Annotated in this window: 224 protein-coding genes, 2 tRNA genes, 3 pseudogenes and 3 riboswitches (1 of these 232 running past the window's edge); of the genes and pseudogenes, 64 read left to right on the top strand and 165 right to left on the bottom strand. The window is 63.3% G+C overall.

Annotated elements, in window-relative coordinates:
- Window positions 1–662: the 3' portion of a carotenoid 1,2-hydratase gene (gene crtC, locus ROSMUC_RS01970; RefSeq protein ID WP_037269835.1), read on the top strand. Its footprint begins 220 nt before the window's first position; 662 of the gene's 882 nt are visible here — the last part of the coding sequence; its start codon lies off the left edge, out of view; the stop codon is at window positions 660–662.
- Between the two features lie 18 nt (window positions 663–680).
- On the opposite strand, the gene lpdA is transcribed toward crtC, so the two are convergent.
- The 5 genes from lpdA to ROSMUC_RS01945 all read right to left on the bottom strand — a co-directional run bounded on the left by lpdA (window position 681) and on the right by ROSMUC_RS01945 (window position 8,685).
- On the bottom strand, window positions 681–2,075 hold the full coding sequence (gene lpdA / locus ROSMUC_RS01965; protein WP_037268965.1) for a dihydrolipoyl dehydrogenase: 1,395 nt from the start codon (window positions 2,073–2,075) through the stop codon (window positions 681–683).
- Window positions 2,076–2,212: 137 nt separating this feature from the next.
- On the bottom strand, window positions 2,213–2,791 hold the full coding sequence (locus ROSMUC_RS01960) for a DUF924 family protein (RefSeq protein ID WP_037268963.1): 579 nt from the start codon (window positions 2,789–2,791) through the stop codon (window positions 2,213–2,215).
- A 102-nt stretch (window positions 2,792–2,893) separates the two neighbouring features.
- Window positions 2,894–4,147 carry an MFS transporter gene (locus ROSMUC_RS01955; protein ID WP_037268960.1) on the bottom strand — a complete coding sequence of 418 codons (1,254 nt, stop codon included), beginning with the start codon at window positions 4,145–4,147 and terminating at the stop codon, window positions 2,894–2,896.
- A 66-nt stretch (window positions 4,148–4,213) separates the two neighbouring features.
- Window positions 4,214–5,302 (bottom strand): tRNA preQ1(34) S-adenosylmethionine ribosyltransferase-isomerase QueA, encoded by a 1,089-nt coding sequence (queA, locus tag ROSMUC_RS01950; RefSeq protein ID WP_037268959.1) that lies wholly within the window; start codon window positions 5,300–5,302, stop codon window positions 4,214–4,216.
- Window positions 5,299–8,685, bottom strand: coding sequence for a YhdP family protein (locus ROSMUC_RS01945; RefSeq protein WP_037268957.1), 3,387 nt, complete (start codon window positions 8,683–8,685; stop codon window positions 5,299–5,301). The genes queA and ROSMUC_RS01945 overlap by 4 nt, the downstream gene beginning before the upstream one ends.
- A gap of 107 nt (window positions 8,686–8,792) precedes the next feature.
- On the opposite strand from ROSMUC_RS01945, the gene ROSMUC_RS01940 reads away from it, so the two are divergent.
- From ROSMUC_RS01940 to ROSMUC_RS01925, 4 genes are all read left to right on the top strand, one after another.
- Window positions 8,793–9,254 carry a peroxiredoxin gene (locus tag ROSMUC_RS01940; RefSeq protein ID WP_037269833.1) on the top strand — a complete coding sequence of 154 codons (462 nt, stop codon included), beginning with the start codon at window positions 8,793–8,795 and terminating at the stop codon, window positions 9,252–9,254.
- A 20-nt stretch (window positions 9,255–9,274) separates the two neighbouring features.
- Window positions 9,275–10,078: a ferritin-like domain-containing protein gene (locus ROSMUC_RS01935; protein WP_037268954.1), complete on the top strand. Its 804-nt coding sequence runs from the start codon at window positions 9,275–9,277 to the stop codon at window positions 10,076–10,078.
- Window positions 10,079–10,260: 182 nt separating this feature from the next.
- Entirely contained in the window at window positions 10,261–11,580 is a 1,320-nt protein-coding gene (locus tag ROSMUC_RS01930; protein WP_206018413.1) for a M23 family metallopeptidase, read from the top strand.
- Window positions 11,570–12,094 carry a bactofilin family protein gene (locus ROSMUC_RS01925; RefSeq protein WP_037268952.1) on the top strand — a complete coding sequence of 175 codons (525 nt, stop codon included), beginning with the start codon at window positions 11,570–11,572 and terminating at the stop codon, window positions 12,092–12,094. Before ROSMUC_RS01930 ends, ROSMUC_RS01925 begins: the two co-directional genes overlap by 11 nt.
- Before the next feature lie 198 nt (window positions 12,095–12,292).
- Here the strand turns inward: ROSMUC_RS01925 and ROSMUC_RS01920 are convergent, their stop codons facing one another.
- The 5 genes and pseudogenes from ROSMUC_RS01920 to ROSMUC_RS21715 form a co-directional block, all read right to left on the bottom strand.
- Window positions 12,293–13,492 carry an HlyD family type I secretion periplasmic adaptor subunit gene (locus ROSMUC_RS01920; protein WP_037268949.1) on the bottom strand — a complete coding sequence of 400 codons (1,200 nt, stop codon included), beginning with the start codon at window positions 13,490–13,492 and terminating at the stop codon, window positions 12,293–12,295.
- A 1-nt stretch (window position 13,493) separates the two neighbouring features.
- The gene (locus ROSMUC_RS01915; protein ID WP_037268947.1) at window positions 13,494–15,722 is read right to left on the bottom strand and encodes an ATP-binding cassette domain-containing protein; all 2,229 of its coding nucleotides are present in this window, start codon (window positions 15,720–15,722) and stop codon (window positions 13,494–13,496) included.
- Entirely contained in the window at window positions 15,719–17,026 is a 1,308-nt protein-coding gene (locus ROSMUC_RS01910; RefSeq protein WP_052115227.1) for a TolC family protein, read from the bottom strand. The genes ROSMUC_RS01915 and ROSMUC_RS01910 overlap by 4 nt, the downstream gene beginning before the upstream one ends.
- A 74-nt stretch (window positions 17,027–17,100) precedes the next feature.
- Window positions 17,101–20,694: an Ig-like domain-containing protein gene (locus ROSMUC_RS01905; RefSeq protein WP_425442761.1), complete on the bottom strand. Its 3,594-nt coding sequence runs from the start codon at window positions 20,692–20,694 to the stop codon at window positions 17,101–17,103.
- Between the two features lies 1 nt (window position 20,695).
- A pseudogene (locus ROSMUC_RS21715) lies at window positions 20,696–20,740 on the bottom strand (hypothetical protein); the annotation flags it as partial.
- 444 nt (window positions 20,741–21,184) lie between these two features.
- On the opposite strand from ROSMUC_RS21715, the gene argE reads away from it, so the two are divergent.
- Window positions 21,185–22,348, top strand: a complete 1,164-nt coding sequence (argE, locus tag ROSMUC_RS01900; protein WP_037268944.1) for an acetylornithine deacetylase — start codon at window positions 21,185–21,187, stop codon at window positions 22,346–22,348.
- 158 nt (window positions 22,349–22,506) lie between these two features.
- On the opposite strand, the gene trmB is transcribed toward argE, so the two are convergent.
- The 9 genes from trmB to miaB all read right to left on the bottom strand — a co-directional run bounded on the left by trmB (window position 22,507) and on the right by miaB (window position 31,018).
- Window positions 22,507–23,220 (bottom strand): tRNA (guanine(46)-N(7))-methyltransferase TrmB, encoded by a 714-nt coding sequence (trmB, locus tag ROSMUC_RS01895; RefSeq protein ID WP_037268941.1) that lies wholly within the window; start codon window positions 23,218–23,220, stop codon window positions 22,507–22,509.
- A gap of 44 nt (window positions 23,221–23,264) precedes the next feature.
- Window positions 23,265–24,431 carry a methionine adenosyltransferase gene (gene metK, locus ROSMUC_RS01890; RefSeq protein ID WP_037268938.1) on the bottom strand — a complete coding sequence of 389 codons (1,167 nt, stop codon included), beginning with the start codon at window positions 24,429–24,431 and terminating at the stop codon, window positions 23,265–23,267.
- 5 nt (window positions 24,432–24,436) lie between these two features.
- Window positions 24,437–24,484, bottom strand: a riboswitch (SAM-SAH riboswitch).
- 38 nt (window positions 24,485–24,522) lie between these two features.
- Window positions 24,523–26,040 carry an apolipoprotein N-acyltransferase gene (gene lnt / locus ROSMUC_RS01885; protein ID WP_037268936.1) on the bottom strand — a complete coding sequence of 506 codons (1,518 nt, stop codon included), beginning with the start codon at window positions 26,038–26,040 and terminating at the stop codon, window positions 24,523–24,525.
- On the bottom strand, window positions 26,033–26,920 hold the full coding sequence (locus tag ROSMUC_RS01880) for a transporter associated domain-containing protein (RefSeq protein WP_037268933.1): 888 nt from the start codon (window positions 26,918–26,920) through the stop codon (window positions 26,033–26,035). The genes lnt and ROSMUC_RS01880 overlap by 8 nt, the downstream gene beginning before the upstream one ends.
- A 42-nt stretch (window positions 26,921–26,962) precedes the next feature.
- The gene (gene ybeY, locus ROSMUC_RS01875; RefSeq protein WP_037268930.1) at window positions 26,963–27,451 is read right to left on the bottom strand and encodes an rRNA maturation RNase YbeY; all 489 of its coding nucleotides are present in this window, start codon (window positions 27,449–27,451) and stop codon (window positions 26,963–26,965) included.
- A gap of 5 nt (window positions 27,452–27,456) precedes the next feature.
- Complete coding sequence (locus ROSMUC_RS01870; RefSeq protein ID WP_245875104.1) at window positions 27,457–28,389, bottom strand: PhoH family protein; 933 nt, start codon at window positions 28,387–28,389, stop codon at window positions 27,457–27,459.
- A 226-nt stretch (window positions 28,390–28,615) separates the two neighbouring features.
- Complete coding sequence (locus tag ROSMUC_RS01865) at window positions 28,616–28,921, bottom strand: hypothetical protein (protein WP_037268928.1); 306 nt, start codon at window positions 28,919–28,921, stop codon at window positions 28,616–28,618.
- A 12-nt stretch (window positions 28,922–28,933) separates the two neighbouring features.
- Entirely contained in the window at window positions 28,934–29,473 is a 540-nt protein-coding gene (locus tag ROSMUC_RS01860) for an OmpA family protein (protein WP_037268926.1), read from the bottom strand.
- A gap of 222 nt (window positions 29,474–29,695) precedes the next feature.
- Complete coding sequence (gene miaB / locus ROSMUC_RS01855; RefSeq protein WP_037268923.1) at window positions 29,696–31,018, bottom strand: tRNA (N6-isopentenyl adenosine(37)-C2)-methylthiotransferase MiaB; 1,323 nt, start codon at window positions 31,016–31,018, stop codon at window positions 29,696–29,698.
- 114 nt (window positions 31,019–31,132) lie between these two features.
- On the opposite strand from miaB, the gene ROSMUC_RS01850 reads away from it, so the two are divergent.
- Entirely contained in the window at window positions 31,133–32,008 is an 876-nt protein-coding gene (locus ROSMUC_RS01850) for a glycosyltransferase family 2 protein (RefSeq protein ID WP_037268920.1), read from the top strand.
- Between the two features lie 7 nt (window positions 32,009–32,015).
- Here the strand turns inward: ROSMUC_RS01850 and ROSMUC_RS01845 are convergent, their stop codons facing one another.
- The 12 genes from ROSMUC_RS01845 to ROSMUC_RS01790 form a co-directional block, all read right to left on the bottom strand.
- Window positions 32,016–32,246 carry a hypothetical protein gene (locus ROSMUC_RS01845; RefSeq protein WP_245875092.1) on the bottom strand — a complete coding sequence of 77 codons (231 nt, stop codon included), beginning with the start codon at window positions 32,244–32,246 and terminating at the stop codon, window positions 32,016–32,018.
- Window positions 32,247–32,392: 146 nt separating this feature from the next.
- The gene (locus tag ROSMUC_RS01840; protein ID WP_037268917.1) at window positions 32,393–33,184 is read right to left on the bottom strand and encodes an enoyl-ACP reductase FabI; all 792 of its coding nucleotides are present in this window, start codon (window positions 33,182–33,184) and stop codon (window positions 32,393–32,395) included.
- Window positions 33,185–33,190: 6 nt separating this feature from the next.
- Window positions 33,191–34,420, bottom strand: coding sequence for a beta-ketoacyl-ACP synthase I (fabB, locus tag ROSMUC_RS01835; RefSeq protein ID WP_037268914.1), 1,230 nt, complete (start codon window positions 34,418–34,420; stop codon window positions 33,191–33,193).
- 316 nt (window positions 34,421–34,736) lie between these two features.
- Window positions 34,737–35,015 carry an HlyU family transcriptional regulator gene (locus tag ROSMUC_RS01830; protein WP_037268911.1) on the bottom strand — a complete coding sequence of 93 codons (279 nt, stop codon included), beginning with the start codon at window positions 35,013–35,015 and terminating at the stop codon, window positions 34,737–34,739.
- 85 nt (window positions 35,016–35,100) lie between these two features.
- The gene (rpoD, locus tag ROSMUC_RS01825; protein WP_037268909.1) at window positions 35,101–37,086 is read right to left on the bottom strand and encodes an RNA polymerase sigma factor RpoD; all 1,986 of its coding nucleotides are present in this window, start codon (window positions 37,084–37,086) and stop codon (window positions 35,101–35,103) included.
- A gap of 118 nt (window positions 37,087–37,204) precedes the next feature.
- Window positions 37,205–39,154 (bottom strand): DNA primase, encoded by a 1,950-nt coding sequence (gene dnaG, locus ROSMUC_RS01820; RefSeq protein ID WP_037268907.1) that lies wholly within the window; start codon window positions 39,152–39,154, stop codon window positions 37,205–37,207.
- Between the two features lie 39 nt (window positions 39,155–39,193).
- A complete protein-coding gene (locus tag ROSMUC_RS01815) occupies window positions 39,194–39,481 on the bottom strand; it encodes a hypothetical protein (protein ID WP_037268905.1) in 288 nt (95 codons plus the stop codon).
- 60 nt (window positions 39,482–39,541) lie between these two features.
- Complete coding sequence (locus ROSMUC_RS01810) at window positions 39,542–40,099, bottom strand: sarcosine oxidase subunit gamma (RefSeq protein WP_037268903.1); 558 nt, start codon at window positions 40,097–40,099, stop codon at window positions 39,542–39,544.
- Complete coding sequence (locus ROSMUC_RS01805; RefSeq protein ID WP_037268902.1) at window positions 40,092–43,022, bottom strand: sarcosine oxidase subunit alpha family protein; 2,931 nt, start codon at window positions 43,020–43,022, stop codon at window positions 40,092–40,094. Before ROSMUC_RS01805 ends, ROSMUC_RS01810 begins: the two co-directional genes overlap by 8 nt.
- On the bottom strand, window positions 43,019–43,276 hold the full coding sequence (locus ROSMUC_RS01800) for a sarcosine oxidase subunit delta (protein ID WP_037268900.1): 258 nt from the start codon (window positions 43,274–43,276) through the stop codon (window positions 43,019–43,021). The genes ROSMUC_RS01805 and ROSMUC_RS01800 overlap by 4 nt, the downstream gene beginning before the upstream one ends.
- A gap of 56 nt (window positions 43,277–43,332) precedes the next feature.
- A complete protein-coding gene (locus ROSMUC_RS01795; RefSeq protein ID WP_037268898.1) occupies window positions 43,333–44,586 on the bottom strand; it encodes a sarcosine oxidase subunit beta family protein in 1,254 nt (417 codons plus the stop codon).
- Between the two features lie 132 nt (window positions 44,587–44,718).
- The gene (locus ROSMUC_RS01790) at window positions 44,719–46,149 is read right to left on the bottom strand and encodes a Glu/Leu/Phe/Val family dehydrogenase (RefSeq protein WP_037268896.1); all 1,431 of its coding nucleotides are present in this window, start codon (window positions 46,147–46,149) and stop codon (window positions 44,719–44,721) included.
- A 362-nt stretch (window positions 46,150–46,511) separates the two neighbouring features.
- On the opposite strand from ROSMUC_RS01790, the gene ROSMUC_RS01785 reads away from it, so the two are divergent.
- The 3 genes from ROSMUC_RS01785 to ROSMUC_RS01775 are packed head-to-tail and all read left to right on the top strand — an operon-like array spanning window position 46,512 to window position 49,386.
- Window positions 46,512–48,266 carry a pilus assembly protein TadG-related protein gene (locus tag ROSMUC_RS01785; RefSeq protein ID WP_037269823.1) on the top strand — a complete coding sequence of 585 codons (1,755 nt, stop codon included), beginning with the start codon at window positions 46,512–46,514 and terminating at the stop codon, window positions 48,264–48,266.
- Entirely contained in the window at window positions 48,263–48,799 is a 537-nt protein-coding gene (locus tag ROSMUC_RS01780) for a TadE/TadG family type IV pilus assembly protein (RefSeq protein ID WP_037268894.1), read from the top strand. Before ROSMUC_RS01785 ends, ROSMUC_RS01780 begins: the two co-directional genes overlap by 4 nt.
- Complete coding sequence (locus ROSMUC_RS01775; RefSeq protein ID WP_037268892.1) at window positions 48,799–49,386, top strand: TadE/TadG family type IV pilus assembly protein; 588 nt, start codon at window positions 48,799–48,801, stop codon at window positions 49,384–49,386. The genes ROSMUC_RS01780 and ROSMUC_RS01775 overlap by 1 nt, the downstream gene beginning before the upstream one ends.
- Here the strand turns inward: ROSMUC_RS01775 and ROSMUC_RS01770 are convergent.
- Window positions 49,383–49,862, bottom strand: a complete 480-nt coding sequence (locus tag ROSMUC_RS01770; protein WP_037268889.1) for a hypothetical protein — start codon at window positions 49,860–49,862, stop codon at window positions 49,383–49,385. The genes ROSMUC_RS01775 and ROSMUC_RS01770 overlap by 4 nt on opposite strands.
- A gap of 155 nt (window positions 49,863–50,017) precedes the next feature.
- On the opposite strand from ROSMUC_RS01770, the gene ROSMUC_RS01765 reads away from it, so the two are divergent.
- Window positions 50,018–50,920 (top strand): pirin family protein, encoded by a 903-nt coding sequence (locus ROSMUC_RS01765; protein WP_037268886.1) that lies wholly within the window; start codon window positions 50,018–50,020, stop codon window positions 50,918–50,920.
- 76 nt (window positions 50,921–50,996) lie between these two features.
- Here ROSMUC_RS01765 and ROSMUC_RS01760 read toward each other — a convergent pair whose 3' ends face one another.
- Both ROSMUC_RS01760 and ROSMUC_RS01755 read right to left on the bottom strand, forming a co-directional pair.
- Complete coding sequence (locus ROSMUC_RS01760) at window positions 50,997–52,199, bottom strand: pyridoxal-phosphate-dependent aminotransferase family protein (RefSeq protein WP_037268884.1); 1,203 nt, start codon at window positions 52,197–52,199, stop codon at window positions 50,997–50,999.
- A 147-nt stretch (window positions 52,200–52,346) separates the two neighbouring features.
- On the bottom strand, window positions 52,347–53,039 hold the full coding sequence (locus ROSMUC_RS01755) for a TIGR04283 family arsenosugar biosynthesis glycosyltransferase (RefSeq protein WP_037268881.1): 693 nt from the start codon (window positions 53,037–53,039) through the stop codon (window positions 52,347–52,349).
- Between the two features lie 64 nt (window positions 53,040–53,103).
- Here ROSMUC_RS01755 and ygfZ point away from each other — a divergent pair, with 64 nt between their 5' ends.
- Window positions 53,104–53,850, top strand: a complete 747-nt coding sequence (gene ygfZ, locus ROSMUC_RS01750) for a CAF17-like 4Fe-4S cluster assembly/insertion protein YgfZ (RefSeq protein ID WP_037268878.1) — start codon at window positions 53,104–53,106, stop codon at window positions 53,848–53,850.
- A gap of 52 nt (window positions 53,851–53,902) precedes the next feature.
- Here ygfZ and ROSMUC_RS01745 read toward each other — a convergent pair.
- A tRNA-Val gene (locus tag ROSMUC_RS01745) sits at window positions 53,903–53,977 on the bottom strand.
- A 19-nt stretch (window positions 53,978–53,996) separates the two neighbouring features.
- Window positions 53,997–54,524 carry an HU family DNA-binding protein gene (locus ROSMUC_RS01740; protein ID WP_037268873.1) on the bottom strand — a complete coding sequence of 176 codons (528 nt, stop codon included), beginning with the start codon at window positions 54,522–54,524 and terminating at the stop codon, window positions 53,997–53,999.
- 280 nt (window positions 54,525–54,804) lie between these two features.
- On the opposite strand from ROSMUC_RS01740, the gene ROSMUC_RS01735 reads away from it, so the two are divergent.
- On the top strand, window positions 54,805–54,927 hold the full coding sequence (locus tag ROSMUC_RS01735) for an entericidin A/B family lipoprotein (protein WP_075571695.1): 123 nt from the start codon (window positions 54,805–54,807) through the stop codon (window positions 54,925–54,927).
- 54 nt (window positions 54,928–54,981) lie between these two features.
- Here ROSMUC_RS01735 and lepA read toward each other — a convergent pair whose 3' ends face one another.
- Window positions 54,982–56,781, bottom strand: a complete 1,800-nt coding sequence (lepA, locus tag ROSMUC_RS01730; RefSeq protein WP_037268870.1) for a translation elongation factor 4 — start codon at window positions 56,779–56,781, stop codon at window positions 54,982–54,984.
- A gap of 166 nt (window positions 56,782–56,947) precedes the next feature.
- On the opposite strand from lepA, the gene ROSMUC_RS01725 reads away from it, so the two are divergent.
- The gene (locus ROSMUC_RS01725; RefSeq protein ID WP_037268867.1) at window positions 56,948–57,457 is read left to right on the top strand and encodes a PhnA domain-containing protein; all 510 of its coding nucleotides are present in this window, start codon (window positions 56,948–56,950) and stop codon (window positions 57,455–57,457) included.
- 3 nt (window positions 57,458–57,460) lie between these two features.
- On the opposite strand, the gene ROSMUC_RS01720 is transcribed toward ROSMUC_RS01725, so the two are convergent.
- Window positions 57,461–58,249, bottom strand: a complete 789-nt coding sequence (locus ROSMUC_RS01720) for a crotonase/enoyl-CoA hydratase family protein (protein WP_037268865.1) — start codon at window positions 58,247–58,249, stop codon at window positions 57,461–57,463.
- Window positions 58,250–58,358: 109 nt separating this feature from the next.
- Here ROSMUC_RS01720 and ROSMUC_RS01715 point away from each other — a divergent pair, with 109 nt between their 5' ends.
- Window positions 58,359–59,471 carry a pyridoxal phosphate-dependent aminotransferase gene (locus tag ROSMUC_RS01715; protein ID WP_037268861.1) on the top strand — a complete coding sequence of 371 codons (1,113 nt, stop codon included), beginning with the start codon at window positions 58,359–58,361 and terminating at the stop codon, window positions 59,469–59,471.
- Between the two features lie 15 nt (window positions 59,472–59,486).
- Here the strand turns inward: ROSMUC_RS01715 and ROSMUC_RS01710 are convergent, their stop codons facing one another.
- From ROSMUC_RS01710 to ROSMUC_RS01695, 4 genes are read right to left on the bottom strand one after another with little or no spacing between them, the layout of a single operon-like run.
- Complete coding sequence (locus ROSMUC_RS01710; protein ID WP_037268857.1) at window positions 59,487–60,143, bottom strand: DUF3726 domain-containing protein; 657 nt, start codon at window positions 60,141–60,143, stop codon at window positions 59,487–59,489.
- Window positions 60,140–61,819, bottom strand: a complete 1,680-nt coding sequence (locus tag ROSMUC_RS01705; RefSeq protein ID WP_052115225.1) for a hypothetical protein — start codon at window positions 61,817–61,819, stop codon at window positions 60,140–60,142. The genes ROSMUC_RS01710 and ROSMUC_RS01705 overlap by 4 nt, the downstream gene beginning before the upstream one ends.
- On the bottom strand, window positions 61,816–62,805 hold the full coding sequence (locus ROSMUC_RS01700; RefSeq protein WP_037268846.1) for a membrane dipeptidase: 990 nt from the start codon (window positions 62,803–62,805) through the stop codon (window positions 61,816–61,818). Before ROSMUC_RS01700 ends, ROSMUC_RS01705 begins: the two co-directional genes overlap by 4 nt.
- Window positions 62,802–64,256 (bottom strand): aldehyde dehydrogenase family protein, encoded by a 1,455-nt coding sequence (locus ROSMUC_RS01695; RefSeq protein ID WP_037269819.1) that lies wholly within the window; start codon window positions 64,254–64,256, stop codon window positions 62,802–62,804. Before ROSMUC_RS01695 ends, ROSMUC_RS01700 begins: the two co-directional genes overlap by 4 nt.
- A 140-nt stretch (window positions 64,257–64,396) precedes the next feature.
- Here ROSMUC_RS01695 and ROSMUC_RS01690 point away from each other — a divergent pair, with 140 nt between their 5' ends.
- Window positions 64,397–65,302 carry a LysR family transcriptional regulator gene (locus tag ROSMUC_RS01690; protein WP_052115224.1) on the top strand — a complete coding sequence of 302 codons (906 nt, stop codon included), beginning with the start codon at window positions 64,397–64,399 and terminating at the stop codon, window positions 65,300–65,302.
- 10 nt (window positions 65,303–65,312) lie between these two features.
- On the opposite strand, the gene ROSMUC_RS01685 is transcribed toward ROSMUC_RS01690, so the two are convergent.
- Window positions 65,313–65,999, bottom strand: a complete 687-nt coding sequence (locus tag ROSMUC_RS01685) for an arylesterase (protein WP_052115223.1) — start codon at window positions 65,997–65,999, stop codon at window positions 65,313–65,315.
- On the opposite strand from ROSMUC_RS01685, the gene ROSMUC_RS01680 reads away from it, so the two are divergent.
- From ROSMUC_RS01680 to ROSMUC_RS01665, 4 genes are all read left to right on the top strand, one after another.
- Entirely contained in the window at window positions 65,998–66,675 is a 678-nt protein-coding gene (locus ROSMUC_RS01680; RefSeq protein WP_037268843.1) for an ABC transporter ATP-binding protein, read from the top strand. The genes ROSMUC_RS01685 and ROSMUC_RS01680 overlap by 2 nt on opposite strands.
- Complete coding sequence (locus tag ROSMUC_RS01675) at window positions 66,672–69,194, top strand: ABC transporter permease (protein ID WP_037268840.1); 2,523 nt, start codon at window positions 66,672–66,674, stop codon at window positions 69,192–69,194. Before ROSMUC_RS01680 ends, ROSMUC_RS01675 begins: the two co-directional genes overlap by 4 nt.
- Window positions 69,195–69,329: 135 nt before the next feature.
- Complete coding sequence (locus ROSMUC_RS01670) at window positions 69,330–70,196, top strand: inositol monophosphatase family protein (protein WP_037268838.1); 867 nt, start codon at window positions 69,330–69,332, stop codon at window positions 70,194–70,196.
- A gap of 94 nt (window positions 70,197–70,290) precedes the next feature.
- The gene (locus ROSMUC_RS01665) at window positions 70,291–72,078 is read left to right on the top strand and encodes a bifunctional helix-turn-helix transcriptional regulator/alpha/beta hydrolase (RefSeq protein WP_037268835.1); all 1,788 of its coding nucleotides are present in this window, start codon (window positions 70,291–70,293) and stop codon (window positions 72,076–72,078) included.
- A gap of 64 nt (window positions 72,079–72,142) precedes the next feature.
- Here the strand turns inward: ROSMUC_RS01665 and ROSMUC_RS01660 are convergent, their stop codons facing one another.
- From ROSMUC_RS01660 to ROSMUC_RS01640, 5 genes are all read right to left on the bottom strand, one after another.
- Window positions 72,143–72,688 (bottom strand): YaeQ family protein, encoded by a 546-nt coding sequence (locus tag ROSMUC_RS01660; protein WP_037269812.1) that lies wholly within the window; start codon window positions 72,686–72,688, stop codon window positions 72,143–72,145.
- Window positions 72,689–73,059: 371 nt separating this feature from the next.
- The gene (gene gcvP / locus ROSMUC_RS01655) at window positions 73,060–75,909 is read right to left on the bottom strand and encodes an aminomethyl-transferring glycine dehydrogenase (RefSeq protein WP_037269810.1); all 2,850 of its coding nucleotides are present in this window, start codon (window positions 75,907–75,909) and stop codon (window positions 73,060–73,062) included.
- Window positions 75,910–76,031: 122 nt separating this feature from the next.
- Window positions 76,032–76,391: a glycine cleavage system protein GcvH gene (gene gcvH / locus ROSMUC_RS01650; protein WP_037268829.1), complete on the bottom strand. Its 360-nt coding sequence runs from the start codon at window positions 76,389–76,391 to the stop codon at window positions 76,032–76,034.
- A 20-nt stretch (window positions 76,392–76,411) separates the two neighbouring features.
- Window positions 76,412–77,536 carry a glycine cleavage system aminomethyltransferase GcvT gene (gene gcvT, locus ROSMUC_RS01645; protein ID WP_037268826.1) on the bottom strand — a complete coding sequence of 375 codons (1,125 nt, stop codon included), beginning with the start codon at window positions 77,534–77,536 and terminating at the stop codon, window positions 76,412–76,414.
- A gap of 166 nt (window positions 77,537–77,702) precedes the next feature.
- Window positions 77,703–77,789, bottom strand: a riboswitch (glycine riboswitch).
- Window positions 77,790–77,820: 31 nt separating this feature from the next.
- Window positions 77,821–78,273: an RrF2 family transcriptional regulator gene (locus ROSMUC_RS01640; protein WP_037269808.1), complete on the bottom strand. Its 453-nt coding sequence runs from the start codon at window positions 78,271–78,273 to the stop codon at window positions 77,821–77,823.
- A gap of 87 nt (window positions 78,274–78,360) precedes the next feature.
- Here ROSMUC_RS01640 and ROSMUC_RS01635 point away from each other — a divergent pair, with 87 nt between their 5' ends.
- Window positions 78,361–78,936 (top strand): gamma-glutamylcyclotransferase family protein, encoded by a 576-nt coding sequence (locus ROSMUC_RS01635; protein ID WP_342748330.1) that lies wholly within the window; start codon window positions 78,361–78,363, stop codon window positions 78,934–78,936.
- 13 nt (window positions 78,937–78,949) lie between these two features.
- On the top strand, window positions 78,950–80,212 hold the full coding sequence (locus ROSMUC_RS01630) for a DUF2254 domain-containing protein (protein WP_052115222.1): 1,263 nt from the start codon (window positions 78,950–78,952) through the stop codon (window positions 80,210–80,212).
- On the opposite strand, the gene gltX is transcribed toward ROSMUC_RS01630, so the two are convergent.
- Together gltX and ROSMUC_RS01620 are read right to left on the bottom strand one after the other, a co-directional pair.
- Window positions 80,196–81,521 carry a glutamate--tRNA ligase gene (gltX, locus tag ROSMUC_RS01625; protein ID WP_037268822.1) on the bottom strand — a complete coding sequence of 442 codons (1,326 nt, stop codon included), beginning with the start codon at window positions 81,519–81,521 and terminating at the stop codon, window positions 80,196–80,198. The genes ROSMUC_RS01630 and gltX overlap by 17 nt on opposite strands.
- A 64-nt stretch (window positions 81,522–81,585) precedes the next feature.
- Window positions 81,586–82,918: pseudogene (locus ROSMUC_RS01620) on the bottom strand (MFS transporter).
- Between the two features lie 142 nt (window positions 82,919–83,060).
- Here ROSMUC_RS01620 and ROSMUC_RS01615 point away from each other — a divergent pair.
- Both ROSMUC_RS01615 and ROSMUC_RS01610 read left to right on the top strand, forming a co-directional pair.
- Entirely contained in the window at window positions 83,061–83,984 is a 924-nt protein-coding gene (locus tag ROSMUC_RS01615; RefSeq protein WP_037268819.1) for an MBL fold metallo-hydrolase, read from the top strand.
- A 55-nt stretch (window positions 83,985–84,039) separates the two neighbouring features.
- Window positions 84,040–84,435, top strand: coding sequence for a metallopeptidase family protein (locus ROSMUC_RS01610; RefSeq protein ID WP_037269802.1), 396 nt, complete (start codon window positions 84,040–84,042; stop codon window positions 84,433–84,435).
- Window positions 84,436–84,525: 90 nt separating this feature from the next.
- Here the strand turns inward: ROSMUC_RS01610 and ROSMUC_RS01605 are convergent.
- Together ROSMUC_RS01605 and ROSMUC_RS01600 are read right to left on the bottom strand one after the other, a co-directional pair.
- Window positions 84,526–84,612, bottom strand: a tRNA-Leu gene (locus ROSMUC_RS01605).
- A gap of 100 nt (window positions 84,613–84,712) precedes the next feature.
- Window positions 84,713–86,050: a peptidoglycan-binding domain-containing protein gene (locus ROSMUC_RS01600; RefSeq protein WP_037268816.1), complete on the bottom strand. Its 1,338-nt coding sequence runs from the start codon at window positions 86,048–86,050 to the stop codon at window positions 84,713–84,715.
- An 81-nt stretch (window positions 86,051–86,131) separates the two neighbouring features.
- Here ROSMUC_RS01600 and lipB point away from each other — a divergent pair, with 81 nt between their 5' ends.
- Together lipB and ROSMUC_RS01590 are read left to right on the top strand one after the other, a co-directional pair.
- Window positions 86,132–86,815 (top strand): lipoyl(octanoyl) transferase LipB, encoded by a 684-nt coding sequence (lipB, locus tag ROSMUC_RS01595; protein WP_075571694.1) that lies wholly within the window; start codon window positions 86,132–86,134, stop codon window positions 86,813–86,815.
- Between the two features lie 98 nt (window positions 86,816–86,913).
- Complete coding sequence (locus ROSMUC_RS01590) at window positions 86,914–87,303, top strand: c-type cytochrome (RefSeq protein WP_037268814.1); 390 nt, start codon at window positions 86,914–86,916, stop codon at window positions 87,301–87,303.
- Between the two features lie 64 nt (window positions 87,304–87,367).
- Here ROSMUC_RS01590 and arsB read toward each other — a convergent pair whose 3' ends face one another.
- The 4 genes from arsB to ROSMUC_RS01570 are packed head-to-tail and all read right to left on the bottom strand — an operon-like array spanning window position 87,368 to window position 91,465.
- Window positions 87,368–88,375: an ACR3 family arsenite efflux transporter gene (gene arsB, locus ROSMUC_RS01585; RefSeq protein WP_037268811.1), complete on the bottom strand. Its 1,008-nt coding sequence runs from the start codon at window positions 88,373–88,375 to the stop codon at window positions 87,368–87,370.
- On the bottom strand, window positions 88,372–89,634 hold the full coding sequence (gene arsJ / locus ROSMUC_RS01580; protein ID WP_037268809.1) for an organoarsenical effux MFS transporter ArsJ: 1,263 nt from the start codon (window positions 89,632–89,634) through the stop codon (window positions 88,372–88,374). Before arsJ ends, arsB begins: the two co-directional genes overlap by 4 nt.
- The gene (locus tag ROSMUC_RS01575; protein ID WP_037268805.1) at window positions 89,631–90,629 is read right to left on the bottom strand and encodes an ArsJ-associated glyceraldehyde-3-phosphate dehydrogenase; all 999 of its coding nucleotides are present in this window, start codon (window positions 90,627–90,629) and stop codon (window positions 89,631–89,633) included. The genes arsJ and ROSMUC_RS01575 overlap by 4 nt, the downstream gene beginning before the upstream one ends.
- Window positions 90,626–91,465, bottom strand: coding sequence for an arsenate reductase/protein-tyrosine-phosphatase family protein (locus ROSMUC_RS01570; RefSeq protein ID WP_037268802.1), 840 nt, complete (start codon window positions 91,463–91,465; stop codon window positions 90,626–90,628). The genes ROSMUC_RS01575 and ROSMUC_RS01570 overlap by 4 nt, the downstream gene beginning before the upstream one ends.
- Window positions 91,466–91,648: 183 nt before the next feature.
- On the opposite strand from ROSMUC_RS01570, the gene ROSMUC_RS01565 reads away from it, so the two are divergent.
- Complete coding sequence (locus ROSMUC_RS01565) at window positions 91,649–92,008, top strand: BrnA antitoxin family protein (protein WP_052115221.1); 360 nt, start codon at window positions 91,649–91,651, stop codon at window positions 92,006–92,008.
- A 249-nt stretch (window positions 92,009–92,257) separates the two neighbouring features.
- On the opposite strand, the gene ROSMUC_RS01560 is transcribed toward ROSMUC_RS01565, so the two are convergent.
- Both ROSMUC_RS01560 and ettA read right to left on the bottom strand, forming a co-directional pair.
- On the bottom strand, window positions 92,258–93,109 hold the full coding sequence (locus ROSMUC_RS01560; RefSeq protein WP_146005660.1) for a hypothetical protein: 852 nt from the start codon (window positions 93,107–93,109) through the stop codon (window positions 92,258–92,260).
- Between the two features lie 238 nt (window positions 93,110–93,347).
- Window positions 93,348–95,003, bottom strand: coding sequence for an energy-dependent translational throttle protein EttA (gene ettA, locus ROSMUC_RS01555; protein WP_037269794.1), 1,656 nt, complete (start codon window positions 95,001–95,003; stop codon window positions 93,348–93,350).
- Between the two features lie 151 nt (window positions 95,004–95,154).
- Here ettA and ROSMUC_RS01550 point away from each other — a divergent pair, with 151 nt between their 5' ends.
- Window positions 95,155–95,766 carry a nicotinate-nucleotide adenylyltransferase gene (locus ROSMUC_RS01550; RefSeq protein WP_037269792.1) on the top strand — a complete coding sequence of 204 codons (612 nt, stop codon included), beginning with the start codon at window positions 95,155–95,157 and terminating at the stop codon, window positions 95,764–95,766.
- A 58-nt stretch (window positions 95,767–95,824) separates the two neighbouring features.
- Window positions 95,825–97,325, top strand: a pseudogene (gene dacB, locus ROSMUC_RS01545) (D-alanyl-D-alanine carboxypeptidase/D-alanyl-D-alanine endopeptidase).
- Window positions 97,326–97,329: 4 nt separating this feature from the next.
- On the opposite strand, the gene ROSMUC_RS01540 reads toward dacB, so the two are convergent.
- Both ROSMUC_RS01540 and ROSMUC_RS01535 read right to left on the bottom strand, forming a co-directional pair.
- Window positions 97,330–97,989: a glutathione S-transferase N-terminal domain-containing protein gene (locus ROSMUC_RS01540; protein ID WP_037268799.1), complete on the bottom strand. Its 660-nt coding sequence runs from the start codon at window positions 97,987–97,989 to the stop codon at window positions 97,330–97,332.
- A 28-nt stretch (window positions 97,990–98,017) separates the two neighbouring features.
- Window positions 98,018–98,959 carry a DUF726 domain-containing protein gene (locus ROSMUC_RS01535; RefSeq protein WP_037268796.1) on the bottom strand — a complete coding sequence of 314 codons (942 nt, stop codon included), beginning with the start codon at window positions 98,957–98,959 and terminating at the stop codon, window positions 98,018–98,020.
- A 113-nt stretch (window positions 98,960–99,072) separates the two neighbouring features.
- Window positions 99,073–99,149: riboswitch (SAM riboswitch) on the top strand.
- Window positions 99,150–99,205: 56 nt separating this feature from the next.
- Here ROSMUC_RS01535 and metZ point away from each other — a divergent pair.
- The 4 genes from metZ to ROSMUC_RS01515 all read left to right on the top strand — a co-directional run bounded on the left by metZ (window position 99,206) and on the right by ROSMUC_RS01515 (window position 102,695).
- On the top strand, window positions 99,206–100,390 hold the full coding sequence (metZ, locus tag ROSMUC_RS01530) for an O-succinylhomoserine sulfhydrylase (RefSeq protein ID WP_037268793.1): 1,185 nt from the start codon (window positions 99,206–99,208) through the stop codon (window positions 100,388–100,390).
- Between the two features lie 138 nt (window positions 100,391–100,528).
- Entirely contained in the window at window positions 100,529–101,629 is a 1,101-nt protein-coding gene (folE2, locus tag ROSMUC_RS01525) for a GTP cyclohydrolase FolE2 (RefSeq protein WP_037268790.1), read from the top strand.
- A 167-nt stretch (window positions 101,630–101,796) separates the two neighbouring features.
- Complete coding sequence (locus ROSMUC_RS01520) at window positions 101,797–102,351, top strand: hypothetical protein (protein WP_102105829.1); 555 nt, start codon at window positions 101,797–101,799, stop codon at window positions 102,349–102,351.
- A 122-nt stretch (window positions 102,352–102,473) separates the two neighbouring features.
- Window positions 102,474–102,695 carry a hypothetical protein gene (locus ROSMUC_RS01515; RefSeq protein WP_037268783.1) on the top strand — a complete coding sequence of 74 codons (222 nt, stop codon included), beginning with the start codon at window positions 102,474–102,476 and terminating at the stop codon, window positions 102,693–102,695.
- 32 nt (window positions 102,696–102,727) lie between these two features.
- Here ROSMUC_RS01515 and ROSMUC_RS01510 read toward each other — a convergent pair whose 3' ends face one another.
- The 4 genes from ROSMUC_RS01510 to ROSMUC_RS01495 form a co-directional block, all read right to left on the bottom strand.
- A complete protein-coding gene (locus tag ROSMUC_RS01510) occupies window positions 102,728–103,339 on the bottom strand; it encodes an inner membrane-spanning protein YciB (RefSeq protein ID WP_037268780.1) in 612 nt (203 codons plus the stop codon).
- A gap of 41 nt (window positions 103,340–103,380) precedes the next feature.
- Window positions 103,381–104,283 (bottom strand): EamA family transporter, encoded by a 903-nt coding sequence (locus ROSMUC_RS01505; protein ID WP_037268777.1) that lies wholly within the window; start codon window positions 104,281–104,283, stop codon window positions 103,381–103,383.
- Between the two features lie 76 nt (window positions 104,284–104,359).
- On the bottom strand, window positions 104,360–105,403 hold the full coding sequence (gene ftsY, locus ROSMUC_RS01500; protein WP_425442747.1) for a signal recognition particle-docking protein FtsY: 1,044 nt from the start codon (window positions 105,401–105,403) through the stop codon (window positions 104,360–104,362).
- Window positions 105,404–105,581: 178 nt separating this feature from the next.
- Complete coding sequence (locus ROSMUC_RS01495) at window positions 105,582–107,279, bottom strand: NAD(P)H-dependent oxidoreductase subunit E (RefSeq protein ID WP_206018412.1); 1,698 nt, start codon at window positions 107,277–107,279, stop codon at window positions 105,582–105,584.
- A gap of 185 nt (window positions 107,280–107,464) precedes the next feature.
- Between ROSMUC_RS01495 and ROSMUC_RS01490 the strand changes: the two genes are divergently transcribed.
- The 10 genes from ROSMUC_RS01490 (at window position 107,465) to dtd (ending at window position 116,157) form a co-directional block, all read left to right on the top strand.
- Window positions 107,465–108,508, top strand: a complete 1,044-nt coding sequence (locus tag ROSMUC_RS01490) for an alkane 1-monooxygenase (protein WP_037268773.1) — start codon at window positions 107,465–107,467, stop codon at window positions 108,506–108,508.
- Window positions 108,509–108,512: 4 nt separating this feature from the next.
- Entirely contained in the window at window positions 108,513–108,905 is a 393-nt protein-coding gene (locus tag ROSMUC_RS01485) for a hypothetical protein (protein ID WP_037268771.1), read from the top strand.
- Between the two features lie 221 nt (window positions 108,906–109,126).
- Window positions 109,127–110,029, top strand: a complete 903-nt coding sequence (locus tag ROSMUC_RS01480; protein WP_037268770.1) for a 5-bromo-4-chloroindolyl phosphate hydrolysis family protein — start codon at window positions 109,127–109,129, stop codon at window positions 110,027–110,029.
- A 14-nt stretch (window positions 110,030–110,043) separates the two neighbouring features.
- Window positions 110,044–111,243 (top strand): toxic anion resistance protein, encoded by a 1,200-nt coding sequence (locus tag ROSMUC_RS01475; protein WP_037268768.1) that lies wholly within the window; start codon window positions 110,044–110,046, stop codon window positions 111,241–111,243.
- A gap of 7 nt (window positions 111,244–111,250) precedes the next feature.
- A complete protein-coding gene (locus ROSMUC_RS01470) occupies window positions 111,251–112,201 on the top strand; it encodes a DUF2927 domain-containing protein (protein WP_245875091.1) in 951 nt (316 codons plus the stop codon).
- 31 nt (window positions 112,202–112,232) lie between these two features.
- On the top strand, window positions 112,233–113,345 hold the full coding sequence (locus ROSMUC_RS01465) for an SPFH domain-containing protein (protein ID WP_037268766.1): 1,113 nt from the start codon (window positions 112,233–112,235) through the stop codon (window positions 113,343–113,345).
- A 3-nt stretch (window positions 113,346–113,348) separates the two neighbouring features.
- Window positions 113,349–113,771, top strand: coding sequence for a hypothetical protein (locus tag ROSMUC_RS01460; protein WP_037268764.1), 423 nt, complete (start codon window positions 113,349–113,351; stop codon window positions 113,769–113,771).
- A 35-nt stretch (window positions 113,772–113,806) separates the two neighbouring features.
- Complete coding sequence (locus ROSMUC_RS01455; protein WP_037268762.1) at window positions 113,807–114,904, top strand: TFIIB-type zinc ribbon-containing protein; 1,098 nt, start codon at window positions 113,807–113,809, stop codon at window positions 114,902–114,904.
- 116 nt (window positions 114,905–115,020) lie between these two features.
- Window positions 115,021–115,695 carry a nitroreductase gene (locus ROSMUC_RS01450; protein ID WP_037268760.1) on the top strand — a complete coding sequence of 225 codons (675 nt, stop codon included), beginning with the start codon at window positions 115,021–115,023 and terminating at the stop codon, window positions 115,693–115,695.
- A gap of 24 nt (window positions 115,696–115,719) precedes the next feature.
- The gene (dtd, locus tag ROSMUC_RS01445) at window positions 115,720–116,157 is read left to right on the top strand and encodes a D-aminoacyl-tRNA deacylase (RefSeq protein ID WP_037268757.1); all 438 of its coding nucleotides are present in this window, start codon (window positions 115,720–115,722) and stop codon (window positions 116,155–116,157) included.
- Between the two features lie 136 nt (window positions 116,158–116,293).
- On the opposite strand, the gene mraY is transcribed toward dtd, so the two are convergent.
- The 65 genes from mraY to ROSMUC_RS01125 form a co-directional block, all read right to left on the bottom strand.
- Entirely contained in the window at window positions 116,294–117,376 is a 1,083-nt protein-coding gene (gene mraY, locus ROSMUC_RS01440) for a phospho-N-acetylmuramoyl-pentapeptide-transferase (protein WP_037268754.1), read from the bottom strand.
- Entirely contained in the window at window positions 117,376–118,812 is a 1,437-nt protein-coding gene (locus ROSMUC_RS01435) for a UDP-N-acetylmuramoylalanyl-D-glutamyl-2,6-diaminopimelate--D-alanyl-D-alanine ligase (RefSeq protein WP_037268752.1), read from the bottom strand. Before ROSMUC_RS01435 ends, mraY begins: the two co-directional genes overlap by 1 nt.
- Window positions 118,809–120,290, bottom strand: a complete 1,482-nt coding sequence (locus tag ROSMUC_RS01430; protein WP_037268749.1) for a UDP-N-acetylmuramoyl-L-alanyl-D-glutamate--2,6-diaminopimelate ligase — start codon at window positions 120,288–120,290, stop codon at window positions 118,809–118,811. Before ROSMUC_RS01430 ends, ROSMUC_RS01435 begins: the two co-directional genes overlap by 4 nt.
- Window positions 120,291–120,309: 19 nt before the next feature.
- Complete coding sequence (locus tag ROSMUC_RS01425) at window positions 120,310–122,094, bottom strand: peptidoglycan D,D-transpeptidase FtsI family protein (protein ID WP_037268746.1); 1,785 nt, start codon at window positions 122,092–122,094, stop codon at window positions 120,310–120,312.
- The gene (gene ftsL / locus ROSMUC_RS01420; protein ID WP_206018411.1) at window positions 122,091–122,435 is read right to left on the bottom strand and encodes a cell division protein FtsL; all 345 of its coding nucleotides are present in this window, start codon (window positions 122,433–122,435) and stop codon (window positions 122,091–122,093) included. Before ftsL ends, ROSMUC_RS01425 begins: the two co-directional genes overlap by 4 nt.
- Complete coding sequence (gene rsmH / locus ROSMUC_RS01415; protein ID WP_037268741.1) at window positions 122,435–123,427, bottom strand: 16S rRNA (cytosine(1402)-N(4))-methyltransferase RsmH; 993 nt, start codon at window positions 123,425–123,427, stop codon at window positions 122,435–122,437. The genes ftsL and rsmH overlap by 1 nt, the downstream gene beginning before the upstream one ends.
- 3 nt (window positions 123,428–123,430) lie before the next feature.
- A complete protein-coding gene (mraZ, locus tag ROSMUC_RS01410) occupies window positions 123,431–123,934 on the bottom strand; it encodes a division/cell wall cluster transcriptional repressor MraZ (protein WP_037268738.1) in 504 nt (167 codons plus the stop codon).
- A 790-nt stretch (window positions 123,935–124,724) separates the two neighbouring features.
- A complete protein-coding gene (locus tag ROSMUC_RS01405; RefSeq protein ID WP_037268736.1) occupies window positions 124,725–125,834 on the bottom strand; it encodes an ABC transporter ATP-binding protein in 1,110 nt (369 codons plus the stop codon).
- Complete coding sequence (locus tag ROSMUC_RS01400; protein ID WP_037268732.1) at window positions 125,831–126,013, bottom strand: hypothetical protein; 183 nt, start codon at window positions 126,011–126,013, stop codon at window positions 125,831–125,833. The genes ROSMUC_RS01405 and ROSMUC_RS01400 overlap by 4 nt, the downstream gene beginning before the upstream one ends.
- Window positions 125,982–126,200 (bottom strand): Com family DNA-binding transcriptional regulator, encoded by a 219-nt coding sequence (locus tag ROSMUC_RS21710; protein WP_075571693.1) that lies wholly within the window; start codon window positions 126,198–126,200, stop codon window positions 125,982–125,984. The genes ROSMUC_RS01400 and ROSMUC_RS21710 overlap by 32 nt, the downstream gene beginning before the upstream one ends.
- Window positions 126,201–126,332: 132 nt before the next feature.
- A complete protein-coding gene (locus ROSMUC_RS01390) occupies window positions 126,333–126,794 on the bottom strand; it encodes a hypothetical protein (RefSeq protein WP_245875090.1) in 462 nt (153 codons plus the stop codon).
- Window positions 126,791–127,867, bottom strand: coding sequence for a pyocin knob domain-containing protein (locus ROSMUC_RS01385; protein WP_052115219.1), 1,077 nt, complete (start codon window positions 127,865–127,867; stop codon window positions 126,791–126,793). The genes ROSMUC_RS01390 and ROSMUC_RS01385 overlap by 4 nt, the downstream gene beginning before the upstream one ends.
- A 3-nt stretch (window positions 127,868–127,870) precedes the next feature.
- A complete protein-coding gene (locus ROSMUC_RS01380) occupies window positions 127,871–128,065 on the bottom strand; it encodes a tail fiber assembly protein (protein ID WP_052115218.1) in 195 nt (64 codons plus the stop codon).
- The gene (locus ROSMUC_RS01375; protein ID WP_037268730.1) at window positions 128,062–132,414 is read right to left on the bottom strand and encodes a phage tail protein; all 4,353 of its coding nucleotides are present in this window, start codon (window positions 132,412–132,414) and stop codon (window positions 128,062–128,064) included. Before ROSMUC_RS01375 ends, ROSMUC_RS01380 begins: the two co-directional genes overlap by 4 nt.
- The gene (locus ROSMUC_RS01370) at window positions 132,411–132,782 is read right to left on the bottom strand and encodes a DUF6950 family protein (RefSeq protein WP_052115217.1); all 372 of its coding nucleotides are present in this window, start codon (window positions 132,780–132,782) and stop codon (window positions 132,411–132,413) included. The genes ROSMUC_RS01375 and ROSMUC_RS01370 overlap by 4 nt, the downstream gene beginning before the upstream one ends.
- 8 nt (window positions 132,783–132,790) lie before the next feature.
- A complete protein-coding gene (locus tag ROSMUC_RS01365; protein WP_037268725.1) occupies window positions 132,791–133,492 on the bottom strand; it encodes a hypothetical protein in 702 nt (233 codons plus the stop codon).
- Between the two features lies 1 nt (window position 133,493).
- The gene (locus ROSMUC_RS01360; protein ID WP_037268721.1) at window positions 133,494–134,162 is read right to left on the bottom strand and encodes a hypothetical protein; all 669 of its coding nucleotides are present in this window, start codon (window positions 134,160–134,162) and stop codon (window positions 133,494–133,496) included.
- Entirely contained in the window at window positions 134,162–136,831 is a 2,670-nt protein-coding gene (locus ROSMUC_RS01355) for a phage tail length tape measure family protein (RefSeq protein ID WP_037268719.1), read from the bottom strand. The genes ROSMUC_RS01360 and ROSMUC_RS01355 overlap by 1 nt, the downstream gene beginning before the upstream one ends.
- 1 nt (window position 136,832) lies before the next feature.
- Window positions 136,833–137,063, bottom strand: coding sequence for a DUF1799 domain-containing protein (locus tag ROSMUC_RS01350; RefSeq protein ID WP_052115216.1), 231 nt, complete (start codon window positions 137,061–137,063; stop codon window positions 136,833–136,835).
- Between the two features lie 122 nt (window positions 137,064–137,185).
- Window positions 137,186–137,515, bottom strand: a complete 330-nt coding sequence (locus ROSMUC_RS01345) for a hypothetical protein (protein WP_037268715.1) — start codon at window positions 137,513–137,515, stop codon at window positions 137,186–137,188.
- Between the two features lie 49 nt (window positions 137,516–137,564).
- Window positions 137,565–138,500: a phage tail tube protein gene (locus ROSMUC_RS01340; protein ID WP_037268713.1), complete on the bottom strand. Its 936-nt coding sequence runs from the start codon at window positions 138,498–138,500 to the stop codon at window positions 137,565–137,567.
- A complete protein-coding gene (locus ROSMUC_RS21535; protein ID WP_281256568.1) occupies window positions 138,497–138,622 on the bottom strand; it encodes a hypothetical protein in 126 nt (41 codons plus the stop codon). The genes ROSMUC_RS01340 and ROSMUC_RS21535 overlap by 4 nt, the downstream gene beginning before the upstream one ends.
- The gene (locus ROSMUC_RS01335; RefSeq protein ID WP_037268711.1) at window positions 138,619–139,053 is read right to left on the bottom strand and encodes a phage tail terminator protein; all 435 of its coding nucleotides are present in this window, start codon (window positions 139,051–139,053) and stop codon (window positions 138,619–138,621) included. The genes ROSMUC_RS21535 and ROSMUC_RS01335 overlap by 4 nt, the downstream gene beginning before the upstream one ends.
- Window positions 139,050–139,553 (bottom strand): phage virion morphogenesis protein, encoded by a 504-nt coding sequence (locus ROSMUC_RS01330; RefSeq protein WP_037268708.1) that lies wholly within the window; start codon window positions 139,551–139,553, stop codon window positions 139,050–139,052. The genes ROSMUC_RS01335 and ROSMUC_RS01330 overlap by 4 nt, the downstream gene beginning before the upstream one ends.
- 1 nt (window position 139,554) lies before the next feature.
- On the bottom strand, window positions 139,555–139,980 hold the full coding sequence (locus tag ROSMUC_RS01325; RefSeq protein WP_037268705.1) for a gp436 family protein: 426 nt from the start codon (window positions 139,978–139,980) through the stop codon (window positions 139,555–139,557).
- Window positions 139,980–140,207, bottom strand: a complete 228-nt coding sequence (locus ROSMUC_RS01320) for an Acb2/Tad1 domain-containing protein (RefSeq protein ID WP_037268702.1) — start codon at window positions 140,205–140,207, stop codon at window positions 139,980–139,982. The genes ROSMUC_RS01325 and ROSMUC_RS01320 overlap by 1 nt, the downstream gene beginning before the upstream one ends.
- A gap of 179 nt (window positions 140,208–140,386) precedes the next feature.
- The gene (locus tag ROSMUC_RS01315; RefSeq protein ID WP_037268699.1) at window positions 140,387–140,743 is read right to left on the bottom strand and encodes a hypothetical protein; all 357 of its coding nucleotides are present in this window, start codon (window positions 140,741–140,743) and stop codon (window positions 140,387–140,389) included.
- Window positions 140,740–141,699, bottom strand: a complete 960-nt coding sequence (locus ROSMUC_RS01310) for a hypothetical protein (protein ID WP_037268696.1) — start codon at window positions 141,697–141,699, stop codon at window positions 140,740–140,742. The genes ROSMUC_RS01315 and ROSMUC_RS01310 overlap by 4 nt, the downstream gene beginning before the upstream one ends.
- Before the next feature lie 19 nt (window positions 141,700–141,718).
- Window positions 141,719–142,084: a capsid cement protein gene (locus ROSMUC_RS01305; RefSeq protein WP_037268693.1), complete on the bottom strand. Its 366-nt coding sequence runs from the start codon at window positions 142,082–142,084 to the stop codon at window positions 141,719–141,721.
- Window positions 142,077–143,261, bottom strand: coding sequence for a hypothetical protein (locus ROSMUC_RS01300; protein WP_037268691.1), 1,185 nt, complete (start codon window positions 143,259–143,261; stop codon window positions 142,077–142,079). The genes ROSMUC_RS01305 and ROSMUC_RS01300 overlap by 8 nt, the downstream gene beginning before the upstream one ends.
- 297 nt (window positions 143,262–143,558) lie before the next feature.
- Window positions 143,559–143,774 carry a hypothetical protein gene (locus ROSMUC_RS01295; protein ID WP_037268688.1) on the bottom strand — a complete coding sequence of 72 codons (216 nt, stop codon included), beginning with the start codon at window positions 143,772–143,774 and terminating at the stop codon, window positions 143,559–143,561.
- Entirely contained in the window at window positions 143,774–145,105 is a 1,332-nt protein-coding gene (locus ROSMUC_RS01290) for a phage head morphogenesis protein (protein WP_052115215.1), read from the bottom strand. The genes ROSMUC_RS01295 and ROSMUC_RS01290 overlap by 1 nt, the downstream gene beginning before the upstream one ends.
- Window positions 145,102–146,652, bottom strand: a complete 1,551-nt coding sequence (locus ROSMUC_RS01285; RefSeq protein ID WP_037269780.1) for a DUF935 domain-containing protein — start codon at window positions 146,650–146,652, stop codon at window positions 145,102–145,104. Before ROSMUC_RS01285 ends, ROSMUC_RS01290 begins: the two co-directional genes overlap by 4 nt.
- Window positions 146,645–148,294 carry a phage protein gene (locus tag ROSMUC_RS01280; protein WP_037268686.1) on the bottom strand — a complete coding sequence of 550 codons (1,650 nt, stop codon included), beginning with the start codon at window positions 148,292–148,294 and terminating at the stop codon, window positions 146,645–146,647. The genes ROSMUC_RS01285 and ROSMUC_RS01280 overlap by 8 nt, the downstream gene beginning before the upstream one ends.
- Before the next feature lie 143 nt (window positions 148,295–148,437).
- Window positions 148,438–148,653: a hypothetical protein gene (locus ROSMUC_RS01275; RefSeq protein ID WP_037268683.1), complete on the bottom strand. Its 216-nt coding sequence runs from the start codon at window positions 148,651–148,653 to the stop codon at window positions 148,438–148,440.
- Entirely contained in the window at window positions 148,653–148,943 is a 291-nt protein-coding gene (locus tag ROSMUC_RS01270) for a DUF5658 family protein (RefSeq protein WP_052115214.1), read from the bottom strand. The genes ROSMUC_RS01275 and ROSMUC_RS01270 overlap by 1 nt, the downstream gene beginning before the upstream one ends.
- Window positions 148,943–149,239 carry a ubiquitination-like system serine protease family protein gene (locus ROSMUC_RS01265; RefSeq protein ID WP_037268681.1) on the bottom strand — a complete coding sequence of 99 codons (297 nt, stop codon included), beginning with the start codon at window positions 149,237–149,239 and terminating at the stop codon, window positions 148,943–148,945. The genes ROSMUC_RS01270 and ROSMUC_RS01265 overlap by 1 nt, the downstream gene beginning before the upstream one ends.
- Complete coding sequence (locus ROSMUC_RS01260) at window positions 149,236–149,508, bottom strand: hypothetical protein (RefSeq protein ID WP_037268678.1); 273 nt, start codon at window positions 149,506–149,508, stop codon at window positions 149,236–149,238. Before ROSMUC_RS01260 ends, ROSMUC_RS01265 begins: the two co-directional genes overlap by 4 nt.
- Window positions 149,501–150,073, bottom strand: a complete 573-nt coding sequence (locus tag ROSMUC_RS01255) for a phage protein Gp27 family protein (protein ID WP_037268675.1) — start codon at window positions 150,071–150,073, stop codon at window positions 149,501–149,503. Before ROSMUC_RS01255 ends, ROSMUC_RS01260 begins: the two co-directional genes overlap by 8 nt.
- A 1-nt stretch (window position 150,074) precedes the next feature.
- Window positions 150,075–150,377, bottom strand: a complete 303-nt coding sequence (locus tag ROSMUC_RS01250; protein ID WP_009819464.1) for a VpaChn25_0724 family phage protein — start codon at window positions 150,375–150,377, stop codon at window positions 150,075–150,077.
- Entirely contained in the window at window positions 150,374–150,715 is a 342-nt protein-coding gene (locus ROSMUC_RS01245; protein WP_245875089.1) for a DUF2730 family protein, read from the bottom strand. The genes ROSMUC_RS01250 and ROSMUC_RS01245 overlap by 4 nt, the downstream gene beginning before the upstream one ends.
- On the bottom strand, window positions 150,715–151,287 hold the full coding sequence (locus ROSMUC_RS01240; protein WP_037268668.1) for a holin family protein: 573 nt from the start codon (window positions 151,285–151,287) through the stop codon (window positions 150,715–150,717). The genes ROSMUC_RS01245 and ROSMUC_RS01240 overlap by 1 nt, the downstream gene beginning before the upstream one ends.
- Window positions 151,278–151,889 carry a holin-associated N-acetylmuramidase gene (locus ROSMUC_RS01235; RefSeq protein ID WP_037268666.1) on the bottom strand — a complete coding sequence of 204 codons (612 nt, stop codon included), beginning with the start codon at window positions 151,887–151,889 and terminating at the stop codon, window positions 151,278–151,280. Before ROSMUC_RS01235 ends, ROSMUC_RS01240 begins: the two co-directional genes overlap by 10 nt.
- Before the next feature lie 42 nt (window positions 151,890–151,931).
- A complete protein-coding gene (locus ROSMUC_RS01230; protein ID WP_037268663.1) occupies window positions 151,932–152,321 on the bottom strand; it encodes a hypothetical protein in 390 nt (129 codons plus the stop codon).
- Entirely contained in the window at window positions 152,311–152,562 is a 252-nt protein-coding gene (locus ROSMUC_RS01225; protein ID WP_052115213.1) for a hypothetical protein, read from the bottom strand. Before ROSMUC_RS01225 ends, ROSMUC_RS01230 begins: the two co-directional genes overlap by 11 nt.
- Complete coding sequence (locus ROSMUC_RS01220; protein WP_037268661.1) at window positions 152,559–153,011, bottom strand: gp16 family protein; 453 nt, start codon at window positions 153,009–153,011, stop codon at window positions 152,559–152,561. The genes ROSMUC_RS01225 and ROSMUC_RS01220 overlap by 4 nt, the downstream gene beginning before the upstream one ends.
- Window positions 153,008–153,268: a DUF2312 domain-containing protein gene (locus ROSMUC_RS01215; protein ID WP_037268659.1), complete on the bottom strand. Its 261-nt coding sequence runs from the start codon at window positions 153,266–153,268 to the stop codon at window positions 153,008–153,010. Before ROSMUC_RS01215 ends, ROSMUC_RS01220 begins: the two co-directional genes overlap by 4 nt.
- 3 nt (window positions 153,269–153,271) lie before the next feature.
- Window positions 153,272–153,511 (bottom strand): hypothetical protein, encoded by a 240-nt coding sequence (locus tag ROSMUC_RS01210; protein WP_102105827.1) that lies wholly within the window; start codon window positions 153,509–153,511, stop codon window positions 153,272–153,274.
- A 62-nt stretch (window positions 153,512–153,573) separates the two neighbouring features.
- Window positions 153,574–153,813 carry a hypothetical protein gene (locus ROSMUC_RS01205; protein WP_037268656.1) on the bottom strand — a complete coding sequence of 80 codons (240 nt, stop codon included), beginning with the start codon at window positions 153,811–153,813 and terminating at the stop codon, window positions 153,574–153,576.
- Window positions 153,813–154,145, bottom strand: a complete 333-nt coding sequence (locus tag ROSMUC_RS01200) for a hypothetical protein (protein WP_037268654.1) — start codon at window positions 154,143–154,145, stop codon at window positions 153,813–153,815. The genes ROSMUC_RS01205 and ROSMUC_RS01200 overlap by 1 nt, the downstream gene beginning before the upstream one ends.
- 10 nt (window positions 154,146–154,155) lie before the next feature.
- A complete protein-coding gene (locus ROSMUC_RS01195; protein WP_037268651.1) occupies window positions 154,156–154,806 on the bottom strand; it encodes a DUF3164 family protein in 651 nt (216 codons plus the stop codon).
- Window position 154,807: 1 nt separating this feature from the next.
- Complete coding sequence (locus ROSMUC_RS01190) at window positions 154,808–155,008, bottom strand: hypothetical protein (RefSeq protein ID WP_037268649.1); 201 nt, start codon at window positions 155,006–155,008, stop codon at window positions 154,808–154,810.
- On the bottom strand, window positions 155,005–155,355 hold the full coding sequence (locus ROSMUC_RS01185) for a hypothetical protein (protein WP_037268646.1): 351 nt from the start codon (window positions 155,353–155,355) through the stop codon (window positions 155,005–155,007). The genes ROSMUC_RS01190 and ROSMUC_RS01185 overlap by 4 nt, the downstream gene beginning before the upstream one ends.
- Window positions 155,342–155,716 carry a hypothetical protein gene (locus ROSMUC_RS01180; protein WP_037268643.1) on the bottom strand — a complete coding sequence of 125 codons (375 nt, stop codon included), beginning with the start codon at window positions 155,714–155,716 and terminating at the stop codon, window positions 155,342–155,344. Before ROSMUC_RS01180 ends, ROSMUC_RS01185 begins: the two co-directional genes overlap by 14 nt.
- Window positions 155,713–156,261 (bottom strand): hypothetical protein, encoded by a 549-nt coding sequence (locus ROSMUC_RS01175; RefSeq protein ID WP_075571692.1) that lies wholly within the window; start codon window positions 156,259–156,261, stop codon window positions 155,713–155,715. Before ROSMUC_RS01175 ends, ROSMUC_RS01180 begins: the two co-directional genes overlap by 4 nt.
- Window positions 156,258–157,061 carry an AAA family ATPase gene (locus ROSMUC_RS01170; RefSeq protein ID WP_037268637.1) on the bottom strand — a complete coding sequence of 268 codons (804 nt, stop codon included), beginning with the start codon at window positions 157,059–157,061 and terminating at the stop codon, window positions 156,258–156,260. The genes ROSMUC_RS01175 and ROSMUC_RS01170 overlap by 4 nt, the downstream gene beginning before the upstream one ends.
- A gap of 18 nt (window positions 157,062–157,079) precedes the next feature.
- Window positions 157,080–159,203 carry a transposase domain-containing protein gene (locus ROSMUC_RS01165; RefSeq protein ID WP_037268634.1) on the bottom strand — a complete coding sequence of 708 codons (2,124 nt, stop codon included), beginning with the start codon at window positions 159,201–159,203 and terminating at the stop codon, window positions 157,080–157,082.
- Window positions 159,200–160,054: a ParB/RepB/Spo0J family partition protein gene (locus tag ROSMUC_RS01160; RefSeq protein ID WP_037268632.1), complete on the bottom strand. Its 855-nt coding sequence runs from the start codon at window positions 160,052–160,054 to the stop codon at window positions 159,200–159,202. Before ROSMUC_RS01160 ends, ROSMUC_RS01165 begins: the two co-directional genes overlap by 4 nt.
- Complete coding sequence (locus ROSMUC_RS01155; RefSeq protein WP_037268629.1) at window positions 160,051–160,257, bottom strand: hypothetical protein; 207 nt, start codon at window positions 160,255–160,257, stop codon at window positions 160,051–160,053. The genes ROSMUC_RS01160 and ROSMUC_RS01155 overlap by 4 nt, the downstream gene beginning before the upstream one ends.
- Window positions 160,254–160,478 carry a helix-turn-helix domain-containing protein gene (locus tag ROSMUC_RS01150; RefSeq protein WP_037268626.1) on the bottom strand — a complete coding sequence of 75 codons (225 nt, stop codon included), beginning with the start codon at window positions 160,476–160,478 and terminating at the stop codon, window positions 160,254–160,256. The genes ROSMUC_RS01155 and ROSMUC_RS01150 overlap by 4 nt, the downstream gene beginning before the upstream one ends.
- Entirely contained in the window at window positions 160,478–160,738 is a 261-nt protein-coding gene (locus ROSMUC_RS01145) for a hypothetical protein (RefSeq protein ID WP_037268623.1), read from the bottom strand. Before ROSMUC_RS01145 ends, ROSMUC_RS01150 begins: the two co-directional genes overlap by 1 nt.
- Before the next feature lie 190 nt (window positions 160,739–160,928).
- The gene (locus ROSMUC_RS01135) at window positions 160,929–161,141 is read right to left on the bottom strand and encodes a hypothetical protein (protein ID WP_037268621.1); all 213 of its coding nucleotides are present in this window, start codon (window positions 161,139–161,141) and stop codon (window positions 160,929–160,931) included.
- Window positions 161,141–161,293: a hypothetical protein gene (locus tag ROSMUC_RS20940; protein WP_170062542.1), complete on the bottom strand. Its 153-nt coding sequence runs from the start codon at window positions 161,291–161,293 to the stop codon at window positions 161,141–161,143. The genes ROSMUC_RS01135 and ROSMUC_RS20940 overlap by 1 nt, the downstream gene beginning before the upstream one ends.
- A gap of 217 nt (window positions 161,294–161,510) precedes the next feature.
- Window positions 161,511–161,936: a helix-turn-helix domain-containing protein gene (locus ROSMUC_RS01130; RefSeq protein WP_037268619.1), complete on the bottom strand. Its 426-nt coding sequence runs from the start codon at window positions 161,934–161,936 to the stop codon at window positions 161,511–161,513.
- Entirely contained in the window at window positions 161,933–162,178 is a 246-nt protein-coding gene (locus ROSMUC_RS01125; protein ID WP_146005659.1) for a hypothetical protein, read from the bottom strand. The genes ROSMUC_RS01130 and ROSMUC_RS01125 overlap by 4 nt, the downstream gene beginning before the upstream one ends.
- A gap of 85 nt (window positions 162,179–162,263) precedes the next feature.
- Between ROSMUC_RS01125 and ROSMUC_RS01120 the strand changes: the two genes are divergently transcribed.
- Both ROSMUC_RS01120 and ROSMUC_RS01115 read left to right on the top strand, forming a co-directional pair.
- On the top strand, window positions 162,264–162,932 hold the full coding sequence (locus ROSMUC_RS01120) for a S24 family peptidase (RefSeq protein ID WP_052115211.1): 669 nt from the start codon (window positions 162,264–162,266) through the stop codon (window positions 162,930–162,932).
- A gap of 37 nt (window positions 162,933–162,969) precedes the next feature.
- A complete protein-coding gene (locus ROSMUC_RS01115) occupies window positions 162,970–163,269 on the top strand; it encodes a hypothetical protein (RefSeq protein ID WP_037268615.1) in 300 nt (99 codons plus the stop codon).
- A 521-nt stretch (window positions 163,270–163,790) separates the two neighbouring features.
- Here ROSMUC_RS01115 and ROSMUC_RS01110 read toward each other — a convergent pair.
- The 6 genes from ROSMUC_RS01110 to ROSMUC_RS01085 all read right to left on the bottom strand — a co-directional run bounded on the left by ROSMUC_RS01110 (window position 163,791) and on the right by ROSMUC_RS01085 (window position 169,894).
- Complete coding sequence (locus ROSMUC_RS01110; RefSeq protein ID WP_037268613.1) at window positions 163,791–165,200, bottom strand: PepSY-associated TM helix domain-containing protein; 1,410 nt, start codon at window positions 165,198–165,200, stop codon at window positions 163,791–163,793.
- 65 nt (window positions 165,201–165,265) lie between these two features.
- Window positions 165,266–165,643, bottom strand: coding sequence for a hypothetical protein (locus ROSMUC_RS01105; protein ID WP_245875088.1), 378 nt, complete (start codon window positions 165,641–165,643; stop codon window positions 165,266–165,268).
- Between the two features lie 35 nt (window positions 165,644–165,678).
- Window positions 165,679–166,230, bottom strand: a complete 552-nt coding sequence (locus ROSMUC_RS01100; RefSeq protein WP_037269771.1) for a GNAT family N-acetyltransferase — start codon at window positions 166,228–166,230, stop codon at window positions 165,679–165,681.
- Window positions 166,231–166,333: 103 nt separating this feature from the next.
- Complete coding sequence (gene rpmG, locus ROSMUC_RS01095; RefSeq protein ID WP_007799108.1) at window positions 166,334–166,501, bottom strand: 50S ribosomal protein L33; 168 nt, start codon at window positions 166,499–166,501, stop codon at window positions 166,334–166,336.
- Window positions 166,502–166,626: 125 nt separating this feature from the next.
- A complete protein-coding gene (locus ROSMUC_RS01090; RefSeq protein WP_037268607.1) occupies window positions 166,627–167,238 on the bottom strand; it encodes a cell wall hydrolase in 612 nt (203 codons plus the stop codon).
- A 163-nt stretch (window positions 167,239–167,401) separates the two neighbouring features.
- On the bottom strand, window positions 167,402–169,894 hold the full coding sequence (locus tag ROSMUC_RS01085) for a putative PEP-binding protein (RefSeq protein ID WP_425442760.1): 2,493 nt from the start codon (window positions 169,892–169,894) through the stop codon (window positions 167,402–167,404).
- A gap of 295 nt (window positions 169,895–170,189) precedes the next feature.
- Here ROSMUC_RS01085 and ROSMUC_RS01080 point away from each other — a divergent pair, with 295 nt between their 5' ends.
- Window positions 170,190–170,477, top strand: a complete 288-nt coding sequence (locus ROSMUC_RS01080; protein WP_037268601.1) for a GIY-YIG nuclease family protein — start codon at window positions 170,190–170,192, stop codon at window positions 170,475–170,477.
- A gap of 72 nt (window positions 170,478–170,549) precedes the next feature.
- On the opposite strand, the gene glyS is transcribed toward ROSMUC_RS01080, so the two are convergent.
- From glyS to ROSMUC_RS01065, 3 genes are read right to left on the bottom strand one after another with little or no spacing between them, the layout of a single operon-like run.
- Window positions 170,550–172,658 (bottom strand): glycine--tRNA ligase subunit beta, encoded by a 2,109-nt coding sequence (gene glyS / locus ROSMUC_RS01075; protein WP_037268598.1) that lies wholly within the window; start codon window positions 172,656–172,658, stop codon window positions 170,550–170,552.
- A 3-nt stretch (window positions 172,659–172,661) separates the two neighbouring features.
- The gene (locus tag ROSMUC_RS01070; protein ID WP_037268595.1) at window positions 172,662–173,186 is read right to left on the bottom strand and encodes a DUF6446 family protein; all 525 of its coding nucleotides are present in this window, start codon (window positions 173,184–173,186) and stop codon (window positions 172,662–172,664) included.
- Entirely contained in the window at window positions 173,186–174,115 is a 930-nt protein-coding gene (locus tag ROSMUC_RS01065; protein WP_037268593.1) for a glycine--tRNA ligase subunit alpha, read from the bottom strand. The genes ROSMUC_RS01070 and ROSMUC_RS01065 overlap by 1 nt, the downstream gene beginning before the upstream one ends.
- Before the next feature lie 189 nt (window positions 174,116–174,304).
- On the opposite strand from ROSMUC_RS01065, the gene ROSMUC_RS01060 reads away from it, so the two are divergent.
- A complete protein-coding gene (locus tag ROSMUC_RS01060; protein ID WP_037268591.1) occupies window positions 174,305–176,050 on the top strand; it encodes a serine protease in 1,746 nt (581 codons plus the stop codon).
- 23 nt (window positions 176,051–176,073) lie between these two features.
- On the opposite strand, the gene ROSMUC_RS01055 is transcribed toward ROSMUC_RS01060, so the two are convergent.
- The 13 genes from ROSMUC_RS01055 to ROSMUC_RS00995 all read right to left on the bottom strand — a co-directional run bounded on the left by ROSMUC_RS01055 (window position 176,074) and on the right by ROSMUC_RS00995 (window position 186,674).
- The gene (locus ROSMUC_RS01055; protein ID WP_245875087.1) at window positions 176,074–176,946 is read right to left on the bottom strand and encodes a cell envelope integrity TolA family protein; all 873 of its coding nucleotides are present in this window, start codon (window positions 176,944–176,946) and stop codon (window positions 176,074–176,076) included.
- Window positions 176,943–177,323, bottom strand: a complete 381-nt coding sequence (locus ROSMUC_RS01050; protein ID WP_037268589.1) for an ExbD/TolR family protein — start codon at window positions 177,321–177,323, stop codon at window positions 176,943–176,945. The genes ROSMUC_RS01055 and ROSMUC_RS01050 overlap by 4 nt, the downstream gene beginning before the upstream one ends.
- Entirely contained in the window at window positions 177,320–177,697 is a 378-nt protein-coding gene (locus ROSMUC_RS01045; RefSeq protein ID WP_052115210.1) for an ExbD/TolR family protein, read from the bottom strand. Before ROSMUC_RS01045 ends, ROSMUC_RS01050 begins: the two co-directional genes overlap by 4 nt.
- Complete coding sequence (locus ROSMUC_RS01040; RefSeq protein ID WP_037269766.1) at window positions 177,690–178,349, bottom strand: MotA/TolQ/ExbB proton channel family protein; 660 nt, start codon at window positions 178,347–178,349, stop codon at window positions 177,690–177,692. The genes ROSMUC_RS01045 and ROSMUC_RS01040 overlap by 8 nt, the downstream gene beginning before the upstream one ends.
- A gap of 14 nt (window positions 178,350–178,363) precedes the next feature.
- On the bottom strand, window positions 178,364–178,801 hold the full coding sequence (locus tag ROSMUC_RS01035; protein ID WP_037268587.1) for a hypothetical protein: 438 nt from the start codon (window positions 178,799–178,801) through the stop codon (window positions 178,364–178,366).
- A 283-nt stretch (window positions 178,802–179,084) separates the two neighbouring features.
- On the bottom strand, window positions 179,085–179,324 hold the full coding sequence (locus tag ROSMUC_RS01030) for a hypothetical protein (RefSeq protein WP_037268584.1): 240 nt from the start codon (window positions 179,322–179,324) through the stop codon (window positions 179,085–179,087).
- Window positions 179,321–179,803 (bottom strand): hypothetical protein, encoded by a 483-nt coding sequence (locus tag ROSMUC_RS01025; RefSeq protein WP_037268581.1) that lies wholly within the window; start codon window positions 179,801–179,803, stop codon window positions 179,321–179,323. The genes ROSMUC_RS01030 and ROSMUC_RS01025 overlap by 4 nt, the downstream gene beginning before the upstream one ends.
- Window positions 179,800–181,887: an oxidoreductase gene (locus tag ROSMUC_RS01020; RefSeq protein ID WP_037268579.1), complete on the bottom strand. Its 2,088-nt coding sequence runs from the start codon at window positions 181,885–181,887 to the stop codon at window positions 179,800–179,802. Before ROSMUC_RS01020 ends, ROSMUC_RS01025 begins: the two co-directional genes overlap by 4 nt.
- Complete coding sequence (locus ROSMUC_RS01015) at window positions 181,884–182,612, bottom strand: TetR family transcriptional regulator C-terminal domain-containing protein (protein WP_245875086.1); 729 nt, start codon at window positions 182,610–182,612, stop codon at window positions 181,884–181,886. The genes ROSMUC_RS01020 and ROSMUC_RS01015 overlap by 4 nt, the downstream gene beginning before the upstream one ends.
- Window positions 182,613–182,627: 15 nt before the next feature.
- Entirely contained in the window at window positions 182,628–183,749 is a 1,122-nt protein-coding gene (locus ROSMUC_RS01010; protein ID WP_245875085.1) for an ABC transporter ATP-binding protein, read from the bottom strand.
- A complete protein-coding gene (locus ROSMUC_RS01005; protein ID WP_037268573.1) occupies window positions 183,746–184,546 on the bottom strand; it encodes an ABC transporter permease in 801 nt (266 codons plus the stop codon). The genes ROSMUC_RS01010 and ROSMUC_RS01005 overlap by 4 nt, the downstream gene beginning before the upstream one ends.
- Window positions 184,543–185,478, bottom strand: coding sequence for an ABC transporter permease (locus ROSMUC_RS01000; protein WP_037268570.1), 936 nt, complete (start codon window positions 185,476–185,478; stop codon window positions 184,543–184,545). Before ROSMUC_RS01000 ends, ROSMUC_RS01005 begins: the two co-directional genes overlap by 4 nt.
- A 71-nt stretch (window positions 185,479–185,549) precedes the next feature.
- On the bottom strand, window positions 185,550–186,674 hold the full coding sequence (locus tag ROSMUC_RS00995; protein WP_037268567.1) for an ABC transporter substrate-binding protein: 1,125 nt from the start codon (window positions 186,672–186,674) through the stop codon (window positions 185,550–185,552).
- Window positions 186,675–186,941: 267 nt separating this feature from the next.
- Here ROSMUC_RS00995 and ROSMUC_RS00990 point away from each other — a divergent pair, with 267 nt between their 5' ends.
- Window positions 186,942–187,694 (top strand): cupin domain-containing protein, encoded by a 753-nt coding sequence (locus ROSMUC_RS00990; RefSeq protein ID WP_037268564.1) that lies wholly within the window; start codon window positions 186,942–186,944, stop codon window positions 187,692–187,694.
- Window positions 187,695–187,704: 10 nt separating this feature from the next.
- On the opposite strand, the gene ROSMUC_RS00985 is transcribed toward ROSMUC_RS00990, so the two are convergent.
- Window positions 187,705–188,346 carry a TetR family transcriptional regulator C-terminal domain-containing protein gene (locus ROSMUC_RS00985; RefSeq protein ID WP_245875084.1) on the bottom strand — a complete coding sequence of 214 codons (642 nt, stop codon included), beginning with the start codon at window positions 188,344–188,346 and terminating at the stop codon, window positions 187,705–187,707.
- 137 nt (window positions 188,347–188,483) lie between these two features.
- Between ROSMUC_RS00985 and ROSMUC_RS21250 the strand changes: the two genes are divergently transcribed.
- Genes ROSMUC_RS21250 through ROSMUC_RS00965 form a run of 4 tightly spaced genes read left to right on the top strand, consistent with a single transcriptional unit; the run spans window position 188,484 to window position 195,049 of the window.
- The gene (locus ROSMUC_RS21250) at window positions 188,484–191,678 is read left to right on the top strand and encodes a phytoene desaturase family protein (protein ID WP_102105825.1); all 3,195 of its coding nucleotides are present in this window, start codon (window positions 188,484–188,486) and stop codon (window positions 191,676–191,678) included.
- Complete coding sequence (locus tag ROSMUC_RS00975; protein WP_037268556.1) at window positions 191,675–192,847, top strand: aminomethyl transferase family protein; 1,173 nt, start codon at window positions 191,675–191,677, stop codon at window positions 192,845–192,847. The genes ROSMUC_RS21250 and ROSMUC_RS00975 overlap by 4 nt, the downstream gene beginning before the upstream one ends.
- Window positions 192,848–192,879: 32 nt before the next feature.
- The gene (locus ROSMUC_RS00970; protein WP_102105849.1) at window positions 192,880–194,259 is read left to right on the top strand and encodes an aminotransferase; all 1,380 of its coding nucleotides are present in this window, start codon (window positions 192,880–192,882) and stop codon (window positions 194,257–194,259) included.
- Window positions 194,252–195,049 carry a phytanoyl-CoA dioxygenase family protein gene (locus ROSMUC_RS00965; protein ID WP_037268549.1) on the top strand — a complete coding sequence of 266 codons (798 nt, stop codon included), beginning with the start codon at window positions 194,252–194,254 and terminating at the stop codon, window positions 195,047–195,049. Before ROSMUC_RS00970 ends, ROSMUC_RS00965 begins: the two co-directional genes overlap by 8 nt.
- Here the strand turns inward: ROSMUC_RS00965 and ROSMUC_RS00960 are convergent.
- The 3 genes from ROSMUC_RS00960 to ROSMUC_RS00950 form a co-directional block, all read right to left on the bottom strand.
- Window positions 195,031–195,627, bottom strand: a complete 597-nt coding sequence (locus tag ROSMUC_RS00960) for a GNAT family N-acetyltransferase (protein ID WP_052115209.1) — start codon at window positions 195,625–195,627, stop codon at window positions 195,031–195,033. The genes ROSMUC_RS00965 and ROSMUC_RS00960 overlap by 19 nt on opposite strands.
- Window positions 195,624–196,403 (bottom strand): methyltransferase domain-containing protein, encoded by a 780-nt coding sequence (locus ROSMUC_RS00955; protein WP_037268547.1) that lies wholly within the window; start codon window positions 196,401–196,403, stop codon window positions 195,624–195,626. Before ROSMUC_RS00955 ends, ROSMUC_RS00960 begins: the two co-directional genes overlap by 4 nt.
- Before the next feature lie 70 nt (window positions 196,404–196,473).
- On the bottom strand, window positions 196,474–197,277 hold the full coding sequence (locus tag ROSMUC_RS00950; protein WP_037268545.1) for a CE1 family esterase: 804 nt from the start codon (window positions 197,275–197,277) through the stop codon (window positions 196,474–196,476).
- Between the two features lie 179 nt (window positions 197,278–197,456).
- Between ROSMUC_RS00950 and ROSMUC_RS00945 the strand changes: the two genes are divergently transcribed.
- Together ROSMUC_RS00945 and ROSMUC_RS00940 are read left to right on the top strand one after the other, a co-directional pair.
- On the top strand, window positions 197,457–197,852 hold the full coding sequence (locus ROSMUC_RS00945) for a hypothetical protein (RefSeq protein WP_037268543.1): 396 nt from the start codon (window positions 197,457–197,459) through the stop codon (window positions 197,850–197,852).
- Between the two features lie 5 nt (window positions 197,853–197,857).
- Entirely contained in the window at window positions 197,858–199,990 is a 2,133-nt protein-coding gene (locus tag ROSMUC_RS00940; protein ID WP_052115208.1) for an ATP-binding protein, read from the top strand.
- A 5-nt stretch (window positions 199,991–199,995) separates the two neighbouring features.
- Here the strand turns inward: ROSMUC_RS00940 and ROSMUC_RS00935 are convergent, their stop codons facing one another.
- Window positions 199,996–201,663, bottom strand: a complete 1,668-nt coding sequence (locus ROSMUC_RS00935; protein WP_037268541.1) for an NAD+ synthase — start codon at window positions 201,661–201,663, stop codon at window positions 199,996–199,998.
- 153 nt (window positions 201,664–201,816) lie between these two features.
- On the opposite strand from ROSMUC_RS00935, the gene ROSMUC_RS00930 reads away from it, so the two are divergent.
- Window positions 201,817–203,229, top strand: coding sequence for an MORN repeat-containing protein (locus tag ROSMUC_RS00930; protein ID WP_037268539.1), 1,413 nt, complete (start codon window positions 201,817–201,819; stop codon window positions 203,227–203,229).
- Here ROSMUC_RS00930 and ROSMUC_RS00925 read toward each other — a convergent pair whose 3' ends face one another.
- Window positions 203,230–204,759, bottom strand: coding sequence for a cryptochrome/photolyase family protein (locus tag ROSMUC_RS00925; RefSeq protein WP_037268535.1), 1,530 nt, complete (start codon window positions 204,757–204,759; stop codon window positions 203,230–203,232).
- Window positions 204,753–205,418, bottom strand: coding sequence for an SDR family NAD(P)-dependent oxidoreductase (locus ROSMUC_RS00920; RefSeq protein ID WP_037268533.1), 666 nt, complete (start codon window positions 205,416–205,418; stop codon window positions 204,753–204,755). The genes ROSMUC_RS00925 and ROSMUC_RS00920 overlap by 7 nt, the downstream gene beginning before the upstream one ends.
- 261 nt (window positions 205,419–205,679) lie before the next feature.
- Between ROSMUC_RS00920 and ROSMUC_RS00915 the strand changes: the two genes are divergently transcribed.
- Window positions 205,680–207,245 carry a 2-isopropylmalate synthase gene (locus ROSMUC_RS00915; RefSeq protein WP_037268531.1) on the top strand — a complete coding sequence of 522 codons (1,566 nt, stop codon included), beginning with the start codon at window positions 205,680–205,682 and terminating at the stop codon, window positions 207,243–207,245.
- 49 nt (window positions 207,246–207,294) lie between these two features.
- Here ROSMUC_RS00915 and ROSMUC_RS00910 read toward each other — a convergent pair whose 3' ends face one another.
- Together ROSMUC_RS00910 and ROSMUC_RS00905 are read right to left on the bottom strand one after the other, a co-directional pair.
- Entirely contained in the window at window positions 207,295–207,783 is a 489-nt protein-coding gene (locus ROSMUC_RS00910; RefSeq protein WP_037269756.1) for an anthrone oxygenase family protein, read from the bottom strand.
- A 34-nt stretch (window positions 207,784–207,817) separates the two neighbouring features.
- On the bottom strand, window positions 207,818–208,399 hold the full coding sequence (locus tag ROSMUC_RS00905; RefSeq protein WP_037268529.1) for an NAD(P)H-dependent oxidoreductase: 582 nt from the start codon (window positions 208,397–208,399) through the stop codon (window positions 207,818–207,820).
- Between the two features lie 67 nt (window positions 208,400–208,466).
- On the opposite strand from ROSMUC_RS00905, the gene ROSMUC_RS00900 reads away from it, so the two are divergent.
- Window positions 208,467–209,051 (top strand): TetR/AcrR family transcriptional regulator, encoded by a 585-nt coding sequence (locus ROSMUC_RS00900; protein WP_037268524.1) that lies wholly within the window; start codon window positions 208,467–208,469, stop codon window positions 209,049–209,051.
- Window positions 209,052–209,076: 25 nt separating this feature from the next.
- Here ROSMUC_RS00900 and ROSMUC_RS00895 read toward each other — a convergent pair whose 3' ends face one another.
- Together ROSMUC_RS00895 and ROSMUC_RS00890 are read right to left on the bottom strand one after the other, a co-directional pair.
- Window positions 209,077–210,960, bottom strand: a complete 1,884-nt coding sequence (locus ROSMUC_RS00895; protein ID WP_037268520.1) for an acyl-CoA synthetase — start codon at window positions 210,958–210,960, stop codon at window positions 209,077–209,079.
- 133 nt (window positions 210,961–211,093) lie between these two features.
- Complete coding sequence (locus tag ROSMUC_RS00890) at window positions 211,094–212,107, bottom strand: zinc ABC transporter substrate-binding protein (protein ID WP_052115206.1); 1,014 nt, start codon at window positions 212,105–212,107, stop codon at window positions 211,094–211,096.
- 96 nt (window positions 212,108–212,203) lie between these two features.
- Here ROSMUC_RS00890 and ROSMUC_RS00885 point away from each other — a divergent pair, with 96 nt between their 5' ends.
- The 5 genes from ROSMUC_RS00885 to ROSMUC_RS00865 all read left to right on the top strand — a co-directional run bounded on the left by ROSMUC_RS00885 (window position 212,204) and on the right by ROSMUC_RS00865 (window position 217,415).
- Entirely contained in the window at window positions 212,204–212,692 is a 489-nt protein-coding gene (locus ROSMUC_RS00885) for a Fur family transcriptional regulator (RefSeq protein ID WP_037269754.1), read from the top strand.
- The gene (locus ROSMUC_RS00880) at window positions 212,683–213,450 is read left to right on the top strand and encodes a metal ABC transporter ATP-binding protein (protein ID WP_037268514.1); all 768 of its coding nucleotides are present in this window, start codon (window positions 212,683–212,685) and stop codon (window positions 213,448–213,450) included. Before ROSMUC_RS00885 ends, ROSMUC_RS00880 begins: the two co-directional genes overlap by 10 nt.
- Window positions 213,447–214,259, top strand: coding sequence for a metal ABC transporter permease (locus ROSMUC_RS00875; protein WP_206018410.1), 813 nt, complete (start codon window positions 213,447–213,449; stop codon window positions 214,257–214,259). Before ROSMUC_RS00880 ends, ROSMUC_RS00875 begins: the two co-directional genes overlap by 4 nt.
- 87 nt (window positions 214,260–214,346) lie before the next feature.
- The gene (locus tag ROSMUC_RS00870) at window positions 214,347–215,363 is read left to right on the top strand and encodes a Fe(3+) ABC transporter substrate-binding protein (RefSeq protein ID WP_037268511.1); all 1,017 of its coding nucleotides are present in this window, start codon (window positions 214,347–214,349) and stop codon (window positions 215,361–215,363) included.
- A gap of 87 nt (window positions 215,364–215,450) precedes the next feature.
- Window positions 215,451–217,415 (top strand): sensor histidine kinase, encoded by a 1,965-nt coding sequence (locus ROSMUC_RS00865; protein WP_037268508.1) that lies wholly within the window; start codon window positions 215,451–215,453, stop codon window positions 217,413–217,415.
- A 4-nt stretch (window positions 217,416–217,419) separates the two neighbouring features.
- Here the strand turns inward: ROSMUC_RS00865 and ROSMUC_RS00860 are convergent, their stop codons facing one another.
- Together ROSMUC_RS00860 and ROSMUC_RS00855 are read right to left on the bottom strand one after the other, a co-directional pair.
- Window positions 217,420–218,808, bottom strand: coding sequence for a bifunctional enoyl-CoA hydratase/phosphate acetyltransferase (locus tag ROSMUC_RS00860; RefSeq protein ID WP_037268506.1), 1,389 nt, complete (start codon window positions 218,806–218,808; stop codon window positions 217,420–217,422).
- A 98-nt stretch (window positions 218,809–218,906) separates the two neighbouring features.
- Window positions 218,907–220,535 carry a long-chain-fatty-acid--CoA ligase gene (locus tag ROSMUC_RS00855; protein WP_037268504.1) on the bottom strand — a complete coding sequence of 543 codons (1,629 nt, stop codon included), beginning with the start codon at window positions 220,533–220,535 and terminating at the stop codon, window positions 218,907–218,909.
- A 206-nt stretch (window positions 220,536–220,741) separates the two neighbouring features.
- On the opposite strand from ROSMUC_RS00855, the gene ROSMUC_RS00850 reads away from it, so the two are divergent.
- A complete protein-coding gene (locus ROSMUC_RS00850; protein WP_037268502.1) occupies window positions 220,742–221,584 on the top strand; it encodes an FkbM family methyltransferase in 843 nt (280 codons plus the stop codon).
- 36 nt (window positions 221,585–221,620) lie between these two features.
- Window positions 221,621–222,394: a 2OG-Fe(II) oxygenase gene (locus tag ROSMUC_RS00845; RefSeq protein WP_206018409.1), complete on the top strand. Its 774-nt coding sequence runs from the start codon at window positions 221,621–221,623 to the stop codon at window positions 222,392–222,394.
- 52 nt (window positions 222,395–222,446) lie between these two features.
- Here ROSMUC_RS00845 and gatB read toward each other — a convergent pair whose 3' ends face one another.
- Window positions 222,447–223,961, bottom strand: a complete 1,515-nt coding sequence (gene gatB, locus ROSMUC_RS00840; protein WP_037268497.1) for an Asp-tRNA(Asn)/Glu-tRNA(Gln) amidotransferase subunit GatB — start codon at window positions 223,959–223,961, stop codon at window positions 222,447–222,449.
- Between the last annotated feature and the right edge of the window lie 83 nt (window positions 223,962–224,044).

The raw sequence follows: 224,044 nt of genomic DNA, 5'->3' as shown, positions 1-224,044 counted from the left end.
GGGAAAATGACCGCCTGATCATCGAGATCAACGAAATCTCCTCGCCCCCGCTCATTTCCCGCGTGCGCGGGCGCATCACCGTGACCCCGACGGCCCTGACGCAAGTGGAATTGCCGCTCACCCCCGAGGGCACCCATATCTGGCGGCCCTTCGGCCCCACCTCGACCATCGAGGTCGATCTCGACGCCCCCGGTTGGCAATGGCAGGGGCATGGCTATTTCGACGCCAATTTCGGCACCCGCGCTCTGGAGCAGGATTTCCGATATTGGACATGGGGGCGCTATCCGGTGCGGGGTGGCTCCACCTGTTTTTACGACGCGGTGCGGATGGATGGGTCTTCGCTCGCCACGGCGGTGCATTTCGACGCGGACGGACAGGCACAGGACATCGCGCTGCCGCCCAAGGTGGCGATGCGGCGCAGCCTCTGGCAGGTGGCCCGCGACACCCGCGCCGACGCCGGATACAAACCGCATCAGGTGAAACCCATGCTCGACGCGCCCTTTTACAGCCGCTCGGCGGTCAAGACGCGGCTCGATGGTGAAGAAACTGTAGGGGTGCACGAGGCGCTTGACCTCACCCGCTTTCGCATGGGCCTGCTAAAACCCATGCTCGCGGTGCGCGTGCCGCGCCGCGCGCGGTGGAAGTTCAACGACGCGCCCTGATCCGGGCGCGTCACTGCTTTAGATGTGGATCACCCGATCATAGGCATCAAGCACACTTTCGTGCATCATCTCGCTCAGCGTGGGATGCGGGAAAACCGTGTTCATCAGGTCTTCTTCGGTGGTCTCCAACTGGCGACCCACCACATAGCCTTGGATCAACTCCGTCACCTCGGCGCCCACCATATGTGCGCCCAAGAGTTCGCCCGTCTTGGCATCGAACACCGTCTTGATCATGCCTTCCGGCTCGCCCAGCGCAATCGCCTTGCCATTGCCGATGAACGGGAACCGGCCAACCTTGACGGCATAGCCCTTTTCCTTGGCCTTGGCCTCGGTCAGGCCCACGCTCGCCACCTGCGGATGGCAATAGGTGCAGCCGGCGATGCTCTCGGGTTTCACCGGATGCGGATGCCCGCCCGCGATCAATTCGGCCACCATCACGCCCTCATGGCTGGCCTTGTGCGCCAGCCTGGGCGCGCCCGCGATATCGCCGATGGCATAGAGACCGTCCACGCCGGTGCGGCAATATTCATCCGTCACGACATGGGTGCGGTCAATCTTGACGCCCAGCGCCTCAAGGCCCAGCCCCTCGACATTGCCCACGATCCCCACGGCAGAGATCACCGTGTCGAATTCGTGCTGCTCGACCTTGCCACCCACCTCGATATGCGCGGTGACTTTGCCTTTGCCACGGTCCAACTGCTTGACCATGGCCTTCTCCATGATCTTCATCTTTTGCTTGGTAAACGCTTTCTTGGCAAATGCGGAAATCTCGGCATCCTCGACCGGCAGAATACGCTCCATCACCTCGACCACCGTCGTCTCGGCCCCGAGCGTGTTGTAGAAACTGGCAAATTCGATGCCGATCGCCCCCGATCCGATCACCAAGAGTTTCTTGGGCATCCGGGACGGCACCAGCGCGTGCTTGTAGGTCCAGACCAGATCGCCATCCGCCTCAAGCCCCGGCAATTCGCGCGCGCGCGCACCGGTGGCCAGAATGATGTGCTTGGCCTCCAGCTCTTCCGTGCCCTTCTCGGTCTTGACGCTGACCTTCCCCTTGGCGGGCAGTGTCGCCTCGCCCATCACCACCGTGACCTTGTTCTTCTTCATCAGATGCGCGACACCGCCGCTCAACTGCTTGGCCACCCCGCGCGAGCGCTTGACCACAGCATCCAGATCATAGCCAATTCCATCGGCCTTGAGCCCGAATTCCTTGGCGCGGTGCATCAGATGAAACACCTCGGACGACCGCAGCATGGCCTTGGTCGGGATACAGCCCCAGTTGAGGCAAATGCCCCCCATGTGCTCGCGCTCGACAATGGCCACCTTGAGGCCCAGCTGCGCACCCCGGATCGCAGCCACATAGCCTCCAGGACCCGCCCCGATTACGATCATGTCATAGGTAGTCGATGCCATGTGGCCCTCCGTTTTCCAAATTTAGTTTGCCATTAAACTATTTTTCGCAAAATCGCAACGCAACATGATTGACCGATTGAACAAACAATCGTCAGACGTGTCTTTTCAGCAATTCGGAACGCGAATAAGGCCGCTGATCATGCCGCCTGCATGATCCGCCGCAGGGTGCCGCCATAGCCGCCCCCGTCCTCGAACGCCCGTTCCGATGCGGTGGATGGCCGCGCCAGCGCTGCGTTGCGATAGGGAAAGCGGCCAAACTGCCGGATAACCTCGCGATGCGCGCGCGCATGCGTCAGGTTCTGCTCGCCATGCTCAGGCATCCGCTCGCACATCAGGCGTACACATCGTTCCTGATCGCAGAGGTTCTCGGAATGCATGAGCGGCAGGTAAAAGAATTGCCGCGCCGGCTCGTCGATCCGCAGGTCCCAGCCGCGATTGATCGCCACCTTGCCCGCCGCGAGCGCCTGCTGATCGGTAGCAAAGGCACGCGCATCGTCACGGAACATATTGCGCGGGAATTGATCGGTCAGGATCACATATGCCAGCATCCCGTTGGGATAGGTCAGCCAAAGGCCATACGCCCCCTCGCGCGCATTCTCCCATGCTGCCAAAAAGCGCTCCCGCACCTCGGTATCCAGCGTCTCTGACGCCTTGTACCACCCCTCCGGTCCGACTTCATCCAGCCAGAACCGCAGCACGTCGTCGGGTGTGACCATAGGGGGACTCCTCAATATCCTATGACGTTTCCATGACGGTAACGGGATTTCCTCCCATTCCACAGTAACATAATACTACAGAAGGGACATATTTTCCCGATTTCAATCCTCTTTCGCGTCTTGCGCGGTCTCGATGGCATATTCTTGCGCAAATTCCACCGCCATTGGGGACGCATTGGGCGAAACCGGCATGTAGCGGTCGGTTTCGCGCACTGTCGGTGCCTTGCGCTGCGTCATGCGATAGATCGCATAGGCCACCATCGCGAACATCAGCACCGCGATATAGAGGAAATAGCCGCCCGGCCCCATCACCCCCATCATCCAGCCGACCATCAGCGGTCCCGCGATGGCCCCCAACCCGTTGATGAACACCATGCCACCCGCCGCCGCCGCCATATCCTCATGCGCGAGAAAGTCGTTGGTATAGGCAATCAGCAGCGAATAGAGCGGGTTCGACGTGCCCCCGACGATAAAGGCCGCAAGCATCAGGAACCAGAAATTATCGCCCAGCATCATGCCGATCACCGCCCCGACGCCGGTGCCCAGCGACACTGCCGCAATCAGCTTGCGCCGATCCATCCTGTCCGACAGCCAGCCCAGCGGGTATTGTGCCACCACAGCAGCCACGTAGAATGACGCCACAAAAGCCGAGATTTGCCCGACATTCAGCCCTGCTTCGGCCCCATAAACCGCCGCCATCCCGAACTGCGCGGCAAAGACGCCACCCGTCAGCAGCATTCCAACACAGCCCAGCGGAGAGATCTTCATGATCTGCCGCAGCGACAGCGGCTTGGTCGTGCCAAAGGCGGGCGTCGGGCTGACCGAGAGCAGAATGGGCGCAAAGGCCAGCGACACCAGAACCGACGGGATCACGAACAGCACATAGCCCGACGGGTCCGCCAAGACCATCAAACCTTGTGCCGACACGATCCCGATCATCTGCACGATCATGTAGAGCGACAGCGCCTTGCCGCGCGTGGCATTGGTGGCGGAATTGTTCAACCAGCTTTCGGCGGTCACATAGACGCCCGAGAAACAGAACCCGATCAGCACCCGCCCCACAGACCACGCCCATGGTTCGGCAATCGTCGGATAGAGGATCAGCACCGCAGAAATCATCGAGCCAAGGGCCGCAAAAACCCGCACATGCCCGACCCGTCGGATCATCTCCGGCGCCAACCGAGAGCCGAACAGGAACCCCACGAAATAGGACGACATGACCACCGACATCTCATAGGTCGAAAACCCCTCGAGCGCGCCGCGCACCCCCAGAAGCGTGCCTTGCATGCCATTGCCCACCTGCAACAACATCATGCCCAGCAAGAGGGCCCATGCCCCCGACAGCACCTGAAACATCGCGCTCTCCTTGTTCTTTGGGATCAGCCTAACAGATGCACATCCACGCGGCACCCCAAAGACGACTCACCCTGTCGCTTGCGCGTCCCGCCTGTCAGGCTTTGCCATGGGGATCAACAGCGAGGCATCCCCATAAGAGAAAAAACGATAGCGCTCCGCCACCGCATGCGCATAAACGTGCCGGATCGTGTCTTGCCCCATCAGGGCGGAAACCAGCATCATCAGCGTCGATTTCGGTAGGTGGAAATTGGTCATCAAGGCATCGGTGACGCGAAATTCGAACCCCGGATAGATGAAAATATCCGTATCCCCCGACCAGGCCGCAATCTCGCCTGTGGCCCGCGCTGCCGTTTCGATCAGGCGCAGCGCGGTGGTGCCCACCGGAATGATCCGCCCTCCCGTCGCGCGCGTGGCGGCAATCTCTGCAGCGGCCTTGGCGCTCACTTCGCCCCATTCGGCATGCATCCGGTGGGTGGTCACATCCTCGACCTTGACCGGCAGGAACGTGCCCGCCCCCACATGCAGCGTGACATGGGTGAACCCCACCCCCATCGCCGCCAACTCTGCCAAAAGCGCCTCGTCGAAATGCAACGACGCGGTGGGGGCCGCGACCGCCCCCGGCGCCCGCGCCCAGACGGTCTGATAATCGACCTTGTCCTGCTCATCCGCCGGACGGCGCGCGGCGATATAAGGCGGCAGCGGCATCGCCCCGGCCTCGGCCAGCACAGCATCGAAATCGTCGCCCTTGAGGTTGAACCGCAGACGCCCCTGCCCCTCGTCCTTGGCCTCGAGCACCGCCGACAACCGGTCGGAAAACACGATTTCCTCGCCCTCGTTGATCTTCTTGAGCGGCTTGATCAGCGCGCCCCAGGTGCCCTCCGCCCCCGGCTCCAGCAACGTGACCTCGATCTTGGCCGCCGTGTCCCCCTGCGCGCCGGACCGATGGCGCAGCCCACTCAGCCGCGCCGGGATCACCCGCGTATCATTCAGCACCAGCCGATCACCAGGCCGCAACCAGCGCCCCAGGTCAGCCACCCCCGCATCGGTGATCGCACCGCCCTCTGCCACCAGCAGCCGCGCCGCGCGCCGGGGTCTTGCGGGACGCGTGGCAATCAACGCCTCCGGCAAGTCAAAGTCGAAATCCGATAGCTTCATCTGTCCTGTCTTTGGTGAATGTCCTGCGCCTCGCGCGCCGCGGGCCTCTCAACCTGCCCCGAGGTGGCCGCACGCCCCGTGCCCACCGTGGGCGCAGGCCGCCGGAACATCTCGCGAAGAAAGCCGGGGGCCAGCGCCGAGAGCGGGTTAACCGACACGTCCGGGTCCGATGATGGACCCTTGAGCGTATAATTCATCCCGATAAGCCCCTCGCCGGGCCGGGTAAAGGCCTCTCCGATCCCGTTGAGCAGATAGACCGGCGAAACCACGCCCTGCATGTCCATCCGCTTGTCGGCAAGACGGTAATAGCCATCCATCGAAATCCCGACCGATGCCCCCACAGCACTGCCTTCCAGCAGGATCAATCGCTCCGGCGTCAGGCGAAACCGCGCATCGACCCGGCCAAAATGCAACCCTTGCCCGGAAAACTGCTCCAACAGGCCCACGATGCTCACCGTATTCAAGAGCGCCGCCAGAGCTGGGGCCTCCTTGACGCGGACCTGATCAATCCCCAACACGCCGTCATAGCTTCCAGGCTCCGGCGCGGGCGTCAGCACCAGTTCCAGCGTTCCCTCACGCGCCTGTTGCAACAGCCCCGCCGCCTTGAGCACACCGCCCGCATCGTCTGCCCGAATACGGAATGCGCTGCGCCCGCCCACCGGCACCACCTGCCCCGTCACCGGGGCAATGCCGTTCACAAGCCCACGAAAATTGCCGCTCATCCCCCCCGCCGTGTCGAGATCACCGCGAAACTCGGTCAGCGCCAGACCCTCCGAGATCTGCAACCGTTCCAACTGCAAGGCGATGGGCACGCCCTGCCCGCCGGTAGCGCCGTCACCTGACCCGCCGAGCGACGTTTGGCGCAAATCGACCGTTCCGCCCGTAACCTCGACCCGTGGCGCAGCCCCTGCGCCCCGACCGACCAGCGCCACGGGCGCATCGAACCAGCCGCCCAACGTGACCCTGCTGAACTCGGCCCGGTCCAACCCGCCGCCCGCGTTCAGGCTCACCCGCCCGCGCGCCTCCAGCCCGGCCCCGCTCAGACCCAGCGCCGTGATCTCGGGCACCTCGCCCAAGCGGCCCGTCACATCGAGCCGCCCGAGCTGCGACGCACCCAGCGCCCAATCCAGTTGCGGCAATCGCAAACCAACCCCCGCCAAATCCGAACTCAGCGCAAATTCCGGCGCCTGCCCCTTGGCAAAGCCGATTTCCATTACCCCCTGCCCCGCGCCTGTCACGCTGCCCGGCGGCAGACCAATGGCGAACTCGTCAAGAAACCGCTGCGACAGCTCGATCTGCCCGCGCACCCGGCTCTCACCCTGCGGATTGCGACCAATCGCCATGTCCCAACTGCCGCGCACCGGCACGTCGCCCACCTGTGCCGCGCCGCCGATTTCCAGATGCGTGTTGCTCGCCTCGACCGCCAGTGTCTCCGCCGTCAACACCCGCCCCTTGATAAGACTGTCGCTGCGTACCTCGCTCAGCGTGCCGGTCACGTCAAAGGCCACCTCTTCTGTCGTCAGCTGCTTTTTCAAGAGGAACGTCAACTGTCCCGCCAATTCGGCCTGGCCTTCCGCCACAGTCACCGGCTGCCCGGCCTTTTGCAGAAACCGGAAGGGCGGCGAATCCAGCAGCGACAGTGCTGCCGTGATCGTGCTTTGGGTCCGCAAAACGGCCTCTGCCGGGCTTTCCTTGACCCGCACATCGGGAATGATGAAACTCGTGCCTGCCACGTCGATCGCACCGCCCTCGTCGGTCACCACCTCCCCGCGCTCGGCATGGATCACAAAGCGGTTGTCATAGAGCGACGCCCGCCCAGAGGCCCCGGTAATGGGCGGCACATCGCGGACATAGACCGTTTCCAGATCCGCGAAATCAAAGCCAAGATAGAACTCGGGGCGATGTTCGGGCAAGAGACGCAATGCGAACTGAATGTCCTTCAAATCGGCCTTGGCCACGTTCTGCTCGATCCAGTCGCGTGTATTGGCCTTGGCGGCGCGGGGCCAGAGCGCCATCAACCGCTCCGGGGCCAGCCCATCCATTTCGCCTTCCAGTGAAATATCCCAGCCGGCATCGCCACCGCGCGCCTCACCATGCGCCCGCAGGTATTGCCCCTGATCGCTCAGTGTCAATGCCCCCAAGGTCAGCACAAAGGGTTGTAACCGCAGCCGCAACGCCACCTGCGCCTCTTCAAGCTGGATCGGTTCAGGATAGAGATCGGCAGGGTCCGCTACCACGTCGCTCACCCGGATCTGCGCCTGCAATTCGCGCGGCCATCCGTCCTCCATCCCTACCAGCCGCGCGCTGCCCTCAGCCCGCGCCTGGCCCCAGGCGCTATCCACCGACAATTCAGTAAAGCGGATTTCCTGGGCCGTCGGATCATAGGTGAAATAGCTGCGCGCCGCGCGGAACTTGATCGGGGCGGTGGCGGGCGTGGGCTGAAGCACGCCTGCGCCAATCTGCAACGTGGCATTGAGCGGGCCCAGACGCCCCTCGCCATCGACCCCTGCGCGCAGCGCCCCCGAAATCGGCGCCTCCAACGCCCCAAGCCAGGCCAGCGCAGGCGATTGCCCGGCAATGTCACCCGCCGGCATATCCTCGAACGTGGCGCCAAACTCTGCCGCCTTGCTGCCGATGCGGCCCGCGTAATTCACCGCCAGCGTGGTCGCGTAGTCGCGCGCGCCCAAGAGCGCCACATCGCCGCGCAAGGTGATCTCTTTGCCTGCGCGCACCAACTCCAGCCGTCCGCCATCCGCGCTCCAGGCGCGGCCTGCGCGGGCATCCTCATAGCGCAGCGTCAGATTGTCTGCCGTCACGCGCGTCAACGCGTCCAGCTGCGGCCGGGCAAAGAGCGCATCCAGCTGCTCGTTGAAGGTGCCGCCCTGCCCCGCTCCCTCGAACATGATCGCGAATTCGCCCGACGCCAGCCGCCGCAGACCCAACCGCGCGCCCGACAGATGCACCGCCTCGGGTTGCACCTCGCCGCGCAAGAGCGGCGCCGGTGCGACCGTCACCGCAAGCGATCCCAGAGTGACCAGCGTTACACCATCGAGATTGGCCAGCACCACATCCCGCAGCGCCACCCGCGGTACCAGATCCTCGCCCACAACCAGTGACATCTCGCCGAACCGCAGGGCATAACCCGGCACGCTCGCATCAATCCGCGCTGCAATCCGCGCCTGCACCCAGTCAGGCGCGCGCAGGTGCGCCCCGATGCTCATCGCCACCCCAAGGCCCAGCACAACCAACAGTACCGCGCTTGAAAAACAGAACTGCATCACATGTCGCAGCGCGCGCCGCCCCTTGCGGGCGCGCTTGCTGGTCTTGAGTGCAGTCTCCGGCGTTTCCGCCGCGCCCTGCTCTTGTGTCGGCTGCGTGCTCATCTTATCCGTTCGGGCGCATGCCGCGCCTCTCTTTTGCCTCGTGGCTTTATTCTGGTCTCTTGCGACCTAATATGGAATTCACAATTTTTCACCCCAGAGGATATCCCATGCCTGACACATCCGAAATGGCCCCCGATTTCACCCTGCCGCGCCCCGGTGGCGATCCTGTTACGCTCTCGGCCCTGCGTCCCGGCGCGGTCGTGCTGTTTTTCTACCCGCGCGATGATACCTCTGGCTGCACCAAAGAGGCGGTTGCCTTCTCCAGCCTCAAGGATCAGTTCGACGCCGCCGGGGTTACAGTGCTGGGCATTTCCAAGGACAGCCTCGCCAGCCACGAGAAATTCCAATCCAAACATGCCCTTACCGTGCCGCTTTTATCCGACGAGCATAGCCAGGTCTGCGAAGACTATGGCGTCTGGAAGGAAAAGAGCATGTATGGCAAGAAATTCTTTGGCATCGAGCGCTCGACCTTCCTGATCGACGGGGAGGGGCGCATCGCCCGCGCCTGGCGCAAGGTCAAGGTGCCCGGTCACGCCGAAGAGGTGCTGGACGCGGTCAAGGCGCTGTGAGCGAGCTGACCTTGACAGAAATGGCCGTCGCGGTGCTCTCGACCCGCGATGGCCGCGCCAAGACGGCGCTCTCGCGCGCCCATGCCGCCACGTGGTTTGCCGCCCGCGCCGAGGGGCGCGCCCTTCCCTTGGGCAACGCTGTGCCGCCCCTGCGCCCGGCCCGCCCCGAACAGCCCACCTTGCTCGACCCGCGCGACGTGCCGCGCCGCCGCCCCGGCTCGGTGCAGGGACGCATTGCCCTTCTGCATGCCGTGGCCCATATCGAACTCAACGCCGTGGACCTGCACTGGGACATCATCGCGCGCTTTGCCGACACGCCCATGCCGCTTGGATTTTACGATGACTGGGTCAAATCTGCCGACGAGGAATCAAAGCATTTCAACATGATATGCGACTGTCTTGAAGCGATGGGCAGCCATTATGGCGCTCTGCCCGCCCATGCCGGCATGTGGCGCGCCGCCGAAGACACCGCGCAGGATTTTCTTGGCCGCCTCGCCGTCGTGCCCATGGTGCTCGAGGCGCGCGGCCTTGATGTCACCCCCGGCATGATCGAGGTGTTCGAGCGCGCAGGCGAGACCGCCGCCGTCGCCGCGATGCAGGTGATCTATGCCGAAGAGGTGCATCACGTCGCCTATGGCTCCAAGTGGTTTCACTTTCTCTGCGGTCGCCATGACATCGACCCCAAGACCGCCTTTCACGACCTCGTGCGCCGCTACTTCCACGGCGCGTTGAAACCGCCCTTTAATGAAGAAAAGCGCGCAGAGGCGGGCATCCCGCCCGACTTTTACTGGCCTCTCACCGAAAGCAGCTCAATCAAAGGTTGAAATATGGCGTGCGCTATCGGCGAATTTCCGCCGCTCGGGCGGGAAACAGCCCAGCTTCGCCTCAAGATTGGTCAAAAATCTTGCCCATAGGCGGACCGCTGGCTAATCACGTTTCATTGCGGCCTCCTCAAAAGTGAATGCCGCAAACGGACGATGGCAGGGGCAACAGGGACATTGAGCGCGTGAGAACAAGACTTGCGATAAAAATCCATGCGATCCTCGAGAGGTACTTTCCCGAACGCCGGGTCTTTTTGCGATCCGATAACGATACGCGCTTCATCCGCCTGCGCCCCTCAACCCAGCTTTTCGCCTTTCTCGGGGCCTCGGCCATCATCGCCTGGTCGATCATCGCCACCTCAATTCTGGTGATGGACAGCATCGGCGCGGGCAATTTCCGAGAACAGGCCAAGCGCGATCAGCGCACCTATGAAAACCGCCTCAACGCGCTCTCTTCCGAGCGTGACAAGCGCGCCCAAGAGGCGATTGCCGCGCAAGAGCGGTTCTCGTCCGCGCTCGAACAGATTTCGCTGATGCAATCCGAATTGCTGGCCTCTGAAACCCGCCGTCGCGAACTGGAAACCGGCATCGAGGTGATCCAGTCCACCCTACGCCGCACCATGTCCGAGCGCGAGGAGGCCCGCGACCAAGCCGAGCAACTGGCTCTGTCAATCGAGTCAGAAGGCGGCTCGGGTGTTGGCCTGACCGCTGATGCGGGCTCTGACGCGACAGTCGATTTCCTGACCGCCGCACTGGAGGATGCCGCCGAAGAACGCGACACCACCATCGCCAATGCCCAGGACGCGTTGCTCAAGGCCGAAGAAATGGCGTTGGAACTGGAACTGCTCAAGGATCAGAACGACCAGATCTTCAGCCAACTAGAAGATGCCATGGCCATTTCGGTCGAACCGCTGGACAAGATGTTCCGCGCTGCGGGCCTCAATACCGACAACCTGCTCCAAACCGTGCGTCGGGGCTATTCCGGTCAGGGCGGCCCGCTGATGCCGCTCTCCTTCTCCACCAAGGGCGAAGAACCCTCGGTGGACGCCGAACGCGCCAACCGCATCCTTGGCCGCATGGATGAGTTGAACCTCTATCGCATCGCCGCGCAAAAGGCGCCCTTTGCCCTGCCGGTCAAGAGCGCGTTCCGCTACACCTCGGGTTATGGCATGCGCTGGGGTCGGATGCACCAGGGCACCGATTTCGCCGCCCCCCATGGCACGCCGATCTACTCCACCGCCGATGGCGTCGTCACCCACGCAGGCTGGCTTTCGGGCTATGGCCGCCTGATCAAGATCCAGCACGCCTTCGGGATCGAGACCCGCTACGCGCATTTGTCGCAAATCCGTGTCAACGTCGGGCAAAGGGTCTCGCGTGGCGAGCGGATTGGTGATATGGGCAACTCTGGACGTTCTACGGGCACACATCTACACTACGAAGTCCGCGTCGGCGACAAGTCCGTCAACCCCATGATATACATCAAGGCTGCAAACAATGTTTTCTAAGAGCAAAATCAACGAACCCGCGCAAAAGCCCTCAGAGGCCAAACCGGCTGCCTCCGAGAACCGGCTCGATTCGGCGCGGCCTGACGCGCTGAATACGGAATTCAAGGCCTCGGCCCCCAAGGCCAAGCCGCCCGCCTCGGTGCTGTCCTCGGACCTGCACGTGACCGGCAACCTCAAGACCACCGGCGACATTCAGGTCGAAGGCTCGATCGAGGGCGACATCCGCGCGCATCTGCTGACCGTGGGCGAAGGCGCCACCATCAAAGGCGAAGTGATCGCCGATGACGTGGTCATCAACGGCCGCATCGTGGGTCGTGTGCGTGGCCTCAAGGTGCGCCTGACCTCGACCGCCCGCGTCGAAGGCGACATCATCCACAAGACCATCGCCATCGAGAGCGGCGCGCATTTCGAAGGCTCGGTGCAGCGTCAGGACGACCCCCTGACCGGCAACAAGACCGCGCCCAAGCCCGCAGCTGCCACAGCGCCCGCCGCGCCGAAGCCCGCCGAAGGCTAAACCAAGCACAGATCCAAAAAGGCGGCGTGGCCCCGTGCCATCGCCGCCTTTTTCATGCCCATTGCCCTACCTCTGTGGCGTGTTGCGCCCCATCGAAACCACACCCGTCCCGGGCTTGACCCGGGACCTCTCCGAGGCAGCGCAAAGACCCCGGCGCGGGGGCCGGGGCGATATGACCCCGAGCCGACGCAACGTGCTTTACGGCTCGCGCAGCGCCTGCTGGCTCTTGTAGAGTGGCTTCAACAGATATTGCAGCACGGTCTTTTCGCCCGTGTGCAATTCCACCTCGGCCTGCATGCCGGGCCTGATCTCGATCCCCGCCTGCCGGGGGGTGAGCGCGCTCATATCCACCCGCAACGACACCTTGTAATGCGGATCGCCATCGGGATCGCGCGCCCGCTCATCCTTGAACGTATCGGCGGAAATGAAATCGACCCGCCCCTTCAAGGTGCCATAGATCGTGTAATCATAGGCCGTCAGCTTGATCGTTGCCTCCTGTCCGCGCCGGATATTGGCGATATTGCGCGGCTCGACCCGCGCCTCGACGAACATCTCCTCGTCGAGCGGAATGATCTCCAGGATTTCCTCGCCGGGGCGCACCACGCCGCCAATGGTCGTCACATTCAGATTGTTGACCACCCCGCGCATCGGGCTTTGCAATACCGTGCGGTTGAGCTGATCCTGACCGGCCCGTAGATTCTGGCGCAGCGTCGCCAATTCCTTCAAGGTCTCGGAATAGGCCTCGGCCCGCTCCAACTCGGCCTGTGTCACGATCTCGTCATAGCGTTTCTCGGCATCGGCATGGGCCTTGCGCGCGCGCGTGACCTCGATCAAGGCCACGATCTTTTTCTCCAGCAATCCCTCCAACAGCCGCTTTTCCTCGGCGGATTGCTGCATCACCCGCTTGGCGCCTTCGCTGCGCTTGACGAAATCCTCCTGCCGCGCCCTGAGCAGCGCACGTTCCGAGGCCACCATTTCCCCGGCCCGTGCCACCAGCACCTCGGGCACGACGAAATCGAACTGCCCGGCCAATTCCGCCTCCAGCCGCAATTGCCGCACCTCAAGACCAGCGATCTGATCCTGCAAATCCGCCACTTCGGAATTGAACCGCGTATCATGCAGCCGCGCCAGAACATCGCCACGCGCCACCACATCCCCCTCCTGCACCAGCAATTCCGCCAGAATCCCGCCCTCGAGGTTCTGGATGATCTGGGGCCGTGAGGTGGAAATGAACTCGCCCGGTGCGCGCACGATCTCGTCGATCCAGGCAAACGCCGCCCAGAGGATGAAGATCCACACGCTCGCCGCACAGAGCCAGACCATCAGGCTCGGACCGCGCAAGCGCCCGTTCAATTCCGCCAGAATGCTTGCCGTGCTGCGCGCGCCCACATCGCTCATCTCATGCCCCTCCCGGCCCGGTGCCTGCCGCCTGCGCCAGATGCGCCAGAACCTGATCGCGCGGCCCGTCCACCGCCATGCGTCCGGCTTGCAGGATCAGCGTGCGGCTTGTCAGGCTCAGGATCGGCATCCGATGCGTCGCAATCACCGCCGTACGCCCCTTGAGCCATGTCTCAAGTCGGCTCACCAGCGTGCGCTCCAGCGTCTGATCCAGCGCCGCCGTCGGCTCGTCCAAGAGGCACACCGCCGGATCCTGCAACCACAGCCGCGCCCAGCCAATGCTCTGCCGCTGCCCTTGGCTCAGCCCTTGGCCCCCGTCCAAGATCTCCAGATCCAGCCCCTTCGGATGACCGCGCACAAACGGCCCCAGCCCGGCAAATTCCAGCGCCTGCATCAACCGCGCGTCATCGCGTTCCAGCAGTGTCAGGTTCAGGTTCTCGCGCAGGCTGCCCGTGAACAGCCGCACATCCTGTCCCAGATAGCCGATCATCCGCCGCAGATCGCGCGGGGCGATCTGGCCCATGTCGGTGCCATCCAGCATCAACCGCCCCCGGCTTGGGGCGTATAGCCCCGACAAGAGCTTGAGAAAGGTCGATTTGCCCGACCCGTTGGTGCCCAGCACCGCCACCACCTGACCGGGCTGAATGATCAGCCCCGGAATATCCAGCACCGGCGCGCCCCCGGCATCATAGGCAAACTGCACCTCGCGCAACTCATAGGCCCCGGTCAGGGACGTGCGCCGCAAATAGCTGCGCCCCTCGGCCTCGTCCTGCTCTGCCAGCGCAATCGCATCCAGCCCCGCCAGCGCCGATTTCACATTGCCCCAGCGCGCCAGCGTGCCCGATAGCTGCGTCAGCGGCCCGAGCGTGCGGCTGGTCAAAATCCCCACGGCAATGATCGACCCCACAGTGAATTCGCCCGCGAACACCAGATAGGCCCCAAGGATCACCGCCACGATATAGGTTGCCTGCTGCACGGCCTGCGCCCAGAAACTCAGCACCGATCCAAGCCGCCGCTGCTCGCTCGACTTGATCGCCTGAAGCGCCGTCAACTCGCCCCAGATCCGGCGAAACCGGTCCTCGGCCCGCTGCGTCTTGAGCGTATCGAGCTCGAAAATCGCCTCGTGCAGCAACCGCGCCCCCCGCGCCCCCGCCCCCTGCATCTCGTGGGTCAGGCGCATCATCCGGCGTTGCAGCAGGAAACCGGGCAGCACCATGATGATCCCGCCCAGAATGAGCACCCAGACCACATTGCCCGCGATGGACGCCACCAGCGCCAGAAACACCACGATGAACGGCAAATCCGTCAGCGTGCCGATGGTCGAGGCGGTAAAGAACTCCCGCACCGATCCGAATTCCCGCATCGCCGAGAATATCTGCGACGGGCTTTTGCTCGCGATCTCTGATCGCATACCCAGAATGCGATCCATCAAAATGCGCTGCACATTGAGTTCGATCTGCCGCCCGGCCCCGTCCATCAACTGCGCCCGCGCGATCTTGAGCGCGGCTTCCATCAACAGCGCGAGCCCCGCCCCCGCCGCCAGCACCCAGAGCGTCGCCTCGGATTGATGCGGGATCACCCGGTCATAGACCTGAAGCGCAAAGAGCGCGACCGCCACCGCAAGGATATTGGCCACAAGAGAGCCCAGCGCCACCTCCGCGATATGCCGGCGGAACCCGGCAAACTGGCTCCAGAACCAATGCGGCGCGGCCTCTGGCGCGTCATGCGCGCGGCTCAGGCTCTGCACCGGCGCATCGGCCCGCACCACAAGGCCGGTAAAGAACGGCTCGAACTCGGCGAGGTCCACCTCGGCCCGCTGATCGTCACAGGTCGTGTCGTGGATCGTCAAGACACTGCCCGCCTGTGACAGCACCAGCACGAATTGCCCGCTCGTCATCTGTGCCAGCGCGGGCCATTGATCGGGATGCGGATGCGCCACCGGCTCGACCCGCGCCATCAACCCCGCCGCCTCAAGCCCATCGGCCATCGCGCGTGGCTGTGGCTGATCGGCGGGGCCACCGCCTGCCTTGCTCGCGATCATCGCCTCCAGAATGTCGCGCTCGACCGCCTCGACCCCCAAAAGCGCGGCATAGGCCACGCCCAACTTGGCCCGCGCCACCGCCCGCTCGCCAAACCGCGCAGCGGCGGGCTGCGGCCCCTTGGCCCCGCCCTTGACCTCTGCCGCGCGCACGTTGGTGGTGATCGTCAGGGCGACGGGGGCTTTGGTCAAATCCGACTCCCCTCTGCCAGCACGCCCAAATGCCGCGCCAATTGCAACCGCGCCAGCGCCAGTTCGTATTTCAGCGCCAGCGCGCGTGCCTGCCTCTGGGCAAAGGTCTCGTAGACGCCGACCACATCCATCACTTCACGCTGTCCGGCATCATATTGCGCCTGAAAGAGATCGAGATTGGCCTTGGCCGTGTCGCGCAGCGTGCTCGCCTCACCCACCTGACGCGACAGGGCGCTAAGCTGGCCCTCCAGCCGCTGGACCACGCGATTGCTGTCCTCATCCGCCTGCGCGCGTCGGCGCTTGGCGGCTTCCTTTTCGGCCTCGGCAGCCTTCAGCTGCGCGCCAGTGCCCAAGCCCAGCAATTGCTCGGATCGCAGATTGAGGCCGAAACTCGTGTCGCCATTGCCCACCGTGCCCCCCGCCGTCAATCCCGGCAATAGGCCCGCCCGCGCCATCACCGCCTCGGCAGTGTCGCGCTCGGCCTCGGCCATGGCACGCAACACATCAAGCGACTGCACCGATCCTGCATTGACCGGCACCTCCGACAGGCCCGTGATCCCGCCCAGGGGCCGCGCCGCCATGGCGTTCAACTCCGCCACCGCCGTCGCCTCTGCCTCTTGTTGTCCGGCCATCACTTCGCGGATTTCCGCCAGACGCGAGCGCAGAATATTGAGGTCGGACATATCCGATACGCCGCCCTTGACCCGCTCTGACATGATCCATTCGAACCGGCTCATATCCTCCAGCGTGCGACGCTCCAGCGCCAGACGCTCACGCGCCTGAGACGCATCGAGATAGAGCGACAGCGCCTCGAACACGCGCTTGTTGACATCCTCGGCCAGCGTCACGGCGGCCACTTCGACATCGGCCTTGGCAAAATCGCGCTCCGCCTTCTTGCGGCCATTGTCAAACAGGACCTGCTCGACGATCAACTGGCTCACAAGATCACTCAGACTGGTCAGGCTGAGATTGGGTCCGATGCGCGGCAACCAGTTTTTTGACGCCGCCTCGGCGCGCAACCGCGCGCTCAGCAGATCCGCCTCGGCACTGCGGCTATAGGCGGCCAGAACCGAGCCTGCCACCTCATCAAAACTGCTGCCCGGCACCAGAACCGAGCGGCGCGCCTGCAAGTCGCGGATGATTTCCGATTGCGCGGCTTCCTTGGCGCGGGCCTCTTGATCGGGGCGCAGGTCCGGCCCCGCAGCGGCGCGCGATACTTCTGCGTCACTGCCACCATCACGCAAACACCCCGCAAGCGCCAAACAGGCCCCCGCCAGCAACAACCCCCTCGTTACAATCCCCATACATAGTCCTCCGACCTTCCGGCCTTGTCGTTGGAGACGCGCACCCCGGCACGGGCACGCGTCCCTTTTCGGCGTCAGGTGACGATCTGGATATCCTCATCCACAACCACCGTGGCATCATTGCCCAGCGTGTAGATGTCATAGGTCTGACCGTCGATCACCGTGCTGCCCGCGGCCTCGGCCCCGCTCAGCGTCACGCGGTCATCCGCACCGCCCTGCACCAGAACCGTGTCGCTATTGCCCGAGAGCGCCAGAACCTGCTCTTCGGTCAGGCTCAATTGCGCCTGATCGCCAAACCGCAGATCAATCGTCTCGATGTCAAAGGCGCTCAGGTTGGGATTGGCGATATTGACAACCGATGTGCTGGTCTCGTCGAGCACGACATAGGTGCTCGCGGTATTGCCCCCGGCATCGGTGCTCGTCACCACCAGCTGTGACCCATCCGAGACCGGCGAAACCTGCCCTGCCCCATTGAGAAAGAAGTAATCCGTTTCGCCGGTGAACTGGTTGGCCTGCTCGCCCAGCGCCAATTCCCGCACATTGCCACCGGTGTCGACCTGATGAATGCTGACATCGTCCGCGCTCGTTTCCACCGTGGCATTGCGATAGCCGTCGCCCTGCCGGAAATAGCCAACGATCCCCGGCGTCTCGGGGGCGACCATATCCAGCGTCAGGCTGCCCGTGATCTCATGGGTATTGCCCGCCCCGTCGGTGGCTGAAACCACCATCGCGGCCTGACCGTCCTGACGGGGAATATCCCCGTTGGGCAGGGTCACCGACCAATTGCCATTGGCATCCACAACCGCCTGATAGGTGCGGCCAAAGAGCCGGACTTCGGCGCTCGATCCCGGCTCGACCTGTCCTGTCAGGGTCACACCTGCCGCCGCCTCAGAGATGTTGATGATGTTGTCCGGTGTCACCGGCCCATCCTGGCTCAGCTCATTGACCAATGTATCGACCCGCACCGTATCGGTGAGGAACGCGATATTGCCCGCCGGATCGGTCACATCGACCCGCAAGGCCACGTCGCGCTCGCCGGGGGCAATCTCATTGGGGCCAAAATTCGCCACCCAATTGCCATCGGCCGCCACCTGCGCCTCGTGCTGCACCCCGTCGATGGTGACAAACACCCGGCTGCCCGGCTCGATCGTGCCCGTGACACTAAACCCGCCAGTGGCAACGTCATTGTTGATGACGTCGCGCCCATCCGCACCAATCGCAAGGTTGAGGTCGCTGAGGCTGAGGTTGTCGACCTGCGTATCAACCCGGACTGTCGCCTCGACCTCGGTCGGGTTGCCAGCCGCATCGACCGTGCGCGCGTTCACCTCGGGCACATGCGTGCCGCGCGTGATCTCGGCGCTCTCGTAGCGGCTCTGCCAGCGGCCCGTGGCATCGGCCTGCACCGTATGCTCGACCCCGTCGAGACTGACCACGACCGTCGCCCCGGCATCCGCCGTGCCCGTGACCAGCACCCCGGCATCGGCCTCGGCCCCGTTGATGATGCCGTCGCCACCAATCGCGCTTGCGTTCAGCGTCAAGAGACCGGCCTCGGTATCCACGCTCACCGCTTGGCGCAATTCGCTGATATTGCCCGCCGCATCCGTGGCCACAGCCACGATGTCACCCGTGTAGGTGCCGCTCGCGATCTGCGCCCCGGTAAAGGTCGCGGTCCAACGACCATCCGCCGCCACGACCGCATCCACCACCGCATCACCAAAGCTCAGCCGCACCGTCGATCCCGGCTCGACCGTGCCGCTCATCGTGAATCCGTCGCCCTGCTCGGCGGCGTTGATCACGCCATCCGCGCCACCGGGTGTGCCGGTCATACCGAAATCGCGCACCTCGGTGTCGACATGCACCGTGCCACTCACATCCGCCCGGTTGCCCGCCGCATCGACAGAAATCGCTGTAACCGGCGCATCATAGGTTCCGGCCGCCAGCGCACTGCCTGCGACATTGGCCACCCAAGTGCCCGAGGCGTTCGCGACCACATCCTGCGTCACCCCGGCGAAAGATACCGTTACCGTGGCCCCCGGCGTGGCATTGCCAGTGATCGCCACCTGCCCGCCGGCTTCCACCAGATTGACGGTGCCATCGCCGCCGACTGTGTCGGTCGTGATGCTCAGATCATTGGCCTCGGTATCCACGCTCACGGCTTGGCGCAATTCGCTGACATTGCCCGCCGCATCCGTGGCCACCGCCACGATGTCGCCCGTGTAGGTGCCTGCCGCGATCTGCGCCCCGGTGAAGGTCGCGGTCCAACGACCATCCGCCGCCACGACCGCATCCACCACCGCATCGCCAAAGCTCAAGCGCACCGTCGATCCCGGCTCGACCGTGCCGCTCATCGTGAATCCGTCGCCCTGCTCGGCGGCGTTGATCACGCCATCCGCGCCACCCGGCGTGCCGGTCATGTCGAAATCGCGCACTTCGGTGTCAACGCGGAATGTTCCGCTGGTGCTGCTGGCATTGCCTGCGGCATCGACCGTGGTCGCCGTCACCTCTGCCTCATATTGCCCACCGGGCAGCGTGCCGGGCTCGAACTCTGCCGTCCAGGTGCCATCTTCGCCCACGACCACCTCGCGAGACACGCCCTCGACCGTGACCGTCACCGTGGCCCCCGGCGTCGAGGTGCCCGTGATCGCCACACCTGCGGCCTCTTCCGCCAGATTGACGACACCATCGCTGCCGACCTCACCGGAATTGATCACAATCGGATGCGGCACCGTATCAATCGCCACCACATCCGTGACCACAGTGGAATTGCCAAAGCCATCCGTCGCGGTGATCACCACCTCGACCTCACGCTCGCCTCCCGGAATATCGGCGGGATCAAAGACCACCTGCCACTGACCATCCTCGCCGATCACCGTGGTTTCGGTAACACCCTCGACAACAACCGAAATCTCAGCCCCCGGCTCACCGCTGCCGCTGATTTCGATGCCATCCTCGTAGTCCTCGGCATTGACGATATCATCGGTCGAAACGACACCGTCCTCGATGACCACCTCGGGCGGCGTGGTGTCGATCACCACCACCGGCCCCTCCAATGTGGTTTCGGTGCCATCGGGTTCCTTGACCACGACAACCACCTCGTGCTCGCCATCCTCGGGAAAGGTCTCGTCCTCAAAATCGACCTGCCACTTGCCGTCTTCATCAGCCTCGGTGGTGACGGTCTTGTCGCCGATGGTCACATCCACATCCGACCCCGGCTCGGCGTCGCCCGTGATGGTGATCTTGGGGCTCTCCTGATCCCCCCCAATCGTGATCGTGCCGTCCTCATTCACCTTTGGCTCGATCCGACCACGGCCGCCACCGCCGCTATCGCCACCCCCGGCCACAACCGCCGCCGCAACACCAGCCGCCCCGACACCGCCCAGCCCCAAAAGACCGCCACCACCCAAGAGCGCGGCCCCCAGCATCGACACTTCGTCATCTTCTGCCGGCGCTGTAATCTCGTTGCCGCCCAGAAAGATCAGCTCCTCATCCGGGCTCCACTTGGCCCACTGCTCGGTCGGGCCGTATTGCGCATAGACCGGCCCATCGCCGCCCTCGCTCACCGTCACCTCGTTGAGATAACCGTCGGCGCTGATGAACAGCCGACTGACAGGGGGCCCCGGTTGCAGAATAATATCCCTCCAGCACCACAACCCGGCCATCCGCCAGATTGATGACAAGGTTCGATCCATCCCGGGCATAGCCCTGGATTTCCATCTGCCGAAGATTAAGAGAAATTTCTTGTCCGTGACCCGCCGGGATGACAGTAACACCATCTTGACCCGGAATTGACCCACGCTGCGAATTGCCCGCATCTGTGCGAGCGACAAAATCAATCGCTTTCATAACACCACCACTCTGACCTCAGGGTTCGACACTTTGGTGTGCCGATTTGCTTTATTGCTTCATAATTATCTTTTTTCCGCCGCAATCGCTAGATGTTTTTGACGCAGCCCCCCAAAATACGCCGTATTTCCATAGATATGGACGGACTGAGTCTATTTGGGCACGCCTCGCCACACGGCTGAGTCGATCACGCGTTTCGCAATACAATCATGCCGCACATCACACCGCGCGCCCCTGCGACGGGGGGTTGACGCGCACCCTGCCGATCAACACAGTCACAAAGGTTTCAATCCCGTCATCACAGGACCTTCGCCCTTGACCACCCAACTTTCCGATACCGTCGGCCTTCTGCGAGAGTTGATCGCCTTTCCCACGATCTCCGAACTCAGCAATCTCGACATGATCGCCTATCTCGGACACCGGCTTGAATCGGCGGGCGCACGGGTCGACATCTTTCACGATGACATCGGCCACAAGGCCAATCTCTTTGCCACCATCGGGCCAGAGGTGGACGGCGGCATCGTGCTTTCTGGTCATTCCGATGTGGTACCGGTGGCCCAACAGGATTGGGCCTCGGACCCGTTCGAACTGACCGAACACGAGGGACGGCTTTATGGGCGCGGCACCTGCGATATGAAAGGCTTTATCGCCGCTGCCACCGCCATGGCCCCCTATTTCGCGGAACGGGTGCGCGACCGTCCCATTCACTTTGCCTTCACCTATGACGAGGAAGTCGGCTGTTTCGGCGCGCAAGCCCTTGTCGAAAGCCTGCGTGCCCGTGGCCTGCGCCCCGGCGTGGCGATCATCGGGGAACCCACGATGATGCGCGTGATTGAGGGACACAAGGGCTGCTATGAATATACCACCCATTTCTGTGGTCTGGCCGGGCATGGCTCTGCACCCGACCGGGGCGTGAACGCGGTGGAATACGCCGTGCGCTACGTCAACCGCCTGTTGGAGCTAAGCGAGGCCCTGCGCGCCCGCGCCCCCCGCGACAGCCGCTTTGATCCGCCTTGGACCACGATCAACACCGGCTCGCTCAAAGGCGGTGTGGCCCATAACGTGATCGCCTCCAACGCCACGATCGAATGGGAAATGCGCCCCGTTCAGGCGGCAGACGCCAATTTCGTCAAAGAGGACCTGCGCCGCTATTGCGAGGAAATGCTCCTCCCCCGAATGCGCGAGATTTACCCCGAGGCCAGCATCGTGACCGAAATCATCGGCGAGGTGGATGGGCTAGAGCCCGCAGAGGTAAACGAGGCGCGCGACATCATGATGGAACTCACCGGCGCCAATGGGGCCGATCTCGTGCCCTTCGGCACCGAGGCGGGGCTGTTCCAGAGCTATGGCATGTCCGCCGTGGTCTGCGGCCCCGGCTCGATTGATCAGGCGCACAAACCCGACGAATATCTCTCGCTCGACCAGCTCCAGCAATGTCTCGACATGCTGGGGCGGCTGGGTGACCGGCTTGGGCGCTAAGCACGTTGTCATGACGGGACCACACCGCCCCGGCCGCGGAGCCGGGGCCTCCACCCCGCCGCAACGACGTCCCGGGTCAAGCCCGGGACGGGTATGGCTTTGATCCAGCGCAGCACGCCCCAAGGGGCGATAGCGGCCGGCGCACAGCGCGCCGCCGCTCACCTCCGCCGAAACGTCAGGTAGTGCGGCACGCGCCCCTCGCGCAGCGCCTTTTGCTCATAGCGCGTGGAAATCCAGTCCTCCCACGGCCGGCGCCAGTCTTCAGGCCCCTCCGCCAGCCACTCAAAGCCCGCGCGCGGCACTTCCTCTAGCGTCTGGCGCACATAATCGGGAATATCCGTGGCAACGCGAAAAATCGCACCCTTTTTCAATACCTTGGCCAGCGGCTGCAGATGCTCTTGCGTCACGAACCGCCGCCGGTGATGCCGCGCCTTGGGCCAGGGATCAGGATAGAGCAGAAACGCCCGCGACACGGAGCCCTCGGGCAGCACATCGAATATGTTTCGCGCATCACCAGGGTAAACCGCAACATTCTGCGCCTCTGCGGCCCGGATTTTCCCCAAGAGCATCGCCACACCGTTGATGAACGGTTCACAGCCGATAATCCCGGCTTGGGCATTCTGCACGGCCTGATGCACCATATGCTCACCGCCGCCGAACCCGATTTCCAGCCAGACCTCACGATCTCCGAATAACGATTTCAGATCAATCGGTTGCCGATCGGGGTTCACGTCCCAATCGACGGCCCCAGGCGACAGTTTCGCCAGATCCTCTTCCAGATAGGTTTCTTGGCTTGGCCGCAGGGTCTTACCCTTGAATCGGCCATAGAAATTGCGCCACGGCGCGCCTGTAGGATGTCTGTCTTGGCTCATATACAGTTAAACTGGCGCGCGAAGATCACGCGCCAGCCCTTTGATCATACAGCTTTTTTCAGAGCGTCAACCAGATCGGTCCGCTCCCAGCTAAAGCCGCCATCGGCCTCGGGCGCGCGCCCGAAATGGCCATAGGCCGCGGTGCGCGCATAGATCGGCCGCGTCAGCGACAGATGCTCGCGAATACCGCGCGGCGTCAGGTCCATGCACTGTGCCACGGCCTTTTCGATGGCGCTTTCATGCACCTCCCCCGTGCCATGGGTATCGACATAGATCGACAGCGGCTTGGCCACACCAATGGCATAGCTCAGTTGCAGCGTGCAGCGCTTTGCGAGCCCCGCCGCGACCACGTTCTTGGCCAGATACCGCGCGGCATAGGCGGCCGAACGGTCCACCTTGGTTGGATCCTTGCCGGAAAACGCGCCGCCGCCATGCGGTGCCGCGCCACCATAGGTGTCCACGATGATCTTGCGGCCCGTCAGACCCGCATCGCCATCCGGCCCGCCGATCACAAAGGTGCCCGTCGGGTTCACATGCCACTCGGTCTCCTCGCTCAGCCAGCCTGCCGGCAGAACCTCGCGGATATAGGGCTCGACAATGGCGCGGATGTCGTCGCTGGTCTGGCTCTCATCCGAATGCTGGGTCGAGAGCACCAGTTGCGTCACCGCCACCGGGCGACCATCCTCATAGCGCAGCGTCAGCTGCGATTTGGCATCCGGCCCAAGGGTCGGCTCAGCACCCGATTTGCGCACCTCGGCCAGCCGCTTGAGGATGGCATGGGAATAAAGGATCGGCGCGGGCATGAATTCCGGTGTTTCGTCCACGGCATAACCAAACATGATGCCCTGATCCCCGGCCCCGTCCCGGTCCACACCCTGCGCGATATGCGCCGACTGCGGATGCAGCAAGTTCTGCAAGTTCAGGGTGTTCCAGTGGAAGGCATCCTGCTCATAGCCGATATCGCGCACGCAATCGCGTACGATCCCGTCGATCCGGCCCATGAAATCCTTGAGTCGCGATTGATCGGTCAGACCGACCTCACCGCCCACAACCACGCAATTCGTGGTGGCAAAGGTTTCGCAGGCGACGCGTGCATTTGCTTCTTCGGTCAGAAAGGCATCAAGGATGGCATCGGATATCCGGTCACACACTTTATCCGGATGCCCCTCCGAAACGGATTCGGAGGTGAAAAGGTAATTCTGTCTTGACATGAAGTTGCTCCATTTGATGTCACCGCCACGCCAGGAAGCCGTTGTGGGGGATTAGCGCGTGGTTACGCCGCTCTAGAACCTGCGTCAATGCCTATATGCGCGCGGCTCTGCGCCTGTGATCCAACCGCGACAGACCCAGAAAAACAAGGAAAATTACCAACATCGGCGCATCGCCCAGCCGCGCATAAACCGTTGGCGGCAAAGGCGGTGGCAGGGCCGCATCGCGCCAGCCCGCCTCCCCCAATGGCAGAGACTCAGTCACCCGACCGGTTGCGTCGATCATGGCCGAAACACCCGTGTTGGCCACCCTAACCATTGGCAGGCCAAACTCGGCGCTGCGCAATCGCGCCTGCGCAAGATGCTGATAGGGGCCAGAGAACTTGCCGAACCAGGCGTCATTGGTGATGAGCAGGATGAAATCCGCCCGCCCCGGCGCCGCCCTCAGATCCTGCGGAAAAACGCCCTCGTAGCAGATCAGCGGCAAGGCGCGCCCCAACGCGCCCATCTCGATCACCTGCGCCCCCGGACCCGAGGAAAACCCCTGCCCATCCTTGGCGGCCATGCCGTGAATCCCAAATCGCGCCAATTGATCGCCATAGGGCATGTATTCCCCAAAGGGCACCAGATGGTGCTTGTCATAGACCGCCGCCACACTGCCCCCGGCCTCAACCAGCGCCAGCGTATTGTAGAGCCGCATCTCGTCGCGGCGTTGCAACCCCACCACCACCGGCACGCTCCCCGCCGCGTCTGAAATGACCTCCAGCGTGGTCGCGGCGCGCTCCAGCATCACCGGCACCGCCGTTTCTGGCCACACGATCAAGTCGGGACGTTCCCCGGCCGCCGAAAACGCCAATTGCCGATCAAAGAAACCCTGGATCTTGTCAGGGTCCCATTTTTCATGCTGCGGCGCGTTGGGCTGGATCAGTCGCACCGTGGCCGCCTCTGGTGCCACACCGGCCTCGGGCGTCAGCAAGGCGCCCACAGGCCACAGGATCACCATGGCCCCCAAGGCCAGCAGCGCCCGTCGCGCACCGGTCATCGCCGCCCACAACGCCACGGCCGCCAGCAGCACCAGCGCCGTCAATCCGAGCGACCCAAGATATGAGGCCCAATGCAAGAGCGGCGTGTCGATCAGAACATGCCCCGGCTGCGCCCACGGAAACCCCGTCAACACATAGCCCCGCGCCAGTTCGATCAGCCCAAGGCCACCGACAAACCCAAGCGCACCGCCCCCCAAGGCGCGGCCCAGCCCAAGGGCCACCGCCCAAAACAGCGCCAGCCCCCCGGATAGCCCCAAGAGCGCAAAGGGCGCCATCCAGCCATGCCGTGCCACATCGACGAGAAACGGCTCGATGATCCAGTTGAGAGCTATCAGAAAATAGCCAGTGCCAAAGGCCCAGCCGATACCCGCCGCCTGCCGCCACCCAGCGGCGCGCGAGAACACCCCATAGAGCAGCGCAAAGCCCAGAACACTCAGCGGCCACGCCCCAACCGGAGCCTGTCCCAGCGCCGCCATCCCCCCCAGCAGCAAAAGCACCAAGAGACGCCAGCGCCCAGAGCGGCCCGCGACCTGATCCATCAGGGCCGCGGCCCGGCCTGTTTCACTCATTCCTGGCCTCAGGCAGACGCACGCGCACGCGCTTGATGCGGCGCGGATCGGCCTCCATCACCTCGATCACCGGCCCTGCGGGATGCTCGATCACCTCGCCGCGTACAGGCACCCGCCCCAGCAGCATGAAAACCAGACCGCCCAGCGTGTCGATCTCTTCCTCGTCGATCTCGTCCGCCTCGGTCAGCGAGATGCCGATCTCGGCCTCGAAATCCTCGAGCGGGGTCTTGGCAAGGGCCACGTAACTGCCGGGCTTTTCCAGCGTCCAGTAATGATCCTCGTCAATGTCATGCTCATCCTCGATCTCACCCACCACCTGTTCGATCAGGTCCTCGATGGTCACAAGACCGTCCACACCGCCATATTCGTCGATCACCAGCGCCATATGCCGCCGCTCGGCCTGCATCTTCTGCAACAACACGCCAATCGGCATCGACGGGGGCACAAACAGCAGCGGGCGCAACATATCCTCCAGCTTGAACTCCTCGGTATCCCCGTTGAACCCATGCCTCAGCGCAAAATCCTTGAGATGCAGCATACCGATGGGCGAATCCAACGTCCCCTCATAGACCGGCAGGCGCGACATGCCGCTGTCGCGGAACACATGCACAAGGTCCTCTTTCGAAATCGTGTTGGGAACCGAGACGATCTCGGCCTTGGGAATGGCCACATCCTCGACGGCCATATGCCGCAGGTTGCCCATACCCGGCACACCATAGGCTTGTGCCGGATGCTCATGCTCAGCCTCGGTCACTTCGTCATTGGTCGAAAAAACCCCCAAGATGCGGCGGAAAAATCCGCCCGACTCTTCGGTGTCCTTGTCATCGTCCGGCGGCGCGCTCTGCGCTGCCATAGACGATCCGTCGATACTCTCGCCCATCCATCTCTTTCCAGGTGACGGGGCACAGAGGCCCCAGCACGGCTAATATGGGTCACTGACCCCAAGTTTGCCAAGTATCTCCACCTCAGTTGTTTCCATCAGAGTGGCATCTTGGTCACGCACATGATCATAGCCCAACAAATGTAACACTGCATGAACGATCAGATGCGTCACATGGTCCGCAAGCGGTTTGTCGCCTTCTAGCGCCTCGCGCGCGCAGGTGTCCCAGGCAATCGCAATATCCCCCAACTCCGGATCAGGCCCCGGCAGAGGTGGCTCAGGTGCCGCGCCGGGCATCTCTGCCCCGCGCTCCTCGCTCGGCCAGCTTAGCACATTCGTGGGCTGCGGCTTGTCGCGAAAATCCTCGTTGAGCACGGCAATCCGCGCATCGTCACAGCCCAGCAGGCTGATTTCCCAATCCTCCGGGTTCAGCGCCAGATGCTCCAGCGTGGCCCGCGCCGCGCGTTCGGCCAAATCCTCCAGCCCCGCCGCCTCCCAGCGGTCGTCCTCGATCACCACATCGCACAGCACAGGGCTTAACCTTCCGCCTCGTAGGCCTCGATGATCGCGGCCACCAGCGGATGCCGCACCACATCCTTGGACGTGAAATAGTTGAAACTGATCTGCGGAATTCTGGTCAAGAGCCGCTCCGCATCCGCCAGTCCCGAGGGCACGCCGCGCGGCAGGTCGATCTGCGTGCGGTCGCCGGTGATCACCATCCGGCTCCCCTCGCCCAATCGCGTCAGAAACATCTTCATCTGCATCGAGGTTGCATTCTGCGCCTCGTCCAGCACGACAAAGGCATTGCTCAGCGTGCGCCCGCGCATGAAGGCCAGCGGCGCAATCTCGATCTTCTTCTCCTCCATCAGTTTTTGCACCTGCTTGGCCGGCAGAAAATCGTTCAGCGCATCATAGAGCGGCTGCATGTAGGGATCGACCTTGTCCTTCATATCCCCCGGCAAATAGCCCAGCTTCTCGCCCGCCTCGACGGCCGGACGGCTCAGGATGATCCGGTCCACATGCCCCTCGATGAACATATTGACCCCGACAGCGACCGCCAGATAGGTCTTGCCTGTGCCCGCAGGCCCGATGCCAAAGGCCAGCTCATGCGCGAACAACGATCGCACATAGGATTTCTGCGCCTCGGTGCGTGGCTCCACGTATTTCTTGCGGGTCTTGATCTCGACCGGGCCGCTCTTGAACATCTCGAGCTGATCGCCCGCCAGCGCGCCAGTCTCGCTCTCTGATCCGCCCATCCGCAATTCGCGGTCCACGTCGCCACGCTCGACCGCGCGCCCGCTTTCCAGCCGGGAATACAGCGCCTGCAACACGCCCGTCGCCTCGCGCACTGGGCCATCCTCGCCCATGACCGACAGGTGATTGCCGCGCCGGACAATCTGCACCCCCAGTTTTCGCTCGATCTCGGCAAGGTTCCGATCATACTCGCCGCAGAGGTCAATCAGCAGCATGTTATCCGGGAATTCGATCACGGACTCTTGCAAAGAGGCCAGATCGGCGGCGGGGGGCGGCGCGTTATTACCCAAGCATATCTCCCACAGGGTCAGAGGTTCCCCTTCACAGTGCCAAGATGCCGCCGCCTGCGCAAGCAGACAGCCGCGATTCCGGGCAAACCGGCGAAAAAAATGCGGGCCAAAAGGGGCCCGCACATTGGTTCATCAGATGGGACAATCCCGATCAAATCGGATCGCCGATCAGGCTCGTGGAGCCACCTTTGAAATTGCCCGTCGCCACGGTCGGCGGGGCAATGCCCGAACAGACCGGCTTGCCGAACTTGTCCAGACGTTGAGACAGATAGCCCTCGACGCCATCGTCGATGATCCAGTGGTCACAGCCGTTGGGATCAACCCAGATCCCGGCCTGCATCTGGCTCAGATGCCCCCTGTCAAAGATATTGCGGTCCACTGTCTTGTCCGGGCCCGCGTCACAGGCCGCCAATAGTCCGACCATGGGCAGGGCGAGCGCGATTTTATAGGTTTTCATTGCTCAGCCCCCTCAGCGCCAGCACAGGATTTCGACACGGCGATTCTGCGCCATGCCCTCGGCGGTGTTGTTCGACGCCTTGGGCATCCGTTCGCCATAGCCACGCACATCCGCGATACTGGCCCCGGTGCTTCGTGCAACCGCCGCCACAGAATTGGCCCGCCGGAGCGAAAGGCCCATGTTGTATTCATCCGAGGCGCGGCTGTCGGTATGACCGACAATGGTGTAAGAGACCGCTTGCGTCTGCTGGAAGAACTCGCGCAGGCGTTGCTGCCCCGACGAGCTGATACGCGCGCTATCCGTTGCAAAGAGCTGGTCGGTGTTGACCACCCCGCACAGATTGACCTCACGACACACCGGAATACCTTGGCGCGTCACATGCGGGCTCATATAGCCCTCCGCGCCGTCATCCATCACCCAATGTTCGCATCCATCCGGATCCACCCAGATGGTCGGAATATAGCGCTCCCCCAAAACGGTCCGTTGCTGCTGCGCGGCTGCACCGCTTGCCATCACCGCGACGCCAAGAGCAATGGCACTTGCCCCCCGCATGACCGCGTGAAGCGTATTCGAAATGCGTTTCGTCACGACCCCAGTCCTTTTATTGCCCCCAGATGGTGGTCAACTCCATGACCCCCAACCATTTAATAAGACTGAATTGTATCAAGTCTTCGCTTAAAGTGAAGCAAATTTCACCAGATATTGTGCCCCTCGGGGAAACAATGCCACGCTCTGGCCACAATTCATCCACAGCGCAGGGAAATCGCCGTAGATTCAGGAGGAAATCAACCGACCGGCCAGTGAATTCGGCCCGCTCTCGATAATCTCGACCTGCCGCAAATCGCCAATCGCCACATCGCCGGTGACATGCACCGCGTGCAGGTGATCGGACTTGCCCACCATTTGCCCCGGCATTCGCCCCGCCTTTTCAAACAGCACCCCAACCCGGCGCCCGACCATCGCATCCTGCGCCGCGCGCTGCTGACGGGTGATCAACTCTTGCAACCGATAGAGCCGCTCGGTCTTGACTTCTTCAGGCACCTGCGGCCGCTCGGCAGCGGGCGTGCCGGGACGGGTGGAATATTTGAACGAAAAGGCAGACCCGTAGTTGACGGCTTCAATCAACTCCATTGTCGCCTGAAAATCGGCATCCGTTTCCTCGGGAAAGCCCACGATGAAATCCCCCGACAACAGGATATCCGGCCGCGCCGCGCGGATGCGCTCGATCAGGCGCAGATAGCTTTCGGCAGTATGGCTGCGGTTCATCCGCTTGAGGATACGGTCAGACCCCGATTGCACCGGCAAATGCAGATAGGGCATGAGTTTGGCACAGTCCCCATGCGCGGCAATCAGATCATCGTCCATGTCATTGGGATGACTCGTGGTGAACCGGATACGCTCCAGCCCGTCAATCTCGCTCAAGGCCCAGACCAGCCGCGCCAGCCCCCAATCACCACCCTCGCCAGCCCCGTGATAGGCATTCACGTTCTGTCCCAAGAGCGTGATCTCGCGCACGCCACGCTCGACCAGATCCCGGGCTTCTTCCAGCACACGGCTTGCCGGGCGGCTCACCTCTGCCCCGCGCGTGTAGGGCACAACGCAGAAAGCACAGAACTTGTCACAGCCTTCCTGCACGGTCAAAAACGCGGTCGGCCCGCGCCGCGCTTTGGGTCGGTGCCGCAACGTGTCGAACTTGTCGTCAATCGGAAAATCGGTATCGAGCGCCTTTTCCCCCGCACGCACCCGCGCTTCCATCTCGGGCAGGCGATGATAACTCTGCGGTCCCACCACCAGATCGACCAGCGGCTGACGGCGCATGATCTCTTCGCCCTCGGCCTGTGCCACACAACCCGTCACCCCGATTTTCAAATCGGGCTTGTCCAGCTTGAACTGCTTCATCCGCCCCAGTTCGGAATAGACCTTTTCAGCGGCTTTTTCGCGGATATGACAGGTGTTCAGCAGAATCATATCCGCCTCAGCCGGGTCTTGCGTCTCGACATATCCTGACCCGCCCATGGCCTCGGCCATGCGCTCGCTGTCATAGACATTCATCTGACAGCCATAGGTCTTGATAAAGAGCTTTTTCACATCTGCCATGCGCCCGGCCTCCGCCCTGGGGTTCAGGCTGTCTGACTACATCAGGGGATAGGGCACTTGCAATGCCCCCGCGTTTGTCGGACTTTGCACAAAAAACCAAGGGTAGAGCCGCGCATGACCGCCCCCGACCTCAAGAGCTTTCTCGCCAACCCCGGCAAGGCCCTCGCCAAAGGGCCCATCGCCATGGTCTTTGCAGAGGATGAGACCGAACTCAACTCTACCCTGCGCCACCATCTCGACACTGGCTTTGCCGCCGTGCTTCTCTTTGCGCCCGACAACTTTACCTTGGCCCGCGACGTGGCCGACACCCCCGGCCTTTACCGCATTCGCCACGATCTGTCCTCTGGCGACAGCCTGACCGAGGCGGTCAATGCCGTCATCGCCGCCGCCCCCGGCCTCTGGATGTATTACTGCTACAACGCCGAATACCTGTTCTATCCCTTCTGCGAGACCCGCACCGTGGGCGAAATGCTGGCCTTTCACACCGAAGAACGCCGCGACGCGATGCTGACCTATGTGATTGATCTCTACGCTGGCGATCTCGATACCTACCCCGATGCCGTCTGCCTCGAGACGGCGCATATGGACAAATCCGGCTATTACGCCCTCGCGCGCCCCGACCCCGAGAACCACAACCACCCCAGAGAACGGCAGCTTGATTTCTACGGCGGCCTACGCTGGCGCTACGAGGAACACATCCCCGCCAAACGCCGCAAGATCGACCGCATCGCGCTCTTTCGTGCCAAACCAGAGCTGAAACTGCGCGAGGATCACACCTTTTCCGACGAGGAATACAATACCTACGCCTGCCCTTGGCATCACAACCTGACCAGCGCCATCGTGTCCTTTCGCACCGCCAAGGCGCTCAAGCGCAACCCCGGCTCAACCTTCGACATCCATAGCTTCAAATGGCACAACTCGATCCCGTTCGAATGGCATTCGCGGCAACTGCTCGATCTGGGTCTGATGGAACCGGGCCAGTGGTTCTGAATGCGGATTAATCCGCCACCCGCAGCAAAAGCGCCGTCAGCGGATCAAGCCCGGCATCCTTGGCCACGGCAATGCCACCGTCCAGCCGCGCCAAGAGGGCGCGCGCGGTCTCGTTGCCGTCAATCATACTTTGCGCCTGCGCAACCGCGCCCTGCAGCGCGTCATGCACCCCCGGTGCCAGCGCCCGCTCCTGCCAGATGGACACCAGCGCGCAGATGCCGAGGGAAACACTTGTCATCCACGCCCACCGCCGCGCGCGGCGCGCACGGGCAAGTGATCTGATCTCAGCGGGTTGGCCGACCTGGCGAAATTGCTCCATGCGCGCAGCCTGATGCAGCAACACGGCAAGACTTTGGCAATAACGAGGCCAGACCCGGTCCGACCTCAGAGGTTCTCGGCCTGCGGCATGCCCAGCACGTGATACCCCCCATCGACATGGATGATCTCACCGCTGGTGCAGGCCCCCGCGTCCGACGCGAGATAGACCGCCGTGCCGCCAATCGCCTCCAACGTGGCATTCGCCCGCATCGGCGCATTCACCTCGGTATGCCGAAACGTCTTGCGCGCGCCGCCAATCGCGGCCCCTGCCAGCGTTTTCATCGGTCCGGGGCTGATCGCATTGACGCGGATCCCATCCGGTCCCAGATCATTCGCCAGATAGCGCGTCGCCGATTCCAGCGCCGCCTTGGCCACGCCCATCACGTTGTAATTCGGCACAACCTTGTTCGACCCCTGATAGGTCAAGGTCAACAGACAGCCGCCATTGTCCTTCATCATCGGATAGGCCCGCCGCGCCACCTCGATGAACGAATAGGCCGAGATTTCCAGCGAATGTTTGAAATTGGCCCGGCTCGTGTTCAAAAACCGACCCGTCAGCTCCGACTTGTCGGAATAGGCCACCGCATGCACCACGAAATCAATCGTCGGCCAGCGCTCCGCCAGCGCCGCGAACGCGGCATCAAGCGAGGCATCATCGGTCACATCCACATCGAGCAAGAGGTCAGAGCCAACGCTCGACGCCAGCGGCTCGACCCGCTTGGCAAAATTCTCACCCTGATAGGAAAAGGCCAGTTCCGCCCCCGCTTCATGCATCGCCCGTGCAATTCCCCAGGCGATGGAGCGGTCATTGGCCACCCCCATGATCAGGCCGCGCTTGCCCTGCATCGCAATCGTCATCTCATCTCACCCGTGAAATTTGCTCAGCAACATCGAGCCATTGGTGCCGCCAAATCCAAAGGAGTTGGTCATCACCGTATCCAGCCCGGCATTGTCCACCCGCACCGTCGCAATCTCTGCCGGATCAAGTGCCGGATCGAGCGTTTCGACATTGATCGAGGGCGCCATGAAATCATTCTCGAGCATCAAGAGGCAATAGATCGCCTCCTGCGCGCCCGTGGCCCCCTGGGAATGGCCCGTCATCGACTTGGTGGAACTGATCGGCGGCGTGCTGCCCTGGCCAAAGACCCGGCGCACTGCCTCGACCTCACCCACATCGCCCACCGGCGTCGAAGTGCCATGCGCGTTGATATAGCTCACGCGGCGCCCCTCTGGCAGCGTCGCCACCGCCAAACGCATCGCCCGTTCGCCGCCCTCTCCCGAGGGGGCCACCATATCGGCCCCGTCCGAAGTGGCGCCATAGCCCGTCACTTCGGCATAGATCTTGGCCCCGCGCGCCTTTGCACGCTCCAACTCTTCCAGCACGACGATACCGCCCCCCGCCGAGATCACGAACCCGTCGCGCCCCACGTCAAAGGCCCGGCTCGCCGTGGTGGGCGTGTCGTTGTATTTCGACGACATCGCCCCCATCGCATCAAAGAGGCACGACAGCGACCAATCCAATTCCTCTCCACCACCTGCAAACATCACATCCTGCTTGCCGAACATGATCTGCTCTGCGGCATGGCCGATGCAGTGCAGGCTGGTGGAACAGGCCGAGGTGATCGAATAGTTCAGCCCCTTGATCTTGTAGGAGGTGGCCAGATTGGCCGAAATCGTCGAACACATGGTCTTGGGCACGGCGAACGGCCCGATCCGCTTGGTCGATCCCGTATCCAGCGCCACCTGATGCGCCGCCAACATCGCGCTGGTCGAGGGGCCGCCCGATCCCGCAACAACCCCGGTGCGGGGGTTGATCACGTCGCTTTCCTCAAGGCCTGCATCGGCAATGGCCTGCCCCATGGCGATATAGGCATAGGCCGCCCCGCCCCCCATAAACCGCAGCGCGCGCTTGTCCACATGCTGGGTCACATCGAGATTGATCGCCCCGGCCACCCGACTGCGAAAGCCATGCTCGGCCATCGCCTCGTTTGCGGTGATGCCCGAGCGCCCCTCTCGGAGTGATGCCAGAACCTCTTGGGCGTTGTTGCCAATGCTGGAGACGATCCCCAGACCTGTGACCACGACACGACGCATGGGTGCCTCCCTCTGCTTTGTTACAGCCTCTGTAAGACAGCGTGAGTTGAGGGGCAAGCGGTTAGGGGGCGATCCGCTGACCAGCGCGCGCTCTGATTACGCTTTGTGCAAGGGACCGGCAGCGCGCGCGCCGCTCTACCCGCACCGATTAACGCCCCGCGCGCCCGCAAGCATTGACTGTCCGTTAACCGCCGGCACGCGCGTAGGACCGAAACTGCCCCTGGACCGCGACCTTACAAAATCCCCTGACAAACCTTACAGAGCTTACATGTTCCAGATGCCTGGCCCGAGGCCTCGCTTAGCCGATCAACACGCCTTACTTGCGAAAGATCGCCTCGCCCTGCTCGTCAATGACCTGCTTGGCCTTGCGCACACAAAACGCCCGCGCCTCATCGAGACTGGCAATGGTATCGGCCCGCAAAAGCTGATGCACCTGCACTTCGCCGTCGATGTCCTTCTCGATCCGCGCCGCGACCCTGTATCCGCCTTCGGCCGCTTGCGGCGCGGGTAAGATACGGAAATCTTTGTATATTTCCACCTTCTCTTCGGGTTCGGCCTTGGCTTTGCCCCCAAACAATCGCGACAGGATTGACATACCGCCTCCAGATTATGCACCGCAGGGCGCGCATTCATTGCGCACCCCATAACTCTCTGTTTTCAAACGCGGATTTTCATCCGCCCTACTGATCCAGAAAACTCCGCAGCTTCCGGCTCCGGCTCGGATGCTTCAGCTTGCGCAGCGCTTTGGCCTCGATCTGGCGGATACGTTCGCGGGTCACAGAGAACTGTTGCCCCACCTCTTCCAGCGTGTGATCGGTGTTCATACCGATGCCGAACCGCATCCGCAAAACCCGCTCTTCGCGCGGAGTGAGCGACGACAAAACCCGCGTCGTGGTTTCCTTGAGGTTGTCCTGAATGGCGCTATCCAACGGAAGAATAACGTTTTTATCCTCGATGAAGTCGCCAAGCTGGCTGTCTTCCTCATCGCCAATCGGGGTCTCAAGCGAAATCGGCTCCTTGGCGATCTTCATCACCTTGCGGACCTTTTCCAGCGGCATTTGCAGCTTTTCCGCCAATTCCTCGGGCGTCGGTTCGCGGCCGATCTCGTGCAGCATCTGACGGCCCGTGCGCACCAGCTTGTTGATCGTCTCGATCATGTGCACCGGAATACGGATGGTGCGCGCCTGATCCGCGATGCTCCGCGTGATCGCCTGACGGATCCACCAGGTCGCATAGGTGCTGAATTTATAGCCCCGGCGATACTCGAACTTGTCCACGGCCTTCATCAGGCCAATGTTGCCTTCCTGAATAAGATCAAGGAATTGCAGGCCGCGATTGGTGTATTTCTTGGCAATCGAAATCACCAGACGCAGGTTGGCTTCGACCATTTCCTTCTTGGCCTGCCGCGCCTCTTTCTCGCCCTTTTGAACCTGCTGCACGATGCGGCGGAATTCGGAAATGTCCAGGCCCACATACTGACCCACCTGCGCCATGTCCGAGCGCAGTTCCGCCACCTTCTCGGGGCTGCGCTCAATGAACATCTGCCAGCCGCGCCCGGCCTTGCGCGCCATGTCCTCCAGCCAGTTGGGATCAAGCTCGCGACCGCGATATTCTTCAATGAATTCAGAACGGTTGATGCGCGCCTGATCGGCCAGTTTGACCATGGCACTGTCGATCTGCATGATCCGGCGGTTGATGCCATAGAGCTGATCAATCAGCGCCTCGATGCGGTTGTTGTGCAGATGCAGCTCGTTGACCAGCTCGACAATCTCGCTGCGCAGGGTCTGATAGGTCTGCTCCTGCTCGCTGCTGAACGATCCATCTTCGTTCAATGTAGCCGAGATGCGGCTGTCCTGCATCTCGCTCAGCATGGCATAGTCCGACGCGATCCGGTCCAGAGTATCCAGGACACGCGGTTTTAGCGCGGCCTCCATAGCAGCAAGGCTCATATTGGCCTGCTCGTCATCGTCGTCATCGTCATCGGAATGGATCGGATTGCCATCGGCATCCAGATCAGGTTCGCTCTCATCGCGGCTCATGCCACCGGGGGCACTTGTCACATTGGCCGCGCCGACCACCGGCTCGGCATCCTCATCGCCCAACTGGGTGCCAAAAGTGGCCTCAAGATCGATCACATCGCGCAGCAGGATGTCTTCACCCAAGAGTTCGTCGCGCCAGATGGTGATCGCCTGAAAGGTCAGCGGGCTCTCGCAGAGGCCCGCGATCATCGTGTTGCGCCCGGCCTCGATCCGCTTGGCAATGGCAATCTCGCCCTCGCGGCTCAAGAGTTCGACCGACCCCATCTCGCGCAGATACATCCGCACCGGATCATCCGTGCGGTCGAGCTTTTCTTCCTTGCCCGAGCCAAGCGTGATCTCGCCGCGCCGCCCGATTTCGGCCACAGCGGTCGAGCGCCCCTCTTCCTCTTCGGCGTCCTCGGCCTCGATGATGTTGATTCCCATCTCCGAGAGCATCGACATCACGTCTTCGATCTGTTCCGACGACACCTGATCCGGTGGCAGAACCTCGTTCAGCTGGTCATAGGTGATAAAGCCCTTTTCCCGCGCCTCCGCGATCATCCGCTTTACCGCCGCCTGGCTCATGTCGAGCGAAACTTCGGCTTCGACTTCCTCTGGCTTATCGTCGTCGGTATCTTTGGCGGCCATGAATGACTCCTCGGCTATGGGCGGGGCGGGTGATTCGGTTGACCCGAATCAATAGCGCGTTCTGTTGATTCGCACACCCGTCTACCCTGATTTATTCGGCGCTTCCTTACGAAAACAATCATCGTCCCGGTTTAGAAAAGGTTATCTTGTCGAGCAAGGCGTCGAACTGTTGTTTCTCATCGCGTTTGATCCGCGCGCCATTTTCGCCCAGATCGTATTCGGCCCGGTCCTCTTGCTGACTGCGCACGGCACGATTGCGCGCCTCAGCGGCCTGTCCCAGACGGTAGGTCAGCGACTCATCGGCAAGCCCTTCAATGTCTTCTGTCGCTTCGGACAGCTCTGCCATCCAGCCGCGTTGTGCCGTCAGCTTGGCCAACTCTTCGGTCAGGGTCAGGATGGCAAGCTCCTCATCTCCGGGGTGCCGCACCGGCGGGGTGAGCGCGACATGGGGCAAAGTCATCAGCTTTTCAAGGGGTGCGGGGCCCATCTCGGCCTCAATTCGGGCGTTGAGGCTTTCGGCCCCGTCGGCCGCATAGCGCAAAATCATATCCCGCAGACATGCCAGATCAGGATCACGACACTCTAGCTTTTCAAGGTCTGCCTCGAACCGCGCTGCGACAGAGGGGCAAGAGATCAACGTCGCCAGAACCACCGCCTCACGCAGGTGCACCGCACCATCCCCCTCCGCCGCCACCAGAAGCGAGGACTTCGTTGCCGCCCGCGCCGGTTCCGGCGGCGGCCATTTGCCGCCACGGGCACGGGGCGTAAAGCCGGTGCTCCGGCGCGGATTAAAGAGCTGCCACCGCAGATCCTTGATCGCTTGCCCATAGTGGCTACGAATCGAGGGGTCGCGAATCAGCATGATCTTTTCGCGCAGCACCTTGTCGAGTGCCGCCCTGCGCTCCGGACTATCGAAATCGCGGCCCTCGGTTTCACGCTGCCACAAGAGCTGCACCATAGGCCATGCGCCCTCGATGCGCGCGTGTACCGCGCCTGCCCCCTCTGAGCGCAAAAGATCGTCCGGGTCTTTGCCTTCGGGCATCAACGCAAAACGCAGTGATTTGCCCGCCTCCAAGAGCGGCAGCGCCAGATCAATCACCCGATAGGCCGCGCGCAGCCCGGCTGTATCACCATCCAATGCAATCACGGGCTCGGGCGCGATCCGCCACATGAGTTGCAACTGATGCTCGGTCACAGCGGTACCCAAGGGTGCCACCGCCGCCCCAAACCCCGCCGCGACCAGTGCGATTACATCCATATAGCCTTCGGCCACGATCAGCGTTTGGCCCTTGCCCGCCGCCTCGCGCGCAGGTCCGTGATTGTAGAGCGTGTGGGATTTGTCAAAAAGCTCGGTTTCCGGTGAATTCAGATACTTGGCCGCATCACTCGGGTCCATCGCCCGCCCGCCAAAGGCAATGCAGCGCCCGCGCGCATCGCGGATGGGGAACATGATCCGGTTGCGGAACGTGTCATAGGGCTTGCCGCCCTTCTGACTGTCCTTGGCCAGACCGCAGGCCAGGATCATCTCTGGCGGCACGCCCTTGGCCGTCAGATGATCCCACAGACCCTGCCAGCCATCGGGCGCAAAGCCCAGATCGAACTGCGCTTGCGTCTCCTCGCTCAGCTTGCGCCCCTTGAGATAGTCGCGCGCCGCAGCTCCGACGCCGCTGCGCAATTGCAGGCCGAAATACTTGACCGCCTGCTCCATCACCTCGATCAATTGCCCGCGCCGGTCGGCCTTGGCCTGTGCCTGCGGATCGCGCTCGGGCATCGGCATACCCGCCTCGGCGGCAAGGATCTTCACCGCTTCCATGAAATCGACATTCTCGGTCTCACGGACAAAGGAAATCGCATCACCCTTGGCGTGACAGCCAAAACAGTAGTAGAACCCTTTTCGGTCATCCACATGAAAAGACGCGGTTTTTTCCTGGTGGAACGGGCAAGGTGCCCACATGTCACCTTTACCAGGATTGGACTTGCGATTGTCCCACGTCACCTTGCGCCCGACCACATGGGAGAGCGACAGGCGGTTTTGCAACTCGTCAAGAAATCCGGGGGGCAGGCTCATGCCCCTATATTGGGCGCGCGCGGCTCAGAGTCCAGAGGGCTACTGCGCCTCGCATTGCGTGACATAGCTGCCTGCCACGTCCTCGGCCAACTGCGCCTCGTCCAGCGAATAGACCCAATCCACTAAGGGCTGCACCGCAGGCGCATATAGCGCCACGTCACCGGTCATCTCGGCGGTAATCGCGGTGATAGCGGCCGGGCCCTCTTCGCCCGATTTGCGCGCTTCAACGGCCAATGCCACGATCTCGCCGGTGGGCGCACACATCGGGTTCTCTGCTACGGCCATTACAGGCAAGAGGCAGAAGGCGGCAATCAGCATCGGGCGCATGGGCAATCCTTTCGTTCAGACCCGACTCTCATAGGTCAGATTCTCTCCCCTGTCAGCGTCTCACAGAAGGGAAGTTTGTCGCGCCGCCACCCGGCGCATCGCAATTTCCACCTCATGCACCAGCGTCGCCGCCATCGAGCGAAAGACCATGATCTGCCATGTCTGCAGCCCCAGGCGGCTCACAGACCCGGCCATATGCGCCACATCCGTGCGCGCTGTATGGCCCGGTGCAAAGACCGCCTCGCGCAGATCGAGCGGACAGAGACGCGCCAGAACCTCGACCGCCTGCCGCCCGTCCAATTGCACAACCGCCCAGGCGTCCGACTGGTCTGTCAGCGCCGCATGAGCTGCCAAGCTTTCATCAGGCTCGGGACCGATCAAAAGGGCCAGCTCGCGCCCGAACCAGAGCGCGCGCGCCGCCGCCTGCCCCGTCATGCGCCCCGGTTCCGGCCATGCCACGCCATGCGCCGCCTGCATCGCGGCTGATAATGCCCCGGCAGAGCCGCGATAGGGCGCAAGCGAGGTCATCCGCCTCGGCACCACCTCAGTCAGACGCAGTCCGCCCACTGTCACCGGCAATAGCCCCGTACAGGGGGTTTGAACCTTGAAGTCAGCCACGCAACCGCCCTCCTTCGGGATCAAACGCCACCAGAGGGGTGACTTCGCACACCGTCTCGGACTTGCGCAGGTGATCCACCACGCGCACCCGTTCGCCCATCCGCTCCGGTCCGCGCCTGAGGAAGCCGATGCCGATCACATGCCCAAGCGTCGGCGAATAGCAGGCGCTCGTGACATAGCCTTGATCGTTGTCGCTGACCGCTTCGGCGTGCTCGTCAAAGATATGCGCGCCCGCCAGTAGCTCCTTGACCGCGCCCACCGGTTTCAGGCCCACCATGCGCTCGCGCTCCGGGTCCATCAGACCGGGGCGCGTCGCTGCCGCCTTGCCGATGAAATCCTTCTTGGCGCTCATCATCCCCTGCATCCCGATGTCATAGGCGGTCACGCGGCCATGGATTTCAGCATGGGTGATGAACCCTTTTTCGATCCGCAGCACATTGAGCGCCTCAAGCCCATAGGCGCCGCCGCCCATGTCCTCGGCCCGCTTGACCAACGCGCCAAACAGCGCCGCCCCGTAGCGCGCAGGCACGGCGATTTCATAGGCATGCTCACCCGAAAAGGAGATACGAAAGAGCCGCGCCGCCACCCCAGCCAGGCGAACCGCGCCACAAGCCATATAGGGAAATCCGGCATCATCAATCGGTGCGTCCAGCATCCCATTCAGCAACGCCCGCGCTTGCGGCCCCGCTATGGCGAACTGCGCCCACTGCTCGGTCACGGACACGATCCGCACATCCCATTCGGGGTGCAAAACCTGCGCTACGAATTCCAGATGCCGCATCACCTGCCCCGCCGCCGCCGTGGTGGTGGTCAATACGAAATGAGTCTCTCCCAGACGCGCGCAGGTGCCGTCATCCATCACATGCCCGTCCTCACGCAGCATGAGGCCATAGCGCACACGGCCCACCTTCAGCGTGGACATCATGTTGGTGTAGACGAAATCCAGAAACCGCGCCGCATCCGGGCCTTGCACGTCGATCTTGCCAAGGGTGGACACATCGCAGACACCAACCGCGCCGCGCACCATCGCGACCTCACGGTCGCAGGATTGCCGCCAATGGTTCTCACCCTTTTGCGGGAAATAGCTAGGCCGATACCACAGCCCGGCTTCAATCATCGGGGCACCGCGCGCAGTGCTCTCTTGATGCGAGGTGGTGCGCCGCTCTGGGGCAAAGCCTTTGCCCTTGCCCCCCGCCCCCAAGGCCGCGATCGGCACCGGCACATAGGGCGGACGAAAGGTGGTGGTGCCAGTCTCGGCAATACCACGCCCCGTCGCCTCGGCCAGCACAGCCAGCGCGGCGACGTTGGAATTCTTGCCCTGATCCGGGGCCATACCTTGCGTCGTGTAGCGCTTCATATGCTCGACCGATCGGAAATTTTCGCCCGCCGCCTGTACCACATCCTTGACCGTCACATCGTTCTGGAAATCGAGCCACGCCCGGCCCCGCCCCGGCACCTGCCAGAGCGGAAATATGTCATAGGTGGCCTTCCCGGCGCTCGGGGCCGCTAAATCCGACGCACTAAACCCTAGGTCCAACGCCGCTGCTGCGCCCTCGTTCAGACCGCTTTCCAGACAGGCTAGGGTGGAAAACGCCCCCGCCGCCGCCCCTGCCACGCGCATGCCCGGCACAGCGTTTTCTGGCGGTAAAAACGCCTGCCGCGCCGCGTCCCACGTGGGCCGCGCGCCCATGTGGCAGGCCAGATGCACCGTCGGGTTCCACCCGCCCGAAATCGCAAGGCAATCGGCAGCGATCCGGTCCTCACCTTTGGCCGTGGCAAGCGTCACCGCCTCCAGCCCGCGCCGCCCACTCGTGCCACAGACCTGCGCTCCGGGATAAAACGGCACATCAAGGTCACAGCGCGCATAGGGACGCGCGTCGATCAATGCGGCCACATGCACCCCCGCCGCTTGCAGATCGGCCACGGTGCGATGAGTGCTGTCGTTATTGCCGAAAACCACCGTGCTCTGCCCCGGCGCCACGCCCCACCGGTTGGCATAGGCACGCACCGCCCCCGCCATCATTACCCCCGGCCGGTCATTGTTGGGAAAGGCGATGGCCCGCTCCAGCGCCCCCGCCGCCAGTACCGCGCGCCGCGCCACGATCCGCCAGAAACAGCCCTTGGGCGCGTGACCGCGCGCGGCAAGATCCGGTGCAAGCCTTTCCAGCGCGCCATAGGTGCCGCCATCATACACCCCGAACACAGCCGTGCGGGTCATGATCCGCACATTGGGCATCGCGGCCAGTTCTGCGGCGATCTCATCCACCCAATCGACACCAGCCAACCCATCGACCTCTTCGGTCTCGGCCATGAGACGCCCGCCAAGTCGCGTGTCCTCTTCGGCAAGGATCACATCCGCCCCCGCCACTGCCGCCACCCGCGCCGCCATCAGGCCCGCAGGACCGCCGCCGATCACCAGAACGTCACAATGGGCGTAGGCACGCTCATAACTGTCTTCTGCCGCATCCCCCGACAACGCGCCCAGACCCGCCGCACGGCGGATCACAGGCTCATAAACCCGCTCCCAAAAGGCGCGCGGCCACATGAAGGTCTTGTAATAGAATCCGGCCCCCAGAAACGGCGCGAAGACATCATTAACCGCCAGCAAATCCAGCCCCAGCGTCGGCCAGCGGTTCTGGCTCTGCGCCCATAGGCCCTCGTGCACTTCGACGGTCGTCGCCCTCAGGTTCGGCTCTTGCGCAGAACCCCGTCCCAACGTCACCAGCGCATTTGGCTCCTCACTGCCTGCGGTCATCACCCCACGCGGACGGTGATACTTGAACGACCGTGCCACCATCCGCACGCCATTGGCCAAGAGCGCCGAGGCCAGCGTATCGCCTGCAAACCCCTCATATTGACGGCCGTCAAAGTGAAAGCTCACCGAACGCGCCCGGTCGATCAGCCCTTTGCCTTCGAGCCTCATGCGCCCGCCTCCGTGGCCAAGGCCACACCCAGAACCTCATGCGTGACCGTATTGCGCGTCACGATGAGCCAAGCCCCGCAACCCTGCTCGTGCTGCCACAGATCACGGGTCACACCCGGCAGGTTGTCGCGATTGTGGATGTAATCATCCCACTCCGGCGCCCAGACTTCGCCCTCTGGCCGCGAGAGCGCCGCCCCCTGATAGTAGAACTCGCGACGATCCCGCTCGCCGCAGATCGGACAGCCCAGCCTCATCTTATCCGCGCCTTCATCGTTCCAGAAATACTCAAATCCTGCCCTCCGCGCGCGTCTCAATGCAGATTGTGCTGCGCGCCCGTGCCTTCTTCGTCCATCAACCCCCGGCCCGTGCGGAACCGGTCCAGCCGGAATCGCGTCGCCGCCGGATGCGGCCGGTCGGTGGCGATGAGATGCGCGAGCGCATCGCCCGACCCAGGCACGGCCTTGAACCCGCCATAGCACCAGCCGCAATTGAGATAGAGCCCCTCGATGCCCGCGTGGTCGATGATCGGGCTGCCATCGGGCGACATATCCATGATCCCGCCCCAACTGCGCAACACGCGGGCATTGCCGATCATCGGCATCAGCGTCATGCCCGCCTCCATCACATGCTCGACAATCGGCAGGTTGCCGCGCGCGGCATAGGAGGCATACATGTCCAGATCGCCACCAAAAACCAGCCCACCCTTGTCGGACTGGCTGATATAGAAATGTCCCATGCCAAAGCTGATCACATGGTCGATGCAGGGCTTCAGCCCCTCGGTGACAAAGGCCTGCAAGACGTGGCTTTCGATCGGCAGGCGCATACCCGCCATCGCCGCCACCTGGCTGGAACGCCCCGCCACCACAATTGCCAGCTTTTTGGCGCGAATGGCACCGCGCGTGGTCTGCACGCCGCGCACGCGGCCCTGTTCGATGTCGATCCCCGTCACTTCGCAATTCTGGATCAGGTCCACGCCCCGATCGCTTGCCCCGCGTGCATAGCCCCAGGCCACCGCATCATGCCGCGCCGTGCCCGCGCGCCGCTGCAAAAGGCCACCGTGAATGGGAAACCGCGCCTGGTCGTAATCAAGATACGGCACCATGCGTTTGAGCTGCGCCACACTCAGGAGTTCCGCATCGTCGCCGCGGTTGATCATCGCATTGCCACGCCGGGCTATGGCATCGCGCTGCCCGTCCGAGTGAAACAGTACGATCTGCCCGCGCTGAGAATGCATGACATTGTAATTCAGATCCTCTTCCAGTCCTTCCCATAGCTTCAGGGAATGGCTGTAGAACTCAGAATTGCCCGGCAGGAAGTAATTGGCGCGCACAATGGTGGTGTTGCGCCCCACGTTGCCGCCGCCCAGATAGCCCTTTTCCAGCACCGCGACATTGGTGATCCCGTGGCGCTTGGCCAGGTAATAGGCGGTCGAGAGACCATGACCACCGCCACCGATGATGATCACATCATACTCGGGCTTGGGCGTTGCATCGCGCCAATGCGCCTGCCAGCCCTTGTTGCCGGTCAGCCCCTCTTTCAGAACCCGCAGGCCGGAAAACCGCATGCCACTCCCCTTGCGCCCATGTGTGCGCCAATCTGGCGCGACTGAACCAACTTCAACCCTCAATAGCAATGGCAGAGCCGAAGCTCTGCCATGTTTCCCGCCATTTTCAGGCCCGTGCGCGACGTGAGCCCATCAGAGCCCCATCGCCCGGTAACTCGCGGCAACCTTGGCGATGGACACCAGATAGGCCGCCGTGCGCAGGTCTGTCACGTCCTGACGACTATGCCAGACTTCGCGCATCGATTGATATGCGGTGCGCATCGTATCATCGAGACCCGAGCGCACCAGCTCCAACTCGCCCGCGCCCTTGAGGTATTTCTGCTTGAAATCGGGCGACATTTCCCACGCATCCCCAAGCCCACGGTTCAAGCGCTGCAACTCCGTGACCAAGAGTTGGTGCCGAGCCTCCTCCTGTCGTCGCCCGATCCGACCAAAGCGGATATGGCTCAGGTTCTTGACCCATTCGAAGTACGAGACCGTGACACCGCCCGCGTTGGCATACATGTCAGGAATGATCACTGTGCCCTTCTGGCGCAGAATGTCATCTGCCCCTGCCGTCACTGGCCCGTTCGCCGCCTCGATGATGAGCGGCGCCTTGATCTCAGTGGCGTTCCCGAGGTTGATCACCCCCTCCATTGCCGCAGGAATGAGGATGTCACAGGCCTGTTCCAAGACCTTGGCGCCATCTTTGACATATTTGCCCTCGGGATACCCCTCGACACCGCCATGGCGCGCGATCCAGTTGCGCACCGCCTCGACGTTCAGCCCGTTCTCATCCACCAGCGCCCCATCGCGTTCGATGATCCCGGTGATAAGACAGCCGTCTTCTTCGCTCAGGAACTTGGCCGCGTGATAGCCCACGTTCCCCAGGCCCTGTACCACAACCCTCTTGCCATCGAGTGCGCCCGACAGGTTCGCCGCCGCGACATCCTCGGGATGACGAAAAAATTCCTGCAGCGCATATTGTACGCCGCGCCCGGTCGCCTCGACCCGGCCCTGAATGCCACCACCGTTGATCGGCTTGCCGGTGACGCAGGCGCGGTAATTGATGTCCGTGGTGTTCATGCGTTTGTATTGATCGGCAATCCACGCCATCTCGCGCTCGCCGGTGCCCATGTCAGGGGCTGGCACGTTTTGCGCGGGGTTGATCAGATCACGCTTGATCAGCTCATAGGCAAAGCGTCGGGTGATCAACTCAAGCTCATGCTCTTCCCACTGGCGCGGATCAAGCCGCAACCCGCCCTTGGACCCACCAAACGGCGCCTCCACCAGCGCGCATTTGTAGGTCATCAGCGCCGCGAGCGCCTCGACCTCGTCCTGATTTACACCCATGGCGTAGCGAATACCGCCCTTGACCGGCTCCATATGCTCCGAATGAACGCTGCGATACCCAGTAAAGGTGTGGATTTGTCCGCGCAGCCGAACGCCGAACCGTACGGTATAGGTCGCATTGCAGACGCGGATCTTTTCCTCAAGGCCCGGCGGCAGATCCATCAGCGCCACCGCGCGATTGAACATCAGATCCACACTCTCGCGAAAGCTCGGTTCCTTGTTGGCGTTCATTCGTCCTCTCCCTTTTTCGGCCCGGCCATGACGACTGGACCCAGTCGCGCGCAACCCCGGTGTCCTATCCCATGGTTAACCGACACCGGCCGTTTGTCCACCCGCTGCCGCCAGCCCCTTGGCAGAGTCGCGCTGCCCAAGGCGTTTGTCGCCATAGCCAACACAATCGCGGGGCAGCCACTATATTGTTGAATTTAATCGGTTAACTTCTGATTTTCCGCCTAAAACCCGCCATAATTCAGCCATAGACAAAGTGGATAAAGCTGGATGGTGCAGTGCGGAGTTGGGGAAAGGCTCCGTCACAATGAGGTGTTATTATGCTTTGGAATAGCAAGACGTCTGATCGGGGGGCACGGTCGAAATTGCGCGATACGACGCGCGCCGGAGAGTACGCAGAGCGCTTCTTCAACGAGGAAGACGGCACGGTCACCGTGCTTGCCTTTTCAATCTTCGTCATGTTCTTGATCATGGGCGGTATCGGGATTGATACCATGCGGCAGGAAATGGCGCGGGCTAGCCTTCAGGCGACGCTGGACCGGGCAGTTCTCGCCGGGGCCACGGCGGTCAACAACACGACTGCGCGCGCTGTCATCGAGGATTACTTCTCCAAATCCGGGCAGGCCAACTACCTCGCTGCGGAGCAAGAGGGCGATATCGACATTCGCCTCAACTCATCCAAGGTAACGGCACGCGCCTCTCAGACTCTCGACACCTATCTGATGCGCCTCGCCGGGGTCGACACCCTTACATCCGGGGGCAATTCGACCGCAGAGGTGACGATCCCCAAACTGGAAATCTCCATGGCGCTTGATGTTTCAGGCTCCATGATGGGCGAGCGTATTGATGCGCTCAAACCCGCCGCCAAGAATTTCGTGGATTCCATTCTCGATAGCACAGAACCCAATGATGCGGTGATCTCAGTGGTCCCGTTCAGCTGGGGCGTAACCCCGTCCAAGGAAATCTACGAGGCGCTCACGGTTAATGAAAATCATTTGTATTCCTCGTGCCTAGAACTGTCGGACGCAGATTTTGAATCCACAACGATTGATCCCAACACGGCCTATGATCAGTTGATCTACACCTCCCGTGAGGGCACCACATTTGGCGATCTGACGACAACCCCCTTGGGCAGCTTCCTCGACACCTATTACCAGTCCTGCTACACGCAGGATTACTTCAAGATCCTGCCCTACGCGACGACCAAGACAGCACTTCATGACAAGATCGACTCACTTGAGGCGGGTGGCAGTACCTCGAACGACGAGGGCGTGAAATGGGCGGCAGCGTTGCTCGACTCGGCCTTTCAACCCGTTGTTCAAAGCCTGCAGCAACCGATTCAGGTTCCGCAGGATGATGGCACAATCCTGACCTATTCGCTGGTGGAACCAACGCTTACCAACATGCCCGCGGTCTTCAACGAGAGTGACACGCTCAAGGTCATCGTTCTGATGGGTGACGGGGCCAATGACAATTCCTATCGGTTCAGCAACACCTACCGCGGGCCGAATTCGGACCTCTTCAAGCTCACCTACCAGCAAATGCAGTTTAACTACCTTCAGCGGAACTATGACGGTCGCCGCTGGTACGGGTCGCAATATCAGCAGTATTGCGGATACAGCGGCTACACCTGCATTTACACGCCGACTGGCGAGGAACAGGTCAGCTACTACCTGCGCCGCCCCTCTGACAGCCGCATGTTCAATGTCACCGATGGGGGTAGCGTGTCTTGGTCCACCTTCAATAACTACAGTGCATCCACCTTGCCCGGCTTCATTTCCAGCGAGCGTCTAAGCTGGGAAACAGCATGGGGTTTGATGTCGCCACGTTTCTACTACAACGTCACCGGCAGTGCAGGTCCTTGGAACAGCTACCTTGGCAACCCGATCGATCGGAGCAAGAAGAATGAGCGCCTGGACGACATCTGCGACGCGGCCAAATCCGAAGGGATCGTGATTTACACCATCGCCTTTGAAATGGGCAGCCAACCGACCGGTGCCGACGAGATCAAGAAATGCGCCACGTCGCCCAATCACCACTACAATGCGACAACCGTGAATATTGCCAGTGCCTTCAGTGCCATCGCGGCCAATGTGAAACAGTTGAGGTTGACCCAATGACCCGCGTCTTCAGGAACTTTCTGCGCCGTTTCCGGCAGGACGACACCGGCACAGCCTCACTCGAATTCGTTCTGGTGGCACCGTTCTTCATCGGTATCATGATTTTTTCGATCGAGATGGGCTTTGTCACCATGCGCGCCACCTTCCTCGAGCGAGGCCTTGACATGGCCGTGCGCGAGGTACGTCTTGGCACCGGGACGGCACCCCAGCACGATGCGATCAAGCAGATCATTTGCGATAACGCGATCTTGATCAACGATTGCGAAAACAACCTGCGCCTCGAAATGCGCTCTGCGGACATCCGCAATTTCAACGGGCTGGACGCTGAGGCCGATTGCACGGATCTGGCAGAACCCGCCAAACCGGTTCGCCAATTCGTGCCCGGGCAACAAAATGAGCTGATGCTATTGCGGGCCTGCCTCAAGTTTCGGCCGCTGTTTCCAGCAGGAATGCTGGGCAGCCGCCTTGTTCCCGAAAACGGAAGCCAAGCCTCACTTGTCGCCACGACAGCCTTTGTTCAGGAGCCGATCTGATGACCCTGCGCCCTGCCTTCAAACTGCTGCGCCGGTTCTGGAAACAGGAATGCGGGACCGCCGCCATGGAAACGGTCGTGATGTTCCCGTTCCTGTTTATGGGACTGACCTTTAGCTACGAATACTTTGACATGTTCCGCTATCAGAGCGTGCGAGAAAAGGCGACCTATACAATTGCCGACATGCTCTCACGCGAAACGGCTGAGGTAAACGATACCTATATCGACAACGTCAAGGTCCTGTTCGACATCATGAGCAACGATGCCGGCACCAATCAGGTGCGCGTCACCGTGGTGCGCTACCACCTCGACGCGGCCAACAATATGGACGAATTCGAGCTGCGCTGGTCCGAGGTGCGCGGCTCGGGCGACCTCAACCCTCTGAGCGCGGATGATGTGCGCAACGCCCATGCGACCTTGCCGCAGATGATTGATGGACAGGAAATCATTCTGGTCGAGACCTCGTCGGAATATGATCCGGTATTCTCCACCGGCTTTACCGATGGCACCAATATCAAAACTCGGATGTTCGTGCCGCTGCGCTTTGCGGCACAACTCTGCTTTGAAGGTGTCTGTACCGCTGCCTAATCCTGGGACTGACGGGCGAGCAAATCCTGAATTTGCTCGGCCATGAACTTGGCCGGCGTGCCGGATGTGACACCGCCCACGCCTACGCTGCGCCCCACGCGCCACCAAAGCCCCGGTTGCCAGACCGCCGGGGCTTTCTCCGTGAGCAGGATGCGAAAACCGTTGGACGGTTTAAAGGCGAAAACGCCCCGATCCACCGACCGGATCTGCGCGACCGGCGCGATCATGCGCCCCGTATTGTCACGCAGCCCGTCGCGCGTCAGCACCAGCCATTGCGCCGTGGCCCGCCACATCCGCTCGGCCAAAAAGACGCAAGTGGCCCCAAACCCAACCATGAACACCTGCCAACCAAGGCTCGGAGATTGAACCAGTGCAAGATAAAGCAGCGTCAGCCCCAGCCCTGCAACCGAGCCGACCCCCAAAATCCGCCGCCCCGCCGACGCGCCTAATGCCGCCAAAACCTCTTCGTCTTGCATGCCAGATCTCCCTTTGCGCCCGCATTTACCCCGGATCGTCCCCCATGGCGAGAGGGGTGCTGCGCAAAACGCACAGATGCGGTTCGCCGATGAACAGACTGCGCCATTCCAACAGCGCAGTGGCTGCCTATATCCTGCTCGAAAGGAGACTTTCCATGTCTATCAGACCCGTTTTGGAGAAACGCCAAGCCACCCCAACACTGGAAGGCGCAGGCGTACACTTGCACCGCGCGTTCGGCTTCAAGGACCCTACAGAACTCGATCCGTTCCTCTTGTTCGACGATTTTCGCAATGACGATCCCGCCCGTTATACGGCGGGCTTTCCGTGGCATCCGCATCGCGGTATCGAAACCATCACCTATGTCCTTGCGGGCGAGGTCGCGCATGGTGACAGCCTGGGCAACCAGGGCAGCTTGGGCGCAGGCGATGTGCAATGGATGACCGCCGGGTCGGGTATCTTGCATCAGGAAATGCCGCGCGGCAATGCGCTTGGGCAGATGCACGGATTTCAACTCTGGGCCAACCTGCCCGCTGCGCAGAAAATGACCGCGCCCCGCTATCAGGATGTTAAATCGTCAGACATCCCAGAGATTATCGACGATGATGGCACCCGCGTGCGAGTGATCGTCGGGGATTTCTGGGGGCGACGCGGCCCGGTGGACGGTATAGCCGCCGATCCGCAGTATCTCGATGTCTCGGTGCCCGCCGGGGTTAAAAAAACTTTTCCTGTCGATACCTACCGGCGCAGCTTTGCCTATGTGTTCGAGGGGGCCGGGGCCTTTGCCGACGCTTCAGAGCCCGCAGGCGTTCTTCTGGAAAAGGAAGTGGCGGGACAAGAGGTGCACATGCGCGATCTTTCCGGCGACCGGACACTGATCCGCTTTGGAAGCGGCGACAGTGTGACGGTACAAGCCGGCGAAGAGGGCGTGCGGTTCCTGCTCATCTCTGGCGCACCGATTCAAGAGCCAGTGGCCTGGCATGGCCCAATCGTGATGAACTCAAAGGACGAGTTGCGCCAAGCCATGCGCGAGCTGCGCGACGGAAGTTTCATCAAGTAAAGCATTGCAAGGGCTCCAGCCCTTGCAGACCGAATCTCGAAAGCGTTGGGCGAGAGCAGCGGCCCGAACTGCTGCGTCAACCTTTGCCCGCAATCACCCGTGCTGCCGCAGACAATCCGCCCGCCCCGTGCGGAATATCGAGCGCGCTCAATCCGGCCTCAATGGCACCAAGCGCGCCCAGAACCATATGGGCGTTGACATGCCCCATATGGCCGATACGGAAAAATCCATGCCAGGCCGGATCGCCTGGCTCTGCCATGCCAAGACCGATCCCCAGTGTCACGCCCGCATGATCCTGCACCCATGAGCGCAACCGCGATCCATGCGGCGCGCCGATCCGCAGCGCGGTCACGGCCCTGCTGCGCAGCGTGGGATCGCTGATGTTCAGCTCCAATGGCCCCTCTTGTCCCCATGCCTCGCAGGCGGCCCAGATGGCCCTCGCCAACCGGTCATGCCTTGCCCAGACTGCCTCTACACCGCCCTCTGTCGCGATCAGGTCGAGCGCCGCGCGCAACCCGTAGAGGTGATGCGTGGGTGCGGTGCCACCGAAATACTGATAGTACATTTGCGGGTTCGCACGGTGGGTCCAATCCCAATAGCGGCTGACCAAGGGTAGCGTGCGCCGCGCCTCGGCCGCCTTGTCGGAAAAGAACACAAAGGCCAGACCGGGCGGTACCATCAGCCCCTTTTGACTGCCAGCGACCATCACATCGACGCCCCAGGCGTCCATCTCGAACCGGTCACAGGCAAGCGAGGCGATGCAATCAGCCATGAGGAGCGCGGGATGTCCTACCGCATCCAATACCGCCCGCAAACCGGCAATGTCATTGAGGACAGAAGTCGACGTATCGACATGGGTCGCCAGAACCGCCTTGATCCCATGCGCCTTGTCCGCGCGCAGCGCCTCTTCCACGCGGTTGAGATCGATGGGAGCGCGCTTGCCGAAGTCCAGCATATCGACCGCGATTCCCTGCCCCTGCGCGACCTCCGCCCAGCCATGCCCGAACCGCCCCGTGGCTGGCACCAGAACCCGGTCGCCGGGTTGCAGCGTATTGGCGAGCGCTGCCTCCCACGCCCCGTGTCCGTTCGAGATATAGATCGCTGCATGCTGGCGTGTCCGCGCCACGGCACGAAGATCCGGGATCAACCCCGCCGTCATCTCGATCAGATCCCCCTCATAGATATTCGGGGCGGCACGGTGCATGGCGCGCAGCACCTCTTCGGGCATGACCGAGGGGCCGGGAATGGCCAGATAGGCGCGACCGTGGGCGAGGCTCATTTAGGGGGACTCCTGCTTTTTCCGCCGCACCTTACGCCCTTGGCAAGCGGCGTCAATCACCGCATCGGTTTTGCGTAAGTCGCCGATCTGATCCACCAGGTGCCGCTCAACGACAAGAAAAGCCGAACGCCATTTGCCCGGGGTTTCCTAGCGGTTCCGGGCCCCGCGCCGATACGCCTGAACCAGCTGCACCGGGTCTGCTCCGCAGAGATAGCGCATCAATATCCACAGGTTGCGCGCGCCCCGCCGCAGCCAGCCGTCGCGTTGATACTTCGCGGCAGACGTTCTGACCGCGAGCGGCAAGAGCGCGATACGCCCTTTGAGCGCGCGTGCCATGGCCACATCCTCCATCAGTGGAATATCGGCAAATCCACCCACCGCCTCATAGTCCGCCCGCGAAATCAATAACGCCTGATCCCCATAGGGCAGGCCGAACACCTGGCTGCGCAGATTGGCCCAGCCCGCCACCAACCGGGCCATCACCCCCGTTGCATCGAACCCAAGTTGAAAGGCGGCGGGCGCACCCTGCACCATTTGCGCGCTGACCGCACCGGCCCATCCGGCTGGCAGGATCGTGTCGGCATGCAGAAACAGGAGCCAGTCGCCGCCCGCCACCTGCGCCCCGCGCCGCAATTGTCCGCCCCGGGATGCCGCCCCTTGCACGATGACCGCCCCCGCAGCATCGGCGATTTGCAGCGTGGCATCGTCAGATCCGCCATCGGTGATAACCACCTCTCGGATCACGCCCGCCTCCAGCCCCTCCATCAAAGCGGCAAGGCAGCCCGGCAGGACAACAGCGGCGTTGCGTGTAGGAATCACCACCGAGAGTGCTGCGCGCATGACGACCCCTGTTGTGTCTGTTCTCGTGACCTATATTACACGCGAGCAACACGGGGGAAGAGGCATGACGCGCCGTATTCTGGAGATCACTGGCACCGATGCCCTGCATTTTCTGCAAGGTCTTGTGACCAACGACCTGCACAAGCTGGATCAGGGCATGGTCTATGCCGCCATTCTGACGCCGCAGGGCAAGTATCTGGCCGATTTTCTGCTCTCGCGTCACGGCGATGCCATCTGGCTCGATGTGGATGAGAGCCTGGCATCCATGCTGCTGCAACGTCTGAGCATGTACAAACTGCGCGCCGACGTGGCGATACGTGAAACCGATCTCAAAGTTCGGCGCGGCACTGGTCCCACCCCAATGGGCGCGCTCACCGACCCGCGTCACCCGGATTTGGGCTGGCGTCTATATGGAGAGGTCGACGGCGACGACGGCAGCGATTTCGACCGGATTCGCGTGGCCCATTGCATCCCCGAAACCGGAATTGAACTGACCCCCGAGACTTTTATCCTTGAGGCCGGGTTTGAACGCCTCAATGGCGTTGATTTCCGCAAGGGCTGTTACGTCGGCCAAGAGGTAACAGCACGGATGAAGCACAAGACCGAATTGCGCAAAGGGCTCACACTTGTGGCGGTGCATGGGTCAGCTTCTGTGGGCAGCGAGATTCTGACCCCCGAAGGCAAAAGCGCGGGCGCGCTCTACACCCAGTCCAACGGGCGCGCTATCGCCTATCTGCGCCACGACCGCGCCGTACCGGGCATGACCGCAGGCGAAGCGCGGGTAGACCCGCTGGCAATCTCGGCGCAATAAGGTCTATGCGCCACCGCGAGCGGCCTGTATCTCACGAAAAGAAAAGAAAAAATGGTGGGTGATAAGGGATTTGAACCCCTGACATCTTCGATGTGAACGAAGCGCTCTACCACTGAGCTAATCACCCGCCGTGGGGGCTTTTAGCGTCACTCTTCGACCGGTGCAACACCCTCTTTCATATCTTCGTCACTGTCTTCGTCGTCGGCTTCGGTGTCGGGTCCGGCACCGGGTTTTGACTGCCGGATTTTGGCCACGATGATGCGGGCATTGGCCAAGTCACGCACCCGGTTGATCTTGATCTTGCCCAAGGGCGGCAGATTGACTTCGCGGCCTTCGGCCAAAACCTCACCCAAGACCGCCAGAACCGCCTCGACCACGGGCTTGGCATTCTTTTTCTTGATGTCGCCCTTGGCCAGAACCTTGTCGATCAGCTCCTGCTTTTTCAACTCCGGTCCGGCATCGGCGGGAATTTCTTCGGCAACCGTCAGGGCGATCACATTCGTTGCGCCGCTGTCCGGGGTCGTGCTCTCAGCCACCTCTGCGATGGCGACCTCGGGGGCGCTGTCCACGGCTGCCGCGGATTTGCGCGGGCTGCGGGGCTTGGCCGTCGTGGTTTTGGCGGTCGCGCGGGTGGTCGGCTTGCGCGGGCTTTTGGTCTTGGCCTTGGTCGTCATGATGCGCCTCAATTGTTTCGCTGCTGGAAACACGCTAGCGCGGAGGCGATTGCTTTACCAGTCAGACTTGTGGCTCTGAACCCTAATCAGGCGCCCTGCCCGGCCCCCTTTGTGTCCCGGCGAGTGCTCGTGACCCTTGCAAGAAAATCAGCGGTTGTATTCCCCCACAAGACGGCAGAGTATCCCGCGCTGCACCCGAAACCGGATCAGGGATCGGGGCGCGTCCTTGCCGTCCTGCGCACCGCAGGTCGCAAGGCTTATTCAAATCGGAGAAATCACCATGCGCATGATGCTTTTGGGCCTTCTGGCCTCACTTGGCCTGACCGCCTGCGAAACCATCCAAGGGGCCGGCCGCGACGTTCAGGACGCTGGCCAAGCGATTGAAACCGCCGTCGAATCCTAAGACCTTCGCGGCTCAAAACCGCACCAGAGCTTTTCGCTGTTGCAGCGGAAAGCTCTAGTTGTCCATCTTGAGCGCGGAAATGAACGCCTCTTGCGGGATGTCCACCTTGCCGAATTGCCGCATCTTCTTTTTACCGGCCTTCTGCTTTTCCAAGAGCTTCTTCTTGCGCGTGGCATCCCCGCCATAGCACTTGGCGGTCACGTCCTTGCGCAGCGCCGAGAGCGTCTCGCGCGCTATGACCTTGCCGCCGATGGCCGCCTGAATCGGGATCTTGAACATGTGGCGCGGGATCAGATCCTTGAGCTTTTCGCACATCGCGCGACCACGCATTTCAGCCCGGTCCCGGTGAACCATCATCGAGAGGGCATCCACCGGTTCGTCATTCACGAGGACCTGCATCTTGACCAGATTATCCTCACGATAGCCTTCGAGGTGATAATCAAAGGACGCATAGCCCTTGGTCACGGATTTCAGGCGGTCGTAGAAATCAAACACCACCTCGTTGAGCGGCAGATCATAGACCACCATCGCGCGGGCACCGGCATAGGTCAGGTCCATCTGAATCCCACGTCGGTCCTGACAGAGCTTGAGCACATCGCCCAGATACTCATCTGGCACCAGAATCGTCGCCTTGATGCGCGGCTCTTCGATATGATCGACATAGGTCAGATCGGGCATGTCGGCGGGGTTGTGCAGGTCGCGGCGCGTGCCGTCCTTCATGTAGAGGTGATAGATCACCGACGGCGCGGTGGTGATCAGCTCGATATTGTATTCCCGCTCGATCCGGTCGCGGATCACTTCGAGGTGCAAGAGCCCAAGGAACCCGCAGCGAAAGCCGAATCCAAGGGCCGCTGACGTTTCCATCTCGTAGCTGAAAGAAGCGTCATTCAGCGCCAGCTTCTCGATCGCGTCGCGCAGATCCTCGAACTCGTTGGAGTCCACCGGAAAGAGCCCGCAGAACACCACCGGCACCGAGGGTTTGAACCCCGGCAATGCCTTGTCACAGGGCCGTTTTTCATGGGTGATGGTATCGCCCACCTTGGTATCGCGCACCTGCTTGATCGAGGCGGTGATAAACCCGATTTCGCCGGGGCCAAGGCTTTCGACCTTTTCCATCTGCGGACGGAACACGCCGATCCGCTCGACGTTATAGGTGGCCCCGGTCTGCATCATATGGATGCGGTCGCCCTTCTTCATGCGCCCATCCATGATCCGCACCAGAACCACGACGCCCAGATAGGCATCATACCAACTATCCACCAACATTGCCTTGAGCGGCGCGCTCTCATCGCCCTTGGGTGCGGGCAGATGCTTGACGATGGCCTCCAGCGTCTCGGTAATGCCGACGCCAGTCTTGGCCGAGACGCGAATAGCACCGCTCGCGTCAATCCCGATCACATCCTCGATCTGCTCGGCCACCCGGTCACATTCCGACGCGGGCAGGTCGATCTTGTTGAGCACAGGCACAATCTCGTGGCCCGCATCAATCGCCTGATAGACATTCGCCAGCGTCTGCGCCTCGACGCCTTGCGTGCTGTCCACCACCAAGAGACTGCCCTCGACCGCGCGCATCGAGCGGCTGACCTCATAGGCAAAGTCCACATGGCCCGGCGTGTCGATCAAATTGAGCACATAGGTCTCACCATCCTGCGCCTTGTAGTCGATGCGCACGGTATTGGCCTTGATCGTGATCCCGCGCTCACGCTCGATATCCATGGCATCGAGCATCTGCTCTTTCATGTCACGATCCTGAACCGTCCCGGTTGACTGAATCAACCGGTCGGCAAGGGTGGATTTCCCGTGGTCGATATGGGCCACGATCGAGAAATTGCGGATGTGAGCGAGGTCTGTCATAGCCTTGGCATATGTATGGGAATAGGGGTTTGGTCAAGGTGGGATGATGCACGCGGGCCAGTGCAAATGCAGCGTCGCAACAGCACAGGTGCAGTCCGGGCTTTTGTCGCGCGCAGCACGGGTCTAAGGGGGATCATAGCCCCCTTTTTTACCGGAGTTCCCCGTTATGCCCTGCGCTCTTTGTGCCACCGATACCGCCCTCACCCCATACCTTGTCGCAGGCGGCCCCGAAGGGGCCAGCGTCAGCCTCTGCGCCATCTGCGCCGATCAGATTGCAGGCACGCCCGAGCCCGAGCATTGGCGCTGCCTTGCCTCGTCCATGTGGGCCGAGGATGCCCCGACACAAGTGATGGCCGCGCGCATGCTGGCCCGGCTGTCAGACCATGATTGGGCGCGCGATCTGGCTGATCAGCTCTGGCTAGACGACGAAACCCGCGCTTGGGTCGACAATATTCCCCGCGACAGCGGCCACCGCGACAGCAACGGCGTGCCGCTTGCGCAAGGGGATACCGTGGTTCTGATCAAGGATCTGCCGGTCAAGGGGGCAAATTTCACCGCCAAACGCGGCACGGCAGTGCGCGGCATTTCTCTGGTGCTTGACAACCCCGCCCATATCGAAGGCCGGGTCGAAGGTCAGCGCATCGTGATCCTGACCGAGTTCGTCAAGAAACGCTGAGCCCTAACCCCGAAACCGAGGTTCCCGTCCCGCAAGATTGGCCGCGATCTGTTCCATCTGATCCGGCTTGCCGATCAACGCGGCCTGTTCCCGGCTCTCTGCCATCAGAATCGGCGCCTCATCCGCCCCGCTCTCGGCCACACCAATCAGGCGCTTGGCGGCGCGGATGGCCGTGGGACTGCGGCCCGCGATCTCGGCGGCCAGATCACAAGCCGCCGCCAGCGGATCATCGGCCAGATCCGTGACCAGCCCCCACTCCCGCGCCTGCACCGCAGAAATGGGCCGCGCCGTGTAGGTCATGCGCCGGATCACGTCAGAGCGGGTGAGATGTGGCAAGAGCGCCATGCCCCCCATGTCCGGGATCAGTCCCCATTTCATTTCCATGATCGCGAGTTCCGTATCGGGGGAAGCAATCCGCACATCCGCCCCAAGCGCAAGCTGGAACCCCGCGCCATAGACAACCCCGTGCAGCGCCGCGATGACCGGCACCGGCACTTGCCGCCAGACCATCGCCACCGCCTGAAAGAGATTGCCCGTGCCATGGCTGCGCGGCAGGATCAGCGCCTCGGGATCTCCCGCTGCCAGTTGCGCAAAGCTCATCACATCGAGACCCGCACAAAACGCCTTGCCTTCCCCCGAGAGCACCACGGCGCGGATATCCGCATCCAATAGCGCCTGCCCCGCCGCCACAATCGCCTCGGCCATCTCGGGATCGACCGCGTTGCGCTTGTCCGCGCGCGTGAGCGTCACATACGCGATGTGATCCCTGATCTCTGTCGTCACTCTGGCCATGCGATCCCCTCCGGCTTTGCGTCATGAAACACCATGGCCCGTCCGCAGGCCAGCACAACGTCGCGGCACACCCTTGCAAGGTGGCGGCGCATCCCGTTAACTGCGCCCCATGACATATCCGCGCTATACCCTGTTGATCGACAGCCTGCCCGCCTCTGTTCCCTTTGTCGGTCCAGAGGAACAGGAACGCCAACGCGGCGCGCCTTTTGCGGCGCGTCTGGGGGCAAATGAGAACCTCTTTGGCCCCTCGCCCAAGGCATTGGCGGCGATCCGCGCCGAGGCGGAGAACGTCTGGAAATATGGCGACCCCACAAGCCATAATCTTCGCGCGGCACTCGCGGATCACGTGCGCGCAGTCCCCGAGAACGTGCTGGTGGGCGAAGGCATCGACGGTCTCTTGGGCAATCTTGTGCGGCTCCTCATTGGGCCAGGCGATGCGGTTGTCACCTCGGACGGGGCCTATCCGACGTTCAATTACCACGTCACCGGCTTTGGCGGGGTGCTGCACAAAGTGCCCTATCGCGATGACCGCGAAGACCTGCCCGCCCTTATCGCCCGCGCGCGGGATGTGGGGGCAAAACTTATCTATTTCGCCAATCCCGACAATCCGATGGGCACTTGGGTATCGGGCGCAGAGATTGTCAACGCACTCGATACCCTTCCCGAAGGCTGCCTTCTCTGCCTTGACGAGGCCTATGTGGAATTTGCGCCCGAAGGCACCGCGGCTGACATCGCCGCCGATGATCCCCGCGTCATCCGCATGCGCACCTTTTCCAAGGCCTATGGCATGGCCGGGGCCCGCATCGGCTATGCGGTGGGGGCAGCCCCCCTGATCAAGAGCTTTGACAAGATCCGTAATCATTTCGGCATGAACCGCATGGCGCAAGTTGGGGCGCTCGCCGCCCTTCAGGATCACGACTGGCTCGCGCATGTGCAGGCGGAGGTGCGCCGCTCTCGCGACAGCATCGCACATATCGCCAAGGAAAACGGGCTCAGCGTGCTGCCCTCCGCCACCAATTTCGTGACCGTCGATTGCGGTCGCGACGGCACCTTTGCCCGCCGCGTTCTGGCAGGGCTGGTGGCGCGTGGGGTATTCGTGCGCATGCCCTTTGTCGCACCGCAGGATCGCTGCATCCGCATCAGTTGCGGGCGGGCAGAGGAGATGGACGTCTTGGCCAGAACCCTGCCTGAGGCGCTGCGCGACGCGGATCAATCCGGCTAGGCTCGTCTGCCGTGCTCAGTCATTGTCGCTTGATTGGGCCCCGGCCCGTTGCCGTGACACCTCCGATGCGGGAACGGTCGTCAGAAGCGCCAGGGCATCCAGCGACTGCCACACGCCCCGCTCGATCCGTCCGTCAAACCGGCCCGGTGCCGCGGCCCTGCTGGATTGCGACACGCTGATCGTCGCCCGAGCGCCAGTTCTGTGGCAAATCCCGCGCAGCGCGGATAAATCCGGCACTGGCTCTCGCCCGGTCAGACAGATCGTGTGTGACCCTAGGTCCAAATCCACCGGCGCGCCCATTCTTTCAGCCACCCGTGCCAAAAAGGGCACGAGAACCAGTGGCTCGGCAACATCCTGAAGCGTTACCGGCAGAGCGCAAGGCCCCTCCGGCAATCCGGCGTGGTCCATCAGCCGGATTCCCGCGCGCAACGGGCTGGCCGATGATTCCGCGTCCAAACCCCGCAAGAGCATCGCAGGCGCCGGCAACCCAGCCCGCGCCAACCAGCCACAGGCCCAGCCCGCCTCTTCCGCCTCCCCCCAGCTTAACCCTGCGCCCCGCGCCGCCTTGGTGGCGAGGGCCGTGATCTCGGACTGCGACAGTTGCATCACCTCGCCCGCCCAATCCGGCGGTTCTGACCCTGCTCGTGTCGGGTCTTGGGCCATCTCGCTCATGTATCCGCCCCCGCCGCCAGATCCTGTGGATAGGGCGCGCCCTGAAAGAGGCTGATCCGCACCCAACGATCGGAACGCGGATCAAACCGCGTTGCGCCAAAGAACGCCAGTTTGCAGCGCAAGAGGTCAATCGGCAGAACATCGGCGGCAATCAGATTGTCGCGCACCTCGGCATAGGGCCGCATCGCTGCCATCTGCACCCGGCGGAGCATGTGGCGATGCTCGGGCTGGGCCAGCAAGACCTTTGCAATCGGCGTGTCCTCGGGCCAATCCGCAAGCGCCCGCGCCAAGGCCACTGCCTGCCGCGAGATATCCAGCGGCAATTCCCGTCCCGCCCCCGGCTCTGCCGCCCGTTCCCCCAAACGCGGCTCGAGCTTTTCCTCGGAGACATACCAAAACCGCGCGCAGCCCGCCGGCGTGTCGTGATCCAGCCCCATTGCCCAACTGTATCGCTCTGACAAAAGCGCCCGCGCCCGCGCCACCGTCATCGCCCCATCGATGCCAAAGGCACTGTCTTCGTCGGCGGCCATGCAGTCGGCCAGACCATCCACGAGGTCACCATGTGGCTCTATCATCGCGGCGGCCAGCGCCTCTTGTGCCTCAAGCGGCAGCCGCGCCTCGGCCCAGCGCCAGAGCGCATCCCAGGGATGATCGCCCAAGCGATCCCAGACGTCACGCATATGCGCGGCGACCGCGTCCAAACCGTTGCGCAACTCCAGCAATCGTGCCTGTTGCACCGGGTGCCCGCTCTGCCAACCTTGCGCATTCTCCTGCGCGGCCTTCAGCGCCGCCTCGAATCCCGCCAATGTCTCGGGCGTGGCGGTCCGTTGGGCGCGCACCCGCGCCAGCGCTTCTTCCCGCGCCATCATCCAGTTGTTGAGCAAGACCGGATGCCGCACCAGAAATGGGGCCATCCCAAGCCCGGTAGAATTACCGACCCCCAACATGCGCCGCAACTCCGGAGCCAAGGTCACAGCGCTGGCGCCGCCCCGCCTCTGCGCCAGATGCTCTACCAGATCGACCGTGTAGGCCCGCGTCAGCCAGACCGAGAGCATCTCTGCCTGAAAGGGTGCGCGCATTTCCGGGCGATCCGCAATCTGCGCGCGGTCCGCCGCGCCAAACTTGCCTGAACCATAAACCGCCGTAGTGCGCATGAGATAGCCGGTTTCGGCCAGTTGCGCCGCATCGGGCTGTTGCCCTGCGGCCAAACGAGCGACCACATGGTCAAAGAGGCGCACCGATTTGTTGGCACGACTCAGGCTCAATTCCCGCACGCTCACGCGCCCAGCCTCTTGCAAGGGCACATTGCGCTCCAGACGGGCCAGATCGTCTGCGTCGGGCACGCCATCAAACAGCGTGAAGGTCGCATCCCAAGCGGTGGCAATCACCCGATCCGAACGCAACTCGTCGGGCAGGTCATGGCCAAAAGCCACAAGGCTATAGGTCCGCTCCGGTCCAATGGCGCAGTAAACCGCCCGTCCTTGACCTCGCGCGTCAAATTCCCAGACGGGGCGCTCAAATCGCCAGTTCTCGTTTTGCACTCTGCGCAACATCTGGCGCAGAAAAGAAAGGCGGGTCGGATGGGCCGCCCCCATCCGCGCCAGTCGCATCACCGTATCGGGGCTGCGCCGATACGGCGCGGCCTCTGGCATCGGATTGAGGGCGCCGCATGTCATCGAGCGGCTCCGTGTGGCCCGAACGCTTCATCGAAGAACCTAAGCCAGTTGCCCCCCATGATACCCTCGACCTCTGATCTGCTCATCCCCACGGCATGCAATCCATCCGCAATCGCACCAAAATGCCGGTTGTCCTGAAACCAATCCGGCATTGGCGGAAACCCCGGCGCATCGGCACTGCCTTCGCCAAAATCCACCGCTTTGGTCCACCGGCCGCTCCGCATCCATTCCACGACCGAGTCGGGTTGATCCTGACAAAGATCGCTGCCGATCCCCAGCCGCTCTGGCCCCATCCTTTCGGCGGTGCGCGCCACCATCTCGCAGAAGTCATGAAGGGTGCAGGCACCGCCGCCCTTGAGGTGATGCGGATAAAGCGAAAAGCCCAGCATGCCACCGCTTTCGGCCAGGGCCGCCAGAACCCGATCGGATTTGTTGCGCCGCGCGGGGTGCCACGTGGCGGGGTTGGCGTGAGTGATGGCAATCGGGCGGCTCGAATGGGCAATTGCATCGAGCGTGGAGCGCTCGCCCGAATGGCTCATGTCCACGACCAGACCGACGCGGTTCATCTCCGCAACCACCTCGCGCCCCATCCGTGCGAGACCGGTATCCTCTGCCTCGTAACAGCCCGTCGCCAATAGGGATTGGTTGTTATAGGTCAATTGCATGAACCGCAGGCCCAGCCGGTGCAATACCTCGACCAGCCCGATATCATCCTCGATACAGCTTGGGTTTTGTGCGCCAAAGAAAATCGCGGTGCGTCCGGTCTCTTTTGCGCGGGTCACGTCCCCGGCCTCGAACCCCTGAAAGATCAGATCGGGAAACCGCTCGAAGTGTCGGTTCCACGCCTCGATGTTCAGCACCGTTTCGCGGAAATTCTCGTGATAGGTGATCGTGACATGCACCGCGTCCACGCCACCTGCGCGCATTTGGCGAAATATTTTTTCCGACCAGTTGGCATATTGCAGCCCGTCGATCACCATGCTCATTCCGGCAGTCCCCGCGCGACATAGGCTGTCTTGACCGTGGTGTAGAACTCGGCGGCATACTGACCCTGTTCGCGCGATCCAAAACTAGACGCACCGCGCCCGCCAAAGGGCACGTGATAGTCGGTGCCCGCCGTGGGCAGGTTCACCATCACCGTGCCTGCCCGCATATGCGCACGAAAATGATTGGCACGCGCCAGACTGCGCGTCATGATCCCGGCAGTCAGGCCGAATTCGCTGTCATTGGCAACGCTCAGCGCCTCGTCGTAGCTGCCCACCTTGATCACGCAGGTGATCGGCGCGAACATTTCCTCGCGGTTCAGGACCATGTCATTGCCTGTGCCTGCAAAGACCGCCGGGGCCATGTAATAGCCTTCGGTCGCGCGCTCCAACCGCTCTCCGCCACACAAAAGCTCTGCTCCCTCTGCCCGACCCTGTTCGATATAAGCCAGATTTTGCGCGAGTTGCCCGGCGCTGACAACCGGCCCGATCTGTGTGCCCTCCTCCAACGCGTGTCCGACCCTGAGCGCGCGCGCTGCATCCACCAGCCGCGCGACAAACTCATCATGCACCGCCGCATGCACAATCAAGCGCGAGGCTGCCGTGCATTTCTGCCCGGTGCCGCCAAAGGCGGCGCCCGTCGCATGTGCCACCGCAAGGTCCAGATCGGCATCGTCAAGGATCAGCATCGGGTTTTTCGATCCCATTTCCATCTGCACCTTGGTCATGTTCGGCACCGCCGCAGCCGCGATGCCACGTCCGACACTGACCGAGCCGGTAAAGCTGATGGCATCAATGCCCGGATGTGCCACCAGCGCCTCGCCCACTGCGCGCCCCGGCCCCATGACAAGGTTGAACAGGCCGCGTGGCATATCCTGCCTTGCGATGATCTCTGCCAGCGCGACCGCGCTGGCCGGGGTCAGATTGGCTGGTTTCCAGACCACAGCATTGCCAAAGGCCAAGGCTGGGGCGATCTTCCACGCAGGTGTCGCCACAGGAAAATTCCAAGGGCTGACAATCGCCACGACACCCACAGGTTCCCGGCGCACGTCAATATCAATGTCGGAGCGCACACTCTGGGCGAAATCCCCCATCTGGCGCAGCACTTCGGCGGCATAGTACGTGAAAAACTGCCCGGCGCGATACACTTCGCCCACGCCTTCGGCGCGCGGCTTGCCTTCTTCACGGGCAACGAGTGCACCGATCTCCGGGCTGCGTGCCATCAACTCCGTACCAATCGCCATCAGCACGTCATGGCGTTTCTGAATGCCCGCCGCCCACCAGGCCGGCTGCGCAGCCCGCGCTGCGGCAATCACCTCTTCCAATTCTTGGCGATCCGCCTGCGCATAATTGCCGATCAAGTCCGAGAAATCCGACGGGTTGCGATTCTCAATGCGTACCTCGGAGTCGCGCCATGCACCTGCAATGAAATTTCCGGTCTGCTGCGCCGTCATCCGTTCTTCCTTTTCCGTCGATTCACCCTTGTGGCGGGCCATGCCCGCCTCCGCCAGACGATCCGCGATTGACCGAATTAAGGCAAACAAATATAACTGCACTCAACTTCAGTTTCCCTGAAACATGCAACAGGCCAGCCATGATCCGGACCGAAGCCCTTCGCGCCTTTGTCACCGTCACCGAACATGGCAACATCCGGGATGCGGCGGAAATCTTGTGCCGGACGCAATCTGCGGTCTCAATGACCCTGAAACAGCTTGAGGCAGAATTGGGCGGCCCTCTGTTCGAAAGCGACCGCAAGAGCAAGCTGACGGATCTCGGGGCTTTCGTGCTCGACGTCGTGGGGCCCCTCCTTCGCGAGCATGACCGCGCTCTGGAACTGATCACCGGCTATGCGCAGGGCTATTCTGGGCGGCTGCGGATCGCGGCGGTGCCGTCGGTCGCGGCTTTGATCCTGCCCACAGTTCTCAAGACCTTTGTGCAGGCCCGCCCCGAGGCAGAAATCGACCTCTACGATACCGACAGCGCCAGCGTCCGCGAGATGCTCTTGCGCGGGGAAACCGATCTTGGTCTGGCCAGCCCCGCCGGAGAAGCTGACGGTCTGCGCGCCATCCCGCTTTTTACTGATCCGCTTGTCTTTGTCTGCCATGCAGCGCATCCGCTCGCATCGGAGCCACGCCCGCTGGCATGGCATCAACTGACCGGAGAGCGATTGATCCTGAACGAAACTCTGAGCGGGCTTGCGACGCCCGAGTTCCGCACTCTGGCGGCACAGGCGCGCCTGTCAGTGCGCAACCTGACCTCGCTCTTGGCGATGGTTCAGGCCGACGCAGGCGATACGATCCTGCCCGGTCTGGCCACCCGCGCCTTGCCCTCGGGCGTGGTCACGCGACCTCTGGCCGATCCGGCCTGTCAGCGCCGCGTCAGTCTGTTGGTCCGTGACGGGCGCACACCCAGCCCCATTGCCGCCGCCTTCATCGACATGCTCTGCGATGCCCTGCCCAATATGGCACAGCGCTTTGGCCTAAGTGAACGCTGGACCTAAAGCGTCGGTGCTACTCCGCCTCTGTCGCCTCGATCAAGGCCAGCACACTTGGCCCCAACCCCTCGACGATGCGCGCCACACCATCGGCATTCGGATGAATGCCATCCGCCTGAAACCACCGCTGCAAAGCCGCAGGATCGCCGCCGCCAAGACCAGCAAAGAAGTCCGGGGCAAGGAGAGCACCATAAGCCTCTGACAATTCGGGGTAGATCGCATCAAACGCCGTCTTATACTCTGGGCCGTAATTGCCCGGCGCCGTCAGCCCGACCAGCAAGACCTCAACACCCTTGGCCTGCGCGACCTGCAGGATCACTTCGAGGTTTCCACGGCTGACCGCCGGATCAATCCCGCGCAAGAGATCATTGCCGCCCAGCGTCACGATCATCGCATCCACCTCGGGTGTCAGGCTCCACTCCACTCGCGCAGCCCCGCCCGCGGTGGTATCCCCAGACACGCCCGCATTGATCAGCTTGGCCTCAACCCCTTGATCATCCAACCATTTTTGCATCTGCGGCACCAGCCCATCCTGCTCAGGCAGACCGTAGCCCTGGGTCAGGCTATCCCCCAATGCCAGAACCGTGACCGGCTCATCCGCCATCACGGGGCTGACAAGGCAGAGAAACGCCGCTACCACCTTGCCCAGAGGCCGCAGCACCCCATATGACAGAAAACCTTTGTAAATCAGGCGCAAACGCATGAGTTCTCCTATCCTGTCCCTCTCCGACGTCACCTTGTCTCTGGAGGGGAATGCCGGTCTTGTGCACATACTTCACGGGATTACCCTGGATGTCCACAAGGGCGAGACCCTCGGCCTGATCGGCCCCTCGGGTTCCGGCAAATCTTCGCTCTTGATGCTCATGGGCGGGTTGGAGCGCGCCACTTCGGGCCATATCACAGCCCTGGACAGCAACCTGTCGGCGATGAACGAGGATCAATTGGCCCGCCTGCGGCGCGAGAATTTCGGTGTGGTATTTCAATCCTTTCACCTCATTCCGACGATGACCGCGCTCGAAAATGTGGCCACCCCGCTTGAATTGGCAGGGGCGGAAAATGCCCATGCCCGCGCGCTCGAGGAACTGGCCGCTGTGGGCCTCGCCACGCGCGCAGGGCATTACCCGTCGCAACTTTCGGGCGGGGAACAACAGCGCGTGGCGCTTGCGCGCGCCGCAGCCCCCCGCCCCGCCATCATCCTCGCGGATGAGCCCACGGGCAATCTCGACAGCACCACAGGGGCCGCGATCATTGACCTGCTCTTTGGCCTGCGCGACCGGCATGGCGCGACCCTCGTGCTCGTGACCCATGATCCCGAGCTTGCCGCGCGCTGCGACCGCGTGGTCAGCCTGCGCGATGGCCGCATTGAGGGCACCGCATGAGCCTGCGCATCGCGGCTCGCCTGGCCCGGCGCGAATTGCGCGGTGGATTGCGTGGATTTCGCATCTTTCTCGCCTGCGTGATCCTTGGCGTGGCGGCGATTGCCGCCGTCGGCACCCTGCGCGAGAGCATCCGCGCCGGCATGACCGAGCAAGGGGCGACAATCCTTGGCGGCGATGCGGAACTCGAGCTGACCTATCGCTTCGCCACCGAGGACGAATACGCCTGGATGGCCCGCAATGCCGATGCCGTTTCGGAGATCGCAGATTTCCGCTCCATGGCCATCGCCCCGGACGGGCGGCGCGAACTGACCCAACTCAAGGCCGTGGATCACGCCTATCCTTTGGTTGGCACCGTGGTTCTTTCCCCCGACATGCCGCTCGATGTGGCGTTCGGTGGTTCCGGCGGCCTGCCCGGCGCCGTCATGCAGCCCATTCTCGCGGCGCGTCTGGGGATCAGGGTGGGCGATACCTTTCGCTTGGGCGAGCGCGAATTTCGACTGATGGCCGAACTGGTGAAAGAGCCGGATCAAACCCGCGCAGGCTTTGGCCTTGGCCCCCGCACCATCGTCAGCCGCGCCAATCTCGACGGCTCTGGCCTGCTCAGCGCAGGGTCGCTCTTCACCACCAAATACCGCCTCGATCTGGCCGAGGGCACCGATCTTGCCGCCTTCGAGACCCGTGTGATGCAAGAGTTGGATGGCTCTGGCTTTCGCTGGTCCGATGCCCGCAACGCCAGCCCGCGCGTCGCCGAATTCGTGACCCGGCTGGGGGCCTTTCTAGTGCTGGTGGGGCTTTCGGGCCTCGCCGTGGGTGGTGTCGGCATTTCTGCTGCGTTGCGCGCCTATCTCGCAGGCAAGGTGCAGGTCATCGCCACATTACGCACCCTCGGGGCGGATCAACGCACGATCTTCCTGACCTATTTCATCCAGGTCGGCGTTCTTGCGCTGATCGGCATCGCTGGGGGCCTGGTGCTTGGCGTCGGCCTGCCGGTGCTCCTGGGGCCTGTCATCGCGGCGCGGTTGCCCGTCCCCGCGATCTTTTTGCCCTACGCCGCCCCAATGGCCGAGGCCGCACTCTACAGCGTGCTGAGCGTGCTCATCTTCACCCTATGGCCGCTCGCCCGCGCACGCGAAGTCCGCGCCGCCGCCCTCTACCGTGAAGCGGCGGGAGCCGCGCGCCGCTGGCCCGGCTGGCCATGGATCGCAACCACGCTCGGTCTCGTCGGTGCCCTGCTTGGTGCCGCCATTCTCTTTTCCGGCAATCTTACCCTCACACTCTGGACCGCTGGCGGTATCGCAGCCGCGCTCTTGGTGCTGTCCTTGGCTGCGATGCTGGTGCAGAAGCTGGCCCGCGCAGTCCGTCCGCGCCTGCGCAACCGCCCCGCCCTCGGCTGGGCCCTCGGGGCCATCGGCGGGCCGGGCACAACCGCGGGGCCAGTCATGCTCTCGCTTGGTCTGGGCCTCGCGGTGCTGGCCGCCGTCGGTCAGATCGACGGCAACCTGCGCCGCGCCATTGCCGCCGACCTGCCCGAACGCGCGCCCTCCTTCTTCTTTGTCGATCTGCAAAAGGACCAGATGGCATGGTTCCTCGACCGGTTGGAGAATGACCCCGCCGTCAGCCGTATCGACAGCGCGCCGATGTTGCGCGGCATCATCAGCCGCATCAACGGCCGCCCCGCGACCGAGGTTGCCCCCGGACATTGGGTGGTCGAAGGCGACCGAGCCGTGAGCTACACCGATGCCCTGCCCGCTCGCACCGAAATCACCGAGGGCACCTGGTGGGGCGAGGGCTATACCGGTGCGCCGCAACTCAGCTTTGCCGCCGAAGAGGCCATGGAAATGGGCATCGGCCTCGGCGACGAGATCACCGTGAATATTCTCGGGCGTGACATCACCGCCCCAATCACATCGCTGCGCGAGGTGGATTTCTCCAGCGTCGGCATGGGCTTTGTCCTGCTGATGAACCCGGCGGCGGTGGCGGGCGCGCCGCACACGTTCATCGCCACGGTCTATGCCGATGATCTGGCGTCCGAGGAACAGATCCTGCGCGATGTGACCGACCGCTTTCCAAATGTCACTGCCATCAACGTCCGCGATGCGCTGACCCAGGTGACCGACCTTCTGGCCGGTCTCGCGTCGGCGACCTCCTGGGGCGCGTCAGTCACGCTGCTCACAGGCTTTCTCGTGCTCATCGGCGCGGCGGCGGCGGATCAGCGCGCGCGCACCTACGAGGCCGCCATCCTCAAGACCCTCGGTGCAACGCGCGCCAGAATTCTCTCGAGCCTGGTCTTGCGTGCACTCATACTCGGAGGGGCGGCGGGGCTCGTGGCGCTTGGGGCGGGGATCGGCGGCGGTTGGGCGGTCAGTCATTTCGTGATGGACACGCCCTTCCGCGTGATCTGGCCCTCTGCCCTTGCGATCATTCTGGGCGGCATGCTGGTGACGCTGCTGGCAGGCTTGGTCTTTGCCTTGGGGCCGTTGCGCGCCCGCCCCGCCCGGACCTTGCGCGCGCGCGAATGACCTCTGCGGACTTGGTTCTTTATGGGCGAAATACTCTGGGGGTCCGGGGGTGAAACCCCCGGTCTTTCCGGCCATTACCGCGTTGATTTCAGACCTCAAGGCTGGCACTCCACCGGGGCACCGACAGGAGATGACATGACCGATTCGCTGCCGATCCCGCTCTCTGCTCCGCTGACGCCCGCGCAACAGACCATGCTGGTCAACCTGGTGCGCCGCGCCGCGCGCGCCGAAATCATGCCGCGCTTTCGCACCGTGACGCGGGCCGAGGCCATGACCAAATCCGGCCCGCATGATCTGGTGACAGAAGCCGATCATCAGGCCGAGGCAATGCTGTCGCGGGGCCTGCAACGGATGTTTCCGCATGCGCTGATCGTCGGTGAAGAGGCAGTCGCGGCCAAACCGGCCCTGCGCGAGGATGTGTCCGAGGCGGAGCTGGCCTTCATCATCGACCCGGTGGACGGTACCTGGAATTTCGTGCACGGCCTGCCGCTCTTTGGTGTGATCATCGCCGTCACCCGCTTTGGTCGGCCGGTTCTGGGGCTGCTTTACGATCCAGTCTCGGACGACTGGATCATCGCGGACGAGGTCAATCCGGCCCGGATGGCTGCGGTTCAGGGGTCCGAGCGCCCGGTGCGCGTGTCTTCCGGCGGCGCCTTGTCTGAGTTGCAGGGCTACATGCACTACTACCTTATGACACAGGCTCGGCAGGATAAGGTGGCCCCCTTGCTGCCCGCGCTCGCGCGGTGCGTCGCCTTGCGCTGTTCGTGCCATGAATACCGCCTATTGGCGCAGGGTGCCGTCGATTTCGTCCTGTCGGATGTGCTCAACCCATGGGATCATGCGGCGGGCGTGCTCATCTGCCGACAGGCCGGCGGCGTGGCGCGTATGCTGGACGGGCGCGACTACAACACCTCGATCACGAAGGGCGTTCTGCTCAGTGCCGCGAACGAGGAAACCTGGACCAGTCTGAAAGATCATTTCGCCTGTCTTTTGGACATCTGAAACCAAGAAAAAACTTTTCATTTGCCTTTAAAACGCCATTTCTGCATGACTGAGTCATGGCATCGGCCAAATTTTACCTCATCGGATTTCAGGCATGACATCGACCCGGCGCATGACGGATCAAATCGACGTTGTCACCCTGTCCGACGCGGACCGGGAGGCAGCGATTGACCGCCTTTATGATGTCGCCCTTGACCCCGGGCGCTACGAGGCGCTGCTCGACCATTGGGAGAGCGCAATCGGCCCCCTGCGCGCGCATGTCGATTTGACCGCGCCGCGTCTGCTGGACGAGCCGCAGATATCAGAGCATTTCCGCCGCGCCACCGAGTTCCTCGATCGTCTGGCACCTGAGGATGCGGATCACAAAGGTCTCGACGCCATGCTGGCCCCGTTCGACCGGGTGCCGGCCCTCTTGTTGGATCGCGGCCGCCACATCCGCGCCGCCAACCCCGCCGCACATCAGGCCATGGCCTTGGCTGCGAACGCGCGTCTCTGTGATCTGCCCATCCATGAGGCCGATATGGACGCGCTCGCGGGGGCGCTCGAGATTTTGTTCGACAGTCGGGAAAAGGATACCGCCGTCTTGCGGGTGCGGTCGGTGCAGGCCGGGCAGTTGATCGTCTTTCGGCTGCAACGCTGTATTGCCCCCGATGGCACGATTCTGGTGCTCGCCGCCTCCAATGAAATCAGCATGCCGCCGGGTTTCTGCGAGATATTGATCGAGGCCTTCGATCTGACACAAACCGAGGCAGATATCCTGTGCCATCTGGTTGATTGTCGCGGCGTCAGCGAGATTGCCGCCGAGCGCGGGCGCTCTGTGGACACCGTGCGCGCCCAGATCAAATCACTGCTCGCCAAAACCGAGACCCATTCGCAACTCGAACTGGTACGCCTTGCGCTCTCGATGATCGACATGACGGCGATGACCGTGCGCGCAGCACCCGGCCCGCATGTTGTCAGCCGGGGTTATGCGACCCTGTCAGAGCGGGATTACAAGTCCTTGGTCATGCCAGACGGTCGGCGGGTGGATTATCTGATCCTCGGGGCCCCACGCGGGCGCCCTGTGCTCTATCTACCACTAGATTTCGGACTGGTCCGCTGGCCTGCATCGGCTGAAACCTGTGCCACGCTGCGGGGGCTCAAGGTAATCGTGCCTCTGCGCCCCGGCTATGGCCTGTCGGATATGGTGACGCGGGGCGCGGATTATGACGCGGCGCTCTGCGATGACACAATACGCGTCCTACGTGCCGAGGGGGTGACGCGCTGTCCCATCCTCTGCCTCAGCGGCGATGCCTTTTATGCGGTTAAGCTGGCCCGGCTCAATCCCCTTGCTTTCAGCGGGATCGTGGCCTGTTCCGGCATGTTGCCCCTCACCCGCCGCGAGCAATTCGAGCGGATGCATAAATGGCACCGTTTCATCCTCGCAGGTGCCAAGTACACGCCGCATCTCTTGCCCTTCATGGTCAAGGCGGGCTTTTTGCTCGCGCGCAAGATTGGCAAGCGTAACTTTTTGCACGCGGTCTACGGCAACTCTACCGCCGACGTGGCGGTGATCGAAGATCCAGAGGCCTTCGAGGCGCTCGCAACAGGGTCGGAAGTGGCCCTCTCCGACACCCATTCCGCGCATGAGGCCTTCGCGCGACAGCTTGTCTCTGGCCAACTCGAGGATTGGAGTAGCGAGGTTGAGGCGCTGCGCGGCAAGCTGCCGCTCGTCTTCCTGAACGGCACCGATGATCCGCAGGTGCCGCTGGCCACTTTGGAAGAGTTCCGCCGCGACTACCCCTGGATCGAATTCCATCTGCTCGAGGAGGCCGGGCAACTGGCTTTCTTTCGGCATTGGCGCCGGGTTCTCGACCGGCTCACACCTTTGCTCGCAGATTGATGTCCCCCGCTGGAGGCATTGAGCGCAAACCCCGCTGAACCCGGTTTGCGGCGCACATCGCGGTTTACGCGGCGCTCTTCCATTCTTGCGGGGTCACGTAAACGATACTCTCCCCGACACTGACCATCACATCGCCGTCTTGGATATTGATCTGGAGCTTCATCGTGCGGTTGGCCATTCGCTTCAATTCGTCCGTTTCAGCCTCGGAAAAATTGATCACCTGAAGATTGTCAAACCGGGTGGCGCTGTTCTTGATCTTGTCCCACCACATCTCGGCCGTCCTGCCACCATAGGGATAGACGATCACCCTTTGGGCCTTGCCACAAGATTGTCGTAGCACTTTCTCACTCGGAAGCCCGAGAGCCACCCAGACGTCCAGCTCCCCACTCAGGCTTTTTTGCCAAATGTCCGGCTCATCATCCGTTGACAGGCCCTTGGTCATTTCCAGACGTTCATTGGCATTCAGCGCAAACGCCAAAAGGCGCACCATCAACCGTTCTTCCGTCTCTGACGGATGCTTTGCAACCGTCAGCTTGTGAGTCTCGTAATAGTGACGATCCATGTCAGAGACGGTGAGTTCTACTTTATAAATAGTGGCATTTTGCGCCATGAGATGTTCCATAACCTGAGAGATCGGTAACCTTACAGCGTCTCGGGCACGTTTTAAAGCGTCCCCGTTTAATCGATGCCTTATCCAGCCAGCCAGAGGCAATTCCAACAAGCAGCGGGTGCCCAGAGGGCTGAGGTGAAAGCCAAGCTGCTTTAATCGCGGCCTTACCCTATTTGGGGTATGACAGACTCAGGTTATTCACACTAGCGTGAGAACACGTGATCAGAGCGGCCCGTTTGAGTGATGGCGCATCCGTTTCTGTCGCTTGTCCGCGCTGGCTGCTATGGGGCGGATTATTTAAAAAGAGCCTTTTCATCAGGACAAAAGGCGGCCTCGAAAGGCCGTCTTTTTCTTTTTCACACCGGCTGCGGTTACTCCGCAGCCTCTGCATAATCTTCCAGCGGCGGGCAGGTGCAGATCAGATGCCGGTCGCCGTAAACATTGTCCACGCGGTTGACCGGCGGCCAGTATTTATCGACCCGGAAGGCACCCGGCGGAAAACACCCCTGCTCGCGGCTATAGGGCCGATCCCAATCCTTGACGAGATCCTCCATCGTGTGCGGCGCATTCTTGAGCGGGTTGTTTTCCGGGTCGATCCGGCCCTCTTCGATGTCACGGATCTCTTCGCGGATGGCCAGCATAGCGTCGCAGAAGCGGTCAAGCTCGGCCTTGGTCTCGCTCTCGGTTGGTTCCACCATCAGCGTGCCCGCCACCGGCCAGCTCATCGTCGGCGCATGGAACCCGCAATCAATCAGCCGCTTGGCTATGTCATCCACGGTCACGCCCGCACTCTCGGCAAAGGGGCGCACATCAAGGATGCACTCATGCGCCACCCGCCCCCCCCGGCCCTTGTAGAGCACCGGAAAGGCCCCTTCGAGCCGTTTGGCGATGTAATTGGCATTGAGGATCGCCACCCGTGTCGCCTGCGTCAGCCCGGAACCACCCATCATCAGGCAATAGGCCCATGAAATCGGCAAGAGCGAGGGAGAACCAAAGGGCGCGGCACTGACAGGCCCCTCGGCCCCGCCGGTTTCGGGATGCCCCGGCAAATGCGGCACAAGATGCGCCTTGACGCCAATCGGCCCCATGCCGGGACCGCCTCCGCCATGCGGGATGCAGAACGTCTTGTGCAGGTTGAGGTGGCTCACATCGCCCCCCAGATCACCTGGGCGCGCAAGCCCCACCATGGCGTTCATATTGGCCCCGTCAATATAGACCTGACCGCCGTGGCTATGGGTGATCTCGCAGACCTCGCGCACCGTTTCCTCAAACACACCATGGGTCGAGGGGTAGGTGATCATGCAGCCTGCAAGATTCTCGGCGTGCTTCTCCGCCTTGGCGCGGAAATCCTCCACGTCGATATCCCCATTCTCGGCGGACTTGACCACCACCACATCCCAGCCCACCATCTGCGCGCTCGCGGGGTTGGTGCCATGGGCGCTCACCGGGATCAGGCAAACGCGGCGATGCCCCTGCCCCTGCGCCCGGTGATAGGCGGCAATGGTCAAGAGGCCCGCATATTCCCCCTGCGCGCCGGAATTGGGTTGCATGGAAATCGCGGCATAGCCGGTGATGTCACAGAGCTTGGCGCTCAGATCGTCGATCATCTCCTTGTAGCCCAGCGCCTGATCGGCGGGCACAAAGGGGTGCAGAAGCGAGAATTCGCGCCAACTGACCGGCATCATCTCGGCCGCGGAATTGAGCTTCATCGTGCAGGAGCCCAGCGGGATCATCGCGCGATCCAGCGCCAGATCCCGATCCGCCAACCGCCGCATGTAGCGCATCATTTCGGTCTCGGCGCGGTTCATGTGGAAAATAGGGTGGGTCAGATACTCGGACTCGCGCTGCAGAACATCGGGGATACGGTATTCCGGCGTGAAATCGGCATCTTCCATGATGATGCCAAAGGCGCGCCAAACCGCCTCGATGGTCGCAGTGCGGCTGCGCTCGTCAAGCGTGATACCAATCTTGGTTTCCCCCACGCGGCGCAGATTGATCCCCTCGCGCACCGCCGATTGCAGCACGCCACGCTGCAAGAGACCGACATCCACCGTGATCGTGTCAAAGAAATCGCCCGGTTCGACATGGAACCCCGCCGCTTCCAGCCCCTTGGCCAGACGCACCGTCTTGCGGTGGATACGCTGCGCGATGGCGCGCAGGCCCTTGGGGCCGTGAAACACCGCATACATCGACGCCATGACCGCCAAGAGCGCCTGCGCGGTGCAGACATTCGACGTGGCCTTTTCGCGGCGGATATGCTGTTCGCGGGTTTGCAGGCTCAGGCGATAGGCGCGGTTGCCATGGCTGTCGATTGACACGCCCACAATACGCCCCGGCATGGCGCGTTTATAGGCGTCCTTGGTGGCCATATAGGCGGCATGCGGCCCGCCATAGCCCACCGGCACGCCAAAACGCTGCGTCGAGCCCACGGCAATATCCGCGCCCATGGCACCGGGTTCCTTGAGCAGCGTCAATGCCAAGGGATCGGCGATCACGATGCCGAGTGCGCCGCTTCCATGCAGGGCCGCAATCTCGGGGGTGAAGTCGCGCAGTGTCCCATAGGTGCCGGGATACTGGAAAATCGCGGCAAATACCTTGTCCGCCACCAGATCATCCGGGCTGCCGACGATCACCTCAATGTCCAGGGGTGCTGCGCGTGTCTGGATCACGGCGATATTCTGCGGATGGCAATTCTCATCGACGAAAAACGCCTTGGCCTTGGACTTTGCCACGCGCTGCGCCATGGTCATGGCCTCTGCCGCCGCCGTCGCCTCGTCCAGAAGCGAGGCATTGGCGATTTCCAACCCGGTCAGATCGCTGACCATGGTCTGAAAGTTCAACAACGCCTCAAGCCGCCCTTGGCTGATTTCCGGCTGATAGGGGGTGTAGGCGGTATACCACGCCGGGTTTTCAAAAATGTTCCGCTGAATCGCGGGCGGCGTCACCGTGCCGTGATAGCCTTGGCCAATCAGCGAGGTCAGAACCTTGTTCTTGGACGCGGTCTGCCACATGTGGAATTGCAATTCCTGCTCCGACTTGGGTTTGCCGAAATCGAGCGGCTTTTCCTGGCGGATGGATTTCGGCACCGTCTCGTCAATCAGCGCCTCAAGCGATGCGACGCCCAGAACCTTGAACATCTCGGTCATTTCCTCAGGCGAGGGGCCGATATGGCGGCGATTGGCGAAGTCATAGGGCAGATAATCGGTCGCTTTGAACGACATGGGTTTGTCCTCATCAGATCGCGCAGGCGGCATGACGCTGGCCCGCTGCTTCTTCTTGGCAAAAGTACTCCTGCCGGAGGCCCGAAACCTTTTTGGGCCTTCCGCGCCTCCGGCGGGCGGGTTCAGGCGATATGGGCCTGATAGGCGGCCTCGTCCATATAGTCGTCCATCTGGCTGGAATCTGCGGGCTTGATCTTGAAGAACCAGGCATCGCCCATCGGATCTTCGTTGACCTTGCCGGGATTGTCGATCAGCGCCTCGTTGACCTCGACGATCTCGCCGTCAATCGGGGCGAGAATATCCGAGGCGGCCTTGACGCTCTCGATCACCACCACCTCGTCATCCTTGCTGACCTCGGTGCCCACTTCGGGCAGATCGACAAAGACCACATCCCCCAATTGCTCGCTGGCGTGTTCGGTGATGCCCACGACCACGACGTCATCCTCGACGCGCAGCCATTCATGTTCTTCGGTGAATTTCATCGCTTTCCGGCTCCTGTTGCTCAGCGTTTGAAAGTTGCAGGGGTAAAGGGCAGCTTGGCCACCCGGACGGGCAGGCGTTTGCCGCGCACCTCACCGTATAACTCGGTGCCCTCGGCCGCCAAGCCCTGAGGGACATAGCCCATCGACATCGGCGCCTCGATGGTCGGGCCAAAGGCCCCAGAGGTCACGTGACCGACAGCCTCGCCGCCCTCGGCGGTGGCGAAGAGTGGTGTGCCCTCGCGCATCGGCGCGCGGCCCTCGGGGCGCAGGCCCACGCGGGCGCGCGGCGCACCCTGTTGCAATTCGCCCAGAATACGCTCTGCGCCGGGAAACCCGCCCGCACGTGCTCCGCCCGCGCGGCGCACCTTTTGGATCGCCCAACTCAGACTTGCCTCGACCGGCGTCGTGCCCGTGTCGATGTCATGCCCATAGAGGCAGAGACCCGCCTCAAGCCGCAAACTGTCACGCGCGCCCAATCCGATCGGCTCCACATCCTCATGGGCCAAGAGTGCGCGCGCGAGCGGCTCTGCCTGTGCCTCGGGCACGGAAATCTCGAACCCGTCTTCGCCGGTATAGCCCGAACGCGAAATCCACAATTCGCCAAAGTTGCTCACGAAAATGCCCACATCCATGAAGCGCATCGCGGCCACGCCCGGCACCAGCCCCGCCAGCACCACCTCTGCAGCGGGGCCTTGCAGGGCCAAGAGCGCGCGGTCGGTGATCTCTGCCACCTCGATCCCCGGCAATCCGGCGCGCATATGCGCGATATCGGCGGCCTTGCAGGCGGCATTGACCACGACGAACATATGATCGCCCCGGTTGGCCAGCATCAGATCATCCAGAATACCGCCCGCGTCATTGGTGAACATGCCATAGCGTTGCCGCATCACACCCAGACCCAGCAGATCCACGGGTACGAGCCCCTCCATCGCTTGGGCCACGGCGGCATAGCCGCCCGGCGCGCGCAAGATCACCTGCCCCATGTGACTCACATCGAACAGCCCCGCCTTGGCACGGCAGTGCAGGTGTTCCTTCATCACGCCCAGGGGATATTGCACCGGCATGTCATAGCCCGCGAACGGCACCATCTTGGCCCCCAACTCGCGGTGCAATGCATTCAACGGCGTTATTTGCAGATCAGACATCCGCATCCTTCCCTTTGCTCTGGTCCGGATCATCAGTCGATCAGTCCGGCACCGCCCTCGCGCCATGCCCATTAAAGGCCGCGCCACGATGCCCCCTCTGTCCTTTTGCCTGAGATCGCTATCCCGTCGGCGTCCCGGTCACGTCCGGGCTCTCTCCAGAGTTTCGAGGATCGGGCAGGTCCTTGCGCCTGAGAGTTTCCGGGGCGGTTGCTCCTTCGGCACTGGCTTGCGCCAGTTCTCCCTATCCGATCTACGGCACACGCTAGTATACAGCACGCCGCAATTCAAGCCTGTTTGAGACAAGGCACCGCTGAAAAGATCGTGAAGAGCGCCTCGTTGTCACAGACAAGCGCGTCCAGCGTCACCTCGTCGAGATGGGCATAAAACGCCTCGACCGCATCAACCAGCGCCACCCGCAATCGGCAGGCATTGGTCAAAGGACAGGTGTTGTCGACATCGGCAAAACATTCCGCCACAGGCGTATGCTGTTCCAATTGGCGAAACACGTCACCCACGGTGATCTGGGACATCGGACGCCCCAGACGCACCCCCCCGGTGCGCCCGCGTTGCGTGTAGAGAAATCCCAGTTGCGACAGGCGGTTGATGATCTGCGCCAGATGGCTTTCCGAGGTGTTGCAGCGCTCGGCTATCTCGGCCTTTGTGACGAGACGGTCGCTGTTGGCGGCGCAAAACATCAAGAGCCGGATGGCGATATTGGTGCGTTTGGTGATCCGCATGACAGGCATTTCCCCCTCAATTGATCAATGCAGTCTTGCGGCGAAACCGCGACATGACCATGATCCAGATCAAGACAGGGGCAAAGCGTGATTGGACACTCATATTTCTTTGGCTACGGAAGCCTTGTGAATCGGGCGAGTCACAGCTTTGCCGGCGCCGTTCCCGCACAGTTGACCGGCTGGCGACGGATCTGGCGGCACACGGACCTGCGGCCCGTCGCCTATCTGACGGTGGTGCCGGACGCGCATGCAGAGATTGACGGGCTGATTGCGCCCGTGCCCGATGCCGATTGGCCCGCGCTCGACGCCCGCGAGGCGGCCTATATCCGCGCGCCCGCCGCGCATCAGGTGCGCCACCCCCTGCCACATCGCCCCGAAATCGCCGTTTACACCATCCCCGACGGGCTGCACGCGTCACCCAGTCAGGCGCATCCGATCCTGCTCAGCTATCTTGATGTTGTGGTTCAGGGCTATTTCCGCGAATTCGGCACGGCGGGCGTGCAGCGCTTCTTTGACACCACCCATGGGTGGGACGCGTCTCTGCTCGATGACCGCAACAGCCCCCGCTATCCCCGCCATCAGAGCCTCACAGACGAGGAACGGGAATTAACCGACAGGCATCTTGACCGGCTTGGCGTCTCGCTGCTCACTTCCGACAGATAATCAGGGTCCGCATTTGAAAACCCATATTCTCTCGACCACGGCCCTCTCGCTCTTGCGCCTCAGCCGCAAGCTCTGGCTGCGCGTGACGCTCTTCGCGCTCTTGGCGGTGCTGGCATCGGCGGCGGCGATCCTGCTCGAGGATCAAATCCCGGACGGCCTCAAAGCCCGCTTTACCCCGGACGCTGTGATGCCGATCCTCACGATTCTCGCTTCGGGTATGCTGGCGGTCAGCACCTTCTCGCTCAATGTCATGGTCACGGCCCATAACGCCGCCGCAGGGCAGACCACGCCGCGCGTACATGCGATCCTCTTGGCGGATACAACCACGCATACGGTTCTTGCCACCTTCATCGGTGCCTTTGTCTATGCGCTGAGCGCGATCATCCTCTTTCAGACCGGGTTTTACCCGGAGGGTGCCAGCGTTCTGGTGCTGGTCTTTACCGTGGCCGTAGTGGTGTTGGTGGTGGTGGCGCTTTTGCGCTGGATTCATCACCTGAGCGATTTGGGCAGCATGGATGCCACGCTCCATTCGATCGAGCAGGCCGCGCGCAACAGCTTCATTCGCGACCGTAGCCTGCCATCGCTCGGCGCGCGGAGGTTGACAGACGAGACGGTTTTGCCGGTTGAGGCCCGCCCGCTCTGCGCCCCCCGAACCGGGTATTTGCAACTTATCGACATGCACGCCATCAGCGAAAAACTGGGCACAGACCAAACTCGTGTCTATCTCTATGTCCGACCCGGTGCCTATCTGGTCCGGGGCCAGACCATCGGCCATGCCACCGGTCTGAGCGAAGAAGAGCGGAGCGCCATCTGCGAAAACCTGACCATCGCCGCGATCCGCAGCTTTGAGCAAGACGCAAGTTACGGACTTTTGGTCTTGTCGGAGACCGCGTCGCGGGCGCTCTCGCCGGGGATCAACGATCCGGGCACCGCGATTGCCGTGCTATGCCGTCAGGAAAAGCTCTTGCTGGACTGGGCACATGCCACGCATGCCGAGGATAGCCCGCTCTTTCCCCGGCTCTTTCTGCCGGAAACGTCACGTGCCGCGATGATCGACACGGCCTTTGCCAGCGTGGCGCGCGATGGGGCAGGACAGATCGAGGTGGCGCTGCGCCTGCAACAGGTTCTGGGGCGGCTGGCCTCGGCACCCGATAGCGATCTGGCTCAGGCGGCACGGGAAATGTCGCAACATGCCCGCGAATATGCTGAAAGTGCCCTGCCCCTTGAACGTGACAAGACGCGGCTGCGCGCGGCGGTGCTCAGCCCTTCGCCTTGATCACCTGCAAGAGCGGCAGCACCTGCGCCATTTCCGGCCCATGCGCCTGACCCGTCAGCGCCTTGCGCAGCGGCATGAACAGGCCCTTGCCCTTGCGCCCCGTGGCCTCCTTGACGGCGGTTGTCCACGTGCCCCAGGTCCCGGCATCATGCGGACCCTCGGGCAAGAGCGCCATCGCCTGCGCCACAAACTCCCGATCCTCGTCCTCGATCACCGGCTCTGCGCCATCGCGGAATAGCGCCCACCAGCCCTCCAGATCATTCAGCGTGGTGATATTCTCGCGCGTGACCTCCCAGAATTGCGGGGCCAGTGCCTCGGGCACGCCGATCTCCGCGATCTTGCCTGCCACCGCCTCGAACGGCCGCGCCGCCAAGTGCCGCGCGGTCAGCGGAAAGAGGTCGTTCTCGTCAAATTTGGTCGGGGCAGAGCCAAACCGCTCGATATCAAAGCCCTCGATCAACTCGGCCATCTCTGTGCGCAGTTCCACCGGATCAGCCGACCCCAACCGCGCCATCAAGCTCAAGAGCGCCATCGGCTCGATCCCCTGCGCGCGCAGGTCGCGCAACGACAGCGCACCCAGACGTTTCGACAGCGCCTCGCCCTGCGGGCCCGTCAAGAGCGAGTGATGCGCGAATTGCGGCGGTGTGGCTCCAAGCGCCTCGATGATCTGGATTTGCGTGGCGGTATTGGTCACGTGATCCGAGCCGCGCACGATATGCGTGACGCCCATCTCGACATCATCCACCACCGAGGCCAGCGTATAGAGCACCTGACCATCACCGCGAATGAGTACCGGATCACTGACCGAGGCCGCGTCGATCGAAATATCGCCAAGGATACCATCGCGCCACTCGATCCGCTCCTGGATCAGTTTGAACCGCCACACGCCATTGCCCCGCTCGGCGCGCAGCTTGTCCTTGTCCGCGTCACTCAGCCCAAGCGCCGCGCGGTCATAGACCGGCGGGCGACCCATGTTGAGCTGTTTCTTGCGCTTGAGGTCCAGTTCGGTCGGCGTCTCGAACGCCTCGTAGAACCGCCCCATGCTGCGCAACTTGTCCGCGGCATCGGCATAACGATCCAACCGCAAAGACTGCCGCTCAATCCGGTCCCAATGCAGGCCCAACCACTCCAGATCCTGCTTGAGCGCGTCGACATAGGCCTCTTTCGAGCGTTCGGCGTCGGTATCGTCGATCCGCAGAATGAACGTGCCCCCAGCGCGCCGGGCAATGAGATAGTTCATCAGCGCAGTGCGCAGATTGCCGACATGGATATAGCCGGTGGGCGACGGGGCAAAGCGGGTGGTGATCATGGGCGTCTCCTGACTCTGCCGCGGGCTTTGTCACAGGCGCGCGCGTTTGTCCAGATTGCGACCCCTAGCCCTGGGTGGGCCAGACACGATGCGCGTCGTCGATCACGAGCGGATGCGCATGCCGCCGCCCGCCATGGGCGCGCAGATGCGGATGCCCCTTCGGGCAGGTCGGGATGTGCGTGCACGGGCGCATCGGGCAGGCCAGCCGGCCAGAGCCGCGCCGCCACCCCCAACCCCAGGGCCGCAAGCCCCGCCATCACCCCCAAGGCTGGCCCCATGCCAAGGGCCTGCCCCGCCCATCCCGCCAAGGGATAGCTCACCAGCCAGCACGCATGGCTGAGTGCGAATTGCGCGGCAAAGACCGCCGGGCGGTCCTCGGCATGGGCCGAGCGCCTCAAGAGCCGTCCCGACGGTGTCAGGATACCGGCATAGAGCGCGCCGATACACGCCCAGATCGCCAGAAAGAGCGGCCAGCCCGGAAGCCCGCCGCGCCAGAGCAACGCCCCCGTGATCACAGCGACAGCGATCAGCCCCCGCGCCGCCGTCATCATCACAGGCCGGTCCGCGACGTGATCCAGTATGCGGGGCAACAACAGCGCCGCCGTCATCGACCCCGCCCCAAAGGCCGCCATGGCAAGGGCCAGCGCCCCCGCGTCGCCACCATAGCCGCCGCGCACCAGTACCACCGTATTGACCAGAACAAAGGCCCCGACCGAGGCCGCAGCCATGTTCAGCGCCAAAAGACCGCGCAGGCGCGGTGTGGCCAGATATATCCGCACCCCCCGCGACAGACGCTCGCGAAACGGACGCTCCGCCGCAGCCCCGCGCAGGCCGGGAATCACCGCCCTTGCCACCAGAAGGGCCGAGGCCACGAACCCCGCCACCGTGCCCAGAAAGAGCCAATGATAGCTCATCACCGCCAAGAGAAGCCCCGCCAAGGCAGGGCTCACGAGGTTTTCCAGATCATAGGCAAGGCGCGACAACGACAGCGCGCGGGTATAATCCCCCTCATCGGGCAACACATCGGGCAAGACCGCCTGATAGGCCGGGGTAAAGGTGGCCGACGCTGCCTGGAGCACGAAAATCAGCCCATAAATCTGCCAGAGGTCCGTGACGAACGGCAGGCACAGCGCCACGCCCGCACGCAGCACATCCGCCCCGATCAGCACCGTCTTGCGCGGCAGACGCTGCACCAGCGCCTGCGCCACCGGCGACAGGCCCACATAGGCCACCATCTTGATCGTGTAGGCCGTGCTCAGAACCAGCCCCGCCTGCGCCCCCGCCAGATCATAGGCCAAGAGGCCAAGGGCCACGGTCAAGAGACCCGTGCCTATCAGGGCGACGACCTGCGCGGCAAAGAGACGGACGTAATCGCGATGTGCAAAGAGGGTCAACATGGTCCGATGCTACACCCCGTTATCCGCGCCGGGAATGGCGCGTTTCCTCCCGCGCCGAACCAATCTCAATTTTCCGTGAGCGCCATGCGCCCTACATGGAACCGCGCTACCCTGACGCGAGTACCATCAACAGGAGGATTCCATGTCCAGACCCACACTCACCCGTCGCGCCATCCTTGGCTCCGCCGCGGCCTTGCCCCTTGCGGCTGTGACCGGTCCCGCCCGTGCCGCAGCGCCGATGCTGGGGGCTGCCACCACACGGTTCAACCGGGTGACACTCGGAGATTTCGAGGTGACGACCCTGCTCGCCGCCACCATGCCGCGCCCCGAGCCTCAGAGCATCTTTGGCCTCAACGTCAGCGCAGAGGAATTTGCGCAGGTCTCTGCCGCCAATAATATCCCCACCGATCAGGCGCAGTTCTTCTTCACGCCTACGGTGATCAACACCGGCGCCGAGCTTGTGCTCTTTGACACCGGCCTCAATCCCGAGGCGATCACCGGTGCTCTTGCCTCGGCGGGCTATACCCCCGATCAGGTCGATGTGGTGGTCATCACCCATATGCACGGCGACCACATCGGCGGGCTGATGGGCGAGGGCGCCGCTGCCACCTTCCCGAATGCCCGCTACGTGACCGCAAGCGCCGAGTACGACCATTGGGCCGCAGCCGGAAACGAGGGATTCGACGCCAAGATGCGCCCGCTGGCCGAAAAGACCGAGATGATCGGCGACGGGGCCAGCGTGGCCTCGGGCATCACCGCCATGTCCGCAGCGGGGCACACCCCTGGCCACACCGCCTATATGATCGAGAGCGGCGGCAAATCGCTGGTCATCGCCGCCGATTTCGCCAATCACTATGTCTGGTCGCTCGGCTATCCCGACTGGGAGGTCAAGTTCGACATGGACAAGGCACAGGCCGCGGCCACCCGCCGCAAGGTTCTGGGCATGCTGGCCGCCGACAAGATCCCCTTCATCGGCTATCACATGCCCTTCCCCGCCGTGGGCTACATCGAGACACGCGGCGACGGGTTCCAGTATGTGCCCGCGAGCTATCAGCTGATGCTCTGACAGGACGAGGCGGGGGCGGATTTACATTTCCGCCCCCGCGCCCCATATGCCGGGCATGGACAGGCCCACCCCCGATCTTGCCAGTTTTGAGGATATGGCCCGCGCGGCCGTTCTAGCCCTGCCCTCTGCGTTTCGCCCGGCCGCACAAGGGGTGGCGTTGCTGGTGGCCGACTGGCCGCCCCAACATCTGCTCGACGAGATGGAAATCGACGATCCGCTCGATCTGACAGGCCTCTACGAAGGCATCCCGCTGACTGAGAAATCCCATTTTGATCAGCCGCTTGGCCCCGATACGATCTGGATTTTCCGCGAGCCGATCCTCGACGAGTGGCGCGACCGGGGCGATATTGATCTGGCCGATCTGGTCACGCATGTGGTGGTGCATGAACTGGCGCATCACTTCGGCTGGTCGGATGCGGAGATTGCTCGCATCGATCGCTGGTGGGAATGAGCGCCCGGCGCCCTGCCGTTCCAGCGAGCCACAAAACCACGACCATTGGGAAAGTGTTTTCTGATCCTATTTCACCCCGAAGGGATGAAATGGTGCGGTCGAGAGGACTCGAACCTCCACGGGAGTTACCCCACAGCGACCTCAACGCTGCGCGTCTACCAATTCCGCCACGACCGCACGTGATCAGGTAGGTTTGGGCCGTATATGCAAACTCATCCGCCTTGTGAAGGGGCAAAACACATTGCCCCTTCGGTTTTTCACAGGACCGTTCCGTCGCCTAATCGAGCTTGAACGTGGGCAATGTCGCAACCGGCTGCACGCTGCCGCCACTGCCAGCCTGAGCGCCCTGCGTATGGAACGCCGCCTTGCGCAAAAGCCCAGTGCGACCGGTGTTTCCGGGGGCAAAAACAGGCTCTGCACCGCGCTCGACCGCCTCGACAGCGCCTTGATACCACGCCAGGGCCAGATCAGGCCGTCTTGTCGTGCCAAACCCTTCGTTCAGGTGATGTCCCATCAACTCGCCATAGGGCTCTTCGCCCAGCGCCGTGAGCAACAGGGCAGATCCAAGCGCCACGTTCATGTTGTCGATTCGGTAGCCGACCGAGAGACAAATCTTGGCCGTTCCCGCCAATTGCGCCGGAGATTGCCCGGACTGAAGCACAAAGCCACGTACGTTTTGCACGACCTCCTCGCGCGGACTGAGCGAGAGCGCGGCCACGTGATCCCGCATCGCAGGTTCGAATGCCCGGCATTGGTCTTCAAGTTGCGTCTGTGTCACCCCCTTGAGAGAGGCTGCCATCGTTTCGCCCTCGGCAATCGCGTAGGTGCGCGCAAGGCAGAACTGCTCGTTCAGCGCCACACGACCATCCCCCATCGAGGCCTCGGTCACAAAACCGCCGTTGGAGTTGGTAATTAGGCTCACCTGATTGCAATGCGACGCCAGCGACGGGCCTTCGCCGCCCGAGGCCATCAGGTTTGGTAACGCAGCAAATCCAGTGGCTGCGGGCGCAGGCGACGCGCTTGGCGCGGGCACTTGCGCGGCTTGGGGGATGGCCGCCATCACTGGGGACGGCGCTGCTGGCGCAGGCGCGGGGGCGGCCGCATAGGTCGGCACCCCCGCCGCCTCGTCGCGATAGGCGTGCAACAGGCCTCGTGTGCCCTGCCCGCGCTGCGCGATCAACTGCCCCGTCGCCGCGCCGCTGCTCTGCGCGCGGTAATACGAGCTGATGAGAAACTGCCGCTCGTAATCCGCCAGATAGCCGGTCGCCGGATAGCCCATATGCGCCTGGAACTGCGCGGCGGCATCGCGCGTGTTGCGACCGCGCACGCCATCGGGCGTCCCTGCCGGAAAGCCGAAATAGTTGAGCGCGGTCTGCTCTTCGCGCACTTGCTGACGCTCGACGCTGTTCACCGGGGCCTGATAGACCCGACGCGTTGTGGTTGTCGTCTGTTGTTTGCGTTCCCGCGCCTTGGCACTTTCGTTCACGATGATGCCACTCACCGCGCCACCAACAAGGCCGCCTACCAGCCCATCCTTGAAATCTGCCTGGGCCACGCCCGCAGGCAACGCTACCGTAGTCGCCAAGGCCATCATTAGAATTCGTTTTGAAAACATCGCTCATCTCCCCTAAGCAGGTGCAAACTTGATAGGACAATCTACCACAAGTTTTCCCTCACACGTGAACAGAGTCAAACCTTGCCGCTGAAAACCCCCTTTGCCATCGACCCATCCGGCGTAGAATGGCATCTCTCCGCCGATCTTGTGCCCTTTCCGGAGGCCGTGGCCGCAATGGAAGAGCGTGTTGCGCGAATCGCCGAAGGCACCGCCGCCGAGGCGATCTGGCTCTTGGAGCATCCGCCACTCTACACCGCCGGCACGTCGGCGAAACTGGCGGATCTAACCGACCCTGACCGCTTTCCCGTCTATGAAGCGAAACGCGGCGGGCAATATACCTATCATGGCCCCGGTCAGCGCGTGGTCTACATCATGCTCGACGTGGGCAAGCGCGGCCGCGATGTGCGCTGTTTCGTGCGACAGTTGGAACGGTGGGTCATCGCCACGCTGGCAGAATTCAACGTTACCGGCGAAATCCGCGCGGGCCGCGTCGGCGTCTGGGTCACGCGACCCGACAGGCCGCTGACCGCGACGGGCCATCAGGCCGAGGACAAGATCGCCGCCATCGGCATCCGCCTGCGCAAATGGATCAGCTTTCACGGCATCTCGATCAATGTCGAGCCGGATCTGGAGCATTTCACCGGCATCGTGCCTTGCGGCATCACCGAACACGGCGTGACCTCATTGGTCGATCTTGGCCTGCCCGTCACCATGGACGACCTCGATGTCGCCCTGCGTCGGTGCTTTTCACAGGTATTTGACTGAGGCAATCCGCCGCCTGCACCAAAGTTGGAGGTTGCAAGCCGGGGCAGTCGGACTATGGTTATACGTAGAATGCAACCAAACTCCAAATGAGGTAGCTCATGAAGACCCTTCTTGCCGCATCTGCCACGCTTGTGGCTCTTTCTTTGCCCGCTTTTGCCGAAGGTGACGCCGCCAAAGGCGAAAAAGAATTCAACAAGTGCAAAGCCTGCCACATGATCGCTTCGGACAGCGAAACGATCGTCAAAGGCGGCAAGACCGGCCCCAACCTCTACGGTGTGATCGGGCGCACGGCAGGCAGCTATGAAGGTTTCAAGTATTCCGACGGTTTGGCGGCAAAAGGCGCCGAAGGCCTGGTTTGGGACGAAGCTGAGCTTGCGACCTTCGTCAAGAATCCCAACGATTATCTCGGCAGCCGGTCGAAGATGACCTTCAAACTGGCCAAGGGCGGCGAGGATGTGGCCGCCTATCTCGCGACCTTCTCGCAATAAGCCAAAGCTCAATCGCAAGGCACATAGCTCCGCGCCACCGCGCGGGGCTTTTTCATGGAAGGTCTCAGGTGAACCGCGCCCGCGTCCGGTTGGCCAGCGCCACCAGCGACAGCATCACCGGCACCTCGACCAGCACGCCCACCACCGTCGCCAATGCCGCCCCGGAATTGAGCCCAAAGAGCGAAATCGCCACAGCCACCGCGAGTTCAAAGAAATTCGATGTGCCGATCAGCGCACAGGGGGCCGCGATCCGGTGTGGCACCTTGAGCAGCCATGCCGCCGCATAGGCAACCGCGAAAATCCCATAACTTTGAAGAATAATGGGCACCGCGATCAACCCGATCACCATTGGCCGCTCGACGATTACTCGACCCTGCAGACCAAAGAGGATCACCACCGTCGCGATCAACCCGAGGATCGACCACGGCTTGACGCGCCCCTGAAACGCCGCAATCCGCGCCTCGGACCCCAGCCTGCGCCGCGTGAGCAACCCCGCCGCCAGCGGCAGCGCCACAAAGAGCAGCACCGACAACACCAGCGTTTCCCATGGCACGACAATATCCGTGACCCCGAGCAGAAACGCGACAAGCGGCGCAAAGGCAAAGACCATCACCACATCGTTGACCGACACCTGCAAGAGCGTGTAACTCTCGTCGCCCTTGGTCAGTTGCGACCACACAAACACCATCGCCGTGCAAGGGGCCGCGCCCAAGAGGATAAGGCCCGCGATATATTGTTGGGCATCAGCCGGGGCGATCAGATCGGCAAAGACCCCCTCAAAGAAAAGCACCGCCAGCGCGGCCATGCTGAACGGCTTGATCAGCCAGTTGACCACCAGCGTGATCGCCAGCCCCCGGGGCTGGCGCGCCACTTGGCCGAGGCTCGTGGGATCGACGCCGACCATCATCGGATAGACCATCGCCCAGATCAGCACCGCCACCACCAGATTGACCCGCGCCACCTCTGCCGCCGCAATCGCCGCGATCAGGCCCGGTGCCACAAGGCCAAGCATCACGCCCGCCGCCATCGCCAGCCCGACCCAGACGGTCAGATACCGCTCGAAACCACTCATGTCTCTGTCCTTTCCTGTGGGGTCAACCGTCCCGCCGCCAGCGCCGAGAGCGCCACCATCCCGGTCGCCACCCCCAACATCAGCGCAAGCCCCCCCACTTGATAGGTCAGCCCAGAGAGCAACGTGCCCAAGAGCCGCCCTGCGGCATTGGCCATGTAATAGAACCCGACATCCAGTGTCACCCGTTCTGCGCGGGTGAAGGCAAGGATCAGATAGGAATGGAGCGCCGAATTGACGGCAAAGATCGCGCCGAACACCAATAGCCCCGCCACCAGTGCCACGGTGAGCCACGGCTGCGCCCCCCCGGCCATCAGCGCCAACGCGGTCAGCACCGCAGGCACCCCGCAGAGCGCCAGCGCCCAGCCCCGCGCGGACGCGATCAACTCTGCCTCAGGCCGCGACTTGGCGCGCAGGATCTTGGGGGCCGAGGCCTGCACCGCCCCATAGAGGATGATCCAGCCCGCCATGAACGTGCCGATCAGAAAGAACGCGGCACGGTTCCCGGCCTCGGACCCGTCCGACAGGACACCGTAGAAATAGATCGGGATGCCCACCACGAACCACACATCGCGCGCACCAAAGAGAAACACGCGCGCCGCGCTCAGCCAGTTCACATTGGCGGATTTCGAGAACACTTCCGAGAATTTCGCCCCCTTGCGCCCGCGCGGCAGGCCCGGCGGCATGGCGATGACCACGGCCATCAGGATCACCGCCAGCACCCCCGCCATGGCCCAGACCGCCCCGACAAAGCCGATCCCGGCCAAGAGCGCCGCGCCGAGGAGAAACCCGACTCCCTTGACCGCATTTTTGGACCCGGTGAGCACGGCAACCCAATGGAAAAGCCCGCCCTCCTCCGACGGGGCCAGCAACTTGACCGCGGATTTCGACGACATCTTGGCCAGATCCTTGGCCACACCTGAGGCCCCCTGCACGCCCATCACAAAGGCCACCGAGAGCGCGAGGCTCCACTCCGGGTCAAGTTGCGCCAATGCAATCAGCGCCGCCACTTGCAGGCCAAGCCCGGCATAGAGCGTCGCCGTCAATCCGAACCGCGCCGCGATCCAGCCAGCCGAGAGGTTGGTCACCATCCCCGCAAACTCATACAAAACAAAGAGATAGGCCAGTTGCACCGGGCTGAATCCCAGCGTGTGAAAGTGCAAGAGCACCAGCATCCTGAGCGCCCCATCGCTGAGCATGAAGGCCCAATAGGCCGCCGTGACGGCGATATAGGCGCTCAGCCCCTCAGGTCTTTTGCTCACAGGCTGTCCCCGACCATGCAGGCCACATCGACCAGACGATGCGCATAGCCCATCTCGTTGTCATACCAGACATAGACCTTTACCTGCGTGCCACCCACCACCATGGTCGAGGGTGCATCGACAATGCCCGACCGCGTGTCATTGGTGTAATCGGCGCTGACGAGGGGCCGGGTTTCATAGCCCAGAATTCCCGCAAGCGGCCCTTCGGCGGCGGCTTGAAACAGGCTGTTCACCTCCTCGACGCTGGTCTCGCGCTCCATCTCGAACACACAATCGGTCATCGACGCGTTCAGCAGCGGCACGCGCACGGCATGGCCATTCAGGCGGCCTTTCAACTCGGGATAAATCAGCGTGATCGCCGTGGCGCTGCCCGTCGTGGTCGGGATCAGCGAATTGAGCGCCGAACGCGCGCGGCGCAAATCCTTGGCGGGGCGGTCCACGATGGTCTGCGTGTTGGTCACGTCATGGATCGTGGTGATCGAGCCATGCTTGATCCCTATCGCCTCATGCAGCACCTTGACCACTGGAGCGAGGCAGTTGGTGGTGCAGCTTGCCGCCGTCACGATGCGATGCCGCGCAGGCTCGTAAACCGCGTGGTTGACGCCGTAGACGATATTGGCGGCATCGCCGTCCTTGACCGGAGCAGAGACGACGACTTTCTTGACGCCTGCCGTGAAGTAGGGCGCGATCTTGGCCTCGGTCTTGAAACCGCCCGTGCAGTCGATCACCACGTCCACACCATCAAGCGGCAACGCATCCAGATCCCGCGCGCCGATGAACGGCAGCCGCACGCCATTGATGATCACCGCGTCGTCGGCATGCCCGAAACTAGCATCCCACCGCCCGTGCACCGTGTCGAATTCGAGCAAATGGGCGTGCATGGCGGCATCGCCCACCGCATCGTTGATCCACGCCACCTTGGCGCCGCGCTCAAAGAGCGGCTTGAGGATCAGCTTACCGATCCGACCCAGACCGTTGATGGCATAGACCGTCATGCGCCCTGCCCCTCGGATTGCCGCGCGATGTCATCGACCGCGGCTTGCAGGCTGACACGATCCAAGGTCGAAATCGGCAGCGCCGCAAAGGCCGTGATCCGGTTACGGAGCGCGCCATAAGCTTGTTGAAACGCAAGGCTTTTCTGCGCCTCCGTGCCCTCGGCCTTGACCGGGTCGGGCATGCCCCAATGGGCGCTGACCGGCTGGCCTTCCCAGGCCGGACAGTCCTCGTTCGCGGCCGTGTCACAGACGGTAAAGACAAAGTCGAGCGCGGGGGCTTCGGGCCCGGTGAACTCTGACACGTTCTTGGCGCGCAGCGGGGTCAGGTCATGGCCCTTGGCGCGCAAGACCTCCAGAGCAAAGGGATTAAGCTCGGAATAGGGGCGCGTTCCGGCGGAATGGACGGTGAAACGATCCCCCGCCATGTCGCGCAGGATGGTTTCGGCAAAGATCGACCGCGCCGAATTGCCGACGCAGATGAAAAGCACGGTGTATTTCCGGTGGGCCATATCGGGGCCTCCTCTGAGGGGGGGAAAGGGCGCGCAGATATCCGGGCGCCCGCGACAACAGTCGTTGAACAGGTAATCGAAGGTGCGTCGCACCTCTGTCATGTCGATGGAATATCTAAGGGATGTGCCCGCCCGCTCCTGCACCACCAGCCCTGCCTGCATCAAGGCGGCGAGATAGGCAGAGAGCGTCGAGGGCTTGAGGTGCAGAATTTCGGCCAATTCGCCCGCCGGGATACGATCCGGGTAGCGGCGCATGAGCAGCCGGAAGATCGCCAGCCGCTGCGGGTGACCAAGGGTTGCGAGGCGGGTGGGGGCCAGTGTTTCCATATTTCGTGAATATCGGAAATATTGAGGAGCTCAAGTGAAGGTTTTGTGACAGGCGGGGCGGACAATGCGCCGTGTTAGGCGACAGTATCCTGTCGGTATGGCGTCGGTGGGCGCGTGCGGGCGCGCAAGCGCGTGTTAACCCCCTTTGGACCAGGATGATCCCACGTAAACCGGAGCGCATGAATGGCCCGCCTGACCAAAACCCAACGCCTTGCTCGTGAGTGGCTCTTGCATGACCTCATTCACCTGAGCCGCGACGATTGGGTCTCGGCCACACTGGCCGATGTCGTGCCCGATGCCTGGCACACGCTGGAGGTCGATCTGGATGTGGAGGAACCGCGCGAGAAGGTGACGCTCTATCTCGACCGCTCGGTGGCGCGGTTCTATCGCGGCATGGGGCACGGCTATCAGGCGCGCATCAATCGGCTGTTGCGCACATGGGCGCAGATGAAGATCGCGGGTGAGGTGCGGGTGGATGCGTATCTGGCGAAGCGGGTGGCGGGCGATAAAGGTGAGACGGCAGAGGATGGGGAGGCGTGTTGAGAGCCGCGCGATGGCCGACGCGCGCGGGAGAAAGTCGAACGACAAGAGCGATTTTTGCGACAACGAGTTGGGTGGGTGCAACCCACCGACGGCGCGAGATGGCGTATGGATGGTGGGTTGTCACCCACCCTACGCGGGCTGGCGAAGCGGGTGGCGGGAGAGGAGTGAGGGCGATGGTAAGGAGACCAAGCCGCCATAGGGTGCGCATTCATGGCACACTTGTGGGCAGCGGCATAAGGACAGTATCTATTAAAACGGGATGGCGTTCTCCACGCTGAATTCAAAGTCAGCTTTAAAGCGACGCTCATTTATAGCATCACCATTAATCTTCACGTGACTATGGTCGCTTGACAGGTGCTTGACGGAAATTTCCAAATCGCAATAAGCGTCAGTCTTCAGAATATCACTGATTGCATTATCGACCGATGTGTTGAAATGACTACGAACGCACACTTCCACCGTTTTTGCCCCAATTTTTTTCCATCTGAATGTTTCTGCCCTTTCTCTAAGGTCGTTAATTATCCGATTATTAGAAGCACGAGCGGCAACGGAAACTAATTTTCTGTCGAGCCGCTCTAAGCGTTGAAGAATAATATCCCCAACTGGAAGTTCTTTGCTCTCAACCTCTGGAATCTGAAATGGCCCAAGTTGTCCAATGAAACTATTTTCCTTGGAATGCTCTGATGATTTCTCTAATGCTGCAACCAAATCTATGCGGAAGGCTTCCATTTTTGGATGCCTCAGGTCCCGGGGATACCCAATATAACGGTTTGGACCCGTATCAAAAGGATACTCGGTCATATCGTCCTTTATTATGACGGTGGGTTTCTGAGTCGCCATTCTGATGCCTAACTCGAAGAATACGTTAGGATTGCGGCCACTTACGTCGCAAATAACGATGTCATCGTTGTAAATATTCTGCAGTATTTCTTTATGGATCAAATTTGATTCAAAAGTATCGCTAACTAAGCGTGCTGTGAAGCCGGCGTCCTTCGCCGCGACTTCGACTATGTTAAGAACATCTTTCCAATGGGAGGTTGGCAGCCCATCACATTCCGATATTGGCATAACAATGCCACATACTTTCTTAGTTTCAGACATAAAATTCTCCGCAACCTAGAACAAGCAAAGTCATGAATTAAGCTTAACAATCAAATCTGTATTTTAGACAACATAAAATAGTTAACATCTTACATCACACAATCATTGTCTAATGACCGGCCCCCCGTAGGGTGCGCATTCATTGCGCACCGTGGCGCGCATAGGTGCCGGTGATAGGTGCGCAATGAATGCGCACCCTACGACATGGCGGCCCCGGGTCAGGCCCGGGGCGCGCGTACTACCTCACGAACTTCTTATACTTCACCCGCTTCGGCTCCAGTGCATCCGGGCCCAACCGCCGTTTCTTGTCCTCTTCATAGGCCGAAAAATCGCCTTCGAACCATTCCACATGCGCATCCCCCTCGAAGGCGAGGATATGCGTGCAGATGCGGTCGAGGAAAAAGCGGTCGTGCGAGATGACCACGGCGCAGCCTGCGAAATCCATCAGCGCATCTTCCAGCGCGCGCAGGGTTTCGACGTCGAGGTCGTTGGTCGGTTCGTCGAGCAGCAGCACGTTGCCGCCCTCTTTCAAGAGCCGCGCCATATGCACGCGGTTGCGCTCGCCCCCCGAGAGGAGCGAGACCTTCTTCTGCTGGTCACCGCCCTTGAAATTGAACGCCCCGCAATAGGCGCGGGAATTCATCTGCGCGTCGCCCAGCACGATCACCTCGGCACCACCGGAAATCGCCTCCCAGACGTTATCGTCGGGTTTCAGATCGTCGCGCGACTGATCGACATAAGACAATTGCACCGTATCGCCCAGTTCGATCGTGCCGGCGTCGGGCTGTTCCTGCCCGGTCAGCATCTTGAAAAGCGTGGATTTGCCCGCGCCGTTGGGGCCGATCACGCCCACGATACCGCCGGGCGGCAAGGAAAAGCTGAGATCCTCGATCAAGAGCTTGTCGCCCATCGCCTTGCGCAGCCCGTTGACCTCGATCACCTTGTTGCCCAGGCGCTGGCCGTTGGGGATGACGATCTGTGCACGGCTGATGCGCTCGCGTTCGGACTGGCCGGCCAGCTCGTTATAGGCGTTGATCCGCGCCTTTTGCTTGGCCTGCCGCGCCTTGGCCCCTTGCCGCATCCATTCCAGTTCGCGTTCCAGCGTCTTTTGCTTGGATTTATCCTCGCGCGCCTCTTGCAGGAGGCGCTTGGCCTTCTGGTCGAGCCAGGCCGAGTAATTGCCCTCATAGGGGATACCCCGGCCGCGATCCAGTTCGAGAATCCAGCTTGTGATGTCATCGAGGAAGTAGCGGTCGTGGGTGACGATCAGGATCGTGCCCTTGTAGGCAATGAGATGCTGTTGCAGCCAGGCGATGGTTTCCGCGTCAAGGTGGTTGGTCGGTTCGTCCAGCAGCAGCATGTCGGGCGCTTCGAGCAAGAGCTTGCACAGCGCCACGCGGCGGCGTTCGCCCCCAGAGAGCGAGGACACGGCCGCGTCATCGGGCGGGCAGCGCAGGGCCTCCATCGAGATGTCGATCTGGCTGTCGAGATCCCAGAGGTTCTGGCTGTCGATCTCGTCCTGCAACTGCGCCATCTCGTCGGCGGTCTCATCGCTGTAGTTCATCGCCAGTTCATTGAAACGGTCGAGCTTGGCCTTTTTCTCGGCCACGCCCAGCATGACATTGCCGCGCACATCAAGGCTGTCGTCGAGATGCGGTTCCTGCGGCAGATAGCCCACGCGCGCGCCCTCGGCAGCCCAGGCCTCGCCAGAGAAATCCTTGTCCATCCCGGCCATGATCCGCATCAGGGTGGATTTACCCGAGCCGTTCACGCCCACGACGCCGATCTTCACCCCCGGCAGAAAGTTGAGGTTGATGTTCTCAAAGCATTTCTTGCCGCCGGGATAGGCCTTGGAGACGCCCTGCATGTGATAGACATATTGATACGCTGCCATGATGTGCCGCTCCATTCCGCTTGGGTAACTGCTAATTCAGCCCGCGTGATACCTGCATGGGCGTGCGGGGGCAATGGGCTGTGGGGCGATGGATCGGGGGGCGCCCCGGATTTCGCTTTACACCGCGCGCGCCGCTGGCAATGAAGAGGCGATGACACATGCCCTGCCCCCTACCCGCCCCGGTCAGGTGATCGGCCTCTTGGGTGGATCGTTCGATCCGCCCCATGCGGGGCATCTGCATATCAGCCGCGAGGCGTTGCGGCGGTTCGGGCTGGACCGGCTGTGGTGGCTGGTGAGCCCGGGCAATCCGCTCAAGGCGCATGGCCCTGCGCCGCTCGCGCAGCGCATGGCGGCCGCGCGGGCATTGGTCGATCATCCGCGCATCGACGTGACCGATATCGAGGCGCGGACCGGCACGCGCCATACCGCCGCCACGCTGCGCGCGCTGCGCAGGCTCTGTCCGGGCGTGCGGTTCGTCTGGCTGATGGGGGCGGACAATCTCGCGCAATTCCACCTCTGGCAGGATTGGCGCGACATTCTCGACACGGTGCCGGTGGGGGTTCTGGCGCGGCCCGGTCAGCGTATCTCGGCGCGGCTGTCCCCTGCGGCGCGCATCTACGCCAGTGCCCGCCTGCCCGGCCATGAGAGCCAGGCGCTGGGACGGCGCGACGCCCCCGCCTGGTGCTTTGTCAATGTGCCGATGATGGATATTTCCTCGACCCGTCTGCGCGAGAGCGGCACCTGGACGCGGGGGCAGAAGTGACCGCGCGCCCGGCAAATCGCGATTGCGCGAGTCTGCGGCCTAAGGTTTACTCTGCACCATGACCAAGCGTATTTCACGGCGGTATTTTCTGGGCACGGCGCTGGCCGCGCTGAGCGGTCCGGCCTTGGCGGGTGCGCCAGCGGTCTCCCTGCGCCCGGTGGCGCGGCCCGATGGGGGCGCACGCCGCGCGGTGCAACGCGCCCCCGCCCCCGAGGCGCTGATTTCCGAGGCCAATCTGTCGGGGCGCGTGGGCTATGCGGTGGCCGACGCGCGCACCGGGCAACTGCTCGAGGCGGGCGATGCCACCACCGGCCTGCCTCCTGCGAGCGTCACCAAGGCGGTGACGGCGCTCTATGCGCTCGACGCCCTTGGGCCAGACCATCGCTTTGGCACGCGGCTGATTGCAACCGGGCCGATTTCGGGCGGTGTGCTGAATGGCGACCTGATCCTTGCGGGCGGCGGGGATCCGACGCTGGACACCGATGCGCTGGCCGGGCTTGCGGCCAATCTGGCCAAGACCGGGCTGCGCGAGCTGCGCGGCAGGTTCCTGGTCTGGGGCGGCGCGGTTCCGTTCAAACGCGCCATTGACGAGGCGCAGCCGGAACATGCGGGCTATAACCCCGCGCTCTCGGGTCTCAACCTCAATTACAACCGCGTGCATTTCGAGTGGAAGCGCGCGGGCGGCAAATATGCCGTCACCATGGACGCGCGGTCAAACCGCTACCGTCCCGATGTGACCATGGCGCGGATGCGGATCGCCGATCGCAGCGTGCCGGTCTATACCTACAAGGACGCGGGCGGCTATGACGACTGGACCGTGGCGCTGGGGGCGTTGGGCAATGGTGGCGCCCGCTGGCTGCCGGTGCGCAAGCCAGAGCTTTATGCGGGCGAAGTCTTTGCCACCTTCGCACGCAGCCAAGGCATCAAGACCGGCGCGCCGCAGATCACCCAGAACCTGCCCGGCGGCACCGCGCTTGTGACCCATGCCAGCGCGCCGCTTCGCGACATCCTGCGCGACATGCTGAAATATTCGACCAACCTCACGGCGGAAATGGTGGGGCTTGCGGCCTCGGCCAAGCGGCGGGGCGCGGTGGTGGCGCTGGATCAATCGGCGCGGGACATGAACGGCTGGGCGGCGCAGGCGCTGGGCATGTCGGGCGCGGCGCTCCGGGATCATTCGGGCCTCAGCGATCGGTCGCGCCTGTCGGCGGCGGCCATGGCGCAGGCCTTGGCGCGGGCGCATGGCGCGGGCCTCTTGCGACCGCTCTTGCGACAGGTCGACTTGCGCGACGCCCAAGGCCGCCCCAATCGCAATCATCCGCTCAAGGTGGCGGCCAAGACCGGAACGCTGCATTTCGTCAGCGCGCTGGCCGGCTATGTGACGACCCCGCAAGGGGCCGATCTGGCCTTTGCCATTTTCACCGCCTCGGACAGCTTGCGCGCGCGCATCGACCCCTCGCAGGATGACAGCCCCCCCCGGCGCGCGCGGCTGGAATGCGCGCTCAAAGCGGCTGCAACAGGCGCTGATCGAGCGTTGGGGCGCGGTTTACGGCGGCTGACAGGCTATTTCCGCGCCGTCGGATCGCGGCGCTTGTCGGCATGGAGCGCGCGCCCCCGTTGCACCCCCTCGCGCGCGCCCACCTTCTCAAGCCAGCGGGCGAAATGCGGCTTGTCCTCCAGCGTCTGTTGTTGCCCCTCCCAGAGCGAACACCAGCCCCAGAGCGCCATATCGGCGATGGAATAGAAATCGCCCGCGACATATTCAGACTGCGCCAATTGCCGGTCGAGCACACCGTAAAGCCGCGCCACTTCTGCGCGGTAGCGGTTCTTGGCATAGGGAATATCCTCGGGGGCGAATTTCAGGAAATGATGCGCTTGGCCGGCCATCGGCCCAACGCCGCCCATCTGCCACATGAGCCATTGATCGACCGCAATCCGGTCCCGCGCGGTCTGTCCGTAAAATTGCCCGGTCTTGCGCGCCAGATATTGCAGGATCGCCCCGGACTCGAAGATGTGGATCGGCGCGCCGTCCGGCCCCTCGGGGTCGGTGATGGCGGGAATCCGGTTGTTGGGCGAGATGGCGAGAAATTCAGGCGCGTGTTGATCGCCCGCGCCAATGTCGATCAGGTGGCAGCGATAGGGCAGGCCCATCTCTTCGAGGGCAATGGATATTTTCCAGCCGTTCGGCGTGGGCCAGAAGTAGAGGTCGATCGGGGCGGGCATCGGTTAGTCTCCTGCGCGTGGGTCACGCTCAGAATGACGGTTTACGTCCCATTGGCAAGGGCAGGCGGACCTCTGGCAGGCTCAAAAGGCGCGACCACCGCGGTTCCGTGACACAAGGCAGCGCGGCCCTGAGCGCAGCAAGCGGCAGATCAGGGCCAGCCCGCAGCAGGCGGTTGTAGAGCGAAAAGACACCGGGTCGCGTATAGGGCGACCAGTGGCAGACGCGCGCGGCGGGCGGAGCGATGGCAAAGCCCGCGCGATTGAGCGCCGCAAGCGTGCCCGGATGGTCCATCTGAAGCGTGAGAATATTAGGGCCCGTCGTCAGCGTCAGCCCAAGACTGCGGTCGCCGCGCCGTGGCGCGGGGATCAGACATTCGAGCAGGAAATCGTAGAAATCATTCTCGCGGCTGGTGACGTTGATGATCTCGGCCCCGCGCCCCGCCGGGGTCTCGAGCGCCTCAGCTGCGCGCTGACCGAATTCGGCACCGGCCAGCAGGATCATGCGCTGCAACGCGCCCTCGGGCAGATGTGCCAGCGCCGACAGAACCACCCGCGCGCCCAGCGAATGTGCAACCGCGTGGATCGGGCGGTCCGGGCGCACGGCGCGAATCATCATGACCAGTTGCGCCAGTTGCGCACCAGCCTCTGCCGCCGCCGCATAGGCGCGCCAGATATTGCCGCGCGCAGGCCAGCCAAAGCCGATGCCCAGCCCTTCATCGGTCGCACCCGCACCAAAGCCAAGCCCGGCAGGCCAGCTTCGGACCTTGAAACAGCTGCGTTGCGGGGTCAGCGAGAAGATGTGATCGTGCGGGCATTCGGTTGCATGGTGAGGCGCGTATTTGTAGCCATGGACCATCAGGATCACCGGCCCCGCGCCCCGCATCAGATCGGGCAGACCCTCAGCCGGATCACCGGCCCCGTCATGCAGCACCGGGCCGCTTGGCCCTGCATTCACATGGATCAGCGGCATGTCCCTCACCCCACCAGATGTTGTGGCCGAGAGCTACGCCGTACATACGTCGTTACGGTGACGCTTGCGTGAAACCTGCGTGACAGAGTTGACGCGCGCGCGGCGCGGGAGTAATCCGCAGTTGTGGCGATTTGTTACCGGATTGCGGGCCACGTTAAACAAACCGCTAAAAGGTCAGGATGAAAGGCCCCTTTCGCTTGACCGCGTCGGGGCTTTTTTCTTGGGCGGGATGCCCGGAGGTTGGATATGAGCGAGACTTGGCAAAAGCGCACCAAACTGGTGCATGGCGGCACGCGGCGCAGCCAGTATAACGAGGTGAGCGAGGCGATCTTCCTCACCCAGGGGTTTGTCTATGACACCGCCGAGGCGGCAGAGGCGCGATTCATCAAGGCAGGCGCGGATGAATTCATCTATGCGCGCTATGGCAATCCCACGGTCGCGATGTTCGAGGACCGGATCGCGGCCCTTGAGGGGGCCGAGGATGCCTTTGCCACCGCAAGCGGCATGGCGGCGGTCTCGGGCGCGCTGACCTCGATGCTGCGGGCGGGCGATCATGTGGTGTCGGCGCGGGCGCTCTTTGGCTCGTGTCTCTATGTCCTCGAAGAAATCCTGACCCGTTTTGGGGTCGAGGTCACATTCGTGGACGGCACCAATCTGGAGGAATGGCGCGCGGCCATCCGGCCCGGCACCAAGGCGGTGTTCTTCGAAACCATCTCGAACCCGACACTCGACGTGGTGGACATCCGCGCGGTGGCGGAGTTGGCGCATGCGGCGGGTGCGCTTGTGCTTATGGACAATGTCTTTGCCACGCCGGTCTTTTCCCGCGCCATAGAACAGGGCGCGGATGTCGTCATCTATTCCGCAACCAAGCATATCGACGGCCAAGGCCGCACACTGGGCGGGGTGATTTTGGGCACGCGCGATTTCATCCGCGGCACCGTTGAACCCTACATGAAACACACTGGCGGCTCGATGTCGCCCTTTACCGCCTGGGTCATGCTCAAGGGGCTTGAGACCATTGATCTGCGCGTGCGGGCACAGGCGGCCACCGCACAGGCGATTGCCGAGGCATTGCAGGGCGATGCACGGCTGGCGCGGGTGATCTATCCGGGGCTGGCCGATCATCCGCAGAATGCTCTGGTGCGCGCGCAAATGGGCGAAGGCGGCACGGTTCTGGCGCTCGACCTCAAGGGCGGGCAAGAGGCGGCGTTCCGGTTTTTGAACGCGCTGGAGATTGTGGTGATCTCGAACAATCTGGGCGATGCGAAATCCATCGTGACCCATCCCGCCACCACCACCCATCAACGCCTGCCCGCCGCGCAGAAGGCGGCCCTTGGCATCACGTCGGGGTTGGTGCGGCTGAGTGTGGGGCTCGAGGACTGCGGCGACCTGATCCGCGACATCCGGAACGCGCTGGAGGCGGCGAACTGAGGCGGAAAGGTTTTTCAGCGATTTCCGGGGTTTGAATGATCCGCTTTGCCGCATTTGACGTAAATCCCTACGATAATGGCAATTCCTGCGGAAACCTTGTATGTAAAGGTCTGGCAGAGCGGATAGGGAAGTTTTGCGATGAATGTGCATCCGTCTGAGATGAAGCCTGCTCCGGACCGGGACGAGGCCAAAGAGGCGCTGGCGCTGCTGCGCTCCTGGGCGCGTGCCGCGTCTCCCGAAGAGGTGGCCGATCTCGATCCGGCGATTGCACGGCTTTTGCCTTCGGGCGAGGTGTCGAATTATCCGGTTCTGGCGCGGGAATACCCCGAGGATTTCGCCACGAGCGCTGCCTACCTCGCCAGCCTGCCCGATTTGCAGAATGGGCCGGCCTCGCTCATTCGCGGGACGCGGCAGCAGTTGCAGCATGTGGGGATTTCGAATTTCCGCCTGCCGATCCGCTATCACACCCGTGACAATGGCGATCTGACGCTCGAGACCTCGGTGACGGGCACGGTCAGCTTGGACGCAGGCAAGAAGGGCATCAACATGTCCCGGATCATGCGCAGTTTCTACAAGCACGCGGAAAAGACATTCAGCGCCGATGTGATGGAGGCCGCGTTGTCGGATTACATCACCGATCTTGAGTCGCTCGATGCGCGCCTGCAAATGCGCCTCTCCTACCCGGCACGGGTGCGCTCGCTGCGTTCAGGGCTGGAAGGCTATCAGTACTATGACATTGCGATGGAATTGGTGAAAAACGCCGGGGTCACGCGCAAATTCATGCATCTCGATTACGTCTATTCCTCGACCTGCCCCTGTTCGCTGGAGCTCAGCGAACATGCGCGCGCCGCGCGCGGGCAACTGGCCACGCCACATTCGCAACGCTCTGTCGCGCGAATTTCAGTGGAATTGGTCGAAGAGGATTGTCTGTGGTTCGAGGATCTGATCGAACTGGCCCGCCGCGCTGTGCCGACCGAAACACAGGTCATGGTCAAGCGCGAGGACGAGCAGGCCTTTGCCGAGTTGAACGCCGCCAACCCGATCTTTGTCGAGGATGCCGCGCGTCTCTTTTGCGAGCAGTTGCTCGCCGATCCGCGCATCGGCGATTTTCGGGTCGTGGCCAGCCATCAAGAAAGCCTGCACAGCCATGATGCGGTCAGTGTACTGACCGAGGGTGAAACCTTTGCCGCGCAGAGCCTTGACCCCCGGTTGTTCCAGACCCTTATTCATGGGCGTTAAGCCCGGAAATCCGGCAAATCGGCCAAATTTTCAGCAGGAATCCGCGTAGCGCAGCGAAAGTGATTTGACCTTAGGTCAAATTGCTGCAACGCAGCGATGCGCGCGTTATATTCCTGTCATCCGCTTGCGGTAAGCGCAGGCGCGCAACTGCTGAAAAGGACGAAATCATGCTTGCACCCGAACTTCCGCTGAAACTGTCCGCCGCCGGCATCCGGTTGACCGGATATATGGTCGAGAAACAGTTGCGCGTGGCGCAGGTCTATTGCGAGGCGATGCTCAAGAGCGGGGTTTGGTCGCGGAACCTGACGGCCAAGGCCGCAGTTCCCGCATCCCCCGCCAAACCCAAGGCACCGGCCAAGCCCAAGGCTGCGGCCGTCGCCGCCAAGCCACGCCGCGCCACCCGCGCCCCCGCGACCCCGGCCGCGCCCGTCGCCCCCGTGAACAAACCCGTGGAGAAAGCCGCCCCGGCCGTCGCCGCAAAACCGGCGCCTGTGGCCGAGGTGAAGCCCGCGGCAAAGCCCGCCACCGTGGTCGCGGCCAAACCCACCCCCACGGCCGAGGTCAAGCCCGCGCCAAAGCCTGAGGCAACTGCGGTGAGCGCAGCACAGCCCACCCCGCAGCCCACTGCGCGGGTGATACCTGTCGACACGAGCGCGCCCAAGCGCCAGCCCTCGCCGCCCCCCACGATGCCCGAGCGCGCGGCCAAGGCCAAGGCCGAGTAGAAAGAAAGGTCGGGATGCGCCCCTTGCAACCCGGCCATTCCGTTTCCGCGCTGGTCGCGTCAATCTGACTGACCTATCTAGGACGCAGGGAGGGAACCAAACCACTTAAAGTGAGGTTTCCAATGGCGAATATCACAACCAACGTTTCCGCATCGCCTCTGCGCGAGAGCTGGAAAAAGTTTGTCGCGGCGCTGGTGCGCGGTCTTGAGGCACAGGCCGCCGTGACATCACGGCGCAACCGGATCGAAGCGCTGGAAGCGAAATCCGATGCAGAGCTGGCCCGCATGGGTCTGCGCCGCGAAGACATCGCTTATCATGTCTTCAAGGACCTGTTCTACGCCTGATGCGCGAGGGGGCGGGCGCCCTGCCCGCCCTGTCAGGCACCCTTGTCGTCATTTTCCTCGGTCGAATGATCGCGAAAGAGCGCGCCTTGCGCCATGAAGAAGACAAAAATCGCGGCCGTCAGACCGAAGGTCTTGAAATAGACCCACATTTCTTCGGTCTGCGTGCGCCAGATCGCCTCGTTCAGCAGGGCGAGACCGAAGAAGAAGAGCATCAAGCGCCGGGTCAGGATCATCCAGCCCGCGTCGGTTAGCGGCATCACCCCATCCATGACATATTGCAGGTAAGAGCGGCCCCGCAGCAGGCCATAGCCCAGCACCCCGCCGAAGAGCAGGTAGATCATCGTCGGCTTCATCTTGAAGAAGCGCGGATCGTTGAACCAGACGCTGAGGCCGCCGAAAACCACGATCAGCACCGCCGTGACCACCTGCATCCGGCTCAGATGGCCGGTGAGTCGCCACAAAACACCCATCGAGATCAGAAATACCGGGATGAACCCAGCGGTGACGACGATAAAGCCCTCATAGTCGGTGCCGCCAATGGTAAAGACCCTGTCCTTGAGCCAGAGATAGGCGGCAAAAAAGCCCAGCACAGGGCCAAATTCCAGAACCGACTTGGCCCATTTGGGCGGCTGCGTGTCATCCATGTCGTCAGGTTTCCTTATCGCTCACGCCGGTTGTGGCGCATTCAGCCGCCAAGCTCAACTATGACCGCACCCGCGGCGATCAAGGTCATGAGTGCAATACGTCGCGGCCCCACCGTTTCCTTGAGCACGAGCCAGCCAATCAGGGCCGCAAAGACCGTCGAGGTCTCGCGCAGCACCGCCGCCTCGCCCACCTTGTCAAGGCGGGTGGCCAGCATGACCGACCCGAAGGAAAAGAACGCCACCACCCCGCCCGAAACCCCGCGCAGCAACAGGGGGCCTACCGCGTGCCGCGTGGGCATATTGCGCCAGCGTAGATAGGCAAAGGGCGGAATCGTCAGCCCATCGAGGAAAAAGAACCACGCAAGGAAGGTAAAGGGATCAGCCGCGGCGCGAATGCCGTAAGCGTCATAGGTGGTATAGAGCGCCACAAAGAGCCCGGTCGCCACCGCAAGACCCAACGCCAGCGGCATGGTATCGCGATTGAGCGTGAGCGTGCGCAGATTATAGACCGCTAGGCCGTAGATACCGCACAGAAGCACCGCCACGCCCAGCCATTGCACTGGGGTAAATACCTCGCCGAAAATCGCATAGGCCCCGATCACGGTGAAAAGCGGCCCGGTGCCCCGCACCACGGGGTAAACGACCGTATAAGCGCCGCGCGTATAGGCCATCGCCTGCAACACCTTGTAGCCGATGTGGATCACCACCGCGCCGGCAAAGATGGGCCACATATGCGCCTCGGGCCAGGGCACGACGAAGAGGGCAAAGGGCGCGGCCATGGCGGCATAGCTCGCATCTATCGCGCCCCGGCTGAGCCAGGGATCATGCCGCCCCTTTTGCAACGCGCCAAAAATGGCATGCAAGAGCGCCGCGAGGAGCGCAAGCACCATGGCAAGGTCATGCCCCGCCTCAGTGCCCTCAAGTGAAATCAGCCAAGCGCTCATTCAGAGGCTGGGACATTGGGGGGCCAGCCCCCCAACCCCCCCGAGGTACTTAAGGCCAGATGACAGGCGCAAAGGGTCATTCGCCGTCGAGCCCGGTCAGGGCCGCGGCAAATTCCTGCGGGTCGAACGGCGCCAGGTCGTCGATCTGTTCGCCCACGCCGATGGCGTGGATCGGCAGGCCGAATTTATCCGCCAAGGCCACCAGCACACCGCCGCGGGCGGTGCCGTCGAGCTTGGTCATGATCAGGCCGGAGACATCGGCGAGCTTCTGGAAGGTTGCGACCTGACTCAGCGCGTTCTGCCCCGTGGTGGCATCGAGCACGAGCAGGGTGTTATGCGGCGCGCTTGGGTCCTTCTTGCGGATGACGCGCACGATCTTGGCCAGTTCCTCCATCAGATCGGCGCGGTTCTGCAACCGTCCGGCGGTGTCGATCATCAAAAGGTCCGCGCCCTCGGCCTCGGCGCGGGTCATGGCGTCAAAGGCGAGGCTGGCGGGGTCGGAGCCTTCGGGTGCGGTCATCACCGGCACACCGGCGCGCTGCCCCCAGACCTGAAGCTGTTCGACGGCTGCGGCGCGGAATGTGTCCCCGGCAGCGATCACCACGGATTTGCCCGCCGCCTTGAACTGGGCTGCAAGCTTGCCGATGGTCGTCGTCTTGCCCGAGCCGTTGACGCCCACCACCAACACCACCTGCGGGCGCTTGGCATAGATCGGCATGGGGCGCGCCACGGGGTCCATGATGCGGGCGATTTCCTGCGCCAGAAGTTCCTTGATTTCCTGCGACGAGAGGCGTTTGCCCATGCGACCTTCGGCCATGTTGGCAGTGACGCGGAGCGCGGTATCCACGCCCATGTCCGCACCGATCAGCAACTCCTCAAGGCTTTCGAGCATGGCATCGTCGAGCACGCGGCGCGGTGCCGCCTCAGGCGTGGCGCGCCCCAAGAGGCGACCAAAGAGCCCGCCACGCGGCGCGGTCGCTGGCAGATCGTCGGGGATTTCGACCGGTTGCGGCGGTGCCAGGCTTTCGGTGACGGGCGGCGGCAGCTCTTGCGGAGATGGGGCGACGGGGGCCTCTTGGGGCGCGGGGGCCGGCACCTCTGGCGGGGGGCGGCGCAACACTCGGCGTGCTCTCTTCTGCGCGCCCGTCCTCGACAATAGCCTCCAACCCCTCTTCGAGTTTGGAAGAGGATTTGAACAACCGTTCCTTGAGTTTCGAGAAAAACGCCATGCGCCCTCCGATCCGCGTGTCAGTTCTGACCTAATGCGGATCGAAGGGAGATGGAAGCCTGCGCTTGGCTCAGATTTCGTCAGCGAAATGCTTCATCGTCAGGCGGATGGGGTTGGGTGCGGCCTGTCCCAGACCGCAGATGCTGGCATCGGCCATCGCGGTGCAAAGCTCGGTCAGGAGCGGCTGATCCCAGGTGTCGGCCTGCATCAGCTTGACCGCCTTTTCACAGCCCACCCGGCAAGGCGTGCATTGACCGCAGCTTTCATCCTCGAAAAAGCGCAGCATGTTGAGCGCTGCATCCCGCGCCCGGTCGTGATCCGACAGCACCACCACCGCCGCCGAGCCGATAAAGGTGCCATGCGGTTGCAGCGTGTCGAAATCGAGCGGAACATCGTTCATCGACGCAGGCAGGAGGCCCGAGGACGGACCGCCGGGCTGATAGGCTTTGAAGGTATGCCCATCCAGCATGCCGCCCGCCGCCGCGATGATGTCCGTGATGGTGGAGCCTGCGGGCAGGAGGTGGACGCCGGGTTTTTTCACGCGCCCCGATACTGAGTAAGAGCGAAGCCCCTTGCGGCCATTCAACTCGACCGTGTTCAGGATTTCCGGCCCTTCGCGCAGAATTCGCGTGACCCAGAGCAGGGTTTCGATGTTGTTGACCAGCGTGGGACGGTCGAAAATGCCCACCTGCGCCACAAAGGGCGGACGGTGACGCGGCAGGCCGCGCTTGCCCTCGATCGATTCGATCATGGCGCTTTCTTCACCGCAGATATAGGCCCCTGCCCCCCGACGCAGCTCGACATAGCCGGGTTCGATCAGCCCGGCCGATTCCAGCGCGGCAATCTCTTTGGCGAGGATATGCAGAACGGCGGGATATTCATCGCGCATGTAGATGAAGCAGCGCGCGGCCTCGACCGCCCAGGCCGCGATCAGCATCCCCTCGAGAAACAGATGCGGTGTGCGTTCGAGGTAATAGCGGTCCTTGAAGGTGCCCGGCTCGCCCTCGTCGCCATTGACGGCCAGATAGCGCGGGCCCGGTTCGGCGCGCACGAAACCCCATTTGCGCCCCGACGGGAAGCCGGCGCCGCCAAGGCCGCGCAGACCGGCATCGAGCAGGGTTTGCTGGACGCGCTCGAATTCGGCATCGGCATTGGAGGTGGCGCGCAGGTCGCTCAGCGTGGCATAGCCGCCTGCCGCGCGATAGGCATCAAATCCTTCGTAATCCGGCACATGCGCGTGGGTGTCCCCCGCCGCGACCGCCGCCAGAACGCTCTCGGGCGTGGCGTGGTCGATATGGTGATGGCCCAGCTCCACCACGGGTGCCGTGTCGCACCGCCCCATGCAGGGCGCGCGCAGGATGCGCACCTGTGCAGGATCGGTGCCCTTCTCAAGCGCGGATTTCAGCGCCTGCGCGCCCGCGAGTTCGCAGCTCAGCGAATCGCAGACGCGGATGGTCAGAGCGGGCGGCGGCGTCTCGCCTTCGCGCACCACATCGAAATGCGCGTAAAAGCTGGCCACTTCATACACTTCGGCCTGCGACAGGCGCATCTCCTCGGCCAGCGCGCGCAGATGCGCCGACGACAGATGGCCGAATTTGTCCTGAATAAGGTGCAGATATTCGATCAAAAGGTCGCGTCGGCGCGGCCCCTCGCCCAAGAGCGCCTGAACCTCGGCCCAAGCACCATCTTCAAGCGGACGCCCCTTGGTTGTGCGGCGGCCCTTGCCCGTGCCGGATTTCCAGACGCCTTTGCGATCATCCAATGCCATTGCGATCATCCTCTTTCCCTGTTGCGACCGAACCTAGCGGGCCGGGATGTGGGTAGAGCCCTCAAAAACGACATTTGCACCACCATTCGCGTTGATCAGGGCGTGAAATGCGACGGGGTGCGGCAAGGAAACCCTGTGCGCGGCCCCTGCCCCGGATTAGAGTATGGCAAAACCGGGAACTGCTAATGCCGCTCTTTTCCATTGCCGCAAGCCTGCCTCTGCTGCTGACCGCGATTGCCGCGCTCTGGGGCGGTGTTTGGGGCATTCTGGCCTTGGGCACGATTACGGTTCTGGTGTTCACGCTGGATCGCGTGCTCGTCGCAGGCGGCAATCCAGATCCAGAGGCCGAATTTCCCGCCGCAGACTGGCTTTTGGTGGGGCTGGGATTGGCGCATTTCGCGGTGCTGGCGCTGGCGGTCTGGGCGGTGGCCGGGGGCAACAGGCTGAGCGGAGTGGAGCGCGCGCTCGTGGCGCTGAGCGCAGGCTTGAGCATGGGCCAGATTTCGCATCCGGTGGCGCATGAGCTGATCCATCGCGGTGCCCGCGCCAAGCGGCGTCTAGGGCGGCTCATCTATACCTCGCTGCTCTTTGGCCATCACGCGAGCGCGCATCTGCGGGTGCATCATGTGCATGTGGCCACCCCCGATGATCCCAGCAGCGCCCGCCCCGGTGAAGGGTTTTACCGCTACGTTCTGCGCGCCTGGCCGGGTGCGTTTCAGGCGGGGCTGCGCGCCGACTCGCGGCGCTATGCCGATCAACCGCTCTGGCAACATCCCTATACCCTTTATCTCGGCGGAGCGGGGGCGCTTGTGCTTGCGGTCGCGATCGGCCTTGGGGCGGCGGGGGTGGCGGCGCTGCTCTTCATCGCGGGCTATGCCCAGATGCAAATCCTGCTTTCGGACTATGTGCAGCACTACGGGTTGCGCCGGGCACAGCGACAGGATGGGCGGTTCGAGCCGGTCGGCCCGCAGCATTCCTGGAACGCGCCGCATGTGATCTCGGCGGCGATGACGCTGAACGCGCCGCGCCATTCCGATCACCATGTGACACCACACCGCCCCTATCCGGCCCTGCAACTCGACCGCACCGCCATGCCGACCCTGCCACAGTCTCTACCGGTGATGGCGGTGCTGGCGTTGGTGCCGCCACTATGGCGACGCGTCATGGACCGCCGCGCCGCGCGCTGGCGCAAAACCTCTGGCGGCGTGGCAGCCGATCTGGCAGGCTAAGCGCATGCGTGCCTTGGTCCTGTCCTGTTTCATCTTCGCTTTTGCGGCCCCCGCGGCGGCACAAATGTCGGCGGAGGAATTCGACACCTACACGCGCGGCCAGACCTTTTACTATGGCGCCGGTGGCGCGCCTTATGGCGGCGAGGAATATCTGCCCGACCGCCGCGTGCGCTGGTCCTTTCTCGATGGCGAGTGTCAGGACGGGCATTGGTATGAAGAACGCGGGCTCATCTGCTTTGTCTATGACAACCGCCCCGATCCGCAATGCTGGAGCTTTGAGCGCACCGACCAGGGGCTGATCGCGCGCTTTGCCGGGGAACAGAGCCTCTCGGAACTCTACGAGGTGCGCCGCTCCGAGGCGCCGCTGATGTGTCTCGGGCCCAAGATCGGCGTGTGATCCCCGGCTTCTTCTTGGAAAAAATACTCATTCCCTGCTCCACCCCTTGCGCCGGGGTTTGAAATCTTCCCCCTAGCAAGCGGGTCCCCCATCGCCTAAGTTCATGGCAGGCGTATGGAAACCGGCAATGGGGGCACCATGAGTGATACGGGACTTCAGAAACTGGCGTTCCTTCTGCTGGTGGCGCTGATCCTGTTTGTCGCGGCCACGGGGGGCGTGTGATGGCGCAGCGCTTTGGCGGCAAATACAGCCCCGATGGCGCGGACAAGGACGCGCCCGTGCCGGACCGGGGCGGCTTTCGTGGCGCGCGGCGGACGCGGGCGGGCGGGCGCGTGAACCTTTTGTTCTTTGCGCCTTTGCCATTGGCTGCGCGGGCCTTTGCCTCGGGTCCGGTGGAACTGGCATTCAACCTTGCCGCACTCGGCGCGCTGCTCTTGGCGGCATGGCTCACCCGCGAGGGGATTCTGGCGCAAGAGGCCTATGAGGCGCGCAAGATCGCGCGTCGCCCGGCCATTCCGCGCAAGATTTTTGCCTCCGCGCTCACCGGCGCGGGCCTTGGGCTTGCGGGTTTTGCCAGCGGCGGCGGGCTTCTGGAGCCGCTTATTTATGCCACCCTCGGCGCGGTTCTTCACAGTTTCGCCTTTGGTCTCGATCCTCTCAAGGACAAGGGGATGGCGGGCGTCGACAGCTTTCAGAGCGACCGGGTGGCGCGGGTGGTCGATCAGGCCGAGGATTACCTGCGCGCCATGACCGACGCGCTCAGCCGTGCGGGCGACCGGCAGGCGGAAACCCGGCTTGAGCGGTTCCAGATCACGGTGCGCGACATGCTGCGCACGGTTGAGGATGACCCCCGCGACCTGACAGCGGCGCGCAAATATCTGGGCGTCTATCTGATGGGCGCGCGCGACGCGACGGTCAAGTTCGCCGATCTGCACGCCCGCGCCCCCAACCCCGCTGCACGCGACAAATACCTCGCGCTCCTCAGCGATCTGGAACAGAATTTCACCGCCAAAACCCGCGCGCTGATGCAGGACAGCACCACCGATCTCGATATAGAAATCGACGTGTTGCGTGACCGGCTCGAGCGCGAGGGCGTTCACCTTGAAACCAAAGATTTAGCGTAAAAAGGACCACACTCATGTCAGAGACCACCCGCCAGAAGGCCGAAGCCGTGCTGAAGGATGTCGAGGCCGTCAGCCGCGCTGTCCTGCCCGAACCCGCCGCTGCCAATGCCATCGTGCCGCTCGAGCAGGCCGATGCACCGCAAGGTGCCGAGATCACCCGCCGCATGGCCGAAATCGACATGGGCGATACGCAATCCATCGTGTCGTTCGGCTCGGCCGCGCAGGCCGAATTGCAGGAAATTTCCCAAGCCATGCTGCAAGGCGTGCGCAACAAGGATGTGGGGCCTGCGGGCGATAGCCTGCGCGGGATCGTCACCACCATTCGCGGCTTTGCAGTGTCCGAGCTTGACGTGCGGCGCGAGCGGTCGTGGTGGGAAAAGCTCTTGGGGCGCGCAGCCCCCTTCGCCAAGTTCACGGCACGCTTCGAGCAGGTGCAGGGCCAGATCGACAAGATCACCGACGACCTCTTGGCGCATGAGCACACGCTCTTGAAAGACATCAAATCGCTCGACATGCTCTACGAGAAAACGCTGGCCTTCTACGACGAGCTTGCCCTCTACATCGCGGCGGGCGAGGCCAAGCTGAAGGATCTCGACACCAACGACATTCCCGCCGCCGAAGCCGCCGTTCAGGCCGCGCCTGAGAATGATCAGGTGATGAAGGCGCAGGAACTGCGCGACCTGCGCGCCGCGCGCGACGATCTGGAGCGGCGGGTGCATGATCTCAAGCTGACCCGCCAGGTGACGATGCAATCCCTGCCCTCGATCCGGCTGGTGCAGGAGAACGACAAGAGCCTTGTGACCAAGATCAACTCGACCCTCGTCAACACCGTGCCGCTCTGGGAAACCCAACTGGCGCAGGCGGTCACGATCCAACGCTCGGCCGAGGCCGCCGCCGCCGTGCGCGATGCCAATGACCTCACCAACGAGCTTTTGACCGCCAATGCCAAGAACCTGCGCGAGAGCAACAAGATGATCCGTCAGGAAATGGAACGCGGCGTGTTCGACATCGAGGCCGTGAAACAGGCCAATGCCGATCTCATCGGCACCATTCAGGAAAGCCTGCAAATCGCAGACGAGGGTAAGGCCAAACGGGCCAAGGCAGAGGAAGACCTGAAAAAGATGGAGGCCGATTTGCGCGACACGCTGGCCTCGGCCAAGGCGCGGCGCGATGGGGTGGGCGACACCGCAGGCACCGCTGTGCCCAAGGGCTAAGCGCGGCATGCGGTCCTATGGGCTGAGATGGGGCATTTTGGGGCTGGCGCTGACGGCGCTGGCCGCTTGCGATATGCCTGCACCGCCCACGTCCTCGGCGCGCCCGACTGAGCGCCCCGTAGCGTCAGCGCCAGCGCCCTCCGGCCCCTCGGCCAATAGTCTGGCCTTGGCCAGCTATTACGAGCGGGTCGAATCCGATCTTCTCAGTCGCGGCCTCTTGCGCCGCGATGGCGGTGGGCCGGACACGCCCTATACCGACACCGACATTCTGCGTAATTTCGAGCGTATCGCCTTTTATGACGAGTACCAGCAGGGTGCAGGCTATCGCCCCTCCTCGGGGCGGGCCGGGGGCCTGCGGAAATGGGTGGGGCCAGTTCGGATCAACACCGAATTCGGCGCCTCTGTGCCAGAGGCACAGCGCGCCGAGGATCGCCGTCTGGTCGCCGATTATGCCGCGCGGCTGGCGCGTGTCACCCGCCACCCGATCACCACTGGCGGAGGGGCGTCCAATTTCCACGTTCTCTTCATGGGTGAAGATGACCGCGATACCATGCTGGCACGTATCCGTCAGCTTGCCCCCGAGGCGGGACCGAACACCATTGCCATTTTCCGCGACATGCCACGCACCATCCATTGCCTCGTGGTGGCCTTCTCAGGCCAGGGCGAGGATCACGTCTATCGTCGCGCGATTGCGCTCATCCGGGCCGAACACCCGCCCCTCATGCGGCAATCCTGCGTGCATGAGGAACTGGCGCAGGGGCTGGGGCTGGCTGACGATTTCCCCGGCGCGCGCCCGTCGATCTTCAACGATGACGATGAATTCGCCCTGCTGACCAGCCATGATGAAGAGCTTTTGTGGCTGCTCTATCATCCCGATCTCAAGCCCGGCATGACCCCCGACGAGGCCCGCCCCATCCTGCGCCGCCTGCTCGATGCGCGGCAGGGCGGGCCGGTCTGATCCTCGACTTTCCGATTAAAGGAGTATCCCGATGCCCATCTTCGATTTCCTCTCCGGCCAGTTCATCGACGTCATTCACTGGACCGACGACACACGCGACACGATGGTCTGGCGGTTCGAGCGCGAGGGCCACGAGATCAAATACGGCGCCAAGCTGACGGTGCGCGAGGGGCAGGCGGCGGTTTTTGTCCATGAGGGGCAATTGGCCGATGTCTTTACCCCCGGTCTCTACATGCTCGAGACCAACAACATGCCCCTGATGACCAGCCTTCAACATTGGGATCACGGCTTTAAATCGCCCTTCAAATCCGAGATCTACTTTGTCGCGACGACGCGGTTCAACGATCTGAAATGGGGTACCAAGAATCCGATCATGCTGCGTGATCCGGAATTTGGCCCAACCCGCATCCGCGCCTTTGGCACCTACACGGTACGGGTGGCAGATGCTGCGAAATTCCTGAGCGAGATCGTCGGCACCGATGGCGAATTCACCATGGACGAGATCAGCTTTCAAATCCGCAACATCATCGTGCAAGCGTTTTCGCGCATCATCGCGGGCAGCGGTATCCCGGTGCTAGACATGGCCGCCAATACCGCCGACCTAGGCAAACTGGTGGCGGGTGAGATTTCCGCCGTGGTGGCGGAATATGGCCTTAGCATCCCCGAGTTCTACATCGAGAATATCTCGCTCCCGCCCGAGGTCGAGGCGGCGCTCGACAAGCGCACCTCGATGGGGATCGCGGGCGATCTGGGCCGGTTTACCCAGTATTCCGCCGCAGAGGCGATGACCGCTGCTGCCAAGAACCCGAGCGGCGGCGCGGGCATCGGTGCCGGATTGGGCATGGGGATGGGTATGGCCATGGCGCAGCAGATGGCGGATCAGGGGCCATGGGGCGCGCGCCCTGCCCCTGCCCCGCAGAGCCCGCCGCCGCCGCCCGTCGAGCATGTCTGGCACATTGCCGAAAACGGTCAGACCCACGGCCCCTATTCCAAGGCCTCTCTTGGTCGCATGGTGACGGAGGGCAAGCTGACCCGCGACAGCTTTGTCTGGACCGCCGGGCAGGACGGCTGGAAACGGGCCGAAGATGTGACAGAGCTGGCCACGCTCTTTACAGTAATGCCGCCGCCACCGCCGGGTGCGTGACCCATGCGCCGGAGCCTGACGATCACGCTGCACTGGCTGAACCTGATGTTGCTGCTGTTCGTGTTGGGCGATGGCGGGGCGACAGTCTGGTTATCGTTGGTCTATGCAGTCTCGGCGCTGGTCATGTGCGCGCTGGCACTGGTCTTTGGTCTGATGAACGGACCGGGGCCTAAACTGACAGGGGCCGTGCGCGCGCTGCATCCGTGGTTGCACCGCGCGCTCTATCTGCTTTTGGCATGGGGGGCCCTCGCACTGGCGGCAGAGGCGCTCGGTCATGCCCTGCCCGGCCCAGAGGCGCGAAAACTGCTCTTGGCGCTCTTGGCGGCCTCTGCGCTGCACGCCACTTTCAACCTTTGGCGGCACACAGCCTTGGGGGATGGGGCGCTGCGCCGCATCACCCCACGTGCCGTGCATCAAATCCTGTGAGCCAAATGCAGAATTCCCCGCCCCCCGCCCCTGTCATGACCGAAACCCAGCATCGTTTTCCTTGTGTCAGTTGCGGGGCCGATTACCGCTATGATCCGGGCAAGAACCACCTCATCTGCGATCATTGCGGCGATGTTCACGCCATCGTTGCAGGTGGTCCGTGGCAAGGCGGGATCAAGGAGTTGGACTTTGAGCGCGCCCTGCGCGATCAACTGCCCGCGCAAGAGTTGGAAGAGATCCGCAGCACCACCTGCACAAGCTGCGGCGCGCAGGTGGACCTGGGCAGCGATACCCATGCCGCCGAATGCCCGTTCTGCGCCTCGCCGGTCGTGACCGATACCGGCGCACAACGCCATATCAAGCCGCGCGCGCTGCTGCCCTTCGCGCTGGACGAGGCCACAGCGCGCAAGGCGATGACCGACTGGCTGGGGCGGCTGTGGTTTGCGCCGAACGGGCTCAAGGACTATGCCCGCAAGGGGCGGCGGATGCAGGGCATCTACGTGCCCTATTGGACCTTTGACGCCGACACGAAATCCACCTATCGGGGCGCGCGCGGCACGACCTATTACGTCACCCAAACTGTGATCCGCGATGGCAAGCGCCAGACCGTGCAGGTGCCCAAGATCCGCTGGACCCCGGCCGCAGGTCGGGTGGCGCGCTTTTTCGACGATGTGCTGGTGCTGGCGTCGAATTCCCTGCCCAAGCGATTTACCGACGCTCTCGAACCCTGGGATCTGGCCGCACTGGTGCCCTATAGCCCCGAATACCTCGCGGGGTTCCGCGCCGAGGGTTACAATCTTGAACTCGAACACGGATTTGTCGAGGCACGCAGCCGGATGGATGCGATCATCGCCCGCGATGTACGTTTTGACATCGGCGGCGACCGTCAACAAATCCACGAGATCAACACCGAAGTCCGCGATGTCACCTTCAAGCACATCCTGCTGCCTGTCTGGCTTGCAGCCTATAAATACCGGGGCGAGACCTATCGCTTTGTGGTCAATGGCCGCACAGGCCGGGTGCAGGGCGAGCGTCCGTGGTCGGTCTGGAAAATCGCGTTTGCCGTGCTCATCGGCGCGTTGATCGCCGGGGCGATCGGCTATGTCGTGGCGCTGGAGCAGGGTGTGGTGTAAGGCACAGGCGGCGGAAAACCGCCGGGCGGGGCATGGATAAGCCGCAAAACTCCCCCTATGATCATCGGTCAAGGCCATGGGCCTGATGGATCAAGGCCGGGCAAGGACATCACGGAATGACGGATAATTTTGTAACTTTGCAGGGGCTCTTGCAGGCCCGCCATTCCTGCCGTGCCTTTCGGCCTGATCCTGTGCCAGAGGAAACAATTCGCCAGATCGTCCATGCCGCAGGCCGAGCGCCATCCTGGTGCAATGCCCAGCCCTGGCGCGTGACCGTGACGCGGGGGGATGAAACCGCGCGGTTTCGCGACGCCCTGCTCGCCGCGGTGCAGAATGAGCGCCCCGGCCCGGATCTGCCCTGGCCCGAGAGCTATCCCGGGGCCCATGGTGCCCGCCGCCGCGAATGCGGCCTGCAACTATATGAGGCGGCGGGTATCGCGCGCAACGACCGCGCCGGACGGGCCGAGCAATCCATGCGGAACTATCACCTCTTCGACGCGCCGCATGTGGCAATCGTGCATTCCGAGGCGGCCCTTGGCCCTTATGGCGCGATGGATTGCGGCGGGTTCATCACCGCCTTCATGCTGGCCGCGACGGCCTTGGGCGTGGGCACCATCGCGCAAGCCTCTGTTGCGGCCTATGCACCGATGATCCGCGCGCATTTCGACCTGCCCGAGAGCCGGTTGATCCTCTGCGCCATTTCCTTTGGCCTGCCCGATACGGACCACCCCGCCAACAGCTTTCGCACCAGCCGGGCGGGGTTGGACGAGGTTCTTGATCTGCGCGGCTAAGCGCAACGATGTTTGGAGGGTTTCATGCGCGCGCTATTGCAACGTGTCTCTGAGGCTTCTGTCGCCGTCGATGGCGAGGTCATCGGTCAATGCGGGCGAGGCCTCTTGATCCTTGTCTGCGCCATGCAGGGCGATGCCGAAGCGGATGCAGAGCGGCTGGCGGCCAAGATTGCCAAGCTGCGCATCTTCCCAGACGAGGCGGGCAAGATGAACCGCTGTCTGACCGACATAGGTGGGAGCGCATTGGTCATCAGCCAGTTCACGCTGGCCGCCGATACCTCGCGCGGCAATCGTCCCGGGTTTTCAACGGCGGCAGACCCCGAGACCGGCAAGCGGCTCTATGACTATTTCGCAGGGAAGATCGCAGGGTTGGGGATTGCCACTGAAAAGGGCCGGTTCGGAGCAGATATGAAAGTATCGCTCGTCAATGACGGGCCGGTTACGATCTGGATGGAGGGCTGAGGCCTTCCACCTTGGGGCGTGTTGCGCTCAACCGAGAACAGACCCGTCCCGGGCTTGACCCGGGACCTCGCTGAAGTAGGCGGAGACCCCGGCTCGGGGGCCGGAGTGAGGTGACTCCGATCAGACGCAACGCGCTTTAGCGCAATTTCAGCGTCGCCAATCCGATCATGGCCAGAATGAGCGCGATGATCCAGAAACGGATCACGATCTGCGGCTCGGCCCAGCCCTTTTTCTCGTAATGGTGGTGGATCGGGGCCATCAGGAACACCCGCTTGCCGGTGCGCTTGAAATAGAGCACCTGAATGATGACCGAGAGCGCCTCGACCACAAAGAGGCCGCCCACGATGCCCAGCACCAGCTCGTGCTTGGTGGCGACCGCAATCGCCCCCAGCGCACCACCCAAGGCCAAAGACCCGGTATCGCCCATGAAGACCGCCGCAGGCGGAGCGTTATACCACAGAAACCCCAGACCACCGCCGACAAGCCCCGCGACAAAGATCAGGATCTCGCCCGTGCCCGGCACATAATGCAGCCCCAGATACTCGGTGAAATCGACGCGGCCCACCGTATAGGCGATCACGCCCAGCGCCGCCGAGGCGATCATCACCGGCATGATGGCCAGCCCATCGAGACCATCGGTCAGGTTGACCGCATTGGCGGCGCCCACAATCACGAACATCGCAAAGGGGATAAAGAAAAAGCCGAGGTTGATCAGCACATCCTTGAACACCGGCAGAGCCAGTTGATATTGCAACTCTGCCGGATGATGCAGTCCGGCCCAATAGGCCGCAATGAGCGCGATGAGAAACCCAAGGCCCAGCCGCACACGGCTTGAGACGCCCTTGACGTTCTGCTTGCTGACCTTCGCGTAATCGTCAGCAAAGCCGATGAGGGCAAAGGACAGCGTCACGAAAAGCACGAGCCAGACATAAGGATTGTCGAGGCGCGCCCAGAGCAGGGTCGAAGTGACAAGCGCACCCACAATCAAGAGCCCGCCCATGGTGGGCGTGCCCGCCTTGGAAAAATGTCCCTCGGGGCCATCGCTGCGGATGGGCTGCCCTTTGCCCTGCCGCTTGCGCAGGACCATGATCAAGGGCGCGCCGAACAGAAAGCCAAAGATCAGCGCCGTCATGAAGGCCCCGCCGGCACGAAAGGTGATGTAGCGGAAGAGATTGAAGAAATCCCCACCATCCGACCAGATGGTCAACCAATAGAGCATCAGACTTGTCCTTCTTCTGTCACCCGGCCCACGCGCCGGAGCGCGTCGACCACAAGGCTCACCCGGCTGCCCTTGGAACCCTTTACCAATACCACATCGCCTGCGTCGATCAGCCGGTGCGCCTGCGCGGCCAGCTCTTCGGCGCTGGCCACCCAACGGCCACGCCGCGCCTCGGGCAAAATATCCCACAGGGCGCGCATCCGAGGGCCGACGCAATGAATTTCGTCGATCCGCGCCATGTAGGGCAGATCGGCAAGCCCGGCGTGCATTGCGGCCTCATCCGGCCCAAGTTCCAGCATATCACCCAAAATGGCGATCCGGCGCCCGCGCGAAACACGGCCCACACCGTCGCGCGGATGCGCTGCGGCCAACACTTCGAGGGCCGCGGCCATAGATGTCGGATTCGCGTTGAACGCATCGTCGATGAGGTCAATGCTCATCCCGTCGCTGGCCAGATCCAGCACCAGCTCCTCGCGTGTGCCGCGCCCGGCAGGTGGGGCCCAACTGGCCAGATCGGCCATGGCCACGGCCCGGTCACAGCCCAGAACCTGCGCCACCGCCAGAACCGCCAGCGCGTTCATCGCGAAATGCCGCCCCGGAACGCCGACCTTATAAACAAGCGGAGAACGCCAGGCGCGGGCGCGGGCCACGGTGACGTGATCATGCAGTTCAACATCGAGCAGGCGGTGATGCGCGCCGCGCGCGGTGCCAAAGCTGAGGACGCGCGCCGCATGTTGCATGGCCTTGGCGCGCAAAATGGATGTTGTCGAAATATCCGCGTTGATCAGCGCCACACCGCCCGGCTCCAGCCCTTCAAAGATGCTGGCCTTTTCTCGGGCAATGCCTTCGATATCTTCGAACGCCTCGAGATGCGCCGCCGCGACCGTTGTCACAATCGCCACATGGGGCCGCGCCATACGTGCCAAAGGTGCAATCTCGCCGGGGTGGTTCATGCCGATTTCGATCACCGCGAATTGCGTGTCCACCGGCATCCGCGCGAGCGTGAGCGGCACACCCCAGTGATTGTTGTAACTGGCCTCGGCGGCATGGGTGCGGCCTTGATGGCCCAGCACGTCGCGCAGCATTTCCTTGGTCGAGGTCTTGCCGACCGATCCGGTCACGGCCACGACGCGGGCCTGTGACCGCGCGCGCGCCGCACGGCCCAGATCCTCAAGGCCCTTTTGGACGTCAGCGACGATCAAGAGCGGGGCATCGACGGGCAGCCCCTCGGGGATACGAGACACAAGCGCCGCGGCCGCCCCTTTGGCCAAGGCCTGCGCCACAAACTCATGCCCATCGCGCGCAGCACTGAGCGCCACGAAAAGATCTCCGGGTTTGAGCGTGCGGGTATCAATCGACACGCCCGTGGCCTGCCAATCGCCTGTCACGCGGCCCTGCGTGGCCGCTGCCGCCTCTTGTGCCGACCAAAGGCTCATACCCGCCCCCCATCGAGCAGCGTCACCGCGATGCTCGCCTGTTCCGCATCATCAAAGGGCAGCACGTCATCGCCGACGACCTGCCCTGTCTCATGCCCCTTGCCGCAAATGAGCAGCGCATCGCCCGGCCCCAGCGCATCGACGCCGCGCAGGATCGCCTCGGCGCGGTCGCCCACCTCGGTGGCCTTGGGACAGCCCTGCATCACGGCGGCACGGATGCTGGCCGGGTTTTCGGAGCGCGGGTTGTCGTCCGTCACGATCACCCGGTCAGCATGGGCCGCCGCGGCCTGCCCCATCAAGGGCCGCTTGGCGCGGTCGCGGTCGCCGCCTGCGCCCACGATGGCAATAAGCCGTCCCATGACATGCGGGCGCAGCGCCTTGATCGCAGTGGCCACCGCATCCGGGGTATGAGCATAGTCAACAAAGACAGCCGCGCCATTGTCACGGGTTGCGGCCAGTTGCATGCGCCCGCGCACCGTCCGCATCTCCGGCAGCACCTCGAACACCCGTTCGGCATCGGCACCCGCCCCGATCACCAGCCCCGCCGCAAGCAGCACGTTTTCCGCCTGAAATCCGCCGATGAGATCGAGGCGCAATTGATTGACATCATCCTCCCATTCAAAGCGCAGCACTTGGCCTGTGGCGTCAAACCGTTGCGCGATGAGGCGCAGATCAGCCCCCGGCGCACGCCCGACGGTGATCAGATCCTGCCCGCGCTCGGTGGCGATAGACGCCATCTCGGCCCCGCGCGGGTCGTCGATATTGATGACGGCGACCCCGTCCTCGGGCAGGACGCGCGCGAAAAGCCCCGCCTTGGCCGCGAAATATTCGTCAAAGCTGGCGTGATAATCGAGATGATCCTGCGTGAAATTGGTGAATCCTGCCGCCATCAGATGCACACCATCCAGCCGCCGTTGTGCCAGACCATGAGAGGAGGCCTCCATCGCGCCATGGGTGACGCCCGCCAGTTCGCATTTGGCCAGCATCCGGTGCAGGGTGATCGGCTCTGGTGTGGTGTGGCCCAGCGGCGCGCTATAGGCCCCCTCGACCCCGGTCGTGCCCAGATTGACCGCCGAGAAACCCAGCCGCTCCCAGATCTGCCGGGTAAAGGTGGTCACGGATGTCTTGCCATTGGTGCCGGTCACCGCGACCATGGTTTCAGGCTGCGCGCCGAACCAGAGAGCTGCGGCGAAGGCCAGCGTCTGACGCGGATCTTCGGCAACCACAAGGGCGGCATCGCTGAGGCTGAGGAAATCCTGTGCCAGCCGAGCGCCGGTGGCGTCGGTCAGGATCGCCCCCGCCCCTTGGCGCAACGCGTATTGGATGAACTCCGCGCCATGCACCTTGGTGCCCGGCAGCGCGGCAAAGAGAAAACCCGGCTTCACCTCGCGGCTGTCCACCGCCAACCCCGTGATATTGGCCTGACGCCCACCTTGGGCGGTCAGTCCCAAAGCCGCCAATGTCTTGATCTGCCCCACCGCACTGCCCCGTTCCGGCCTAATTCGATGTCAGGCTTATAGCAGCAAGCGGGCGGGGTTCAATCTCGGGTCTGAGACCCAAAAGCGGGGCGACGCGACGGATGATTTCAGCGGCCACGGGAACGGCGGTCCAGCCTGCGGTGCGGCGGGCCTCGCTGCCCGATGTCTCAACCGGCTCATCGAGCGTGACCACCAGCACGTATTTCGGGTCATGCGCCGGAAAGATGCTGGCAAAGGTCGAGATGACCTTGTCCTTGTAATAACCGCCACCACGCTCCTTGGGTTTATCGGCAGTGCCGGTCTTGCCGCCCACCGCATAGCCCGGCACTTCGCCGAGGCTTGCCGTGCCTTCGGTCACGACATGGCGCAGCATCTCACGCATCGCGGCAGAGGTCTTTTCGGTGATGATCCGCTCGCCGGGGGTGCGGGTCGGGTCGTGCAACAACGTGGGCGTTACCCGCCGTCCACCATTGGCAATCGTTGCATATCCCGCCGCCAGATGCATCGGGCTGACCGAGAGGCCATGACCATAGGAAATCGTCATGGTGGACAACTCGGACCAGTTCTTTGGCAAGAGCGGTGTGCTGCCAGAGGCTTCGGCGATTTCCAGATGCACGGGGGACATGAACCCCAAGCTTTCAAGGAACTCGCGCTGCCTTGCTGCTCCGATTTCAAGCGCAATGCGCGCTGTGCCGACGTTGGAGGATTTGACGATCACCTTGGTCGCACTCAGTTCCGGGCCGTAGTTCTTGAAATCGCGGATGCGAAATTTGCCCCATTGCATCGGGCTTTTGGTGTTGATCATGGTCTCGGGGTTGATCAGCCCCAGCTCAAGCGCCTGCGCCACGGGAAAGATTTTGAAGGTGCTGCCCAATTCATAGACACCCTGCACCGCGCGATTGAACAGCGGGCTGTCGCTGGGGCTGCCGGAGGTGGGCAGCGCGGGGCGGTCGTTGGGGTCGAAATCGGGGAGAGAGGCCACGGCCACCACCTCGCCGGTATGGGCGTCCATCAGGATGCCCGCCGCCCCCTTGGCATTCATGATCTTCATGCCGCCAAAGAGCACCCGTTCCATCGCCGCCTGCACGCTGAGGTCGAGCGAGAGCCGCAAGGGTTCATGCGCCTGCGCCGGGTCGCGCAGCCGCGCGTCCTGATGCCGCTCAATGCCTGCCACGCCGACGAGTTCGGCGGCATGCACCCCCTCGCGGCCAAAACTGGTTCCGCCCAATACATGCGCGGCCAGCCGCCCGTTGGGATAGAGCCGCATTTCGCGCGGACCAAAGAGCAAGCCCGGCTCGCCGATATCATGCACCGCCTGCTTCTGCTCGGGGCTGAGTTTTTTCTTGATCCACAGGAATTTGCGCGTGCCAGTGAAATCCTTGATCAGCCGCGCGCGGTCGAGATCTGGGAAAATTTCGACCAGCTTGTCGGCGGCATGTTCGGGGTCGATCATCTGTTGGGGTTGCGCATAGAGACTATGCGTGTCGAAATTGGTGGCCAGGATGCGCCCCTCGCGATCCACGATATCGGCCCGCTGCGCAAAGATTTGCGCGCCCGCGACGCTGGTCGTGGGCTCGCTCGGTTCGGTGCCAGCCAGAACCGCCATACGACCGCCAACAATCGAGAAGGCCACAAAGAACACCCCCGCCAACACCAAAAGCCGCCCCTCGGCGCGCCGACGGGCGCGGTCGCGCATTTCCTCATGCCGCAGGCGGATGTTCTCACGCTCGATGGCGTCGGGATTCTCGCCCCGGTTACGCGCGTCAAGAATGCGAGCCAGAGGGCGCAGCGGAGTGCGGATCATGGGAACTGCTCCATGTTGGACACGTCAACGGGGTTTGTGATCGGCAATTCAGCCGGCTTGGGGAACGAGACCTGATCCACGCGGCCGAATTGATAGGGTTGCAGGGGCAATAGGCCCAGCTTGTCATAGTTCAGTTCAACGAGGTCCATCAGGCGGTCAGGGCGGTTGAGATAGGCCCATTCCGCATTGAGCACCCGCAGGCGCGCACGCGCCTCGCCGATGGCGGTTTGCAGGGCTTGCGCCTTGGCCTGCGCCTCTTGCGTGCGGTAATTCTCGCGGTAGGCCCAAAAAGCCAGACCGATCACGGAAAGCGCGGTCAGAACATAGAGAATGCTGCGCATCATTTCGCTCCCTTCAACATCGGCACACCCAGAGCACTGCGCTCGCTGCGCCCTGCGGGGGCATCGGTACGCGTGGCAACGCGCAACCGGGCCGACCGGGCGCGCGGATTTACGGCCAGTTCCTCGTCATCGGGACCGATGGCCTTGCGCGATTTGAGGGTGAATTGCGGTGCGTCGCGGGTGATTTCCGGGGCATGGCGGCTACCGGTGCCGCCCCCGCCCGACCGCGCCGTCAGAAATCGCTTGACGATCCGATCCTCGATGGAATGAAAGGTCACGACCGCCAGTTGCCCGCCGGATTTCAGCGCGCGCTCGGCGGCCTCAAGCCCTGCGATCAGCGCGCCATATTCGTCATTCACGGCGATGCGGATCGCCTGAAAACTGCGGGTGGCGGCATGCGCCTGCCCCGGCTTGGAGCGCGGCAAGCAGCGTTCGATCAGCCCCGCCAGATGAAGCGTTGTCTCGATCGGGGCCTGCTCGCGTGCCTTGACGATAGCACGGGCGATCCGCCTGCTCGCGCGTTCCTCACCAAAGAGATAGAGGATGTCCGCCAGGTCGGATTCCTCGGCGGTGTTCACCAGATCGGCCGCACTTTGGCCCTCCTGGCTCATGCGCATGTCGAGCGGGCCGTCCTTCATGAAGGAAAAGCCGCGCTCGGCCTGATCAAGCTGCATCGAGGACACGCCCAGATCGAGCACGACGCCATCAAGATCGGTGGCATAGTCATCCATCTGCGCGAAATTGCCCAAGACAAGGCGCAGACGCGCGCCATACTCCGCCCCCCAATTGCGCGCCATTTCATGCGCCAACGGGTCGCGATCCACGCCGATGACCTGATCCGCGCCAGCCTCGAGCAGCGCGCGAGCGTAGCCCCCCGCCCCCAGAGTGCCATCCAGCCACACCCCCTGCACGGGTGCGACGGCGGCAATCAGCGGGCGCAAGAGAACAGGAATATGCGGGGCGTTCGGTGTCGGGGCGGCGGCAGCGGCCATGGGTCAGACCCCGTCCGGATTGTCGAGCAGGATCAACGGGTCAAAGTCATCGGGGAACTCGTCAAGCCATTCCTCGGTCTTGGACAGCTCCTCGGTCTCGTAGGTTTCGGGCTTCCAGATCTGGAAGGTATCGCCTGCGGCGATAAAGAACGCCTCATCCTCAAGCTCGATCTTCTTGCGCAGCTTGGCGGGCAGCACCAGACGCCCGGTCTCGTCGACCGAGGTGGGAAAGCTCTGACCGTGAAAAAGGCGTTGCAGATGTTTGCGCGCATTCGAGCCACGCGGCAGGGCCGCGATCTTGGCATCCACCTCCTGCATCGCCTCGATGGTGTAGCATTCCAGATAGCGACGCCGGTGGTCGCCATAAACGATGATCAGTTCCGGATTGAGACCGTCGGTCCAGTTCGGGTCCGAAGCCTCGATCACACGGCGAAACAGGGCCGGGATTGATACCCTGCCCTTTCCATCCACCTTGTGGAGGCTCTCGCCTCTGAAAATCCGGCCCACTGTCCCGTTGGTCCCTATGTCTGCCCCAGATTGAAAACGAACCCCTGAGACACGAAACGGCGGGTTGATCTGCTGCCACTGATCAACCCGCCGCCCTCGTCCCGCTTGAGCGGGGTGTCCGACTGCGCGCGCCACCTGGGGGGATGTCTGCTCGCTCGCGCGCCGGATCTCTTTGTTCGATGAAAGCGGGGGCCTGTATGAAACCTGACTTGGGAATTTTTGGGGTCTTGATGCCCCTCTTTTATCCCGTCCTCATCGTGTTCTCTTGATACACTGGGAAATTGTCCCATGGCAACGATTTTTTACGAGATCAGCACATGATATTGTTTTGAAGCACCTGAAAAAACAACATTCTGTGCCAAATCTCGTCAGCTTGATACCTCATTTTGTATTTATACCAACTTATATCACAAAATGTGTGAGATATGAAATCTTCAGCGTTATCCCACGATTTCCCAGAAATTCTGGCATCTCTGATCGAAACCACCGCTTTTTCCCATAATCGACACGACAAACGGCCAAATCCCGGCGGCAATTTCTTGCCTTATGCCCGTTGTGATTCGCGGAATCCAGCTCATTTCACCGGAAAATCTTGATCTGTCCCATCCATTCCCATGAGCACGCATTGAAACGGCCTTGAAACGACAGAACCCCGCCACTTGGGCGGGGTGTAGCGTGACAGCGAAGTTTGCAGTGAATTACAGTGAAGTTTACAGCAACGCGTTTTTAGCGGACAGCCCCGCCACGCGCATTTGAAGGGGGCATTTAACGCCCCCTTCACCTCCCCCATTCACTCGACATACCGAAACCCCTGCACGGCGCGGAAATGGCCGCCGTAGCCGGTCCCGGCGGGCTTGAGCCCTCTGCGTGCCCGGGCGGCGGCGAGGGTCTTCATGCTGCGCTCCTTGGACTCGGCATAGAGGATGGCCGAGACCTGCGCCCAGAGGGGATCGCGGCGGAGCGCTGCCGCGAGGCCGGGGTGCGAGGTGTGAAAGAGCATCGGCATGGGCTTCTCGTAGCGGTTCACGCCGCGCCTCCAGAGGGCGCAGACCTCGTTGAGAAAGCGCAGGCCCAGCCCCGCGCCCTGCCACTCGGGCATGACGACGAGGCGACAGGCGCGGCCCTCGACCAGCCCCGGCCGGGTCGAGACGGCGAGATGCGCCACCGGCGCGCCGTCGACGAAGCCGACGTAATAATTGGCCGCGATCATGCGGGGCAGCTTCAGGTAGTGATGCGGCTCAAAGGCGGGCCAGAAGGAGCCGTCCGTCTGGTGAATGTCCATGGCAATGCGCGGTGCCCGTCGAAGACGCCTCCAGCGAAACTCCGCCCGCCGGGTGTCGATCACCCAATCGGGCTGCAGCCAGGACACCACGTCCTCGTGACAGGTGACGGCGACGAACTGGCCGGTGCCGCGCCGCCACGCCTTGGCAAAGGCGGCGGCCCCGATCTGGGCCACGCGCCGGTCAATGGTCGAGGTGAACTCGTCGAGAATTGCAAAGCCCGGCCGCTCGGCCAGAATGCGCGCGAGCTCAGCGCGGAACTGCTCGCCGGTGGAAAGGTGACGAAAGGGGCGCAGCCAGCTCGGCACCGTGCCAAGGCCCACGGCGGAGAGGGCGGCCGCAACGGCATCGAATTCGCCCTCGGGATCAATTGCGTCGATCAGCGCGCCCTCGGGCCATGGGCGTGGGTCAAGTTCAGCGCCGAAGGCCGCGCGGGCGAGCGAGGATTTCCCGCTGCCCGAGGGGCCGACGATGAGGCCGATCTGCCAGGGCCTAGCCAAGAGATCGGCCTCGACCTCGAGGCGGAAATCCGCGTCACCCTCGACGTTGAAGAGGCTGGAGACCCGGGCCGCACGGTACGTGTCCGGGATGGGGCTGGCGTGGTGAATGGCGAGCTTCATGTCACTACCACGCGGCATTTGAAGCCCTGACGGCGCAGGCGGCCGAAGGCATCCATTTGGGCGGCCTCGTCCTCAAGGAGGACAATGACGCCATATTGCCGCCGGTAGCGGATGCCCTTGGGCAGGCCCGGCGCACCGGGCGGCAGGTCAGGTTTCGGGAGTGTGGTCGATCTGGCCAAGGTTGGCTCCTTCTCTTAGCGCATCGCGCTTTGGGGGAAGGGCTCTTGGCCTCGGTGTGTTCATGGCCCGGCATCTTGGGCATTTGATCGAGATGCCGGATATCCGCGCGCCTCTCTCGTATTTAAATAGCAAACGGCCGCATGCGCAGCAACGCAGTTCTAGACCTTCCAAATCGAATCGCCTCATAAAGTCGCCGCCCCTTTGGGGCAGGGAGCGGCCATGAGGCTTACCTGGTCGGCGGGGTTCATGTTTGGCGACCTGGCCCCGCGTCCCCGGGCGTGCCCTCCAGCACGCTCGGGGCCTCCTGTGGTTTTGGGATCAGAAGCGCGCGGCGAGGCCCGCGACGCCCTCTGGCACCTCGGGCCAGACCGGGTCGGTGCCGGACAGGATTGCGCGGCGGCATTCAGCCTGCATCGCCGCGACCCAAGCCTTCCAGCGTTGGGCCAATTCCAGATCGCCCTCGATCAGACCGGACGCGGCCAGAGCGTCCGCGCGCGGGGTACCGTCCAGCACGGCCGCCATAAACACGATCCCGGCTTGGGCGATGTTCATCTGGGTGGTCTCGGAGCCAACGGCGAGGATGCGCGCGCGGCACTCGGCCTTGATCGCGGTGGCGCGTACCGCGCGCTGCTCATCGGCAATTTCTGCCGGTGTGGGCAACGGTGGATTTGCTGCCGCCAAAGCCTCGGCCTCAGTGGCGTCAGGCTTCGTGAAAACCTTTTCGCCATCAATCATCCAGCTGCCCGGCGCGAGTTGTTCGATTTGTGGAATTTCGGTCATAGGAATGTCACCCTGTATTTGCGCGATGCGCCTCCGCGGTTCTCGATTTGCAGTTGCCCGGATGTTTTCGGGGCAACGGTTGTGCGCCCGTCCGTCCCGGACGTGCCAGTGAGCGTGGTACTGGTGACGCTGAACGATGTGCCGGAATAAACAGAGAACCCTGCGGGGCTTGGACCGGCATCCAGCATGACAACGCCGCAATTCACATTTTGGACGTCGCCGTTCGAGGCCAACGAGGTTTGAATTATGGCCATGGCAGAGGTGCGACTGCCGGGCAAATCCACTACGCCGACGGCATCGTCTGCAACTGTGATTTCCTCCACCGAAACGAACCCGTTGAGCGTTGACGCCGTAACGAACTCGTCCCACGGTTGCCACACGCCGCTCGCGGGCGGGGCTTCCGAAACATACCGGGTGGCAATCTTCCCGCTGTTGTGCTCAATGGCGATCTGGGCAACGCGCGAGGCGTTCGGGGACAGCACAAGCACGGTGCCGCCATTCACAAAGGGGCGGTTCAGCGCGCTCAGGCCGTAGCTATACCAGCCGTTCAATAGGGCGGCATTCAAATCCGTAACGCTGGTCAAGACGGTTGCCCCAAGCCCGAACGCGCCGACGGCCAAGAGACGCCCCGCCGTGGCGTCGGTCGGGTTGGCCTGCTCAATCGCAGCCCGTGCCAAGAGCGCCCGCGCGGCGACAGTCAGGTCAGCCACTGCCAACGTGCCCGCGCCGGTGAAATACGCCATCTTGTTCGAGGCCCCCTCCAGCCCCGCAAACGATGATAAATTGCCCGAGCCTAGCGCCGAGATGATCTCGTTCAGCGCCGCGAGCGACCGCTCGCCTTCGTCGATGAGGCGGATCGAGTAGTTGGCCGCCGCCTGCCCCGCGCCTGGCCACGCGCGCGCCAGCGTGATCGAGGTGGCGCTGTTGACCGAGGCAATCTCGACCGTCAGACCAGCCGCGCGGAAATCGTCGCCGGGCAGGATGCCGCCCGCGATCCAGTTGGTGCCCACGCCCATGACGGTCGTGCTGCCGTTGCTGACCGAGATCGTCCCTGTGTTATAGGTCGTTGTCATGTCTTACTCCTGCTGATCTGGCCGCGCGGGCCACTCGATTTGATCGGGGCCCGTCACCCCGTTTGTCACGTCGCGCAGCGCCTGCCGATAGGATGCCCATGCCGCCCGCGCCTCCGAGCCAAGCGGCGCGTCGGGAAGCTGCGTCCAGTCTGATGCGGCGAGCAGTTGGTTTCGGATGTTGCGAATGCCCTGCATCATGTCATCTCCGCGATTGACTTCTCTTCGGTCCAGATTTCGGTGCCGGTGTTGATCGTAACGGCCGAGATGCCTGCGCCATTGGCCGCAACGCGGGCCTCGAGCGTGTAGGTGGTGCTGGTTGACCCCACCGTCGTGCGCTGCTTGATCCCGAAGAATTCCGAGGCCACCTCACCCGGGCGCACGTCGCGCTTGAGTGGCGGCACGCCGGACATGAGCACGCCGTCGCGCAGGATGCGGTATTCCAGGACGTTCCCCGCCGCCGCGCTGGAGCCTTCGATCTGCATCCGGCAAAACAGGATCATGTGCCGCTCGGACGCGCGCGATTTGTGGCTGGCAACGTGGGTCAGGACGGTGCTATACGCCGTGCCCAAACCCCCGGTATTGATCGAGCGCCGCGTGTTGCTGATCTTGCCCACCGCGTCGAGGCCGATCACCTCCTCGGTCACGGTCAGCCGCTCGACGATTACATCCTGCGCGAAAATCTTGGTCGCGAGGAAATCCCCCGTGACCTCGACATTGCCGTCGAGGCGCAAATAGTTCCCTAACCAGCGCCCGGTGACGGTAGCCCCTTCCTCTATGCCGTCAGCCACGCTGACCACTTCAAACACGTTGGCACCGTTGAGACGCACGACGTGGCCTGCTGAAATCCCGTTCGCGGTCGCCTCGGCGAAAGCCGTAGCTTCGGCCATTGCTGCCAGATCGCCGTATTTGACCGAGACGATCTGATTGATAGCCCCGACCGCTTCCGCCTCCGTAACGCGGGTGGCCTCGACCGTCGAGACGCGCGCCAGAACACCGGTCTCGGGCGTGTTGAGTGCGCTCTCAACCGTCGAGGTGCGCGTGGCGAGGGCCGTCACCGCGCCGCCGACGTTTGTTACTTCCGTCGCCAGAACCTGCAATGCGTCCGCGGTGGCCAGCCCCGGAATGGCCGACTGCACCAGCGTCACGGCCTCGGCCACGATCTTGATCTGATCGTCGGTCAGCTCGATCTTGCTGTTGAGGTCTTGGCTGGCACGCGACAAGAGGTCTTGCGCCGCAATATTGCCAAGGATCGACCGAGCCGCCAATTGAGCCGCCCGATCCCCGGCCAGCTTGATCCGCGAGCGCACCGCCCGCGTAGAATTGGACTGCACCCGCTCGCCGCCCTCCAGCTGCTCGGTGCGCAGGGTCAGGGTATCCACGGCGTCGCCTATTAGGCCGATGCCGGTCTCGGCATCGTCTACCCTGCCGCTCAGCGCCGTGGTCGCGTCGGTCAGCGTCGAGAGGCCCGTTTCGGTGTCTGTCACACGGGCCGTGGTCGCGTCCAGCGCCTCGGCGGTGCCGGTGGCCCGCCCGTCCAGGTCGGCCAATTCAGCCCCAAGCGCCTCGATAGCATCAGCCTGTGCCAGCCCCTGCGAGATCCGCGCGCTGCGCTCTGCGGCCAAATCCGCGCTCGATGCGCCGGGGGCCGGACGGCCGACGGCCAGCCAGTCGATCTCGACGCCTGCGGGCAGGTCGAGCCGCACCCGGTCCACTATGCCAGACCACGCCAGGTCGACCGTGAGCAGCGCCACATCGTCGGCCCATTCCGGCTCTCCAACGGTCACACGGCGCGTGGCGTCAAAGCTTTGGCCCCCGGCTGCCCACCAGAATTGCGCGGCCCATGCAGGCGCGCCGCTGCGGCGCAACCGGGCGCGCAACTGCCGATAGGTCTGCGTGGGGATCGCGAGGCCGGCGGGCGACACGGCACCGCTGCCCGTAGCGGGGGCGAGCCAGCCGTCGGCGGTGACTGTGGGCGCGTTGGAGACGCCAGTCCAGCCCTCGACGGTTGTGTCCCAATGCCAGATCACGGCATGGTCGAACTGTGTGACCGTGCCCACGGAGAGGAGCGCGATCTGATTGGCCAGCGCCCCGTCGCCATCAATCCGCGCCTGATCAATCGTCTGCGCCAGCGCCGCGATATCGGCGGTCGTGGTTTCGAGCGTTTGCACCGATTGCGCGATCTGCAACTGCCCGTCGGCCACAACGGTCAGCGCCGCAGCCGCCTCGGCGCGCGCACCTTCGACCTCGGCCACCAGCGTGGTGCGCACCTCATCGCGCGCCAGAAAATCCCGCGCCGTGGCCTCGAGCGCCAGCTGCGCCGCAGATTTGATCCGCTCCCGCGCAGCCCGGATACCGCCCGCGACGGCCAGCGCGTCCGCCGCTCGCGCCTGCGCCTCGGCCAGCAGCGATCCGTCCAACCGTTCGACATGCGGCGTGCCGGGAATATCATCGGGGCCAATCGGGGCGATCACCTGCTCGATGCGGTTCAACAGGTCAGCCACGCTCGGCGGAATGCCGTCCTCCCCAAGGCGCGCCTGTGTCACCGCAAAGGCCGCGTCGAACTGGTCGCGCAGGGCGTCGCTGAGGTCGGATTGCGTCAACCGCAGATCCGGCGTGGTCACGCTGAGCCACGGCGTCCATGCGGTCGGCGCATCCGCCACGTAGCGCGCCTGCGCCTCCATTTCCGTGTTTGCCAGATGGGTGTCCAAAGGTACAAGTTTACGCGCATCAGAGACCGAGGCGGTCCCCTCTGCGACGATCTCTTGCGTGGCCTTCACGCGTACTTGGTATTTCAGGTTGCGGATCGCGGGCAGGCTTTCAATCATCCAGGTCAGCAGGATTGCCGGGCGGCGCGCATTGCCTGCCCCATCCGACAGATCGAACGCCGCGACGGACAAGGGCACCACCAGAGGCGCGGGCGGCGTTTGCCCGTTGGTCGGCAGAGGGGCTGCGACTTCAAGCTCCGGCTTGATCGCAACGTCGCCCGCTTCGCGCTCGCGCACGGTCACGACCTGCAAGAGCGTGTCGGTGCGGTCCTCGACCTCGATCACCTCAAACACTTTGCTGGTGTAACCAAAGGCCTCGGAGGTGAAGCTGATGGAATCCAGCGGCTCGACCAGGGCAAAGGACGGCGGCAATGTCATCTGGTGGGTCCGAAACCGCCGCCCGTCCTGCAGATAGGCGTTCAAGAGTTGCTGCGCCTGCGCCTTGACGCTCACGGCTGGCAAGCCAAGGCTCGAGACGCGCTGACGGCCATCCTCGGCCACCCAATCCTCATTGAGGATCAGATCGGCATCCCGGCCTTCCCAAATGTCGTTCGGCTCGACATAGGTGCCGGTGATGCCGTTGGTCACGGTGTCGAACGCCGGGAACGGTGTCAGCACTGAGCCTTCCGTGATTACGAAATCCGCGTCGGTAACATGCAGGACCGGGGCGGCGGGCGCACCCACGCGCACCCGGAACACGCCGCCAAACTCGCTCATCTGGGCAAAGCTGGCGCGGTTCATTTCCTCGATCACATCGACGGGTTCCATTTCCTCGACGTTGATCTCGAACCCGGCCACGTATTGCTTGCGATCCCCCACGAGCACGTCGCACTCGTTCATCGCGGCGAACCAGTTATCAAGCGGCAAATCCTCTGCATCGACCCGCCCGCCCCAGATGTCGCCGGTGGGCACGGTGATACCGCGCAGGATGTTGTAATTGATCACTTGCGGGTTGTCGGTCCATTCCCACGTGGTCGGATCATCCCAGCGATGCGGCCCGGAGCCGCCCACGGTCGTATCCTTGCGCGGGTCGTAGAGCTTGATGCCCTTCACCTCGAAACGCACTGAGGGCAGGCCCTGATAGATCTCGGGATCAAGCGCGAACTCCAGCACAGCATAGGCCGTGCCGTGCAAGACGTGGTCGGTTGTCCAGGGGCGATCAACGTGGTGTTCGTAATAGCGCACCAGAGGCTCGGCGGCGTTGGTCTGGGTGCCGTCATAGAACCAGAGCCACGCGGTTGGATCGGTGTCGTCCTGCCGGAACGCTGTCAGGATGCGGCGGCCAGACCCGGTAAACACTTCATTGAACGGACCCGAACTATCGGCGGGCGCTTCGATGTCGGAGTATTTCCCGTTGATAACGATCCGCCCGGTCAGGCCGGTGACGGGGACATTCGAGACCTCAAGAATGTAGGTCAGGATGCCGTTGTTCTTGAACCGGGAATAGGCGGGTGCGACCGCGTGACCCTCGACGGCGTAGGTGCCCACCACGAACTTGGCGGCCGTCACATCGCCGGTTGTGGTCTGCTCTGTCTGGATGCCCTGGCCGTTCACCTTCGGCTTCTTGGCGAAGGCTTGGCTCAGCAGCGACAGGCCCGCGCCGACGATGATCCGCGTCGCAAAAGCCCCGAGCGCGCCGAACCCGGCCGCAATTGCAGCAAAGGTGCCAGCTCCCGCGCTTGATGCGGCAAGAGCGATGGCAATGGCAGACGAAATCGGCTCGGCCAAAGCTCCGCTGGGTGCTCCGATGAAGGCCGCGAGGATCGCAAAGAAGAGGATCATATCTGGAAGGCCCTCTCCGCTTTGAGGCGGGACAGATGCCCCAGCCCGTCAGGCCGCAGCACGAACACGCGGTCACTGGCAAAGATGCCCATGGCGCTGCCCTCGCACACCGCCAGATCGCCCACCTGTGCCACGGCGGGCGGGATCTCCGGGAAGAGGCTCGCGATGTAATCGACATGGCTGGCAAAGCCGTCTTGGGCCATCACGCGGGTGAGGCCTGCCATGCTGCGATAGCGCCCGCGCCACCGCTCACCGTGATCGACGCCCGTCGCCACCTTCACCCATCCGGCCACATACATGCCGCAGTCGTGCGAGCCGGGCCGAAACCGCTTGGCCCGCACGGCGTCGAGATAATCGATCAGTTGCATTGCCCGGCTCATCCGCGATTGTCTCCGCTGCCCGAAAAGCCGCCTGTGCGGTCATCTGCTGTTGGCGTGGCAGGCACGGTTGCCGTCGGCGGCGGTGTGCCGTTCTGCGACTTGCCAGCTCCCCAGAACACCGGCACTGCACCGGAGACGGCCGCATATTCCCGGCCCCGATCCGCCGGGTTGATGCGCCGTTGTGCGGAGTCCGATTTCTTGAGGGCCACGGTGCGGGTCAGGGCGCGAGCGGCGCTGGCCACGGTCATTTCGATTTCGGCGCTCTGGCCCTCCGCCGCGCGCGGCAAGGGCATCTCCTCGACTGACCCCTTGATCACGCGCACGGGCTGGCCCACCTGCACAGCCTTGACCGGATCGAAGAACACGCGATGCACCTCAACGGGTGCACCAAGCAGATGATAGGTGTTCAACAGGTTCAGAACCGTGGCCGGGATGCCCGAAAAACGGATCGTGTGCATGCGCACGTTCAAACCCACCTCGCCCCGGATCGGGTCAAGCCCCAGCAGCGCCCCGGCAGCGGCATAGCTGCGCACCTCTGCGCCCACCGTGAACTGGCGCACATCGAGGCCATTCCAAAACCCTGCCGCCTCGATCAGTCCGGTGTCGCGTCGCCGAGGCCGGACCCAGACCAGATGCCGGGTAATGACGCCGGTGAGGCTGGCGAGCATGGTCTCAGTGGCGGTGCCGTAGTCGCGCATCTCAGACCCCCACGATCTGCACGAAAGAAAACTGCGCGCCTTCGGCCCTGCCAGAGCGATGCGCGCCGTAGGCCGGATTTGGTTCAAGCCGCGCCTTGATCACGGGCTTGATCAGCGTCACGGGGTCCCCGACGATAATGCCGGGCTGGATGGGCGGCGTCACCTGAAGCCAGTCGGTCGTGCCGAGCGGGCCCGACTGAATATCGCTTACAACCCGGTGCAGGGCGTAGCGGGTGGGGCTGCTGCCATATTGCCAGCCAATGAAATCGCCACCGCGCAGCCAGTATTGGCCCGGCAGGCCTTGCAGCTTGACCATCCGGGCATCGCTTGCGTCGAGCTGCGCAATCGTCGGCGTGGCCGCGCCCAGGATCGTCCCGGCCGGATCATCCGCCGGGTGCGTCTTGACCGGATCATAGACGAGAAACGATGCGCCCGGGGTGTTGAGCACGGACAAGAGCGCGTCGATCCGGGCCGCGTCCGAGCGGTTGTTGGTGGGGGGAAGAGAAAACGATCCGCGCCAGTTGCTTTCGCCTGTCTGGGCAGGGAGTGGCACACCGCCCGCCGTGCGGTCGATCTGCATGGGCGTGTTGATATAAAATTCCGAGACCGAGATTTTCAACCTGGCCTGAAACTCCGCGAATGAAAGCGGGAATGCGAGCGGGTCTGCCATTAGCCGCGCCTCTTGGGGTCTTTGTTGATCCGGTCGACGGCCTGCGGCAGGCCGTCGCGCATGAATTGCTTTATGCCCATCGTCGTGACTTCAATTGCCATGTCGCGCGCGCGCTCTTCGATCACAGCGTGGAAAAGCTCGGATGGCTCGATCCGCAGGCGCGTGACGCCATTGCCCTGCGCGCCTGCGCCGCCCGCCGCCCCGGCGGTACTCCCAGCCTGCGCGGGCAAAGGCAGGCCGCCCCCGGCAAAGCCCGGGATGATGGCGCCTGCGTTCATGGCCTCGAGCACCGCGCGGTTGCGGGCTGTGGCCTCGGCCGTCATGATGAATTCCCCGGCACTCACGAAAGCCGGGATCTTGTCGCCTCGGCCGGTGCCCGTGCCCAAAAGGAGGCCGGGGCGGGTCACGCGCGGATCGCCGCCGCTGGCAAAGCCGGGCAGGCCTCCGTCCGCGAAGGACAGGAGTGAGCCGCCCGAGAACAGACCAAAGAGGTCGCCAAGCCCGCCGCCAATGCCGCTGACCAGGCCGCCCAGGATGCCGCTGCCGCCAAAGAGACCGCCCAGAGGCCCGGAGCCAAGGATCAGCGCCTCCTTGGCCGCGCGGATGATCATGTCGCCGATCCCGCTCCAGACGTCGCGCAGGCTTTCGGCCTCGAGCAGGACGTCGCCCACCGCGTCGCGAAACTCCTCCTTGCGCTCCATGGCGGCAGTTTCTTCGATTTCCGCCTCTATTTTTGCCTCTATCGCCTCGCGCTGGCCCTCGGTCGCGAACTTGAGCCGGTCACGCAAGCGGATCATTTCCCGCTGCACAGGGTCGGTCTCGCGCAGCGCGTCGATCTCGCGCTGCTTGGAGGCAATCAAGCGGTCGATATTCTCGCGCTCTTTCTCAATCTCATTTGCCGAAGACGCCCGCGACCCTCCCCGCGACCCGTTGCGCGCGGGGCGGGCCAACTCGTTGAGGCGGGCGGTCTCGCGAGCGAGGTCAACCACGGCCTCCCGGCGCGCGTTGAGGGCGTCGACCGTTGCCAGATCACCGCTGGCCTCACCCCTTATGACGGCGGTTTCCCGGTCGAACCGCGCCCCTGCCAAGGCCCCGGCGCGGCCAATAGGATCGTCGCGGAACTCTGCCCGGATGCGGGCGTTCTCCAGCCCCACTTCGCCTTGGGACTGCAGGTCAGCTACCGCGTCGACTGCGCCGCGCACTTCGGCCGCAAGGCGCGAGGCCTCGTCGGCGGCCGCGCGGATGCCGCCGGAAATGTCGCTCGTGGCGATCTCGAATGCGGCTTGTGCCGCCTCGCGCAGGGCGTCTTTGGTCTCCACGCTTGCGTCCGAGGCATCGGCCTCCGCAAGTGCCGCATTGAGGGCGAACTGGGCGCGCAGGCGTGTCACGGCGGCGCTGTCCTCGCCATGCTGTGCGATGGCCTCTGCAATCGCATTCTGCTCAAGCATCGTCGAGAGCATGGCTTGCGCCGCCGCCTCGGCCTTGAGCTGCTCGCCGGTGGCCTTGGTCACCAGTTCGAGGAAGGCAAGCATTTCCTCATTCTGGCGGTTTTGCGCGGGGTCTTGTTTCTGAAGCTCGATGACGCGGGCGAGCTCAATTTGCTGCTGGCGGAGGAGCAGAAGCTGCGCGTCTTCTTGCGCGTTTCGGTTGCCAGAGGCCACTGCCAGCGCGTCGTAGCTTTCAATGACAGCCGTCAGCGCCGCCAGCTGTTCCTCCAAGGTGCCGGACGCGGCCTCGCTGAGCGTCGCAAGGTCATTGATGAACTCCTGCACAAGCTGGCGATTTCCGGCACGAAGTCGCCCCAAAAGGCCCTCCGTCAATTCGAACTGGCGGGCGACGTCGAATTGCAGCCCGTCGGTTGCCAGTTCAAATCCCGTGGCCGCAGCCGGGTTCTGGTTGCGCGCCGCAAGTGCGGCACCGACATCAACGCCGCTCTCCGCGATAAAACTGTTGATACTCGCTGTGGCCTCGCGCTGCGCCATCCGCTTTTCGGCCTCGACGATCCGGTCGAGGATGTCCTGCGCGCGCTCGACGAAACCTTCACCAAACCGCTCGGCCAGTTCGAGCCGGGTGGCGGAGGCCTCGGCGATCTTGTCCTTGAGGCTGTCGATCCGGGTCTCCAGTGCCTCGACCGTATCGGCAAAGCTCTCGCCCTCTTCAGACGCGGAGGTGAACCAATTGACCACGGCCGCCGTTGCCGCCAGTGCGCCGATGGTGATCAGATTGATCGGGCTCAGCATCGACAGGACCGCGCCGCCCAAAGCCCGGAACGCGCCTGCGGCCCCGAGGGGGCCGATGACCTGGGTGATCTGGGTGCCCTGCTGAACGGCAAGCGTCAGCGGGTTCTGCCCGGCGATGAGCATTTGCACGACGTCATTGCCCTGCGCCACCAGGTTGCCCATCGAGCCTGCGGCGAGGCGGTTGGCCGAGGCCACTTTCTGGGTCGCCGCCGCGTTCACCTCGGCGGCGCTGCTGGCGGCGGTCAGGCCGGTTGCCGAGGTCCGGGCGGCAGTCCCAAGCTGGCCCACACCGCGCGCGGCAGCCGCACCTTGGGTGCCCACGCCGCGAATGTCCTGGGCCGCCCCTTTGGCGGCGGTGCCCGTGGCCTGCAGCTCTGCCTTCGCCTGGTCGGCGTCCATGAGGATCTCGGCCCGTGCGACCAATGTCATGTCAGCTCTCCCGCATCGCGGCCACGGCCGCGCCTTCGATCACCTGCACCTCGGCCCAAAGCTCGGGCGTGATCCGAATGCCGCTCATGCGCAGGCCCGCCCGCGCGGCCGTGTAATCGAGGCCCACCACGCGGAACCCTGCGAGCCCGGCCGAGACGGTGCGCCACTGGTTGCAGACCGCGAGGAAGGCGCGGACGGCAGGGACATTCTGCGGCCAGACACCGTTGCCCAGGCCGGACGGATCACGACTGAGCTGGCCCGGGTCGATCCCCCAGAAGGCCGCCTCGTCGTCATGGTCGCGCCCCTCGTCATCGCCGATCAGGTCGCCGCGCGCCCATGCCCGCCCGGCCCATTTCAGTTTTTTACCCGTTTCCCCATGAGCGCCGCGTAATAGGCGTTGATCATCGCCACGCGGACATAAGCCAGACCAATCAGCCGGTCGCGCAGGGCGTGGCTATAAGGCAGCTTCGCGCCTTTCTCGTCCTCGACATCGTCAAAGCCCACCACAGCCGCCGCGAGAAACTCCCGCTCCCCGCGCGAGGTGCGCATGTCGAAGCCTTCGACCTCCGCGTCGGGCAGCACGCGGAATGTGACCTGCATATCCTGCACCTCGTGGCCGCCGTCGGAGGGCACCTTGATCTCGACGCGGTGGGTGAAGGTGGGGGTCTGGTCGATCTTGAACATGCGCGTGATCTCTCTTTCAAAGGGGTGTTGAAGGGGGCATTGAACCGGCTCAGGTGAGCGTCATCACCCACTGGTCGGCGGCGGTGGAAGTGGTTGGCAGTGGCACGAGGCGCAGCGGCCATTCCTTGCGGCCTTGCCCGTCCTCAAGCCCTTCGGGGCGCTGCATCTGCGCGCGCGGGGCCGCGATGTTGACGATGTTCCCGGCGGTCTTGCCGTGCTCGATCTCGACGGCGACCTTCTCCTGGGCGGCGGCCATGGTGAACGGGTCGAAGGTGGAGAGCGCCACCGCGCGCACCCGCGCCTCGATCGTGTTTTCGTGCCCGTCGAGGATCACCTCCTCCTCGCCGATCAGGAACTGCGGCTCGATGCGGTTGGCGAGGGTGAGCTTGAAGCTGCGCATCACGAGCGCGGTGCCATCAATCGTGAAGACGGGCGTGTTCGCATCCGAGGCCGCGAGCGGATCGGGAATGCCCGAGAAATCCGGCGTGGGAATGGCCACGTCGGCCGGGGCCACGTAGAGGGCCGTGAACTCGAACTCGATATAGGGAATGCCCGAGGCCGAGACGTCAAAGGCGGCGGTGCCGCGCACGCCGATCATGGCATAGAGCGTGCCGCCGATATTGAGATGCAGCGTGACGCTCTCGAGGTTCGAATAGACCCGGTTGTAGACAACGGAGGTGGCCACGGTCACGGTCTCAGCACAGCCGCAGGCGCGCAGGAGACGGCCCCAGCGGGGCGCTGCCCCGGCGGTGCCGGAGCCTGCCAGCTCGACCTTGAAGGAGATCGTGCGGTGCAGATCGACCGGGATCGTGCCGGTGGGGCCGCCGTGCGGCGTGTCGAGATTGCGGTCGAGGTCCTGACCCTGCATCGGTGACAGGCGCACGTCTTTGGCGAGGATTGCGTCGCCGCCGGTGGGGGCAGCATCGGTGCCATAGGTGGTCTCGAGCTTCGCGAGCAGGACCTTGCGTCTCCAGAGCAGGCTCATTTGTCAGCGTCCTTTTTCTCGGGTTTCGGGGCAGGCGCGGGTTTGGGCGCGGCCTCGGCGTGTTTCAGCGCGCCCTTGTCGTCGCGGGTGTAGGACCCGCCGGAGGTGGGGAGATTGGTCATGTGAAGATCCTCAGTTGATCGTCGATGGAGAAATCGAGCTGATAGGCGAGCACACCGGCCCCGCTGGACACGAGATGCCCGCGTTCGAACCGGAAGACGCCGACCTCGTCGCCCGGTGCCCAGCCCGCCAAGGCGCGCACCACGCGCATCAGGAACTGGTCGATCTTGTCGAGGGAGGCGGCCCCGGTGCGGTCAAAGCTCTGCGCGAAGATCACCACGCTCGTGCGGTGGGTCAGCATCTGGCTGAAGACGCCCGAGGCGGCGTCGGGGCGGCTGCCCTGAATGCCGGAGGGAAAGACATAGGCCGCGACCGATTGCGCGGGCAGCTTCTTGGAGCGGATCAGATCGACAAAGGCGCGGCCGCCGTCGATCCGGCCTGCAAGCTCGGGCACCTGCGCCTCGATCCGGGTCATGATATCGTTGATGGTCATGCGAAGACCTCGCGCAGAAAGGTCTCGACGGTGTCCGCGATGTCGGTCTCGTCCTTGTCGTCAAAGCCGAGGAATGGCCGGGCCGGGATCTCGACCTGGTCGACCATGATGAATTGGCCATTGGGCAGGGTGAAGGCGAGCTTGGCCGTGGCTTCATCGCCTGCGGCCTTGGGTTCGATAAACGCGCCGAACTGATGGGTCGTGGCATAGGGCACGTTGGTGCCGATGCGCGCGGAAAAGCTGTCGGCCTCTGTCACGATGCTGTCGCGCAGGCGTGTGCTGTCGACCAGCGTCTTGCCGCCGAACTCGCGCGCGCGGTGCGAGATGGGCCACGCGATGCCGCCCGGACCTTCACCCTTCTCGAACCGCTCCGAGACAGAGGTTTCCAGAACCGTCCCGATGTTCTGCATCAAAGGGGTGAGGTCGGACAACTGGCGCAGGCCGTCGGCGATGGCGTTGTCAAAGTCGAGACTGTCGAGGCTGACGGTTAGGGTGACCATCTCAGAACCCCTTGAGGCTGTCGCGGCTGAAGGTGCCGGCAGGCGCGCTGATCTGCGGAAGCTGGGGATTGCCCCGGCCGGTGTCCTCGGGCGTCTCGTCGCCAAGCGAGGCCTCGCCCTCGCGCACTTGGCGCAAAAAGGCGAAGGCGGCGTCATGGCCGTCTTTCGCTCCGTCAAAGGCAGCGGCCCGCGCGCCCAGGAGCCGATACCAGGCAATCGCGGCGGCATGCACAGTGAGTGCACGTGGTGGGTTGGCCGAATTGTAGAGCCCCGCGACATAGCTCTCGACCAGGGCCACGGCATCGTCGACAGCCACCTGCAAAACGCCCGTGTCGACGACGCCCGGCGTGCCATCGCGGGCGGTGATCTCGGCCAAAAAGCCCTCGCCGTAGCGGTCGATCATGTCTTGTGTTGTGAGGTAAGGCATCAGCGGGTCAGCCCCTTGACGGCCCACATGACAGCCTCTTCGATCTTGGTGCGCGCGATGGCGAACTCGCGCCCCTGCTCGCATGAAATCTCGGTCAGAAACGCATCCCCGATATCCTTGACGGCTGAGACCCGGCGCGCCTCGGCGTCGTTCAAGGTGCGGGGGATATGGCGCACGGGGCTGTTCACGACTCGGGCGTCGTCAGTGCTTTTGAACGTCTCTGACATGGGATGCGCCTCCGGCTTGGGTGTTTGGGTGCCGGTCTCTCCCGGCTGTCACGTCCATGTCTCAGACGTTGCAGGCTCCAACTCGCGTGGGCCGCGCCTACTCGGATCGCCTCCGGAGGGGTCTGGTTTTTGCCCTATGAGCCCGTGAGGTTCGCGATTGATCCTTTCGCTCTGGAATTTCAGGAGGCCGCGCCTGCGGCGGTCTGCATCTCGGCCCAGACGGTGTCCCGCGCGGCGGCGGAGATCTGGTCGGCCAAGCCGGGGAGTGCGTCTTGCAGCGCCTTGACCTTGGGCTTGCCGCCTTTGTCGAAGGCGTCGCCTGGCAGATCATTGATGGCATTGGTCAGGGCCACGCGGAGCGCATCGTGCAGGACGACCGGGGTCGGCGTATCTGCCGCGTCCCCGGCCTCTTCGATTGCGCCCAGGGCGAGGAGGCGCGCAATCTGCGCCTCCCCTCCGATATCCTTTGCGGCCACGAGGCGGCCCGCCTCAAGCCGCGAGGCCGCGATCACGGTGCGTTTGATGCGGTAGCTCATGCTGCGTCCTCGATCAGATAGCCGGTGGCGGGGGCCGCGATGACTTCGCGGAGCTGCTCGCCCACGCGCAGGGTGGTGGCGCCTTTGAGGCCGACCTTGGGGTCGAAGAAACGCCCCGAGACGCGGCCGTCGAATTGCGCGGTCCAGCCCCATGCGGGGGCGGTGCCATCGGGACCGGCCTGTGTGTTGCGGTGGATGAGGGCGATATTGCCGCCCCAGACCTTCTCGAAGGCCGCCGTCTGACCTTTGCGCGCCGAGTTGATGTAGCTGTCGCCCACGAGGATTTCGGAAAGCTCGAACAGCTCGGCCACGGCCTCGCGGCTTGCCCGGCCCTTGTCGCCCGAGGTCCGGTTGATGGCCTTCAGGATGTCGGGATGGGTCGAGAGCGCCGTCCAGGCCTTGCGTCCCATGGCGGCCACGTTGGGGCGCATGATGAAGGTGGCGTCGAGGGCGGCCGAGATCACGCCGATGGGATCGGACGCCGGATCGGAGAACTGACCCGCGCCGGACAGCACCACCTTCTTGTCGGCGTCATAATTGGCCGCGTCCTGCACCATGGCGGCCACGCGCTTTTCGCGGTCGAGCTGGATCAGATGGGTGAGGCCCTCGACGGCGCGCGCCTCGGGGTCAAAAGCCGAATTGCCAGCAGCGCGGAGTGCCCGGGCGGCATCGATGTCACGCTGTGGCACCACGTCGTCGAGACCGTAGTCCTTGACCGAGGAGGTGCGTTCTTCGCCGGTGAACTCGACCTGTTGAACCAGACCTTTGCGGCCCACTTCCGTGTCGGGCACGGTGAACATCTGTTCGGGCGGATAATAGGTCCATTTGAAATCCATCCCCATGACCGGCACGCGGGGCATGACCTGATCGGCGATGAAGGAGATATCGGGGTTGCGGTAGTTGACGGCGATGGCGGTCAGGACCGGATCGACAACAAAGGGGGTGGGGGTGCTCATGGATCAGCGCTCCTAAGGATCAGGTGACAGAGTGGCGGGCAATGGCCACGTCGATGATGTCGCCAGCCACGCCCGCCTGCAGCGCGTAGCCGATGGCGATGTTTCCGGCCCCGGCAGTGGCGGCTATGCCAAGGCCCGAGGCGTTCGACGCGACGGGCGCACCGGCGGCGACCGTGCCGCCAAGCTCGAGCTCGGCCGAGCCGGACATGATCACGTCCGTCATGTCGCCAAGTTTCGCGTCGAGCTGGTCCGAGATGCCAATCGCGAGATTGGTCGCGGAGGCGGCCACAAGGATGCCACCGAGTGTGCCGAACTTGACGATCCGGCGACCGGGCACCGCCGCTTCGGCGGTGTAGGATTTGATGAACAGTCCGGGATTAGCCATTGTCGCTCTCCATGGTTTCCTCGATCTGGCGCGCGGCCTCGGCAAAGCTCAGCGTGCGGCCCTCGGCCTCTGCGTCCTTCATCAGACGCTTGGCGGCGGCGGTGATGTCGTCTGGCCCTTTGACCTGCGGCAGGGTGTCTCCACCCGCCCGCTCGCTGAAGTCGATCAGCGGCTTGGTCTGCTTTGAGAGCAGGTCGCGGAACCACGCGCGCGGGCTGGCGCTCTTGCCTTCGGCAAAAGCCACCTCGTCTTGCGCGTCGAGGCTTTCCATGAACGCGACCATCTCCTCCTTGAGACCCGGCGCGATGCGCCCGTCCTTGACCAGAGCCTCGACCAGGGCGGCGTCCTCGGCGCGGCGCGTCTTGTTCAGGGCCTCGGCGAAGGCGGCTTCCTTCGCGTCGAGCTCGGCCGCGCGCGCGTCGAGCGCGGCTTGGCGGTCTTCGGGGGTTTGTGTGTCCGTGCCGGACATATCGGTCTCCTCTTTCTTGGTTTCTGCCAGATCGACCTGCGGCGTCTGTGTCTCTGAAAAGCTGGAAACGGCCGTCTTACCGCCGCCGCGCTCGATAACGTTGCGCATGAATTCCTCGGTTGTGCGGATGTGCTCCAGCTCATAGGCGGGAACGATCCGGTCCGCAGTCTCTTGCCCCTGAGACGACAAGAGCCAGTCGCGCAGTCCAGAGATGACGCGGCGCAGGCCGCCAAACCCGGAAGCGGTAATGTCGGCGATCTGCGCTTCCGAGAACTCGATCTCGAGGGTGACAGCCTCGGCGTCCTCTGCGAACTCGGCGGCCTTGAGGCCTTTTACGGCGGGGGGCTGCGCACCCAGAAAGCCCACATGCTTGAGGTAATAGGTGCCCGGTGCCGGGTTTGCCGCCGACTTGGGGGGATAGAAGGAGGCGCTGATCCGCTTGAAGCGTCCGGCGCGGACCATCTCGGCAAAAGCGGGCTCCACCTGGTCAGGCTCGGCAAAAAGCTCGGCCCCTTCGGCGCGCAAGCGTTTGACCCAGCCGTAAGCCGGGGCATCTGTGCGAGGATGGCCCACGACGATGGGGGCCTCATGGAGGGCGGGATCATAGGCGGTGGCAATGCCCTCAACCTCGGCTTCGGAAAACTCGAAGCTCTGCCCGGATTGGGCGGTGTGGCGGCCAGCGCGGAAGATGTGAAGCGGTTTTGTCATGACCCGACATTAAGCCGGGGCGACGGGCCAGATCAGATGAAGGACTTCAGGGGAAAGCGGCTGTGGCGCACGGGCCGCCTTGGATCAGACTAGCGCCCCAAGGGCGTGCGCGGCAAGCCCGGAATGCAAACGGCCCCAGAACGGCCCGCTGAGTGCGCTTCTGGCTCTGGCGGGGGTTGGGTCGCAAAATCCCCGAGGGGGGTATTAAATGGGTATTTAATGAGGCGCTGAGAGGCCATTGCGTCTGGTGGGGTCGGTTGCAGGTGCGCCCGCGCGGCGAAACAGCCCCAAATTGCCTCAGGAGGCCGGATCTTCGAGGAAGGCGCGCAGGATTGCACGGCGCTCTTCGGGAGTTCTCTTCGGTCGGTCGAAAATCGCAAACTGTTCGCGGCGCACGGCGACCAGCTCCGCCTTGTCCGGATCGTCATCGGGCAATGCCTCGGCCTCGCGCAGGGCGGCTTCATAGGCCTCGCGGCTCCATTCGTCAGGCGGCTCAATCAAAAGCGTTCTCATCACGGATCTCCGTTCATGGCCCTGACAAGGGCGGCGGCGACACCCCGAGCGGTCTCTTCTATGCGCCCCCGGACCGCCTGTGACTGCGCACCGAGGCTTTCCTGATATAAGATCAGGCCTTGAGACTGCAAGACGTCGAGGACCGCGAGGCGCACCGCATGGTCGCGGTCTGCTTTGGTCAACGCCGGGGCAATCTCGTCAATGATCTCAACCGCGACCTCCGACAACTCCCAGATATTTCCCCGGGAGGGCCGCAACATCTGTGCCCGGTAGAGGGAACCGTCGTGGCCAACGGCAACGATTGATCGAACTTGGCGCTGGAACATGACCGCCATGTCATCCGGGCTGAGCGGCGCGGAACTGGGGTGATTGTGCACGAGGCCGACACCCGTGCCGCTCTCCAGCCGCCCGATTATGGTGGAGGTCAGTCTGACGCGCTTCGGCTTGCCCACGTTCCAGTCGATTTCCTCGCCGGTCCGCAGATCAAACGCGCCAAGATGCTCGCGCCCGTCGCCCAGGCCCATGAGCCGGGCGCGCATGGCAAAGCCAAGCTCGGTGGCCGCTGCCGGGGAGGACATGCCGCGCGCTATCTCTGCATGACGCGCTCGCAAGTCAAGCCACGCATGGCCCGGGTTGCCGTCCCATGCGGGATCGACCCCGAGTGCCGTGGGTTCGATCTCGCCGGTGCGACGGTTCAGCACCCCGCGCTCCTCCAGCTCGAAATCCTCTGTCACCTTCAGGCCGCGCCGCTCCAGCATGCCTTGCGAGAGTTGTTGGACCGTGCAGCCGCAGCGCCAGCCATTGGGCGGAAAGATACGAAGCCATGCCGGGTGATCGACGGGCAGGATCAGGTCGTGATAGCGCGCGTGGTCCTCGCGCTTGGTGTCGCGCTGGATCTGGACGTAGCGCAGGAAGGGGAAGGCCGCCTTGGTGCGCTGAATGCGCGCCCATTTGCCCGCAGCATGGGCCGCGCGCATATTGGCGTCGAATATCACCCGCAACCGGCGGGGCGAGCCAAGCTGGACGTTCTTCATCTCGCCTGTGAGCGGATCGCGCTCCGTGCCGCTGCCCCACCAGCCGAGCCGTTTCAACTCAGGCTCGAGATCATCCATGAAGCTGGCCATCGTGCCGCCATTGGCCAGCGCACGGTCCAAGGCGGTCCGGATGGTTTCCAGCACGTCATTGCGCATGGCCTTGGCGACAACGAAATTGCTGGCGTGCTCATTGCGCCAGACGTCGCGAAAGTCGAACCGCGCATCGGGCGGGGCGAGCCCCTTGGAGCGAAAGAACGACAGCGCATCCTCGGGGCGCAGGCGCTGCAGGTCGATCATGGGGCCACGGAGCCGGGCAGGCTGTCCGACCCATCTGTTGTTTCGCTGTCATCCACCACGGCCCCCAGCTCGCCCGCCAGACGCGCGGCGAAACTGGCCTCGGTCAGCAGATCAGTCATCGCTTGTCCGTCGCTCGGTGCGGCCGCCAAGGCGTCGAGACGGGCGCGCAAGGTCTGAAGCGACGCGCCCGGGTCAAGACCCTCCAGCAGCGCCATGATATCGGCGAAGAGCTGCGTAGAGGCCGCCTCCGCATGGCCCTCGGCGATGATCTCCGCCGCGAGTGCATCGAGCGCGCTCTCATGGCGATGCTCGGCAAAACCAGCCTCCGGTGCTTCCTCCTCGGGCGGCGTGTTGTCGGGAGGGGCCGCGCGCACATAGCCGTCGCCATAGGTCTCCTTGACGCGGTCCTGGGACATGCGCCAGCCCATGCGATGCAGCTTCTCGTCGCGGTCCACGGCGGCGGTTGTATCCTCCGGGTCTTCCATCTTGCGCCAGACCCTCGGCGGCGTCACACCGGGGAAGTTGAACTCAGAAAGCTGCGCCACCGGCCCTTCGTTGAACGACTGGCACACAAGGTCCGCATCTGACTTTTTCACCGCGTCGCCCACATCGTCATGCACTTCGGCCTGCGACCGGCTGGAACCATTGTCGGTGGTCATGGTCTGCGACAGCACGATCTTGGAGATCGCGGCATCCATCGTGTCATGCAGCTTCTGGTAATCCAGAGAACTGGCCCCCGAGGGCGCGGACAAAAGCTCGATATCCATGCCCTCGGGAATGATGATCCCGGCCTCCGAGCGGATGGCCATCACGGCCTCGAGCAGCTTCTTCTGTTCCGCTTCGGTGGCTTGCGAGGGATACTTGCCCCGCGCGGTGGGCATGCCGAATTTGTCGAGGGCAATGAGCCAGAGTTTCAGCCCGTTGCGCTTGAACCAGACCGGCCAATAGAGCCAATGCGCGAGGCCCAGCCCGTAAGGCTCGTCGTCGTGATCCGCCCCGGTCGAGAAGACCCAGAACTTCTCGGGCGGCATTTCCTCGCCGGTCAGCATGTTCGAGAGGGTCAAAAGGCGCAGGCCGCAATTCTCGTCAAAGCGAAACCGCACCCGGTCGCGGACGCGGATTTCCTCCCAGCCCCAGAGCCGCCCGTCGCGCCGATACATCTGTTCGGCGACGGAATAGCCATAAAAGAGGCCCCAGAGCATCTTCTCGGTCAGCCGGTCGAACTTCATGGCCGAAAGCTCATCGCGCAGCCAGTCGGCCGCGCGTTTGCCTGCCGGCGTATCCTCGCCCGGCACAACCTCCCATTCCCGGCTGGTGATGGCCGAGATGCGCTGCGTCATCACCGATTTGACCTGCGGGTCGGTCAGGATGGGCTTGTAGATGTCGAAACTGCCGCCGCCGCGCGTGCGCAGGATCGGGTCCGTCGGCTCGAGCAGCGGGCCGATCCATGGCCGGGTGATGTCGCGACCGTTCTGGATGCCCGAAAGCTCCATCGGGTTGCGCAGCCGAACCGAGCGCAGCCGCATGGTGCTGGTCTTTCTAGCCATCCGAGAACCCTCCGAAATCCAGACCTCCGCCACCTCGCGCAAAGCCCATACGCCGCCCGCCGAGAGCGCCGGTGAAATCATTTGCCATCATCCCCGCGCGCTGGCCAGTGGATTGAAATTCCATCGCCACCACCTCCTGATTGCTCGCATGCCAGGCGAGCGCGCCTGCGATGGCGCTGTCGCCGTGCCGGTCGAGACCGTCCGAGCCCTTGAAACGGAAATTCTCGGGGACGCGGATGATGCCGTTTGTGTATTGCAGCGCCTGATGATCGCGCAGCACGTCCTCATGCGCGGGCAGAACGATGGTGCGATCCGAAAAGGCCTCGATATAGGGCGGCATCTCGAGCTCGTACCATGCCCTCGAGAACGAGACTTCGACGATCCGCGCGCCGTAGCGTTGGGCCGCGACCTCGGCAAGATAGGCCCCGTTGCCGGTGCGGTCCATCGCGCCTTTTTGGAAATTGGGCAGGCGGTCGAGCAGCCAGAACAGCACGTCGCGCTGCTGGTCAAAGGGGATATTGCGCAGCTCGACGATGAGCTTGGTGCGCCGGGTGAGATCGACGCCCTGCTCGAGAATGATGATGTCGGTGGCGTCGCCCGAACGCGCAAAGTCCTCGCCCATGAAATGCGGGCGGGTTGGGTCGAGGGTTTTAAGCACCGGTTCAAGGTGGGTTTTACACCAGGCTTCAGCGGCAGCCTTTCGGACGGGTTCGTCGGCATTCTTGAAGCTGTCGGGCTGCGTCCAGCGGTGAAACGGGATGCCCTGCGCCATGCAGGCCTCGATTTGCACGCGGGTCAGCGCCGCGCCTTCCATCTCGGCGGGTTCCGCATCAAGCTCCTGGCGCATGGCGGCCTCGCGCGCGCCGTAAGCGCGGCGCACAGTGGCCTCCCATGCGGCCTCTGCCTCTGGCGTCCAGGTCTTGCCCTGCATCATGCAGACGCGTTTATAAAGCCCGTTGGCGACCGCGTCGCCGAAGGTGTAGCGATGTACCGCAAAGCCGTTCTTGCCCGCGCGCGCCTCGCGGATCAGCTCGTTGAAGGCATTGAGATAGCCGTTATGGGTCGAGATGATCCGGACCTTGCCGCCCCAGATCAGCATCGCGTTCACGGCGTCGATCACCTCGCGCACGTCCTTGTGGAACGCGGCCTCGTCGATCACCACGGTGCCCTGAAGGCCCCGGATATTGGCAGGATTGGAGCTTAGCGCCTCGACCCGGAACCCGGAGGCGAAGCGCACCCGGTAGGCCGAGATGAACTTGGTGGTGCCGTCGGGCTGCTGATCCTCGAAGAGAAACTCCTCGATGGGATGGGCTGCCCCCGCGATCACCCGCGCGAAATGCGCCACATAGCCGATGGCCTCGCGGCCCTTGTCTTTGGTGTCGCCGATGTAAAAGCAGTTCTGCCCGCCCGCACCGCGCGCGGCGGCGGCAATGAGCGCGCAGCCCAGCATCTCGGCAAAGGTAATGCCGGTGCGTCGGCCCTTCTCGCAGACCTTGAGGTCGCTCTCGTCGGCCAGCCAAGAGCGTTGGTGCTCCATCAGAATGCCGTCGGCGAGCGGATCGAGGCTCTCGGGGATCTCCGAGCCGCGCGGCAGTTCCTCGGGGAGCGCGTCGGGGTCGCGGGTGAGGACGGGGTTAGTCATCTTGATACAAGCCTTCGTCTGCGTCTCGCCAGTAAGAGCCACAACTCGCGCAGTGCGGCTCCCAGCCCTCTTCGGCGGGCGCATTGCAAGACCGGCAGAGATCACCCTGGCGTTCCTCGGCTTCGGCTAATGCCTGGCGCAAATCAATCTTGGGCATGAAGATCCTCACAGTTCCGGTACCGCTCGAATGCCAGCGCCTCGGCCTCTGCCGCCTCCTCCAGCAGGACAACCTTCTCCATCAAATGACGGATCGTCTCCGCTCCCCGCGCGCACGACTTCGACACGCAAGGGAATTGTGTTCTGGCAAAGCGCTTCGACTGCGCGTCGAGATCGTTGGCAACTTCGGCAGGCGTAGCCATCAGCGCCGCTCCCGTTCTTTCCTGAGCAGCCGCCAGTTGTTCACGGCCACGCCGCCGGTAATCGCGGCGAGCAGCATGATCCAGCGCTCTTGACCCAGCCACGTCAGCAGAATGCCAGCAGCGAGTGCCACGCCGAACTTGACGGCCCACCAGTTTCCGGTCAGGCCCATGAGGCGGGCCATGAGCGGGTTGGCCTCAACCAGCCCGCCGCGCAGGGCCGCGCGCGTGGTTGCCACGTCGGCGAATTGCGCCAGCAGATAAACCGCCCAGATAAAAACCAGATCAGACATCAGGCAACCTCCCAGTAGCCATCGCGCAGCCAGCCGTGCCAGCCGCAACGCAGTTGATTGACCGACGGCGTGAGCGTCGGCTCGGACATGGACCCGTTCCACTCCCAGCTGGGGGTAGACGCGGGCTTGACGCGCAGGCCGATGATGATCTGGTGCCAACCTTCGCAGCCACAGGGGCAGTAAAACCAAAAGGCAGCGCCGTCGGGGCCGCCTTGGGTCAGGTCGATGTGGAAACTCCCGGGCAGCTTTTGCCGCCGGAACTCGGCCGGGTTGGGGAATTCGATGGCGCGGATCATACGCCCACCTCCACGATCCCGATCAGATAGGGCCGGTCCTGCCACCATGCGACGGTGCAGTGCATGCCCAGATGCGTGAACCGCTGGCGGCGGCCAAAAACGAAGGCGCAGAACGACGGCCAGAGCGGCCCCTTGCGCCAATTGTGGTCGCCAACCAGCACTACAGAGCCGATAGACAGATCCGCACTCGGCAGCGCCGCAAGGTCCGTGACCGGGTCTGCGCCGTCGACGATCTTGGCGCGCGCCAGAGTATCAAGCGGGTCAGCCATTGCGCACCCCCAGAAACTCGCGCTTCAGTTTGTCGATGACGCGGCTGCTCAGGCCCAGCTCTTCACTCTGCGCTTCGAGCGCCTCGACGGCATTGGCCCGCTCCTCGGCGGCGATGCGGGCGCGTTCCTTGACCATGAGCTGCTCGCGAATGCCCGCGCTCGACATGATGTCCTTCATCATCTTGCCGAGGAAATGCAGCTCGCGCGGGTCGATGTCCTCGCCCTCCTTGGTCATTTGCGATTTCAGGACCTTGAAGGCCACGCTTGTCATCATCTGAAAAAGAACGCGGTGCCGGTCGGCCTCCTCCGAGAGGTCATTGTCGGCCAGCCATTGGCTGGCCCATGCCCCCGCCTCCTCCTGCAGCTTGACGAACTGCTCGTATTCCTGCCCATAGGCATGCAGGGCGCTCTTGCCGATGCGCAGCTCGAGCCCGTCTTCTGCAAGGCGGAAATTCAGTTCTTCGGCCAGTTCCTCGTAGCCGTGAAAACCCTTGGCTTTCCACCAGTCATGCAGCCACTGGCGCAGCTCGGGCGGCAATAGCTCGACCTTGCGGGGCGGGGGCATGTCAGAGCCTCCGTGCGCTTGGACGCTGGATATCCGGATGAACGGCCTCGCCGCGCGCGACCTCGATGCCGCGCCGGGTGGCCTCGGCAATGACGAAGTCGCCATGATCGGCAACGGTGACCATGCCCACTTCTTGCAGCCACGCCAGTTCGGTGGTCACCTGGTCAAAGGTGGAGCCGACGCCCACGCCATTGAGCACGTCGCGCAGGATCGAGGCGTTGGCGGTATAGCCCGAGACCTGTTCGAGATGCCGCAGGATCGCAAGGCGGCGGTGTTTGCGCAAGGTTGCCTGATAATCGCTCACTTCTTGCCTCCATCGAGCAGGTGTTGTTCGTGGCGGGACACGATGGCCTCCAGCCGCGCGGTGATCATGGCGTTGCCCTCCATGACGGCGGCCATCTTCTCCATCGACCCGGTTTGTTTGACGAGTTCGAGCTGGAGCGCGTGCATGTCATCCTTGCCCGGCATGTTCTGCACCGCCTGCTCAAGCCGCGAGATGCGCGCCTCGTGACGGTCCATGCGGTCACGCCCGTCCTTCAGGTCCTTGTCGAGGTCTTTGCGGCGCGTGGCGATGAAGGTGTAGAAGGCCACCAGCATCGGGAAGATGACGCCGAGCCCTTTCCAGAAGAGATCCCAATCCATCATGCCGCGCGCTTCCAGTCGTCGAGCGCCGGATTGTCGGTCACCTCCACGGCGGCCAAGGTGATCTCGGCATCCGGCCCTGTATCGGCCGCACCCGGGCTGTCGGGACGCAGCGCCCGCAATTGAGCGACGCTGCGCGCCACTTGCGGGGCCTGTGCGATGATCCGCGCGGCCTCCTTTTGCATCGATGTGCCCCGGAACTTGTGCAACTCGCGCGCGCCAAAGTAGAACGCGACGATGGCCCCCATCAGCGCCCAGAGGGGTTCGGGCACGAGGGCGAGGCCGGCCATCCGCTCCGCAAACCAGATCGGGTCCGACATGGCCGACCAGAAGAGGAAAATGCAGCCAAAGGCCATGGCCGGGCGCGGCAGACGGTTGAGACCGTCCACGAACTGGCCCCAAAGGCCCTGCGCGCCGGTGAACTCCGCCGCCATCTGGCTCAGTGCCGCTTGCTGAAACGCGGCCTCGCGCATGTCCGCCTTCTCGGCATTGGGCCGAAAGACCTCTGCCGTCTCGGCAATCACATTGCGCCCGCCGCCAAAGAGCGCGCCCAGAAATCGGATCAGCCCCATGATGCCACCCTCACTTTGAAATCTGCGTCCGTCATGCGGTAGCGCGCTGACATGAATTCCTCGGCGCGCCTGATCCAGCCGCCTTTGCCGCCCGCGCGGGAGCGTGCGAACTTGCGGCTTGCGGGCCGCGCATCGGCGAGGCGGAAATAGTAGTTGCGCCGGGCGATGGCATAGGCGTCGGCGATATGGGCCGGAGCCGCGTCATGGGCGGCGCGTACCGCGCTCAAAGTGGCCGGGCCAATCACGCCGTCGACCGTGGCGGGGAAGCCCATTTCAGTGACGAGGCGCTGCAGGATTTTGACAGCATTGGAGCCTGCGTTGACCTGCATGTCAAAGACGCTCGCCTGCAGCGCCTCGGGCAGTTCCGCGATGCGGGGCCGCACGAAATAGTGCTCGATGAAGATGTCGACGGCGCGGGCGCGGGTCATGAGGCGCACGTCGGCCACATCCACGTCGCCATCCCGGTCGAGATCGAGGCCCAAGCTGCGCATGGTGTGGATCGTGACGCCAAAATTGGTGGCCCCGCCGGGATCGGCGGGGTCATTCACGAAGCCGCCTTCGCGGGCGACAATCTCTTCGGCAATGGCTCGGACTGTTTGCATGGGTGCTCCCCTTTCCCGTCAGGATAAAGGGGGCGGCATGGCTTATTCAGATGAAGCCTTTCGCATGACCTTGAGGAGGGGTGGTTCTTCCTCCTCGGCGAGCTCGGCCTTGACCTGCAAAACGCGGCGGGCGGTCACGCCGAAACGGTTGGCCAGTTCATTGACCGGCGTATCCGGGGCCTCGCGCAGCGCGTGTTTGAGGCCCTCCCGGGCTTGAGCGCGCCCTGAGGGCACGTCCAGATATTCGCCAGCGTAGCGGGCGGAAATCCATCTGGCAATATCCCGGCCCGCCAGCGTCACGAGGAGGCTGTCGGCGATGCGGGTGCCGGGCACATAAAGCCGCATGCCGCCTGCGCGAGACAAGAAACGCTCGACCGGGGCCTCGCCCAGATCGGCGCGCATCTCGTCAATCCAAGACGGCTCACGCTCCATGGGGAGCCTTCCTGCGCCGCCGCCCCGGGGGCTGCGTATGACGCCGGGTGACGGTCACAACGCAACCGCCCTCGATCCTGTATTCGAACCCGTTGCTGATCACGCCGCAGGCTCCGGCCTCGAGACCTTGATCCACCACGCGCCCGATCTCGCGGCGGACGGCGTCGATGTCCATGCCTTTGACCCGCTCGAGATAGCGGACGACAGCATGGTCAGAGGCGGGGTGGCGGGGCTTCTTCACCGGCGATGGTCCTCCCAGTCGAAGTCGATGTTCTGCCGGTGGCCCCACGTTTTGAGGGCCTGAATGACGGCGTCGATCTGTTGCCACTCGCGCAGCATGTCGACATCGGCCGGGACCGATCCCCAGACAGCGCCAAACCGCGCGCGGATGAACTTGTTGAGCCCGGCGCGGGAGGGATCGCGCAGCGCGCCCGATTGCCCGAGCTTGCGCCAAAGCACATGGATCATGCGCAGGTCGGCGCGCGGTGCAGGCTTGTGGCGCGGGTTGCGGGGCTTGTCCTCGAACCCCGCCTGCTTCAGACGGTTGACGACGAGCTTCAACTCGCCGTCGTTCATGTCGCGCAAGGAGGCTTTGCCGGTGACGCTGACCTGCAAATCCCGGCGCGCGTCCTCGTCGAGGCCCAGCTGGCGGCAGGCCGCGAAGATCAGCTGTTGCAGGGCGCGGTTCATGCGAGTGTCATCCCGAGCGCTTGCGCGTACATCTCGAGAACCGCCTGTTCCTCGGCGACGTCGTTGATGTCGCGCCTGCGCAGCGCGATGATCTTGCGCATCACGGCGGTGTCGTAGCCGCGCCCTTTGGCCTCTGCCATCAGTTCCTTTTGATGCTCCGAAAGGTCCTTCTTCTCCGCTTCAAGCTGCTCCCACCGCTCGATGAACTGGCGCAATTCTTCTGCCGTAACGCTGTAATTCTGATCATTGGTTTCCATGGGTCACTCCTCCTCTTCTGCGTCTGACATGTCGAACATATCCAAGGTCCGGTCACAGCGCGGCTCGGGTGCCCCATCGCGAGCGAACGCGGAGCATTGCGGCACGCCGCCGTTGGAATATTGCCACTCTGCGGGATACTCGGGGTCTGTAATCCGATGCGTCATGGCGCGCAGGTTGATCGTGCAACAACGTTCGGGATCGTCGAAATTGGCCAAGTCGCAGCGTTCGCACCACTGGGCCATAAAGATTTCGCCCTCGGTCCCGTTGCTTGGTTGGTAAGGCCGACGGGCTCCGCGCGGACGGCTCATAACGCGCTCTCCAAATACCGGATAACCGCACCGTGGAGCTGGTTGCGGTCCTCATCCTCGCCGGGCATGGCCTCGATCAGGAGGCGCACAGCGTCGGCCAAGGTCGAGAGCGTGTCGCCCGTCACAATGTTCCCATGGGGGAACGGTCCGCCCTCCCGCGCGGCCTCGACCAAGTCGAAGGTGGCGCTGGAGGTGTGTTCCGCTGCGGCGAGCAGCTTTCTGACTATCTCGTCCATCACACCTGCCCCCTTGCAATCACGTCGTCGATCCATGCGGGCAGACCGTCGTCTATCCGGTTCCGGCCGGTGCAGAGAATGCAGGCGCGCAGGGCCTCGAGCACGTCGTTGATCATCTGGCGTTCGGTGGCGTCGAGCAGGTCCAGCTTGGGGGGCACATTGGCGGAGGCATTGCCGCCAACCTCGAGCATCCAGCGCAGTTCCTTGCGCATTTCGCGGACGGCCATGTGCAGAGCCACTTCCATTATTTGGATCCCCTCGTCGACGGTAATGGTCAAGGGCGGTTCTGTGTCGAGCGTCATGGTGCGTTCGAGCAGGTTTTCGGTTGCCATGCTAATCCCCTCACACCTTCGCCAGGTCGAGAACCACCGTCTGCCACGGGGCCTCGGTGTTGGGGCGGTGTTTGACGCGGACGTAAGTCGCCTTTCCCACCACGCGCATGGCGTCGCGGATGGCGTCCATGGCCCGGTTCCAACGGGCGTCGGCGATGTCGAGCCGCAGGAGCATGAATATCTCGGCGCGGTTGATCTGGCCTTCCTTGTCGGTGTTGAAGGCGCGCGTCACGATGGCCTGAATTTCCGGGCGGCTGTCGGCGGACCATTCATTGAGGCATTCGTCGATCAGGCCTTTGGCGATCTGCAACTCGGGGCCAAAATCCACCCGATCCTGTACTTGGACCTGCACCTGATAGAGCCCATCATAAGTGGTCAACGTCTTGTTGCCTTTGGCCCCGCCGACGGTAGTCCCATACTCCTGCGCGAGGATGGCCTCGAAATCCGAAATATCGTCGAACGTGTGTTCCTTGAACCGGCGGAGCTGGTCGCTGAGCGCCAGCGCATACCCAGCGATCTTGCGCACCTGCTCGTCTTGCAACTGGTCCTGCGGGCGCACAAGATCGAGTGGCACTTCGCGGCCTTTGGCGTCGACCATCTTGCGGCGGCCGTTTTCCTCGATGATGCCTGACGGCACCGGGTGGGGGGTGAATTCAGACATTTTACTCTCCTGTTGAAGGGGGTGTTGAAAGGAGGCGCGGACCCACGCCGTGGAGGGCGCAGACGGCGGCCATCGCGGCGATCTCGTCCATCGAGCAAAGCGTGCTCCCGCGCGGGCCAAGCAGGTCCACCTTGGCCACACCCGAGGCCGCGAGGCGCAGCATCTCGTCGGGGCTCCAGCGGGCGATTTCGGGGGAGGTCATGGGTTGGTCTCCTTGTCGTCGAGAATGGCGTCGATCAGATTGTCACGGGCCACCGTGCGCAGGATCAGCTGCACAAGCTCCCGAATGCTGACCTCACGTGCCGCCGCATGCGGCTCGAAGGCGCGCCTCGTTGCCCCGTCTAGCGTGCTCAGACGCAGGCCCTGCGGGCGAAGCGCGGGGCCGGGGCGCACCCTCGGAAACTCCTCGCCGTTGCGGCGCAGGCGGGCCAGCACGGCATGGACGCGGTTCGGGGTCACGCCGAGGTCGCGGGCGATGAAGGCCGCACCGATCCCTTTTGCCGCAGAACGTCTCACCGCCGCATCGAGGCTGTCGTCATGCCGCGTCATCGTCGGCCCCCTTGTGGATGGGGCACCGATTGCAGGCGCGGTACATGGAGACGCTGAGCGAGTTCACGTTCTCGAACTGCGCGGCCTTCCCGCGCCACTTGCGGCAGACCTGTTTGCCGATCTCACCCAAGGCGGGGCAGTCGACCACCGCCCGCATGAAATGCCCGCGCACGATGTCCTCGACGATGCTGGTATCTGCGGAATAACGGTTGCGCAGGACATTCGACACGAGGGCGGCGCTGCGCTCCATCTTGACCGCGACCTTGTTCTGGCTGGTCTCGTCGCAGGCGCGTGCCAAGGCGGCCACCCAATCGGGCAAATTCTCGCCCCAGAAGGTGCGGGCAGTGTCGAGCGCGCTCATGCCGCACCGCCTTTCGCGGGGGAAAAGGCCCCGGTGTTGGGATCGAGAATGCCCGCGAGCCGCACGGCTTTTGGAGGAAAAGGCCCGCTGTCATCGATCAGCTGATAGATCGCCTCACGGCGTCCGATGATCGCCGTTTGCCTCACTTTCAGATGGCCTGACCCCAACAACTGGCGGCAATAGGCGCGGGCCTTCTCGACGGTGACCTCGACACCTCCGGCGTTCGCATGCGCGGCCAAGTCAGTTGGCCCGAACTGCACCAGCCGCCGCATCGCGCGCCACATATTGCCCTCAGGGGTCGGGACCCCGTCGGGCGCTTCAAGCGCTGTCAGGTTTGCCGCGTCCAACTCGACGCTCCGGAATATCTTGCGGTGCATGTCCTTGCGGATGCATTTCACGAGGCCAGCACGCTCCCAGCGGCGCACGAACTTCTGAGCAGTGTCGCCATGCACGCCAAGGGTCGCGAGGTCGCTCCAGTGAAACTCCTGCATGCCTTTGACGCGATCCCAAGCGTGGCGTTCCATTGTGCTGCGGAAAGGCTTCATTCACGCGGCTCCTTTGCGACCTTGGTAAGCGGCACGACGGTGTCCTCTCTCTTCTCCGGCCGGGCCACCGGGCGGAAATCATCGACACGCCGCACGGCCGGGGGCTGGCCAGTGTCAAAGACCCGGTTGCCCCAAAGCTCGAGGTCGGCCAGACGCCGCCCCCGGCCCATGGCCAGTTCCTTGGCGCGCGCCAGATTGGTGGAGACCCGGCGGATCGAGCCGCCCGAGGCGGCCACGATAGCCGCAAGCAGGTCGGAGGCCACGTCGACACCCGCCGCGTAGATCGGCGCGAGCTTTTCGGCGTCCGAGAGGTTGCAGGCGAGCGCAGGCTCCCATGCGAGCTGGCGGTTGTGGATGTTCTCCCAGCGGGTCAGGTCCTGCGGCAGCTTTTCCTCGCCCACCAGAATGACCGGGGCCTGACTGCTCTCGTAGATGTCGCGGGCCAGCTCGACCATCCGCTTGCGCAGGAGATATTGCGCGTCGTCAATGATGAGCGGGCGGTCGCTGCGGGCAAGCTGCGCGCCGATGGCGTCGACCATGGCGGCCACGCCGCGTTGGGGCGGCAGGCCGATTTCGCGCAGGATCGCCTGCGCCAGATAGGTCGGCGTCCAGCAGTCTTTGACCTGGACAACATGGGCCTGATATTCATTCGCCGCGACCGTCACGGCGGTGGTCTTGCCCCAACCTGAGGGGCCGTAGAACGTGGCCATCCCGGGCAGGCCAAAGGCGCGGGTCTGCACACGTTCGACAAGGCCAATCAGGGCCGCGACGTTTCGCAGGGGCGCAATGGAAGGTGTCATTCTGCTCTCCTTTTCTTGTTACTCTGGGGCACCGAAGCGGCGCGCCATGCGCAGCTGGGCGCGGTAGTCGGAACTCTGCTGATAGTCGGCCAGCCAATCGGCCTGTGCCTGTGTCAGCGCTTCGCCCTCATCACGCGCACGCTCCAAGGCGCAGGCGCGGGCAAAGACGGCGGCTGGATCTTCTTCGACCGGATCGACGGGATTGGTGCGGTGTTCTTCAAGCCGCAGCACCCGGGCCTCGATCTCGGCCAGATGCTCGATCTCCTCGACGCTAGGCGCGCGCCGCCGTTTGGGGGCGGCCTTATGCGGCGTGGCGAGTTGATGTACCTGCGCCTCAGGCAGCGGTTCGTCTGCCGCCAGCCCGGAGGCCGCGCGCACCCGGGCCGCCACCTCTGCTGCTGAGAATTCGCGTGCCGCCTTGGCCTCGTCGCGCTGCGCACGGATCCAAGCCTTGCGCTTGCGGTTGTGGTCCCGCGCGGCGTCAACATCGAAGAATGGTGCCGCCTCGCGGCACTCTGCATGGCCAAGGTAGTGGCCCGCCAGATCGTAGACTTCCAGCCCTGCTGTCAGATCGTCCGCGTCGAACCGCGCAACCACCTTTTCCCCAGCGATCCGGTACATCCACTCGGACCAGTATTCCGTGTCGTAGAGCTTGAGCGCGCCGTTGCCGGTCTTGGCCCGCACACCCTCGGCGCGCAGGAGCCAGAGGCGCAACTGTTCGTCCGTCGCGCGTTTGATTGTCGCCTTGGCATAGCCCTCGTTGAACACCTCGTTGAACGACCGTCCCATGGCCACTTCACTGCGCCGTCCGGGGCGGGCGTTGTGATGCGCCAGTTCGTCCTCGAGAACGAGGCGGAACTCCTCGAGCGGGATGGCGCGGGTACCGTAGTCTTCCGGCTTGGCCTCCGGTTTGTTGCCGGTATAGGCCCCGTCAAAGGCGGGGTGCTTCGCCACCCGGTCGCAAAGATCGCGAAACGCCCGCTCGATGGGCTTGGATTGCCCTGAATAGGGTGTGGCCCAATGGATATCGACGCCCAAGAGCGGCAGGAGGCCGGGAATGTCTTCGTCTGTGACCTTGAACGTGTTGCGGCCTTTGTCACCGCCGGTCATTGCCTTGGCGGCGAACTCCTTGCCGTTGTCCATAAGTACCGACTGCGGGATGCCCCATTTGCGTATCAGATCTCCGGTCACCAGCTGTGCCGTGTGGCTGTTGGCTGTGGGCGACAGGCGCCAAGCCAAGAGCTTGCCGGAATAGACGTCCGACCAAGCCATCATCTGCGGCCGCACGGGCTTGCCGTAACCCGGCCAGCGAACGAAGTTATCGAACTTGTGAAAGTCGCCCACAACGCATTCCAATGGCACCATGAACGCCTTGCTGCGGACTTGGGCGGGATAAAAGCGGCGCAGTGCCTCCGCGCCCTTGCGCATGAAAATCTCGGTGGGGGCCGAGACGTTGGCCTTGAGCCAGCGCCGCACCTGATGGAGGGGCGGCACGGCGCTGTTGCGCCGCTCGGATATCCAGACGCGCTCGGCGCGGTCATAGCAACTGGTGAGAGAGGGCTGCGACAGGCGCAGCCAATCGCTGCGCACAAGCGACAGGAACTCGGGATCAATGTCATTTCTCTGGCCGGGGGAGCGCCGCAGCGCGCGCCCGTCGATGAGGTAGGCCAGCCGGTCAGCGCGTGCGACGCCCTCGACCTGCCCGAGGTAATTCCAGAGGGATTTGTCAGACCGCCCCAGCTTGCGCGCGACCTCGCGCACGGCCGCCGAGCGGGTCAGCCCGGCCCCTTCCAACAATTCGACCTCGGCAATGGCCCCAAGCCGCGCCTCGGCCTCGGCGCGCGCCTTGTCGCCCGCCGCCGCATAGCGCTCCCATGCCTCGCCCGTCCCCGGCTTATCCGCCGGAGCCGCGACCAGACCGGCGCTGAGCCGCATCCGGGCGCGCAGTGGCAAGATGCTCCAGTGATACTCGACGCCGCCGCCGACCCCCTTACGCCGCCGGACCTTTCCGGGGTGCCGTGCCCAGCCCTCGCGCACCGCCAGATCGTTGACCTTGCGCTTTGTGCCGGGTAGGTCGGGCAGTCCGGCCTCGGCCAGCTCGGCGGCAGACCACCACTCTTGCGCAGGGGCGGGTCCAGTCATGCCGCACCCCCCTGCTCAATCTCGCCAAACAGCGCCGCAACCTCTGCGCCGCGCTCCTCGAGAAACGCCATGCGCGCGCCCTTGCCCGCGCGGTCCCATGCGTCCATGAGGCGCGCGAGGGTGGCGTCTTTGGGGCTGGCCGGGGCCGGTGCCTCCCCGCGCGCGGCGCGGTACGCCTCGCGTGCGGCTTTGACCGTTTTTGACCGCCCGGCTGATAGTTCTTCTACAACGAAACCTCGTTCCTCAGCCTCGCCCATTTTGCCGATATCAATCAGGTCCATCACCTCGACCCGCTTTGGAGCGGCACGAAGACGCTCTATCTCCTCGCGCCGCAGGAGACTGCCTGCGCGCACGAAGTTGCGAACGTGGCGCTCGCTAAGACCAAGATTTTCCGCAACGCTTTCGGCAAAGGATGCGACGGAAATCATTTCCGCCGTATCCCATCGCTTGGATGCAAGGCCCGCCCCGGTCGCCGCTTTAGCCTCCGGGTGAAGCCGTTCATAGGCCGACTTTCGTTCAGCCAGAAACAACGCCAGATCGACCGGGATAAGGGGCTGACTGGCAAGGTTGCCGTCGATCTCCATCATTCTGGCTTCGGCGTCGTTGCAGCGAAAGAGATCAACAGGGACCACCGTCTCGCCAAGTTCTTGCATCGCGGTCAAACGGTGCAGCCCCTCGACTAGATAGTCGCCGTCCTTCTTACGCCGCACCCATATTTTGCCACGAAACCCGCTCTGGCGGATCGACGCCTTCAGGCTCTCGACATGCTTGCGCGAAACATTCCGCAGCCGGTCTTCGACCTTGATCGCTTCAATCGGCAGTTCGGCGATTGTGGAAAGGTGCTCAATCATTTAACCGCCGCCTTTTCAAGCTGATCAAGCCAGAATTCAACGGCCTGAAGGCTCGCGCGCACCATTTGGATTGAGAATTCGCTCGGCTCGTCTTCTTGCGTTTCGATCCGGACCCGCAGGGTCCGGGCGCGGCTCAGAAGCTCTTGGGATTTATCCCGCACCATCGCGGCCAATTCTTCGACGTTTGCTTTATCTTGGGTCATTCTGGGGCCTTCGTCATTGTGTACCGGCAGATCAGCCGGTCGGCTTTGCGCTCGCGGGTGCAGAGGATCTCCGCCCCGTTGGCGCGCAGTTCGGAAATGCAGCTGTTCACCGCCACCACATGCGCCCGCCGCACGATCTCGCGCGTGGTGTGCGGGCGGCCGTCCTTGAGGACGGCAAGCACCCGTTGCAGGCGGGGCGAGGTGAGCGGCGCATGGTGCATCAGCCCACCATCTGGGCGTCGAGCCCGGCACAATTGGTGCGGCAGTTGCCGCACATGCGGTGGCCCGGTCCCGTTGACCAGAACTCGGTGCCGCAGGTCAGGCAGGGGCGGTTGCGGGCGTGCTTGGCCTTCAGGGCCTCGTCCTGCATCCGGTCTTGGGCGCGCAACGCGATGTCGCGGTTGCTGAACGCGCCGGAGACCCGCGCCTTTCCGTCGAAAACGGCGTAGCCGTGGCCCCATCTTTGAACATGCAGGTCCATCCCGTTCACCCTCCGAAACTGGCAAGGGCAAAGAGCAGGACGAACAGCGCCAAAGCCCCCACCACATCACCGATGACAGAAAAAACGCCCCGGCCGGAGCAAGCAGACTGGGCACAGCCGGGGCGCAGGGACCGCGCAGCGCACAGGCCAGCACGCGCGCGGAGACGAAACTTATGGGCAAGGCGGCGGATCATCGGGCGCGCTCCCGGATGAAATCCGCCCTGCGGATCGACAGGTGATGATCCTCGGCCAAGCGGCTCAGGCGCATCAGCGGCAACGCGCAGCACGGCTCGTCGATGTCGCGCACCAACTGCAGGGCCAGTGCGACGCGCAGCGCCTGCGGAATGGCCGCGATCTCGGCCTGCAACTGGCCTGCATCGGGAATGAGATCAGATAACCGCATCACATTAAATCCTGTGTTGAAGGGGGTGTTTCAGGGGCGGCACCTTGGCGCAACACCGCGACGGACAGGCCTGCGGCGGCCACGGCCCAGAAGATCAGGGCAAACGCGAAAGCAAGAATGATCCCGGTTCCGGGCATGGGGCGCGGGCTCATGCGACACCCCCGGTGGCGCGGACGAGGCTCGACACCCCGCCCGCGCGCGCCCTACCATCGTCGCTGCCAACAAACCGATGGAGGGAACTGATGAAGCAAGATGAACTGACAGAACTGGAAGCGTTCCGCATGGCGGTGCGCCTCGCGGAGGCGGCACTCTCAGCCGTGCCCGGCGCGCTTAACGTCGCGAACCGCGAGGATGTCATCGCCGACCGGATCATTGACTGTCACCATGGGATACGGCGCGCGTGGGAGCACGTGCTGGGCACACCTCCGGGAGCGCGACACTGACAGTTTCGCCGCAGCGCAGGCAGTAAGCGTTGCGGCGGCCCGGCCCGTGCGTTTTCATCAGGCAGGGATGCGCCGCGCGCCATGCCGCGCCCCGCGACGACAGGAAAACCGGCGTCACCACCTCGTCGCGAAAGCCGCCAATCACATAAGCCATATCGATGCCCGCATCACTCATGGCGAAATAAAGCGTGTCGTCGATGCCCGCGCGCCCCTCCTCGATCTCAACCCAATCATCGAGATTAATCCCGAGCGCGCGCGCCATATCCGCGCCGCTCAGCCCATGAATGACAAGCTCCTCACGCAGCCGCGCGCGCATGCCTTTTCCAAGCCGTAGGCCAATCCGTTCGCTCATGCGGCGTCCCCCTGTTTGCTGGATGGGCGGGGGATGTCGCGGGGCCATTCGAGGTCCCGGTCCCAATTCTGATCGAACCAAGCGAGCAGCGCAGCCGCGCGCTTAACCGTGCACCCGCTACCGGTCGCGAGACTGCCAAAGAACTTTCCGTCGTTCGCGGCATAGGTCGAGATCGTCGACAGGGAGAGCCCCCTATGCGATGCGAGGGCCTTCGCGAGGTCTAGTAACTGAAGTTCATTCATGCTCTGCTCCGTAACGTTACCGATTATGTTAGTGGTAACTTTACCGATATGCAAGCGGGTATTTTTTCGGTAAAGTCACCGAATCATGAGCACCCCTGATCAATCATTTGCTGAGATCGTTCGGCATCGGCTAAAAGAGCTTGATAAACGGGCATTTACCGTTGAGCAGGAGCGCGGCTTACCGCGTGACGCGATCAGGAATGTTCTGCGAAGTGAGAAGCAAGATGGCCCCACATTGAACCGAGCACGCGAGATAGCCGAGGCGCTTGATCTAGACTTCTACATTGGGCCAAGGCGAGAGACCGGAACGGTCTACACCACACAGATCGACCGCGAAGATTTTGCGGCAATCCCGCGCGTAGATGCACGGCTGGCGGCGGGCGCGGGGGCAATGAACGGTGACGTCAGCCTGCAAGGCGCGCTGGCCTTTCGCCAGGACTGGCTGCGCGAGCGGGGCATTTCACCGGCACAGGCCTGCCTTCTTACCGTTGCCGGTGACAGCATGTCGCCCACTCTGCACGACGGCGACCTGGTCATGATCGACGAGCGCCGCACTACCGTTCGAAACCGGCACGTTTACGCCTTCGTCGACATCGACGGCAGCGCCCGCGTCAAGCGCGTCGAACTGGTACCGGGCCAGCTGATCATCCTGACATCTGACAACCCCGCCCACCCCACCGAAACCCGAACCGGCCCCGACATGAACCGCCTCCGCATCCTCGGCGAGATTGTCTGGTCGGCACATGCGTGGTAGCACTTCACAAGCTTAGCTTTTTCCGATCGAGGCCCGCATGGAGAGCATCAAAATTACGCCAGTTCATATCGCCTTGGGCGGCGTGCTGATTGTCGCGGTTTTAGTCGTGGGCGGCTTCTGGTTTGCCGGAGACAGCGAGAAAACAGGGCTCTACATAGAGGCTGCGGCGGACTGCAGAAACGGCGCAGGCGCAGGTAAAATCCTAGCGCTTGATGACCTCTACGGCAGCGAAGCGCGCCCAAAAGACTTGTATTGGGAGCTGAGCCAATGCGTGCATGATTACAGGATGGAGCGGATCAGGTATCTTCAAGGCCTGCGCAATTCCTTGTCTGACTGACCGCTCACAATCGCCCGATCCGCCCAAAAATCACTTCGCAGTTCGCCTGAGCCTGGAAAAAACCGTCCCACTTATCTTTCCGGCTCGACGCCGTCCGGCATTGGCTATGTGATTGATTTAAATGGCCTAACCATGGAAGTGGGACGGCAAATGCGAACTGGGCGGACTAGGTCCCAGTTCCGGACCCGTCAAGCGCCTCGATATGGCCCCCTGAACACCCCTGAAAGAGCCGTTTAAACCCTGTTTTAATAGGGTTTGGCCGCTTTCTGGCGCTCCCCGCGTCCGCCCTCTCGTCAGCGCCATTTTTGCCCTCTCAGCCCTTTTTTGCCCTTTCACTGTAAACTTCGCGCGCTGTCGTGTTGCCCGTCCCGCCTGCCCGCAAAAGCCCTTATTTCATTGGCCTATCCGGCAAAGTCCGGCGTCAGTTCGGTTCTTCCGGCATCACTGTAAACTAAGGTGTAACCCTACACGGGGTTCTGCGGGCGTTTGATTGTTTATGAGGGCGACTTTGCCCTCTGCGGTCAGTTCACGAGGCGGCGCAGCATCGGCAGGCGCGAGAGCACCAGCGCATCGAGCGCCAATACCGTGATCAGCGTCAGCCCCGCCATCGGAAAGGCCAGCGACACCGCGATACCCACCAGCACCGCGCCCTGCCACATTGGCATGTCACGTGGCAGCGGCGGCGCGGCCAGCCGCCCGCCCGCGCCGACGGGCCGACGTTTCCACCACATCACAACGGAACTGACACAGAGGAAAATGACCGAGAGGCAAAAGACCGTATTGGCCAGCACGCTCCAGAGCCCCATCGTGCCCATATGCAGCGCGATGCCCACCGCCATCGCCTTGCCCGCGAGCGAATAATCCTCGTACCGCACATCGGCCAGGATATTGCCGGTGTATTGATCCACATGCACCGTTCGATCCGATGTGGGATCGGTGTCGTCCGTGTTCATGGAATCGCGGTTGATGGTCCAGACGCCGGTTTCGCCATTGGGAAGGTTGAGCTGATAGCGCGCGTCAAAGCCGATTTCACGCGCGAGCGCATCAAGCGTGTCGATATCGACCACGGTTCCGCCTTCAGTGCCGACGCCCTCATGCCCCGCATGGCTGCCCGAGGCGGGCATGGGCGTGAGTTCGAGCGCCCAAGGCACCTCTTTGCGGTCATGGTTCATGCTGGCGTGGATATCGTCCGAGAGGGGCACGTTGTCCCATTTCTCGGCCGGGAACTGGCTCCAGGCCTGAACCATCTTTTCCCCCCAGATCCCGGCCCAGGCAAGGCCCGAGACCAGAAAGAACGCGAGCACGATGGATATCCAGAAGCCCAGCACGCCATGCAGCGACCGCCAGAGCGCGCGGCCCCGGCCAAAACTGGGGATCAGCGCCGCCCGCCATCCCGCCTCGCGCGGCCACCACATATAAAGGCCCGTGGCGATCAGCACCATGCCGAGAGAGGCCGCGATTTCCAACATGCGGTCGCCGGTCACGCCCAGCATGAGGTTGCTGTGAATACCATCGGCAAAGTCATACCAGCCAGAGCGGCGCGGGAAAATCTCCAGCACCTTGGCAGTGTAGGGATCGACCACGACCATATTCGCATCGCCCTCCAGATCGACCCGAAAGATGGCCGCCAAATCATCACGGCGCGGTGCCACATATTGTTTGAGCGTGCCACCGGGAATGGCGGCAACTGCGGCGTCGGCCTGCTGCGATACGGCAAGCGCCATCTCTTGCGGCACCACGGGCGTGCGTTCGCCGTCGCGCCCATCCACCCACGAAATCCACAACATCATCATGCCGGTGACAGCAAGGATGCAGAAGAAGGGGATGACAAACAGGCCAGCGTAGAAATGCCAGCGCCAGGCGGCAAAGTAGAATTTGTTGACCCCGGTGCGCGCCTGCGCAGGGGCATAGGTTGGATCAATCGACGTCATGGACGACTCCGTCAGGATGACCCCCGATTCGGGGGGGAATTTTCAAAAGCAGTTGGTTCTGAAAATCAGGCCTGAGGTGGGGCGCGAACCTGAGCCAGCCGATGCGCGACGGTCTGTGTCCGGGTTTCGGGCGCGCCGGGGGCAAGCGGCGCGATACGCGGCGCCTGCCAGGGCTGGGCGGTCTCCGGCATCGCCAACACGACAAGCGTGTCGACAAGGCGGCACGCCTCGCAGCTGCCATTGCCCTGGTGATCCGACGGACCTGGGGCCGCGTCATGGGCCGCGTGATCCTCGCACAGATCCTGCGCCGTGCCGCCCGCTGCGACAAAGGCGAGATAGGTCGGATCAAACGCGCGGGCATTTAGATCACGATGCCCAAATCCGATTGCGGCCAATGCCAGACTAAGGGCAAGGACCACAATCAATTTAGAAAAATGGCTCACGGAGACACGCATGACGGGTGGCAGTCTGCCACAGGTCAGAGAGTCGCACCAGCCTCTAATGCCGCAGAATCCAGCGCCGGAAGGCACCGCACCTCAAGCCGCATCTGGGCGGCGGGCAGGCTGACATCGGGCGAGAGGCTAAGAATGACCTCTCCCAGCATGTCAAAGCCAGCCGCGCGACAGAAAGGCACCGCGTTGAGCGGGCAAAGACAGTGCAGATGCTGCACCCCGGCCCGTTCCACCATCTCAAGAAGATGCGCCATGAGCGCGTGACCGATGCCTTGCCCCTGCCCTGCAGGTGTGACGGCCAGATGCCTCAGGTGCGCCTGCCCCGGCGGGCAGCTGCGGCCAAAGGGGCTGATGTCGCTCCAGCCCGCGATGCCCAGCACCTCGTCGCCCTGCTCGGCCAGCACATAGCGCCCCCCAAAGAGCAGCGAGGGCACCGGGCGCGTCAAGAGCGGCACTGCGGCGCGCATCAGCGTTTCGGAATAAGCGCTGCGCATCTCGCCGGCATAGGCCGCGTGCAAAAGATCGGAAATCGCCGCATGATCGGCGGGAAAGACGGGGCGGATCAGAAACTCGGACATCGGCAAACCCTTTTGGGTAAAATCGCCGGCCACCGGAGCGCCCCAAAGAAAAAGCCGCGCTCGGGTTGGCGCGGCTTTGGCTGTCTGGTCTGGAAGGGGGATCTTACTTGATCTTGCCTTCCTTGTACTCGACATGCTTGCGCACCACGGGATCGTACTTTCGTACGGTCATCTTTTCGGTCATGGTGCGGGCGTTCTTTTTGGTCACGTAGAAATGGCCCGTGCCCGCGGTCGAGTTCAGACGGATCTTGATGGTCGTCGGCTTTGCCATTTTTTGTCTCCTGCGCCGGGCGATCGAACCGCCCGTGAATCTCTTATGAAGCCTGCCTTTTAGCGACGCTCGCAGCCGAGTCAACCGCGATTGTCGTTAAAACCGGCGATTTCGTCACAGCACCCTCAGTTCGAGGAAACGCGCGTGGGTTGGCGATAGAAATAATGCACCCCAATCGTGGCAGTCCGTGGAAACTGCCGCGCCCAACGGGGGTTGACGTTGCGGGTGTGGTAATGCGTGGCCCCACTGGTCAGGCTGCGCGGAGCGCCATCAACCATGGCACGCGCCACCTTGCCCACTTGGCGAAAGGCATCGCCTTCGGCGATGACATCGGCATGGCCATCACAGGTATAGGTGAACTGGCACTGATACTTGCGGCCCGTGCCCTGATGGATCACGCCGCAGACGGTATCGGGGTAATTGGGATCATCAACGCGGTTCAGGATCACTTCGGCCACTGCGAACTGTCCTTTGACGCTTTCGCCGCGCGCCTCGAAGTAGAGCGCCTCTGCCAGACAGCGCCACTCGGGTCCACCTTGGGCCGGGGCTTGCTGGTCGAGCCAGGCACTTGAATAGCTGATCTCGGTCTCGGGGCTGCTGAGGTAGCGCGCCATGCGGTCGCCTGAGATCGCGCGCAACGCGCGCATTTCTTGTTCCATCAATCGGGTCACTGGCGCGTCTGCCAGAACCGGGCCTGCCAACACTGCGAGTGCCGCAGCGAGTGCAATCCGTCTCATTCTCGTCTCCAGGCGGGTGGACGTATGGTCCACGGCATTCGTGCCCCTTAGCCAAAATCGCCGCAGGCGTCCACCTGAGCCACCGGCGGGTTCCCGCCGATTGCATTTTCTGTCTCAAATTACGGCTCGACTTTGCCTGATCTTGCGCGGCAGGCTGTGTTTCCTACTGCATCTTGTCGCGCACCGTGAGCTGTGCGGCAGCGAGTCGCGCCACCGGCACGCGGAACGGCGAGCAGGAAACATAGGTAAATCCGGCATCGCGGCAAAAGGCAATTGATTCGGGATTGCCGCCATGTTCACCACAAATCGACAGGCTGATCTCGGGATTGGCCGCGCGCCCACGCTCTGCCCCGATCTTGAGCAACTCACCCACACCATCGACATCGAGCATGTGAAACGGGTCTTCGGGGTAGACGCCCTGCTTGACATAGTCCGACATGAAGCGGCCCGCGTCATCACGCGATAGGCCATAGGTCATCTGCGTGAGGTCATTGGTGCCAAAGCTGAGAAAGGACACCAGCGGCGCAAACTCGCCCGCACGCAGGCAGGCGCGCGGGGTCTCGACCATCACGCCCAATCGATAGGTGAAATCGCGCCCTGTTTCGTTGCGCACGGCGGCGGCCACCGCATCGACCCGCGTCTTGACCAATTCCACCTCGCGCTTGGCGCTGACCAGCGGGATCATGATTTCGGGCACCACAGGCGCGCCTTCGCGGCTGGCCTCGAGCGTGGCCTCGAAAATGGCGCGGGCCTGCATGTCGTAGATTTCCGGCACGGTAATGCCAAGACGCACGCCGCGCATGCCCAGCATGGGGTTGTATTCACTCAGCGCCTCGACCCGGCGGGTGACATCCGAGAGCGGCAGATCGAGCGCTTCGGCCAGTTGCAGATGCCCCACGCGATCTGTGGGCAGGAATTCGTGCAACGGCGGATCAAAGAGGCGGATACAGACCGGCAGCCCCTGCATGATGCGAAAGAGATCGGCCAGATCGGCGCGTTGCATCGGCAAAAGACGCTCCAGCACGGCGGCGCGGTCGGTGCTGCCATCGGCAAAGATCATCTCGCGCATCACCGTCAGGCGCTCGGTGTCAAAGAACATATGCTCGGTGCGGCACAGACCGATGCCACGCGCGTCGAACTTGCGCGCAACTTCCGCATCGGCAGGGGTGTCGGCATTGGCCCGCACCGCGATGTCACGCACATCGTCGGCCCAGCTCATGAGGGTCTGAAAGGCATTGTCACGTGCCACTTCGAGCAGCGGCGTCTCACCCGCCAGCACCAGCCCGCCGGTGCCATCGATGGTGATCACATCCCCCGCCTTGACCACCCGGCCATCGGGCATGGTCAATTGCTTGCGCCGGGTCTGAAAATGGATTTCCGAGGCCCCGACCACACAAGGCAGACCGATGCCGCGCCCGATCACCGCCGCGTGGCTGGTCATGCCGCCCCGCTCGGTCAGCACGGCCACGGCGGCGTGCATACCGCGAATATCCTCGGGGCTGGTTTCGCGGCGCACCAGAATACAGGCCTCGCCGCGCGAATGCCCGGCCTGTGCCTCGGCGGCGGAAAAGACCACCCGGCCCGTGGCGGCACCGGGGCTGGCGGCGATGCCCCGCGCCAGCACATCGCGGGGGGCGGAGGGATCAACCTGCCGGTGCAGCAGCTCATTGAGCGCGCGTGGCTCGACCCGCATCAGCGCGTCATCGCGACTGATGATGCCATCCTCGGCCAACCGCACCGCAATGGCCACGCCGGCGCGCCCATTGCGGGGCACGCGCAACCCGTCGAGAATCCAGACCTTGCCATTCTCGATGGTGAATTCGGCCTGCATTTCCTCGCGCAGGCGGGCGCGCATCAACTCGGCATAGGCGCGGATTTCGGCAAAGGCATCGGGGGCCAGTTCCTCGAGCGAGGGGCCGCGCGGATCGCGGGTGAGATAGATCGCATCCGCGCCATGGCTCAGCGCATCGCGTCCCTGACTTTGGCTGAGGTAGCGGCCAATGATCTGGCGCGCGCCGGTCTGGCCATTGACCAGCTGCATCACGCCAGAGCCACATTCCCCCTGCCCCAGACCCAGCGCCAGTTCCTGCACCACAAGGCCCAGCCCCGCATCGGCGGGCGCGCCTTTGGCCTGACGCAAGAGCCGCGCCGTCGTGCCCTCCCACGCCCGCGCCATCGAGCGCAGCACCTCGGTCAGTTGCTTGCCGGGGTCTTGGGGAAATTCCTCTTCTGCTTCGGATTCATAAGCCTTGAGCGCCTGGCTCAGGCCCAGCACCGGATCGGGCGAGACATCCTCGAACACGTCCGGATCAAGCCGCGCCACATGGATGGCATAGGCCTGCACGAAGCGCAGGTAGATATGCGAGGCGGCCTCTTTGCCGATACGCTCCGACAATTCGACAAAGCGCGCATCGTTGATACCGATATTGAGCACCGCCCCCGGCCCGCCCCAATCAGGGTCCTCGGACGAGGGGCGCACACAAAGGAGTGGCGCATCGCCAAAGGGGGCGAGAAAGCGCGCCATATCCGGCACTTCCCCCGCCGCGATCCGATGCACCGCCTCAAAGGACAGCGCCACGGTGCGCGGCACCGGCAGATCGAGCCGCACAAGGCGTTGCAGGCATTTTGCGCGCCCCCCGTGGGTATGGGTATGCATTGGGGCCGTGGGGGTGATGAGGGTGATATGGCTGTCGTCTTGCTGCACTGCGGCACCTTTCCTTTGACCGCACCATACGCGCGTTGCGCCACAAGGCAAGGGAAAGGATGACGGGCGGGATCGGTCCAGCGTGGTTAGAAAAACCAGCCCGGGCTTGACCCGGGGCCTCACCCCTTCCGCTACCTTACCCACCCCGGGCTTGACCCGGGGCCTTGCGCCACAAAGAATGAAGGCCCCGGGTCAAGCCCGGGGCGGGGTTCACACATTCATAACCATTTTTCGCCAAGACTGCGGAATGACACATTTCGTCTACATCATGGCGTCGCGCCCCTTTGGTGCGCTTTACACCGGACGCACCCGTGATTTGCGCAGCCGGGTCGCAGCGCATCGCGCTGGTCTCTCTGCCCATACGGCGAAATACAATATCGGGCGGCTGGTCTGGTTCGAACCACTGGACGATTTCGAAACCTCCCTCCGGCGGGAGCGGTCAATCAAACGCTGGCATCGCGCATGGAAAATCGCCTTGATCACAAGCGCAAACCCCGACTGGCGGGACGATACCTCAGAAATCCCCGACCTCTAACGGTCCGCCCCGGGCTTGACCCGGGGCCTTGCGCCAATGAACCCGAGGCCCCGGGTCAAGCCCGGGGCGCGATCAACCCTCGATCCGCGTGAGGTCCGCCGCTTGCAGGCAGATATTGCGGATGCTGCTCAGCAGGTTGAGGCGGTTGCGGCGGATGACCGCGCTTTCGGCATTGACCTGCACGGCGGTAAAGAAGGCGTCAATCGGTGCCCGCAGCGCCGCCATCGCCCCCATCGCGCGCGCGAAATCCTCGGCCTTGAGCGCGCTGGCAATGGCGGGCTCTGCGGTGGCGAGCGCGGCAAAGAGCGCGCGCTCCTCGTCCGTTTCCGCGAATTTCACATCCGCGCCGTAGGAATATTCCACCCCGTCCTTTTCCTCGGCCTGAGTGAGGATATTGTTGGCCCGCTTGAAGCCCTGCAACAGGTTCTCGCCATCGTCGGTTTTCAGGAAATCGCTGAGCGCACGGGCGCGGTGGACGAGAAGCGTGAGGTCGTCATTGCCCGGCATCGCAAGGCAAGCGTCAATCACGTCATGGCGGATGCCTTCCTCGCGCAGATGGACCTTGAGACGGTCGTGGAGGAAGGCGAGGAGGTCATTCGTATCGCAGTAGCCCAAATGTCCATCGCGTTCTCGTGCGCCCACCGTGTCGGATGCCGATGCGAAAGGCCCAGGACGGCAATTCAATTGAAGTCGCACCCCATTCCCCAAAACCAACCGAATAACCCCCAAGGCCGCGCGCCTGAGCGCGTAGGGGTCTTTCGATCCCGTCGGTTTCTCGTCAATCGCCCAAAACCCCGTCAGCGTGTCGATCTTATCCGCCAGTGCCACCGCCACCGACACGGGCGCGCTTGGCACGGCGTCGCCCGGCCCGAGGGGCGAATAATGCTCTTGGCAGGCGGCCGCCACTTCTGCGGGCAATCCTGCCGCCTGCGCGTAATAGCGCCCCATCAACCCCTGCAATTCGGGGAATTCGCCCACCATGGCGGATTGCAGATCGGCCTTGGCGACCTTGGCCGCCTGCTCCGCCAGATCGGCATCGGCCCCCACAAGCGGCGCGATTTCACGCGCCAGCGCGGCGATACGGGCGATCCGGTCCGCCTGCGATCCCAGCTTGTTGTGAAAGGTGACATGCGCGAGCCCTGCGCCCATCCCTTCCAGCCCCTCGGCCTGAACGGTGCGCAGGTCGTTTTCCCAAAAGAATTTGGCATCCGACAGACGCGCCGCCAAAACCTTTTGATTGCCCGCCAGGATGGTCGCGCCCTGATCGGCGGTCTCGACATTGGCGACGGTGACAAAGCGTTCGATCCGTCCCGTCTTGGGGTTTCTCACCGAGAAGAACTTTTGATGTTCCTTCATAGAAGTCTGAAGCACCTCGGGTGGCAGGCCGAGAAAGGCGTCGTCGATCCGCCCCATCAGCACCACGGGCCATTCCACCAACCCTGCCACCTCGGCCAACAGGCCGCGATCCTCGACCAGTTCCAGCCCCGATGCAAAGGCCTGATTGCTGGCCTCTTGCCAGATATGCTGTGCGCGTTCCTCGGCCTCGAGGATGACATGCGCGCGGCGCAGCTTGGCGCGGTAATCGTCGAACGACGTGACGGCAAAGCCCCCCGCGCCCATGAAGCGATGCCCCTCGGTCGTGTTGCCCGCGCGGATGCCATCCACGTCGAGATCGACCACCGTCACCTCGCCCGCCTCATCGGTCAGAATGCAGAGGATGGAATGCAGCGGGCGCACCCAGCGCAACGATCCGGCCCCCCAACGCATCGACTTGGGCCAGGGGAAATTGCGGATGATCTTGTCGAGTTCCTCGGCCACGATGTCCGCCGCCGGGCGTCCGGGCTTGGTGATCGTGGCGAAATAGACCTGCCCCTTTTTTTCGTCGCGGATTTCAAGCTGATCGCGGCTCAGCCCCGCACCGCGCAAGAATCCCTCGATCGCCTGTTCGGGCGCATCGACGCGCGGGCCCTTGCGCTCTTCCTTGGTGGTCGGGCTCTGGCCGGTCAGCCCCTGCACCGTCAGCGCCAGCCGGCGCGGCGTGGAAAATGCCGCGGCCCCGGCATAGGTCAGCCCCGCCTCGACCAGCGCTTCCGTCAGACGGGCGCGCAGATCGTCGGCAGCCTTGGACTGCATTCGCGCCGGGATTTCCTCGGAAAAGAGTTCGATCAGGAGGTCAGGCATGGCTCAGTATCCTTGGGGCGGTTTCGGGCAATCGTCGGGCGCGGGCTGTCCGTCAAACACCACTTCGCCGCAGCGGTTGATCTGGTGCCAGACATAGCCGCGCCCATCCTCGGTGATGGCCACCACGCGGTCGACGCCGTAAATCACGTCGCGTTGCCCGAGAAAGGCCAGCGCGCTGCCCTCTTCCAGCGCCTGACCGATGGCTTGGGCGTCGTAGCAGTCGAACCAGTCGGGCGCGGTCAACGGCTCTGCCCGCTCGTAGATTTCATAGGTTTCGCTCAACAGCGCATGGCTCATCGGGGTGGTGAAACAGGCACGATAGCGGATCGGGCTGCTGTTGGCGTCGATCGCGGTAAAGCCGTCGTAGAGCACCGGTTCCGGCGCGCCCGTGACCAGCGAGGTCAGGACGACATCGTTGCTGCCATCCGCCGCCACCTCTTCGTAGAAGTGATAGACTTGCAAATAATACATGGCCGCACCGGCCACCAATGCCGAAATCAAGATCGCCCCCGCCAGTATCTTGCCCATTATGCCGCCTGCCCCCCGGCCTCTGTCTGCACAAAGGCATCGGCGCATTGCTTGGCCAGCGCCCGCACCCGGCCGATATAGGCCTGCCGCTCGGTCACGGAAATGACCCCGCGCGCGTCAAGCAGGTTGAAGATATGGCTGGCCTTGATGCATTGGTCATAGGCGGGATGCGCCATGATGATCCGCTTGCCGGTCTTGGGGTCCACCGCCTCTTGCGCGAGGGTGGCCTGACATTCGGCCTCGGCCTCTTCAAAATGCCGCAAGAGCACATCCGTATTGGCCACGTCGAAATTCCAACGGCTGTATTCTTCCTCGGTCTGGCGAAATACATCGCCATATGTGAGCGGAATTGGCGCGGAGGGATCGTTGAAGGGCATGTCCATCACATGGTCAATGCCCAGCACATACATCGCCAGACGCTCCAACCCATAGGTCAATTCGCCCGACACCGGCGCGCAGTCATGCCCGCCGACCTGCTGGAAATAGGTGAATTGCGACACTTCCATGCCGTCGCACCACACCTCCCATCCCAGCCCCCAAGCGCCGAGCGTGGGGCTCTCCCAGTCATCCTCGACAAAGCGGATGTCATGCAGCGCCATGTCGATGCCAATGGCGCGCAGGCTGCCAAGGTAAAGGTCCTGCATATTGGGCGGGCTGGGTTTGATCAGCACCTGATACTGGTAATAATGCTGCAAGCGATTGGGGTTCTCGCCATAACGCCCGTCGGTGGGGCGGCGCGAGGGCTGGACATAGGCCGCAGCCCAGGGCTTTGATCCCAAAGAGCGCAGCGTGGTGGCAGGGTGAAAGGTGCCGGCCCCCACTTCCATGTCATAGGGTTGCATCATGGCACAGCCCTGACCGGCCCAATAGGCCTGAAGCCGCAGGATGATCTCCTGAAAGCTGCGCGGTTTCTCGGTCCTGTCGCTCATGCCTGACCCCAATGCTGCCCCTGATTTGCCGCCCTTACCTAGGCCGGGGGCGCGGCAGGGTCAATCGGGCGTTTGGCCCCCGCCGCCACCGCGCAAAGCCCGAAGTTTTCGGGTGCATCGCCGCGCGATTTTGATAAAACGCCCAAAAGGTCTGAAGGACCGTAATCACGACAGAATTTAGGGAAGCTTATGGCGCGCATCTTACTGGGGTTCATTTTTTCGATTTTCATCGCATTGCCAGCGGCGCGCGCGCAGGAGGAGCCAGTGGTCTGGGTCCAGATCGAGGCACAGCCCAGCCTGACCGAAGCCCAAGCCGCCGCCCGGCGTTACGGGGCATCTCTGGCGGATGTGAACGGGTTTTCCCTTGGAAACGGCTGGTATGCCATCGCCCTTGGTCCGTATCGGCGCGAAGAGGCAGAGCGCGTGCTTCAGGTCTACCGCTCTGAAGGGGTGATCGCCCGCGACAGCTATATCGCCGCAAGCAGCGATTATCAGCAACAGTTCTGGCCCATCGGCACTAATCTGCTGGACGGTCAGGTCGCCCCCGCCCTCGCCGCACCCGACAGCCCGCCCGTCGTGGCGCTCGACCCGGCCCCCGCGCCCGTCCCCGAACCCGTGGACGAAACGCCGCGCCAGGCCCGCGAGAGCGAGAGCCAGCTTGACCGCGACGCACGCGCCACCTTGCAAGAGGCAATGACATGGGCGGGTGTCTATGACGGCGCGATAGACGCAGCCTTTGGCCAGGGCACCCGCGCCGCAATGGCCCGTTGGCAGACCCAGAACGAGTATGAGGCGACCGGCGTCCTGACCACCCGGCAACGGGCGGAATTGCTGCGCCAGTTCAATGCGGTATTCGACGGGCTCGGTCTTGAGGTGGTGCGCGACAATGCCACCGGCATCGCCATGGAATTGCCGACCGCCGTGGTGGATTTTGACCGCTACGAGCCGCCCTTCGCGCATTTCAACGCGACGGGCGATATCGACGCGCGGGTCCTTTTGATCAGCCAGACGGGCGACCGCACCACGCTGGCAGGGCTTTATGACATCATGCAGACACTGGCGATCGTGCCAGAGAACGGACCACGCAGCCTTGAGGGTGACAGCTTTACCCTGATTGGCGAAGGGGCTTTGCAGATTTCGCATACGCAAGTCTGGTTGCGTGATGGCGCGCTCAAGGGCTTCACCCTTGTCTGGCCTGCCGGGGACGAGGCCCGTCGCAGCCGCCTCTTGGGGCGGATGCAGGACAGCTTTGAGTGGTTGCCCGGCACGCTCGATCCCGCCGAAGGCAGCGGGGCGCAGGATATCGACCTGGTCTCGGGTCTGGAAATCCGCAAGCCGAAACAGGCGCGCTCCGGATTTTATGTCGATGCAAGCGGCGCCGTGCTGACCACCGCCGAGGCGGTGGCCGGATGCGGGCGGATCACCATTGACGAAAGCTATGAGGCCGACGTCGTGCTGAGCGATGCCGCCTTGGGCGTGGCGATCCTGCGCCCCCGGATGCCGCTGGCACCGCTGCGCGTGGCGTCGTTTCAAGAGGTGACACCGCGCTTGCTGAGCGATGTGGCGGTCGCGGGCTATTCCTATGGCGGCCTTCTGGGCGCGCCCACCGTCACCTTCGGCCAACTGGCCGAATTGGAGGGGCTGAACGGCGAAACCCATCTCAAGCGGCTTGCCCTTGCAGCGCTCGAGGGCGATGCCGGGGGTCCCGTGCTCGATGCCGGAGGGGCAGTGCTGGGCATGTTGCTGACACGGGCGCAGGATGGCCGCGCCCTGCCGGAAGAGGTCAGCTTTGCGGCGACCAATGGCACGTTGCAAGACGTGCTGACGCGCGGCGGCATCACCCCGCGCCTGACCTCGGATCAGGGACGTCTGTCGGCAGAAGCACTGACGGATCAGGCGGGCGACATGACCGTTCTGGTCAGTTGCTGGGAATGATCAAGCGGTGAGGCGGGGCGGGATCACCCTGCCCCTACTCCCCCTTGATCTGCACCGAAAAACTGCGCTGCGCCCCCGAGGGCGGGGGCGGGAAACGGTGCGGCGCGCTCGACCACGGTCAGGGCCGCACGGTCAAGCCGGGTCGAGCCCGAGGAGCGCGCGACGCGGACCGAGGCCAGACGCCCCCCTTCCGAAATTGAGAACTGCACAAGCGCCGCGCCGCGCGTGTCGGCGCGGGGGCGCGGCACCCGCGCAAGGTGGCGCATCACCTGACCAGGATAGGTGCTGGCAGCAGCATTGCCCTCTGCCGCGCTCTGGCTCGCGGTGGGGCGGCCTTGTCGCTTGGCTGTGGCCGTCTCATGGCCGGTCATGCTGCCGCGGGTGGCGGTCTGATCGGCATTGCTGCCGGAGGTGCGCCGCACCTCGGCCCTCTCCTCAGGCTCTGCGCGTCGCACCTCGGGGGCCGCAGCATGATCCGGGCGCGCCTCGGGGCGGCGCGAGACTTGAAGGCCGGTCTCGGCATTTGTCTGGGCGGTGATCCGTGACGGCAGTGCGGGGGCGGCAAACGCCGAGTCTTGCGCCGGGGCCGCCGCAACCGGAAGAGCCGTGGCGGCCTCTGTGACGTGCTGCGGCGCTGATGGCTCTGCGACCTCGGGCCGTGCCGGGCGCAGAATGTCCTCTGCCCACACAGTCGGTGTGACGCTGGCCTCTGACACGGGCCGCGCCGCCCCAGCCACCATATCGGCAAAGCTCGAACCCAGCGTGACCTCGGCCACGCCCGCGCCGCCTTCGACCTCTGCCCGCATCGGCGGCGCAGAGGCCCATATCCCGGCGCCATGCAGCCCCAGCGCCGTGACCGCACAAACCGACAGCACAAATCGCGAGCTTCGGATCATGGCAGCCCCCGTTGCGTGACCATCACCACCCGCCCCGCCCCTGCCCGGCGCAGCGCCTCGCCCAGCCGCAAAAGATCCGCCGCAGGCAGGGCCGCATCAGGCACAAGGCGCAGGGTGGCGCGCGCCGCCTCGGGGAGCGCGGCGACATAGGCGGCGGCATCCGGCTGGGGCTGGCCACGGTAAACCAGCCGCCCATCGGCATGCACCACCAGCGCATCGGGTGGCGCGCGCCCCTCCATATCCTCGGTGCGCACCAGCCTCAGATCGCCGTCCAGCGGCGGGGCCAGCGTAGCGGCAGCCATGAAGAAAATCAGCATCAGGAACACGATATTGATGAGCGCAATCGTCGGCTCGCGGCGGGAACGGTTCGCGGTCATGACGGCACCAGAACCTGCACTGAGAGCTGCGGGATACCGCGCAAAGCCACCAGCAGATCGGTCAGACGCTGCGCGCTGACACCCGCATCGGTGCTGATCAGCACGCGGGTATCGCCCTCGGCCAGCGGCGCAATCGCCGCGGCCAACCCATCGAGCGGCACCGCGCGTGCATTGATCCGCAGCTCCTCTGCGCGCAGTTGCAGAAAGATAGGGCGCGCCTCGGACACAGTCTGCCCCTGCCCCGCCGTGGCCAGATCCACCTCTGAGAATTGCGCAAAGGTCGAGGAAAGCATGAAGAACAGCAACAGCAGGAAAATCACGTCGATAAGCGAGGTGAGCGACAGCTTGCGCCGCTGGAACCCCGCCCTAGGCATATGCGGGCACCGCCCGGCCCTGTGGCGAACCTTCTGGCGCTGCCCGCCCATCAGGGCCCAGCACAACGCTCAGCGCGTGATCGGCCAGCGTGCGCTCTTCCGCCATCCGCGCCTCGAACCAAGACAGCACGACCGAAGCGGGCATCGCCACCGCCAAACCGGCGGCGGTGGTCAAGAGCGCCACCCATATCCCTCCCGCCAAGAGCGACGGATCAACTTGCGCCCCCGCCGATTGCAGCGCCTGAAATGCCTCGATCATCCCCAACACCGTGCCAAACAGGCCCAAGAGCGGCGCCACCTGCGCCACCGTGTCGAGAAAGCGAAAGCCGCGCTCGAGCCGGGCAAAGCGCGCCTCGGCCTCGGCTATCAGCCGCCGCGTGGCCGCGCCATCCTGCGGATCGGCGGCAAAGGCGCGGGCCATGACCGGGGCCAGATAGCTCTGCGAGGTGGCAAGCGTCCGGTGCGCGGCAGAGACCGCACCCCGGTCCCATTCGGTCACGGCGGCGCGCAGCGCGCGGTGCCGCCCCACGCCAGAGGCGCGGAATTGCCAGAGCTTGTAGAGAATGACCGCCAGCGTGCCGACCGAAAGCACGGCGATAAGGGCGATCACTGGCCCGCCCATGGCGATCACCCCCTCAAGCCGCGCGATCATGGCCCCGGCCCCGTTCATCCTGTCACCTCGATATGGGTCTCGCTTGCGAGGCGCAGCGCCGCGAGACAGGCACCGGGGGCTATCCCCGCCCCGTCACAGGTGCCGATGCCGTTGATCAGCACGGCCCCGATTCCGTCACAGCCCTGCCCCGCCAGATCGAATTGCCGCACGCGCGGGCGCCCCTCGGGCAGCGCGCCGAAATCAAAGAGCGTCAGGCTGGCCACCCGCCCCGCCGCGTCAAAAAGAACCGCCTCGGCCACCAGCCGCTCCAACGCCGCAGCCAGATCATTTTGCAGCACGAAGGTCAGGCGGCAGCCGCCCGCCTCGGTGGTCTCTGTGCTGTTGAGGGTGAGCGCCAGCGCAGGGGCCGTGCGCTCCTCCGCCAGCGCCGGGGTCATCGCGCCGAAAAAGGCTGCAACAAGGCAGGGACGCAGGCCGCAAGATGCCGTCATGGAATGCTCCTTTCCCTCTGTCGTTCGAGGGGATGGGAACCGCATGGCTGGCACGGGGCTGGCACGGGATGGAAGGTGAATCGCACCGGGCTGGCGCGAGGGATGCGGTGTTTCTGGCTGAGTTGACTGAAAGAGTCAAGTTTACTTCAAATCGTGTTGCGCCCCGTCGAACCCACACACGTCCCGGGCTTGACCCGGGACCTTGCCGAGGCAGCCCCGAGGCCCCGGCTCGGGGGCCGGGGCGATGGCCCCCGAGCGGACACCACCCGCTCTGGCAGGCGTGTCACTCCTTGGTCTGGTCTTTACTCTGCACCCCCGTTGGCGCGGGCCGGGTTTGCGGCGGCTGACCTGTCACCGCCTGCTCTCGCACCGCGGCCCCGGCCCGCGCCGCCTGAAGCGATTGCAGCCCGCGATGCCGGGCCTGACAGGTGTCGCAGTCCACTTTTGGCGCAACAGGCGCCTCTTGGGCGGCCCCGACAGAGGCCACGCAGAGCAGGACCGCGAGCAGCAAGCGTGCCGTCATGCCAGCACGGGCGCTGAGGCAAGGTAACGCTCCAGCGGCGCGTAAGACTGCGCGTCGCCGGTATTTTCAAGGGCCAGATACTCGAGTGCGGCCACCTCATGCCCGGTCAGGAACCGCAGGCGCGGCTGATCCGCCTCTGGCCCCATCGCCTCGAGCGCCTCAAAGGCCGCAAGATAGGCGGGGTAAGTGCGGTTCATCTCATCCAGCAGCCCGGCCCATGTCCCCGGCGCGCGGCGCGCCTGTTCGTGACCGCTTGCGGTCAGGCTCTCGACCGACCGGGGCGAGAGGGCATACTGCGCGACAAGCGGGGCAACGCCCGCCGCCGCGTGGCGTTCGACCTGGGCCAAAAGCATCAGGCGCTTGTGCTGCGCAGGGTCGGGAAAGCGGCGGGCGAGGCCCTCAAAATACGCCTCCCCCTCGATCTCTTCCTCGTAATAGAGCAAGAGCTTGGCAAGATAGGTCTGGTCCGGTTGGCTCATATCGGCTCTCCTCTTGTCTCTGCGGCACCGACGGGCGCGCCCACGTCGATCCGGTCCTGTTTCATCGGCAGGTCCGGATCAAGCGGAGCGTCCAGTTCCTGCGCATAGCGGTGCCCGGCATGAACCGCCGCCGCGATGATCGCCGGGGCCTCGCAATCGCCGATGCGTGCTAGGGTGAAGGGCAGCGGACCGGCCATGGCGCGCAAGTCTTGGTAAAGCCCATCCTCGGGACGCCGAGCGCTGACCATCACGAGATGCGTGGCAGGCAGGATCAATTCTGCTCCGCCATAGGCGCAGGGCAGGACGATCGCGCGCCCGTCAAACCCCGCGATTTCGCGTGCTGGTTCGAACCGGACACCAAGGCCTTGCAGGTGGCGGCGCACTCGCCAGCGTTCGGCGGTATGGCCCGCCCAGCGCGACAGGCTGTCGTCGGGGGTGGCCAATGTCACGTCGAGCCCTGCCGCGCGCAGACGCTCGGCCACGACGCCACCCATGTAATAGCCATCGCCGTCATACACCACGGTCGGCCCATCGGGCAGGCGGCCCGCCATGATATCGTCGGGCGTCAGGATACACGCCTCTGCCGCGCCCTTGGCCACGGGATAGAACACCTCGCCATCAAAGACGTCCTTGCGCCAATACGCGCCGGTGGCGATGGCCACGTGATCGGCCCCCACGTCCAGAACATCCTGCGCCGTCAGGCGGCTTTCGCGGAAAATCCCGACATTGGGCATGTCGCGCAAGGCCTGCTCGCGGTAGTCGCGCACGCGGATATGTTCGCGCAAGCCCGGCAGGCTGGCCTCGCGCAGAACGCGCCCGCCCAATTCGCGCGTGGCCTCGGCCAGCGTCACGCGATAGCCACGTGCCCCCAGTGCGCGCGCCGCCTCCAGCCCCGCCGGACCCGCGCCGACGATCAGCACATGGGCGTCGCGCGACCGTGGCGCGATGCGTTCGGGATGCCAGCCGCGCCGCCACTCCTCGCCCATGGTCGGGTTTTGCGTGCAGCGGATCGGCACGCCCAGACTGTCGCCGGAATAACAGACGTTGCAGCCGATACATTCCCGAATGGCCCCGAGCCTGCCCTCGGCGATCTTGCGCGGCAGAAACGGGTCGGCAATCGACGGGCGCGCGGCCCCGATGAAATCCACGATGCCGCGCCGGATTTGGGCGGCCATCGTATCGGCCGAGGTAAAGCGGCCAACGGTGACAACCGGCTTGGTCGTGACCGATTTCACCCATGTCATGTAAGGCTCCAGCGCGCCCTCCTTGACGAAGCGCGACACGCCCATTTCCAGCGAATAATCGGCGATGTTGATATCCCAGAGATCGGGCAATTCGGCCAGCATCGCGAACATCTCGCGCCGCTCGCCCCAGACGGGATGCCCGTCGCGATCTCCCTCTTCATCCGCCGCGAACCGCACCGCCACGGCGCAGCGGTCGCCCACGGCTTCCTTGGTCTCGTCTATCAGTTCGCGCACCAGTCGCACCCGGTTTTCTAGGCTGCCGCCGTATTCATCGCCCCGCGTGTTGATGCGCGGATTGAGAAAATTCGAGATCAGATAGCCATGCGTGGCATAGACATAAACGATGTCAAAACCTGCATCGCGGGCGCGCAGGGCGGCGCGTTTGTGCCAGTGGCGGAACTGGCGGATATCGGATTTGTCCATGGCGCGGGTCTGATAGGGATGCCCCGCGAGATTGGGCACCGACCCCAGATCCATTGGCGGCAGACGCGTCATCATGTTGGGCGTGCGCGCGCCCCCATACCAAAGCTCTGCCCCCGCAAGCGCCCCATGTTCATGCACGGCCTCGGTCATCAGGGCATGGGCGCGCACGTCGCTCTCGTCCCAGAGCGAGGCCGACGGGTGTGGCAGGTCATCAGATGTCGGGTGGATGGAATTGTATTCGGTGCAGACCACACCCCAGCCACCCTCGGCCTTGACGCCCCGCATGGCCGCAAGTGTGCGCGGCCGCATCCAGCCCATGCCGGTGCAATGCGGCACCTGATAGAAGCGGTTGGGCGCGGTGACAGGGCCGATGCGCACCGGCTCGAACAGAATATCGTGACTTGGGTTGCGAGTCATCCAAGCTTCTCCGCGCGGCAAGCGGTCTCGGCGCGCGCCCCCTTCGGCATCTCGAAATGCAAAGGAAAGGCCATGGCCAGATAGGCCTGTACCTTGGCGCGCGCCGCATCGCGATCAAACGTGTCGGGATACATCAGGATATTGAGCCAGAGCCCATCATAAAGCCCTTCAAGCGTATGCGCGATGGTATCGGCCGGCGGGCCGGGATAGCCGCCCTCGCGTGCAATCTCGCGGCACAGGCGTTTCGAGAGGGCAAAGCGTTCGTCGTCGAGGGCATCGACCAGTGCGCGGTAAACCGTGCGCCGCCCGCCCTCGCCAAAAAACGCATACCACACCGCCAGTTTCCGGGGCGTGCAGATCTTGGGGTCGAAGTGCGACTCGACAATCGCCATCAACTTGTCCCGCGCGCTCAGCCCTGCATTCCCATAGGCGCGCCGCCAATGGTCATGGTGTTCGCGCGCCAGAAACTTGAGCGTTTCCTCCAGCAGGTTCTGCTTGCTCTGAAAATGAAAGTTCACGAGGCCAAGCGACAGCCCGGCAATTTCCGTGACCGTGGACATCGTGGTGCCAGCAATGCCGTATTTTGCGATGGAATCGATGGTGGCCTCGATCAATTGTCTGCGCCGGACAGTTTTGGGTTCGGTGCGGCGGGGCTTGCCGGTAACGGAGGTTGGCGTCGCGGTCTCTTGCATGGGTTTGTCGGGGCTGGCGCTCTGGCACCGCATACCCCTCTCCTTTGATTAATCTATGTCGAGCATGACAATGGACTCGGGTGACCATGAGAGCCAGAGTGCCTGACCCTCGGGCAGATCATGGCCCCCCATCAACCGATGGGAGTTGGGGGCAGAGACCGCGACCGGCTCTGCCTTGCCGGGAATGCTGAGGTAATATTGGCTGCGTTCGCCCATATAGGCGGCTGTGCGCAAGCGCCCCTCGACCGCAAGCCCCCCCTCTGGCCTCTTGGGCGAGAGGCTGAATTTCTCGGGCCTGAGGGCGATTTGCACCGGGGCCCCGTCGGGTTTCGTCAGCTGTGCCGTTGCCATCGGGATGGTGCCCAGCCCCTCGGCCTCGATCGCGGCCATGACAGAGCCATTGCGCCGCACGGTGCCGCGAAAGAAATTCATGGTCCCGATAAAGCTGGCCACGGCACGCGTTCTCGGGGTCTCGTAGAGACCGGCCGGCGTATCCACCTGCAACACCTTGCCCCCGGACATGACCGCGATCCGGTCTGATAGGGTCAGCGCCTCTTCCTGATCGTGGGTGACAAAGACAAATGTGATGCCGACCTGTCGTTGCAGCGCGCGCAATTCCAGCTGCATCTGCTCGCGCAACTGTTTGTCGAGCGCCCCCAAGGGTTCATCGAGCAACAGCACCTTGGGCCGCAGGATAAGGGCGCGCGCCAGGGCGATGCGCTGGCGCTGGCCTCCCGACAGCTCATTGGCCTTGCGGTTGCCATAGCCCGGCAGCTTGATCAGATCGAGCATCTCTTCGACCATCTCGGCACGGCGGGTGGAGGCCAGCTTTTGCTTGCGCAGGCCATAGGCGATATTGTCGCGCACGTTGAGATGCGGGAAAATCGCATAGCTCTGGAACACCATGTTGACCGGGCGGTGATGCGGCGGCACGTCCGACATCGGTTGATCGTCGATGAAAATCTCGCCCTTCGACGGGGCTTCGAACCCCGCCAGCATCCGCAAAAGCGTTGTCTTGCCACAGCCCGAAGCCCCGAGCAGGGAAAAGAACTCGCCCTGCCCAATGTCCATCGATATATCTTCGATGGCGGTAAAGGCCCCAAAGCGTTTGCTGACACTGCGGATAGAGATGAAACGGTCCGAGGGGGTCATGGATGAGGGGGCCTTCACTCTTGTTCCTCCAGGCCTTTGCGCCCGATCCATTGGGCGACAAAAACAAGGGCGAAAGACACGAAAAGGATCAGCGCCGCCATGGCCAGCACCGAGGGGAATTCCTTGGGAAAGCGCAATTGCCCCCAGATATACATCGGCAGTGTCGGATCGGTGCCGGTCAGGAAAAACGCCATGATGAATTCGTCAAACGAGATGGTGAAGGTCAGCAGCAGGCTCGCCACGATCCCCGGCATGACCATCGGAAAGGTCACGCGCCAAAATGTCCACCAGCCGTTTTCGCCCAGATCGGCCGAGGCTTCTTCCATCGAGGGATCGAACCCCTCAAAGCGCGGCAATAGCGTGGCGACCGCAAAGGGTAGACAGATGATGAGATGCCCAAGCCCCACCGTATAAAGCGAAAGCGGCACGCCCAGCCGGCTGAGCAGCACCAAAAGCGCCACGCCAAAGATGATGCCGGGAATGACCAGTGGCATCATGATGAAGGTCACAAGCGCCCCCTTGCCCCGCATCCGGGTGCGGGTGATCGCACGCGCCGCCATCACCCCCAGCACGGTTGAGATGACAGAGACCACCAGCCCCACCTTGACGCTGTTCCAGAGCGCGTTCCAAACCGGCTCGCGGGTCCAAAGCTCGCCATACCACTTAAGAGTTACGCCCTGAAGTGGAAAGCGGACATAGATTGAATCGTTGAAACTGAAGAGCGGGATGAAAAGCACCGGCACATAGAGCACGATCAGGAACAGCACCGCGTAGAGTTGCAGCGCGCGGTTCGGGCGCTTGATATAGCTGCTCATGTGATGCGCCCCTGCACCTTGCGCGTGACAAGCAAAAACACCAGCGCCAGCGCCGCGATCCAGAGCATCAGGACAATCGACAGCGTGGCCCCCATCGGCCAGTTGTTGACCGCGCCGAATTGCAACTGGATGAGATTGCCGATCATCGCCCCATCCGGCCCGCCCAAGAGCGCAGGCGTGATGTAATCGCCGGTGGTGGGGATATAGATCAGGAACGAGGCCGCGATCACCCCCGGCATAGACAGGGGCAATGTCACGCGGAAAAACCGTGCCATCGGCCCGTCGCCCAGATCGGTCGCGGCCTCCAGAAGCGAGCGGTCGATCTTTTCCAGCGACACATAGAGGGGCAGAATGGCAAAGGCCGCCCAGGCATGCGCCAGCGTGATGATCACCGCCGTCGGGCTATAGAGCAGGAAACTGAGCGGCGCCTCGATCAGCCCCGCCGACATCAGCCCGGAATTGATCACGCCCTCATAGCCAAGGATCACCTTCCACGCAAAGACCCGCAAGAGATAGCTGGTCCAGAATGGCAGGGTCATCAGGATGATCCACATCATCTTGTTTCTGTGGACATGGAAGGCCACGTAATAGGCCATCGGATAGCACAAGAGCACCGTAATCGCCGTGGCCACCCCGGAAATCCAGAAGGATCGCAGCAAAAGCGTGCCATAAATCGGCTCGTTCCAGCTTCGGACGTAATTGGCGAGCGTGAGGGTGGTGTCAAAGCCAAAGCCATGCCGGGTCCAGAGGCTGATCACAATGAGAATAACAAAGGGCACCACAATGCCAAAGGTCATGATCGTGAGTGTGGGGGCCATCATCAGATAGCCGCGCGCGCTCTCGCTGCGGTGAAACAAGCGTAAAATGCGCGACCCAGACGCGCGGGGCGGCCCGTCCGCTGTGCGGCGTTTCGGCAAAGAGGTTTCGGCCATTCCTGCGCGCACTCCTCAGAGGCTGGATCAATCGGCCCGCCCGCCGGGGCGGACGGGCGGTGCGGGCGGGGTCAGAACCCGGCCTTGATCTGCTCGAAGAGCTCGTTCATCTGGGTTTCCCATTCCTGCGTCTGCGGCTGCTGGAAATGCCCCGCGTTCAGGATCTCGACCGGATTCTTGCTCAGGCCAAGCCCCGCCAGCGTCTCTTCGTCGAACTTGTCGAAGGCCTTGCTGTTGGAATGGCCATAACCCCAGTCGTTGATCATGAAATGCCCGGTCTCGACGCTGAGCAGCGAGTCGATCACGTCATAGGCCCGGTCGAGATTGGGCGCGTCTTTGTGAATCATCACGCCGCAGACCCATGTCAGCGCGCCTTCCTTGGGCCGCGCGAATTTTACAGGTATGCCCTCGGCCTGAAGCAGCACAGCAGAGCTGTTCCAGGTCATCGAGGCCACCATTTCCCCCGCCGAGAGCGCCTGTTCCAGCGTGGTCGTATCATCCGTATAGAGCCGGATCAGCGGGCGTTGTTCCCGCATCACGGCGGCGATCTTGTCAAAGGCTTCGGGCGTGTCGATATTGGCGAAATCGACGCCGGCCTTGATTGCCCCGCACCACCAGGCATCACCACCCGAGGCCAGCGACCCCAGCCGCCCGGAATAGCGCGGGTCCCACAGGATGTCCCAGCTTTCCTCGCCCTCCAGCTCCACAAGGTCGGTGCGATAAGTGACAGAGGTCTGCCCCCAATCGAACGGCGCCATCCAGACCTTGCCCGCCTCGGCATCATTGCCCGGCAGATCGACCAGTTCCGGGATCACATCGCCCCAGTTGGCGACGCGGCTGGTGTCAATCGGCTGGAACAGCCCCGTCTGCACCCAGCGCGGCATCGACTGGTTGCAGGGGTGCGAGACATCGACGACAAAGCCGCCGCGCATCTTGGTCAGCGCCTCTTCCGAGCCGCCGAAAATGGCGAAATTCGGCAGAGCGCCGTTCTTTTCCTGATAGGGGCCAAAAAGTTCAGGGATGTCATAGCCCCCCCAAGTGAAATAGGTGGCCTGATCGCCCTCGGCGGCCATGGCACGGCGTGCAGGCAACGGCACGGTGGTCAATGCCACCCCCGCGGCGAGCAACCCCTTGGTGAATTTGCGTCGGCTCAACTTACCTTGGCGCACAGCGCCGAGTTGGTCCAGAATGTCCATGTGGTCCCAGTCTCCCCTGTTGGCGCAGGCCCACTTTGCCGGTGGGTCCCGTCACGCAATCGTTATGGTTCATGCGCCACAGCTCAGGACAGTTGACATTTTCCGTCGCTCGGGCATGTCATTGAATGGTCGTTCAATCATCTCAGCCATTTGGGAATCGAGTCAAGGACTTTGCTCGACCCCGCTGCGGCGGGGACATGTGCTGGCGTCGGAATGATCAAGGATCGCGCAGCTCAGGCGCAATAAACAGGTCAAAGGAGACACGACATGCGCGACAATTCCGGCATCATCCGCCTGAACCCGAACGGCCCTGCAGGGTTGACACCCGTGCCTATCGACCCGGCCGAGTTTGAAACCCCGCCCGAGGCGCAGGCCCTGCATGTCTATTTTGCCGATGCCGACCTTGGCCTCACTGTCGGCGTCTGGCACTCGACCCCGATGCACGAGGCCTTCGGTCCCTTTCCAGGGGACGAGTTCATCGTCCTGCAGGAGGGCGCGTTCAAGTTGCGCGATGCCGCGGGTGCGAGCATGGGGGCCAAGGCGGGGCAATGTGCCGCCATCCGCAACGGCATCCCGGTCAGCTGGCAGCAGGAGGACCCTGTCCGCAAATTCTTCATGACCTACAACGATCCCCGCGCCGCAGCGCCACAAGACCTGACGGCAGAGGGCGGCTTGGTCGTGCTCTCGCCCGAGATGACGTTGACCGATGGCGAACTGATGGAGGACACCAGCACGCCACAACGCGACCGTGTCCTCTTCAGCAGCGATCTGGGCAATTTCGACATCGGCCTGTGGGATACCCAGGTGCTGAATACCGAACTGGAACCCTTCCCCTATCACGAAATGGCACAGGTTCTGGAGGGCGAACTGTATCTGACCGAAGCGGACGGCACCCGGCACCATTTCACGGCGGGCGACGTGTTCTTTATCCCGGCAGGCACGCCCTGCATCTGGCATGTGCCCAAGTACCTACGCAAATTCTACGCAGCCCTCGATCCCGCGAACCGCCCCCAGGGCTGATCGCGCCGCGTCAGGTTGTGGGCGCGCGCAGCAGGTCCGGCACCAGCCGCGACAGGCACACTTTGCTCGCCGCCAAGGCGCGGGCGCGGTCATAGCTTTCGGGTGCGAGATGCAGGCGTTGCCAATAGCCATCGGTGAGGGATTCCATCCACTCGGCCAATTGCTCCGCCTCCGTTTGGCTAGATTGAGGCAAGAGCGCCGCCCAGATGCCCGACAGCGCCGCATGGCGCCGCATGTCGAACTCTGCCGCGACCTCGGCGTAATGTCCCGTAAACCGCAATTCACCCCAGAACGCGAACCAGAGCGGCAGGACATCGGGGCCACAGGCCTCGGCGCTGAAATCCGCCGCAAGAAGGGCCATCAGCCGGTCCAGCGGCGCCTCGCCCGCCCCCTCCAGCGCCCGCATCCACAGGCTCTCATAGCCTTCATATAGGTCGCGCAGCGTCTCGGTCAGCAGCCCACCTTTCGAGGTGAAATAGAACACCGCCACGCCCTGCGACAGCCCTGCCTCATCGGCGACGGTGGCCAGCGTGGTGCGTGCCAGACCATGCGTCAGGATCGACCGCCGCGCCGCATCCAAGAGCTGCCTGCGGCGACGTTCGGCATTCTCCTTGCGCTCTTTTCGCGGTTTTCTGGTCGTTGCCCCGCCCACTTCTGGCCCTTTTCCTAACGGTTCCCTCATCCATGCCACAGGTCGCGCAGCGCGTCAGCCCATAAAAATTTATTTGAGCGCTCAAAAAACTTTACGACGAAATCCGACTTGGCTAGGATGACGACAGGAGCACCGCCATGCGACCCCAATCCTCATTTGACGCCATCATCATCGGCGCGGGCCATAACGGCCTGACCGCCGCCGCCTATCTGGCACGCGCAGGCCGTCAGGTGCTGGTTGTGGAAAAGAACGACTGGATCGGCGGCGCGGCGGTGAGCCGCTCGCTGCACGAAGGGTGGACCTATTCCAACTGCTCTTATGTCTGCTCGCTCTTGCGGCGCGAGATTGTGCGCGATCTCGACCTGCCGACATACGGCCTACAGGTGATTCCCTATGAGGGCGGGGCGAGTTTCACGCCGGACGGCGATTACTTCGCTTATTATTCGGATCATCACGCGCTTCAGCGCGAAATGGCGCGCCATTCGCCCCGCGATGCCGATGCCTATCCGCGCTATGCGCAGATGATCCTGCGGCAATGCCGGTTCATCCGCCCGTTTCTGTTGCGCGACGCGCCTGATCCCGCCTCGCTGCGCCCGCGCGATCTGGGCGAAATGGCCTATATGGTGAAACAGGCGCATGGGCTGGGGCGCAAGGAGCTTGCCGAAACTCTGCGCTTCTGGACCATGTCAATCGGCGATCTTCTGGACGAGCATTTCGAGAGCGATCTGATCAAGGCGCATCTGGCCGGGTCGGGCATCATCGGCACGGGGCTCGGCGTCTATTCGCCGGGCACCGCCTATGTGCTCTTGCATCATTACATGGGCGATATCGACGGCGGCATCGGGGCTTGGGGCTTTGCGCGCGGCGGCATGGGGGCGATTTCCAACGCGCTCGGCGCGGCCTTTGGGGCGGCGGGCGGCACCATTCATGTTGGCGCAGGCGTGGCGCAAATCCTCGTCAAGGAGGGGCGCGTGACCGGCGTGGCGCTGGAGGATGGCACCGAATATCACGCGCCGGTCGTGGCCTCGAACATGGATGTGAAACGCACATTCCTGAACCATGTCGACCGCGCCGCCCTGCCCGAGGAGTTCACCCGCGCGGTGGAGCGGTTCAAGATCCGGGGTTCCTCGGCCAAGCTCAACATCGCGCTCGACCGCATGCCCGCCTTTCCGGCCGCGCCCGCACATGCCAGCTTCCTGCGCGGCGATCTGCATGTCACGCAAAGCCTATGGGAGTTGGAGCGCGCCTATGACGACTGGAAGGCCGGGCGCTGGTCGGCGCGCCCCTATATCGACATGCTGATCCCCAGTCAGATCGACCCGACCATGGCCCCGCCGGGCAGCCACATGATGACGGTCTTTGTGCAATACGCGCCCTATGATCTGGCGGCAGATGGCCAGCGCAGCGGCCAGAACTGGACGGACGCGGCGCGGCACGCGCTGGCCGAGACCGTCTTGGACCAGATTACCATTGCCTGCCCGGATATCCGCGAGCGCATTCAGCATATGGAGGTCCGCTCGCCGCTGGAATTGGAAACCGAGGTCGGGCTGACCGAGGGCAATATCTTTCAGGGCGAGTTGACCTTTGATCAGCTCTTCTTCAACCGGCCCGTGCCCGGCTATTCCGGCTATGGCTCGCCCATCGGCGGGCTCTATCTCTGCGGCTCGTCTGCCCATCCGGGCGGCGGGGTGATGGCAGCACCGGGGGGCCAACGCCGCCCGCGCCATCCTGCGGCGCGAATGGCCCCGCGCGCCGCGCAAGGGCTATGCGGCATGAGCATCACCCGCACCTTTGACGCCATCGTGATTGGCGGCGGGCTGAACGGCCTCGCGGCGGCCGGGGTGCTGGCGCAGGCGGGGCAATCGGTTTGCCTGCTGGAACGCGCGGCGCATCTGGGCGGCATGGCCGCCCCCGATGCCAGCGGCGCGCCGCGCATGGCACATCTGCTCTATAATCTCAGCCCCTTGGTGCGGCGCGAGTTAGGCTTGGGTGCCCGCGATTGGCCGTTCGAAACTGTGGCTTTACCCACGGTGGCGCTCTCCGAAGATGGCCGCCATGTGGTCACGCAAGGTGCAAGCGTCCGCTTTGCCGATGGAGGCACACACCCCGATGCGGCGGCCTTTGCCGCGCTCTTCCAGCGGCTGACCACCTACGTCGCGCTTCTGCGCCCTCTGGCCGAGACCGCCCCGCCGGGGGGCGCGGCACCCCTTCTCTCGCCGGACCGGATCAAGGAGATATGGCGCTTGGGCCGCATGGGCCTTGGCCTGCGCCGCTTGGGCAAGCCCGAGATGCGACGTTTCCTGCAAACCCTGCTCTCAAATGCCTATGACCTCATCCTTGACGAGCTGCCCGATGGCCCCCTTGCGGGCCTTTTGGCGGCGGATGCGGTGCGCGGGGCGGCGGCGGGGCCACGCGCACCCGGCACGGTTTTTGGCCTTCTTTACCGCATGGGGCATGGCGGCGGAGCAAGACTGCCGAGGGGCGGCATGGCGGCGGTGATCGACGCCTTTGCCGGGGCCGCCGGGCGGGCTGGCGCGGTGATCGAGACAGGCTGCGGCGTGGCCCGCATCCTCACGGAGCAGGACCGCGTGACCGGGGTGATCACCGACCGGGGCGAGACACTCCATACCGCCCGCGTCCTGAGCAGCGGCGGCGCGCGGATCACCGCAGAGATGACGGGGCTTGCGCATTTCGACATCGAAACCACCCGCCGCCTGCGCCATATCCGCGCGCGCGGCACGGTGGCCAAGATCAACCTGACGCTTGACGCCCTGCCCGCGATCCCCGGCCTGCCCGATGATCTGCTCTCGGCCCGCCTGGTGATTGCGCCCTCCGCCACTTATGTCGAAGACGCCTTCAACCCCTCGAAATACCGCGAAATATCGTCCCATCCGGTGATCGAGGCAGTCTTGCCCGGTCAGACGGACCCGGCGCAGCGCGGGGCCAGGGGCCATGCCCTGTCGCTCATCGTGAGCTACGCGCCGGTTGATCTGGCGGGCGGCTGGAACGCAGCCGCACGCGATGCCTTGCTCCAGACCACCCTCGAAACGCTCACCCGCTATGCCCCCGGCCTGCCCCAGCTTGTGACCGGGGCCGAGGTGATCCCGCCCGACCGGATCGAAGCCGAGACCGGCGCGCCGGGCGGGCATTGGCATCATGCGGAAATGAGCCTCGATCAGCTTCTCACCCTGCGTCCTTCCATCGGCATCGGACGCTATAGGATGGGGCCATCAGGCCTCTACCTTTGCGGGGCCTCCGCCCATCCTGGTGGCGATCTGATGGGGCTGGCGGGGCGCAATGCGGCGCACGCCGCCTTGAGGGGCACGTCATGAGCATCGCCACCGATCCCAAGCTGGGCCTGATCGACGGGCCCGTGCATTCGCGACTTGCCGCGCTCAACCGGGCGCAGGGCTGGTATGGCTGGGCCGGCTATGCGGCACCCTCGATGCTCGACACGGTGGAGTTCGAATATTTCGCCCTGCGCAATCAGGCCGCGCTCTTCGATATCTCTCCGCTGCACAAATACCGCATAACCGGGCCGGATGCCGCGCGCGTTCTCAACCGCCTTGTCACCCGCGACGTGACCAGAATTGCGACAGGCCGGGTCGGCTACGCGGTCTGGTGCGACGAAGAGGGCATGGTGATTGACGACGGCACGCTCTTTCACCTCGGAGCCGACGATTGGCGCCTTTGCTGTCAGGAACCGATCCTGACATGGCTCTTGGAGGCGGCATGGGGATTTGACGCCAACGTCCACGACGAGAGCCGAGAGATGGCCGCGCTGGCGCTGCAAGGGCCGACCGCTTTTGCGGTGCTATGCGCGGCGGGGCTCGACATAGGGCATCTGCGCCCCTTCGACCTGACCGAGGTAGAACCGGGGCTGATGATCTCGCGCACCGGTTTCACGGGCGATCTGGGATATGAGCTTTGGACGGCGTGGGGCGATGCCCTGCCTCTCTGGGATCGGCTCTGGCGCGCAGGTGAAAACCTCGGGCTACGCGCCATCGGCTACGAGGCGGTGAACATCGCCCGGATCGAGGCGGGGTTCATGGTCGCGGGCGTCGATTTCCAGCCCGCCCATGCCACTGAGCGCCTGCACCGCGGGCATACGCCGCTTGAATTGGGGCTTGGCCCCATGGTCGATTTCACCAAGGGGCATTTCAACGGCCGCCGCGCGCTCCTGGCGGCCAAGCCCCGCAGCCTCTTGATGCGGCTCGATGTCGAGGGGTTCAAACCCGCCCAAGGCGCGCTGATCTATCACGCCAAGCGGCGCGAGGTGGGGCATGTCACCTCGGGCGTCTGGTCGCCCACCGCCAAGCGCAACATCGCCCTCGCCCATGTGCAGATGCCCATTGCGGCACGACGCCCCAGCGACCTCTGGGCCGAGATATACACGCTGGAAGAAGGAAAATGGGACCGCCGCATGGCGCGGCTGACGCCGGTCAGATCCGCGTTCTTCCGACCGCCCCGCGCCCGCGCCACCCCGCCCGCCCAGACCTGATCCAGCCAGACATGACTCAGACGGAGAATACCATGAACACCCATTCCAACACGCCTGCCCCCGACGACCTGACCCTCTGGGATCGCACCCATAACCTGCACCCCTGGACCGGCATCCGCGACTGGCGCAAATCGGATCTCCTGCGGGTCAACACCGCGCAGGGCATCCATATCTGGGATAGCAAGGGCAAGCGCCATATCGACGGGCCGGGGGGCATGTGGTGTGTTCAGATCGGCTATGGCCGGGCCGAGATGGCCGAGGCGATTGCGGCGCAGGCCATGTCGATGCCCTATGCCTCGCCCTGGTCCTTCACCACCGAACCCGCCGCGCTTCTGGCGCGCAAGCTTGCGGAATTGACCCCCGGCGATCTCAACACCGTGCATTTCACCACCGGCGGCTCGACCGCTGTCGATACCGCCATCCGGGTCGTGCAATTCCTCAACAACCGGCTGGGCCGCCCGGACAAGAAGATCGTGCTCTCGCGCGAAAAGGCCTATCACGGCTCGACCTATCTCGCCGCCACCGTGACCGGCAAGGAACGCTTCAAGACGCGGTTTGACAAGGCCGACGATCTGGTGCGGTTCCTGCCCGACGTGAACCCCTACCGCCGTCCCGCAGGCATGAGCGTGGCGGATTGGGGTGATCTCAAAATCGCCGAGTTCGAGCAGATGATCGCCGACGTTGGCCCCGAGCGCATCGGCGCCTTCATCGCCGAACCGATCCTGTGTTCTGGTGGCGTTGTCGTGCCGCCCCCCGGCTATCACCAACGCACCGCCGAAATCTGCCGCCAGCACGACATCCTCTATATCTCGGACGAGGTCGTGACCGGCTTTGGCAGGCTGGGCCATTGGTTCGCCTCCGAAGAGGTCTTTGGCGTCACCCCCGACATCATCACCTGCGCCAAGGGGCTGACCTCTGGCTATGTGCCGCTCGGGGCCTGCATCCTGTCGGACCGGCTGATGGAACGGCTGGCCGGGGTCGAGGGCGATGACGTGTTCTACAATGGCTATACCTATTGCGGACATCCCGTGGCCTGCGCCGCCGCGCTCAAGAATATCGAGATCATCGAGCGCGAGGATATTCTCGCCCATGTCCGCCGCATCACCCCGCAATTTCAGGCGCGGTTGCGCAGCATCGGCGAGAGGTTCGACATAGTTGGCGACGCGCGCGGCATGGGGCTCTTGGGCTGTCTCGAATGTCGGCCAGACCTCAGCGACGAAAGCTATGCCAAACATCTGCAATTCGGGGCCAAACTCGATGCCGCCTGCGAGGCGCGGGGCCTCTTGCTGCGCCCTTACGGCAATATGGCGGTGTTCTCGCCGCCGCTGATCATCACCACAGAGGAGATAGATGAAATGTTCGAGATCATGGAGGCGGGGCTGACCCAACTCAGCGCCGAATACAATGGTTGAGGTCGCGCGCCTGAACGCGAAAGCCGATCCGGGCATGATCGCCAAGGCCCTGCTGAGCGAGGGCGGGGTAGTCGTCGAAGCGGTAGCAGGCCATGATCTGCTCGACCGCGTCACGGCTGATCTGCGTGGCCCGTTCGACGAGCAAGGGCACAAGTTCGCCAATGATTTCAACGGCTACAAGACGCGCCGTCTGGGCAGCATCCTCAAGATTTCAGAGGCCGCAGCAGATATTCTCGCGCATCCGCTGGTGATGGAGGTGGCCGACCGCGTGCTCAAACGCCATTGCATCAGCTATCGCATCGGGTCGTCCACCGCGATCGAAATCCTGCCGGGGGAAAAGGCACAGGTGCTGCACCGCGACGACGATTTCTACCCGATCCGGATTCCCGGCGTGGAGTTCCAGATTTCCGCGATGTGGGCGCTGGATGATTTCACGGTCGAGAATGGCGCGACGCGGGTTGTTCCCGGCTCTCAGGACCTGCGCCCGATCAAGAGCATCACCGAGGATCAGATCACGCAGGCGGTGATGCCGCGCGGTTCGGTGCTGTTTTACCTTGGGGCCACGGTGCATGCGGGCGGGGCCAACCGTGCCACTGCCCCGCGCAAAGGGCTGATCACCACCTATTCACTGGGCTGGCTCCGGCAAGAGGAGAACATGTATCTCTCGGTGCCGAAATCCAAGGCGGATCAATACCCCGACGCCGTGCGCCGGCTGATGGGGTATCAGGGTCACGGGCGCAATCTGGGCGTCTATCCCGGCGACCCCGACGGCTATTGGTTCGACGCCTGAGCGCGCCATTCGGCGCGGGTGATCTCGAACCACGCCACATCACTGGCATAGGCGCGCGCCGGGCCGCAATCGCGCATCCCACATTTACGCAGCACGTTTTGCGAGGCGCGATTGACCGGGTCGGTGCAGGCCACAACCTGCGCCAAGGCCGTCTGTTGAAAGGCAAAACGCAGCAATCGGTCACAGATTTCTGTGGCAAAGCCCTGCCCCCACGCGCCGGGCTTGAGCAGGTATCCCACCTCGATTTCTACCTCGGGGTAAGCATCGGGCACCAGTTGCGCCCAATCCGGGGCTTCGGTCTCGATGGGAACTGGTGTCAGCACGCCATCGCCGATCTTTTCGCCGGTCGCACGATCCAGAACGCACCAGATGCCCAATCGCCCGCCAGCACCACGCCGGAGTGCGTTAGGCATGTGGGCGCGCGCCTCCGCTTCGGTCAGCGCCTGCCCCACAAATCGCATGACCGCAGGATCGCAGAGCAAATCTAGACACAAATCCTCGTCCTCCGCAGCCCAAGGCCGCAAGCGCAGACGTGGTGTGTCGAGCACCAGCGCCCGTTGCGCGATGGGCCTGATCATGACGGCTTGCGGCCCCGGATATGGTGTGGACAATGCTCGCCCGAGCGCAAAACCGGCACCATGGCCGTCCAGGTCTCGATCTGATGCGCGATAAACTCTGCGCCATGCCGCGCCTCCCATGTCGCGCGGCGCGGGCCGGACAGCTCCTCCAGCTCCGCCGCCGCAACCTGCGAATACCAAGGGCTGCGGTCGAGGAGCGCTACATCGACAAACCCCGCCGCCGTCAGCGCCGCGCGATACCGCGCGGGCGAGGCCATGGCAAAATCAAGCGCCTCAAGCGCGATGTAATGCGCCATTTCGGGCGAGGGCGCGCCGTCATGCGCGCGCAACCAATCCGAGGCGGCAAAGATACCACCCGGTTTGAGCACCCGAAACACCTCGGCCGCCAGCGCCTCCTTGTCGGGAATGTGGATGATGGAATCCTTGGAGAACACCACGTCAAAGCTGTGATCCGCATAGGGAAACGGCCCCGGAGTGACCTTGTCGATGGTGATCTTTCCCGCCAGCCCCGCCGCATCCGCGCGGGCGCGCGCGGCGGCGCAAACCGGTTCTTCTACATCTATCCCCGTCACATGCGCAGCGCCATGGTCGCGCACCATCAAAACCGCAATAGCACCGGACCCACAGCCAATATCGAGCACCTGCGCCCCCGCCAGATCAACCCCGTCCAGCACCCGCTCCACTTCCTCCGGGCCACCGGGCGAGAGAAACCCCTCGCCCCAAAGCTCCTCAAGAAAGCCGATATGGCTTTGATCGTAAAGAATATCCTCCGACATGCGATGCCCCCCGACTGAATGTCCATTCAGCGGAGTATTCCGCGAACAGAGACATCAAACAAGCCCCGCCTCAGAGCTGCCCCGCCGCCTGCAACTGTTGCCAAGCAAAGCGCAAATAACTGCTGCGAAAGCTGTGACCGCCCGGGTGCAGGCAAAAATCGAGAACTTCACCCTTGGTATTGCGGCTGTTCTGACATTCGAGGTCCTCGAATTCCGTCTCGCCGCTCGGGCTGAACCCACCCAGCGCCTGATACATGTCAAGCGCCTCGGCGACATCGCCCTGATGCGTGTCCAGAATGGCCCGGCCAGCCAGAGGCACGGTGGGGTCTGTCGTGCCGTGAATATGCACAAGGCTTGCCGCGGGCGTGGCGCAGGTCTCGGGCGGCTTCATCCAGAAGGTTCCGGCGATTGCGGCAAAGCCCGCGAACCGCTCGGGCATGGTGCAGGCGAGGTTCCAGACCATCATGCCGCCCGCGGAAAATCCCGCCGCCATCATGCGCTTGGGATCAATCGGAAACCGGCGCGCGGCATCCTCGATCACCGCCTCGACATAGCGGAATTCAACCGATCCATCGCTGTCCATATGGCGCGGCGCATAGGGAATCACCCAGTCGTCATCAGCGGATTTGAGCGCGATCAATGCCAGCCCCATGTCGGATACCACTTTCCGCAGGTTCTGATTCTGCATCACCGCCGCCGCCGACCCGCGATAGCCATGGGCAAAGACCACGGCGCCCACTGGGCCTGTGCTCTGCCCCTCGGGCATGGCGATGCGGTAATGCCGGTCGCCCAGCATGCAATCTGTATCCGGCCCGCAGGCCAGTGCCGGCCCCGCAAGCACCCCGGTTGTCAGAAAAATTGCCAAGACTCGCATTGCACTCTCCTTGCTTCGACATGGACCGACCTAAGCGAAATGGTGACGGATCGGGATCACAAGCGCGTGTCATACCGCCTCGAATAACGCGGATTTGATCGAAATCCTTTGCGTGGATCAACTCTTTGCTAACGCTCTTGGGTTTGGATTGTTCCGACCGCCCAAGACGGAGATGGCACATGACACGATTCACCCTCTTTGCCCTGCTGGTGCTCGGCCTTACTCTTGGGACCAATGCTCAGGCGCAATCCCTGACCGAGGTGCGCACGCAGCTTCAGGCCGCACTGCAACGCAGCCTGAGCCGCGCCATGGTCGATGGTGCGCTGCCACATCTCGATCTGACCACCGGGCAACTGACCAGATTCTACCCGACTGAGAATCACGAGATCATCCTCAAGATGGACGAGGTGTATGTGATGTGCGCCACGCTCCTTGGCCCCGATGGCAGGGAGGTGCCGGTGGATTACTACATCTCGCAGAATGGCGGGCGCTATGGCGTGATCCGGACCGAGATCGACAACCGCACCCCGCTCAAGGCGCTGATGGACGCGGGCCGCGCCACCCGTTTGGAGTGATCCCGATGGCCACGACCGACGGGGCCGCGCTGCGCACGCCGACGCTGGGGCTTTACCTCAAGCTGACGGCAGTGATGGTGCCGACCTTTTTGCTCTTTGCCGCCTCCGGGCTCTTGTGGCTCAGCGAAAAGAACTTGTTGCGCAGCGAAGAGGCGATGGCCATGCGTATCGGCAATGCCACCGCCCGGCTGGGCGGCGCGCTGGAACGGTTCAGCGACCAGAGCGATGGCGCGGTCAACTGGGCCAGCCCCTATGTGACCGACCTCATGCAGACACTGCTGGGCGATCCCGCAATTCGCTGTGTGGAGCTGGTGGACCCGGCCAGCCGCGCCTTGCTGGCGGTGGTGCCCGAGGGGTTGGGCTGTCAGGGGGCCGATACCGCGCTCTCCCTGCCCTACGAGGTATTTTCCTGGCCCATAACCGAGCTTGTCACCCGCTTTGACGAACGCGAGATCGCCACCGTCAAACGCTATCAGCGCGATTTCCTGCTGATGCTTCTGGCGGGCGGCATTCTGATTGCCGCTCTTGGCAACTGGCTCTCGTTCAGGGTGATCGTCGGACGTCCGTTGCGCCGCCTCATCACCCGGCTGGAAGAGGCGCGCGAGGTGGCGGTAATCGCCAATGAGGCGAAATCCGACTTCCTCGCAAAAATGAGCCATGAGATCCGCACGCCGATGAACGGCATCATCGGCATGGCCGACATGCTCTCGGAAACCGAGCTTAGCCCGGAACAGGACAGTTATGTCAGCACCATGGTCCGCTCGGGCGACGCGCTTCTGACCATCATCAACGACATCCTCGATTTCTCCAAGATCGAGGCGGGCAAGCTCACGCTGGCCTCTGAGCCCTATCGCCTGCGCGAGATTGTCGAGGATGTCACGCAGCTTCTGGCACCGCTGGCGGCGCGCAAGGGGCTGATGCTCTATGCCGATGTCGCCCCCGACCTGCCCGAGATACTGCTGGGCGATGCCGGGCGCCTACGCCAGATCCTCGTGAATATCGCAGGCAATGCCGTGAAATTCACGCTGGAGGGGCATGTCGCCCTGCGCATCAGCGCAGGGGGCCCCGGCCAGATCGTGATCACGGTTCATGACAGCGGGGTGGGCATCCCTGCGGATCAGCAGGACAAGGTCTTTACCGCCTTCGAGCAGGTGGACAATACCGCCACCCGCAGTTTTGGCGGCACCGGTCTCGGCCTCGCGGTCAGCCGCCAGTTGGTGACGTTGATGGGGGGCACGCTGACGCTGCAATCGCGCGAGGGCGCTGGCACGCGGTTCGACATCACCCTGCCGCTCATCCCGCAAGAGACAAGCGGGCGGGGCCTGCGCGCCGCGCCTCTGGCGCAGCCCGGTCAGGATACGCCGGTGATATGGCTGTTGGACGCGTGCGCCGACCGCCGCGCCGGGCTTGCCTCTCTGCTCACCCATCTTGGCACCCGCGTGATCGAGGGCGCGGACTTGGCCGACATGCCGCATGCGACCACGCCCGCCCTCATCCTGCGCGATGACCGCGTGACCGAAGAGGGTCTGCCCGCCGCGATCCCGCAAATCCTGCTATCGGACCGTGCGGCACAAACCGGCGGCGCACTGCGCAACGTGCTGCGCAAACCCCTGCGCCATGCGCTCTTGATCGAGGCCGCGCGCGCCGCCCTCAATGGCCATCTGACAGCACTCACGTCCGAACCTGCGGACGCCCGCCGCACCGAGGCTTGGGCTGAGGGGCTGCAAATCCTTGCCGTCGACGACAATGCCACCAATCGCTTACTTCTGGAGCGCTATTTTGCCCGCTCCGGCGCGCTGCTGCGCCTTGCCGCCAACGGGGCCGAAGCGGTGGCGCTCTATAGCGCGGCACCCGCTGATCTGGTGCTGATGGATGTCTCCATGCCAGGCATGGACGGTTATCAGGCCACTGGCCTCATCCGCACCCAAGAGGCCGCACAGGATCTGCCGCCCGCGCATGTCGTGGCCGTCACCGCCAATGTTCTGGAACAACACCGGCAAGAGGCGCATCTGGCGGGAATGGACGGCTTTCTTGGCAAGCCGCTGCGCAAGGCGGATCTGGTCGCCTATATCGCCCGCCTGCTGGAAAGCGGCGACTTGGTGCCGCGCCCTGCGGCACACCGCCCTGCCGCCGAATAGACGGATCAGCCCTCGCCGTACCCATCCCGCCAACGATTCACAATCGGATAGCGCCGATCCAGCCAGAACGCCCGTTTGCTTAGCCGCGTGCCGGGGGCCGCCTGAAACCGCTTGTATTCGCTGATATAGAGCAGATGTTCCACCCGCTTGGCATCGTCCCGGTCATATCCCGCCGCGACGCAATCCGAAATCGAGCCATCCTGATCCACCAGAATGGTCAATATCCCGTCCAGCACCGGATAATCGGGCAACGAATCGCTGTCCTTCTGATCGGCGCGCAATTCGGCACTGGGCGGCTTGGAGATGACCCGCTCGGGGATCACCGCCCCCTCTGGCCCCATCATCCAGCCGCGATGCTGGGCATTACGCCAACGGCAAATCTCGAACACACGGCTTTTGTAGAGGTCCTTGATCGGGTTATAGCCCCCCGCCATATCGCCATAGATCGTGGCATAACCCACCGCCACTTCGGATTTGTTGCCGGTGGTCAGCAGCATTTCGCCAAACTTGTTGCTGAGCGCCATCAGCAAGAGCCCGCGCAGCCGTGACTGGATATTCTCCTCGGTCAGGTCCGGCTTGGTGCCCCCAAACAACGGTGCCAGCGTCGCCGTGATCGCCGCGCGGCCTGCGTCGATCGGCACGAAATCATAGCGGCAGCCGAGGTTTTCCGCGACGGCCTTGGCATCCTCAAGCGAGTCCGCCGAGGTATATTCCGACGGCAACATCACGCAGCGCACATTCTCGGCCCCCAGTGCATCAACGGCAATGGTGGCAACAATGGCGCTGTCGACCCCGCCCGAAAGCCCCAGCAAGACCTTTGAAAACCCCGATTTGCGCAGGTAATCGCGCAAACTGAGCACCATCGCGGTATAATCCTGCTCCATATCATCCGGCAAATGCGCCAAATCCCCCGGCACCGCGCGCCAGCCCTCCGGCCCCCGCTCCAGATCGACATGCGTCACCGCCTCTTGAAACATCGGTAATTGCACCGCGAGCGCGCCGCCGGGATTGAGCACGAAAGAGCCGCCATCGAACATCTGATCGTCCTGCCCGCCCACCATGTTGAGATAGACCAGAGGCAAACCAGTTTCGATCACCCGTGCCACCATCATGTTTTGGCGCAGGTCCATCTTGTCGCGGTAATGCGGCGACCCATTGGGCACGAGCAGGATTTCCGCCCCGGTTTCGGCCAATGTCTCGGCCACATCCTCGTGCCAGGCGTCCTCGCAGATCGGGCTGCCGATCCGCACGCCCGCCACCGTATAGGGCCCCGCCACCGGCCCGCTTTCATATAGCCGGACCTCGTCAAAAACCGTCTCATTGGGCAGATGATGCTTGAGCACGCGGGCGCGCACCACGCCGCCCTGCAAGATGTAATAGGCATTATAGAGGCCGATACCCTCCAGCGCCGGGCCTCCGATGGCCAGCGCCGGCCCCTCGGCGCAGTCGCGCGCCAGCGCCTCGATCGCGGCAATCGCCGCCTGATGAAAGGCCGGCTTCTGCACCAGGTCTTGCGTGTTGTAGCCGGTGATGAACATCTCGGGCAGCGCCACCAGATCGGCCCCCGCCGCGCGCCCTTCTTCCCATGCTGCGCGCGCGATACGCGCATTGCCCGCCAGATCCCCCACCGTGGGGTTCAACTGCGCCAGCGTCAGGCGAAACCTGTCACCCATGTCCTTGCCCTCTGCTTGTCCTCGCGCCTGATGTAGCAGATCACCGCCGGAGGGAAAGACGATTTGGCCAAAACCCGTTGTCAGCCCTTGCCCCGTCCTCTAGATTTGACGCAGCCGCCGTATCATCGGGCGGGATCGGGCATCGGGGCAGATATGAACTTTTCGCGCACAAGACCCATCCTTCTGAGCATCGCGCTCGGCACGGCCAGCTTGGCCGCCGCGCAGGATGCAGAGGTGCAGACCAAGCAATATGACGATGGCGGCATCTATGAGGGCACCTTCAAGGACGGGCTGCAACATGGCACCGGCACCTATACCCTGCCCAATGGCTATCAATATACCGGCGAATGGGTCGAGGGTGAAATCCGCGGCAAGGGTGTCGCGCGTTTTCCCAATGGCTCGGTCTACGAGGGAGAATTCGCGCGCGGCAAGCCCAATGGCATCGGCAAGATCGTGTTTACTGATGGCGGCACCTATGAGGGGGCCTGGGAGGATGGCAAGATCACCGGCCAAGGTGTTGCGATCTATGCCAATGGCGTGCGCTACGAGGGCGGGTTTCTCAATGCCATGCACCACGGGCGCGGCCGGATGCAGAGCCCGGGGGGCTATGTCTATGACGGCGATTGGATGAATGGCGTCAAGGAGGGCACGGCCAAGATCACCTATCCCGATGGTGCGGTCTACGAAGGCGCCGTGGCGCGCGGCGCGCGCGAGGGAGAGGGCACGCTGACCATGCCCGACGGGCTGATCTATCAGGGCACCTGGCGCGCCGGAGAGATTGACGGCAAGGGCAAGCTCACGCAGCCCAATGGCGATGTCTATGAGGGCGATCTTGTCGCTGGCCGGCGCGAGGGCTCGGGCCGCGTCACCTATGAGAATGGCGATCTCTACGAGGGGGCCTTCAAGGATGACCGCCGCCACGGTCAGGGCAAATTCACCGGCACCGATGGTTATCTCTATGAGGGCGAATGGATCGCGGGCAAAATCTCGGGTCAGGGGCGCGTCACCTATCCCGATGGCTCGGTCTATGAGGGGCAATTCCGCGATGATCTGGCCAATGGCGAGGGGCGCATCACTTACCCTGACGGGTCAACCTATGAGGGCTCATGGGTCGGCGGCGTGATCGAGGGCACCGGGCGTGCCACCTATCCCAACGGCCTCGTCTATGAGGGCGAATTCCAGAACGCCCGCAACCATGGCACCGGGGTCATGACCTATCCCGACGGCTATCGCTATGAGGGGGAATGGCAGGACGGCCAACGCCATGGCAGCGGCACCGCGACCTATCCCGATGGCACGATCTATGTGGGCGGATTTGTCGACGGGCAGCGCCACGGACAGGGCAAGATCACGATGCCCGATGGCTTTGTCTACGAGGGCGACTGGCAGAACGGTGAGATTTCGGGGCGTGGCGTCGCCACCTACACAAATGGCGATGTCTATGAGGGCATGTTCCGTGCGGGCAAGCGGCAGGGCGAAGGCACGATGCGCTACGCCACCGGGCAAGAGGCCAGCGGCACATGGGAAGACGGCGCGCTGTCTGAGGCCACGACCAAAACCGAGTGATCAGACGATGCGCCCCGCATCCAGATCGCCCAGCACGCGCGCGGCCCCGTCCAGCACAGCCTGACGGCGGGTGGCTTCCATCTTGTCCCAGGTGCGATAAACTGGCCCCATACGTGGATTGCGCCCGAATCGATCGCGGTGCCGGATCAGGAAATCCCAATAGAGCAGGTTGAAGGGACAGGCGTCATCGCCGGTCTTGTCCTTGACCGAATAGGCGCAGGACCGGCAGTAATCCGACATCTTGTCGATGTAATTGCCCGAACTCACGTAGGGTTTGCTGGCGATGATACCACCGTCGGCAAACTGGCTCATCCCGATCACATTCGGGGCCTCGACCCATTCAAAGGCATCGGCATAAACCGACAGATACCAGTCATGCACCTGTGCGGGGTCAATCCCGGCCATCAGCGCGAAGTTACCCGTCACCATCAGGCGTTGAATGTGGTGCGCATAGGCCTCTTTTTCTGTCACATCAACAGCTTGCGAGACACAGTTCATACGGGTCTCGGCCCCCCAATACATCGCTGGCAGATCGCGCCCATGGCCCAGCGCGTTGCGCGTCGCATAGTCCGGCCCCTCGCGGAAATAGAGCCCCCGGACATATTCGCGCCAGCCGATCACCTGCCGGATATAGCCCTCGGCGGCATTGATCGGCACTCGGCCCGCTTGCCATTCTTCAACAATACTAGTGCAGATATCCATAGGATTGAGCAATCCGATGTTCAAATACATCGAAATTACCGAATGGTGCAGGAACGCATCCCCCTCCAGCATCGCGTCCTGCGTGTCGCCAAACCCGGCCAGCAAATTGCGTGCGAAATGGTCAAAGGCTTGGGCGGCCCCGGCCCGTGTCACCGCAAACCAGAACGGGCGCAACCTGCCGAAATGCTTGCCAAATCGCCCCTCGACCAGATCGAGCACCTCAGCCGTGATTGCATCCGGTTCAAATTGCAGCGGGGTTGCACGCAGCAGGTCCGCTTGCGCACGTTTGCGATTGTCATGGTCAAAATTCCACTTGCCCCCCGCAGGCTGACCGTCCTCCATCAAGAACCCGGTCTTGCGCCGCATCTCGCGATAGAAATACTCCATCCGAAGCTCTTTGCGCCCCTCAGCCCAGCGATCGAACTCTTCCAGCGTGCAGATAAACCGATCATCCGGCAGTTGCCGAACGGTCAACGGCGCTTCTTCGAGCGCCTTAATCAGCCGCCACTCGCCGGGCTGCGTGGCGATCACCTCGGACGCGCCAAATTCCTGGGCGCGGCGGATCAACTCGCCGACAATCGACGGCGTGGCCTCGGGATCATCCAGCCGCGTATAGGCCACCTGCCAGCCATCCGCGCGCAACTCTTCTGCGAAATGCCGCATCGCCGACAGGATCAGTGCGATTTTCTTGGGATGGTGCGGCACATAGCTGCCCTCGTCCATCACCTCGGCCATGACCACCACATCATGCGCCTTGTCCGCCGCACAGAGCGCAGAGAGACCCGGGCTAAGCTGATCCCCCAGCACCAACACCAGCCGCGTCACCATGGCACGGGTTTCCCCTGCCAATCAAAGAACCCGCCGCTGTCCTCTGGCCGCAAGCCTTGCATGACGCGCAACAGGTTTTCCGCCGCCTCTGACGCGGGCACCGCCGGGTGCCGCCCCAGATACTTGCGGGTAAAGTCGGTCTCGACCGTGCCCGGATGCAACGCCACGCAAATCGCCGCGCGATGGCTGCGCCCCAGTTCAATCGCGCCGGTGTGGATCATCTGGTTGAGCGCGGCCTTGGCGGTGCGATAGCTATACCAGCCGCCAAAACCGTTGTCGCCGATCGAACCCACCCGCGCCGAGAGCGCCGCAAATACCGCCCGCCCCTCGCGTGGCAGAAGCCGGACACTGTGCTTGAGCACAAGCGATGGCCCCACGCAATTGAGCGCGAATTGATCCAGCATCGCCTGAGCACTCACCTGCCGCAGCGCTTTTTCCGGCGCGGCACCGCCGATTTCCAACGCCCCTGTCGCCACGAGGATCAGGTCAAACGGCCCTGTCAGCGCCCCGAGCGCCGCCGCAACCGAGGCCTCATCGGTCACGTCCAATCCATCGCCGCTGCGTGACAGGCGCGTCACCGCGACGCGCCTTGCCTCAAGGGCGGCGCTCACAGCCCGCCCGATACCGCCCGATGCGCCGATGATCAATGCGTTTTCCATGGCGCAGACCTAGCCGAAGCCCGCACAGCTTCAACCCCGAAGCGCGATGCAATTTCGGGGTTTTCATCGCTCTGCACTGCCCGTATAGTTTCGCCCATGTTGATGCAGGATCATATCACGCAATTGCCCCACGCCATTCGGCGTGCCGCTTTCGCTGTCCTGCTAGGCCTAAGCCGCCTCTGAGCGTGCCGTCTTGGCGCGACCGCTCAGAGGATGTGCCGTTTCGCGCCGCAGGCTTAGGATTTTTTGAAAGAGACCAACATGACGAATAGTACCAAAGATCGAGTCGTGATCTTCGACACCACCTTGCGCGACGGCGAACAAAGCCCCGGCGCCACCATGACCCATGCCGAAAAGCTCGAAATCGCCGGGCTGCTCGATGACATGGGCGTCGATATCATCGAGGCGGGCTTTCCCATCGCCTCCGAGGGCGATTTCAACGCCGTGAGCGAGATTGCGAAGAATTCCAAGAACGCCGTGATCTGCGGCCTCGCGCGCGCAAATTTCAAGGATATCGACCGCTGCTGGGAGGCGGTCAAACACGCGGCACAGCCCCGCATCCATACCTTTATCGGCACCTCGCCGCTGCACCGTGCGATCCCCAACCTCGACCGCGACCAGATGGCGGAGCGTATCCACGAGACGGTGACACATGCCCGCAATCTGTGCGACAACGTGCAATGGTCGCCGATGGATGCCACCCGCACCGAATGGGATTACCTCTGCCGCGTGGTGGAAATCGCGATCAAGGCGGGGGCGACCACGATCAATATTCCCGATACCGTGGGCTATACCGCGCCCGAGGAATCCGCCTCGCTCATCCGCCGTCTGATCGAAACCGTGCCAGGGGCGGATGATGTGATCTTTGCCACCCATTGCCACAACGATTTGGGCATGGCCACGGCCAACGCCCTCGCCGCCGTTGCGGGCGGCGCGCGCCAGATCGAGTGCACGATCAACGGCCTTGGCGAACGCGCGGGCAACACCGCGCTGGAAGAGGTGGTGATGGCCCTCAAGGTGCGCGGCGACATCATGCCCTATGAGACTGGCATCGACACCCGCAAGCTGATGAACATCTCGCGTCGAGTTGCCGCCGTCTCGGGCTTTCCGGTGCAGTTCAACAAGGCCATCGTCGGCAAGAACGCCTTTGCGCATGAATCCGGCATCCATCAGGACGGCATGCTCAAGAACGCCGAAACCTTCGAGATCATGCGCCCCGAGGATGTAGGCCTGACAGAGACCAATATCGTCATGGGCAAACATTCGGGCCGTGCCGCCTTGCGCTCCAAGCTCAAGGATTTGGGCTATGACTTGGCCGACAACCAGCTCAACGATGTCTTCGTCCGCTTCAAGGAATTGGCCGACCGCAAGAAGGAAATCTATGACGACGATCTCGTGGCCCTCGTCAATGCAGGTGTGGATTCCGAGAACAATCGTTTGCAGATCAAACACTTGCGCGTGATCTGCGGCACCGAAGGCCCGCAGCAAGCGACGCTCACGATGGAAATCGACGGGCGCGAGGTCTCGACCGAGGCCACCGGCGATGGGCCCGTGGATGCCACGTTCAATGCGGTCAAGGCGCTCTTTCCGCATGAGGCGCGCTTGCAGCTCTATCAGGTTCATGCCGTGACCGAGGGCACCGACGCGCAAGCCACCGTGTCGGTGCGGATGGAAGAGGCCGGGCGCATCGTGATGGGCCAGTCGGCGGATACCGATACGGTCGTGGCCTCGGCCAAGGCCTATGTCCATGCCCTCAACCGCCTGCTCGTGCGCCGCGAAAAGACCGGCAGCGACGCGCGCGAGGTCAGCTACAAGGACGTCTCCTGACAGTGACACCTGCCCCCTCGCCTTGGTGCCAAGGCGAGGGGATGCCATTTCAGACCAACAGCACCGTGCCCGCGACAAACGCTGCCGCAGCTAGTGCCGAGGCCAGAGTGCGCAGATGGTTAAGACGGGTCCAACGTCGCGCATAGTGCTGCCAATAGTCCCGCGTTTCCACCGCCTCGGTTGCCATCAGGTCAAGCCGCCGGTTCATTGGCACATTGCCCAGCATCGTCACCAGCACGACCCCAATCCCATAGATCGCGGCCCCAGCGACAAACCAGTCGGATGCCAGCCCCTCAATGCGCAGCACCGCATAAAGCGCAAGCACACCAGACACCGGCACCAGCCCCAGGAGGGCCACAAGAAAGGCCGAGCCATAAACCTCTCGGTTGATCAACTGCATGGCCTCAATGCCGACGGTCGGGCTCGCCCGCCGCAGCGACCGCATCACGAAGTCCGAGAAGGCAAGAAAAACACCCGAAACAAGCGCCATTCCCACGGCAGTTCCGCCAAAGATCGTCAGTTCCAACAGATTTGTCATCGTCATCTTCTCCTGTTTTCTGGTTGGGGCGTGCTCAGGCTGCCGTGCGGCCCATGGTGCGGGCGCGCTCGATCCAGCGGGCGCGTTTGGCCTCCTCTGCCAACTTGACCGACCCAAACTGCACCACTTTGCGCGGCTTGATCCCGCAAAACTTCAGCACCTGATTGCGGATCACCCGCCGCGGCGGTTTGAGATAGAAAAGCGTGTCGATCAGCGTCGGCGTATCGGACGTGATCAGCGCATCCGCCGTGCGCCCGGTCAACAGCCTGTCCCAGCCCATACCCCGCGAATGATACTTGAAGGCAAAGCCAGAGGTCAGCGCACGGTCGAGTACCGCCTTGGCCCGCGCCGGCATCGCCCCCCACCAATAGGGATGCACGATCATCAGGTGATCGGCCCATGCGATGTTTTCCTGCCATGTGAGCAGATCAGCTTCGAGCGCAGGAACATCCGCCCCGTAGCCTTCGAAATAGGGGTCGAACCGCATATCGTTCAGGTCCATCCGCCGCACGGTGGCACCGCCCGCTTCGGCCCCTGCCTGATAGGCATCGGCCAGCCCGGAACAAAAGGACGTGGCGCGGGGATGGGCCACCCAGATGAATATTTTGCGTGTCATATCTGATTCTCCATTGACTTTACACTATGTAAATTGACACCGTGTCAATAAACGGAGACTTTACACTGTGTCAAGAGAAAATTCGAGCACCCGCGAACGTATCCTCAACGCCGCGTGGAAACTCCTCGACTCAAACCCCGGCACCGCCGCGCGCATGTCCGACATAGCCAAGGCCGCCGGGGTCAGCCGACAGGCGCTCTACCTGCATTTCCCCAACAGGACAGAGCTTTTCATCGCCACAACCAGGCATCAGGACGAGGTCTTTGGTGTTCAGAACATGTTGTCAGCCAGCCGCGCCGCAACCTCGGGTGAGGATCGGCTGGCGGCCTTTGTCACGGCTTGGGGCAATTACATCCCCAAGATATTCGGCGTCGCCAAAACCCTCATGATCATGAGCGAAACCGATGCCGACGCAGCCGGAGCATGGCATGAAAGAATGGCCGACATGCGCGAAGGATGCGCGGCGGCGGTGGCCGCCCTCGCCCGCGATGGCGTGTTGATCAAGGAACAGAAAGACGCGACCGACCTGCTGTGGACCCTCTTGTCGATCACAACATGGGAGCAGCTGACGCGCCTCTGCGACTGGTCTCAGGACCGCTATATCAATGAAATCCTGCGCGTCGCCCGCCTCGCGCTGTGCGGGCGGGCGTGATCCTCTAGGGGCGGCCGGGCGGGATTTACTCCGCCCAGTCCCAGGGCCGCACGAATTGGCCCAGCACATGCCCCACGGCCTCGCCCTCGGCGCCGGCAGAGCCTGACACCTTCGCCACCAGCCCGCGTTTCTTGTCATCGACCACCGATGTCACCCGCGCGGCAATCCCGGCATCGGCCAGTGCGGCGTTGTAAATCCGCGTGATCGCCAGCTTGCGCAGGTCGGGCTTGAACACCTTGCCCACCGCCGTTTTCGGCAGTTCCGGCAAGACCTCGACATGCTTGGGCACTGCTGCCCGCTCATGCACATGCAGTTTGCAATGCTCGAGCAGTTCCTCGCCCGTCACCGTGGCCCCGGCCACCAATTCCACATAGGCGCAGGGGATTTCGCCCGCATGCGCATCCGGCTGGCCAATGGCCCCGGCCATCGCCACAGCCTTGTGCACCATCAGCGCCTCTTCAATCTCGGCAGGGTCGATATTATGCCCACCCCGTATGATCAGATCCTTGGCGCGCCCCGTGATCCACAGATAACCGTCCGTATCGATCCGGCCCAGATCCCCGGTGCGCAAGTACTCGCCGTGGTAGAAAAGATCCCGGTTCTTGTCGCCCTCGGTATAGGTATGGCCCGCAAAGACGCCCGGATTCGAGATGCAGATTTCCCCCACCTCATCCACCGTGCAATCCATCGGCCCATCCGGCGTGCCCTTGATGATCCGCACATCCGTATAGGGGAACGGCACACCGACCGAACCCACCTTCTTTTCCCCCTCGGGCGGATTGGCCGAAACAAGGCAAGTCGCCTCGGTCAGGCCATAGCCCTCGATCACCGCAATGCCCGTTGCCGATTCGAACCGGTTGAAAAGCTCCAGCGGCATCGGGGCCGAGCCGGAAAAGGCGTTCTTGACGGTCGACAGGTCGGCATCCACCTTGCGCTGCATCAGCGCGGAAACGGCGGTGGGCACCGTGATGATAAAGGAAATCTTCCAGCGCTCGCACAGCTTCCAGAAATTGTCGAACACGCCTTCGCCGCGATAACCCGCTGGCGTCGGAAAGACCACATGCGCGCCCGATTTGATCATGGCCATCAGGATCACGTGGCAGGCGAAAACGTGAAACAGCGGCAGCGGGCACATCACATTATCCTGCTCAGTGAACAGCAGCGTATGCCCGATCCAGCCGTTATAGATCATGCCGGAATATTTGTGCTGCGCGACCTTGGGCATGCCCGTGGTGCCGCCCGTGTGGAAATAGGCCGCCACCCGGTCGCCCTTGCTGTCGGTAAAGCTGAGGGCCTTGGGCTGACGTGCAATCGCCTTGTTGAAATCCATGCAATCGGCATGGTGCTGCACCGGATTCTTGGGCCGCACGAGGGGAACGATCCAGCTTTTGGGCGGTGTCAGATAGCGGTTGAGGTCGATCTCAATCACCGTATGCACGCTGGGGGCATGGCGCACCGCCTCGGCGGTCTTTTGCGCGATGTCGGTCTTGGGAAATGCCTTGAGCGTGACCACCACCTTGGCTCCGGTCTCGCGCAGGATGGCGCTGATCTGCTCTGGCTCGAGCAGCGGATTGATCGGGTTGACGATGCCAGCGATCATGCCGCCGATGGTTGCCACCGCCGTTTCCAGACAGTTGGGCAATACCAGCGCCACCACATCGCCCTCGCCCAGCTTGAGGCTGCGAAAGAGGTTGGCCGCCTGACAGCAGTGATCGTGAAACTGCTGCCATGTGAGGGTTTGGGCCTTGTCGGTGGCCCCGGAAAAGAGCTGATAGCTGATCGCTGGCCGGTTCGGAAAGCGCCCCGCGACTTGGCTCAACATCTGATAGATCGTCTGGGGGCGCTCCCGCGCCTCCCACGGCATTTCGTTCTGGATGTCGAGCGCATCCTGTCGCGTCATGAACGCCATCTGTTCATTTCCTCCCTGATTTGTCCCGCGTTCCCGGCGCGGGTTTCTCCCGTTCGCGGCAGAATGTGCGGGAAATCAGGTTCGCGCAAGTTTTACGCTGCGTTTTGACGCAATTGTCAGGCGCGGTGCCGCCTCAGCTTGCCCCACCAAGGCAGGCCACCATCGCCCCGGCCATATCGCGCAGCGTTTGCGGATAAAGGCTCGGCCCCATCGCCACTTGACTTCCCATTGGGTCAAGCACGCCGTGCGCCGCCACATCGCCAAACACGGTCTCGACCAGCTTGGGATCAAACTGCGGCTCGGAAAAGACACAGGCCACGCCACGCGCCTCGGCCATCTCGCGCAATGCGGCAATCCGGGCCGGTCCCGGTGCCACCGCATCGCTGAGCGCAATCGCCCCTGCCGCCGTCACGCCAAAGGCCGCCTCGAAATACTGATAGGCGTCGTGAAAGACCAAAAAGGGGCGATCCTGCACAGGGGCCAGTTGCGCGGCAATCTCTGCGCTCAGGGCCGCGATCTCCGTGGCAGCGGCTTCGGCATTGGCGGCATAGAGCGCGGCATTGGCCGGGTCATGTTCCGCCAGTTCCTCGGCAATCAAGCCCAACCACACGATCGCATTGGCCGGGTCCAGCCAGGCGTGCGGGTCGGCACCATCATGGGCGTGCGCGTCCTCATGACCGTGGTCATGGTCATGGGTATGCGCCTCCTCATGCCCAGCCTCTTTCTCGGCGTGCGCGTCGTGCCCGTGCTCTGTCTCACCATGGTCATCGCCATGATCATGCGCCGCAAACTCCACCCCCTCCCGGAACGGCAGGACGCGGCTATCCGCTGCCCCCAGCAACGCGACCACATGCGCCTCTCCCGCGAGCGAATCGATGGCCCCTTCCAGCCAGGGTGTCAGCCCCTCCCCCATCCAGAACACCAGATCGGCCGCCTCCAGCGCTGCCGCCTCGGAGGGGCGCATCGCATAGCCATGCGGCGAGGCACCGGGGCGCACAAGCACATCGGGCGCACCCGCCCCCTGCATCACCCGCGCCACCAACGAATGCACCGGCGCAATATCCGTGGCCACCCGTGGCGCCTCGGCCATGGCCCCCGATGCAAGCGTCAGTCCAAGGCCGAGAGGGGCAAGAAAACGGATCGGCATAGCAGTCTCCATATGTAATATCATAACACTCAACGCCGCTTGATAAATGTAACTCTATAACATATCAACCCCAAAATGAACGTAGCGGAGGACCAGATGGATACAATCGGATTCGAGGCGCATGATCACAAGGGCTGCATGCGCGCCGCCCTCGCCGCGGTCGAGGCGCATTGCACCCGTCACAAGCTGCAATTCACCCCCGTCCGCCGCCGCGTGCTGGAAATCCTGCTCAGCGAGCATCGCGCCATGGGCGCTTATGAAATCCTCGACACCCTGCGCGATGAGGGACTCGGATCGCAACCACCCGTCGCCTATCGCGCCCTCGATTTCCTTGTGTCCAACGGATTTGTGCACAAGATCGAGCGCCTCAATGCCTTTATCGCCTGCACCCATCCTGGACAGGATCACACGCCTGCGTTCCTCATCTGCCGCCAATGCGACGCGGTGGCCGAGGCCCATGCCGAACCTTCCAAGGGCATGCTGGGCCGCGCCGCCGCCGACACCGGATTCACCATCGAACAGGCAGTGGTCGAGGCGATGGGCCTCTGCCCGCAATGCCGCGAGAGCGTTCACCCATGCGCCTGATCGAAACCAAGGGGCTGAGCGTCCGCTTTGGCCGCACCACCGTTCTCTCCAATGTCAGCCTTGCGCTTGACCGGGGCGAGATTGTCACCATCGTTGGACCCAACGGTTCGGGCAAATCCACGCTTCTGCGTGCCCTCATCGGGGCGCAGAAACCGGCGCGCGGCGAGATCATCCGCCGCCCCGGTCTGCGCATCGGCTATGTGCCGCAGAAACTCCACATCGACCCGACGCTGCCGCTGACCGTCACCCGATTCCTCAGCCTGCCCCGGCGGCACCCGACAGAGGCCACGCGCGCGGCCCTCGAACAGGCGGGCTTGCCGGATTTGCGCGACCGGCAGATGGCCGACCTCTCTGGTGGACAGTTTCAGCGCGTGCTGCTCGCCCGTGCGCTTTTGGAAAAGCCGGATCTGCTCATTCTCGACGAGGCCACGCAGGGCCTCGATCAACCCGGTTCTGCCGCCTTTTACCGCCGCATCGAAGAGGTGCGGCGCGAATTGAACTGCGGGGTGCTGATGGTCAGCCATGAGCTTCATGTCGTGATGAGCGCGTCGGACCGGGTGATCTGTCTCAATGGGCATATCTGCTGCGAAGGCCACCCCGAGGTGGTCGCCCAGGCCGAGGAATACCGCGCGATCTTCGGCACCGGCACCCAAGGCGCGCTGGCGCTCTACCGGCATGAACACAACCACGCCCATGATGACGACCATGACCACGGTCATGCACATGATCACCCCCACAGCCACGAGGCCGCCGAATGATGCTGGATGATTTCATGGTGCGCGCCGCGCTTGCAGGTCTAGGCGTGGCGCTCGCCGCCGCCCCTTTGGGCAGCTTTGTCGTGTGGCGGCGCATGGCCTATTTCGGCGATGCCACGGCCCATGCGGCCATCCTGGGCGTCGCGATGGCGATGGCGTTTTCCATGTCGGTCTTTGTCGGTGCGCTGGCCATGTCGCTGATCATGGCGACCACGGTCTCGGGCCTCTCGGGGCGCGGCTTTGCCATGGATACGATGCTGGGCGTTCTGGCCCATTCCGCATTGGCCTTTGGCCTTGTGGCGGTGTCCTTTCTCTCAGGCGTGCGGATTGATCTCATGGCCTATCTCTTTGGCGATATTCTGGCGGTCAGCCGGGGCGACCTGCTGGTGATCTGGGGCGGTGCGGCGCTTGTGCTCAGCCTCTTGGCATGGCGTTGGCAGGCGCTCTTGACCACGACGCTCAGCCCCGATCTGGCATGGTCCGCAGGCATCGACCCGCGCCGCGAACAGCTTGTGCTCACCTTGGCGCTCGCGGTGGTGGTGGCGGTGGCGATCAAGGTGGTGGGCGTTTTGCTCATTGCCGCCATGCTGATCGTGCCCGCCGCCGCCGCGCGCCCCTTGGCCGCGACACCCGAACGCATGGCGGCCATCGCCACGCTGATCGCCGGGGCCTCTGCCTTGGGCGGTTTGCAGCTTTCCTTTCACGCGGACACGCCCACAGGCCCCACCATTGTCTGCGTCGCGGCGCTGATCTTTGCCGCGACCGCGCTGATTGGCAGCGGGCTGCGGCACCGCGGCCAGACATCCGACTAAAATGGTCAGAATAATCTATTGACTCTTTTTGTCGGAAATACGAGAGATACCCCACCAAATCACTCGGACATCTCGAAAGGATCCTCGATGCACCCGATCAAAGCCGCCCTGAGCCTGACCGCTCTGCTTGCCCTGACAGCTCCCGCGCTGGCGCAAGAGGTCAATCTCTACTCCAGCCGTCATTACGATTCGGATGATGCGCTCTACGAGGCCTTCACCAAGGAAACCGGCATCAAGGTGAACCGGATCGAAGGTAAAGAGGCCGAATTGATCGAACGCATGAAAGCCGAAGGCGCCAACAGCCCGGCGGATGTGTTCATGACCGTGGACGTCGGCAATGTCTCGCGCGCGGTGGATGAGGGCCTGTTGCAACCCTTTTCGTCGGAATTGATCGAGAGCAATGTCGCGGCCAACCTGCGCCACCCGGACAATCTCTGGACCGGTCTCTCGCAGCGCTCGCGCATCATTTTCTACGCCAAGGACCGGGTCGAGAACCCGCCCCAGACCTACGAAGATCTGGCTGACCCCAAATACAAGGGGCAAATCTGCATCCGCTCCTCGTCAAACGTCTATAACCAATCGCTGCTGGCCTCGATCATCGAAGTGCACGGCGAAGACGTGGCCAAGGATTGGGCAGCGGGCGTCGTCGCCAACATGGCCCGTGCCCCCGAGGGCGGAGATACCGACCAGTTGCGCGGCATCGTGTCGGGCGAGTGTGATATCGCCGTGTCCAACACCTATTACTTCGCCCGTGGTCTGGCCGGAGGCGTGGACGGTCTGAGCAGCGATATCGACAGCATCGGCTGGGTCTGGCCGAACCAGAACGACCGGGGCGCGCATATGAACCTCGTCGCTGCCGGGATCGCCGTGAACGCGCCCAATCCCGAAGAGGCGCTCGCCCTGCTCGAATTCCTTGCCAGCGAAACCGCGCAGGCGCAATTCGCAAATGGCAACAACGAATACCCGGTTCTGGCCGGGGTCGACATTGGCGAGAACGTGGCCAAGCTGGGTGAATTCAAGCCGGATAGCACCACACCCACCGCCTCCTTTGGCGAAAATGCCGCCAAGGCGCAGGCGATATTCAACGACGTCGGCTGGAACTGATCCAGCCCCCATCAGCGGCTCTGCGCGATTGCGCGGCCTGCGGGATTGACCTAAGGTCGGGCTCCTCAACAGGGGTCCGGCTTTTCCATGACATCCGTCCGGCTACGATTGCTGATCCTCGCACTCTTGCCACTGGCGGTGCTGATGCCGCTCTTGTTGCTGGTGGCGATCAATCGCTGGTCGGCCAATTATGACAACCTGCTCATCACCAATGTGGCAAGCGATCTGCGCATCGCTGATCAATATCTGCAGCGCCTGCTGACCAGCACCGGATCCGAGGTCACAAGCCTTGCGCGCTCGCTGCGGTTTGATGAGGTGGCACGCACAGCCCCCGCCGATCTGCCCAGCTTTCTGGACCAAAATCGCCGCGCGCTCGGACTTGATTTCCTGTATTTCATGCCGATCAACGAGGCCCGCAAGCGCGGCAATGACTGGCCGGTGATCGCCACCGCCACGCGCGGCCAACCCGCGACCGAGATCGACATCTTCACACCGCGCGACCTCTTGGCGCTGCCCGATACCGGCGTGGCCCTTGCGATGCGGGCGCGCGTGGCCCTGGTCGCCACCCGCGCCGCCCAGCCGACCACCCGCCAGACCGAGGATCGCGGCATGGTGGTGCATAGCGCCACGCTCGTCACCACACCGGGGGCAGAGGGTGTGCTGGTGGGCGGCCTCCTGCTCAACCGCAACCTCGACTTCATCGACACAATCAACGCGCTGGTTTACCGCGACACCGGCCGCGCCGGGGACCGGCAGGGCACCGCCACGCTCTTTCTCGAGGATGTGCGCATCTCGACCAATGTCCGCCTCTTCGCGGGTGAACGGGCGCTTGGCACGCGGGTCTCGGCGGCGGTGCGCTCGATCGTGCTCGAACAGGGGCAGACCTGGCTCGACAGCGCATTCGTGGTCAATGACTGGTATATCTCGGCCTACCGCCCGCTGACCGACAGCTTTGGCAAGCGGGTGGGCATGCTCTATGTCGGCTTTCTCCAGGCCCCGTTCGATGCCGCCAAGCGGCGGGCCTATCTCTTGGTCCTTGCGGCCTTTCTGGTGGTTCTGGCGGTCAGCGCGCCGCTCTTTCTGCGGCTTGCGCGCAATATCTTTGCGCCCCTCGAACGCATGACCCGCACCATGGAAGAGGTCGAGGCCGGCGACATGACCGCGCGCATCGGCCCGGTGGCCGCCCGCGACGAGATCGGCACCGTGGCGGCCCATCTCGACACGTTGCTTGATCAGGTGCAGGAGCGCGACCGCGCCTTGCGCGCCTGGAACGAGGACCTGAATGCCCGCGTCGAGACCCGCACCGCCGAGCTGCGCGAGGCCAATGCCAAGCTGGAAACCACGTATCAGCAACTGGTGATGTCGGAAAAACTCGCCTCCATCGGCGAGATCACAGCCGGTGTCGCGCATGAGATCAACAATCCTGCGGCGGTGATCCAAGGCAATCTCGACGTGATCCGCCAGACGCTCGGCGCGCAGAGCGAGCCGGTAAAAACCGAACTCGACTTGATTGATCGTCAGATCGGGCGCATCACCGCCATTGTGGGCAAATTGCTGCAATTCGCCCGCCCCGGCGACTTCGGCACGTTTGAAGAGGATGTCGATCTGGCCGCCGTCCTGCGCGATTGCCTGGTGCTGGTGGATCATGTGGTGACAAAGGCGGGCCATCAGGTGACGCTCGACACCCAAGCCGATACGCCCCCGGTGCGGATCAATCCGGGCGAATTGCAGCAGGTGATCATCAACCTCGTGACCAACGCGGCCCAAGCCATGCAGACCGAGGGGCATCTTACCCTGACCACCCGCCCCGCGCTGCGCGACGGACATCCCGGTGCCGTGCTCATTGTGGCCGATACCGGGCCGGGCATCCCCAAGGACGAGCTGTCGCTGGTGTTCGATCCCTTCTTCACCACCAAACAGGGCGAGGGCACGGGGCTTGGCCTCTCGGTCAGTCAAACCTTGATCCAGCAGGCGGGCGGGCGCATCACCGCGCGCAACCGGGCCGAGGGTGGCGCGGAATTCACCGTCTGGTTGCCCGCACAGACGCTCTAAGCGCTTATCCCTGCCCGCTCAGCCGCGCGTGGTGGAGTGCGGCCACGGCACAGGACGCCAGCCGCGCCATATCGTCATCCGCCCGCGAATTGAGAATGATCGGCACCCGCGCGCCCAGAACCACGCCCGCCGCTTCGGCATGGCTCAGATAGGTCAGTTGCTTGGCCAGCATGTTGCCCGCATCGAGGTTGGGCACCACCAGAATATCCGCCCGACCTGCCACGGGCGAGGATAGCCCCTTGGTCCGCGCTGCCGCCAGATCAACCGCGTTATCCATCGCGAGTGGCCCATCCACCAGGCCGCCAGTGATCTGCCCCCGCTCCGCCATCTTGGACAAGAGAGCGGCGTCGATCGACGAGGGCAAATCAGGGTTGACCGTCTCGACCGCCGACAGCACCCCCACCTTGGGTGTCTCGATCCCAAGGCTGAGCGCGAGGTCAATCGCGTTCTGCACAATATCCACCTTGGCGCGCAGGTCAGGTGTTATGTTGATCGCCGCATCCGTCACCAGCAAGAGATGCGCCAGCCCCGGCACATCCATCACGAAAACATGGCTCAGCCGCCGCCCCACGCGCAGACCCGCCGCCTTGTCCAGCACCGCGCGCAAGAGCTGGTCTGTGTGCAGATGCCCCTTCATCACCGCCCCCGCCCGCCCCGCCTGCACCAGCGCCACCGCGCGCCGCGCGGCAGCCTCGGGGTCTGACTCGGCGATGATCTCGATCCCCGTCAGATCCGCGCCCAGCGTCTGCGCCGCCGCAGCGATCCGATCCGGATCCCCGATCAGAATGGGCGCGATCAGCGTGTGTGCCCGCGCCCGCAGCGCGCCGCCGAGGGAATTGGGTTCTTCCGGGCAGACCACAGCCGTCACCAGCGCCGCCAATGGCTCGGCCCGCTTGAGCAGCTTTTCGAAATGCCGGTGCCGCTGCACGATCAGACCCGGCAGATCGTGGCTCGAATAGTTCAGCTTGCGGCGCGGGGCCTCGACCACCGCCACACCCGACACGACCAGCGCATCGTCGCGCAACCGCCGCACCTCGGTGGCCAAGGTTACGGTCATGTCGCGCGGGTTGCGATCCGTCACCGTGACGCGGCTCTCCACCTCGTCGCCCGCATGGGCATGGTTGTGAAACACAAGGCTCTGCGCGCGGTAGAGCGTGCCTGCCCCCGGCAAGAGCGTGCCCAGCACGGCCGAAATCAACGAGCCCAGAAACATCCCCGGAACAAAGGCTTCGGGTTGGCCATCGCCATCGCCATCCAGATCGAACAGATGCATCGGGTTGTGATTGCCCGACACATTGGCAAACACCAACAGATCATCCTGCGTGCAGAGCCGTCGGAGGCTCTGGCTGTCGCCCACCTGCAATTCGTCAAAGATGCGGTTCTCGATCTTCATCCGGCAACTCTCCTGTCACGCCCGCGCTGCCCATGCAGGCAGGCCGCCGCGTGAGCTAAGCGGCGGGTCGTGTCAAAGGCATGACACGACCCGATCCATCACAAAGCGCGGGCACTCTGGCGCAGTTCGAATTTCTGGATCTTGCCCGTGGACGTCTTGGGCAATTCCTGAAACACCACCGCCTTGGGCGTCTTGAACCCTGCCAGCCGCTCGCGGGCAAAGGCGATCAACTCGGCCTCGCTCGCCGTGGCTCCGTCCTTCAACTCGACGAAAGCGCAAGGCACCTCGCCCCATTTCTCATCCGGCTTGGCCACAACGGCACAGAGCAGAACGGCGGGATGCCGCATCAGCACCCCCTCAACCTCGACCGAGGAAATGTTCTCGCCCCCCGAGATGATGATGTCCTTGGCGCGGTCCGCAATCTTGAGATAGCCGTCGGGATGCTGGAACGCGATATCGCCCGAATGGAAATACCCGCCGCGAAACGCCTCCTCGGTAGCCTCGGGGTTCTTGAGATAGCCTTTCATCACTGAATTGCCCCGGATCATGATCTCGCCCAGAGTTTCGCCGTCCATGGGGATTTGCGCCATGGTATCGGGGTCCATCGCGGTGATGTCCTCCATCATCGGCATCAGAACGCCGGTGCGCGCCTTGATCGTATAGCGCTCATCCTCAGGCAGGGTATTCCAGTCGTCTTGCCACAGACATTCGGTGACATGGCCATAGGTCTCGGTCAGGCCATAGACCTGCATCACGGTAAAGCCCAACGGCTCGATCGCCGCCAGCGTTGCGGCGGGCGGCGGGGCCCCGGCGGTGAAGACATCCACCACATGGTCGAACTTGCGCCGCTCGCTCTCCTTGGCATTGACGATCATGTTGAGCACGATGGGCGCACCGCCGAAATGTGTCACCCCCTCGTCTGCAATCGCATCGTAAATCGCGCGCGCCGTCACGTCGCGGCAGCAGACAACCCGCCCGCCAAGCATCGGCATCAGCCAGACATGGTTCCAGTTGTTGCAATGAAAGAGCGGCACGATGGTCAGATAGGTCGGATAGCGCGGCAATTGCCAGCTCACGACCGTGCCCATGGTCATCAGATACGCGCCGCGATGGTGATAGACCACCCCCTTGGGCCGCCCCGTGGTGCCCGAGGTGTAGTTGAGCGCCAAACTCTCCCATTCATCCTCGGGCATGATCCACGGGAAATCGGGATCGCCAGAGGCCAGCAGTTCCTCGTATTCCATATAATGCCCGTGGGCATGGACCCCCGCCGCATCATCGGCCACCTCGACCACGCCCGGCGGCGGCCCCTCCATCAATTCAATCGCCTGCGCCAGCGTGGGCAGGAATTGCGGATCACAGAGCACGACACGCGCCCCGCCATGGTCCAGGATATAGGCGATGGTATCGGCCTCGAGCCGCGTGTTGATCGCGTTGAGCACCGCACCACAGGCGGGCACGCCAAAATGCGCCTCGCAATGGGCGGGGATATTGGGCAGCAGGGTGGCCACCACATCGCCGGGCTCGATCCCCAGCTTGACCAAGGCCGAAGCCAGCCGCGATACCCGCGCGTGATACTCCGCGTAAGTGCGCCGCGTGCCCCGATAAACCAGCGCCTCACGGCTTGGAAAAAGATGCGCCGCGCGCCGCAGATGCGACAGCGGCGTCAGCGCCACGAAATTTGCGGCGCATTTCTCCAACCCGGTCTCATCCTTCATCCACCCCATCGCGCGGCTCCTCCTGTCCTCTGGTCTGTCCAAGGAATAAAGTATTGCGACACCGATGCAATTCCCAAACATGCACGGAAAAGCCTGCCAGAGCGCGCTTTCACGCTGAAAAACTGCCTTTACCGCTGCACATCGCAGCACTATGAGAACGAAACGACGTGTGCAGTATTTCAGCACGGAGCGGCGTGGTTTTGAAAGGTATTTGAATGATCGTTTCCGGCACGCGCCGCCCGAATATACTGACCAGCCGTTTCTTTCGTTTGCGCTTTGCCCTCGCGCAGGCCCTCGGCATGACCATAGAGGTGCGCAGCGACGTCGGCCGCTACCGCTTTCGATGCCGCAGCTATACCGAATACAAACGCGCCGTCACCCTTCTGCAAAAGGAAGAGGGCACGATCCGCTGGCTGCGCGATACCCTGCGCCCCGGCGATACCTTTTGCGACATCGGGGCCAATATCGGCCTCTACTCGGTCTTTTCCGGCCCTCTTGTAGGCGAGACCGGCCAGATCCTGTCGTTTGAACCGCATGCCGCCAATGCGCTCAGCCTGATGCAGAACATCGCGTTGAATGGCCTTGCGCGCCGCACCAAAGTGATTTCGGCCGCGCTTGGCGACCGCAACGGATTTTTCGACTTCAACATCATCGAGGCCACGGCAGGCTCAGCCATGAGCCAGCTTGGCCGCACCCTTGATGGGCACGAACGCCCCTTCGTGCCGGTCCTGCGCGAATGCAAGGCCGCCTTTACCCTCGATCACCTTGTCTCAGAGGGGGTCGTGCCTCCGCCCGATGTGGTCAAGATCGATGTCGACGGCAACGAACTTCTGGTGCTTGACGGCATGCGCATTCTGTTGACCTCGGCCAAGCGCCCCCGCTCGATCCAGGTCGAGGTCAGCCATCACTACGAGGCGGAACTCGATGCCTTCATGGACACGCATGGCTACCGGGCGCATGAGCGGCATCGCACCGATATCGGCCTGCGCAAACTTGCACGCGGCGCCGATCCGGTGTTGATTGCGCATAACGCGATCTATAAACCGAGCGCAGCCTGACCCCCTTGCCGCCCGAACAAGGATAGACACCCGATGATGTTCAATCTCGACGGCGCTGACGTCCGCCACGATCCCTTTCCCATCGCCTTTGCCAAGCCGGTGTTTGACGCCGATCTCTATCAAGAGATGCTGGACAACTGGCCCGACACCGAGCGGTTTCAGTTCATGCCCAAGCTGGGCAACAAATATTCGCTCTCCGAGGTGAACAACGCCAAGCAATACCACGACTTCATCAAGTCGACCCCGGTCTGGAAACGCTTTCACGACGAGGTGAAGAGCGAACGCTTCGTGCGCGGCATCGTCGACTTTCTGGCCAGCCACAACATCGACCTCGACCTTGGCCGCAAGATGGTGCTCACCAACACGCCCGGCGCGCGCCTTGGCCTTCGCCTGACCGAGGCGCTCTGCGGCGCGGCCCTGGTCGAGCGGCGCAAGATCCCGCTGCGCTCGCGCTTTGAATTCTCGATGATGCCGGGCGATGGCGGCTCGATCCTGCCGCACACAGACGCGCCCGCCAAACTGATCACCGTGGTCGTCTCGATGGTCGCGCCGGGCGAATGGAAGCCGGAATATGGCGGCGGCACTTCGGTCGTCTGGCCCAAGGACAAGACGCGCAGCTTCAACTTCCGCAACACTTTCTTGCCGTTCGAAGAGGTGGACACGCTCGATTGCTACGAGTTCAACTCGAACCAGTGCATGATCTTCGTCAAGACCTTCAATTCCTGGCATGCCGTTGAGCCGATCAAGGCCCCCCGCCCCGACATGTTCCGGCGGTCGCTGACGATCAATATCGAGGTCCCGAAAAATTAAAGAACTAACCCCCCGCTCGGCCTCTACACCGCGCCGGGGGCCCCCGGCGCACTTACAACCCCAACCTCGCCATCACGATGTCATTGACCGCCTTGGGATTAGCCTTGCCGCCCGTGGCTTTCATCACCTGCCCCACGAACCATCCCGCCAGCTTGGGATTTTCTCTCGCCTTTTCCACCTGCGCGGGGTTGGCGGCGATGATCTCGGCCACGGCCTGCTCAATCGCGCCGGTGTCCGTCACCTGTTTCATGCCGCGCGCCTCGACGATGGCCTCGGGGTCGCCCCCTTCCGTATAGACGATTTCAAAGAGGTCCTTGGCGATCTTGCCGGAAATGGCGTCCGACTTGATCAGCCGCACGATGCCTGCCAGTTGCGCCGGGCTGACCGGGCTATCCTCGATCGAGTGATCCTCTTTCTTGAGCCGTCCAAAGAGCTCGTTGATCACCCAATTCGCTGCCAGCTTGCCATCGCCCGCGCCCTCTGCCACCGCCTCGAAATAGGCGGCATTGGCCAGATCGGCGGTCAGCACGTTGGCATCATATTCCGATAGCCCGAATTCCAGCACGAACCGCGCCTTCTTGGCGTCGGGCAGTTCCGGCAGATTAGCCGCGATCTCATCGACCCAGGCCTGCTCTATCTCCAGCGGCAAGAGATCAGGATCGGGGAAATAGCGGTAATCATGCGCCTCTTCCTTGGAGCGCATGGACCGGGTCTCGTTCTTGTCCGGATCATAGAGCCGGGTTTCCTGCACCACCGTGCCCCCCGCCTCGACAATCGCGATCTGGCGGCGCGCCTCATACTCGATGGCCGCTTGGATAAAGCGCATGGAATTCATGTTCTTGATCTCGCACCGCGTGCCGAGATGGCTGAAATCCTGCGTCTCCATGTATTTCTCATACTGGCCGGGACGGCAGATCGACACGTTCACATCCGCCCGCAGGTTGCCGTTCTGCATATTGCCGTCGCAGGTGCCCAAGTAACGCAGGATTTGGCGCAGCTTGGTGACATAGGCGGCGGCCTCCTCGGGGCCGCGAATGTCCGGGCGGCTCACGATCTCCATCAGGCAGACGCCAGTGCGGTTGAGATCCACAAAGGACATCGCCGGGTCCATGTCGTGAATGGATTTGCCCGCGTCCTGCTCCATGTGGATGCGCTCGATCCTGACCAGCCGCGCCACGCCGGGGGCCATATCAACCAAAATTTCACCCTCACCCACCAGCGGATGATAAAGCTGGCTGATCTGATAGCCCTGCGGCAGGTCAGGATAGAAATAGTTCTTGCGATCAAAGGCCGACCAAAGGTTGATCTTGGCCTTGAGACCCAGCCCCGTGCGCACCGCCTGCTCGACGCAGAACTCGTTGATCACCGGCAACATGCCCGGCATCGCCGCATCGACAAAGGCGACGTTGGAATTGGGTTCTGCCCCGAATTGCGTCGAGGCCCCGGAAAACAGCTTGGAGCGCGAGGCGACCTGCGCATGCACCTCCATCCCGATCACCAACTCCCAATCATGCTTGGCCCCCGCAATCACGCGTGGCTTCGGCGCTTCATAGGTGAGATCGAGCATGGCACTGCCTCCGGCTGACATATCAGGGGCGTTCTAGGACAGGGGCGCACAGGGGGCAAGAGAAAGCGCGGCATAGACCTCTG

Source organism: Roseovarius mucosus DSM 17069 (genome assembly GCF_000768555.3).
GTDB lineage: Bacteria > Pseudomonadota > Alphaproteobacteria > Rhodobacterales > Rhodobacteraceae > Roseovarius > Roseovarius mucosus.
The sequence above is the reverse complement of the archived record's forward strand: the minus strand, read 5'-3'. Positions and strand labels throughout refer to the sequence as shown.

Coding starts and splice junctions, on each gene's coding strand:
- ROSMUC_RS01910 (WP_052115227.1), bottom strand. CDS start 17,026: ATGGGGATTGTAACGAGGGGGTTGTTGCTGGCGGGGGCCTGTTTGGCG.
- glyS (WP_037268598.1), bottom strand. CDS start 172,658: ATGCCTGACCTCCTGATCGAACTCTTTTCCGAGGAAATCCCGGCGCGA.
- ROSMUC_RS01690 (WP_052115224.1), top strand. CDS start 64,397: ATGATCCGGACCGAAGCCCTTCGCGCCTTTGTCACCGTCACCGAACAT.
- ROSMUC_RS01045 (WP_052115210.1), bottom strand. CDS start 177,697: ATGCCTAGGGCGGGGTTCCAGCGGCGCAAGCTGTCGCTCACCTCGCTT.
- ROSMUC_RS01335 (WP_037268711.1), bottom strand. CDS start 139,053: ATGACCATCAACGATATCATGACCCGGATCGAGGCGCAGGTGCCCGAG.
- ROSMUC_RS01260 (WP_037268678.1), bottom strand. CDS start 149,508: ATGGCTGACCCGCTTGATACTCTGGCGCGCGCCAAGATCGTCGACGGC.
- ROSMUC_RS01050 (WP_037268589.1), bottom strand. CDS start 177,323: ATGACCGCGAACCGTTCCCGCCGCGAGCCGACGATTGCGCTCATCAAT.
- arsB (WP_037268811.1), bottom strand. CDS start 88,375: ATGAGTGGTTTCGAGCGGTATCTGACCGTCTGGGTCGGGCTGGCGATG.
- ROSMUC_RS01150 (WP_037268626.1), bottom strand. CDS start 160,478: ATGCACCATGCGCCGCTCACCTCGCCCCGCCTGCAACGGGTGCTTGCC.
- ROSMUC_RS01490 (WP_037268773.1), top strand. CDS start 107,465: ATGCCGCTCTTTTCCATTGCCGCAAGCCTGCCTCTGCTGCTGACCGCG.
- ROSMUC_RS01960 (WP_037268963.1), bottom strand. CDS start 2,791: ATGGTCACACCCGACGACGTGCTGCGGTTCTGGCTGGATGAAGTCGGA.
- metZ (WP_037268793.1), top strand. CDS start 99,206: ATGAGCGAGACTTGGCAAAAGCGCACCAAACTGGTGCATGGCGGCACG.
- ROSMUC_RS01310 (WP_037268696.1), bottom strand. CDS start 141,699: ATGAGCACCCCCACCCCCTTTGTTGTCGATCCGGTCCTGACCGCCATC.
- ettA (WP_037269794.1), bottom strand. CDS start 95,003: ATGGCAGCGTATCAATATGTCTATCACATGCAGGGCGTCTCCAAGGCC.
- ROSMUC_RS01485 (WP_037268771.1), top strand. CDS start 108,513: ATGCGTGCCTTGGTCCTGTCCTGTTTCATCTTCGCTTTTGCGGCCCCC.
- ROSMUC_RS01535 (WP_037268796.1), bottom strand. CDS start 98,959: ATGCCGCTGATCCATGTGAATGCAGGGCCAAGCGGCCCGGTGCTGCAT.
- ROSMUC_RS01230 (WP_037268663.1), bottom strand. CDS start 152,321: ATGGAGCGTGAGCCGTCTTGGATTGACGAGATGCGCGCCGATCTGGGC.
- ROSMUC_RS00865 (WP_037268508.1), top strand. CDS start 215,451: ATGACATCCGTCCGGCTACGATTGCTGATCCTCGCACTCTTGCCACTG.
- ROSMUC_RS01475 (WP_037268768.1), top strand. CDS start 110,044: ATGTCAGAGACCACCCGCCAGAAGGCCGAAGCCGTGCTGAAGGATGTC.
- ROSMUC_RS01830 (WP_037268911.1), bottom strand. CDS start 35,015: ATGTCAATCCTGTCGCGATTGTTTGGGGGCAAAGCCAAGGCCGAACCC.
- ROSMUC_RS01205 (WP_037268656.1), bottom strand. CDS start 153,813: ATGGACGAGATAGTCAGAAAGCTGCTCGCCGCAGCGGAACACACCTCC.
- ROSMUC_RS01065 (WP_037268593.1), bottom strand. CDS start 174,115: ATGAGCGACAGGACCGAGAAACCGCGCAGCTTTCAGGAGATCATCCTG.
- ROSMUC_RS01550 (WP_037269792.1), top strand. CDS start 95,155: ATGACACATGCCCTGCCCCCTACCCGCCCCGGTCAGGTGATCGGCCTC.
- gltX (WP_037268822.1), bottom strand. CDS start 81,521: ATGATCACCACCCGCTTTGCCCCGTCGCCCACCGGCTATATCCATGTC.
- ROSMUC_RS01465 (WP_037268766.1), top strand. CDS start 112,233: ATGCCCATCTTCGATTTCCTCTCCGGCCAGTTCATCGACGTCATTCAC.
- folE2 (WP_037268790.1), top strand. CDS start 100,529: ATGAATGTGCATCCGTCTGAGATGAAGCCTGCTCCGGACCGGGACGAG.
- ROSMUC_RS01255 (WP_037268675.1), bottom strand. CDS start 150,073: ATGCCCCCGCCCCGCAAGGTCGAGCTATTGCCGCCCGAGCTGCGCCAG.
- lpdA (WP_037268965.1), bottom strand. CDS start 2,075: ATGGCATCGACTACCTATGACATGATCGTAATCGGGGCGGGTCCTGGA.
- ROSMUC_RS01090 (WP_037268607.1), bottom strand. CDS start 167,238: ATGAGACGGATTGCACTCGCTGCGGCACTCGCAGTGTTGGCAGGCCCG.
- ROSMUC_RS01815 (WP_037268905.1), bottom strand. CDS start 39,481: ATGCGCCCGATGCTGATTGCCGCCTTCTGCCTCTTGCCTGTAATGGCC.
- ROSMUC_RS01355 (WP_037268719.1), bottom strand. CDS start 136,831: ATGACATTGGTCGCACGGGCCGAGATCCTCATGGACGCCGACCAGGCG.
- ROSMUC_RS01955 (WP_037268960.1), bottom strand. CDS start 4,147: ATGTTTCAGGTGCTGTCGGGGGCATGGGCCCTCTTGCTGGGCATGATG.
- ROSMUC_RS01280 (WP_037268686.1), bottom strand. CDS start 148,294: ATGACTAACCCCGTCCTCACCCGCGACCCCGACGCGCTCCCCGAGGAA.
- ROSMUC_RS00920 (WP_037268533.1), bottom strand. CDS start 205,418: ATGGAAAACGCATTGATCATCGGCGCATCGGGCGGTATCGGGCGGGCT.
- ROSMUC_RS01025 (WP_037268581.1), bottom strand. CDS start 179,803: ATGAGCCAACCGGACCAGACCTATCTTGCCAAGCTCTTGCTCTATTAC.
- ROSMUC_RS01290 (WP_052115215.1), bottom strand. CDS start 145,105: ATGATCGACCTGCAGCGCCTGCGCCCCGAGGATGCGCTGTCGTTCTTT.
- ROSMUC_RS00870 (WP_037268511.1), top strand. CDS start 214,347: ATGCACCCGATCAAAGCCGCCCTGAGCCTGACCGCTCTGCTTGCCCTG.
- ROSMUC_RS01210 (WP_102105827.1), bottom strand. CDS start 153,511: ATGGCCCAGTGGTGCGAACGCTGCGACTTGGCCAATTTCGACGATCCC.
- ROSMUC_RS01920 (WP_037268949.1), bottom strand. CDS start 13,492: ATGAGCGATGTGGGCGCGCGCAGCACGGCAAGCATTCTGGCGGAATTG.
- ROSMUC_RS01800 (WP_037268900.1), bottom strand. CDS start 43,276: ATGAGGCTGGGCTGTCCGATCTGCGGCGAGCGGGATCGTCGCGAGTTC.
- ROSMUC_RS01115 (WP_037268615.1), top strand. CDS start 162,970: ATGGAGAGCATCAAAATTACGCCAGTTCATATCGCCTTGGGCGGCGTG.
- ROSMUC_RS01275 (WP_037268683.1), bottom strand. CDS start 148,653: ATGGCTACGCCTGCCGAAGTTGCCAACGATCTCGACGCGCAGTCGAAG.
- ROSMUC_RS01495 (WP_206018412.1), bottom strand. CDS start 107,279: ATGGCATTGGATGATCGCAAAGGCGTCTGGAAATCCGGCACGGGCAAG.
- ROSMUC_RS00945 (WP_037268543.1), top strand. CDS start 197,457: ATGACACGATTCACCCTCTTTGCCCTGCTGGTGCTCGGCCTTACTCTT.
- ROSMUC_RS01265 (WP_037268681.1), bottom strand. CDS start 149,239: ATGATCCGCGCCATCGAATTCCCCAACCCGGCCGAGTTCCGGCGGCAA.
- ROSMUC_RS01790 (WP_037268896.1), bottom strand. CDS start 46,149: ATGAACGCCAACAAGGAACCGAGCTTTCGCGAGAGTGTGGATCTGATG.
- ROSMUC_RS01880 (WP_037268933.1), bottom strand. CDS start 26,920: ATGGGCGAGAGTATCGACGGATCGTCTATGGCAGCGCAGAGCGCGCCG.
- ROSMUC_RS01270 (WP_052115214.1), bottom strand. CDS start 148,943: ATGTCTGATCTGGTTTTTATCTGGGCGGTTTATCTGCTGGCGCAATTC.
- ROSMUC_RS00970 (WP_102105849.1), top strand. CDS start 192,880: ATGAACACCCATTCCAACACGCCTGCCCCCGACGACCTGACCCTCTGG.
- ROSMUC_RS01735 (WP_075571695.1), top strand. CDS start 54,805: ATGCGCATGATGCTTTTGGGCCTTCTGGCCTCACTTGGCCTGACCGCC.
- rpoD (WP_037268909.1), bottom strand. CDS start 37,086: ATGGCCGCCAAAGATACCGACGACGATAAGCCAGAGGAAGTCGAAGCC.
- ROSMUC_RS01610 (WP_037269802.1), top strand. CDS start 84,040: ATGGACAGGCCCACCCCCGATCTTGCCAGTTTTGAGGATATGGCCCGC.
- ROSMUC_RS01660 (WP_037269812.1), bottom strand. CDS start 72,688: ATGGCGCAAAATGCCACTATTTATAAAGTAGAACTCACCGTCTCTGAC.
- queA (WP_037268959.1), bottom strand. CDS start 5,302: ATGAAGCTATCGGATTTCGACTTTGACTTGCCGGAGGCGTTGATTGCC.
- rpmG (WP_007799108.1), bottom strand. CDS start 166,501: ATGGCAAAGCCGACGACCATCAAGATCCGTCTGAACTCGACCGCGGGC.
- ROSMUC_RS01775 (WP_037268892.1), top strand. CDS start 48,799: ATGACCCTGCGCCCTGCCTTCAAACTGCTGCGCCGGTTCTGGAAACAG.
- ROSMUC_RS01795 (WP_037268898.1), bottom strand. CDS start 44,586: ATGCGGTTTTCCGGCCTGCGGGTTCTGAAAGAGGGGCTGACCGGCAAC.
- ROSMUC_RS01755 (WP_037268881.1), bottom strand. CDS start 53,039: ATGCGCGCAGCACTCTCGGTGGTGATTCCTACACGCAACGCCGCTGTT.
- ROSMUC_RS01040 (WP_037269766.1), bottom strand. CDS start 178,349: ATGATCGCGCGGCTTGAGGGGGTGATCGCCATGGGCGGGCCAGTGATC.
- ROSMUC_RS01325 (WP_037268705.1), bottom strand. CDS start 139,980: ATGCCTTACCTCACAACACAAGACATGATCGACCGCTACGGCGAGGGC.
- ROSMUC_RS01715 (WP_037268861.1), top strand. CDS start 58,359: ATGACATATCCGCGCTATACCCTGTTGATCGACAGCCTGCCCGCCTCT.
- gcvH (WP_037268829.1), bottom strand. CDS start 76,391: ATGAAATTCACCGAAGAACATGAATGGCTGCGCGTCGAGGATGACGTC.
- ROSMUC_RS01740 (WP_037268873.1), bottom strand. CDS start 54,524: ATGACGACCAAGGCCAAGACCAAAAGCCCGCGCAAGCCGACCACCCGC.
- ROSMUC_RS01120 (WP_052115211.1), top strand. CDS start 162,264: ATGAGCACCCCTGATCAATCATTTGCTGAGATCGTTCGGCATCGGCTA.
- ROSMUC_RS01560 (WP_146005660.1), bottom strand. CDS start 93,109: ATGTCTGAAACTAAGAAAGTATGTGGCATTGTTATGCCAATATCGGAA.
- ROSMUC_RS01035 (WP_037268587.1), bottom strand. CDS start 178,801: ATGACGGCATCTTGCGGCCTGCGTCCCTGCCTTGTTGCAGCCTTTTTC.
- metK (WP_037268938.1), bottom strand. CDS start 24,431: ATGTCAAGACAGAATTACCTTTTCACCTCCGAATCCGTTTCGGAGGGG.
- ROSMUC_RS01455 (WP_037268762.1), top strand. CDS start 113,807: ATGACCGAAACCCAGCATCGTTTTCCTTGTGTCAGTTGCGGGGCCGAT.
- ROSMUC_RS01390 (WP_245875090.1), bottom strand. CDS start 126,794: ATGACCGAAATTCCACAAATCGAACAACTCGCGCCGGGCAGCTGGATG.
- ROSMUC_RS01845 (WP_245875092.1), bottom strand. CDS start 32,246: ATGACAAGTGTTTCCCTCGGCATCTGCGCGCTGGTGTCCATCTGGCAG.
- gcvT (WP_037268826.1), bottom strand. CDS start 77,536: ATGTCTGATCTGCAAATAACGCCGTTGAATGCATTGCACCGCGAGTTG.
- trmB (WP_037268941.1), bottom strand. CDS start 23,220: ATGAGCCAAGACAGACATCCTACAGGCGCGCCGTGGCGCAATTTCTAT.
- ROSMUC_RS01030 (WP_037268584.1), bottom strand. CDS start 179,324: ATGACGGCACGCTTGCTGCTCGCGGTCCTGCTCTGCGTGGCCTCTGTC.
- ftsL (WP_206018411.1), bottom strand. CDS start 122,435: ATGCGCAGCATTCTCTATGTTCTGACCGCGCTTTCCGTGATCGGTCTG.
- ROSMUC_RS00930 (WP_037268539.1), top strand. CDS start 201,817: ATGAACTTTTCGCGCACAAGACCCATCCTTCTGAGCATCGCGCTCGGC.
- miaB (WP_037268923.1), bottom strand. CDS start 31,018: ATGGCAGATGTGAAAAAGCTCTTTATCAAGACCTATGGCTGTCAGATG.
- ROSMUC_RS01780 (WP_037268894.1), top strand. CDS start 48,263: ATGACCCGCGTCTTCAGGAACTTTCTGCGCCGTTTCCGGCAGGACGAC.
- ROSMUC_RS01005 (WP_037268573.1), bottom strand. CDS start 184,546: ATGAGCAGCTATATCAAGCGCCCGAACCGCGCGCTGCAACTCTACGCG.
- dnaG (WP_037268907.1), bottom strand. CDS start 39,154: ATGAGCCTGCCCCCCGGATTTCTTGACGAGTTGCAAAACCGCCTGTCG.
- ROSMUC_RS01695 (WP_037269819.1), bottom strand. CDS start 64,256: ATGACGGCGCAGCAGACCGGAAATTTCATTGCAGGTGCATGGCGCGAC.
- ROSMUC_RS01020 (WP_037268579.1), bottom strand. CDS start 181,887: ATGACTCGCAACCCAAGTCACGATATTCTGTTCGAGCCGGTGCGCATC.
- ROSMUC_RS01195 (WP_037268651.1), bottom strand. CDS start 154,806: ATGTCTGAATTCACCCCCCACCCGGTGCCGTCAGGCATCATCGAGGAA.
- ROSMUC_RS01235 (WP_037268666.1), bottom strand. CDS start 151,889: ATGCAAACAGTCCGAGCCATTGCCGAAGAGATTGTCGCCCGCGAAGGC.
- ROSMUC_RS01870 (WP_245875104.1), bottom strand. CDS start 28,389: ATGCTGCTGATTGACCTCTGCGGCGAGTATGATCGGAACCTTGCCGAG.
- ROSMUC_RS01805 (WP_037268902.1), bottom strand. CDS start 43,022: ATGAGGCTCGAAGGCAAAGGGCTGATCGACCGGGCGCGTTCGGTGAGC.
- ROSMUC_RS01680 (WP_037268843.1), top strand. CDS start 65,998: ATGAGTTCTCCTATCCTGTCCCTCTCCGACGTCACCTTGTCTCTGGAG.
- ROSMUC_RS00925 (WP_037268535.1), bottom strand. CDS start 204,759: ATGGTGACGCGGCTGGTGTTGGTGCTGGGGGATCAGCTTAGCCCGGGT.
- dtd (WP_037268757.1), top strand. CDS start 115,720: ATGCGCGCGCTATTGCAACGTGTCTCTGAGGCTTCTGTCGCCGTCGAT.
- ROSMUC_RS01515 (WP_037268783.1), top strand. CDS start 102,474: ATGGCGAATATCACAACCAACGTTTCCGCATCGCCTCTGCGCGAGAGC.
- ROSMUC_RS01155 (WP_037268629.1), bottom strand. CDS start 160,257: ATGACCCAAGATAAAGCAAACGTCGAAGAATTGGCCGCGATGGTGCGG.
- ROSMUC_RS01000 (WP_037268570.1), bottom strand. CDS start 185,478: ATGGCCGAAACCTCTTTGCCGAAACGCCGCACAGCGGACGGGCCGCCC.
- ROSMUC_RS01600 (WP_037268816.1), bottom strand. CDS start 86,050: ATGTTTTCAAAACGAATTCTAATGATGGCCTTGGCGACTACGGTAGCG.
- ROSMUC_RS01240 (WP_037268668.1), bottom strand. CDS start 151,287: ATGGGGCTGATCCGATTTCTGGGCGCGCTCTTTGGCGGCGGGCGCAAT.
- ROSMUC_RS01305 (WP_037268693.1), bottom strand. CDS start 142,084: ATGGCTAATCCCGGACTGTTCATCAAATCCTACACCGCCGAAGCGGCG.
- ROSMUC_RS01405 (WP_037268736.1), bottom strand. CDS start 125,834: ATGAAGCTCGCCATTCACCACGCCAGCCCCATCCCGGACACGTACCGT.
- ROSMUC_RS01055 (WP_245875087.1), bottom strand. CDS start 176,946: ATGATCCGAAGCTCGCGATTTGTGCTGTCGGTTTGTGCGGTCACGGCG.
- ROSMUC_RS01175 (WP_075571692.1), bottom strand. CDS start 156,261: ATGAAGCCTTTCCGCAGCACAATGGAACGCCACGCTTGGGATCGCGTC.
- ROSMUC_RS01085 (WP_425442760.1), bottom strand. CDS start 169,894: ATGCATACCCATACCCACGGGGGGCGCGCAAAATGCCTGCAACGCCTT.
- ROSMUC_RS01135 (WP_037268621.1), bottom strand. CDS start 161,141: ATGCGGTTATCTGATCTCATTCCCGATGCAGGCCAGTTGCAGGCCGAG.
- ROSMUC_RS01570 (WP_037268802.1), bottom strand. CDS start 91,465: ATGGAAACACTGGCCCCCACCCGCCTCGCAACCCTTGGTCACCCGCAG.
- ygfZ (WP_037268878.1), top strand. CDS start 53,104: ATGACGCGCCGTATTCTGGAGATCACTGGCACCGATGCCCTGCATTTT.
- ROSMUC_RS01435 (WP_037268752.1), bottom strand. CDS start 118,812: ATGAGCCTTTGGTCGGCACAAGAGGCGGCAGCGGCCACGCAGGGCCGC.
- ROSMUC_RS01370 (WP_052115217.1), bottom strand. CDS start 132,782: ATGCAACTGATCGATTATCTCGACGCCGTGCGGGCCAAGCGGTTTCGG.
- ROSMUC_RS00995 (WP_037268567.1), bottom strand. CDS start 186,674: ATGGACATTCTGGACCAACTCGGCGCTGTGCGCCAAGGTAAGTTGAGC.
- ROSMUC_RS01510 (WP_037268780.1), bottom strand. CDS start 103,339: ATGGATGACACGCAGCCGCCCAAATGGGCCAAGTCGGTTCTGGAATTT.
- ROSMUC_RS01100 (WP_037269771.1), bottom strand. CDS start 166,230: ATGTCCGAGTTTCTGATCCGCCCCGTCTTTCCCGCCGATCATGCGGCG.
- ROSMUC_RS01720 (WP_037268865.1), bottom strand. CDS start 58,249: ATGGCCAGAGTGACGACAGAGATCAGGGATCACATCGCGTATGTGACG.
- ROSMUC_RS01675 (WP_037268840.1), top strand. CDS start 66,672: ATGAGCCTGCGCATCGCGGCTCGCCTGGCCCGGCGCGAATTGCGCGGT.
- ROSMUC_RS01165 (WP_037268634.1), bottom strand. CDS start 159,203: ATGACTGGACCCGCCCCTGCGCAAGAGTGGTGGTCTGCCGCCGAGCTG.
- ROSMUC_RS00915 (WP_037268531.1), top strand. CDS start 205,680: ATGACGAATAGTACCAAAGATCGAGTCGTGATCTTCGACACCACCTTG.
- ROSMUC_RS01215 (WP_037268659.1), bottom strand. CDS start 153,268: ATGGAAACCAATGATCAGAATTACAGCGTTACGGCAGAAGAATTGCGC.
- ROSMUC_RS01925 (WP_037268952.1), top strand. CDS start 11,570: ATGTTTTCTAAGAGCAAAATCAACGAACCCGCGCAAAAGCCCTCAGAG.
- ROSMUC_RS01300 (WP_037268691.1), bottom strand. CDS start 143,261: ATGACAAAACCGCTTCACATCTTCCGCGCTGGCCGCCACACCGCCCAA.
- ROSMUC_RS00890 (WP_052115206.1), bottom strand. CDS start 212,107: ATGCCGATCCGTTTTCTTGCCCCTCTCGGCCTTGGACTGACGCTTGCA.
- ROSMUC_RS01705 (WP_052115225.1), bottom strand. CDS start 61,819: ATGACATGCGGCGCCCTCAATCCGATGCCAGAGGCCGCGCCGTATCGG.
- ROSMUC_RS21250 (WP_102105825.1), top strand. CDS start 188,484: ATGCGACCCCAATCCTCATTTGACGCCATCATCATCGGCGCGGGCCAT.
- ROSMUC_RS00960 (WP_052115209.1), bottom strand. CDS start 195,627: ATGATCAGGCCCATCGCGCAACGGGCGCTGGTGCTCGACACACCACGT.
- ROSMUC_RS01450 (WP_037268760.1), top strand. CDS start 115,021: ATGACGGATAATTTTGTAACTTTGCAGGGGCTCTTGCAGGCCCGCCAT.
- ROSMUC_RS01200 (WP_037268654.1), bottom strand. CDS start 154,145: ATGGCAACCGAAAACCTGCTCGAACGCACCATGACGCTCGACACAGAA.
- ROSMUC_RS01470 (WP_245875091.1), top strand. CDS start 111,251: ATGCGGTCCTATGGGCTGAGATGGGGCATTTTGGGGCTGGCGCTGACG.
- ROSMUC_RS00885 (WP_037269754.1), top strand. CDS start 212,204: ATGGATACAATCGGATTCGAGGCGCATGATCACAAGGGCTGCATGCGC.
- ROSMUC_RS00955 (WP_037268547.1), bottom strand. CDS start 196,403: ATGTCGGAGGATATTCTTTACGATCAAAGCCATATCGGCTTTCTTGAG.
- ROSMUC_RS00935 (WP_037268541.1), bottom strand. CDS start 201,663: ATGGGTGACAGGTTTCGCCTGACGCTGGCGCAGTTGAACCCCACGGTG.
- ROSMUC_RS01725 (WP_037268867.1), top strand. CDS start 56,948: ATGCCCTGCGCTCTTTGTGCCACCGATACCGCCCTCACCCCATACCTT.
- gatB (WP_037268497.1), bottom strand. CDS start 223,961: ATGCTCGATCTCACCTATGAAGCGCCGAAGCCACGCGTGATTGCGGGG.
- ROSMUC_RS01145 (WP_037268623.1), bottom strand. CDS start 160,738: ATGGACCTGCATGTTCAAAGATGGGGCCACGGCTACGCCGTTTTCGAC.
- ROSMUC_RS01080 (WP_037268601.1), top strand. CDS start 170,190: ATGACACATTTCGTCTACATCATGGCGTCGCGCCCCTTTGGTGCGCTT.
- ROSMUC_RS01190 (WP_037268649.1), bottom strand. CDS start 155,008: ATGACCTCCCCCGAAATCGCCCGCTGGAGCCCCGACGAGATGCTGCGC.
- ROSMUC_RS01760 (WP_037268884.1), bottom strand. CDS start 52,199: ATGAGCCTCGCCCACGGTCGCGCCTATCTGGCCATTCCCGGCCCCTCG.
- ROSMUC_RS01850 (WP_037268920.1), top strand. CDS start 31,133: ATGACCGCCCCCGACCTCAAGAGCTTTCTCGCCAACCCCGGCAAGGCC.
- ROSMUC_RS00975 (WP_037268556.1), top strand. CDS start 191,675: ATGAGCATCGCCACCGATCCCAAGCTGGGCCTGATCGACGGGCCCGTG.
- ROSMUC_RS21710 (WP_075571693.1), bottom strand. CDS start 126,200: ATGAGGCGATTCGATTTGGAAGGTCTAGAACTGCGTTGCTGCGCATGC.
- ROSMUC_RS00940 (WP_052115208.1), top strand. CDS start 197,858: ATGGCCACGACCGACGGGGCCGCGCTGCGCACGCCGACGCTGGGGCTT.
- ROSMUC_RS01615 (WP_037268819.1), top strand. CDS start 83,061: ATGTCCAGACCCACACTCACCCGTCGCGCCATCCTTGGCTCCGCCGCG.
- rsmH (WP_037268741.1), bottom strand. CDS start 123,427: ATGGCCGCTGCCGCCGCCCCGACACCGAACGCCCCGCATATTCCTGTT.
- ROSMUC_RS00950 (WP_037268545.1), bottom strand. CDS start 197,277: ATGCGAGTCTTGGCAATTTTTCTGACAACCGGGGTGCTTGCGGGGCCG.
- ROSMUC_RS01015 (WP_245875086.1), bottom strand. CDS start 182,612: ATGCGGTGCCAGAGCGCCAGCCCCGACAAACCCATGCAAGAGACCGCG.
- ROSMUC_RS01385 (WP_052115219.1), bottom strand. CDS start 127,867: ATGACAACGACCTATAACACAGGGACGATCTCGGTCAGCAACGGCAGC.
- ROSMUC_RS01565 (WP_052115221.1), top strand. CDS start 91,649: ATGGCCCGCCTGACCAAAACCCAACGCCTTGCTCGTGAGTGGCTCTTG.
- ROSMUC_RS01460 (WP_037268764.1), top strand. CDS start 113,349: ATGCGCCGGAGCCTGACGATCACGCTGCACTGGCTGAACCTGATGTTG.
- ROSMUC_RS20940 (WP_170062542.1), bottom strand. CDS start 161,293: ATGAGCCCGCGCCCCATGCCCGGAACCGGGATCATTCTTGCTTTCGCG.
- ROSMUC_RS01840 (WP_037268917.1), bottom strand. CDS start 33,184: ATGACGATTGCGATGCAGGGCAAGCGCGGCCTGATCATGGGGGTGGCC.
- ROSMUC_RS01345 (WP_037268715.1), bottom strand. CDS start 137,515: ATGTTCAAGATCGACCAGACCCCCACCTTCACCCACCGCGTCGAGATC.
- ROSMUC_RS01380 (WP_052115218.1), bottom strand. CDS start 128,065: ATGATGCAGGGCATTCGCAACATCCGAAACCAACTGCTCGCCGCATCA.
- ROSMUC_RS01685 (WP_052115223.1), bottom strand. CDS start 65,999: ATGCGTTTGCGCCTGATTTACAAAGGTTTTCTGTCATATGGGGTGCTG.
- lepA (WP_037268870.1), bottom strand. CDS start 56,781: ATGACAGACCTCGCTCACATCCGCAATTTCTCGATCGTGGCCCATATC.
- ROSMUC_RS01170 (WP_037268637.1), bottom strand. CDS start 157,061: ATGACACCTTCCATTGCGCCCCTGCGAAACGTCGCGGCCCTGATTGGC.
- ROSMUC_RS01640 (WP_037269808.1), bottom strand. CDS start 78,273: ATGCGGATCACCAAACGCACCAATATCGCCATCCGGCTCTTGATGTTT.
- ROSMUC_RS01285 (WP_037269780.1), bottom strand. CDS start 146,652: ATGGCTAGAAAGACCAGCACCATGCGGCTGCGCTCGGTTCGGCTGCGC.
- ROSMUC_RS00910 (WP_037269756.1), bottom strand. CDS start 207,783: ATGACAAATCTGTTGGAACTGACGATCTTTGGCGGAACTGCCGTGGGA.
- ROSMUC_RS01245 (WP_245875089.1), bottom strand. CDS start 150,715: ATGGATTGGGATCTCTTCTGGAAAGGGCTCGGCGTCATCTTCCCGATG.
- ROSMUC_RS01935 (WP_037268954.1), top strand. CDS start 9,275: ATGGCCGTCGCGGTGCTCTCGACCCGCGATGGCCGCGCCAAGACGGCG.
- ROSMUC_RS01125 (WP_146005659.1), bottom strand. CDS start 162,178: ATGAATGAACTTCAGTTACTAGACCTCGCGAAGGCCCTCGCATCGCAT.
- ROSMUC_RS01590 (WP_037268814.1), top strand. CDS start 86,914: ATGAAGACCCTTCTTGCCGCATCTGCCACGCTTGTGGCTCTTTCTTTG.
- ROSMUC_RS00880 (WP_037268514.1), top strand. CDS start 212,683: ATGCGCCTGATCGAAACCAAGGGGCTGAGCGTCCGCTTTGGCCGCACC.
- ROSMUC_RS01180 (WP_037268643.1), bottom strand. CDS start 155,716: ATGAGCGCGCTCGACACTGCCCGCACCTTCTGGGGCGAGAATTTGCCC.
- ROSMUC_RS01860 (WP_037268926.1), bottom strand. CDS start 29,473: ATGCGGGGGGCAAGTGCCATTGCTCTTGGCGTCGCGGTGATGGCAAGC.
- ROSMUC_RS01130 (WP_037268619.1), bottom strand. CDS start 161,936: ATGAGCGAACGGATTGGCCTACGGCTTGGAAAAGGCATGCGCGCGCGG.
- ROSMUC_RS01185 (WP_037268646.1), bottom strand. CDS start 155,355: ATGACGCGGCATGACGACAGCCTCGATGCGGCGGTGAGACGTTCTGCG.
- ROSMUC_RS00850 (WP_037268502.1), top strand. CDS start 220,742: ATGATCGTTTCCGGCACGCGCCGCCCGAATATACTGACCAGCCGTTTC.
- ROSMUC_RS00990 (WP_037268564.1), top strand. CDS start 186,942: ATGCGCGACAATTCCGGCATCATCCGCCTGAACCCGAACGGCCCTGCA.
- ROSMUC_RS01295 (WP_037268688.1), bottom strand. CDS start 143,774: ATGAGAACGCTTTTGATTGAGCCGCCTGACGAATGGAGCCGCGAGGCC.
- ROSMUC_RS01520 (WP_102105829.1), top strand. CDS start 101,797: ATGCTTGCACCCGAACTTCCGCTGAAACTGTCCGCCGCCGGCATCCGG.
- ROSMUC_RS01220 (WP_037268661.1), bottom strand. CDS start 153,011: ATGAACCGCGCCCTGCAACAGCTGATCTTCGCGGCCTGCCGCCAGCTG.
- ROSMUC_RS01340 (WP_037268713.1), bottom strand. CDS start 138,500: ATGAGCCTGCTCTGGAGACGCAAGGTCCTGCTCGCGAAGCTCGAGACC.
- ROSMUC_RS01575 (WP_037268805.1), bottom strand. CDS start 90,629: ATGACGGTCTATGCCATCAACGGTCTGGGTCGGATCGGTAAGCTGATC.
- ROSMUC_RS00875 (WP_206018410.1), top strand. CDS start 213,447: ATGATGCTGGATGATTTCATGGTGCGCGCCGCGCTTGCAGGTCTAGGC.
- ROSMUC_RS01540 (WP_037268799.1), bottom strand. CDS start 97,989: ATGCCCGCCCCGATCGACCTCTACTTCTGGCCCACGCCGAACGGCTGG.
- ROSMUC_RS01670 (WP_037268838.1), top strand. CDS start 69,330: ATGACCGATTCGCTGCCGATCCCGCTCTCTGCTCCGCTGACGCCCGCG.
- fabB (WP_037268914.1), bottom strand. CDS start 34,420: ATGCGTCGTGTCGTGGTCACAGGTCTGGGGATCGTCTCCAGCATTGGC.
- ROSMUC_RS01070 (WP_037268595.1), bottom strand. CDS start 173,186: ATGGGCAAGATACTGGCGGGGGCGATCTTGATTTCGGCATTGGTGGCC.
- ROSMUC_RS01765 (WP_037268886.1), top strand. CDS start 50,018: ATGTCTATCAGACCCGTTTTGGAGAAACGCCAAGCCACCCCAACACTG.
- ROSMUC_RS01110 (WP_037268613.1), bottom strand. CDS start 165,200: ATGACGTCGATTGATCCAACCTATGCCCCTGCGCAGGCGCGCACCGGG.
- ROSMUC_RS01770 (WP_037268889.1), bottom strand. CDS start 49,862: ATGCAAGACGAAGAGGTTTTGGCGGCATTAGGCGCGTCGGCGGGGCGG.
- ROSMUC_RS01365 (WP_037268725.1), bottom strand. CDS start 133,492: ATGCGCGACTACGGCACCGCCACTGAGACCATGCTCGCCAGCCTCACC.
- ROSMUC_RS00855 (WP_037268504.1), bottom strand. CDS start 220,535: ATGGGGTGGATGAAGGATGAGACCGGGTTGGAGAAATGCGCCGCAAAT.
- ROSMUC_RS00895 (WP_037268520.1), bottom strand. CDS start 210,960: ATGGCGTTCATGACGCGACAGGATGCGCTCGACATCCAGAACGAAATG.
- lnt (WP_037268936.1), bottom strand. CDS start 26,040: ATGAGTGAAACAGGCCGGGCCGCGGCCCTGATGGATCAGGTCGCGGGC.
- ROSMUC_RS01480 (WP_037268770.1), top strand. CDS start 109,127: ATGGCGCAGCGCTTTGGCGGCAAATACAGCCCCGATGGCGCGGACAAG.
- ROSMUC_RS01505 (WP_037268777.1), bottom strand. CDS start 104,283: ATGAGCGCTTGGCTGATTTCACTTGAGGGCACTGAGGCGGGGCATGAC.
- ROSMUC_RS01945 (WP_037268957.1), bottom strand. CDS start 8,685: ATGAGCACGCAGCCGACACAAGAGCAGGGCGCGGCGGAAACGCCGGAG.
- ROSMUC_RS01160 (WP_037268632.1), bottom strand. CDS start 160,054: ATGATTGAGCACCTTTCCACAATCGCCGAACTGCCGATTGAAGCGATC.
- ROSMUC_RS01330 (WP_037268708.1), bottom strand. CDS start 139,553: ATGGTCACCCTAACCGTCAGCCTCGACAGTCTCGACTTTGACAACGCC.
- ROSMUC_RS01865 (WP_037268928.1), bottom strand. CDS start 28,921: ATGAAAACCTATAAAATCGCGCTCGCCCTGCCCATGGTCGGACTATTG.
- ROSMUC_RS01940 (WP_037269833.1), top strand. CDS start 8,793: ATGCCTGACACATCCGAAATGGCCCCCGATTTCACCCTGCCGCGCCCC.
- ROSMUC_RS01315 (WP_037268699.1), bottom strand. CDS start 140,743: ATGAGCTACCGCATCAAACGCACCGTGATCGCGGCCTCGCGGCTTGAG.
- ROSMUC_RS00965 (WP_037268549.1), top strand. CDS start 194,252: ATGGTTGAGGTCGCGCGCCTGAACGCGAAAGCCGATCCGGGCATGATC.
- ROSMUC_RS01375 (WP_037268730.1), bottom strand. CDS start 132,414: ATGATCCTCTTCTTTGCGATCCTCGCGGCCTTCATCGGAGCACCCAGC.
- ROSMUC_RS01700 (WP_037268846.1), bottom strand. CDS start 62,805: ATGAGCATGGTGATCGACGGGCTGCAATATGCCAACTGGTCGGAAAAA.
- ROSMUC_RS01665 (WP_037268835.1), top strand. CDS start 70,291: ATGACATCGACCCGGCGCATGACGGATCAAATCGACGTTGTCACCCTG.
- ROSMUC_RS01060 (WP_037268591.1), top strand. CDS start 174,305: ATGGCGCGCATCTTACTGGGGTTCATTTTTTCGATTTTCATCGCATTG.
- ROSMUC_RS00860 (WP_037268506.1), bottom strand. CDS start 218,808: ATGAAGATCGAGAACCGCATCTTTGACGAATTGCAGGTGGGCGACAGC.
- ROSMUC_RS01320 (WP_037268702.1), bottom strand. CDS start 140,207: ATGTCAGAGACGTTCAAAAGCACTGACGACGCCCGAGTCGTGAACAGC.
- ROSMUC_RS00905 (WP_037268529.1), bottom strand. CDS start 208,399: ATGACACGCAAAATATTCATCTGGGTGGCCCATCCCCGCGCCACGTCC.
- ROSMUC_RS00845 (WP_206018409.1), top strand. CDS start 221,621: ATGTTCAATCTCGACGGCGCTGACGTCCGCCACGATCCCTTTCCCATC.
- mraY (WP_037268754.1), bottom strand. CDS start 117,376: ATGCTCTATTGGTTGACCATCTGGTCGGATGGTGGGGATTTCTTCAAT.
- ROSMUC_RS01710 (WP_037268857.1), bottom strand. CDS start 60,143: ATGAGCGAGATGGCCCAAGACCCGACACGAGCAGGGTCAGAACCGCCG.
- gcvP (WP_037269810.1), bottom strand. CDS start 75,909: ATGTCGTTCAAAGCGACCGATTATCTGCCCTATGACTTCGCCAATCGC.
- ROSMUC_RS01360 (WP_037268721.1), bottom strand. CDS start 134,162: ATGGCAGACCCGCTCGCATTCCCGCTTTCATTCGCGGAGTTTCAGGCC.
- ROSMUC_RS01425 (WP_037268746.1), bottom strand. CDS start 122,094: ATGATCCGCACTCCGCTGCGCCCTCTGGCTCGCATTCTTGACGCGCGT.
- ROSMUC_RS21535 (WP_281256568.1), bottom strand. CDS start 138,622: ATGACCAATCTCCCCACCTCCGGCGGGTCCTACACCCGCGACGACAAG.